The following is a 183,022-nucleotide window of genomic DNA, read 5'->3' as shown; positions in this document are numbered from 1 at the left end:
TTTAATCGCGGCAAAAAATCTTTACGCAACAACCGAACTGCTTTTTTTAGTGGTTTATCTTTTGGTTGTTCCTGCAGTTTTTGTTCCAGTTTCTCTACCGCTTGTTCCAACTTCACGCTCGTGACTTCACTCGATTCGCCCAGCTCTAGTAAATCTCGATCTTGTAGTTCCTGCTCTTCCTGTCGCTCTGCTTCTTCAATACTCGCAAACAATACTTTTACTTTCTCTTGCAAATTAGCCTTGTGCTTCGCCACAGATTTTCCCCATACGAAGGTGTACTTATTCGCATTCGCTTCGATTTTCGTGCCGTCTACAAAATAATGCTCCAACTTAATGTACTTCTCCTCAATAAGGAAACCGAGGATAGACGTGAAGATCTTTTCAAGCACGCCTCTCATTCGCTCGGAGCGAAAACGATTAATGGTACGGAAATCCGGACGCTGTCTGGCTGCAAGCCACATAAAAGGAATGTTCTCTCTCACGGCTTTAGCAATTTGGCGAGAAGAATAGGTACGCTGCGTGTAGGCGTAGATGATAATTTTAGTGAGCATTTTCGGATGGTAACTATTTCGGCCTCCGCCCGGATAAGCTGCTGCAAATATTTGATCGTCTATGCGATTCACCGCATGATTGATGATACGAACGAGATGATTTTGGGGAATGTCTTCTTCCAAATCCATTGGCAGATAAAGTTGATCCATGCTATATTGAATGTACAAAGAAACCGTTCCTTTCGTAAATGGTGGGTGGTACTTCCATTTTACTAAAGAACGGTTTCTTTTTGTTTTACATATTTGAAAACAAGGGGGCGTCCCAAGTCTTTTTAGACTTTTGGGACACCCCCTTCTGTTCTATGCAGTAACACTTTTAGTTGCTATGCGTTTACATTGCTTACTCTCTCGAAATTCGTTTGCTCACGATAACCATAATAGCTGCCAGCACGAAGAAGTACATAGGCATCGTCACTAATGAGTCATTATGCAGATAGCTCATACCGCTCGTAATTAGACTCACGATGAGATAATACCCTAATCCAAAAATAGCTCCTGCTGTCCCCAATACATCGCTGTAGCGCACTAGCGCTAAGCTTAGGCAGTTCGGAATGGCCATACCAATCCCAAGCAGAAGGATGAAGACGCAGGCGACAAATACACCCATGGACAACAGCGACGAGCTTAATCCACTAAGCGTAAAGCCGACCAACGCTCCAGCACCGAGTGCGGTTACAAGACAGCCGATCAGTATGATTCGCTCTGGCTTGTAGGTGGACAATAGTCTTTTCGACAGCATGGCTCCTATTATTGAAGACAACGCTACAAAAATACCAAAGAAGCCATAGATGCCAGGCGTCATCTCAAAGTAATCAATAAAAACGAAAGGCGCTTCTGCATAGTAACTGAACAGAATACCATTCGTTGCACCGATTAGAAAACCAAATGCCCATACTCTGCCGTCTGCAATGAGGCGCTTGACGACAGATAATGTATTCACATTCGAAGTCGTCGTGGCAACTCTCGTCTCAGGCAAAGAAACGAACGTGTACGCGAATATCGCCACACTCATCACGACAAGGGTTAGAAATACGGCCTTGAAGCCTAGCGACTGGTCGACCCAGCCTCCAATCAGCGGCCCTAGAGCCGGTGTAAAGGCAAGAGCTGCTGAGATTTGAGCAAATACAGCATGACGCTTCGAACCGTCGATACTTTCTCGCAAAATCGTTTGCGTCACAACCGAGCCTGTACTTGCACCGAATGCCTGAATGAACCGACTTACCAATAGCCATTCTACGGAACCTGACAGATAGCAACCCAGGCTGCCTATTCCATATACGAAAATGCCCCACAGCATAGCAGGACGTCGGCCAATTGCATCCGATAACCTCCCCCAGCAAAACACACCAAACGCAAATCCAAGAAAATAAATGCTGAGCGTAAGCTGAATCATGTTGTTGCTTGCCTGCAATTGACTAGCAATATCCGGCAAGGAAGGCGTGTATATCGTTTCACTGATTTGTGGAAATCCCACAAGAATAATAAACAAAAGCAATGATGGAGTTGAGATTTTTTGTGCCAAGTTGCATTCCCCCTATAATTTCGGAAATCTCAATTACATCATCGAAATGTCAGGGTATCGGGGGTTTGCATTTAATTAATCTTGCAAATGAGAGTGCCATAATGAGTGATCACCTTACATAAGAATAATAGGGGGAAATTCATAATATAACCCTCATTATAGCAAAACTTCTAAGCTAGAACCACCTATATCGAACCGTCCTAACTCCAAGATATGCTAAGCACTATTTACCTCCGATTCGATTTACCAATATTTACGCAGAACAAATATGATAAAAATCACCCTGTAATGTGAAATACATCACAATCTTTGCATTGATAATAGATTAAAATTGAAATGAGCATCAAACAAATACCCTTTCAGTACGGAACAGCACCAGAGATAACCGTAAAATAACGGAGATATTGAGTACATAGCTCACCCAACATCTGATTTGCTTCGTCTGATTGCTATTCTGGGTATTGAAACTATGTTCATTTATAAAGAGATAGAAAGTGGAGGGTTTCACATGAGAAAGAAAGCTACAGCAACAATGATTCTTCTTCTGTCGATCATGCTTATCATCGCAGGATGCGGCAGTAACGGGAACCAAACGCAGGGTCAAGACAATGCAGCAAAAACGGAGAAACCAGAAACAGAAGCTGTGTCCGGCGCTTCTAAAGCGAGCTATACCCCTATCGATCAATTGAAAGACAAATATGACATCATCATCATCGGTGCTGGCGGAGCGGGAATGACTGCTGCTCTTGAGGCCAAAGCCAAAGGCATGAATCCGGTTATTTTCGAAAAGATGCCGGCAGCCGGCGGAAATACGATGAAATCCTCTTCGGGTATGAATGCATCTCAAACCAAGTTCCAAAAAGAGCAAGGCATTGAAGACAATAACGACCTCTTCTTCGAACAAACATTAAAAGGTGGTCACGGTACGAACGACAAAGAAATGCTTCGTTACTTCGTAGACAATTCCGCAAGCGCAATCGACTGGTTGGATTCCATTGGCATTCGCTTGAACAACCTTACGATTACTGGCGGTATGAAGGAAAAACGTACACATCGACCTGAAGACGGATCTGCTGTTGGACAATATCTCGTCAGCGGCTTGGTCAAGAATGTACAGTCCAAAGGAATTCCGGTTTTCGTAAATGCGAAAGTTACTGATATTACAGAAAAAGACGGAAAAGTGAACGGCGTTAAAGTCCTCTTCGAAGAGAAGGATGAGAAGAACATTGCCGCAAACGCAGTTGTTGTCACAACAGGCGGTTATGGTGCTAACATGGACATGATCTCCTCTGTTCGCCCTGATTTGAAAGGTCTCGTAACAACGAACCAAATCGGCAGCACTGGTGACGGCATTACGATGATTGAGAAGCTCGGCGGCGTGACTGTAGATATGGATCAAATCCAGGTTCACCCTACTGTACAGCAAGAGAAGTCTTATCTTATCGGGGAAGCAGTTCGCGGTGAAGGTGCGATCTTGGTTGATAAAGACGGCAAACGATTTACGAACGAGCTGGATACTCGTGATAACGTAACGGCAGCAATTAATAAACTGTCTGACAAAGCAGCCTATCTTGTATTTGATTCTGGCGTGAAATCCCGTGCCAAAGCCATTCAACAATACGACAAAATGGGATTTGTCATCCAAGGTGAAACGGTTGAAGATTTGGCCAAAGTAATGGGCGTTCCGGGCGACCAGCTCAAAGCTACACTTGATGCATGGAACGGCTCTGTGAAAGACAAAAAAGATGCTGAATTCGGCAGAACAACAGGTATGGACAATGACTTGTCCGCTGGACCATTCTATGCAATCAAAATTGCTCCTGGTATCCACTACACAATGGGTGGCGTAAAAGTCAACACAAACACCGAAGTTGTAACCAAGGATGGTAAGGCTATAACAGGTCTCTACGCGGCAGGTGAAGTCATCGGCGGCCTGCACGGTGAGAACCGTATCGGCGGTAACTCCGTTGCAGATATCATTATCTTCGGTCGTCAAGCAGGTATTAAATCTGCTGAATTCGTAAAAGCACAATAAAGCTAGTATATCTCCCCCTCAAACGCTTGGGCTCTTCGTAGTCCAAGCGTTTTATTTATCTGTACACTCTCTCCTCCCAATAATCACTTCCTCTTTACGCTGGGAAAGTGACAGTTTGCTCGAATAATAAGCAATTAGAACTATTGATTGTAGATCTCTGTTCCTCTACTATCTAGCTATGATTTCCTTTCATTTGTGTGAATAAAAAGGAGTGGGATGAATTGAGAAAAGCAGTAGTCGCTTCTCTAACTTGCGCTGCATTACTAGTCGGCCTAGGCACTGGCGTGTATGCAGGCACCAACCTGAAGAAGATTGAGGCTTACTTGGACAGCACTGCTAAGGTGAAGGTGAATGGAAAGGCAGTTCAGTTCAATGATGACAAAGGATTGGCACTGCAACCGATTAGGTATAATGGCAACGTATATGTACCGGTTAAAGGCATTGGCAGCGCATTGAATGTTGCAGTTGCCATCGACTCGAAAACAAATGAAATCATTGTGGGCGAAAAAGTAATAGGCACTCCTCTAAATGCAGAAATTTTTTCGAACTCTTACTACTCCAAAGACCCCGCACAAACGACCTACAGCGGCAAAAATTATAAGGAAGTTATCTATGATCATTCCGATAGTTCGCAAGCGCCATCCATCATCGTCACTCCTAACAAAAAATATCAGAAGATCGTCATCAAGCTTGCTGCAATAGATCAAGAGTTAACGAATATCGAGATTTCCGATCTTGACAAGAACGCACTGCTAAAGAAAGTAGATTCGATTCTTCCTGAAGATGGTCTCAAAGAAATTGAAGCCAATATTGGCGGTGTTAAAAATGTCGTTATCAGCTTCCAAGTCAAGGACGGCGGTGGATACTTTATTCCACTCATCGACTCCTATTATAAATAATCGTATACATAAAGGATGTGCTGCGGCACATCCTTTTTCTGAACATAATGTTTCTGCTTCATATACAAAATAAATAACCGGCCGCTATTTCTAGCAACCGGTAATACAATGAAATCCCTATTCTCCATGCGATTATAGCTTGAAACGATTCACCATCTCCTGCAGTTCTTCCGCCATTTGCTTCAACTGCCCGATCGAAGCAGAAATGGTCTCTACAGAGGCAAGCTGCTCCTCAGATGCAGCCGCCACCGATTGTACGGTGGAAGACGTATCTGCTGCAATCTTCGCCATTTCGTCAACTGAAGCCGTAATCTCCTCTGTACCTGCTGACATCTGTTCTGTCGCAGCTGATGTCTCCTGTACTTGCCCTGTTACTTGCTGCACAAGCGCCATGATGTGCTCGAACATTTGCCCTGCCTGAGCAACTACCTTCATACCTGACGCAACATCCTGACGTACATATGCCATTGCATTTACCGTTACCTGTGTGCTGTTTTGCATTTCCGCAATAAGCTCAGCAATTTGCTTGGCAGATTCACTAGACTGTTCTGCCAGCTTGCGTACCTCTGAAGCAACGACCGAGAACCCTCTGCCGCTCTCCCCAGCTCTTGCTGCTTCAATCGACGCATTGAGCGCAAGGAGATTCGTCTGCCCTGCAATATTCGTAATGACATCAATAATGTTCTCAATCTGCTGAGAATGATCATGCAGCTGTTCAACAGCAGATTCAGTTGTATGTACGGATTGGTTAATTGACTTCATCTGCTCCATCGCATCGACGATCGTCGCATTGCCCTGCTCAGCTTGTATGGCCGAATGATTGGCCAATTCCGCAACGCTCGATGTATTTTCGACAATCGATTGAATACCTCGTGCAAATTCTTCAAGTGCAATTGCATTTTCCTCCGATGCTGTCTGCTGCAGCTGCGCGCCCGATGCGACCTGTTCCATTGAAGCGGCAATATGCTCTGTCGCTTGCGCCGTTTCATTCGCATTGTCAGAGACTAAGCGTGAATTGTAAAGCAACTGCTCCGAACGCTCTTGCACCGTGCTCATAATCGAGGACAACCCATCAATCATCTTGTTGAAGTCCTTCATCAGCACCCCAACTTCATCCTTCGAATCGTAAGTGCCGCGAACAGTTAGATCCCCTTGTTCCGCTTGCGCCATCAAGCTTTGCATTTGCCGAAGCGGCTTCACAATCAGATTTGCGATCACATATCCAACTAGTACACAAACCAACAGTGAAATCATTCCGATAATTACATTCGTCGTGGTCGAAGATTTCGTTAGCTCCGTTGCTTCTTTCGCCTGCTGTTCCGCCAATTTTTCATTCCAGTTCACAAGCTCGGTCAGCACTTTTTGTACCTTGCTGCGAGATTCGCGTACATTGCGTACGTAATAATCATATGCCTCTTCGTTCTTATTCGCGATTGCCAACTCTATCGCACGAATATTACTATCGCGATATGGCTTTAGCGCCTTCTCATACTCAGCTACGAACGTTTTTTCCTGATCCGTTTGCAAGACTTCCTCATATTTCTTCAATAGTGCATCACTTTCAACACGGAATCGATTAATAGATGATTTAAGCTCACTATTCCGACTATCGTCACTGCTTGCCATTAATTCGAATATGGCGGAGTCAATGGAACGGTTGTTCACCATAATCTGCTTCACCCACATGATCGACATCAAATTATGCTCGTAAATAGTGTCATTCTTGTGATTGATCTCATTCATGGCGCGATACGAAATCAGCGTACTTAATGCCAGCAACAAAATGCCAACACCAACCAGTATAAAAATTTTAATTGAAGTGTTCAGGTCTTTAAATCTAAACTTCATGCTTTCTCTCCCCTCTATGTAACTTTATCATTATCGACAAATTCAGACATATTTTTTATAGTTATCATGACTTTTTATCTATTTTTCTGAAAATTTACTGCAAATACATCATATTCAAGGCACTCTGATGGTCAAATATACACAACAAAAAAACCCATCATTGAACGTACGCTGCCAGCCGCTGCAATACAGCTCTCGCACGTATATTCATGATGGGTCTCGTCTACAAAAAGAGAAGTACATTTGAATTTGTGATAGTAGAGGATCATGTTCCCTTGCTGCATCTTCATTCAGGTGAAGGATGGCCATCTCATTTGAAATGAAATCGGCTTCTATCCATGCATCCCTGCCGCATACTTAAGCTTAATCGACATATTGTGCACACACCGCAAGTACCGTATGGTTCCTGTATTCGCACGCATAATGACCGAATGCGTCTCCACACGCTGACCAGGTAAGTTACGAACCCCATTCAGCAAGTCGCTATTCGTGATGCCCGTCGCTGCAAATATGATATCGCCCGAACCTACAAGCTGTTCCATTCGAAGCAATGCATCAGGGTGCTGAATCCCCATCCGCTTGCAGCGCTCTAGCTGTTCCCGACTCTGCACCATGAGCCGACCCTGCATTTCTCCGCCAAGACAGCGAAGAGCTGCTGCAGCAAGCACGCCTTCCGGTGCTCCGCCAGAGCCGACGTACAGATCAACGCCACTCTCGATAATTGCCGGTACAATCGCACCGGATACATCCCCATGATCAAGAAGCTTAATCCGAACTCCACTGCTGCGTAGGGCTTCAATAAGTTCACGATGGCGATCTCGCTGAAGAATCATGACCGTGAGATCTTCTACAGACTTGCCCAGCCTTGCTGCGGACTTCTCCAGTGTTACCTCAATCGGATCATCTAAATTGACGTGGCCTGCGAGCAGCGGGCCTACGGCTAGCTTCTGCATATACATATCTGGAGCGTGCAGAAGATTGCCCCTCTCTGCAATAGCGATGACTGACATTCCGTTATTCAATCCATTCGCGACAACTTCTGTTCCTTCTAGCGGATCCACTGCGACATCAACATCCGGCCCGAAGCGGCTCCCAACCTTCTCTCCAATATAGAGCATTGGTGCCTCATCCATTTCACCTTCACCGATTACAACCGTCCCATTAATCGGAACGGAATCGAACATTTCCCGAATAGCAGAGGTAGCGGCATAATCCGCGCCATGCTTGTCACCCCGGCCGATCCAGGAGGCTGACGCCAGAGCGCCTGCCTCTGTAACACGTGCGATTTCCAGAGCTAGCTGACGATCCATCTCCACTTCTCTCCCTTTTATCTACGACAAGTTGATTTCACTCACGTAATCAAATCCATGACAATGCCTGCAGTTTCCTCAATTGCTTTATCCGTCACATCGATGACAGGGCAACCTAATCGGTCGAACAATGAACGGGCATATTCCAATTCCTCGACGATGCGATCGAGCGAAGCATATCTAGCTAAGACAGGAAGCCCCATCGTCTTCAGCCGCTCAGAACGGATCTTCAATAGATGCTCAGCGTTCATCGTCAAACCGATTATTTTACTTGGGGAGATGCTGTACAAGTGCTCCGGCGGCTGAATTTCAGGCACTACCGGATAATTGACAACCTTCTTCCCCTTATGAGCCAAGAAGACGCTCAATGGTGTTTTGGAGGTGCGAGAGACCCCTAACAGCACAATATCCGCCTTCAGGATCGCATGCAGATCCTTGCCATCATCACACTTGACAGCGAACTCCACGGCTTCAACGCGCTGAAAATAATCGGCATCCAAACGATGCAGCAATCCTGGCATTCGCTTCGGCTGATCCGCAAACGTATCGACGAAAGCTTGAATCATCGGCCCCATAACATCCACAGCTCGAACATTTAGACGGATTGCATGCTCTTTAATGGCTTCCCGCAATTCAGGCTGAACGAGCGTATACGCGACAAATCCTCCGGATTCGGCAGCCTCCTCCATCAACATGCGGAGCTCTTCCTCATTGCGCACATTCATATAGCGCTTAATCCTGATTTGCGGCGCTTCGAATTGGCGTATTGTCGCCTTCACTACAGCCTCTGCCGTCTCCCCGACGGAATCTGAACACACGGTTATCGTATATGACGCGTTCCCCATACGCTTCGTCCCCCTGCTAATCCTGGTCTACTTTGTCGAGCATCAGCTTGATGATCGTCGTCTTCGTTATTCGTCCTACGACATTCCCTTCCAGATCAGAACGATTCTCTGGGTAAGATACGACCGGAAGGCTGTCTACTTGGTGATGTATCATTTTACGCGCAGCTTCCAATACAGATTCCTCTGGCGTAATCGTTACAATATTCGGTTGTCTGGTCATCACCATGCTGACAGGCATCGAGGACGCATTCGGATTGCCTAATGTAACCTTAAGCAGATCCTTGCGCGAAATGACACCTGCAAGCTTGCCGCCTTCATCGGTTACAATGAGACTGCCGATGTTCTCTAGGAATAAGGTGACAACCGCATCCTGTACTGTCGTCTTCACATCAACCACAACTGGCATGCCCTGAACCTGTCCGACCTTCATGTTGCGCAGGACGTAGGAATCCGACTCCTTCTTCTCCGCCTTCTCCCCGAGAAAATAGCCTACCTTGGGCTTTGCCGCAATATAATCGAGCATGACCAGCAAGGATAAATCCGCACGAATCGTAGGTCGACTGACCGTCAACATCTCCGCGATTTGTTCTCCCGTAATGGGGGCATGCTTCTTGACGATTTTAATAATTTCTAACTGTCTCGTTGTTAGTTCGATAGCGCATCCCTCCGTTTCATGCTATAAAGGTCGCCTTGAATCACGATCCCTGCCCATACGTGAAATACGTAGGATTCTGTTCATCTTCTGACAAGATTATAGCATTCTGGGCGGAAAGTGCGTAACTCCTGATTGCAGAAGTTCATGCACTCCGCCCCGTAAGTCATGCGCAGGGTTATAAGGTCAAGCTAATCATACCGCTGCTTCTTGTGATGATTGATCTACTGGTCGTTCTCCTGCATGTGATTCTGTTTGTCGCCTTAATGCGCCTCCCAGACGGATCTGCGCCTGTGCCGCTGCAATACGGGCGACTGGAAGCCGATACGGAGAGCAGCTAACATAATCCAAGCCGATCTGATGACAGAACATAATGGATTCATAGTCGCCACCATGCTCCCCACAAATGCTGGTCGTGAGCGTCGGGTTTACGGAGCGGCCTTGATTAACCGCCATCTCAATCAGCTTGCCAACACCTTCCGTATCCAGCACTTGAAATGGGTTATGAGGAAGCAGCTTATTTTCCACGTAATGCGTTAGGAACTTCCCCTCCGCGTCATCTCGACTATATCCAAATGTCATTTGCGTCAGATCATTCGTACCGAAGGAGAAGAAATCCGCAGAACGAGCAATTTCGCCTGCTGTTAATGCCGCGCGAGGCACTTCGATCATCGTTCCTACCTTATACATGCAATTACGTCTCTCTTCACCCAATACCTGTTCCGCCACGAGATCGACAATGTTACGCAGGAATTGCAGTTCATTAACGTGACCGACAAGTGGGATCATAATCTGGGGCTGAACTGCAACACCATCACGAAGACAACGCAGCACAGCTTGGAATATTGCTTCTACCTGCATCTCATAAATTTCGGGGAACATAATTCCAAGTCTACAGCCACGCTGTCCGAGCATTGGATTCGTTTCTTCCAGATCCCGAACTCGGCGGATCATCCGTTCAAGCTCCTTGCGCTCATATTCCTGCTCACGTTCTTCTTGGCCCGAGGAGCGAAGTGCATCCAATCGCTCTGTAAGCTCCTCAAGATTCGGGAGGAATTCATGCAGCGGGGGATCGAGCAGGCGAATGGTAACCGGCAATCCGTTCATCTCACGGAACATATCTTCGAAGTCTGCACGCTGCATTGGCAAAAGCCGATTCAATGCCAGCTGACGATCGATATCCTTATCTGCCATAATCATTTGCTGTACGATAGGCACTCTTGCCGGTGACAGGAACATGTGCTCTGTTCTGCACAGGCCGATACCTTCCGCACCGAATTCTCTTGCTTTGCGGGCATCAGCTGGTGAATCCGCATTCGCGAGTACCTTCATCGCACGAATCTCATCCGCCCATTGCAAGATGAGCAGCATCTCGGGTGATACATTGGCATCTTGAAGCTCTATTTTCCCCGGTATTACCTGTCCACTGCCCCCATCAATCGTAATCCAATCTCCCTCTCGAAGGACATTCCCCTCGGCGATCAGCTGACGCTGCTCCTCATCAATCTGCAGCGCTTCACAGCCGCACACACACGGCTTACCCATCCCCCGAGCTACAACGGCAGCATGACTGGTCATACCGCCACGCAGTGTTACGATTCCTTCTGCGGCAACAATACCATGGATATCTTCCGGTGTTGTCTCCATCCGAAGGAGAATAACCGACTTCCCTAGTCGCTTCCACTCATCTGCTGTGTCGGCGTCGAACACCGCTTGCCCACATGCCGCGCCTGGTGAAGCAGGAAGCCCAGTCGCGATTGCACGATAGCCCGCAGCTGTATGAAGCGAACGATGAAGCATATGATTCAGGTGCTGCACATCAATTCTCATTACGGCCTCTTCCTTGCTAATCAGGCCTTCCTTCACTAGATCGGCTGCAACTTGCAGGGCAGCTCTAGCATTGCGTTTGGCATTGCGGGTCTGGAGCAAATACAACTTCCCGTTCTCGATCGTAAACTCAATATCCTGCATATCCCGATATTGAAGCTCTAACTGCTTAGCGCATAAAGCCAGCTCCTCATAGGCATGTGGCATCGTTACTTCGAGCTGCGAGATAGAAACTGGCGTCCTTGTACCACCAACTACATCTTCACCCTGCGCGTTCATGAGGTATTCACCAAATAAGTCGGGTTCTCCTGTTGATGGGTTGCGTGTAAACAACACGCCTGTTCCACTTGTCTCCCCCATATTTCCGAATACCATCGACTGTATATTGACAGCAGTACCCTGATCGTGTGGGATGTGATGCACCTTCCGATATACCTTCGCTCTTGGACTCGACCAAGACAGAAATACAGCCTCAACTGCTTCTTGAAGCTGCTGCATCACATCCTGGGGGAATAGGCGTTCCGAGCGCACTTCAATGAGCTGCTTGAACTTCTGAACAAGAGAACACAGCGATTCTTCCGTAAGCTGTTGATCCTCGGTGCACCCAGCGAGCAGCTTTTCTTGCTGAAGTATGCGTTCGAAATGGACAGCCTCGATATTATAGACAACAGAGCCATACATTTGAATGAAGCGGCGATAACAGTCATAAGCGAATCTGCGATTTTGCGTGAGCTTAGCCAATCCTTCTACTGTCTGATCTGTAAGCCCAAGATTGAGTATCGTATCCATCATTCCAGGCATTGATGTCACAGCGCCTGATCGAACCGATACAAGCAGCGGGCATTCAGCACTGCCGAATCGGCGCTGCTGCACTCTTTCCAGTTCCACCATTGCACGCATTACTTCATCCATTAATCCCTCGGGAAGTCGGCATCCATTGCTGTAATACTGTCTGCACATTTCTGTCGTTATGGTGAAGCCTGGCGGGACTGGGAGTCCCGCCTTCGTCATTTCAGCCAAATTAGCACCTTTGCCGCCCAGCAGCTCAGCATCCTCTTTGCCACCATTTCGGAACGAATTCACGCGCACACTTATCAAGCCGTAGCACTCCCCTCTTGCTCGCGGCACGCTTCTTTGTCACACACCATATATTTCGTCTTCACGCCATTCGTAGGCAGTGTATCAATAATGTCATCACAATATCGGCAAATGATTGTGCCCAAGTCGTTCTCTTTTACATACTGATCAATGAGCTCATCGATTTGGTTCCGCATGATTGTTCTACCTCCTCGGATTGGACGAACATATACTTGACGAAATCCGTTACACGGCATGCGTATGCCCATTCATTGTCATACCATGCCAGCAGCTTCACCTGATACCCTGATGTTTGAATTGATAACCCATCAATAATTGCAGATTTGTTGTTGCCAATATAATCGGAGGAGACAAGCGGCTCCTCGTTGTATTCTACATAATGCCCCATGCCTTCCTTAATCGCATTTGTAAATGCACGGACGATGTCTTCCTTCGTAACTTCACAGTGCAAATGAGCAGTAAGGTCGACTAAGGATACATTTTGCACGGGAACTCGCAAGGACAGACCCTGAACCCGCTCCGCCAGATGGGGCAGAATATCCTTCAAGGCTTTGCCAACTCCTGTTGAAGTTGGAATAATGGAGCTGCCGCAAGCACGGCCTCTTCTCCAGTCCGAATGTGCATTATCCAGATGCTTCTGATCATTCGTATACGCATGAACCGTCGTCATCCAACCGTAGCCCAAGCCAAATTCCTGATCAAGTACATGAAGAAGCGGAGCTAGACAATTTGTTGTGCAGGAAGCAGTAGAAATAAGTGTATGCTCCTGCGGATCATATGCGTGCTCGTTCACGCCCATTACGATAGTACAATCCAGATCCTTACCTGGGGCTGTCACGACAACCCGCTTCGCTCCCGCTTGCAGATGCAGGGATGCTTCTGAACGACTCTTAAACTTCCCTGTTGCATCAACGACAACATCAATTCCGTGCTCTCTCCATGGCAGCAGTTCTGGGTTGCGTTCGCTTACTAACGGAATCCGATGTCCCCGAATGATAAGGCATTGATCTCCCGCCTTAATATCTTCCTCCCAGCGACCGTGAATCGAATCATACTTCAAGAGATGCGCCAATTGATCAGGTGCACAGGTAGAATTAATAAGGCCAAGTGATGCACCGTTTCCATTCATGAACAGACTGCGAATAACTAATCTGCCGATTCTTCCTGTACCACTCACACCGAGTCGTTTCAGCATATATCGTTTGAACCTCCTTTGCTCAACTCATATATTACGTCATAATAAATGGAATTTCAATATATAATACACACTATATTCGATTTTATTTCCGTAATCAACGGTTTAAATGTGTATTATAATGAAAATTGGGTGCATATAATGCGTATTATACACAACATTAAGCATGTCTTAATGACCACAAACAACTGCACATTCCTAGCCATAGGCTAGATCCCACAAAAAAAGATGACCTCTGATCCATTCAGAAGTCATCTTTTGTGTATTCCATAGTAAGAAAGTATATTTTCCGTCTGCTTCTCTAGCCTTTACTCACAACCGCCGTTACCTTCTCTTGTTCAAAATACAAATGATCGTGGTTCTTGCATCCTGGGTTAAATGAGGTTCGACATATCGGGCACTCATAGTTACAACTAAGATACTCATGAATCGTGAGCTCCGTATGGCAATTGCCACATAAAATCGCCTTCGTACCCCATTCCGCTATTGGCCATACCATAGGCTCGTGATCCTCTGCCTCCTCATGACAATAATAGCAGCCATAATACGTACCACAGCATTTGAACTTAATCGCAATTACGTCCACCTCTGAATGATAATGACAGCATCTCGTATTCGCGTCAATTGCACCTTTCACCTGAATCATGCTCAACCCTACCTTTAGGCTTTCTTCCATCAGCATGCGCCTCATGCTAATTCGAACATCATGCACCATGCTAACGCCCTGTCTAGATTCTTTTTGTACAAGCATACCATATCTGTGAATGTTATTCCCTTAACCATAAGCAAATTGAAGAAAGACGGTTTTCTTTCTGAAAAATAGGTGAACACTGTTACCGACACGATATAACTCAAGGAGGTCAACATGAAGAAATTCGTATTCGCATGCCTGCTGACAAGCTGTCTGCTGCTTAGCGCATGTGTAGCTAAGGAAACAATGGCCGGAGTGAAGTCTCCCAGTGTAAACGTAAATATCATTAACACGAAAGGGGATTCCATCGGTACGGCACAGCTAACTCAAGTCGGCAATAAGGTTCAAATGGCGATCGATGTCCAAGGTCTGTCACCAGGTAAGCATGGCATACACTTTCACGCGGTAGGCCGTTGTGATACCCCTGATTTCAAGACCGCTGAGGCCCACTTGAACCCGACTCATAAGGAGCATGGCTTTGAGAATCCGAAGGGCTACCATAGTGGAGATTTGCCGAATCTTGAGGTAGGAGAAGACGGCAAAGCGCAAGCCACCTTCACAACCGAGATGGTCACACTGGAGAAGGATAAGCCGAATTCGCTGTTGAAGTCAGGCGGTACAGCGTTAATCATTCATGCACAGCCTGATGATTATAAGACTGATCCGTCAGGCAACTCAGGTGATCGCATTGCATGTGGGGTCATTCAATAGTAATGGTCATACGAGTAAGGGGCTTCCATCCGTCATCCTTGATGATGTAATGGTAGCCCCTTATTTTTCGCTAGACGCCGTCTCCTATTTGCGCGTAAATAGATTTACCGCCTCATCCAACGATTTAAGCTGGCCAAGAGCCGAGTAATCTAACCATGGCTGCTGTTCAATCGCATGAACATTTCCGTTTTTAACCGCCTTTAGATGTTTCCAGATGGAGCTATCCTCCAACTCTTTGAACAGCTGCTGCGCAGCCTTGTCAGCAGATACCTCAAGCAGAATGTGATCGGGATCGAAATCCGGCAGCAGCTCGCTGGAGATGGATTGCGGCCCTTCCTTTCCTCGGCCTATGCTTTCTAAGCCCTTGGCGGGTTTAATCCCCAAGTCTTGATAAAGCAATGAGCCATAATTGCGATCTAATCCGTATACTCGAAGCTCTTTTTTCATGACGCGCAGTACTAACACCGTCTCGTCACCAAGCACTTGCTTGATAGATTCTTTTGCTATAGCAGCTTTTTGCTTATAATCGGCAATGAACGCTTCGGCCTCCATTTCTTTGCCTAACGCCTTACCGAGTTGCTGCAACTGTTCTTGCCAGGTCGATTGCTTGAAATTAAGCACAATTGTCGGCGCAATCTTCTCAAGTTCATCCTTGCCCTTTATCAGCTCTTCCTGCGCGATGATAAGGTCTGGTTCCACGTTCACGAGCGCTTCAAGGTTGGGATCTTGGGAATTCCCTAAATTTTGCGTATGTGGCAAGAGATCAGCTACATGTGGGAGAAACTCTTTACCTTTTTGCGTGACCGCTCCTATCGGGGTAATTCCTAAAGCAAGCAAATCGCTCGTAAAAGGAATAGATAATACCGCAATCCGTTTGTCTGCTCCTGCAATATCAGCTGGCGGCTTCGTATCGGAAGTGGCCGTTTGAACCTGCAATGATTTCCCCGATTCACTCTGTTTATTTGAGGGCACTTGCCCGCTGCATGCTGCAGTAATCATTACGAGTAATGTGCAGATACAAGTAAGTATCTTCATGCGATGACGTGTAATCATGATGCCAAAACCCCTTTATATGTTGTTTAAATGAAAATGATAATCATTATTATGATCGAACTCTATCCATTAATCCATGCCATATCTTTAGATATCTATTTGTATAATTTTTATTTTGCAGCCATGAGCAGACTTACGGCCTCGCTGAGTTGACTTTCAATTGACCGTGGAGAATACATCATCCATTTGTCCCAATCCAACACATGCACATTACCAAACTTCACGGCAGGGAGACTGCGCCACCCTTCGCTCTGCTGTAACTCTTTTATGGAATCTCTCTCCCACTCTCCAGACTTCGTTACAAGGAACAAATAGTCCGTATCGCAATCAGATAAATTTACTGTGGTCGCAGACATCCAATTAAAGACCGTTCCAGGCAAGTGCTTATCTATTTCTCTTCGAATTTGTTCAGGTGGTGATAAATTCAAAGATCGATAAAACACATGTCCAATGTTGCGCGCGCCATATAGTTTTACTTTATGATCGACAAATGTAAGCAGCCCAACCGTACCTTCCCCGATCATTGCTTTTACTTTTTTTTGGTCGCGCTCGACTCGTTCTTCGTGACGTGCTATCCATTCATAAGCTTCATTTTCTTTACCCACAAGACGGGCAATCTCGCGCATGTGTCCGAACACGTCTAAACGCTTCCAAGGAATCGTTACAATGGGAGCGATATCCCCAAAATACCTGTTCATTTGCTGGGAAATGTGATCCTTGCACAAAATCATATCGGGCTTGTTCATCAATAACGTTTCTCGATATCGTTCCCACATTCGATCATAGACTGGCATAGACATCATTGGCGCTTCTTTATCGATATGTATGGCTAATGGCTTCACGCCCAGTGTTAAAAGATGGTCTGTGTATGGCTGAGAGAGTGACACGATATGTATATGCTGCTGCTTCATATATGCGGTTGGTGCGATTCCGCTGTATGTCTTAAATCGCCTGCTGAAATAAAACTCATCCTTGTATCCGACATCTTGGGCAATGTCGCGTATTTTACCGTTTGGCTGCAGCAATTGCTTCTTTGCCTGATTCATGCGCAGATCGGTCAAATACTCGATTGGACTCTTCTTCATTTTCCGTTTGAATAGTTGAGAGAAATAAGAAGGATTCATACCAGCCTGATCTGCTAGCTTGGCCAAGGTAATATTCGTGGAAAATGCCTGCTGGATATACTCAATCGTGTAATCCAGCAAATTGTCGGTGCTCTCTAATATCGTGGACATCCTGTTGTCAAATATGACGCTTAATAAATCATGTAGATAAGGCTGATAAGGGGAAAAATGAGCCAAACGCGTTATAGAGGGGCTGTCCTTGCATAATAATCGAATCAAGCGTCTAATGCGATGATGCTGCTCGACCCGTATTTCCCCGCTAACAGGCAAAGTCAACTCCTTCTCATATACTCTTCTCTTATCGCTCCATTCCATTGCGCGATAGATGTCGAACTCAATTTTATAGAGGTGCAGTCCATGTTCCGCGGCGCATTCAGCTGCAAGAACGGTTCCGACCGGCAAAAGAAAAACAGTATTCGGCAGCAGCTCGGCGGCATTACATCCGTCGTTCATGTACAATTTTCCCTTACCATTCACCACATACAGTAACATATGAGATATAAGCTCTTGTTTCGCCCATCGACTACCATCGTGAATCTCAACCTGCTCCATTTGTTTGATTTCCAACAAGGTCTTATGTAAAAAGGCGTTGTGTATATCCTCTTTCACTACTTTCCTCCTACTCCTATCATTCGTTAACCACGATTGTTTAATTAATAATGATTCTCAATATCAGGGACTTATTTTCTCATGTTCGTTTTCATTTGTCCATAGATGATGCATGATGACCGTTCAATAAACGTAAAAAGGCTGCCCCTTGTCACATTAGTGACTTGGGCAGCCCTTCGTTATTCAATTTAGAAGTCGAAATTGTCAGGATCTGGGCCAACACGATGATGTTGATTCAATCCGTCAATGCGCTCCATCTCTTCTGGTGTCAATTCAAAATCGAAAATGGAGGCATTCTCAACAATCCGATGTTCTTTAATCGATTTCGGAATGGTAATGACGCCATGCTGCAGATCCCAGCGCAAGATTACTTGCGCAACCGATTTCCCGTGTTTGCTAGCAATTTCTTGCAATTCAGGTTGATCAAGCAGTTGTCCTTGCATTAGCGGAGACCATGCCTCAAACTGAATGCCTTGCTCCATGCAATATTCGCGCAGCTCTTGCTGTGTCAAGCGTGGATGGAATTCGACTTGGTCGATCATTGGTTTGATTTCTGCATCCTTCATTAAATCTTGCAAATGATGAATGTGGAAGTTGCTCACCCCAATTGCTTTCACGCGGCCAGCTTTATAAAGGGTCTCCAACGCTCTCCATGCGTCTTTAATCTTACCTTCTACCGGCCAATGAATCAGATACAAATCCAAATATTTGAGACCGAGCTTCTTCAGGCTTTCATCATAGGCTGCAAGCGTAGCTTCATAACCCAAGTCCGCATTCCACACTTTCGAAGTGATGAACAAGTCTTCTCTCGCGATACCCGCTTCTTTCAATCCGATTTGGATTCCTTGTCCTACACCTTCTTCATTTCCATATATAGCTGCAGTATCAATACTGCGGTATCCATTCTTGATTGCTGCCGCAACGGAATCGACAACTTCGGAACCGTCATTCACCTTGAACACGCCAAGTCCGAACCACGGCATTTTCACTCCATTATGCAATGTCACTCTATCTTGTAAATTCGCTGCCATTTCACGTTCCTCCTAAGTCTTCTTCATGATCGGCCACCCGTTCACATCATGTGATCGGCGAATATCAATATAAACCGATACATGCATTATGGCTTACACGAATTCGAAAAGGAAGTACGCACTTTGAAGTGTTCTAGTAACCTAGAAGTAACCTTGTTACCTACAAGTAACCGAAAATTGGCGCTGCCCTTTCTATTAATTCCCCTGATTTACCTAGCTAAAACATCAACATACCTACATAATTGTACGATTAATGCCATAAATCAAGAATCCCAAATTACATTATTTTGGTATGGTAATAACTATAAAATTACACATTGTGCAAGTAGTGTTATGGAGAGGAGAATTCATATGGATGTCATGGATGTGGAGTCTTTTTTGCAGCATGAGAACAAGATTCTTAAGGAGCTAAGCGTAAAGATTGGTCAAGCAGGATGGATGGTAACTTCTACAGGTGAGGAATCATGGAATGATGCGTTGGAGGTTGCTCAAAATGAATGGAAGCGTTATTTATCAGATACAGAGCGGTTCGCCCTCATTACGAAGCACCTAGAGAATAAGCAGCTTACATCATTACAACAACGTCAGCTTACAGAGCTTCACCACTTTATGATCAATCAACAGTTAGATCCGCAGCTGGCTGAACGCTCTACTCGCATGACGAAGGAACTAGTGGACATTTTCAATTCCTACCGTCCTACCATACAGAACCAGCATGTATCGAATAATGATATTCGCACGATTCTGGAAACGAGTCTTGATCCGGAAGAACGCAAGCAGGCATGGCTCGCTAGCAAGCAAATCGGCAAGCAGGTCTGCGATCGCGCACTGCAGCTTATCCAGCAGCGCAATGAAGAGGCTCGCACACTTGGTTACGACAATTATTATCAGATGCAATATAGCGCGCAGGATCTCGATCTTGACGTCGTATTTGCCTTAATCGATGAGCTGCTTGTCCAGAGTGAAGAACCGTATCGGCTCGTGAAGCAGCAAATTGACGAGGAACTAGCTCAAAAGTTTCGTATTACGGTATCGCAGCTTAGGCCGTGGCATTATTCAGATCCGTTCTTTCAAAGTACGCCTGCCGTCAGTGAATGGAGTATGGCTGAGTATTTACAAAATGAAAGGATGGAAGCCATTACAGCAGAGACGTTTCAAAGCATGGGGCTCAATATCACAGATGTAATCGCACGCAGTGACCTATATCCGCGCGATAAGAAATATCCATATGGGTATTGCACGGATATGGGACGTACGGGCGAACCACGCGTCATGATGAGCATGAATCCGAGCGAATTTTGGATGAGTGTGATGCTGCACGAGTTCGGTCATGCGGCATATGAGAAAAATATTGACGCAGCGCTGCCTTTCCTTCTACGCAAGCCTGCCCATACGCTTACTACCGAAGCGATTGCGATGCTCTTTGGCCGAATGACAAAGGATCAGGATTGGATTACCCGCTTCATCAATCCGGAACCCACCGCCTTTTCATCCCATGCCTCTGCCCTGCTCGATACTCTTCAACGCGATATGCTGGTAAGTATGAGATGGTATATTACATTTGTGAAGTTCGAGCGCGAGTTGTATGAGCGTCCGCATACCAATGTGAATGAACGTTGGTGGCAGCTCGTAGAAGAGATCCAGCACTTGCAAGCGCCAGAGGATACCCGACATCCGGACTGGGCTGCCAAGATGCATTTCACGCTCGCTCCCGTAAGCTATCAAAGCTATATATTAGGTGAACTGACCGCTTCCCAACTGCATCATTATATCATGACGAACATTTCGCGAGACTTGTTCTCTCTAGAAGCTGGAACTTATGTAAAGGAGCAAGTTTTCTTACCTGGCGCGACATGGACATGGAATGATCTATTGAAACGTGCAACGGGCGAGTCACTTCATCCTAAGTATTTTGTCCAACAGTTCGTAAGCTCGCACTGCAAACAATAATACAACAATCGTACTCGTACATATGGGGAATGCAAGAGAGAATAATATCTCGCTGCGCATTCCCCTTGCACGTTCTAATGAGAAGTGATGTTCACTGGGTTCACTGGACTTCCTATTTGAACCGGATCAACTCGGCGGAATAAAAACGACGAATCTTGCAAAAAGGCATGCAAATACGTTTGTGCAAATACCTGTTCGGATTTCAGATTTTCCGTCTCTTCCGGATTTGCAGCATGATGACAGTAGTTCTCGATCATAAACATGATAAAAAAACACTCCACCTGCTGAATATAGCCGCTGGACAGCTTTTTCACATTTTCATATCCTGCAATAAACTGCTTGCGCTGCTTTACACCAAGTCCTAATAGTGCACCCGCCATATCATAAAGATAATAACCATAACCGCACCGACCAAAATCAATCGGACGTGGCTCTTCCCCGGTATATACAACATTCCCTGTATGCAAATCAGCATGAATCAGACCATATGTATCAGCATTTCGTTCCATCCCGGCAACTTGAGCAATAACCTTATCGGCCGCTGCTTGATAGAGATCCCAACCTTGCTTGGCTAAAAATCGAGGGTAATATCGTTCGAGCTTCTTGAACTCCTTCCTAAAACTGTCAATGCCCCAGGCGGGACGTGTGAAATCAGAGGAAGGAACATAATGTGCAGCCTCCTCATGGAGTCGTGCCATCATCGTACCGGTTCGATACGCTTGGCTATCCGTTAATGCCATAGCATGCTCCCCTTCTACCCATCTCATCAACGTGACATAGGGCCTGCAATAACCCATTTCCGTTTCCACTTCAATTACATAGGATCCATCCCTGCTCGCCACCCCAGTCGGCACTGTCAGCTCCTTCGAATGATGCAATATCTGAAGAAAGGCGAGTTCGGAAGCAATCTCATCTCGACTGCACCGATCCGAGTGAATACGCAGTAGATAACATTCTTGAGAAGTCGCTTCAATCTTATACGTAATCGTATCCGACAACTGTATGAATTGGATTTTTTTCCATGCGATGTCATACTTCTGAATAGCATTTAGCGCCACATTTCTCGCCCGTGCCAGCAGCACATGTTTCTCTTCGTTCGTGTCGAATTGAAAGAATGAAATCATTTTTCTCCACTCCAATATTGAGCATATTCGAGCACTTTGCCACATGAAGTTCGTATCGAAGCTTGGATGTTCTTATCGAAGTATTTCTCGGTCGACACATTCATAAGCTGCTCTTACAGCCTTTATTGTAGTAGGTGCACTCCAAGCAACATAGGGAAAAAATCATTTAAAACAAACATTACAAACACGCTGCAAGAAGCTGCAACATGTTGCTAATAAAAAAGACTGCACCAGATCCCTCTGATGCAGTCTTTACATCCAAATCACTATGATTTTGTATATACAATCTTCTTAATGCTGTCCGAGGATAAGCAATATTGCTCTGCAAGCTCATCTACCGTTGAGCCCGCTGCAAAGGAATGACGAATAGCCGTGTTCCGCCTGTTCAACATCTTCCTGCTTCCCGATTGTTCGCCCCATTTCTTATGCTGCGACTTCGGCGCAGGGACATACAGCAGTCCGCCTTGGATATATTTTTGAATCTCTTGAATCAATGTCTTGGGTAATACTCGATCTGCATTTACATATTTCATCTTCGCTCTACTCCTTACAGAAATGTACTGTGAAGAGAGCAAAGTCTAAGCTATCAACTTCATAACTTCATTTGAAGTCATGGCGGTATCTATTTCATTCAGGCTTCAGCTCTATACAAACAACCGCCGTTGTTCATAGTTCAGACTTTGCATAGAGCGCATCTGTAACCTACCGTTATCAGTCATGGCGATTCTCCTTATCAAAGAAAATAAAGTAATAAACAAGCGATAGCCCTTAGCTGATTTTGATTTTCCCCATATATTACTCCTCGCTTCGTAAGAGTCTCTCGTTTATATGATGTACCTCCATATAATTGCGCCCATGATCTGCAGACTACTCTTCAACCCGCTTCAGCACTTGAATGAGCAGAATCATCAGTAGCACCGCATATCCAATAGATAACCCGATCGTACCAACAGTTGATGTCATCGTATAACTGCTATAGTTCAGCAGCATATTCATCGTATGATAGGCAGGCGGAAATACCCATGATAGAAGCACACCTGCTATGCCTGCTTTTGCGATAAGTGCTCCTTGACAGAAGGACAGTGCAAGAATAAGCAGTATCCCGCCAATTGCATAGCTAGCACGCTCCACCCGTTTCGCGAAGTACAGCGATATCGCAATTCCGAGGAGTGCGGAGCTGAGGTGCGTGAACAGCCCGACAATGAGATGCTCGAACCGAATAGGCTCGTCAAATTTATCGAACAGGATTGGGTAAACAATTGCAACCACAACAATGAAACACATGATAAGCGCAACCGAACAAATAAGCCCGATCAAATAGAGTGCTCGGCTCTTCACATGCAAGATTGTCAGTTCTTCCTGAACCGAGTGCTCCGTCTTCAGGAAGCTGTAGCTGAACCATGCTGCCATGATATAAATCAGCATCGTCGTGAATGAGAAGCTGCCCATAATCGGATTCGGTGAATACGTATAGAACAAGCCCAAACTAATCAAGAACGTGAATAACGGCGGTATGTAGCGATACGATCGACTGTAGTTGCGCAGCAAGTACCATATGGTTGCTTTAAGCATATTCGCGTCCCTCCTGTCGAGAAGGCTGCTGCGCATAATTTGAACCAGTATATCCATGGGCGGCACTTGCTTGAACGGATACAATTGAACATTTCCGCATTAGCAGCTCCATCAGCACATGATCCGTATCTTGTCGTCGCGAGTGTAAGATGCAACTGCCTGCGGTCGCATTATGTTCTTCATAACTGAGAATCCCTTCGATTTGACCGATATCATCACTTATAGACAGAGATGTCGGTACCATCACCTCAATCCGCATATCTTCCTCGAGCGGACGAACCTCTGTAATTGCAATAGATCCACGGTGAATGCTTACGCATCGATCCGCCAGCTGCTCGACCAAAGATGCCTCATGACATGACATTACCATTGCAATGCCTTGCTGCTTCATATGTCTGAGCAGACGAATAAGCTCTCGCTGTGAGTCCGTATCCAATCCGGATAGAGGCTCGTCCAGCAGCAATATATCAGGCTTATTCAGTACAGCTTGCATGAGGTTTACCTTTTGCAGCATCCCTTTGGAGAAAGTATTCATTCTTCGTGCAGCTGCATCTTCCATTTTGAACAAGGCAAGCAATTCATCCAGCCGTGCAGATATGGCTTCCTTGCTCATCCCTTGCATACCACCCATGGAAAATAGGTACTCTTCCGGTGTAAGCCGCAGCTTCGGCAGTCGATCAGGAACGAAGCCAATACGCTGCTTGCTGCCTCCTTGACGATGAATCATCCCGCTCGTCGGCTTGGCTAGTCCGGCAATTAAGCGGAGTAGCGTACTTTTCCCCGAACCATTCTTTCCTGTAATCGATACTGCTTCATGCGCCCCGATAGACAATTCTACATGTTGCAGGATGACACGACGATCATAGCTCTTTGTCACCTGCTCCAACTTTACTAACCCTTCCAATCAGATATCCTCCCGAATCTATCATTTCCACTAAAAACAAACATGCACATCCTTTATAATACCAGTATTTTCACAGGTTGTAACAGCAAGTATGGAAGAACATACGTTGTCTATCCACAGCACTGTCATTCGATATCCAGCTCATGACCGAACCGTTGACTAGCCACTCTGTTCTGTTCACTATTTTCCATAAGCATCATGAACATCTTCTTTCTTGCCCGCGTAAGATTACATCGTCAGATGGAATCGATATCCTTCCTGCGATTGAGGTTGTTAGCTTAAAGGTTCGCTACAATTAGATGTTGTAGCTACAAATTGTGATGTACGTTGATCAATAAAATTCTTCACTTTCGCTCGAAGAGTGCCTGGGAGAAAAACAAAGCAAGCAACTTCATTAGGGTTGTGAATGAACAATAGAGAGGACTACAACTTATGATTACAATCATCATGACAACTTTGGGAACGGTAATGCTCCTCGTCATTATTTTTGCTTGTGCATCTATACACTGGATACGTAGAAGCTTTCGGATTACACCTGCAAATCGCAATCGTATCGAATTTCCTTCCCCAGAACCAATGACAAAGCATCAAGCGAAGTACGTTTTACGAACGGTACAGACAAATGCAATTCCGGATTGGGAACGACGATACGAAGCTCTTCTACAGCACATGATTTCGCATGGAGATTTGTTAGAGGCATGGGGATTCCGCACCTCTCTCGTTGTACAAGGACGAACGAACAAAACGCAATGGAGCAATCTTATCATTTATAAGCTTCCTCCGGACATGAGTGCTGCGGATTTTACGGCTCTGGAACGGACGTATGTAAAGGATATCGATCCTTGCATGACTGAACAGCTCCGCTCACACAGCCGAATCGTATCGGCTCATCTTATCCCTAGCTGTGTAATCGGAGCTGAGTCGAACTTGCCGCCAGAATGTGCATTCTATGTTGAATATATCTCGGTACAGCCTGACGCTATACAAAACTATACGCACAGTATGAACGAAATTACCGCACCAGCGATGTCTATGCTCAGCAAGCAGGGAGATATACACTCCTTTACGGTATTTGAAATGGATATCGATACGGATGTTACAACTACTGCTACCCACAAAAGGTGGAACCAAATTCATATTACCGCCGGTTCACCGCTCTCGTTCATTCCATTCAGTTCCCGCTTCAACCGTGCAATTACAACAGTGCATCCGCAGGTCGGAGGATTAGAAGGCGCAATCAAACAATGGGAGAAATGGTGCTTGTATGAGCGGGTTGATGTAATGAAGCTATTATGGCACTGTCGCGACTCCAAGCAAACCGAATAATACACGAACAGAGCCCATGATGCATACATGGGCTCTGTTTTACCTATTTACTATCCACAATTCTCACGGAACGGCTTCCCCGAACCATGGTTAGGCTCGTCATAAGCGGCTGCAGCAGGGTGAAGATTAACACGCACAGTACAGTGGTGAATACCGTAATCTGAAGCGGCATCCCTGTATATAACAGATGAAATAAACTTGTTGTCAGCGTCAATGGAGCAAGCGCGAATACAAGGCTCACCCATGGCCGCTGCAAGACCATAACCGGATTTCGCTTATGCAGTGTACACCCGATGACGATGCAGTGAATAAGAAGCGGGAGCAGGAATAGGTAGCTTGCTCCAGGGATAAGACCTAACACAACGATTAGAAGCAGGAAGTAGAACAGCATTCCGGTTAGGATCATTTCCAAGACGTTGACCCTATGCCTAGTCAGACGTGTGAATACGAGATGAACTAGCAGTGCGATCAGTACAAAAGCAAGATTGACCAAAGCCGGTATGAAAGCCGATTGCAATGGCATCCCCGCCACTGAGCTTCCAATATACATAATCCCTACAAACACCAAGTAAGCGACCACAACAGATGTAATGATGCTTCCTAGTGTAAGCAGGAAGCTGAGCGCCATTCCCTTCAAAGCAATTGCCTTCTTCCTGAAGAGCACCACGATACAGAGAAGCCACCCTATACCAATGAGAATGGACATCGGGATCGTCCAGGAAGCAGGATAATGAAGAAGCATCGTAAACCAGTTAAAATAGACCCGATCGGAATCATTCACTTGCTCTAAATCCATACTTCCGAACCGCATAGCTGCCCCAAGTGCATTCTCGCCATGGTGCTGTAGTGTTGCTAGTGTTACATTGTCGGGCGTATCTTGATCGGAATGGTATTTGTCCCAGCCATCGATATATGCGAAATTAAGACCTGGTATGCCAGCATTCAGTGAGACGGTCAAATCCGTATCATTCGGCATCGTCCGATACAAGTCGCCTAACAGAGAACTGCTGACTGGAGACACCGCGAACGAGGCAAATTCAGAAATAAGCTGCCCATTATTTCGGCTCGTTTGGAACATGATTGACGGACCTCTCGAACCTCTCGCCTCGAAATTCACGACAAGGCCGATCTGTTCACGAACTTTATTGTCAAACCAGAAAGCCTCTGCACCAAGCATCCCTTTCTCTTCACCATCAGTCAGCACGAACCAAATGTCCCGATCCATAGGCGGACTAGCCTGTAGAATGCGTGCCGTCTCCAAGAGTGCCGCAACCCCAACCGCATCGTCATTAGCCCCTGGGCCAAATGGTGTAGAATCGTAATGAGCGGTCAGCATCAATGCTTTACCTGGTTTGGTTCCTTTATGTATTCCAATGATATTGTGCAGCTCAAACGACTCGGAGATGCCTCTATACTGCCCTGTCCATGGATACGTGTTCACATTTGGCTGTAGCCCTAATAACTCCATTTGCTCAACTAAATAGGTCCGAACCCTCTCATTCTCTACCGAACCTGATGGATGCGGCAGCTGTGCGATGGCTCTCACATGCTCCATAGCTCTAACCGCTGAAAATTGTTCTATCGGTGCATTCTCTCCTTTTGGAGCCGGCGGTTGCTCTGACCATAGTGTTGCGAGAACAAGCATTATACAGATGACGGCAATACCAAGCGTACTCCATCTTGTCTTGTACGTCTGTTTCACTCTGACCGTCTTCCCCACATTCGACTACCCCCTAATCATCCTTTTATTTTTACTTTTAGGAATAATTTACCTAGTAAGATAGAGCTATCATATATGACCTCCCCTACAAGTACAAGACTTAAATCTGAGCGCGTACTACTTCAAATCATTAAGAAATTTCTGTTTTTCTGAACTTAGCAATACTTACAAGACAACAAACCTTCTTACATCTCTCAGCAGCTTATGTACCGATTCTTGTCCCACATTCATTTGTAAATCATTTATTAACATACTATGTATTATGTAAACTACTACTACCACAATGTGCAAGATCGCTATATAATACAATCTGTGCTATTGCACATTCTATTTTACAGGCCTTACATAGGAGAGTGACTATCGTTGAATTGGTGGGACATGTTTGTTGGATTTATTTTAGGCGTGGTAGAAGGCCTGACTGAGTTTGCTCCGGTCTCTTCGACCGGGCATATGATTCTAGTGGATGATTTTATGCTTCATTCAAAAGAGATATTTAGCCCTCAAATGGCGAATATGTTCAAGGTCGTGATCCAGCTTGGCTCCATCCTTGCGGTTGTTGTTGTGTTTTGGGATCGTTTTTTCCAGCTGCTTGGGTTGAAGCACGCTCCAATTGATCCGGAGCTAGGTAGAGCGGGACATTCCAGATTGAAGCTCACACAAGTGCTCGTTGGATTAATTCCAGCAGCAGTGCTTGGATTACTGTTCGAAAAGTATATTGATCAATACTTATTTTCCATCCAAACTGTGCTGATCGGCCTTGTGCTCGGAGCAGTGCTCATGATCGCAGCAGACTGGTTCCGCCCTGCGAAGCCAACGGCAAAGACCGTGGATCAAGTAACGTACAAGCAAGCATTTGGCATCGGCTTGTTCCAATGTCTCGGCCTATGGCCAGGATTCTCCCGTTCCGGCTCTACGATCTCAGGCGGGGTACTGCTGGGGATGAGTCACCGTGCGGCTGCTGATTTTACATTCATTATGGCCGTACCTGTCATGGCTGGAGCAAGCGGATTATCCCTACTGAAGCATTGGAAGGATTTCTCCATGGATGCGCTGCCGTTCTTCATCGTCGGCTTCATTAGCGCATTCCTATTCGCTCTCATCTCTATCCGCTTCTTCTTGAAGCTGATTAATCGAGTTAAACTCGTACCATTTGCTATCTATCGCATCGTATTGGCAGCCGTCATTTATTTTATCTTCTTGTAAGAAAACACATGTGACTTATACAAGAACAAGCCTTTGACCCTATTGTCAAAGGCTTGTTCACTGTTATAGCTTCTATTTTCATTATGATGTCTTTATTCCCTATCTGCCGTACATTACCGTGTGACCTTCACTTTGAATCCATCCAACTCGGCTTCTGCATCTTGGAACAAATGCAGCACCTGCTCGCAATACTCTCCCAACTGCTTTTTGCTTGCCTCATAATGGCTCCAATGAATTGTTAACGGACGTGCAGATGATTCCGTCAAGCAATCCCACAGTGCATCCAGATTACGTCCATAATGTTCAGGGAGCTCTAATTCCTTGCTGAGGACATCATGCAGCATCGTAAGCGAGGTTAAGAGTCGCCCATCCAATTCAATAAATTGTCTTGTCATCGCTCTCCATCCTTCCCATTCATCTGCTGGAAGGTATCATAATGATCCTCTGTTTTATAGATCAGCCCGTCATTTGAGAAGAGAAGACGATCCTTCCCGCGGAACCCCTTGGAGTAGTTTATATCTGCTTCATACCAAATGCGCCCCTTCTTCTTCGGCAGCTTGCCTTCTCGATTGCGGAAGATGTCTCCACCAATGCTCTTTCCTGGAGCTACTTCATTTAGATTGCCTTCCTTCGCATTCCAGCCCAGCTTCTCTGCATCCTTTTTCGTGATGAAATTATCAGGCAGAGAATGATTCTTCCGTATATAACTCGCCACTTCCTCGAAATCTGTAAGGGGCTTCGATTGGGCAAGTTCGTTAGTCTCTACTGTTGTCGAAGGGCGATCTGTCGCAACCTTCTTCTCACTATCAATCTGTGTCGTGCCGCACCCTGCCATTACCATCAAGGTAAGGAACAGGACGAACAGCGATTTCATCCATCTCAACGTATAATTCCCTCCATATGTCTATCTACAGCTAATGTGATCAGGCACTATTGTAACATGAATGAGCTATGAGAATAAAATTCTCTTAATTCTTATTATGTAACGATATCGAAGCAGAGATTTGGACACGGGTAATGTATAGATGTTTCTCATGTAAGCGAACGGAAGGCACGTCTATTTGCCAAAATTAAAAAAGAAAGTCCAGCAAATTGCTGGACTTCCCGAGAACATCATCATGTTCGATTATTGAATTTGAATAGTAGGAAGAGAATAAGTGAAATCGTTGTAAGGCGACATATCGAAGCCCTGAACACGAGCGTTCGTTGCGAACATATCACGACGTTGGTACATGTACATCAAAGGAAGATCTTCGTTCAACTCTTTATAGATTGCATGGAAGATTTCTTTACGCTTCTCAACATCGAGAGTCGAACCTGCCTGCTTGTACAAATCATCGATCTTCGGATTGCTGTAGCCAATTTCGTTCTGGAAGCCCTTCGTTGTGAATACACCCTCCGAAGATTGCGGATCTGGTGTCAATCCATATGCCATGAATAGCATGTCGAAGTCGCCCTTCTTTTTCTTGTCGATAACGGCGTTGAACTCCATTTGGTCAGCGACGAACTCAATGCCGAGATCGCCGAAGTTCTTCTGAGCAACCGGAATGATTGCATCGTTAACTACGTTAGGCGTAGATGCTGTGAAGTGGATGACGAACTTCTCGCCATTCTTCTCTCGCTTGCCGTCAGCGCCGACTTTCCAGCCAGCTTCGTCAAGCAATTGCTTCGCCTTCTCCAGATCGAAGTTGTATTTTGTTACATCGTCCGTGTAAGACCAGGATTGCTTCGATTGTGGAACATCGATAACGTCTGCATAACCTTGGTATACAGCATCCACGATTTCTTGACGGTTCAAGCCGTATGTCAACGCTTGACGAACACGCTTGTCCTTGAACTTATCTAGCTTGTGGTTGAATGCGATGTAGCCGTAGCCATTTGTACGGTACAAGGTAGTATCCAAGAAGCCCATTTCCTTCAATTGCTCCACTTGATCTTTGGATACCGCTGGAGCATCCATATCCGTTTCACCTGTTTGCAGCAATTGAACGTTTGTTTCGTCGGTTGTAAATTTATAGATCAGCTTCTCAACCTTAGGCTTGCCCAAGTAGTAGTACTCATTCGCCGTAAGTTGAGCTTCTTGTCCTGCTACGAACTTATCCAGCTTGTATGGACCAGCACCGACTGGTTTCGTGAACAAGTCAGGCATGTAGCCAAGGTTGCCTTGCTTATAGTCCTTACCATAGTAAGCTTTGGACATAATCTCTTGTGTACCGATAGCAGATAGTGCTGTCGCGCTTACTTCTGTTGTTGTGAATTCGATCGTCAATGGATCGATAACTTTAATCCCCTCGATGGAAGATACTTTACCGTCGCGGTAGTCTTGTCCACCCTTGATATGTGCATCCTTCACGATATCAGCCGGACCGTCGTAGGATTTATCATGAAATACTGTAAATGTAAACGCTACATCTTCTGCTGTAAGAGGCGTTCCGTTGCTAAATTTCAAGTCTTTCTTCAGCTTGAACGTATATTTCAAATTGTCAGGAGACACTTGATACTCTTCCGCCAATGCTGGCTTCACTGTACCGTCCTTGTCATATTGTAACATCCCTTTGAACAAGGAACGCATAACGTATACATCATATGCAGACTCCGAGTAAATCGGGTTGAAAATACCCTTCGGAGCTGTAATACCGATAATCATCATATCTTTACGGTTGTTCGCCAATTCTGGAGATTTGGAAGTATCCGTTGCCTTAATTACACCCTCAGAGACGATTTCGCCTTCTCCAGCCGCATCATCTTTCTTCTCTTCTTGGCCAGAACCCTGCTCATTCGATTGTGCATTCTTCTCTGGTTCCTTCGCTTTGTCGCTGCCGCACGCAGACAACGCGATCGATACAGCAAGAAGCGTACTCAAGAACAAACTCCACTTCTTCTTCATACAAAACTCCCCCTATTTCTGGAATAAATCCAATGATGTGATGTTTTTTTATGCACTATTTTAAACATGGAAGCAGCGACAAAAAAACGAGAATTCCGAGTGTTCTCCGAACGATTCTTTGCACCTAAAACCGCTTACCATAAATAGGCACTTCAATATTTCTCACTATACTACTTTATCTACATAGTTTTGTAAAGTAGTTTATTAGATTTTCTTACAGGAGTAGTCGTGGGGAGGATTTTCATACATGTTGATTCCTCTACGGAAGACATATGAATAATTAACCATATGTCTGAAAACAAAATACATTATTACATAAAAAGGGATCTTGATATACAAGATCCATAATAGTAATTTTTTGTTGTGATATTATCTTCTTACTCACGTTCCGAATCCATCTCAATGGATACGGCATGAGCAATACATGGTATGCTCTCACCTTGTTGATATGAGAGTGGCGACAGCAGTGAACCGGTGGCCACAATTAACATTCGTTTCAATTGTCCTCGAATCATCCGCTTCATCAAGTGCCCATAGGTGACAACAGCAGAGCAGCCGCAGCCGCTCCCTCCAGCTTGTACGGCTTGCTTGTTGCGGTCAAATATCATTAAGCCGCAATCATCGAATACGGTACCCTCCATTGACACCCCGGACTGCCTCAATAAGTCTGAAGCGATAGGATGGCCCACGGCAGACAAATCCCCGGTTACGATCATGTCGTAATAGCTAGCCTCTCTCCCTGTGTCTGCGAAATGCGCCCGCAAGGTATCCACTGCGGCTGGGGCCATAGCCGCTCCCATGTTGAACGGATCAGTTATACCTAAGTCAATGACCTTCCCAATTGTAGCGGCGGTTACCCGCGGTCCACTCCCGCGATTGCACAATACCGCAGCGCCGGCCCCGGTTACGGTGAATTGCGCAGTAGGCGGCTTCTGGGAACCGTACTCCGTAGGGTAACGGAACTGCTTCTCCGCTGTGCAGTTATGACTGCATGTTCCTGCAAGAGCATAATGCGCATTCCCGGAATCAATAATCATCGCTGCAAGCGCAAGTGATTCCATGGAAGTTGAGCACGCACCGAATACGCCAATATAGGGAACAGACAGCGTTCGAGCCGCGAAGCTGTTACTCGTAATTTGGTTCATCAAGTCCCCACCGATAAAATACTCGATATGGCTTGTGTTAACGTTCGCTTTCGTGATCGCAAGACTCGTTGCTTGTTCAAGAAGCTTGCGTTCTGCCTTCTCCCAGCTCGTCTCGTAAATATCAAGCTGTTCGTGGATAAGGTCATAATCAGCGGCAAGCGGCCCCTGCCCTTCCTCAGGCCCAACGATGGCTGAAGTGCCTATAATATAAGGAGCTCGCTCGAATTTCCAAGATTGCTTACCTACTAGCATGAAGCCACCTCACTTTATCGCATACCTTCGATTATTGGATGAGTAATGGTCGTACCTTCTCAATAATGTGCTGCAACGTGCGAGAGCACTGTCCATACATTTGTTTTGCTTTCTCATCTTCCGTTGACAGACAGAACATTTCCAGATCAGCTTCGCACTTTTTCATCGTTGCTAACGTATTAGCCCGCTTCTGCGGAATCGTAACTTTAATTTGATCGTTGAAGAGATCAACATACAGCTCCCCGAAGCTATCTACTTGGCCAAAATATACATCCTGAACCGCCTTTACTCCAAGCGAAGTCAGCTGCTCGCTCAGCCACTTTTTATCGCGGCCAATCGTTGCAAGCGGCTGCTCCATAACCTGCCCGTCCATAATAACCACTTGCGGTTCATACTCAGGTGCGACCTTAATCCCTAGATGTTTTGGAGTAAAGGGCATATTTTCACTTTTGAGCAAAACACTTACGTCACCACTTGATTCCATCATCGCGAATTCCACATCAGCTACCTTGAATACATCCTTCATGCGAAGCTTCAGCATCAATTCATCAGAGGTCAGGCGTTCCTTTTTTAAGTTGTCTTCAAGAATTTTACCATTCTTGATGAGAACTGTAGATTTGCCGTCAATCCAATCCCGCATCGTCTTGCTCTTCAATTGCAAGAATTCGATCCCGAATGATACTGAAGCCCACACACCCAGCGACACAATTCCAAGATACCAATTGTCCTCCAAATCCAAGGAAACATACGCAGCAAGGCTTCCGATCGTGATGCCGGTTATGTATTCAAATACGGATAATTGAGTAACTTGTCGCTTCCCTAACATCTTCGTTATCAGGAACAAGACAACGACCGCAACCAAAGTTCGAAGCGTGATTTCCAGCCAAAGTGGCATCATACATCCTCCTTGATAAGAAAAAGTTCCATTCCACTACGTCATTATTTGTAAATGCTCATGATTTTATGAAGTGAGTTAATTTAATTATTAGAGGAATGGCCGCTCCTCTTTCGGGACACATTATCCTCTGTAGTTCGGAGTAGGAAGGGAGGTGTACAGCATGACAGTTGGATCTCAAGTGAAAACATGCTTAGCTTCGTTAAAAGGTGTACAAGCTGACTTGGAGTCTTTCGCATTGGCTACTCAGAACCAAGAAGCAAAGCAATTATATACGAATGCCGCTCAGCAAACGCAGCAGATCGTCGACCAAGTGGAAAACCGAGTGCAGCAATTAGAAACGGAGGAGCCTCAATATAAAGGCTTCTAATCCTAGCAGAACATACAAGCCATGCAGGAAATGCATGGCTTATTTACATAACAGACGTGATGCAACCCGTCAAACGTCCAATCACCTCCACAGTTTCCTTCATACACTTATACGGTAATACATCATAACCAAACGAAAGGGGATTTGAACATGTCTGATGTAAGAGGCTGTGGAAGCTGTGGCTTCGGTGGATTTGGCTTTACCAGCACTGGCGTTATCTTGGTACTTTTCATTTTGCTCGTAATCATAAGCCGTTCTTTCTTGTTCTAAGAGCTGCGCCCAGGCGACCACCCAGGCATGCTTGGGTGGTTTTCCTTTTGCCATCGACGTCGTTATCCGTTCTCCGGAGCAGACCAATACGGATAAGATGAATCATAATATTCTTCAAGCGTTATCCTCTGTGCTGTCAATAGAGCGGACAATTTCTTCCCAACATAACGGATGTGCCATGGCTCATATTGATACCCTGTGATGTGCTCTTTTCCTTTTGGATACCGAACAATATACCCATATTCATGTGCATGATTCTGCAGCCATTTTGCCTCTTTCATGTCCGCGAAGCAAGCTTCCGCTGCACATCTTCCATCGCTGCGCGTGAGATCTACGGCGAGCCCTGTCTTATGTTCGCTATGCCCCGGTTCCGCACAATACAACTCCGCATTTTTCTTGCCATAACGCCGTACATTGCTATGATATATGGCCGTCTGAGCAGCATGCGATCGGTAGGCAGATACACCTGCCAAATAAATACCGTCTTGTCTAGCACCAGCGATTAGCTGCTCCAGAGCTCGAGCTGCTTCCTTGCGCAATTTGCGCTTATCTACCCGCTCGTCAAAAATAAAGGGTGCGTTTGGATAAACCAGATCATCTGGCCGGTAATCAAGAGGGAGTTCGTGAAATTTATTAACGAGAGTCCCGATACTGCCGATTCTAGCCTTATCCATTTTGACATTAAGTTCACTTGGGATCTGATGCATCTTCAGCATCGTATGCTGGAATGACTTCAAATCATCCAGTTGCATCGCGACAACATCGATTGCTTGTCTTGGATGAAGAGCGTTCATCTGTGTGGTCACTGTCACTTCATATCTTGGGTGTTCCATCCCTTGTATCCTGCAGCTGCTGCATAATGGAATCAACAACAGCATGGACATTACTCGTGCAAATCGCAATCCATCACCCCCATCGCCTATCGTTAGTATGGATCGATGAGACATGATTCATGTGAGCCAATTAGCAGTTGTATGCATGAAAAAAGAGCCTGCTTTGTGCTCGTCCATTCGCACTTGGCAGACTCTTCATTCAGTTTATATAATATAGTTAATTGAAATAAAGTGCTATGCTTCCACAGAAGCCGGTACTGCTATTGCCGCTTCTGATTCTTCATCCCCTGCCTCTTCAATGCCCCGCTGTGTCACAATGGAAACCAATAGCTCATTCTTATGGGACAAGAGATGGATATGTTCTGGAATTTGCACGTCTTCCACCAACATCTTACCGCCTATGCCCAAATGGGAAATATCCACTTGAATCACAGAAGGAAGATTTGCGGGCAGACCCTCAATTTCCAAACTTGTTTCTTGCGTCTGCAAAATACCGCCTTTTTTGACCCCAGCAGGTGTACCGATATATTCTATTGGCACATGAATACGTATTGGGTGATTTGCAGATACCTGTTGGAAATCTACATGCGTATAAGCACCATCTTGTCTGACAACGTCTTTGATTAGCGCTTGGACTGGCTTCATGCCTTCCACCTGCAGTTGGAACACTTCTGTCCGGCCAACATGTGCAAGCTTGACGAAGTCTCTTGAATCGACATGCAATGCAGTACTCTCGATATCTGCACCGTATACGACGCCCGGGATCCGGTCTTTCTGACGTAATTCACGAAGGGAAGAGCGAGTAAAGTCCGTTCTTCTCTCTGCTTTCAGTTGATAAGTTTTGCCTTGTGCGTTCATATTGAAACTGCCTCCTTATAGCAATCCTCTCACTTCACCAGAGTGGCGTCCTGCGATGAGTGTTGCAGGACATGTCTATTATTAACCTCGTTAATCTTATTTGAAACAATTTTTCATTGTTTTTTCACAAATTTTCTGAAAATAACGATATAGCCTGATCGCAACTCCCTTTCTGTCATTGCACATAAACAATGCCAGCATTCGCAAGGAACACTGGCACTGTCTCTCGTATGCTTCTATTTCCGCTGAATATGCTGTAACGAATATCGTGCTGTGATATGTCCGACTACTTCTGTGACACTTTAATTTGCATTGTGCTCTGCAAGAAACTTCCATACTTTACGGTCACAACAGCGGTACCCGAATTAATCGCCTTCACCATGCCTGCCTCGTTAATGGACAACACCGAAGGCTGATTGGATGTGAAGCGAAGATCATTCGTCAACTCCACTCGATTCCCACTCTTGCCAACTCCGAACGCCTTCAGTTGCTGTTGTTTCCCCTCTGTCATTTTCGTATCGCCCTTCAACTCAATTGAGACAAGCGGTTCATTCCAGATCCATTTGGATTGGCTAGGCGCACTCTCGTTGTGCAGACGGTCAGCCGCCGTAACCGCATATGTATATTGTTTGCCTAGCTCACCTGTCGTATCAAGGTAAAATTGATATGCGCCGTTTATTTTACGTATAGTCTTCACGATTTGCTTCGGATCATTGACATTAATCGACTCGCCGCCCTCTGCCCGATAGATCACATAGTAAGCAGCCGAGCTGTTCGTAACGTCCTCCCATGACAGGTGAACTCCTTTATCGGTGACATGTGCAGTTGTAAGCTTCGGTGCAGATGGAGTATTGGCTGGGAGCCACGGCATCTCTGGCACAAGGGCTTTATACCGGTAACTGTCCCCGCTTAGTCGATCCTTCAACCCAAGCGGATTATTGAGAATATCGACGGCGCTGAAATGCATGCTCCCCTTCACCGTATCGAAGTTGAGCAGGTATTTCAATTGATTTGGAAGCTCATCGGGATTGAGCCAGGCTGGCGTGTTCGGATCATTCACCTTGTAATCGGCGTGACCGACATAGAGCTGGGTATGTGTTCCTTCTGTTTCCTTCACCCACCAATCCACAAGCTTCTCGAAGGCTGCAGGAGTAAAGCCAAAATACCAGTATATCTGTGGCGTAATGTAATCAATCCATCCCTTTTGAATCCACAAGCGTGTATCTGCATAGAGGTCATCATAATTCTGAACCCCAGCCGTTGTATCCGAGCCTGTCGGATCTGTCGCTTTGTTGCGCCATACGCCGAATGGGCTAATGCCGAATTTCATATAAGGCTTCGCCTGCTTCATTTCTTTGGACAATTCCTCAATGAAGGTATTCACATTATTGCGTCTCCAGTCCGTAATATCGGAGAAACCAGCTCCATACTGCTGGTAGGTCGCGCGATCAGGGAACTCTACCCCATCCACCTTATACGGATAGAAGTAATCGTCGAAATGAACCGCGTCAATGTCATAATTGTTGACGACCTCCATGATGCTGTCCATCACGAATTGCTTCGCTTCCGGCACCCCTGGATTGAAGTAGAGCTTGCCGCCATAAGATACTACCCAATCTGGATGCAATCTTGCAGGATGGTTTGGAACTAACTTATTGATATCTGGCTGCATACTTACACGATACGGATTGAACCATGCGTGGAATTCCATATTGCGCTTGTGTGCTTCATCAATCATGAATTGAAGCGGGTTATAGCCAGGATCCTTGCCCTGTACGCCAGTGAGCCATTCCGACCAAGGTGCATATTTAGACGGATAGAAGGCATCTGCAGTCGGTTTAATTTGCATCACAATAGCATTCATGCCTGCTGTTTCTAATTCATTGAGAAGATTTACAAAGTCTTGCTTCTGCTCTCTTTCCGTAACTACGCCTTCACGCGGCCAATCAATATTGACGACGGAAGCAATCCAAGCTGCTCGCAATTGCCGCTTAGGCAGGATTGTATCCTTGTTCACGACAAGTGTGAAATCAGCAGTCTTGCCTCCGTAAGCAGCAGTTATGGAGCTAATGCCTACTTGAAGAGCCATGACGTTCCCGCTAGCATCTATCGTTGCATTGTGCGGCTGACTGGATTTGAACACAACGCCTGTCGATACTTCTGAGGAAGAGCCATCGGAATAGTATGCTGTCACCTTCCCTTGCAGCGACTCACCGATAGTCATTGCATGCAAGCCGGTCAGCTCAAGTCGTTCCAGCTTCGGCTGAGGCACGGATACCTTCAATTCATAAGCGGAGGAGAATTCGCCATATACCGCCCTCATAACAGTCGTTCCGTTCGCTTGTGCAGTGACCATACCAACTGCATCAATGGAAGCAACCTCCGGATTGCTGCTATTGTAGCTAACTCCTTCTAGCATGGATACAGGCTTCGCAGCACCTTCATATCGCGCAAATGTATGGGTCTTCACTCTCTCACCTATCTCCATAGCTGGTGCTCCATACAAGTTCAACTGCTGAATGACTGGAGCGGCTTGGCTGACGACTACATCAACTACGGATTCTGGTGCTTGCATGTAGCGAGCCGTTAGTCTTGTGCGCCCTTCGGCCACAGCAGTAAGCGAATTGTCTGGATTTACAGCGACAATGGAAGGATCATCACTGATAAGTACGGCTTCCTTCGTCACATCTACTTGTTCTGCTTCACCAGCAGAAGTCGCTAACACCTGAACCCGTTTTGTCTCTCCTACCTGCAAAGGAGGCAAGCCGATCATCGTTAGCTCATATATATTTGTCGATCCATAGAAAGCTCGCAGGCTATCAAAATAAATAGCGCCGCTATTTTTATTCCGATCATTCGTTTCTACCACATAGAGCTGATTCAATTTGATAGGCTGAACAAGATTAGTAGGCAAACTCGCAGTAACGTACCTCCAGCCATTCCAGCTGAGCCCGCTGCTAGTAGTAAGGTCAATCGTGGGCTTCGCTCCGTTGGCATCCTGCAGTTGACCTCGCAGCCAGTGCTTATTTCCATCCCCATACACCCACACTCCGATTGAAGATGGATATCCTTTTATCTCACGCCCTACTCCCCCAGATGCGTTCAAGAAATTCAGATAAGCCGCTGATGTTCCCGTCGTTTCCGTGAAATCATAGGTAAGCTTTACTGCATGTTCATCATGTTGTACCGGTTCCGGTCGTGAGGTTAGAACCGCCTTAACAGAACCAGGGACTACTCTTACTGAGGTTGCAGACAGCTGTTGAAGGTGCTCGAAGTCTTCAATAATCTGGGATGAAGCCGTACTGCCTGATGCGAGCGGTTCTGCCTGCGCTTCAGATGACGATAAGGATGAAGAGGATAAATCAGAGGAACTCATTGCGGAAGCGTTTACAATTGTGCTGAACATAAGCACGACCGACATCATCGACATGAGTAAGATACGAGCCCGGTTCTTTGCAAAATACAATGTTAATTCCCTCCCTTTGGAACTCGAGTAATGAGAACATCATCGTATGTCGGCTCTAGATGAATGAAATTTTATTTCAATCTTTGAAGCAGTTTAAGTTTAAAATATTTCAAACCGAATGTATATAGCGACAAAAGTATACTTTTGTCTAATGAATAGGACTGGGGACGTAATTCTATATCACTGTTCTCTGTGGCTGAAAATGAATAAAAATACCCCAGCAGCTGGCAGCGCGGGCTCATAAGTACCGTTACGACTTACGAACCAGCCTAGCCAACGCTAGGGTATTACTTGAATATCGAGGTATCTGGCTATTGAAAGCAACCACGTTAACAAGATTGTTCATTCGTAGATTGCATCCTTCCATTGTTACTCCACGCGGTACCATCGCTGTCCTGTACGCGGATTGTAATAAACCGTTACCTTTTTCCCTGTTGACGGGTCGATACTAACTTCCGAAGTCTTCTCGAAGCCTTCCGGCACATGTTCATGTTCATTCGCTTGGTGACGGCGATCTCGGAAGGCCGAGACGATAAGAAACACAATAAAAAAGAGCAGCTGCAATGAAAAATAAACAATCAAAAACGTAATCATCTTACTTCTCGCTTCGGCCGAAGCGTTACAGCCGTACCGTATGCAACAATTTCACTCATATTGGTTCCGACTTCACCAGAGTCAAAACGCACCATAATGACAGCATCCGCACCCATTGCTTGTGCGTTCGCTACTAAGCGATCCAGCGCTTGCTTCCGTGCATCCTCTAGCATTTCCGTATATTGAGTGATTTCGCCTCCTACCAATCCTTTGAATGCAGCAGCGATATCCTTCCCCAACCCTCGTGCGCGAACGGTCAGCCCGAATGCTGTACCGAGTACTTCCTTTACTTCATAATTGGCCACTTGCTCTGTCGTTACGATAATCATCGTCAATACTCCTCCTCAACCGCCTTTTCTAGACGGAAACCCATGATGAATCATAATGTATCTATAGTACGGTTGAGACGATCCTTGCGTTCAATCTTCATCATTATTTATTTTAGTTTACATAATTAAGTTTATATGATTAGATAAGTGACCTTATCTCATCAATTTTTCACGGTAATTATTACATCACTTTTCGCTTATAGTAGACGCGTGTCCATAGGAAGATGGCGTTCCCGATTAATAGGATAGTAAATTGCAATCCGCTATTCCCCTTGACAGTAAAATCATACAGCCCCCACAGCAGCAATGCGATCGTATAGAACATGTAGCCGTTCTTCGCTGACTTGTCATTATGATAACGTTCCATTTCATCTTGCTTTCTCATCGTGATGCCTCCTCATAAGTAAACAACTGATCGACTGTGACCTCTAACGTTCGTGACAGCTTGAACGCTAGCGCTAAGGTTGGATCATACTTATCATTCTCAATCGCGTTAATCGTCTGCCGACTCACTTCACACCGCTGAGCCAGCTCTTGCTGTGACATGCCCATTCGCTTGCGCAGCTCTGATATCTTGTTTTTCATAACGAGTTCTATCTCCTCAAATGTAAAAAACATTTTACATCTTTTATTATAATGATCAATAGTCTTATGTCAAATACTTTTGACACTCTATCGTTCGATGACATTCTTATTCTTTACCCACTTCGCAATCAATTGGATAGCCCGCTCCATTTCTACAAAGCTTGCGTAAGCGTACGATAGTCGGAGTTGATGCTTGCTTGAGCGATCATAGATATAACCTGGATTCAGCAGAATTCCACAAGCAAGTGCATGCTTGAACAAGGCTTCGATTGCAATAGACTTATCCATGGTCACCCATATGTAAAAACCGCCTTGGGGAACTCTCCATGCTGCAAAAGATGACCAATGCTGTTTCAACTGATCAAGCAAAAAGTCCCTTCGCAAACGCAGCTGAGCACGAATGTATTGAATGCGCGCCTCGTGAAGGCCCGATCGGAGCCACTCCGCTGCAACTTGTTGCGATAATGAGCTGGAGCCGTAATCCATCTGCATTTTAATATCTGCCAAGCGCTCTATCACCTGCTGCGAACCAACAATCCAGCCCATTCGCAGGCCAGGGCAAACACACTTGGACATCGTTCCCACATAGAGCACTTGTCCATGCTCATCCATAGACTTCAATGATCGTGGCGCCGGGGCATCCAGCCATAACGCTTCGTAGGCACTGTCTTCAATAATCGGCAATCCAATGCGATTGCTGATGTTCATTAATGCTTCTCTTCTGTCCTGCTCCATCACCGTACCCGTTGGATTATGGAAGCTTGGTATCGTATACAGCAGCGAAGCCTTATACCGTAATGCATACTGCTCCAGAGCATTCACTTGTATACCGCCTTGATCCATTGGTACACCAACCATTTTTAGTCCGGCCGATTGGAAGGCATGAATAGAATATAAATAGGAGGGCTTCTCTACGAGCATAGTTGATCCACGACCAACGAGGCCTGCTGCAATGAGCTGCAGTGCTTGAAGTGCCCCCGAGACAATCAGTATCGAATTAGGCGCGGCTTCGATGCCTTGCTCCGACAACTGCTTGCTGAGCTGTTCTCGCAGCGGATAGTGCCCAAGCGGCTGTTCATACCCAAGTGATATTCCATGATCGATTGCACCGCGTATCGTTTTCTCCATCTCTTTTGTTGGCAATAAGTCAGGGGCAAGCTCCCCCGTGCCCATGCGAATCATTTGCGGAGAAAACTCCATGCTATTTATCGTCTGAATAATCGGTAAATTGGGATAATGGGAGCCTTCTTCCACATACGCATTCCAATTCGGCAGAATAGGACACATGCTATCGACACGATGAGCTATGTCCGATATAACCGTCCCCCCTCCGCTATTCCCTTCGATAAACCCCGCATCAGTCAAGCAATCCAAGGCCGCCACCAGCGTGCTGCGATTCACACCCAGTTGTTTCGCAAGCTTACGCTGTGCAGGGAGTCTCGTACCCGCTTCCCATTCCTTAGACAAGATTTTAGTTTTCATATAAACCTCGATTTGTTTATACAGCGCAATCGATGAGGATCGTTCGAGTCTCCAATCGCTGTAGTCAATGCTGCACGTCTTCGGCATATGTTCCTCTCCTGCACCATGTTGATTGATAAGCTTATTATAGAATTTGGTTGGTCTTGAACTCAACCAAATGGTCGGGGACAACTGTAAATGACTGCGTTATGATATTGTCTTAGAACCGGTTCTATGGATGATGACATACGGAGGTAGATATCAATGGTCGAGGCATTCATTCACGGAATATTGCTCGCACTTGGCCTTATATTGCCGTTAGGCGCACAAAATGTGTTTATTTTCAATCAAGGGGCTTTATCTAAGCCGTTCGTAAAGGCCATCCCTGTCGTGATAACAGCGGCATTATGCGATACCCTGCTTATTCTAGCCGCAGTTCAAGGCATCTCGCTATTCATCTGGAAGTGGAAATGGCTTCAATACGGACTGTATCTATTGGGATTCTTCTTTCTGTTATTTATGGGTTGGAGTTTGTGGAAGTCGTCAAGCAAGTTGAATGGCAGTCAGGGAAGTGCTATGAGTATCCCGAAGCAAATGATGTTCGCCATGTCCGTCTCTCTTCTGAATCCACACGCGATTCTCGATACGATTGGCGTTATTGGAACGAACTCTTTGCAATATCCTGATAAACTCAGATGGGTGTTCACGATAGCCTGTATCGCAGTATCGTGGCTGTGGTTCCTCGGATTAGCTGTAGCAGGACATTTCACTAATAAAATCGATGCTGACGGCCGCATCCTCACTTGGTTGAACAAGATATCCGCAATTACTATCTGGTTGATTGCACTATACATGTTGGTTCAGCTGCTCACCGGTGGCCTGACTGTAATTGGATAACTGCGATCCTTTTATGAGGAACGTAATACAAGCAAGACTCCCTGCTCTTCCAGCGAGCAGGGAGTCTTGTTCATTTTTAAACCGTAAAGATTCGAAGTTCTTCTTGCAGATCTTGCATTTTGCGATTCAATAAGGTAGCTGTATCCGATATTTCTTCCACAATAGCAAGCTGCTCTTCGGTCGATGCGGCAACACTCTGTGTATTCAGTGAGGAATCCTTTGCTATGGTAGCAAGGTTGTCCAAAGTAGCAGCAACCTCCTCACTTCCAGCAGACATTTCTTCAGCGGCTGCCGATACCTCTTGAATTTGCTCCGTGACCTGCTGTACGGATGTCCATATTTTGTTGAAATGCTCCCCAGCCTCCTGCACAATCAAGGTACCTTGTTCAGCCTGCTCCGTATTTTCTCCCATCGCTTCGGCCAGTTCCTTCGTATGTGAAATTACCGTATTCAGCATCTCAGCAATTTGTTCAGTAGAGTCCTTCGTTTGCTCTGCAAGCTTGCGCACCTCTTGGGCAACAACGCCGAAGCCTCGCCCATGTTCGCCTGCCCGTGCCGCTTCAATTGATGCATTGAGCGCCAATAGATTGGTTTGCACCGCTACATTGCCAATGATACTGACGATATGCTCTATCTTCTCGGATTGATTCAACAAAGACTGCGTAATCCCTTCAGAACGACTGACGGAATTTCTGATCTGTGCCATTTGCTTCACCGTCAGCTGGACAACCTGATTGCCTTGATCAACCGACTCTGTCGCGTCGATGCTCAGTTCTGATACGGCAGAGGATGATTCAGCGATCCGCTGGATGCCGATTGCAATTTCCTCCATAGCAGCCTTACTTTCTTCAGCCCCTTGCATCTGCGATTCTGAACCCGTTGCAACCTCTTGAATAGAATTGGATATTTCATAGCTAGACTGAGACGTTTGCGTGGCGATTACCGTTAGTTGCTGTGACGATTCCGCGACCTGATCAGCGGTCGTCTTGACATTGGTAACCAAGTGCTTGATTTGAGCAATCATCGTGTTAAAACTATCAGATAGAACGCCGATTTCATCTTTCGAGCGAACCGGAATAGATACCGTTAAATCGCCGGCCGCCACTCTCGTGGACAGAACGGACAACTCTGTAAGCGGCCGAACTAATCGGCGTATTAAGAAGGCAATCACGATAATGAACACGATACCTATCGATGAGCCGATACCAATAATTTCCCACAACATGGCATTCAGATCGCCGTCAATCTTCTTATTATTGAAATCTACGGCAAACACCGCTATCGTCTCATTCCTGTCATTATTGATCGGCTTCAGCACCGTAATCCATTCGCCATCAAGATCTTCATAGATGTCACTAAAGCCAACACCTGTCCGCTCCATCTCATGGATCGCATCGACAAGCTCTGGCTTGATCTCATACTCGCTTCCTGGCGCATTTCCAAATTCAACGAAGGAATCGTTGCCTTGAAGCACCTTCAGATAGAACTTTCCATCACGTTCCGTGAAACCGGGAGCAAGCAAGTACGAATTCGAAATGAAATTGTCGCGTACCATGCTGTTCAAGCTCTCCTGAATCCAAACAATATTCTTATCCTTTGCATATTGTGAGGAATCCATTGACTTGAGCTTGTTAGCAGCTCCTGCAATACCCTCCTTTTCTATCTCGATATTCTTCGTAAGCGTAGTATGAAGGGATAGTAATTCATCATTATAGATTCTTCGCTCCATCATATATGAGGATGATATGAATACAATAGACATGACCATAAGAAGAACGGTCACGACGATGATAGATTTCATCACTAAGCCTTTGTTTTTCATTCAATAGCCCCCTAGTTGACTGACAAACAGGTTATATACAGGAGTTCTTTCGATTCGAATCCTTATTGCCTATAAACCTTGTCCGTATTTACTGACCAATCAGTCTATGTCAATGAGCTATATATCGTCATTTTTCGACAAAAATGAATAGACACGTTTAAAAATGTTGTAGATATTTTTCAGAAATAAGAGCATATATATCCGAGTAAGGAGAAAAAACGCCCCCTTTTAAACGAAGTCATCTACAAAAAAAACATCCTTGCCGAAATAATCGGCAAGGATGTTGATGGTAAGATTCTGCATGCACAGACAACATAACTACGAATCACTAACTACTAACCAGATAACGCCATATCAATTCGATATTGAGTCGCTTTCACACATTTTTTGCAAACTTTAAGAGATGTGCCATCGCTTTTTGTTTGCGTGTACAATACTTTAATCCGTGTGCTCCCACACACTGGGCATGTTCCCCGTCCATGTGATGGAACGTTCCATAATGCTTTACCGCGTTTTGTTTTAGCCATTTCGTTTCCCCTTTTTCGTATCTATTATCGTAAATGTGGTGTGGCTCCGCGCGCTTCGCGAACGTCCTTCACCACCTGTTTCATAGCTTCTATAGCATCTTTTTCAATTTGTTGGGCAGAGATAAGAGTGGTCACCATCTCGTGACATAGCCCCTCTTCATGCGCATCATTCCAGTCGTGTCGTAATCTTCGGAGGATTGCAACAATATCATCGTATAAGTCAGCTAGAACTCGATATTTCTCTGCCAGTTGCTCCAGCCCATCCATCGATTGCTTCATATCATGCAAATAACGAGCAATGTAGTGCTTGAAGGTACGATACATGGACAATGTTTGCTCCGCCCCATCCCAATCCGCCGTACCCGACTGGATTTCCTCTATCATTGCATCATAAGCTTGTTCGCCACATGCAAATTGCTCAGGCGGCAAAATGCTATCATGCTGCTCCCATTTATAAATCGCCTGCACCAGCGATTCCGTAATCAGATCACGTACATCTATGGAAATGCTGCGTTTGGATATCCGCTGTATAAATACAATCGACGAATTTCCCGTTTGCCCGAGTGTCTGATAAGACACCTTGCATCTGATATTCCCGCACGAATCTACTGCAAAAAAACACTGCTGCGCTTCGTCATAGCCATAGATCGTGTAGTACTGATCGTGCCAATAAATGAGTCCGACACCTTCTTGTAGAGAAAGCTTCATTTCTTCGATTGCATACTTACGAGAGACCGGGAAGACCGGATCTGTATTGTAGCCTGCATACGTCTCTGAGTAGAGACCAAGCAAATCCGCAGCAACGAAGTGTTCGGCAGGCCAGTTATAGGCCGTCACAGATATAGCATCCAACTGACGATGAACGGACATGCGGAAGGCCAATGATGACATACACGCAATCGTATGCTTCGGATACGTGGTTAGCCCGCCGGCCAGCAGTACACTATGGAAATGATCGATAAACGTTTTTGTTTCCGGTACGATTTTCATATTTTCAAGGATAATAGACGTCATCTCTTCACCTGCACCTATTCATAGTTGTTGACCGCAATTATCTTGGCGCCGCCGATCCCCAGTGGAGACTGTTGGAACGCGAACGCATGACTTCCTCGTAACCGATTTCAGTGCGCAGTATTTCAATCGCTGCTCGTTCATGTTCCATCGCAAGGTGAGCCTGCTCGATTAGCTGTGGTACATGGTCTGATTGGATGCACAGCTCATGTCCCGTACCATTCTGAACCGTCGCTTTCATGACTTGAAATGCCTCATCTACAAGTTGATAAAGTTGAACAATCTCTGCAGATATGCCAACCTCTTCTTGGATAGAAGCCAAATACTTCAACATGTCACGCTTGATACCAGCATAAGAGCTAATGGTATAAGCGCTACCATGCGGATGATATTGTTGACTAGAAAGTGCGGCAATCATATAATCGTATGCTTTACAGCCTGCAGCAAAGTCCAGATCCGGCAAAGTTCGATGCGGCGTATCCCAATCTGTAACTGCTGTAATTAGCGACTCTCGGTAGATTTCTTGGTTCGGCATGTCCACTGCACCAATAATCGTTTGATAGTACCAGAATGGCGTAGGATTATCGATGATGCCAAAATTCCGATACAGCAGCACTTGTTGTTCCTTCGAGTAACCGTCTAGATAGAAGAACACTTCGTCCTCATCGTCATAACCCGTAATCACGGCAAACTCAGGCTTCCAATAGACGACGCCTATTCCTCGATCGATGCTGTGCTGAATATGACGTATCGACTCCTTCTGGGCCAATTCAAACGTACGTTGACGCGTATGCCAAGCAAATTGATTTGATTCAATCCCAATTCGAAGGAGCGCATTGCCATGTTCTTCTCCCAAGTTGCCGTACGCTGTAACTGAGCTCCTTGATAATTCCTTGTGAATAACAAACTTTGATAATAGACCTGTCATTCCGCCTAGCATATATTTCGAACCTTCGTACAGACCAGCACCCGTGAGAACAGCATGCAGGGCATCCACGTAAGAACGATGTTCAATTTGAAAAGAAAGAGATAGAGTAGTTCCTATACTCATGAGCGGCCGCTCCTCTCTTATCGCGATAATCCAATTATAGTAAAGAAGGTACGACATATAATGTCATACCTTAAAATTCGTTTTGTGTTTTGTCTTTCCTGTTATATTTACGCCTATTCGCTAAGCATCCCCATTATTTGTTCACATCTTGCATTTACCTTCTCTTTCAGCCATTTCGGTTTCACAATCCTTGCCCAATCTCTTGTTGACATCAACTGGTCTATAAATAAGGACACATCGAAAAATTGGATCTCGAATACCACCGAATCTTCTCGTTTCATAAGATTGTAATCTCTCCATGCTTCCGAAGGCTTATCTATAAACTCTATGATTGCCGTAAATGGCTGAACAGGAAGATTCGATGAACCGAAGGTAGAGGGCAGTTCACCATTTAGCCGAGATATTCCCGCTGCTCGTTCCATTCGGATGATTCGATCCAAGCGAAGCATCTTCTGCTCCTCCTCCTGCTCGCACCATCCAATGACGTAATCGACGTATTGCTTGTAGCACAGCTTATAGGGGTGAAACGTATACGTCTCTGCTCCTTCCATGCCGTCATATTGAATGGTAAGCACTTGGTTGTTCTGAATGGCCATGCTTAGTTGATTTGCTATGTCAATGATCTCGGCATTGATCTCATAAGCTGGAATTTGCTGAGACTGCAGCTCATTAACGTCTGACAAGCGACGGAACAATTCTGATATTTGCAGCATAATTGGCAATTTCGCTTGGTATTCATCATAACCGCCATAATTGTAATCCTGATAACGATGAGACAAGAATGCTAGCGTTCGTCTTAATTCTTCCGTAATATACGTGCTAGGCAAAGCAAATGTCGCATCCGTATACCGATAGCCTCTTTTTTTGGCATCATACTGAAGAGGAGCTCCAAGAGAGTTGACCATGTATTCAATATCTCGATTGGCTTGTCTGGTAGACAGCTCGAATTGATGTGCTAATTGAGTGCAATTCGGAAAATGATTCGATCGTACTTCTTGATCAAACCATAAAATTCGATGCATGTTGCTCAAATCCAAGTTCCCCCTTGTAGACATAGACAAAACAACAAAATCACTATGTTATGCATAACTTCGTAATTGTTGGAAGTTGGCCTTATCGTCGTTATTGTTAGCGTTGCAACCATCCATATGACTTCAACGTCAGCAGCCGATTGACGGTTACGTATCCCCGCCATTCCATCTCGCCTGCTGGACTCACTGCTGGCCAGCTTATTGGCCAACCGCCATCCTCCTGCTGCTCCTCCACTAGGGATTGCAGATGCTCTTCGATTTCTTTCTCAGTGACAAATTGTACGCAGTAGCTGTCACGCGTTGGTGCCCAATCCAGCACCTTATGAACATACCCTTCCGCCTTCGTATTGCGTTCAATGACACCAGGCAGCTGCAGCCATTCGTTCACCTTCTGCAATGCCCTCTCTGCTCGTTCCTTATCCGGATGAGCAGTTAAGAAGGAGATATATTGTATATTGCTGTGATAGCCTTCATTATCGGCTGCCTCTAGCTGATTCCACATGAACTGCTCAGCCTGCTGGAACCATTCTTCTCGGGTGAGCTCAGGAACGGTATGCTGCTTCATCAAATACCCGAGAATATGTCCCGTAGGATTTATGGAGGCATGACGATCATCGGCGACTGTCCACCAGGGCGCATGTGGATATTCATTCGCTGACGTCTGAATAAGAGGGAATCCTCCAGTGTCGCCCACTGTAACCGATTTCAAATAGCTGCCGATTCCAACAATTAACCCTTGGTCATATTCGTCAATCTCATGCATAATGGATAGTGCTACTTCTGTCGGTACAGGCTGACTATGCGGACAACGAATATCAGGCTCCAGCGCTTGACCGAAGCCGCCATCCTCATTCTGAAAACCTGTAAGGGCCATGATAACAGCTGCCTTGCTCCCTTGGTCGAAATGATATTCAAAACGTCTGCGATCGAGCAGTCTCGCATTCTCGTAAATAAAGCGCTGCGCGCGATTGAAGCTGTCTACACTCAACATTTATACCAACTCCATTACTATTTAATCTAATTAATTTACTTTCTCATAAACATTATTTCCCCGCTTCGTCACTTGCATGTTTAACGCAGCTTCATGGTTTTAGTAAAATAAGTTAACGCTTCCGAAGTCGTAGAACGAGCAAGACGTTCATAGAGCTGTTCCTTCGCATCCTGTACAGATATCATTGACGTCTCGATACCCAGATTCTCCAGCCAATGGTCAATCGTCTCATAGGAGGTGCTATTCCATCCGTTCACTTCGCCAGCGCTATTTCGCCGTTCTGTCACACCCGAGATGACAATATCCATCGTCCCCTGCAGCTCATTTAACGCATTGTCGAATGCCTTCTTCTGATCAGGGGATTTCATATCTGCCTTCACTCGCAGCAGCCTCGTATCGATACCGGGATGTTCAACAATGATGCCATACAACAGTTTCGCCTCCGGCGACATCTCACCCGCTGCATACCGTTCCTTGACGGAACGAGTATCGCCAAGCACGGAGCGGACAATCGATACCCACTCCAGCGAGATAAACACCCCTTTCTTCTTGATGAACTTGCCGTAGGCAGCAACCCCATTCCCAGGAAATTGAACCCGCCAACGCCACGGATCCGCATCCGTGTCACTATGCCATGCTGATTCTTCTGTCACACCCGCAAGCGAAGGATGATGGGGTGCGAGGTTGGCCAGCGGCAGAATACCCACTTGGCGAATAAGCTCAACTGCTTCTTTATAATTGTGAATCAAATCCGTATTCGCGCTCATCTTCGATTTCATCCCTTCTTCGTCTGATCTAACATCTTCTTCCTTCCTCTGTTCCAATCGCTATGTATCAAAGAGAAACCTAAAGGCCTACCTTGTTCCCTTATACCTCTCACATACCTGATGGGCATGCTTATAAATGGCTTCTCGCAATTCCACAGGCTCCAACACCTCTGCATCCAAGCCAAGGCCATAGAAGAAGCGCTGTGCCCATTCCCATTCTGACTGGGGACACTTAAACTCAACCTCTCCCACATCTTCACCGGTTTCATGCACCAATTCCCCAATATGTTCATCTTGCTCGACAAGCAGCATGCCGCGATAGGTCAGTTTTGCCCGGATTCGGATCGGGTCTTCCTTTTTCACGGCTTCTAGATTCCGCTTTATTTGGCTGCCCTTGCCGTTGTCCCCGTTGCCCTGTACTGTGCGTACATCTTCATCTTCGGCTATCGAGATTTGAGACATACGATCGACACGAAATGATCGGTCTTCACCATGTGTTAACGAATAAGCTTCACAATACCAGAACCCATGTGCCGAATATATCCGCTTCGGCTGGATATACAACCAACGCTGATGCTTCTGTGAACGATAGAATATATGGAGCCACTTGGGCTTCGCCTGTGATAGATGCGCAATCAGCTGCTTCAACTGCGGAGCACGGTAGTTTCTTGTAGGTACGGACAGCTCGACACGCTCTAACATCGGTTCCACCTCAGTCAGCACTTCACTGGATACGATCTGCTTCAGCTTGTCCATGACCGTCCAACGCTCCTGATTGAATGGTGAATCGGGAAGCTGTGTCATGCCTTGCAGCGCGAAGAGCACGGTTAATGCTTCTGTGGTCGTTAATTGAAGCGGCTGGAGCATGTAGCCATCCATTAAACGATAGCCCCCGCTTGAACCCGCTGTCGCATATAACGGCACTCCCATCTCGCCCAATGCTTGCATATCTCGGATAATGGTACGGCGGGAGACTTCGAATTTCTCTGCTAACGATTGAGCCGTTTCGGAACGGTGATGTAGGGCGATAATGATAGCAATTAATCGATCGATTCGTTTCAATGGCTTCTCCTTAGCTGGATAATTTTCACGGTTTGTCCTGATTATATCATGTGAATGGTGACAGCTTGTATGTCACCATTTATGATCGGATAACAAAATTTTTACGACGATTTTCCGGCTGAAATTGTTACATCTCATCGACATCGTCATCAATGGTACATACCAAACTGTTAGAATCTGATATAGTTAATCCGACACATTACGGCGCTTACGCCGCAAGGAAGGACATCGGAAGATGAACGTATACGCGAAGCATACGCTTCTAGAAGAAGCTTCAACATTTATTAGGCAATGCTATCAAGAGCTCGGCAAGCTCCCTGCTGACATAGGGGGGCGCTTATCACAAATACATTCCGAGATTGAACATACTGGCACTTATTCGCATACTGCAGAAGAACTAACTCACGGAGCTAAGATGGCTTGGCGCAATAGCAATCGCTGTATTGGCCGCTTGTTCTGGTCATCCTTGCATGTGGTTGACGCCAGACATATAACCGAGGATAAGCAGATCGCAGACGCGTTAGTCCAACATATTGACTTCGCAACAAATGATGGCCGGATACGTCCTGCAATCACGATTTTTCCACCTGCTCATCCAGACGGAATGCATCCTGTTCGGATATGGAATCATCAGTTGATTCGCTATGCTGGCTATGAGACTAGCCAAGGCATCATGGGAGATCCACACTCGCTCCCATTTACCCGAATATGTGAATCACTTGGATGGCAGGGAGAACGCACACCGTTCGATGTACTGCCTCTTGTCATTCAGACAGGTACGAACCCACCGCAGGTATTTGAGATACCGAAGTCCTCCGTTATAGAGGTGCCGCTCAGCCATCCTGAGTTCGAATGGTTTGCCGAGCTGCAGCTGCGTTGGTATGCCGTGCCGCTTATTGCTGATATGCGCCTTGAAATCGGCGGCATCTCCTATCCTGCCGCGCCATTCAATGGCTGGTACATGGGAACAGAAATCGGCGCACGGAATTTGGCCGATGAAGGACGATACAATTTGCTGCCAGTCATCGCAGAGCAAATGGGGCTGTCTACGGTGTCGAATACATCACTGTGGAAGGACAGGGCTCTTGTTGAGCTTAATGCCGCAGTGCTTCACTCCTTCAAGGAAGCGGGTGTTAGCATCGTAGACCACCATACGGCAGCACAACAATTCGTTAAGTTCCAGGAGCAGGAACAGAGTTGTGACCGTGCTCATACAGGCGACTGGACATGGCTGATTCCACCGATGTCACCCGCCGCAACGCCTATTTTCCACCAAAGCTACGACAATACGATTGTGAATCCGAATTTCTATTATCAATCTGAACCGTATATTAACGAAGCATGATCATCAATTATTCTGTTCTCACAAGGGCCTGCTCGCCAAAATAGCCGAGCAGGCTCCTTTCTTTTTATTCCGTAACACAGAACATTGGGACAATTAAGTGCAGGTGCACGAAGCTTAATGAGTCTCAGAGTCTTACTCTATCGCCATTTGACAACTTCTACGTACAGGTCTATATTAATTTCTGTAATCAATAGTTTCCTATCTCAACTATTGAATCATTCAAGTAACAAGGAGGAGTTAACATGACTGCATCATCACCCGAGTGGATCGTCATTCAAGGGGCTCGGGAACATAACTTGAAGGATGTCACTGTTCGTTTTCCACGAAATCAATTGTCCGTTGTAACCGGCGTATCTGGTTCAGGGAAATCAACCCTGCTGTTTAACATACTTGTCCAAGAGGGTGAGCGCAAATTTGTTAGTGCTTCCGGTCATGCAGCAGACAACGTGCAGCGGCCGGATTATGACGACATCTACGGTCTGTCTCCTATCGTCAGCGTTAGTCAGCATCATCATAACTTCAGCCGACGCTCTACCGTTGGAACATATTGTGAGATTTATACATATCTGCGTTTGCTGTATACGGCAATTGGAGAGCGTGCTTGTCCACATTGTCAAGCTGCGTTCAGTTATGCGGATATACGTACGACCCCTGTTCGTCTGTCTGAGGAAGAACATTCCCATCAGAAGCACTATGCGTGTCCTTCTTGCGGACAACCCGTTGAAAATATAACCATGGCTCACTTTTCCTTCAATTCACAGCTCGGTGCGTGCCCCGCGTGTACCGGTCTGGGCGAACAAATAGAACCCATTCTCGATGCAATTGTACGTCCCGATTTGTCGATTCAAGATGGAGGCATTCAAGTATGGAAAAAGGGATTCCTGTGGCACTTTGCTCCGCTTCTCTTGCGTGCAGCCAAATATTATCGCCTCCCTCTGGAGGAAGAAGATCTTCAGCGGCCGATCGGAGAATTGCCGGACATCGTGCGTCACATGCTGCTGTACGGCACAGACGATCCACGCATTCGCGAGCTTCGCCCTGATGCCCCTGCCCCATCCAATATGAAGCAAGGCAAATATGAAGGTGCCGTGAACAGCCTACTGCGCCGATATTACGAGGGTGACGATGACGAGGAATCGCTGCTGGAATTCGTCCGCTTCCTCCGTACAGTTCCTTGCGAGTCCTGTCATGGTTCGCGGTTGAATGCAACAAGCTCGTACGTCCTGGTGAACGGGACGCCCATCCACCACCTCATGTCTATGTCTCTAACTCAACTGCTGAATTGGCTTGAAGACCTACCTTCTGCTCTGCCTGAGCGATACGTCGAAGCGGCTCAGCCTATCTGCAGGGAATTACGGGAACGCACACGAAGTCTCATGAATACGGGACTGAACTATCTATCACTAGATCGAAGCTTTGCCAGCCTGTCTGGCGGAGAAGCGCAACGTATGCGGCTGGCCTCTTTGCTGAATTCGAACTTGAGCGGCATGATCTGCGTACTTGATGAGCCTACGACAGGATTGCACCCGCAGGATACCGACAAGCTGATGCGTTCGGTGCGTAAGCTGGCCTCTCTCGGCAACACCGTAATTGTCATTGAACATGATATCGATGTTATCCGACAAGCCGATTATGTAGTGGATATCGGTCCAGGCGCAGGAGAGCTAGGAGGAGAGCTTGTCTTCCAAGGCACGGTCAATGAGTTGCTGTATCATCCGGAATCCATGACGGCTCAAAGCCTTCGTGAATCTCTGAATCGGCATCGTTCAACCGCTCGAAGCTGGAACCGCACATTAACCATCCGCGATGCACACGCAAACAACTTAAAGCATATTACGGTGGACATTCCTCTGGGCATCATCACCGCCATTGCTGGCGTGTCGGGCTCCGGAAAGTCCACGCTTGTCATGGACGAGCTGCTTCCCCAGTTGCAATCAATTGGTTTGGCATCGAATGCTTCCAGCCGAATTGGCGGTTTAGAACATATTCAGCATCTCGTCGTTGTCGATCAGAAAGCGATGGGCAAAATGTCCCGTTCTAATGCTGCAACCTATACAAAGGTATTCGATGACATTCGGGAATGGTTCAAGGAATTGGCCTCTAGACAAGGCTTGCGGTTGAAAGCCTCTGATTTCTCCTTCAATGTAGCTGGAGGAAGATGCGAATCCTGCAAAGGCACGGGCAGTCTTAAGGTTCAGATGCACTTTATGGCCGATCGCTTGATTCCTTGTCCGACTTGCCACGGGAAGCGTTATCGTGAGAAAATACTGTCTGTGCAATGGCATGGACATTCCATAGCCGATGTATTGGGCATGAGCATTGGGCAAGCAAGAGAACTGTTCCGCGATATTCCGAAGATCGCAGCCAAGCTGGATTGCTTATGCGATATAGGCTTAGGATATTTACGGATGGGGCAGCCATCCAGCACATTCTCTGGAGGCGAGGCGCAGCGCGTCAAGCTGGCAGCAGAACTGTCCAATGCCCGCAGCGGCCACACGCTGTACATATTGGATGAGCCTTCCGTCGGATTGCATGACCAGGATACGAGCAAATTGCTTGCCGTATTGAATCGGCTCGTCGATCGCGGAGATTCGGTTCTATTAATTGAGCATAATACCCAACTCATCGCAAATTCGGATTGGGTGATCGAGCTTGGCCCAGGAGGAGGGCAAGAGGGAGGTACCGTCATCGCCACCGGCACGCCCGATTCGTTGAAATCCAGCAATGACTCCATTATAGGGGCCTATCTATAAAATATAGCTATAGGAAATGGCGTACCAAGTTCCCGAAAAGGTGCGAGTAGAAAGGACGAGATAAAAATTGACCGAACATAACACATGCGATTTCGAAAAGGAATTTACGATGCTCCAATGCAAGCTGGTCGCAGAGCATAATCGGTTCAATGTGGAAGGAATCACTTCCGCGCAGTACAATATATTGGATCTGCTTGCTACGAATGGAGCAAAAACGACTCGAGAGCTTGCAGATTCGATCCATACGACATTATCCGCGATTTCCAAATTAACAAAGAAACTTATCGATAAAAACATGATTACACAAACACGCGATACTCAAGATCGACGCTATATGTATCATGAAATTACCGAACAAGGTCACGCCTTCCTCCAGAAGGCGGCCTACTCTCGCCATGGCGTCATGAATCGAATTCGTGATGGGCTCAGTGAGGACGAGCTGCAACAGTTGGCAAGCTTATGCGGTAAGATAAATCAATCACTGACGGGAAATATGGAGTAGGAAGTAAACTGTAAACTACGTATAGCAATATCGAGCATGCTAATTATTCATGTAACCGAAACTACACCCGTCCAGCATAAATATCTGCTATGAATTGTAATCCTGCCGGATTCTCTTGAATTAAGTTGGAAGGTAAATCGTTTGTTGCTCCGAATGAAATGGCAAGAAAGACCATAGGAACGAAAAGTTCCAATGGTCTTTACACGACATTGCCATTACTCAAATGATTCATTGGTGCAGCCTTATTACAGCTCCAGCTTCCTCGCTTGTTCCTTGATGTAATCGGCGGTTCGCAGAGCCAGTGACATTACGGTATTCGTCGGGTTAGCTCCGCCGGATGTCACGAACATGCTGGCATCGCAGACGAACAAATTGGGAATATCATGGCATTGCCCATACGAATTGACGACAGAAGTCTGCGAATTCGTGCCCATTCGACAGCCTCCCATGAGATGAGCGGTATCCGGCACGACATACTTAACATCGCCGCCTTCCGCTTCCAGAATAGCGCTCATTTTACCAACGGCATGCTCGATTAGCTTCCGGTCATTCTCTCCATAGCTGAACGTTACCTTGGCCCGCGGCACTCCGTTCTCATCCTTCTCACCGGCAAGCGTTACCCGATTGTCCGGGTTCGGCAGCACCTCTCCTACCATCGTTATTCTTCCGTAGTAATTATAGTCCAGCAGCTCTTCCTTAAGCCGGCTTCCCCAGATCGGGCCTGTCCTCGACTTGCTCAGGCCTTGAGCGAACCCGACAGGTCTGGCGCCATGAGCATGAAGAGTGTAGCCGCGCGCGAATCCCCTGCTTTTGTCCGTCTCGTAGAAGTCTTGCGTCGTTGCCAGTACCGGAGTTCCCTTGTACAACCGTATATCGCGATCGAACTTGGCATATACATCTTCACTACTGTGCGGCATTATCGCTTTGCCAACCCAACCACTGCTATTGGCAAGTCCATCCGGATAGCGGTTATTCGCGGAGTGAAGCAGCAGTCTCGGCGTCTCTACCGCGAAAGCGGACAAGATGACTACTTTTGCCTTCTGCGAATAAGTCACGCCTTCATGCACGAACGCTACGCCCGTTACCTTGCCATCGCTTCCCGTTATCACTTGGGTTACCATGCAATCGGCTAGCACCTCCGCTCCTGCAGCGATAGCCTTCGGAATATGCACAATTAACGTGCTGAATTTCGAATTCGGCATGCATCCTTGGTTGCAGAAGCCCCTGTTGATGCATGGCGGACGGCCGTCGAACGGCGCGGATATGATGGCTAGCGGCGGAACAGACGAACGAATCCCCAAATTCTCGCAGCCCTTCATGAATAAATAAGCATTCGGACTCAGCGGATCCCGTTCTGGATACGGATAAGGCCCATGGTAGCTGCCCCAAGGGAAATGCTTCGGACCGGATACCGCAATCTCTTTCTCAATACGCGAGTAATACGGCTCAAGATCCTCATAACGTATGGGCCAGTCTTCTCCAACGCCATCCAGAGTCTTGGTACGGAAGTCAGATTCATGGAATCGAAGAAACACGGCCGTAAAATGCACCGTTCCTCCGCCTACACCGCGACCGGAGTTGTTATGACCCATCGTCAGCGGGTCTTTTCCGTCTACTATGCGGGTGTCCTGCCAGCCCAAGTTTTTCATGGTGAGCTCGTCGCTTGCAAAGTCCTGCTGCGGATCGCGAAACGGCCCGGCCTCCAGTACAACGACACGGAACCCGGCCTCGCTCAATTCCTTAGCAAGCACGCCGCCGGCGGCACCGGCGCCAACGATTACAACGTCCGCCTCATCAGCAAATTTACGCAGTATCATGCTTCTTCCTTCGCCTCCCATGGATCAAGCTGTCCGATATCGCCGCGAACATAGCCGCGCGGGTATGCAGGGCCGGCATACCCCATCTCAGACCACACGATAGGATGCGAGCAATACGCCTCGACAGTCAGATTAAGCATCTTCACGAACCATTCGCGTTGAAGATTGCTGGGCCATTTCGAATAATCCGCTCGTCCATCGCTAATTTGCCGAAGCACCTCGGTAAGCTGCTGTGCTTCACATTTGCTCGCTTTTTTCCCCGTAACTTGCAACAGGAACTTGTCTAAATGCTGAATCCCTTCAAGAATAAGCATTTTGCGCTCCGGCACGCCCGTTCTGCGTTCCCCTTCTCCCGTCGTCGTATCCTTTAATGTCTGGTCTACGTGGGCGAGCACATATTGAATTACTTCCTCTCTCTCGTCATCGACGAGCGCGGAACATACCTGTAGCAGCAGCTTATATTCCTCACCATCTAACACGGTGCAGGACTGCGACTTACTTATTCTGCTCGTCACGATGGCTTGGGTATGGGTATCCCATGCCTCGCGTTCATCCAGTACATTGAATGAAGGATACCGAGTTCTTCTCACCATCAATCTCACTCCAGTACAGTCATCTTCAACCATTACGCTCGCCAATACAGCGCTATAATCCCAAGCAGGCTCATCGCGGTAATCATGAGCGGCATGATGACAGGAGGCCCAATTAGAAAGTTATGTGATTGATAACCCCCGACCCGCTTTCCTACACCACGAACATGAAAATAAAAACCGACCAGTCCCGCCAAAGCTCCAACCCACATAAGGATTTGGAAAAAAACACGCAGCCATGCCACGTGAAAGCAGACGAGAATCAACCCGAACACAAAAAACAACGGAGCTGCCAGCACGGGCACCCACATCGCTTTATGGTGAAAATTTTGCCGATAATGAGACATCGTCACTTGTATGCCGATTAAACAAAAGGCTAAACTGACGAATAAAATGAGCATCCGCTCGATTGGCCAACCTTCCCATCCCATCGCGTTCCCTCTTTCGTACGAATCATAATTTTTTTCTTTTGCGATAGCCGCTTATAAAAGTGTTCCAACATATCCCATACTTAAAACATAAGTCATCATTTCTATTAGGAGGTTGCTCTTGCTCATTCACAAGATCGACACGTACCCGTTGTTATATCGAATCCCCCGTCCCTACGGAGATGCCAATGGCTTGAAGAAGTTCCGTTCCGCTTACCTGATCAAAATTACGACGAAATCCGGACTTACTGGATGGGGTGAATGTTCGGGATGGCTGCCTGCTCTGGAAGCTGAGTTTGAACACGCCGTCATTCCATTCCTACTTGGCAAGGATGCCCGGGAACGAAATGCCATTATCACTGCATTATCCAAGCAGAAGCATGATAGACCCGCAGCTGCGGTCAGCATGGCGCTGACGGAAATCGTTGCGCACAGCGCGAAATTATCAATTTGCGAGCTTTGGGGTGGCACGGTTAGACGTTCGCTCCCCTTGTACGCATCGCTTCAATCGTATTCAGATGCATCGGATTGGGTAGCCCAATCGCTAAAGGATATGGAGCAGGCGGTTCAAGAGGGGTTTATTAACGTGAAAATAAAAGTGGGCGGGAAATCACTCACTGATGATATTCGCCATGTCCGCGCCGTCCAAGAACAGTACGGGCAGCGTGTACGAATTGCATTGGACGCCAATGGAAGCTATGATGCTGCCACGGCCAGCAGCTGGAACTCCTTGGTCATTCAATACGAAAATTGGCTCTGGTTCGAAGAGCCATTGCCCTTGAACGCATGGGATCAATTCGCGCATTGTCGACTTCGACTGAACATTCCGGTTGCAGGCGGTGAAAATGCCACGACTCCCTCGCTATTCCATCAAGCCATCGTTCAGCAAGCGCTGGATATTGTTCAGCCCGATCCGCTTCATCTTGGCGGTATCGATGCCTATCGCGACGTACTAAAGCTCGCACGCACAGCGACCATTCGCGTATCCCCGCATACCTTCGATGGCGCTTTAGCCCGCTGCTACGCGCTATTCGCTCACGCTTGCTTGCCTGCCTGGAGCAAAATGGACGCCGACGAAGCGGTTGAACCGATAGAGTGGGACGTAATGGACAATCCATTTACGGCCTTGGTTCCGCTTCACATTCATCATGGAACCGTCGATATTCCGAACGGCCCCGGCATCGGGACAGCCATCGATGAAGACATGCTTAGCCATTACCGCTGGGACGGATCGCGTTTCTGGTAAATGAATCTGACCAGCATTTCTTTTGCGCAACGAAAAGAGGCGAAGCTCTGGCTTCGCCCAACAATATTGCAATCGTATTTATAGATCCATTTACGAGAAATATTATCGCTTCAGGCTCCTTGAACCTCGCTGTTTCTTCGGCCATGGGGCCAGCAGCAGCGTTACAGGCACCAGCAGTAAGCCAACGATGAGCACGGTCCAAATGACGTCATTCTGCATATTTTTCTCATGGGCTATGATAGCATCCAGCGACGAACCTACGACATATCCTCTTTCGATCGTTTCCGGCTTGTCCTTCGGCGCATAGGGCGGCAAGCCTCCATACAAGACGGAATCCGTGCCATTTGGAAATGACATTGGCTTCAGCTGTCCTTCTTCTGCCTGCCCGAGTATGGTAACCTCCTCACCATTTGGAACGCCGGCATAGCTCAGTGCCGACTCATTCGGCGCCACTACCAGTACTCGGTTGTTCTCGACCTCTTCGTTCGGATTGCGGAGCGTCACCTCGTGCAGCGGCACAGTAAGATTGGTCAGGCGGAATACGGACGGCTGAAGTGGGATCCCGTTCACCGACAATCCGTTCACATCACCCACTGTAGTCGTCATTGTTGTCACATAACTGCACTTGCGAGAGTTGCATGACCACCTTCGATCCTCTTTCACGAGCAGCGCATAAGATGAAGCCAAATGTTCATCCAGGGCAGGATTTCGAGAGGTAAGCGTACCTGTTATCGCTACGATGCCTGTCATTTCTGGAGTCACCGTTTTAACAGGGACCGCATTCTGTAATTCCTTTTCCCAGGCGTTAGACTCACTGTACATGATAGCAAAGCCGCCGAAAACGAGCAGATCCGTTAGAAGAAAAAAGATAAACCAACCACTCACACGTCGTGACCTTGTCACTTTTCCTGTTGTACCTTGATGACGCAGCTTCGTCACGTTCTATCACCTTCTCTCAATCATTGCTTGCGCATCCTCATACCTGAATGGTCGATACGAGCAATGGTGGCATTGCAAAAAAAACAGAAATACGCCCTATGCCAATGCGTAAGGACGTTATGTTCTGCTTGAATGCGTATCGGAATCATCGCCTTGCGTATTCCTCCGCACTGGAAGCTCGCAGCCATTAGAGTTGCATTGGCCAGCAGGAACAATCGTACGTCTTGAAGCGATGTATCGATATAGTTTCCCGCCAATTCCCAGCTTCATGCTGAGCCATATGAACGGACTAATCGGCATTAATATCGGCACCCTCATACAGAGTGCATGCACCGCCTCGATACCGGAAAGAATGCGTCCGCTGCTTGATTCCCGCGCATGCATGCTGTCCACCAGATTGTCCATGGACACTGGAATCCGTTCCATCACATGCTGATCGCGTATCGAGTAAAATCGCAGCACATGCAGCCAATCCCATCGTTCCAATCGTGAGCGTATTCCCGTACAAAGCGGACACCAACTATCATAATACACCTCAAGCATGCGGCGTTTGCGTATGCTCATCTGTCCTCACCCGCTTCTTCCTTCAACAATTGTATATCCCTCACATCCCGTTACGAGTAGAACACCGTAAATTGCACGACCGCTTCCTCATCGCCTACATTGGCATACATATGCGTTTCGGTAGCGGAAAATTGAATGGAGTCAAATTGGTGCAGCGTATACGTATCTTCTCCAATGGTCAATTGCACCGTACCCGACATCACCGTAGCAATTTCCACTGTCCATGGGTGATTTGGCTCTGGTTCGTAGACGCAATTGGGCTTTAGCCGTGCACGCAGCATCTCCATCTTCTCGCGCAGATCCGTAAAAACAGGCTCCAATATCCATTGGCCGGATTCACTCTCATAGGTAGGGCCATGACCTGATCGAGAGATGCGCACTGACTTATCCGGCATGAGCAGCGTCATCAGAGGAACGGACAAATGCCGCGATATTTTCCACATCATCCCGATTGTTGGGTTCGTATCTCCACGCTCAATGTTGCCAAGGGTAAGCTTGCTAACCCCTGACAGAGCGGACAATTCCTCAAGACTTAGCTGCTTATCTTTCCTCAGCTTCCGCAAATTCGCGCCTACCGATTGCATCAATTGCTTCGTTTCGTGCTCATTCATCGAATGTTTCCCCCAATTCGAACGAAAAGTTTACAATCATTATGCAAATATTTGTTACATTATACTTTACTTTAAAAATAATATAGTATATTATACTTTACTGGATACACAATTGAAAATGATTTTCAAGTAGAGGTAAGGTGAGCATCATGAGAGCCATATTTGTTGGCATTTTAGCATCCATGTTTTTTTCATCCACATTCATTATTAACCGCGCGATGAACCTGTCCGGAACAAGCTGGGCTTGGACCGCATCGCTGCGCTTTCTACTTGCGATTCCCATACTGCTTGCGATTGTCGCATTTCGCAAAAACCTTACGCCTCTCTTCCGTGAAATGCGTAAGCATCCCTTGCAGTGGCTAACATGGGGTTCCCTGTGTGGAGTCGCGTTCTATTCGCTGCTCAGCTTTGCAGCAGTCTATGCACCGTCTTGGCTCACATCGGGAACATGGCAAATTACGATATTAATTGGCGCGTGCTTGTCGCCACTGTTCTTCGAGACACGCCAGACACCGAATGGCCCGGTAAGAGTACGCCAGTCCATTCCGTTCAAGAGTATGCGCATTTCCGTCATTATACTTATCGGTGTAGTACTCATGCAAGTGTCTGAAGCAAGCAATGTTACCTTATCGGAATTACTTCTGGGCTTCATACCTGTTATTATCGGAGCTACTTTCTATCCGCTTGGCAACCGTAAAATGATGGCGCTCTGCGGCAACAAGCTGGATTCCTTCCAGCGCACACTCGGCATGGCACTTGGCAGTATGCCTATAGCTATCCTGCTTGGCATATACGGAACTATGTCTGTAGGTTTGCCATCCGCCTCTCAGTTCGGACAAGCATTCCTGCTTGCCATCAGTTCTGGCGTAATCGCAAGTCTGCTCTTCTTCTTGGCAACAGACATGGCGAAGCATAATACAGCACTGCTTGCTGGAGTTGAGTCCACACAGGCTGGCATTCTGATCTTCACCGTGCTTGGTGAGGTACTGCTTCTGAACGGTACATTCCCGCAAGGCTGGTCGCTCGTTGGGATGTTCGTCATTATCGCCGGGATGATTGCAACGAGCTTGGCGAACCGCAATATTGCACCAGCAAAGCCTAAGCCAGCACCAACACTGTCTAAGAGAACAGCCTAATACACCAGAAACAGCGAAAGAGCGCCGCATACTGCCTATCAAGTATGCGGCGCTCTTTCTATTATATAAGGTGGAGGCAAAACTAACCATGTTAAGTTATTATTTTCACAAAGTATTTGAAACGAAAGTTATTTCTTGTTATGCGTAATAAGCATTCAGCAGTTCACGTGTTTCTTCGACTTCCGGCTTAGCTGCAAGACCCTGGTCTGCCCAGCATTGTCTGCACTCTTCTTCAGTCGTGCATCTGTCATTATCGTCACACATATAGCAAAGTTGAAGGAAGTTACGAGTTACTTGATCCGTTGTGTCAAATGTTTTGAATGTTCTCATCTTTATCACTCCCTGTTCTTTATGGTTACACTATATCATGGAATTGAGTGATAGTATGTGAATTAAATCACAACACTATATAGTCATATATACAAAAGCTGCAGTCCCCTCGAAACCTTACGATTACGATAAGACTGCAGCAATTTATAGGGAGAATTTATAGGGGTTTCTTATTTTCTTATTTCATGCCCTTTGTTTCTAAAAAGTTAATCGCTGCATCGAGTAAGGCTGCCGCCGCGACATAATCTGTCGGATTCATCGTTAGATAACGGATTGCCCCTTCGAAGGACGTTAAGCTTGCCTCTTCATGATTTTTCTCTACCGACTTTAGAGCTGCTAGCTCCGTCTTCAGCTTAGCTAACGGCTTCAGGAACTGAGCATCAATCTCTTCCTTATTTGCCTGCGGTGCGCTTGCTCCCTCTTCCCCGTTCTTCTCTGGATTGTACTTCGCAAGCTCCGCTTCGAACTTCTTCATCAGGGCAACATAAGATTGCTGCCATGCCTTGAATTGTTCTTGTTCTTTATCTTCCGCAGCCAACTTGTTCAGTTCAGCTAACATTTGCTTCATATTCGCTCCAAGTGCTTGCGCTTCATCAGCCGCAAGTTTTGCCGCACTATAGTTCTTCTTCGTATATAAAATCTCTGCAGCAGCTTTATATTGTTCAGGAGTGTGTGCGATACTCAGTGCTACATTTACATCTTTCTTCAAGAAATATTGGAATCGTTCACGGAAATCTCCTTCATCGAACACGTTGCGAACACCCCAATGTGTACTTTCGCTCGAGTTCTTCAGAACAGCTAGAACGGATTTCGCCTCATCATCGAAGGCATAAGCACCAGTGTCCATATATAATGCCTTCAAGTGGATGGCAATAGCTGCTAGTGTGTTCGGATCATTTGGCTTACCAGCACCCTTGTAATGCTTTTTCACCGCATTGATCCAATTATTCACCACGGAATCGAACTGCTTATTTGATTTGCGCAGATTGGCATCGGCCTTTGTATACGCATTTTTCTTCGCGGTGATATTTTTTTGCATAGCAGCCGTTGGAGCACCAAATACGTACACATCAATCGTCTCTCCGAAAATATTCTTTTTCTTTTCTGTTCGGAGATAATAATGATAGCCCGCATAACCATTCTGAGAGTATCCACTCTTGTCTGGATTCTGTATGATCATGCCCGCTGTGGATGAGTTTGCTAGCGTATGATTGCCTTCTGCGGTGCTCGAACCTATCACGTACAGCGGTGTTCGTTGATCAATGTAACCTTGAACATAGTAAAGCTTATCGTTCAATGCCAACTCATATGCAGCTAGCGCCTTTTCGTATGTACTATACATTTGATGATATGGACCGCTAACTTTGTCATACGCGTTACTATATGCATCTTCATTTGGAATCGCCGCAACATGTACCTTGTCCAACTGATTCACGAGCTCCAGCTTCACATTATTCAGCAATGCACCGTAAGACAAAGGTACCGCAACGCCACCTTTCTCGAACAGAACAGCTTCAGGCAGCGGCAGTGCAGCTCCGTCCACCTTCCCCTGCTTGCTGTTAGCTGTGATTACGAAGGTATGCTCTTGATTTTTCAATGTCAATGTCTTCGATGTTTTGTTCCAATCCGCTTGGAACCCGAAGATGTCTGTAAATGGCTTCAAGCCGAGATACAGTCCATCCGTAGATGTCTCTACATAGTGCCTGCCTAGGAACTCGCGCTTCCCGTTCCATTCCAGCAGTGAATAATCATACAGCTTCATTGTTCCTACGGTTGAAGAAGCTGCGGCAGCATAAGCTGGCTGTATACTGCTCCCAATTCCCGTTAGAAGCAATGACACAACCAGCAGCCACGTCCATATTCTCTTTCTCACGTTTACCCCTCCATCATATATCGCCATAATTCGGCATAATCTACCAACTTATTATAACATGGCGAGAATCATAGACGAGTGACTTTTTACCAACATTTTCGTTCCTTGAAGGTAGAAATATAACTCCCCTTATCGCTTCGGCAATAGCTGAACGTATTCATCCGACAGCTTCATGAGAGAGAGAATATAGTCATAGTCCTTGCGGTACGCTTCCTTCATAGGCACGGGCTGCAATGTCTTAAGCGATATCGCTGTGCCATCATCGAATCCTTCACCAGGTACGAACATCACTTCATTGTTGAAGAAGGAGCCTGTTGGCAGATAGTAGCGCATTCCGACTACATTATGGTCTGTATTCAACATATCGTGTCCAAGTGCAAGGAATTGCTTTTCTTGCAGGGATATACCAAGCAGGTTGGCAGCTGTCGGCATAATGTCGATTTGACCGCCCGTTCTTTCGATTATCTTAGACTCAGCTTGCTTCGGTACATGAATGATCAACGGAATATTGAAGCGGCTTACTTCATTCGAATAGGGAACACCGAGTCGATCGGTTATTTCCTTGTCGCTTGCTTCCTTCGGATTCACGCCAAAGTGATCGCCATACACGACAAGCATTGTTTTATCCCATATCCCCTGCTTCTTCAACTCCTCGATAAACTGTCCCAGTGCATAATCGGTATAATTGATTGCCGTCAAATAGTTCCCTAGGTACGAGCCCTCCATATCGGCAGGAAGCGTCAACTTCCGCAGCTTGTCCGGCACAACAAATGGCGCATGACTGGATGTCGTCACGAATTGAGCGTAGAATGGCTGATTTCGCTTCGTCATCTCCCGAATTTGCTCCGCACCGACTCTATACAATTCTTCATCAGAAGCACCAAAATCATTGAAGAAATCGTTCGTGTAGTACGGCTTGTCATAGTAATGGTCAAATGCTAGTCCAGGATAGAGCAAATGCCGGTTCCAGAATGTCACATCATTGACGTGAAACGTTGCCGATTGATATTTCAAGTCATGAAGAAGACGAGGCATACTCGGAAGCTCTCTCTTCCCAAAGCCCGTGGACATCGCTACCGTTCCCGTCGGATATATGGACGTATTGGACAGAAACTCTGCATCCGAAGTATTTCCTTGGCCGATTTGCTGATAAATATTCGGGAAGTAATAGCTCTCCTTCACGAGCTTATTCAGTACTGGTGTAATCTCCTGTCCTTCCAGCTTGGCTTGAATCGGGAAGTTCTGAAAGGCTTCCAGTTGAACCACAATCACGTTGGCACCGCGGGCCAATCCAAAACCCTCCGGCTGTCCAGACGGAGGGTTTTCCTTACGATAAGGATCTGCCGCTTGAAGCTCTTGGATTTTCACTTTCGTCTCATCCAAATTCCCATTCGCGATGATCTCGTTCTCACGTATGATTTTCAGCGCTGTTGCAGCTTGATAGTTGAGATAGCCAATCTTCTCTGACTTCACCGTCTCATTGCTGATCGATTCTGCCTTGTCTATTACGAACCAGGAATAGCTCATGCAGCCGATCAAAATCAGGGCCGCGGCAGTCCTCCATATCCAACCTGCATAACGTTGTGGCGGGGATGAATCCATCCAAGCTTGCTGCTGCGAATACGTCCTGCGGATCAACCAACGAATCGCAACAAATATTCCAGCCACCACGATATCTGCAAAGTACAAAAAGTGTGAGAACTTCACAAGCTGCCCGATACTGCCGCGTATTTGTGGAACCTGTCCCATTTCATAAAATGCAGTAAAGGTTGGTACTGTATTAAAGTGAATATGGTACAGTGTTGCAGCAAACATCAAAATAGAGAAAATAACCTGAAAGATCCAATATAACGTACCTTTGCCGAATCGAGGCAGCACCATCTCGAAGAGACTGACAAGAACAAGTACGGAAACGATATCAGTAAGCAAGCCTGATACGGTAATCGAATCATAGACGAAGTGGCGAAGCAGCGTTAATTTGACCACCAGAAGCAGAGTCAGCAGCGCGCCTTGCGGAAGTTGAACACGCTTGCGTTCCACTCTGGCCAGTGAGATATTGCTCATTATCGTTCAATCCTTTGCAATGATGTTGTGTCGTGGTGACGATGTCTGGTCGTGCATAGAAGCCGATTGAATCTGCGCATCATATGTTTGCTTAACGGTATCCAGCGCCTTCACAAGTCCCTTATATTGCTCAATAGGGTGATGGACTGCACACGCCGCTACAATGCCAGTATGCACACGGCGAGCCTGTCCTCGCAGACTATGAATGAACCAGGCCGCCGAGATGATTGTACCACGGGAATGGGTAAGCTAAATTCGTGACAAACGCCATAATCGAGTCGCTCATGAGAACTAGGTTCGATGTAATACTCGGACTCTCGATCATCGATTAGACTGCCTTCCAATGATGAAGGAACTACTTTCCTTGTCCCAGAGAGCAGAAGAATAGGACACCGGCTGCTATTGCCACTCGTAATTGTTATTCCAAAATTCAATATAAGAATCCCGAATACCTCATATCTATAGGAGATAGGAATAAGGGCAGTATAAATACTATACGAACTCGCCCCGAATAATGCAGCAGTACTAATAGGCAACCTATCTGTAGTAGCAATATTTACATTTTTACATACCGACCTATTATAATACAGATCCTATCGAATGAATATGGTTATTATGGATCACAAGGATATGTTTACTAGTGAGCCTTAGTGCTAGATTCTACTTCTGCACCATAAAAAAACGTCCCAATGAATTGGGACGCCCTCATCCTATTTTCCCTGTTACCAGTTGCTTCAAGACATCGATATAAGAAGGAGCAGAACCTTTCTATCTTTGTGTGCTCTTCTTAAAAATGGCGATCTCATCCTTCACTTTCCGAACAGCTTCATCTACATTCGCTCGCGTGTATCCCTCAGACTTCAGCCGTCTCATGACTTCAATTGTCCTTTCTCCCAATTGCCATTTGGCCTGAATGAATTCGCTGCCCGTATGCTGAAGCAGCAAGGACACTTCCTCATACAGCCGTTGAAGTTCAGTTGTATCTACGATTCCGCTGTCCCCGACTTGTACCGTAGATCGGAAGGTTTCTGACTTGCCATTGTAAGTCATCGTAACGTTAACCGCTGCAGTTCCAGTTTTTACTCCTTTCATCGTCACGCTGTTACTGGATTCACTGATTTTCTCTACTGCATCACCGATGACTTCCCAATGATAGATAGCATCTTCCGTAGGTACAGCATATCCATTGGCATACTGGCTCAGCAGTCTAATCGTTCTTTCCTGTGCTGGAGTAGAAAAGAATTGATAGGTTCCCTGCCAGCCGACCTTCTCTCCCTGATCCAGTACAACTGATTTGTTAAAGACTTGAAGGAAGTAGGATTTCCCATACTCCTGAGTAAAGACAATCGGTTGATCATCAGCCAGATATTGCAATTTACCAAGTCCGTAATTGCGATTCAGCGTCACGAGCAGCTGATGCTGGCTCCCATCCTGTACTCCTGAACTCAGCCAATACTTATCTACGTCTGGATGCTGGGCTTTCGTTCCCGAATCACTATACACGCCCGAGCCGCTTCTGCCTACTTCCGTCTCCCCTGCATAGTAGCGTACTTCTTGATTCCATGCTCCGTTGACGGACTGCAATCCATAATAACGATATAACGTAATCTCTTCCAGAGGTATAATTTCCGTATGAACTTGTACTTTGCCGCCTTCGATTTCATACGTAACCGTCTCCTGCAAGATTTCACGACCACGTCCGTCCTGCTCCTTCGTATTGAAGCCCTGAATCCGATTCACAACCTCAATTTTCACCTTGGTCCCGGCGATTGCTGTCCCATCTTGAAGCTGCTTCCCGTCCACCCACACATTATATTTAACGGTTCTTCCTGTCGTAGAACTGTTCTCGCCGCCATCATAATTATGATTGCCACCCGTGAAATCCTGACCTTTGCCGTTGCCATTATCATTGGCACCAACGATATAAGGGCCAATCCAGTCCGATATATCAGGCCACAACATAGTCGATGGGCGCGTCAAGTCGGGATCGGCATCCTTGTCTACATTCGGACTAAGCCTCCATTCTTTCATCCCGTAGAGCTTATTCGCACCAGCATGATCGAACACAATCCACATATCATTGCCGTCATTGTACTTGTGAGCAATCTTCAAGTTGCTGCCGTTTTTCATGACATATTGCGTTCCACCCTGCAATGGATCGTGAAGTACTGGATTTTGGAAGCCATGGTTGATAGATAGTGGTGTTTCATTCCCCATTATCTGATTATAGGCCCAAGGAGCAACCTCAATCACGACAGACTCCACTTCTACCGGACCTACTTGTGCGCGAATCACGACAGTTCCAGGCTTGATAGCATGCAGCTTACCATCTGAGGTCACTTCAACAATGCTTGAGTCCGAGCTCGCGAAGACTGCATTCACTTTCTTTTGTTGTGCATCGTTTTTGTCGATCACGACTGGTGACCACAACGTACCGACATCCATAGTTGCCAGCTTAGAAGGAAGCATGATCCGATATTCCGGAGCAGTACGGTTCGCTTCATATTTTAATAGCTTTAGATCATCAAGGTAGAACGTGGCGTCCTCCGATTGCCTGTTGCGCATAAGGGCAAAGCGAATGATATTTTCTGTATTGATTCCTGCCTGCTTCAGCTCCTGAATCGACTTCGTAATAATGGTCCATTGACCAGGCGGGAACATGATGTTGCTGGCATAGGTCTTGCCCCAATCATATTCATACATAAATACCTCACGGATCTCTTGTGGCTTGGACGAAGCATTGTACACCGCATAGCTAACAGCGTCATACCCGCTCCAATCTTTCAGATCATAGGCTGGATAGGATTCCTCCGGATGCTCCTTCTCGAACCCGTCATAATCGGAGTCGATATACGCCGCGATCCAGCTATTTGGATAAGCCTTGAAATCGATCTTCAGCGACTTCTCGCCTTGCAGCACGTATGTAGCATCTGTAACCGTTGTCCGCTTGACATGGTCACCGTTATTCGTTCCAGATTTAATATCGCTTTCAAAATCTACGAGCGAACGAGATTCTGTTACTGTCGGCTCACCAGAATTCTCTAGCATAATATCGCGATAAATCGTCTGCTTATCATGGATGTTGATGCCAATAGATTTGCTGGGTAATCCTTGTTTCTCTACGACAAAGGAATTCTCTGTTGCATACAGACCGTTCATCGCGAACTGACCATCTGTATTAGTGGTGACAGCATTCCCTGCCTTATCCGTTAACGTTGCTCCTGCGATACCGTTGCCTTGACGATCAACTACTCTGCCTGCAAAATTCCCTTGCGGAGGAATAAACTTGCCCGTGGCAAACCTGTATAGATCCGTATACATCTGCTTCGCCGCCGGTACCTCAGAATGATAGAGATCATAGATTGCGTACACGTCTTGATAATACGCAAGAAGAGACTGATTCATAAACTGCTTCTTCACACCTGTAATTAAATAGTTGTAAAATGCTTGACGATACCGCGGAGCGTCCACAATACGCTGATCAAGCTCTACTTTGACTCCCGCTTCATTGGCATAAGCCAAGTCCGCTATCTCTTCCACCCGCTCAATTGTGGTGCTGTCGTCGCCATAATGGTTCGGCTGAAGGGCTGAGAAGTCAAAGCCTAGCCAGTTCCCATTCGCCTTCTCCCCTGCACCATACCAAGGAAGCCAGCCTAGACGCATGCCGCGCTGCTGTAAATACTGGGATGCGAAATCCGCACTTTCCTGCTCCCCAGGTACAGTTGTATCGAGATCCTCTTGGAGCCAATAGAAGCCGCTCAGCTTCAAATGCTTATACTGCTGTTGCTCGAAACGAGCGGTTAACGTGTCGATGTACCAGCGGATTAACTCTTTGCGCGTGTTCAAGTTTTCTAGATTTTTCACTGTGCCATCGCCATTGAAATCCCCAAAGTCCTTGCTCTGTGGGTCTGGGAAAGGCAATGTAACATACACGTTTACCTTTTTATTTGGTTCATGCAAATCCTTGCCTACCTGTTCAACTGCGGAATCCAAGCCATCGAGCTGCAACCCCTTCTTGAACAAGCGATCTATTGACCATTTCCAATCCTGCCAAGTTCCCGGCTTGCTTCCTGCCGCCCATGGGTAATAGCGAGTGAGACTGCCCTTGTAGGGGGATGTCTTCGTGAGCAGGAGGAATGTATCGAAGAACGCATCCTCTGCAACTCCATCTTGATTCAAGTATCCTACGTAAGGGAGAAAATGATCCTTCCCGTACTCCCCGCTCTTCGTGCCATTCGTATTCTCTCGGTTATCATATCCGGTGTTCATAATCACAATATTCGAAGCGCCATTGGATTTTTCACTGTTTTTGGGCAAATAATCTGCAGACACTATTGTTGAGAAAAACGATGTCATGATCACAGAAGCAAGCATGAAGGAAGCAGTCAGCAGGCTTATGCTTTTCTTTACTTTCACAAATTCACTCTCCTTTAATCTTTGAAATAAAGCGTTCACATAAAATTGATAGCAAAACGCTTACAATTCTCTTCGTACCCACTCCCTTCATGAATCGACCTCTCATTTTTGGATAATTTAACCTATCATATCATATCAAACTGGATAAACTATTCAACTAATAAATATCCTATTCTCTGAGAAGTCATGCAAAAGAGCTGCCATGCGGCAGCCCCTTTATTTTGAACATCTGTATTAACACTTGTAGTTCTGTTATCTCATCATTCGGCTTCATCATTCGGCTTCATCATTTTTTCTCATTAAACTGAGACGGACTCGTTTCACGGATGTGGATAAGGATATCGAACTGTTCCGACAGGGAAGCATTAAAATACTGCGGCCGATCAGGGATGATTTGAGCGATGCCGTCAAAGAACGGCTGCTCTCCTTGTGCCCATTCCTTGGCCTGTTCCTTAAGATTGCGAACATCCAGCATGAACATCTCATAGGAAACTTCACCTAACTTATAGTTGGAGCTGTTCACGTTCTGCTGAATCGTATCCGTCGCGAGCTTGCCTTCGCTGAATGCAGTGAATTTCCCCTTGGTGGTGGTAGTCCCAATAGCCACATATTTATCTCCAAAGCGCTCTTCCAAAAACTGACCCGCTACTTTCGGGTACATTTCCCTATCAATTACGCCTTTTGCTACGTGGATATTATGTCCCCACACCATCGTTTTACCGCCTAATGCTTGCTTGGCCCATTCTGCATGATCGGCTAAGTATTGATCGTGCAGCGTTACAATCCGTGCATAATCGCTAGGAATCATCATTGCCGTGTAATTCTCGATCACCTTAGCCGTTCCCTTCACCCAGACTAGCTCGGATGCAGCAATCCCATTGTTCATCTGTACCGTCTTATTTTCGAGCAATTTTACGACTTTGGCTGCATTCGCGTTGAATTTCTTCTTCTTCTCAGGTGTCAGTTTCATATATTCCTGCAAGCCTACAGCCGCAGCCGATAACTCCTTATAGCTCTCCTCAACTTCAGATAGGATTTCAGGATGATGCAGTTTCACATAATCAACCACTTTAGTAAAGACATCTTTCTCCAGAGTCTTCAAGTCGAGTCCGATAAATTGGATTTTCTTCTCGTGTGCCTGGTCAGCATTATAGTCCTTCATCCATTCAACCATCGCAACAATCTCATCGGCCGGGTACAGCAGCTTCAAAAATTCTCTTGGATTGCCCTTTCCCGTGTGGATATATTCATTCAGCTTTAAGCCATTGCCCCAATCCTCTTCGATTCCGAAATTCGTAAAGCCCATCTCGGTAACTAAAAACTTGACGAGACGAAACTTCATCGTAAATATTTCAGAGCTTCCGTGTGATGCTTCTCCCAATCCCACATAATCGGCGTTCCCAATCAAGTCTTTGAGCGGCATCATATCATCGAATGGCTGCATAGGATCGATCGTCTTCAGCGCCTTTGCCTGTGATTGAATAGATTCGACGACACTCAACTTGACAGGTTGAGCGGCTACGGTAGGTTCCACCTGTTTATTTTCCTTCATCTCCCCACACCCTCCAGTTAGCATTGATGCTCCAAGCACGATAGACATCCCTACATACCTCATTTTCGGTTTCATTTGCTTCCACCTTATCTCGTCTTGACATTTTGTTGTCTGCTATGTTTTCTATTTTATTTTTCAAATCTCTCATATTTCTAACTTGATTCTTACGGAATCATTAAGTTATTTCTGCATGTACACACGCCTAAAAACATCGATGGATGACCAGAGTATTGCTCAATAGAATAAAAAGAAGATGACCCGGAGTGCACCGTAGCCATCTTCTTTAAGCCGAACCAATTATCGAGGCTGCTTCTGATATGTTCCCTTCACAAATTGGTACATCCAATCATAAAGCTCACGAATCCGCGGATCACTGCTGCGAGAACTGTCGAGCAGGGCATCTACACCTTGGTAATAAGCCATGAATGCTTCGTTCATATAGCCAAAGTCGACCCCTCCATTCAAATAATCAATGTAATAGCCGCGTGATGCATCATTCGTGAATGCATCCTCATCCATCTCCATCTCAATACCTAGACCGTGATGCTTCGCTAAGTACGCCGCATCTTCAATCCGATCTGGGTTAGTTCCACCCCAATAATGGTTCGGCTGCAGCGCTGTCGCGTCGAACCCTATCGCACGTGCTGCATAGTTCCTGTTGCCACCAAAATTCGGAACCCAGAACAGCTTCTGTCCTCTCTTATGCACGATATCTCCAGCATATTTGACCAACTTCTCGTCCGATGAATTGTCTCTTCCCATCGATTCGGCCATCCAATACATTCCAACCAATTCCAAACGGTCGTATCGGCCTTTCATCCATTTTGTTCTTACTTGATCCAAATACCAATCAACAGCCTTTTTCCGATTCGTAAAGGATTGTTCCGCGCCAACATCAGTAGGCACAAAGTTCTCAGAGATCCCGTCCCCATCGACATCTCCAAAATTGGAAATCGTCTCACCAGGATTCGGAATCATAATGACGACTTTCATCTTATGATGCGAATCATTCAGCTTATTCCCTGCTTCTGTCACAGCAGCATTTAACTCGCTCAAATCCCCGCCCGGCTTGAACATTTTGTCCAGATACCATTTCCAGTCATCAAGTACTGCGTTAATCCCAAAATCCCGCTGGTAATCCGCCGTACGAATGCCTAATAAAAGCGTTCCATCATACATCCAGTCCTGCGGCTCTCCGTTGTTGTCAACATAACTGACGTACGGGATGAGCTTCTCCTTTGTCCAATTGCCGCGATCGTTACTATACATACTGTTGTACATGAGCCACAGATCGTGAATGCCTGCCGTATCATTTCCCGGCTTCAAATAAGAAGGTGTGACTGGGCGAAGCGCATATGCATCCGCTGTTTTTCCATCTACACCCCATATCTCCACTTCGTCCATGAACACCCAAATCTCTGTCGTAACGGCAATTTTCACATACCGGGCATAGATTTTCTTCGCTTGACTGGATGGATGGGGAACTCGATCTACCGCTGCGTCCCACACATAATCATAGGCTGCAGTCGGAATATTGGTCCAGAGCGGTACCGGAGAATTCATGTATTTCACAGGGGCCCAATTCATCCCGTCTTCTGAGGCATAATAGGAGACAATTTCTGGTGTATAGATGCCTACTTCATGATTGTAGAGAAAGTGAGACTTAATCTTCCCAATCGATTTGCTTTCGCCCAAATCAAATATGATTTCACGCGTCTTTCCTTTTAACAATGCGGTCCAGTTCGGGTCCATAAAATCATTGGCATCTCCATACTTTCCATCTGTCAGCTTCGTTCCATCGTCTGGGTAATTTTCATCAGGTGGCTGATGGGTGAAGGAATACGAAATCCCGCTTGCCAAATTCCTCATCCCATCGGCGGCCACTGTAGGTTCAATATCTACCGCTAATGCAGCTTGGAAGGTGGACAGCAGCATGATAGTAGCTGCGACGAAGCTCACGACTCTCTTCAACTTAATCATCAATAAAAACCCCTCTCGTCGATTTTTCAATAAAATCGTGTATCGAGTAAGCATGGGTTGATCACCCATTCTTGATGACTTATGTCTATTCCGTGCTTCGCTGCGCTCCCCATTCATCGTTTATCGAGGCTTATCGAGGCTGCTTCTGATACGTTCCCTTTACAAATTGATACATCCAATCATATAGCTCACGAATCCGAGGGTCACTGCTGCGTGAACTGGTGAGCAAGGAATCAACCCCTTGGTAATAGGCCTTGAACGCTTCCGTCATGTACCCATAATCGACCCCACCGTTCAAGTAATCAATATAATTGCCGCGTGAGGCTTCATTCTCGAACATTGCTTCGTCTGTCTCTAACTCAACACCAAGACCATGATGCTTCGCCAAATAAGCTGCGTCCTCAATTCGTTCTGGATTGCTGCCGTCCCAGAAGTGGTTCGGTTGAAGTGCTGCTGCATCGAATCCCAGAGCACGAGCCGCATAATTCTTATTCGCACCGAAGTATGGAATCCAGAACAGCTTCTGTCCGCGCTTATGCACAATCTCTCCAATATGCTTAATCAACTTTTCATCGGATGTCTTCCCGTTTGACACCCCTTCGTCCAGCCAGTACATGCCAGAGATCTCCAAGCTGTCATAGCGGCCTTTCATCCATTTTGTTCTGACTTGTTCCAAATACCAGTCAACAGCCTTCTGCCGATTCGCATAGGACTGCTCTTCCCCTACCTCACTCGGTACGAAGCTCTCAGAAATGCCATCTCCGTCGATATCTCCGAAGTTGGATATCCCCTCACCCGGATTCGGGATCATGATAACAACCTTCATCTTATGGTTTGGATCATTCAGCTTCTCTCCCACTTCTTTAACCGTGTCATTCAATGCGCTCAGATCCCCGCCCGGCTTAAACGTCTTATCCAAATACCATTTCCAGTCTTCAAGATTTGCTGAATAACCAAAATCCCGCTGAAAATCCGGCGTACGAAGGCCTAGCACGAGCGTGCCGTCATACATCCAGTCTGTCGGCTGACCATTACTATCGACGTAGCTGACATACGGCATGAGCTTCTCCTTCGTCCAATTGCCTCGATTGTTATCGTACATTCCATTGTACATAAGCCACAGATCGCGGATTCCTGCTGTATCATTACCCGGCTTCAAATACGATGGTGTTACTGGACGAAGAGCATACGCATCAGACGTCTTGCCTTCAACACCCCAGATCTCTACCTCATCCATGAACACCCATATTTGTGTAGTGACAGCGATCTTCACATAGCGCGCATAGATCTTCTTCGCTTGACTGGAAGGATGAGGAACTCGATCAGTTGCAGCATCCCATACATATTCATAGCCAGCTGTCGGAATATCAGACCATAGCGGGGCTGGAGAATTCATGTACTTCACTGGAGCCCAATTCTGGCCATCCTCGGATGCATAGTAAGACACTATGGTCGGTGTATAAATGCCTACGCTGTTGTTATAGAGAAAGTGTGATTTAATTCGGCCGATCGACTTGCTCTCTCCTAAGTCAAATGTGATTTCTCTTGTTTTCCCTTTCAATAATCCCGTCCAGTTCCCATCCATGAAGTCATTGACATCTCCATATTTGCCATCTGTCAACTTCGTTCCATCATCTGGGTAATTTTCATGAGGGGGCTGAGAATAAGAATAAGATATTCCGCTCGCTACATTCCTCATTCCATCTGGCTCCTTGAGCTCATTATCCTCGGCAAAGGCTGTGTGAAAGGTGGACAGAAGCATGACGGCAGCAACAATGAAGCTGGCCCATTTCTTCATCTTGATCATCAATTCGACTCCTTTCGTTACGTGAAATGATTGAATTGCGAACTCCATCGCGAAGGAAGCGTTTTCAAGATGTTGCAACTATTATACCTGCTGTACAGGTTTATGGTTTTGATTATAGTCCATACTTATCGACTTATTGTCCACTTACAAGATACGAATCAAGAACTAGCACATCACCTTCCGAAGGAGACGGATTGAATCATTAACCAATCCAGCAGGAGGCATGTTTACGACCATCACATATACCACCGTAAGATAGCATTGGAACACAGCATGATGGTTTTGTGGATCGGTTGCAGCGCCTATTATGGACGAATAAAAATAGGGCATGCAGATGCATGCCCTATCGAAACCAATACCTTATCGTTATGAGTATGGATTAGCGTTCTGGATTGTAAGTCACATGAACTGACTTGTATCCAAGCTGCTTAATCTGATCAGGTGTAACATAGAGTGTTCCTTCCTCCAACACACTATTCTCCGCATTCAGCTCCATGGTTCGGCTGCCATTCACAAGCTTAAATCGATGAGCGCCATTCTGCTTTTTCAGCTTCTCTAGCTTGATAAGCTGCCAGCCGCATGCATCCGCGAGCGGTTTAACAGGGATACGAATATACCCTTTTTCTTCAAATACGATCGGCACGCGAATCGATGCCTTATCAACCTTAACCTCGTAATCTCGCTGGATCTTCATCGTTATTTTTTCCTCGGGCAATGCATCCAGATCGAAGTCCGTTGGCAAATCTGCGGTAGCATCCTTGGCATTGTCCATCTTCGGCAAATATGCCTCCGCAGCAGCCCAATCCTTCAACGGCTTGGATATCCGCTTCTTCAAGTCCAACACATATAGAGGACGATCCGGCTTATTCAATGTATATACCACGTATCCCTTCTCAGGATCAACGCCTCTAAGATTGCCGAATACGATTCGTTCCAATTGACTTGTTGCAGGGTCGAAGATCACAATCTCCTCTTGATTCGATTTCTCTCCATCCAACCGGCTGTATATGATGCGATTGTCTGAGAGCCATACAGCCCCTGTCGAATAGCTAGTTCGAAGCCATTCCTTCGTATGCCCTGTTTGATTGTTGCGCAGTATATAGCTATGAACCGTGGTCATGTACCCTTCTGTAGTCGGTTCAAAATATAGCCGCTCATGGATTCCCCATTTGCGGTCTGGCGAGGAACGAAACACTTTACCCTTCACAACTTCCTGATCCTCAGGATCATACGTATACTGCATCCCGCCTTCAATATTATCTGCATAATTGGTCTTGAGCAGAGGATGCTGCTGACCCTTTTCTACTCGCATGCTCCGAATGCTCGGATCCCATTTCTTCCATTGCCCATCAGCCATTTGAACGACGACACGCTCCTCACGCGCCTCCAGATCAATTCGCTCAACATTATAATAGACCGCTCCGCTCTGCTGATCGATGTACACCTTTTCGGCAGAGTATGTACCTGCTGCACCTGCGAGAGACGGCAAACTTAATCCCAAGAGGATCCCCCATGCCCATATCGTTGCTTTCAAGGAATCAACTCCTTTCCTTCATACCTTTTATACGAAATTAGTGATACATCTGAATTGTATGCTCAGAGAAGTCCACATAAGTATCAACGTGATAGAACCAAAAATGTTTCATTTTTCATTTCCCCGAAGGGATAACGATACATATGGGACGCAACAGTAGGGGGGCTCCCCTTCATTCGTTGCATCATAGATAACAGCACATACAAAAAAACGCCCCTCGCAGTTTGCGAAGAACGTCCTGATCTTCTTATTAACCGATCCATGCAGACCATAAATCGGGTTCTTACCTCTTACATTAGGAACATATAAATTGGTGTGAAAAGGATGGAAGTAATAAGACCCGCTAACCCCATTGCCAATCCACTGAATGTCCCCTGCTTCTCTGAGTCCGCCAAGCTCTTCGCAGTCCCGAATCCATGCGCAGCCGTCCCCATTGCGATCCCAAGCGGCACTTCGCCGCGAATACCAGTCATCCGCAGGAAGGTTGTACCGAACAATGCACCAACAACCCCTGTGAATACGGTAAATACAGCAGACAGTTCAGGCATAGCACCCAATGACTTGGAAATTTCAACTGCGATTGGAGAACTGACTGATTTCGGCAGCATGCTCAGCATAACTTCCCTCGCCCCGTCTAAACTCATCATGATCGCCGCAACACTCACAATTCCCACGATAGAGCCGCACGTAATGGACAAGCAGATTGCAGCAAATTGCTTTTTGACAAGCTCACGATATTTATAAATAGGAACACCAAGCGCGATTGTCGCTGGCCCAAGAATAAGTGCCAAAATATCTGCCCCATTTTTGTAATCCTGGAGCGGGATATTGCCAATGACGAGAAAACCGATCAACACCGCCGAGCAAAAGAGGATCGGGTGCATCCATTTGAAACGCACATGCAGTACACGGGATAATGCATACACAACGATCGTTGCAGCTATTCCGAACAATGGCTGTTGTGTCCATGATAAAAGGTTCATGCTGCATCTTCCTTTCTTGTCGGCATCTCATTAGCTTCATCCGGTTTCTTCTCCATCTTCGAAGCAACGAAGCCCGTCATCCAGAGAACGACCAGTGTACTGCCGATAATTCCAGCAGAAATGCTGAACCAATGTGCACTCAAAACAGGCATAAATGCCATAATACCGACTACATAAGGGATGAAGAACAACAACATATGATCAAGCAGGAATTGAGCGGATTGTTCAACCCACTCCAGCTTCACCCACTTCATGCCAAGTGCAATCAGGAACAGCACCAAGCCAAGCACGTTGCCGGGCAGCGGGAGATGAAGCAAATTGTGCAGCCACACACCTGCGATGTTGAAGCCTAATAAAATTGCAAATCCTAGCATAAGGAACCACCTTCTGATGATAAGACTTTGATGAAAATCCGTTCCTATTCTGAAACACCCCTATTGTAACAGAACTATCGAGCGTGTCCCACCCGCGAGTACGGTCGAAAAGCAGAGTTGTAAGCGGTTTTTCACAATAAAAAAGGCCTGGAGCAGCCTCCAAGCCTTTTCATGTATTTTCTGTAACTTTCAAAATTTTATCATTTTCGTATGAAATGAATCACACTATCGCTGCAAACGCCGAATAATACGCGTTACCCGCCATACCGTCCAGTTCATATGACGCTGCTTGCGGAAAGCAATATACTGTGGCTCCCACGTAACATCGAATAATGCTAGCCATATTCTTCTATAGTTATTCATTGGATACAGCTCACGGATTCTCCGGAAGATCGCAACAGCAGTTCGTTCTGTCCATAAATAGGGTGAACGATCCGACTCAACATGGGACAATGGAATTAATCCGCTGACAAGCTGCTTGCAATGATGATGCTGTCCGATCCATACGATGATATCACGCAACTGCTGCAGTACTTCATCCTGTTCGGGTTGACATAAGCCGCGGCAAGACCGAATATCACCGATCATTACCGTCCCAGAGGCCTCATCGACTCTCAGCACAACGTATCCAAGCAAGAGATCTCCATCCGTTTCATTAAATAAGCGAACGAGTTGGAGCGTGGCATCCGATACCGTCAGCAATCGTTGAAGCGTCTCGATATACCCTGGTGTCGCAGACTCCCAGCTGCTGGCCGCGTCTATGACTTGCTGAACATGTTCAGCTTCCAACGGGAAGCTGCTTAGCTCATACCGGTGCACCGGCGATGCCATGCTCGGCTCGGTGAATTCATACCGTGCAATTTCCCCTACTTTGAAGAAGTCATTGCCATAGTCATGAAGCAGTGGCATGCCATCTATGCCTGCTTGATAGAACACAATATCGAGACCGAAGCGATCCGCATGTTCGTACAGAGAATGAAGAGCATCATGTTCTTTCGCTTTCATCCGCTCCAGCTGCGGCATGCCAAGCATAATTACCCGCCGTCCCTTAATAATGAAGGGAAAGCGAATTTTGCCGCTGTTGACTGAGAAGACACGCTTGTCCGCAACATTCTGATACATCCAGCCATTAATGCCTGTCAGAAGCACTTGATCATCGCTACGCCAATCTCTACCTAGCGGCTTCTTCAGATGGCGCTCGAATACAAGTACCCCAATCACGTACATAATAGCCGCTACTAGCAGACCAGTAACTAGCGTTGTTGTAAATTGGCCATAGCTAAGAGTGTAAGTTGCTGCATCCGCAACCTTCTCATGGAATTCTGCCAGCATGTATCCCAGCATCATGTACAGAACCATGAGTAGTGATCCGAATAAGGTTGTGAAGAATATCGTACTCTTCGTTAACGGGAATCGATAACGTGTGAACTGTGAGCGAATGAGGAACAGGAACAGCAGCATCCCGCACAGCCACAATGTATGGCGAATCGTCGTTCCTAGCAGGAACGTCAGCAGCGTACATATCGCTAAGGCTGCCAGGGTCATCACATATGCCCTAATTGTTCGCTCGAAGAGTCCCTTCAATTGCAGCAGGATCAACAGGCTGGCACCAAGTAAGATACCATTCACAATTGGAAATACTTGACCATGAAATAACGGAAGAACGAACATGGATGATTCCCATGATGGCTCAGTGAACGTGTATGTAAATAAAAATACGGAAGTCATAAACAACAAGATTACGACTGACCAAGCAGACAGCGAGTTCCATAACGATCGCTGTACGAACCACAAGATGCTGCCAGATTCAATATATGAACCTAACGTCGGGTGATCCTCGAACTTCTTCACCGCAACTTCACCGAACTCGAATGCTGCGAAGATTAAGCCAAGTGTAAACGGAATGAAATAATACACGGTCCGGTACAGCAGCAGTGCTGTAAATACTGTACTGTCTGCAACTCCTAATGCTTGCAAGCCGATTAAGAACGTAATATCGAATGTTCCGAATCCACCGGGCACCATACTGATAAGGCCGGCTATGGCACTAACTGTAAATACACCGATGACTTCAGCGAAGGAGACGTCTGCCTTCAGCATGAGCAAGATAACGTAAGCAACTGATCCTGCAGCGAGCCATTCGATAAATGACACAACCGTATATCCGAATGTCAGTTTGGCGTTCGCATTCGCTCTTCCCTTCCAACGTGAGAAGAGTAAGTACACGGGGAAGAACAAAGCGACCCCGACTAAGACAACCCATAGCCACCCCTTAGCGGCGAGCAGTTCACTCGCAGGGAACACATGCAGCAGTACTAAGATGCCCAATAGGGACAACCCACTAATCATAGAAGGCGCCATCCATGCAATTGCAATCAGCAGCCTGCTGGCATCGCCTGTAAATTGACGATACAAAACGGTTCGAATCCCTACCCCTGCGATCCCACCAAAGCCGACAATCCCGTTAAAGGTATTCGCGATCCAGGATACTCGAAACGTTTTCCCTATGGTAACAGGAGCTTTAATTGAACGCAGCAGCAGGCGATCATAGAAAAACATGGTCGCAACCGCTAGTCCGCCTAGAACTATGAGCCCCGTAAAATACTCACTCGATATTAATCGTATCGCATGGAGCGATTCCCGAAGTGAAAATCTGGATAATTCCTTCTTTCCTTGAATAAAGACGAAAATGATGACTGCTAATGGAAAGGCTATTTTCAGCGTCTGAACAAGCCGCTTATTATGCAATAACGCTTGCAGCTTCGTCTTGATTGCATTCATTCAACCCCTCCTCTATTCCCTGATACCATATAGTGTGTAGTGAGGGCAGGTTCGTTATTCGTTTGCCTTCTTATTGTAAACGCATCAGTTGCATTGCTGCAAATATCTGCTTCAATTGATGAAGGTCTGCAGACGATTGACGGCTCCTTCCTTCTACAGAATTGCCAGATTGCGCTCTCGATACTTCCCTTCTGTCCGCACGAGAAGCTGGCGCAATTGTTCCGGGTTCATATACACCGATGGATGGATTCACATTCGTCAGCTCGAATTCATTTAGTGCTTTATAGAAACTTGTCACCGCACAATGCTTGCGATCCATAACGCATTTTCTCCCTCGATTATGCTGCAAAATAGCCTCAAAAAAACTGCGTATAATTGATATTATACGTAGTTTTGGATCTGAGTGGCAAATAAATCTGACCGCATCAATTGATTAAGCTAGCTTTTCAACCATTCATAGAAAAGCGACAACCATTACATAACCATAGCATCATAGCTATAGTGTTGTTGTTAAAAGAGAAGGCAGCATATGAAGGGTCTTGGGGATTTTTCCAAGGTTCTTTTTTATTTATATGGGTATTTCGACTTATCTAAAAAGGAATTGTTATCGTCCTGTCGAACTATTACAAGGATCTACAAATTTCTACAAGGGGACGATTATGCATCATGTTTACAATCACAAATTGGAATAGCCAATTAAGCCATAGGCGATTCCGCATGAACTTTGCGCGCCTTGGCCTTTTTGCACTATTCCTTGCGCTAGTCTTTTACTTTATTTTTATGCCGCTTAATAAGGCAGCCGCAAGCGCTGACTCAACGGCTTACACGCAGGATCAATTAGATGCCCTTGAGATGCTGAATGAGGTTCGCCTAAGTGTTGGCCTGCCGCCTGTAAAGCTTAATAAAGAAATAACGCAAGCAGCCATCAATCATGCAAAATATTATAATTTGCACGAACGAGGAAAGAAGGTTACCTTAAGTGCCCATCAAGAAAAAATGGGACTGGAAGGGTTTACGGGGACTGGACCTTTTGAACGAATGAAAGCCGCCGGCTGGAATTATGGAACTTCATACCGAACGGGTGAAGTCATGCATTTTGGACAGAAGAGCAGCACGATGGCCATGCAAAGCTGGCTGGATACCGCCTATCATCGTGACATTATTTTAGGTTCTGCCTATAACGAGATCGGGATCGCGCTTGTTGATGGAACAGCTGTTGTGAATCTAGGCGGTTCATACCAGTCCTCCATGCAAAGTAACCGTATCTTTGTCTATCCTTATCAAGGGATGACCAATGTGCCAGTAGGATTCTACGGGAATGAAGTGCCGAATCCATTGGATCAGTTCAATGTCGAGCATTCAGGCTATATTATTTCCGCGTCAGTCCCTGGCAAGCTGGATTGGCATGAAGAAAGCATCACGGACGAGAAGGGAAATAACGTTCCTTTTTATGAAGAAGTCTCGAACGGGCGTACCCTGTTCCTTTATCCGAAGTCCATATTGCAGGGTTATCATACATATCGCGTCAATCTGACATACCGTACCGATAGCTCATCCGAGACACAGCGCCTATCCTGGTCCTTCAAGACTGGCAAGGGCCATCAATTAGTAAGCATATCGGGAGCTCTGAAAGAGATTCTGATTAATGAAGGCGAAGAGACCTCCATTAAGATGACAGGACGATATGACGATAATGCCATGGAACCGTTGACAGACCAAGTACGTTATGTCAGCAGCAACGCAGCAGGTCTTAAGCTCGTGTCCCCTGCTACCTTCAAGGGAATAAAAGCAGGCAATTATTACGTTACCGCTCATGTGGGGAATTTGACCTCTGAACGAATTCAGGTCAAAGTGCTGCCGCGCTTAAAGACGAAGACTTATCCGCCACTCAATGCAAGTAAGCCTGCAAGTGCGGTAACAGAGGCTGAATTCTGGATGATGTTCCTGCAACAGTATCAAATCCATATTGAGGCTTACGCCCCATCTAAACAGAAGCATGCCGCCGATGCTGCCTACCGGATTGCTGAAATGCGAAACATCCCGCTGCTTGGATTGACTAGCATTCCAGCTAGAGATAAGCCGATTACGAGAGGGAAGGTTGCAGAAATTATAGCTGCGGCTGACGGCGTCCATTACGTCAAATATAATGCCATCTGGTATGTGCTTGGTATGAATTATATGAAAGGGACGACGGATTCAACGCTCACTGGCTTTGAGCCAGACCGTACAATGACTCGCGGAGAGGCTGTTCAATTGCTTACAGAACTGAAGCCGAAGCTGAAGTCATTGCGCGCAAGACCAGCCAGTCGGACACCTGTTGAATTCCTGCCTCCTTTACCTGAACGAGAAGTCTACAAAAAGCCTGAAGTGATCAAAGATTATACGCTTATCGCTACCTATCATCCTGATCGCACCTTAACGGTTGAAGGCAAATTCACCAGTCTTGCTGGCCAACAGACGACGATGATGGTACAGACGGGCGGGAAGAAGCCAAATCAAATTGAAGATGTAACGGTATCCGTTGATCGAGAAGGCAACTTCAAAGTCACATCTGGCCCGTACACAGAAGATTCTTTAAACCTATACTTGAAGACAGCTGGAGCTACGTATTGGATCTCTGTCGAAGCCAATGCGATGAATGTCAACGAATATACCCCCAAGCTATAATGTTAATAGTGGTTTTTGTATGAACCTTTTTAGGGTGAACATATCTCGAATGTAATAAAACGAACTCCTTGTACTTTAGATGAACTATAACCCTTAATGTGGACAGGATAAAGAAAGCACTACGCTGCCAGAAGATGATTCCTATATTCGTTAGGAGTCATCTTCTTTAATGTCCATTGATATCGCTCGGTATTGTAAAAGTGAGTATACTCGTTAATGCGATTCCGAAGTTCGTCAATGCTTGTACAATCTTTGTACTCTAATTCGTCTTTCATATGACCGAAAAATGATTCCATTGGTGCGTTATCATAACAATTTCCTCTTCGAGACATGGATTGTCTAAATCCAGTTTCACTTACACGTTTTTGGTAAGATCTCATTCGTAGAACCGTCTTTTACATAAGAGAGATATCTCCATTGCTGCCCATGGTTGTACTTGGGTCTTAATGAGCAACAGATCGCGCTCATCGGCCTCCTCTTTTTGTTGACGGGTATCTTCGGCTGAAAGCCACCGATAATAACCGCTAACGCTTACCTTAAGCCAGCCTCAAGGCGTTTTTCCAGCTTTATAGATTCTTTAACTGCAGGAAGTTTAAAGGCAGGAGTGAAGGATATATTCGACTCTGATACACGCAATACGTTTGGATTTCCCTCAAGTTTTTTGATTTGTAACTCGCTATACCGCATTCACCCAGCATCATGATTAGTGCTTAACAAAAAAAGCTCCCTTAACAGCAGCAGGCCCAAACATGAGCCTGTTTGCTATTAAGGAAGCTTCTTAAACGGATAATCGTCCACGCTTATTTCACAACTTATTCCTTAGTCACCAGCTTCAGCGGCGCAGGAATGGTTTTTTCCACTGTCTTGCCCTGCAGCACATCATATGCGGCTTGCACCGCAAGCTGTCCGATCAGGTCAGGCTGCTGTGCTACGGTTGCTGTCAGCTTGCCTTCCTGAATCGATTTTAATGCATCGTCATTGCCATCAAATCCGATAACCGGAATATTTTTGCCGGTGCTCTTAATGGCTTCAATCGCACCTAGCGCCATTTCGTCATTGTGTGCGAACACAGCTTGTACATCAGGATTTGCTTGAAGCAGGTTTTCCATCACGTTGAGACCTTTTGTACGGTCAAAGTCCGCCGTTTGCTTCGCAATAACTTTCAAAGTCTGGTCGGCCACTTCGTGGAAGCCTTTGCCGCGTTCACGGGTCGCTGATGCTCCCGCTACACCTTCAAGCTCAATGACTTTCGCATTTTTGCCGACCAGGTTCTCGATAAATTCAGCCGCCATGCGGCCGCCCTTGACATTATCTGAAGCCACCAGTGCTTCAACGTTGCCGTGATCCGCCGAACGGTCGAGCGTAATGACAGGAATACCAAGGCTATTCGCCGATTGCACGGCAGTCGAGATGGCTGCGGAATCGGTAGGGTTAATCAGAAGTACATTAACGCCTTTTTGCATCAGGTCATCAACGTCATTGCTTTGTTTCGCCGAATCGTTTTGCGCGTCGACGACAATTGTTTCTATGCCGTGTTTTTTAGCTTCGGCTACAACGCCATCTTTCAAGGAAACAAAGAACGGGTTATTCAATGTAGAGACGGACAAACCGATTTTCATATCCTTTAAGTCCCCACCCGCTTTTGGCTTCGCCCAGCTTGGAGGCTCCAGAGAACAGCCGGTAGTTAAAATGAGCAATAACGCTGACAGTATTATCGTTAGCTTTTTCATGTGATTCTCTCCTCTCGCTTAAGCAGATTTCTTCCGGTCGATGAGCACCGCAATCAGAATAACGATACCTTTTACCACCATTTGATAGAAGGAAGATACGCCGAGCAGGTTAAGTCCGTTGTTCAGAGTACCGATAATGAGCGCACCAATCAGCGTACCGACAATTCGTCCGCGGCCTCCGGAAAGGCTTGTACCGCCCAAGACAACCGCAGCGATTGCGTCAAGTTCATAAGATGTACCTGCAGTCGGCTGCGCCGAGTTCAAACGCGAAGTCAAGATAGCCCCGGCCAAAGCGGAGAGCATACCTGCTAAGGAATAAATCATGATTTTAACGCGTGACACTTTAATACCGGATACGATAGCCGCTTTCTCGTTACCGCCGATTGCATAGGTTTTGCGTCCAAATGCAGTTTTGTGCAAAATCACCCACAATACTGCGAAGGCAATAATCATCGTGATTGCTGGAACCGGAATGCCGAACTGATAACCGCGTCCGAACAATTGGAATGTCATGCTGTCACCAAGCCCGGTAATCGGATTTCCGTCCGTATAAACAAGCGTCAGTCCTCTAAATATCGTCATGGTTGCAAGTGTAGCGATAAACGGAGCCATTTTACCCTGTGTAACCAGAAGACCGTTAATCATGCCCATCACACCACCGAGCAAACAGCCGGCGAGGATTGACAGAATCGGATCATATCCGGCTACGAGCATATTGGCTACAAACGCACTTGATAATGCCAGGGTTGAGCCGACGGACAAGTCGATCCCGCCCGTAAGAATGACGAAGGTCATGCCAAACGCAATCAGCGCGTTGATGGATACCTGCCGCAGCAAGTTCAAAATGTTAAGCGGTTCCAAAAAACTTGGGTTAAGAATGGATACAATGACAATCAGTATGAATAGACCAAGTAGTGGTCCGAGTTTCTGCGTCATTTGCGATAGTTGAAAGCCTTTGCTTGTTTTTGCATCGTTTATGGATGTCATATTACTGTCCCCCTGTCGCCAGCGTCATTATTTTTTCCTGTGTCGCTTCTGCTTTCGTTAATTCTCCTGTGATTCGCCCTTCGTGAACAACAACGATGCGGTCGCTCATGCCGAGCACTTCAGGCAATTCGGAAGATACCATAATGATGGCAACGCCATGGCCTGTCAGTTCGTTCATTAACTGGTAGATTTCGCGCTTAGCGCCAACGTCTACGCCCCGTGTCGGTTCGTCGAGGATTAACAGCTTCGGACCGATGCCTATCCACTTGGCAATAACCACCTTCTGCTGATTACCGCCGGACAAATTTCCAGCTGCGGTTTCCGCTGAATGTGTTTTGATCTGCAGCCGCTTAATTAAGGCATCCACGAACACCTTCTCACTTTGCGTCGAGATGATTCCTTTCTTTGTAAAACCGCTGATACTTGGAAGAACCATGTTATCCCGAACGGAAAAGTCCAGTACCAAGCCTTCGTCTTTGCGGTCTTCCGTAATGAAACCGATTCCATGATTAACTGCGTCGACCGGCTTTCTGATCTCGACCTTCTTGCCGAACATACGGACCTCGCCTTGATCCAGCCGATCCAATCCGAACAGTGCTCTCATGATTTCGGTGCGTCCAGAACCCATCAGGCCGGAGAAACCAACGATTTCACCTTGATGAACGCTGAAGCTTACATCTTCAAACGATCCTTTGCGAGTTGCATGCTCTACCTCCAGGACAACCTCACCTGGTGAAGGGTTGCGAGCAGGGTAGCGTTCGGTCAGCTCCCTGCCGACCATTTTCTTTACAACTTCATCGAAATTGGTTTCTGGAATTGGCTTGGTGTCTACCGTCCGGCCGTCACGCATAACTGTGATCCGGTCGCAAATTTCGAAGATCTCCTCCATCCGGTGTGAAATGTAAACAATCGATACTCCTTCTTTTTTCAAGGACTGAATGACTTCAAATAGTTTCTGAATTTCTCTTTCCGTCAGCGCAGAGGTTGGTTCGTCCATGATTATGACCTTGGTGTCCGTCAACAGTGCCTTGGCGATTTCAATCATCTGCTGCTGTCCTACCGAGCATTGTCCTGCTTCTATATTCAACGGTATATCAACGGAGAGTCTTTTGAATTGCTCAATTGCAAGCGCCTTCATTTCCTTGGATTTTAGAAGTCCCCAAGTCGAGGACATCTCCTTCCCGATGAACAGGTTGTCCACCACGGTCATGTCAGGCCATATATTTAGCTCCTGATGGATAAAAGCGATACCTTGCCGCTCCGCTTCTTTCGGATTGGCAAAATACGTTTCCTTGCCGTCGATCAGGATGGTTCCTTTATCTCTTGCATGCAGGCCCGTCAGAATGTTCATTAGGGTGGACTTGCCCGCACCGTTTTCGCCCATGAGGGCGTGAACCTCGCCTTCGCGCAGGTCAAAATCAACGCCGGATAGTACCTGGTTGCTGCCGAAGGCTTTGTGGATTCCTTTCATTTGAATCTGCATAATGGCTCCTCCTTACAAGTTTTGCGGAGCATGGCTCCTGTGATTGTTCTTCGCGGCAAAACTACTTCGGAAGCATACGCTTAGTTTTGCGAACGTTGCCTCTCTGGATGTCCTTTATAGCAAAACTGACTTCGAAAGCAGGTACTTAGTTTTGCGGAGCATAGCTCCTTTGATTTTTCTTCAGCAAAACTACTTCGGAAGCATACGCTTAGTTTTGCGAACGTTGCCTCTCTGGATGTTCTTTGCAGCAAAACTTACTTCGTAAGCACTTGCTAACCGAAATAGACACCTGCTTGTAAAATGATATTGGCGAACGGTTTAGCCTCGCCCGTGCGAATCACAGCTTTGGCCTTGCGAGTCAGTTCCTTGAATTCTTCATGAGGACAATCCTCGATTTCACAATCTCCGAATTTATGCTGGATGTAAGCATTTGCTTCATGATTTTGCGCTTTGATTTCTTTCGCAATCACCACTTTTTCGATTTGCATATCGGCTGCAATGGCATTGACCGTTTCCTCAAAGCTTGGTGTACCTAACGTTAGCGCCAAATCAATTTTCTTGACCCCTTCCGGGATGGGAAGACCGACGTCGGCGACGACGATTGTATCTGTATGGCCCAAATCGGCCAAAATTTTCGAAATATGACTGTTCAAGATGCCTTGTTTTTTCATGTTACATCTGCGCCTCCACTTCTTGACGATATGGCATGCCGCCCTGCGCACCAAACTTCGTTACAGACAAGGAAGCTGCACGGTTGGCAAAACGGACGCTATCGTAAATCGCTGTTCCTTCAGCCAGTGCGACCGCAAAAGCGGCGTTAAAGGTATCCCCTGCGCCTGTCGTATCCACCACGGCCACTTTGTAAGATGGTACGAGTACTTCATTAGAGCCGTCGAAATAACGTACTCCGTTGCTGCCTTCGGTAATAAACAGTTTGTTCGGATATTTGCGCAGCGCCTCGGAAACGGTTAGAGATGAAAACAGGATTTTCGCTTCATGCTCATTTGGTGTAATATAAGCGGCATTTTCGATTACTTCATCATCAAGTGGACGTGCTGGCGCTGGGTTGAGCAGCAGCGGAATCCCAAGGTTCTTGCAGATCCGGCTGACATGAGTAACGGTTTCCACCGGAATCTCCTGCTGGATCATCACCATATCCGCTCCTTCAAAAGCTTCCCTCGTATGGTCGATATATTCCGGGGTAACTTCATTATTGGCTGCTTTCACAACAACAATACTGTTATCACCTTCTGCCAAAATGATATGCGCTGTTCCACTTTCCATGTGTGGAACCGGTTCCACATTGTCGACACAAACGTTGTTTTGCTTAAAGTTGTTCAAAATTTGCGCTGCGAATGCATCGTCTCCTACGCGCCCGATCATGGTTACGTCGGCTCCGAGCCGCGCTGCGGCAACGGCCTGGTTCGCTCCTTTGCCTCCAGGAACGGTTTTGAAGCTTTCCCCGAGAACCGTTTCACCGGCCCCCGGGCGTTTGGATGATGTAACGACCAAATCAATCGATGAGCTTCCTACTACAATAATTTTAGCCATGTTGCTCCACCTTCCTCATTGTTTCCCGCTCTGTAAATGTCACGGGCATTTGTATGATTTTCTGATCTACATTTTCATTCTCTAATAATTGTATTAAAAGGTCTGCCGAGGCTCTGCCCATATCATAAGCGGGCTGCCTGATCGTCGTCAGTGCTGGTGTTAAGAGACTGCTGAGCGGAATATCGTCAAAGCCGATGATTTGCACGTCATCCGGCACATTCTTGCCAAGCCTAAGCGCTTCATGAAGCACCGCCGTAGCAACAATGTCGTTGCTGGCTATGATGCCATCCGTGTCCGGATAACGCTCGAACAATTCCTTCGCCCATTTTCCTGCTTCCGTGAACGAAAACGATGTAGTCCGGATTACGTTGTAATCCATCCCATGACTGTTCAACACATCAATTGCGCCCTGATAACGATCCTGTGCCGGCCGAATGGAAGCCGGCCCCTGCATGACCGTAATCCGCTGACTGCCGCGGGCAATCATTTCATGGGCAGCTATTTTTCCGCCTTCATGTCCGTCCGCATATACCGACGGACGATTGTCCACCGTACGGTCGAGAAATACTACCGGAATCTTCAGCTTCCGATAAATATCTGCATCCGGATGATTCGTGGATGCAATCACGCCAACCACATTATTTTGTACGAAGGTCTGGATATATTCTTTTTCTTTTTGTATATTTTCATCGCTATTGCCAAAAATGATTCGAAAATCATTCTCCTGCATCTTATCCTCCACCCCACGCGCCAACTCAGGAAAAAAAGGGTTGGTGATATCAGGGAGTAGGAAACCGATCAGTCTGGATTTTCGCTTGTATAAGGATCTAGCTACTTCATTCGGCGTATAGTGAAGTTCTTTGATTGCGCTTTCAATCTTCCTACGGGTATCATCATGCACATATCCAGTGTCGTTGATTACCCGCGATACGGTTGCTGCGGATACGCCCGCATGTTTCGCTACGTCTCTAATCGTTGCCATCGTTGTTACTCACCTCTAAATATGAAACCGGTTACACATTTAAAATAACACAATCATTTACCTTTGACAAGGTTTATGGCTGTTCCATTATCTAGGTGGGATGGCTGGCAGCATCTTTTTAGTGGTCGTGGCAGGCTGTGGTTCTGATCAAGTAGAATCTGAGGAGTGTTTGTAGTTGAAAATCTACGACACAAACATTAGTCCTTGACCTTGGATTTCCACCCATTTAGTAAAGATGTCTTGAACCAATGTTTGTGTCGTTCTACAATCATCCTGTAATGCGGTAAAACGGAGGGCGGACCGCCTTCCTCCGAAATGAAGGAACTTTTGCTTGTTCGGAATCCTATCTCATGAAATCTTGAAGACTGATTTTTTGGACAATCTCATACCCATTCCCCGGCCCTTTGGGCTTAATCACAACAGTCCCCATATAAGGGATCTCACCGACAGCAACACCGGCAGGAAAAGCGTGACCGATGATTACTTTGTTCGTTCCAGACAGGGGTACTACCTCGAACATTTTCTCTACCTGCGTCACAATGCTCTGTTTCTCTGCAGCTGAAATTGTGCTATCACTAAGCTTAGCGATAGCCGCCAAAGAAGGATCGACAGCCACATTACCTGAACCAAAAGCAAGTTCTGCCGATTCTCGGGTTCGGCAATATGGACTCGCAACAACGGGATATTGAACAGGAATATTGAGTTTGCGCATAGACTCCCCAAGCATTTTAGCCTGCTCTCTTCCGGTATCACTCAGATTGCGTTGCGTCGAGCAATCATGAAAATCCACGGCCGGTCGATCCTGCCCAACCGTAGCTTCGCCATGCCTCATATACAAAATATATCCGCCTTTTTGTAAGGCGTGCACCACAGAGTCTAATTCATTTTCAGGCATATTCAATCGCACAATACTTCCGCTTTGGAAACCCGACATGAACATCAGAATAGCCATATATATTGGCAGGAGTACATGCTTTTTCATTCTCATATTGTTGGACATCCTCTCATGCACGTATGTACTCCTATGATTCGTTACATTCAGCTATTTATGCCTAGATTGATCCAAATGCTTCTTTCTGTGGAGCCACAACTGGTATTCCTCATCTAGTACCGTATACTTCTTATCTCCTGGTTTACACAGTGATAGCTCGGCTAAAAGGTGGGATAACTTATGTTCTACCATTAACCGATCATACACCTCATCTGAGGAGGCCATCTGATCCGAACCTTGTTCATCATCGCCAACTTGCACTGCCTGACTTAATGAGCGTTGTGACAGTGTCACTTTGCCGTCATGAAAAACCAGCCATTTTTGACATACTCGTTCGAGAAAATACCGATCATGGGAAGCGATCAGCATCGTTCCAGAATACGAGGTTAACGTTTCCTCCAGTTGCGTCCTGCTCTGTAAATCCAAATGGTTCGTTGGTTCGTCCAAAACAAGTACGTCTGAACGATTGACGATCAAGTTCGCGATTTTGAGACGCATCCGTTCTCCTAGGCTCAGCTGCTTCATCGGCTTCATCAACATTTCTGCCTCAATCCCCATCTGAGCGAGTACCGTGCGTACTTCGGCAAGACTATCAGAGTCGTACCCATACCATTCCAATGCGCATTGCTCCGCATCCAGATCGTCCAGCTCCTGAGATAAGTAGGCGGGCTTGATGCTTGGACTTAGCCAGATCTCTCCACGATCAGGTTGAAGCTGCCCTATTAACATCCGGATAAGTGTTGATTTGCCGCACCCATTTGGCCCTAGAAGTCCGATTCTATCTCCACGCTGAACGGTAAATGAACTATCCTGGAACAGCAGCTTATTCCCTACAGATTTATGAATCCGATTGGCTTCCAACATTCGTCTCCCCCGTTTGTGGGGATGATCAAATTCAAAATAAATCTGCTGCTCCTTTCGCGGCTTCTGAATTCCTTCACATTCGATTCGACGAAGCCTTTTTATCCTCGATTTCACCTGTCGATCCATTTTCTTGGCCTTAGTACGATAGAACTCCTTGATGCCAGTACGCATCTCTGCCATTTTGCCAACTTTACCTGCTTCTCGGTGCGCCTTGGAAGACCACTGTTCCAAGCGGTGGATTTCCGCTTCTATTTTTGCTTTATACTTTTGCTCCGTCTCATATTGATGCAGCTGATTCTGATATCTTCGAGCTTTTTCATCGCGATACGCGCTGTAGTTCCCCATGTATTCATGAGCAACCCCATCCTCTAGCTCAATAGTGCGCTGAACCGTCCGATCAAGAAAATATCGATCATGCGAGATGACAAGCATCGAACCATCGTATGAATTCAGTTCTCGAATCAACCATTCCACACCATCCAAGTCAAGATGGTTCGTAGGCTCATCTAAAAGTAATAAATGAGGGCGAGTTGACCAGATATGAGCTAGCGCCAACTTTGTGCGCTCCCCTCCGCTCAGATGACGAGCTCTCTCCATTTCCCACGACTGCACCTGTCTTACGCCCATCATGCTTGTTGCAGTCATGAATGAGGAAGCTCCATCCTTCTCCAGCATGCATTCCGACATCTCACTGAACATTTGAACTGAATACGAAGTCGATTGCTTTAAATATCCAATGTCAATCGAATCTCCGAAACAAGTGATCACACCTGTGTCCGGCTTTACTGTTCCATATAGTAACTGGGCGAGTGTCGTTTTGCCTGCACCATTGCACCCGACCAGTCCAATGCGATCCCCCTTGGCAATATCGAGCTGAACATTTCGTAGCACCTGTAAATCTCCAAAGGCTTTCGCTAAATTTCTGCAGCTTAACAACAACGTCATACGTTTACCTCCTTTATCCGCGCAACTAAGCGCAACAAAAAAACTCACCGGCCTCTGCCGATGAGTCACGATTAGATTGTGCGATAAAGAAACCCTAACGTAAACAAATAGCATACCCTCCATAAGCATTCTGTAGCTTACGCATAGGTACAAGTCGCGGCAAAACAAAACAGGAGCAAGCTAATTCAGCCTGCACTGCTTCCTCTGTCCGAACTATTACGATAAGGAGTATCTGTAAATAGGCACACGTGTTTTCTAACCGTTCCACCATTGCGGCAGAGCACTGGATCGTTGTTATCCAATTCCATAACGAGTCCAATTAGTTAGTCCACATGTCCTTAAATAGATACCTCCTCTTACATATTCGTTTATACCTTATCACATTGCTATAAAAAAGTATACAAGTATTGATCATTAATTCATATAAAAAATTTGCGGGTAGCAAATTGTTGGTTAAATCATGAACTCAATATAACAACACCAAACAAAAACAAGAGAGCAGATGCCCTCTTGTTTTTTCAAGTAGTTTACTGAAATCAGTTTGATAAATGCAATTTTTATTAAATCATTAACTAATTTGTTTGTACGTTCTTCATTACTCTCCGCTCTACAATTGCAAGCCGTGTGAACAGCGCAACAGCGCCTGCTGCTAGACCGCTAATCAGTCCGATCCAATAGCCATACGCTTGCAGATCCGTCCAGTTCGCCAGGACATAGCCTAACGGTAGACCAATAATCCAATATGAGGCGAATGCAATCATGAACACGGCATTCACATCTTTATAGCCGCGAAGCGTTCCTTGCACTGGTGCCGCAACTGCATCAGACAGCTGGAAGAATATCGCGTACATCAGGAACGTTGATGTAATCTCACGCACACCCGCTTCCTTCGTGTACATGCCTGCCACTTCATTATGGAACAAGAACAGAAATACCGCACATAGCGAGGATAAGCCCACCGCTGTAAATATACCAAGTCTCGCATAGGTCTTCGCGTCCCTGAATCGCTTGGCGCCTACTTCAAATCCAACGAGAATCGTTAATGACATCGCGATGCTCATCGGAAGCATGTATAATAATGAAGCGAAATTGAGTGCCGATTGATGTGCTGCAATTGTTGCCGTGTCATATTCACTCATGAATATAGTTACCATGGAGAAAATACTTACTTCAAAGAAAATCGATAAGCCGATCGGCATCCCGATGCGAAGAATCTCTTTCCAATGGGTAAGCGATATCCCCTTCCAAGAACGAAACATGCCCATTTCCCGCATGCGATCGTTACGACGCAAAAATGAAAATGCAATGCATGTAATAATGAAATACGTAATTGCCGTTGCTATTCCAGCCCCTGCCCCACCGAACTGAGGAAGTCCCATTTTCCCGAAAATAAACAAGTAATTCAACAGCACATTAATTGGGAAGGACAGCAGGGTAATGATCATCGTAACCCGAGTTAAGCCAAGTCCATCAATGCTGGCGCGCATTACGGTATAAAGAAAGGATGGAATGACTCCGAATCCGATTGCAGTCAAATATTCTCTTGCCACCCGGTGAACATCCGCATCCAGCTTCATAAAGGTTAGAATCGGATCAACCGCAAATATACCGATCCCAATGACAGCGGCTCCGAAGATAACCGCTAAATATGCTGCCTGGGTCACACTTGGAGCAATTAACTGCTTGCGTTCTGCTCCCATATGCTGCGCCACAATTGGCGTCACCGCAAGAAAAATCCCGCTTATCCCTGTATATACAGGCACCCAAATACTCGTAGCGATCGCTACACCTGCCAAGTCAGAAGTTCGGTAGTTGCCTGACATGACCGTATCAAAGAATGTCATCAGCTGCATTGCCACTTGCGTTACGAAAATAGGCAATAAAATATGTAGCATTTGAATCAATTTTTGCTTTAATGAGTAAGTCTGTTTCATGTCTTCTTATCTCCTTGTATGCACAACTTTAACCATTGTAGCATCTCTCCCCATTGGATTGAACAACTATTTGACCATTGACTCCTTTACGCGGGATCACTCGTTCATTACAATAGAAGGAGTATGGAAGGAGGTCTCTGCCCAAGATGACGATTCAGAAGACGAGAGACCGTGCTGTGCTTCAGCACAAGCTGCCGTCCCTGCCCTGGTACGTGCAACAATTCATTGAATATAAAATGCCCGATTTATCTCCATCCTCCTTGTTGGAATATGTGCGGGACTACGAAATATTTCTGGGCTGGCTCGTGTCCGAGCGATTAACCGATGCGCATGATCAGAAGGATGTTACCTTATTAGATTTGGAATCGCTTCGCATGGAGCATATTACTTCGTTTCGCATTTATTTGACGACATACAAAGAAACAACCAATGCCCGCGTGACCGTGTCCCGCAAGCTGTCATCCCTGCGCTCCTTATTCCATTACTTGAGCCAAATTGCGGAGGATGAGAACTTCTACCCGCTATTGAAGCGCAATGTAATGGCCAAGATCGAAATCAAACGCGTGCATAAACCAAAAGACAGCGCCTCTAAGCTGAAGGGTAAGCTGCTTGAAGATAATGAAATTAACGGGTTCATTCATTATGTGCGGGATGGTTATGCCCAAGATGTAGCCAATAACAAACAAGCTGCATATGCGCATGCGCAGAATGCGGTTCGGGACGCTGCCATTGTCAGCCTAATCCTGAATTCCGGGTTGCGGGTTAGCGAAGTTGTGAATCTCAACATGGATGATGTCGATATGAACAACAAACTCGTCTATGTATACCGCAAGGGTCATAATGATGAGACGTTCAAGACTCCGGTTTATTACCGTGACAGCGCAAGACAGGACTTGGCCGAATATTTGGAGGCTAGATCAACTCGGTATGCAGCGCCTAAAAAGGAAAAAGCCTTCTTCCTCGCGATCAAGAATGGCGAGAAGGAAGGAAACCGCATGACAAAGCGTGCTATTCAGCAGATGATTATTAAATATGCAAAGAGATACGGCAAGCCTGCTCTAACTGTACATAAGCTTCGGCACTCATTCGCCACAGATTATTATTTGCAAAATGACATCTACAAAACAAAGGAACAGCTAGGCCACGCTTCGACAGAGACAACGGAGATCTATGCACACCTGACAGATAAGACGATGTCTGAAGCTATTGAGCGGCGGCAGGACGAGGAAGAGTAATCTCTTCTAATTTCCCCATGGAAGAATATCAGGAGGATTGGATGGAAAATCCATTGTGCACAAATGTAATGAAATAGTATCAAATAAGAACCGCTCTTCTATCCTTGAAGAGCGGTTCTTATTTGCCTTCTGCTATCGCTTTCGGCGGAATATACTTCCCGAACCGGAACGAGTCTTCGGCGGTTTCGATTTTTTTACTTTCGGTGGATTATAACTTCCCCCGCTACCCCCTCGTGATATGGAGCCGCGATTGCTATTATCCTTCGGCTGCCTTGAGAAGAACCCGCCCCCCGTATTCTTCGACGTATCTGTCGAGGAGCCTCTGCGGAAGATGGATCCCTTGCGATCCACTGTCATTGGAGGAGCCTTCTTCTTATCCTCCACTGTAGGCTTTTGGTATGATTTCGTCGGCTCGTATGTACGACGCTCATTATACCCCCGGTACTTCCCATACCCGCTTAATGAATCGAACAGTGTATCGAGAAGCTTGTATTGCAGGTACATCTCCAAGAAGCTTCGATCATAATTCTGCCTTACGTATTCCTGTGAAGCCACTTCAATAATCGAATCTTCTGGTTTGTCCTTGTCGCGCTGCACCTGTATGAGCTCATTATCATAGACGAGAAACATTCGCTCATCGCTCTGTTCAGAAGTCTGCTTCGGCTTGCGTTTATCCGCAATCTCCTTGGCCACTTCAGGCACGGTCGTATTCTCAGCGCGATAAATATAGGAAGTGCTCTTACCATCACGACTAACAGACTCCAGCGGATACGTTTCCGCAACATCATACTGTCCACAAGCCGTTAGCAACGGAATCAGTAAGCTGAAAATGACAAGCCATTTGATTGAATCCAATCCGAATTTTCGCATAGGCGCCTCTTAAGAACCGCGCAGAATACGTACGTCGGCGGATATGACGGAATCTCCTTCATACAACTGGAATCGTCCATCCTGCCATTCAATGCGAAGCAGCTTACGATCATCGGCTTGATAATGCCACACGTACTGCTCCCCAGATACGCCAAATGGCGTTTGTCCTGTACACACGACTCTGCCGTTATATTGGTCTTCCATGTAATACCACTTACCATCCAGTTCAATTTCTGTAGGAACTTCCTCTACATCATCCAGACGTCCGTCAATAGAATCGTACAGACTATAATAGGCCTGCTCTCTTTGCTCCACGAATAAATATTTAATGTGTGATCCGTCTCTCAGTGTCAGCCATGCAGAATTGCGTGTACGCCAATCTGTACGGCCAATAACTTCATAACTGACGAGTGAGATTTCACAAATATCCCCGGGGCCAAGCGTAGAGGGCGTTTTCTCTGGTTGAGGTGCTTCCGGCTTCGCCATAATATTTTTAATGCGTTTCCATAAGCTCATTAGTTCTGCCTCCTTCCTGTTGAATCCCTTGTTATATGCAGGCTGCAATAATTAACGCGCCAACCACATGCAGCGAACCAGCCACGAGTGCATACGACATATTGCCTTGCTTCGTCCCCTCTTCCAGGTTCATGTTGAATACAGTACGGAACAACAAGCGGATTAGCAATTCTAGAATAAGCAATATGACAAATGAGAAGAGAGACATCAACAATGCCTCGCCTAAGCTGTAAGCAACACGAATAGAACTAGATAAAATATAGCCTTGCGAGAACAGCTTCATAATAAAGCGAGTCGTTACCGCTACATTGCCTTGTCTCATTTCATGGACATCCTTATAACCTGTAAACAAGGAGTCTACAATCATGAGAATGAATAAGAGCACCGCTCCTATCGCTGTCCACACCGCAATACGCGGCACATTCTCCAGCAGGACTGACCAGTTTTCTAATCCGAAACTCAATTCGAATCCTCCCCCATTGCCCTTTGGACGAAAGCCTGCTTACAGAGCAGTTTGTCCAGAATCGGCAATCTCGTGTAAAAGTGTGTTCTCTTCATTTTATTTCATTAACGAGCCCATATACCTGTACAAGAATAAAGAAAGACGCTTGTAACACAGATAACAAGCGTCTTCTGTATCCGATTATTCGGCAGATTTGTCGTACTTCTTCATCAGAGCTGCCAATTCATCCTCGACACCTTTATCCTTCGTCAAGCTCGCGAACTCATCATCGAGCGACTTGCCTCCCGCTCCACGGATTTCGTTGCTTGCTTCTGCTTGAGCTTCCATTTGAAGCATTTTGTCTTCCATACGCTTCAAGCCTGACATCGCAGTATCGGAGCTGAATCCCGCCATCGCTTTGTTAATTTCCGTTTGCGCCTTCGCAGCGTTGAAACGAGCGACCAACGTTTCGCGTTTGTTCTTCATATCAGTGTACTGCTTGCGCATTTCTTCCAGCTTCGCGCGAAGAGCGTCTGCTGAAGCTTTGTTCTGATCATAGCTCGCTTTGTACTCGTTCATTTTCGCTTCTGCTGCCTTCTTCTCTTCCAGAGCGCGGCGTGCCAATTCAATATTGTCAGCCTGTACTGCAATTGCTGCTTGCTCAGCACGCTTGTTCACAAGTGCTTCTTGCTCTTCATAGGACTGCTTGAAGCGCTTCTCGATGGCGATCTGCTGGGCTACTGCACGTTCTGCTTCTTCCAAATCCTCTTGCATGTCACGTAAGTATTGATCTGTCATCTTAATTGGATCTTCCGCCTTCTCGATCAAGGCATAAATATTAGACATCGTTAAATCACGCAAACGTTTAAATACGGACATTGTATTGTTTCCTCCTTTGTGTGCATAACCATTGAAACAAAATACCCATCAGCTCAATATTATGTTTCATTACACATTCATACGAATCAGTTCCGAAGTTGTTTCAAAAAAACAAAAAAATCATATCTCTATTGTATACGGAAATGTGGAAAATTGTATACTCCTCTCGCTGCTTAAAGAAATCTTCATTCCATTCATACTTTCTTTACATAATGACTCGTAGGTAGCCATAAAAAAAGAAGAAGATCAGGATTGCCCAATCTTCTTCTCCGTATTCTAACCATTATGATTATTTAATCAAGGGTGGACAGCATAAGCAAAAATTGTGACCACGCATGATCAACAACTGCATCAATATGTGCCGAACTTAGATTATCATAATGTATCCCTGCACATACGGTAACCGTAGCCTGAAGCTGACTCGCCGCTTGCTTAGCCATTGGCTCTGTCAGTACATATTCTTTATGCCCAGGAACTCTATTCGTCTGCACAACCCATTCGTGCTCATCCGTACTCGGATCCCTATATGCGGTAGATACCGCCCCAATATGCTCGTCTCCCCCGGCAATGATGAACAGGTAGTCTCGCCCAATTTTGCGATATTGAATGGTTATGTCTGCACCCGGTCGTTGCTCCTGCATGTATTCAGAGCCCCCCTTTAATGAAATACATTTGTCCAGAAGGCCTTACTTAATAATGCCGCGAATCTCATCCAGACTTTGAATGTTCTCCATTTCCATGAAGCTTAGAAGACCAGCAAGCAACTCTTCGCCAGCACGCAAGTTCATGAAGTTGTATGTTCCTACTTGAACCACCTCAGCCCCGGCCATAATAAATTCAATAATATCCGAAGCGGAGGCGATGCCGCCCATGCCCATGACGGGGATAGATACATGCTGGGACACCTGATGCACCATGCGCAGCGCTATTGGCTTAATAGCCGGCCCAGACAAGCCCGCGTACGTATTGGAAAAAACACTGCGCCGCTGATAAATATCAATCTTCATTCCCGAGAACGTATTTACTAAAGAGACACAATCCGCTCCCTCGTCTTCACACATCACGGCCATTTCTACAATATTCTCAGCATTCGGCGATAGTTTCACAGCAAGCGGCAGTGAAGTGACTTGCCGTACTTCGCGAATGACCTCACGAGCAACGTCTGTTTTCACACCAAAGGCAATACCGCCTTCCTTCACATTCGGGCATGAAATGTTCAACTCAATCATATCTACAGCCCGAACACGTGCTTTGCGCCGCTCTTCTGCATCCTTCGTTATCTTCAAGGCACCGAGGACGTATTCTTCTATATTACTGCCGCCAAGATTGGCAATTTTCACGGGCTCAATCGTTTCCCAGAATTCCATTTCCTCTTCCAAAAATGCATCGATACCAGGATTCTCAAGCCCAACACTATTCATCATGCCGCCTGGTGTCTCCCACACCCGAGTTCCGTTATTCCCTAGACGTGGATGTAGGGTGAGTCCTTTGCAGGAGATGCCCCCCAGCTTGTTAATATCATATAATTTGGCATATTCTTGCCCAAAGCCAAACGTTCCCGATGCCATCACGATCGGATTGTTGAACGGAATGCCGGCTACATTACAAGCTAAGTTCCGCATGCCATTCCACCTCCTCCGCCAAAAATACAGGTCCATCCGCACATACTTTGCGGTTGCCGTTTTTATTCTTTACTGAGCATACATAACAAGCCCCGATTCCGCAGGCCATACGTTTTTCAAAAGATACATACACCTTCGTATCCAAGCCTTCTGCTTGCAAGGCAACTGCCTTCATCATTCCCAATGGACCACACACCAGCACATTATCGTATTTACTTAAGTCCACGTCATCTAGGAGGTTGCCGTTTACACGGACAACCAACTCATTCGCGTAAGGTTCGTATGCTTCCGTTAAATAGGACTGCCCTCGAAAGCCAAGATAGATATCCGGTTTATCCAACTGCTTCGCCGTATATAATAAGGGTGCAATGCCAATACCGCCTCCGATAAGTGCAGTTCGCCCCTCCACTCGCGGGAAGCCATTGCCGAATGGCCCCTCTAGCTGGATACGGTCTCCATCACGCAGCTGTGCAATTAAACGCGTACCCTCTCCTGCAATCTTGTACAGGAACTGGATGCTATCCTTCTCCAAATTGCAGATGCTAATTGGACGAGACAGAATAGGTGCCGTATTCCAGGCTCGCAGCATAAAGAATTGACCCATGCTTGCTTGAAATTGACCCTCCACCGTCATGAGGTAAATGCCTTCAGAGATGCGTTCGTTGGAAAGAATCGTATACACAAGTATGCTCCTTTTTTCACGAGTAAGGACAGTCTGCATCCTTCTCACGTTTATTGAGATGTGCAGATTCCTGCTCGTAAGAAAAGCCCACATTCACAACCTTATGGATTGCTGCCTATATGGCCTATGCATAAGCTTTTCTCACCTTTACACTTCTACTATGCATGTTCTGGTTGACATCCCACTGTGACCCATGTCACATTAGCGTATGAATTGTGACAATGGTTTCGCAAATTTTCAGAATATTAGCAAGAAGTTACAAGTGAACATCCTAACAATTATAGTCGATGAGATTATTTCCCTACCGTACTAGGTAAGTGGAAGGGCATATTTCTACCACCCCAAGGACATAACAAGAACATTGAACTGTTTATGGAATGGGGGAATGGCGCTATGCAACATTGTCGAATCTGCTTATCTGTACTATCCCTTTGTTTGCTCTGTATTACTGGCTGCTTCCATCGTTCGCAGGAAGCAACGCCTCCCATACCCAATCTTCCACCAAGCAAGCCAAATCAGTCGGAATCGATCCATTCATCAGCAGACAGTCTGTGGAGACAAGATCGCACTCATCCAGTACCACGTATCTTCAAGGCAGACTCTGTGAACATGCATTCCCCACATGCTAAGGAGAAGCAAGAGAATGCAGCTTCATCGGATCATCTTGAGATGCCTAAATTCACCATATCAGCTGAGCATAAAGAGCGTGATAATCAGAAAAGTCAGAAGAGACTGGAGTCGCAGCAGGCAGAGTCAGAATCTGGCCAGCAGAAACAGCGTTCTTCCTCTTTGAATGAACGCCAGCACAAGTGGCAGAAATCAACCCCGTCGCAATCTGCGGCGCAAGCTTCACAATCATCCCGCTCCAGTATGCATAAGATGAAGAAACAGCATCTCACGATTGCGGAACTGCGGTTGAAGTACCCACATATCTTTAAATTGAATGCGAAGCAGCGTCATGGAGAACGACAAGTTGCGCTCACCTTCGATGACGCACCGGATAACCGCATTACGCCGCTTGTATTGGATATATTGAAGGAGCACAATATCCGAGCCACTTTCTTTCTTGTTGGCTCTCGTGCCAAGGCTTATCCAGGACTCGTCGAGCGGATGGTGCGCGAGGGGCATGTGATCGGTAATCATTCGTACAATCATCCGTTGCTGACAAAGCTGACGCTTCCAGCTTTTGAACACCAGGTGAAGGATACTGAACGCATTATCGAGCAGTCTACCGGATATAAGCCTCGATACTTCCGTCCGCCATATGGAGAAATCAACGAAGAGCAATTGCGCTGGGCAGGAGATAATGGATACATGGTCGTCAATTGGGATGTAGATACAAACGATTGGCGTGGATTAACCGCTTCACGTATTTTGCAAAATGTGATGCGTGGGGTACGCCCAGGTTCCATCGTATTGCAGCATGCCAGCGGAAGCACACAAAATGGATATCTGCATGGAACCGTGAAAGCACTCCCATCGATTATTCAGCAGTTAAGGGAGCGGAAATATGAGTTCGTCACCCTGCCTGATCTGCTCCAAGATCAGAAGGAAAAGAAGGAATAAGTAAACAAGCCCCGCCATAATGGCGAGGCTTGTTGTTCAATTGCTATTGTAAGTATTCATCTACATCTATATATAATAGTAGATATTATTTCAACACGTATACTTTAACGTCTTGCACGCCGAATGTGTTGCCTGTCTTCTTGCTTACCGGTACAAATATGTCAACCTTTTTCCCCTTGATTGCACCGCCTGTATCCGTAGCTACAGCAACCATACCGCCTGTCGGCAAGTGTTTGAAATCATATCCCGTAATATACAATTTCGTACCAAGCGGAATCACTTTTGGATCGACCGCAACTGTACCTAGTTTCAATGCATTACCCAAAGCATCTACTGCGCCCCATTTGCCGTTTTCACTCGGATGAGCGGTATAGGCTGTAGCACGCATGCTTATCGTTTTCTTGTATGTCGCTGTACGTCCAGAGGACAATTGAACTACATTTTTAGGAGCAGCTTGTTGTACTGCTGCTTTCTGATTATTCGAAGCCGTTTTGACTGCCTGTTCGTCATTTTTTGCTACACCCAAAGCATTATTGACTGGCATCCCTTCCAATACCGACTTTTGAACAACAGGGCTTGGAAGTTCGATGGAGAGTCCACCATACAAATTTTTCGGATTAATTGTCGGGTTTGCCGACAATACGGATTCAACACTCATGTTGTAATTCTTAGCAATTGAATAGAACGTTTCTCCTTCTTTTACCGTATAGGGCTCAGCCTGTGCCGGCAAAATTTGAAGAATGGACGCAAGTCCAAGTAATGCTGCTGTAATCGTTAGTGTAATTCTTTTACGCATATGTTTTGTTTTCCTCCTGTGCATTAGCCTGCGGGGTTAGTTGTCGGATTCGGGTCAAGGAGTTCCCCTACGCCATTCCAAGTTGCGGAATAAGCGATTCACCCCAAGGTGTTCTCGTAATATCGAACACCGGTCAATAGTCCCCCGTACGGGTGTGTCGTTTCGGCTCGGATTGCATCATATCACAATTTTGTAACCTGTGCGCAGGAATATGATGGTAAGTCTCTGGAACCCGCGCCCCCCAATGGATTGAAGCTTCAAACTTTTTTTATTTCATAACAAATTTGTAATCAGAGATGACATTTTTGTAATCTTTCTGTTTCTATCATAGCACATATTTCAGATTTGTAAACGAAAACGCTTACATAATACAGCAAAACAACAATAGGCACCCCCTAAGGATGCCTATTCGAATACCTATATATTTACAATACCTCTTTACAATACTCTACTTAGAAAATCCTGCGTTCTAGCATGCTTAGGATGGTTAAATAATTGGTCTGGAGAACCTTCCTCCACAATATTGCCGCCATCCATAAACAAAATACGATCGCCCACTTCACGTGCGAAGTTCATCTCATGAGTTACGATTACCATCGTCATTCCTTCTCCGGCGAGTGATTTCATGACCTCAAGCACTTCGCCGACCATCTCTGGATCAAGCGCTGATGTCGGCTCATCGAACAGCATCACATGCGGCTGCATAGCAAGTGCTCGCGCAATCGCGATACGCTGCTTCTGTCCACCGGACAATTGTCTAGGGAATGCCTTGGCCTTATCCGCCAATCCAACCTTGCCAAGCAGCTCCATTGCTAGTTTATTTGCTTCAGCCTCTGGCACATGTTTCACCTTTATTGGAGCAAGGGTAATATTTTGCAGCACGGTCATATGGGGAAATAGGTTGAACGATTGGAATACCATCCCCATTTTTTCACGTGTTTTGTTAATGTTGTGCGACTTGTCAGTGATGCACTGATCCTCGAAACGGATATCCCCTTGTGTCGGAGTTTCCAGCAAATTAATGCAACGAAGGAGAGTACTCTTTCCGGATCCGCTAGGGCCTATGACTACAACCACTTCACCACGATCAATAGAGACATTTACCCCTTTTAAAATCTCCAATCTATCATACGATTTATGCAAATTTTGAATTTTAATCATGCTCGCTCAACTTCCTTTCCAAACGTGCCACCACTTTCGATAAAGTGAAGGTTAGAATGAGATAGATACACGCTGCTCCAATCAGTGGTCCCATCGCTGAATAAATTTTGGCACGAACGATATTCGTCTCAAACATCAAGTCTGCAATCCCGATGGTGCTGACAATTGAAGTCTCCTTAATAATCGTAATAAATTCGTTGCCTATCGCCGGAATAACATTGCGGAACGCTTGTGGAAGTACGATCAAGCGCATCCCCATTGATTTTGACATTCCGAGAGAACGAGCTGCTTCCAATTGACCGTGGTCGATCGATTGTATGCCGGCACGGAAGATTTCAGCCAAATACGCACCACTATTTAAGGATAGAGCAATCGCTCCAGATGTTAGTGCACTAAATTCTACGCCATACTCTGCAAGTCCATAATGAATAATGAATAATTGTACAAGCAGCGGTGTTCCACGGAACACCTCGATATAGGTGACAGCAAACCATTTAAGCGGCTTTATTTTAGACATCCGCATCAAGACAATGGCCACTCCCAATAGTAATCCGAATAGAACGGATATCGCGGATAGCAGTACGGTTATGCCAGCACCGGATACAAATCCTAATTTATACGTCCATAACATGTCGAACCAATCGAACATGACAAACTTCCCCTTCCCTATCTATCACGACTGTTAATCTGCATTTCTTCTATATAAAGAGAAAAAGCTCCTCACTGGTTGAATTCCCACGAGGAGCGAACATATCACATCGAGATCCGTATAGACCGCATATAGATGCAATCCATCTGATCTTATTGTTCCGCCAGTTGTACCGCTTGTGTAATGAATTCATCCAGCTTGCCCTGCTGCTTCAAGCGTTCAAGCGTCTTATTCACTTCATCACGCAGTTTCACACTGCCTTTGCGTACTCCAATTACATATCCTTCACTTACTGGCTTCAATTCCACCGGCGCGACAGCGACTTCCTTACGATTCGCAGCAAATGCCGCTGCCACAGGCTTCTCCACAACGACAGCCTCTAAACGATTCGACTCCAGTGCAAGAACGAGGTCGTTCACCTTATCCAGCATTTCCTTCTTCGCATCAGGGATTTGCTGAACGACATCCTCGAAGGTTGAGCCAAGCTGTACGCCGATCTTCATGCCCTTCAAATCTTCAGGTGACTTATACTTATCCTTGTCTGCAGCACGTACAATAACCCCTGCTTCCGCCAAGTAATAAGGTGTAGAGAATTCCATTGCATTCTCCCGCTCAGGCGTTGGATCTAGTCCCGCGATTGCGATGTCAATCTTGCCTGTCTTCAGTTCCTCAGGCAATGACGACAGTGATGTATCCTTAATCTCTAATTCAGCGCCCAAATCCTTCGCAATTTCCTTCGCTATCTCAATATCGAAACCGACAATTTGATCCTTCCCGTCGATTGTTTTACGGAATTCAAATGGTGGATAGTCAGCACTCGTGCCTAGTACCAGCTTTTTATTCTCTTGTACAGTTGCTAGACGGTCTTCCTTCGCACCGCAACCAACTAATAATGATAGAATGAGTGTGCATGCTGCAACAATTTTTAATGATTTCATTTGCTCCAACCCCGCTCTGTATATGTGTAATATTCCCCGCTCGCTCTTAGTGAGGTAACATCATTATACACGCAGATGCATAGTTATACAACCATTATTTCTTAGGAATTGGATTTAAAAGTAGAATATTAGCGCATAACTCTTCCATTTTATAATACATTGGTCAATTATGGCAACATCCAAACTATCCTTCTTGCTTCTTGCGGAATAGCGGGAGACTAATTGTGATAACCGTGCGACCTGGCACTGATTCAATGATAAGGTCTCCTTCATGGCGCTCAACGATACTGTAGCAGATGGACAAGCCTAGTCCTGTCCCCTTCTCCTTCGTCGTGACAAAAGAAGTTCCTGCCCTGGCTAAAACCTCGGCTGGGAAGCCTGGCCCTTCATCTTCAATACATAGAAGAACCCTATCCCCTTTCATACGAGTTCGAATCGTCAACACCTGGTTTTCACTCATCGCTTCAAGTCCGTTCCGAATGAGATTGTGAAGAACCTGCTTCATCTCTTTCTCATCCATTTCAATAGAAGGAACTGGTGATATGTCCAGGCGGATATCCTGACAGCGAGCCGACGCTGATGCTTGCACAAGCGGGTATAATTGTGTAATGATTTCATTCAAGCAATGAGGACGAAATTGGACGAATTTATGTCTAGCCAAGGTCAAATACTCCGTAATGATCGTGTTCGCCCGCTCAATTTCCTCCATCATCGTACGGAAATAGACATGCTCATCCGCATGCTCCGGCTTATTGCGAAGCAGCTGCAGAAATCCTTTGATTGTCGTTAGCGGATTTCGAATTTCATGACTAAGCGCGGCAGCCATCTCTCCCACAACCTGCAGCGCGCTCATACGCTTCATTTCTTGCTCCATCTGCGCCTTCTGACGCAGCGCCTCACTCATCCGATTCATATCTGAACCAAGCTGGCAAAATTCATTATTGGATTCGATTCTCACTGTCACGTCATAATCCCCACCAGCAATACGATGAGACGCCTCGACTAATTGATGCAGTGGAGTCACGATCAAACGACGGATCCACCAGTTTATTAGGAAGTAAATCACAATAATAAGTAAACTGATCGTAATTAGGGTTACGACCCATACGTAAAGCAACACGTTGCTAATAACTCCCGCAGGCAGCATAATGATTGCTCTCCAGTTCGTCTCCTCAAGCGGAATTGAGAATATATACATGGAGTTCCCACGATAGTCATCAATGATAAATGACTCCTTAGAGTCATTTACTTTGCGTAATAAAGTCGCTGTATCTTCATTAAGATTGGTGTATATATTGTCATAAATCGTTCGTTCTTCATCTGGGTCGTATAATAAATTGCCTTGTAGGGAAGTAAGTAGAATCTTGCTGCTGGGGTGTACACTTAGCTTGTTTGCTAACTGCTTCAAATCGCCAAACCGTATATCAACTCCGGCCACACCGAGCAGTGTGCCTCCTGAGTCGTATACAGGCGTGCTGACGGATATCATCGGTAGGTTTACATAAGGATCAATGTATGGTGCTGTCAAATAGGTTCCATTCTTCTTCACTGAACCATGATAATAGTCGTATTGCGGGTCATCTCGATACTGAGGCAGTGACTCGTCCACATGTTCTTGTTTATTGAAATTACGGAGCAGACCGGATTCATCATGACCAAACCAGGATGTAAATTTCTCCTTCCATTTCGAACCGGTCTGCATGGTGAACCAGTACCCGAATACGAGATCCTTCGGTTGAAATGCATACCATTCTGTCAATTGATTCACTTCAGCCTTGATTCGCCCAGATGTGTCGAATATGCCCTGAATGACTCTCGCATACGTCTCCACCATTAGCTTGTGGTGACGAATGGCCGCTTCAACATCGTGAGCGGCCATCTTAACTTGATTCAAATAATTGTTCTGCATGCTCGTCTCAATAATCGAACGAACAGCTTCATACGAAAATGAAAAAATAATGGCCAACGCAGCCACTAGTGTCGTCACTACCCGGGCACTTAGTTGGCTATGTATCGTTCTAAACATAACATCCTCCGATTGACAATTGTCAAGACAAGATATCGTAGCCCGTTACAGTCTGGATGATATGTACGCGCGGAGTTCTTCTAAGTCGAACGGCTTCGAGAAGAAGCCAATCGCTCCTGCCGCCTTCGCTTCGTTAACCTTGTCTGCATCGCTATAGGCAGACATCATTATAACTTCGGTATCTGGACGCATTGTACGAACCGTATGCAGTACATCCAGGCCATTCATATCCGGTAGGCTCACATCCATGAGCACAATTTTACTTGGACACGCACGCATTGAATTAAGCGCCTGCTCTCCTGTCTCTGCTTCCCTTACTTCCAGTGGCAGTTCATCAAGTGCTTCCTTCAATAGAATCCGTATAGGCATCTGATCTTCCACGACAAGAATGGAGCAGTGACTCGCCACGTCTTCAGCTTCGTCCATCTGTCCATGCATAAGCGCATTACGATCTACCGTAACCGCTGCTTCTTGTACACATGAACGCTGCTTGATGACAAAGTATAAGTAAATAATAAATGGGACAGACGCGGAAAATATAACGAATAAAAATAGTTCCACTATCCTATCCTCCTTCCGATGAGGACGACAACAATCGAGTTATTACGACAACATCATGGATGATTATGATACATATTATAGTATGTTTTGTCGAAGTAAGATATGCTATTTTCTTAATTTCCTCGAAAAAAAGACCTTTGCATGAATTAATCACGCAAAGGCCGTATAAATTCAAATGATTTTCGAAAAGATCATAAATCCGTAGATTCCTCTATCGTATCTGCTTCAATCGGCATGTTGACCGGCAAGGTCACAATAACCGTCGTCCCTACCTCAGGCTCACTTTCGATGGACATTTCTCCTCCATGAGCCTTCACCAATTCGTACGTAATCGCCAGTCCGAGCCCTGTACCGCCATGACTAGGATTCACTTGATAGAACTTGTCCATTACTTTGGTCAAGTGTTCTTCGCTTATTCCAATTCCTTGGTCAACAATACGAACAACCACTTTCTCCGCATCCCACGACGTATGAATCGTGATCACCGACTCTTCTGGGGAGAACTTGACCGCATTATCAATCAGATTCAGGAATACTTGCTTCAATCGATTCGGATCCGCATTCAGAATTTGCTCGTTGCCTCTGACGCGTTCCTCCAATCGAATTTGCTTCTTCTCTGCTTTCATTCTCACTTGCAGGATCGTGTCTTCGATAATTGTCGCGATGGATACCTGCCGCCAGTGGAACTGCAATTTATTCTCCTGCAGCTTCGAGAAGTCAAGCAATTCCTCAACAAGACCAATTAGGCGATCCGTTTCCTTATGAATAACGTTCAACCCCAGCTTCGTCTCCCCCTCATCTAACGGACCAGACAGCAAGGTCTCGCTCCATCCCTTGATTCCCGTCAATGGAGTCCGCAATTCGTGAGAGATCGATGAGATAAAGTCATTCTTTAATTGGTTGCTTCGCACAATCTCATGAGCCATGAAGTTGAGCGTCTTAGACAACTCCCCAAGCTCGTACTTATATCCATCCTTGGCTCTGACATCGAATCGTCCCCGCGCCATCTGAGCGGATACAGCCGTAATCTCATTAATTGGCTTCACGATCGAATTCGCCAGCCCAAGGCTAATCACTAATACAATAATTAATATCGTAATCGAAATCAGTATGGATACGAGCACAATGCTATTCAACTGACTGTTCACTACTTCTAGTGAGGTGACAAGTCTGACAATGTAGCTGATGTCGCCTCTCTCTAACAATGGAGCAGACACAGCCATTATCGATTCACCGGTTCCAGGCTGCTTGCCGATCCATTGTTCCAGCTTCCCTTGCTGCTGTACAGTAATCACATCGAGTGAGTTGATCGGCTTGTCGATTCGGAACCCACTAGAGGAGATAAGCACCTTCCCAGTCCGATCCAGAATTTGCACCTCGGCGCCCGGCAATTTGAATAATTCGAGCAGCTCCGGCAATATGCCTTGATCATCTTCACTGGAACTAAGACTTATATATTGCTGATAGTATTTCGTCGTTACGGATGCATGGTTAGTTAAATTGCTGGATACTGAATCATAATAATACGTCCGCACCGAGATGAGAAAGACCACTTCCAGCATCAGCATCGTCATAAAGACAACGATGAAGTAATGCATGACTACCGAGCGGCGTATGCCCGGCTTAATCATGGAGTTGTTCCCTTCCATTTATACCCGTGCCCCCATACCGTTTCAAGAAATCTTGGTGATGATGGCTCATCCTCGATTTTTTGGCGCAAACGACGAATGTTCACATCCACAATCTTAGGATCGCCCATATAGTCCTTGCCCCATACATGATCAAGCAGTACGTCTCGGCTTAAGGTCATCTCTTCCTTCTCCATGAAAAACTGCACCAGCGAGAATTCCGTAGGAGTTAAATCGATCGCTTGGTTATTTTTGGTAAACCGCTTCGCAATCAAATCTAGTGAGAATGGGCCAGATTGATATACTACCTTCTGGGTAGTGTGCTGATAAGAGCTGACCCTGCGCAGCAAGGACTGAATGCGCGCAACGAGCTCTGTAGGACTGAATGGCTTGCTCACATGATCATCCGCACCAACAGACAAGGCATATACTTTGTCCTGTTCCTGCACCTTGGCAGTCAGGAAAATGATTCCGAGCCGCTCATTCTGTTCCCTAACTCGTCTACACACCTCAAAGCCATCAATACCCGGAACCATCACGTCCAGTAGGGCGATATCTATCGTCGGATCGCTCATGATCATTTGATAAGCATCATTGCCGTTATCTGCTTCCACCACATCGAATCCATTGCGCTTTAAATTAATGACAATAAAGCTGCGGATTGATTCTTCATCTTCAAGAATGAGTATTTTCGTCATCTCTACTTATCTCCTTACTTCATTTCCTTTAAGAATCACTATCACTTTTGTCTAGTTCTGGTATTTTAGGAACCCCTTGTTTCGCATTCAGTGGCTCCTTGCTGTAAATGCCGATAATCTTGTCACCAAACGAACTGAGGTACGTCCATTTCTCCTTATAAGACTCCCATGCCTCCGGTGTAAAGAATCGGATGATGGCGAACGTTTCGTTCGTATGAAGATCGACAAAGCGGAGCATTTCATCTTTTTTCGATTTTGTATCCACAGTCACACGTCCATACCAAGATTTTGGGAAAGTCAAATGGAAGCGATCCATATGGTCGCGGTATTGCTTCTCCACTAACTTCAAGCCATGCTGTCCATCCCATTGGAAGAAGTTTGTAAAATAAGGGATCTCATGAGGTTGATACAGATCCCAGCCGTGAGGCTGCTCGGGAATACCGATCTCAATAATGCCATCGCCGTTCATGTCAGAGCTCTTAATATCTATCCTTTTGTTGTCAGTTAAGCCCTCTTGCAATAGGGATTCAAGCATGTGATCCTTATTCATTCCAATAATATTTGATATATAGTTGTTGGCCCCTGCATCTGCATCCGCATCAAGCACGAGTCCTTTACGGTCTTTTGATATAAATCCAGACACCATATTCGTGTATGCATTAGTACCAGATGATAACTTCAACTCATGGAATTTAACCATCCTGCCATTTTGGTAATCGAATGAAAAGAGGACAGGTATTTGACCTGAGCGGTTATTCAAAATAAACAATCGATTCTTACCGCTCTGATCCAGATCATCGATCACGAATTGAGAATACGGCTGTTCGAACAGTCTAACCATCTCTGTGTCTGTGAATCGATACACAACAAGACCCTTATTCAGCTTCGGGTCATTGCTGCCGTAACCTACCACAAGCTCAAGACTCTTATCACCTGTCAAGTCAACCAGCTCTACCCTGTCCAACTGAGTACCCTCACCATCGAAGTCGAATACCTTCGTCCATGTGTCACCATCTGATTTAAAGATCATACCATGGATTCGAACTTCCTTGTCTGGCGTCTCATAGAATACAATCGCCTCACCCTTGCCATCATTGTTCAAATCCGCAATGCGAATCGTGCTGCGATCGTCTGCATTGCGCGGCCGGATGATATTTGCTCCTTCAGGCTTTTGGGAGTCAATAATCGATTTTAAATTCGCTTTATCTGTCGACAATCGTGGTTCCTTCAGCATGGATTTGGGGTCTTGAACCCACTGACAGCCGCTTAACATGACACTAGCCAGTAGAAGGAGGAGCGATGCTTTTCGTATTGTTCGCCTGTTTATCATACATGCCATTCCTCCTTTGATGCTTCTATTATTCGTTATTTCGTCGAAACACATTACTTATCATCTATGTAGCCTAGTTACAGGCATACTCTTTCATTATAAAAAAAAAGAGTCACCTAATGGTGACAAACCCGTGACAAAGCGATGATTCATTTGGGAAGGAACGCCCTCCTTGCACTGCACACATGCTTCGCACTATATTTGATCGCTTACCTCGATGCTTAGTATGACAACTTATCGATAATGCCATTATCCGCTTTAATGTCGTTCAACTCGTATACAGATATCGGGAAGTACAGAAATCCATATACATACGCCGCAATTTCGTACAACTGGAAGAAGAGAACGAGCGATTTATCCGTCATATAGAAATCCTGATCCGGTCGAATCGATTTGAATGGCTCTAGCGTCTGGATATCTCGCATTTTAATCTGTGCGGCGACATGCTTAGACAACACGTCTACGTAAGGGGCCCCCGGCTTGAACAAATCAGGTAGATTTATCAGCTTGCCTGTCTCCGTCTCAAAGGTCAAACCACGCTGATAGGTCATCCCATGGGCTGCATGATAGGGATAAGCATATACACTTAAAGTAAGACTAAGATATCCTCTTTCATTTAATTTGATTTCGAACCATCCTTGCACCTCAATATTCTTCGGGTCTTCCTCATAGCCAGAAGTTCGAATTAATTCTCTGACCTGATTTTGTATCGTATGATTCATACGCTCCGCCGCTTGTGGATGCTTCGGATCCACAACGACAGGAACGTACACCTCCAGGTTCGGCTTGCGAATAACATGAGGCTCGATCGGAATCGGCAATGGATACAGCATAAATAAAGCCACCTCCTACGGATGCGTGAGTGTTCGGAGAGAAAAGAACGTTCTTCCCCCACCTTACAACATATGCATCCATAAGAGATGGCGTGACAATTGCCTATTTACTTTTTCCCAATCTTCATTATAATATGAGAGCCTTCTCTGATTGAAGAAGCCGTCTGCCCTTCACATCGACTGCGATAGTGCCGTCATGAAGTCCCCACAATCGTGTAGCGAATTTCTCTGCTAGTTCAACCTGATGAAATACCGCAATAACGATCTTGCGCTGCTTCGTGCACAGGTCTCGGAATGTCGACAATACAGATTCAGCCGATTGCGGGTCTAGTCCGAGAACAGGCTCATCTGCAAGCAGCACGTCTGCTCCGTGTACAAGCGCTCTAGCAATGGCAATCCGCTGCTTCTCCCCACCACTCAGATCACTACACTTCTTATGGGCCTTGTCCAATAGGCCAAGCTGTTCAATGGTATCCATTGCCCCCATGTAGTCGTCTGAGCGTATCATTCCGGTAGCCATTCTCCATAACGGAGTTTGATGGAAGCGTCCGATTAAGACGTTCTTCAATGCCTTGCGATTGTCCGACAGCACTGGGTTCTGTTCCAAGTAGGCGAACTCCCGCTTCACCTTGCGTCTTCCGCTCAACTGCTGCGCGAAGATATCCACACCGTCAACGACAAATTTGCCGCTTGTCCATCTCTCCTGAAGCGCCAAACATTTCAGCAGTGTCGACTTCCCGCTGCCGCTCGCACCTACTACACCAATGAACTCGCCCGGCTGCACCTCGAAGCTAATATTTTTCAATACCTTCTGTTCAGGAGGGTACTGCTTCACTAACTGATCTACTCTAATCACCGTCAAGACTCCTCTCCATTCCGACAATGGCAGTTCGCTGCTTGATTGCTGCGAGAGACTTTTTATGTGTGCGCAGCGATTCACGAACATGTACTCTTAGTGTAAGGAAGGTAGCCCCTAACTTGCAAGCGTTTTATTGCGCCGTCTGAAGATAAAGCCGAGTAGTGAGAATCCAATATACCAAGCCCCGAGCAAGTAGAACATGCTTCCAATTGATACGTATTGAATCCCAATGCCCGCTAAATTCGGCCCAATGATGCTCCCTAAGCTGAAGTGAATGGATGCAATCACGTTAGCGGATGGCAAATATTCCTTAGGCAATATGTCTGCTGCATACGCGAGTCCTAATGAGAAGAAAGAACCAACCAAGCCTCCAACGAGCATGAACATAATGAGAATTCCCCAGATGTTCGTACCCACAAACGGGATGATAAGGAACCCTAATCCCCCTAAGATACCGCATGCCATCAATACTTTTTTGCGGTCGATGCGGTCGCTAAGCATGCCTAACGGCAGCTGCAGAATAAGTCCCCCGATCCCGAAGAATGGAAGCAAATACGATATCCAATGCTGTTCCATGCCGAGACGAAGCGCGTATACAGGGAAGTTGCTATTCATCGAGGCTTCCATGTAACCGTATAGGAATGCTGGCATCAGAGCGAACCAGGCCCATTGGTAGGAACGGCGATAGCGTTTCTCCGGTCTCGATCCGTCCTTCATCATCGCAGCTTCTTCATTTGGCAGCTTCACATATACAATTGCCATAACAATGAGGAACAGGAGAACAATCGCAATGAACGGTGCTGAATCATGGATAGACAACAAATTAATGCCTAATGGCCCGAAACTGAAGCCTACCCCATACGCCATCCCATATAGGGAGATGTTTCTTCCCCGTCGATTCGCTGGACTGACTGACACGGCCCACAGCTGTGTCGCATAATGCAGCGCGCTGTCACCTAGACCAACAACAATTCGCAGAACGAACCATACCCAAATGTTCGGGAAGAACGGAAATAACGCTAGTGCGATCGTAACCGACACCATACCAGCAAGCAGCATTTTCTTATAGCCGAGCCGAATGAGTATCCGCTCTACTAGGAACATCATGGAGAATACCCCTAAGTAGAGGGCGGTAGCATTCAATGCATTCAGATCGGATGGAACCCCCATCCGCTCCAAGAAGATCGTAAGTAAGGGCAGCAATAACCCCTGACTAAGACCTGTAATCATAACAACAATAATCAGAATTATGAATTTCCAAGTTGGGGAATCTGTCGTGTTCCGCCAAGATGCCATTCTTAAACCTCCCCATTTATCTCTATCAAATGAACATTTCACAATTATAGTAGACAATGCTATGCAATACAATTCATAATAAATGTAGACACTCATTGTCATTACCAAGGAGGCTACGCAGGCATGACCTATCATGTTCGTATCGACTGTTCATCGGTATATGAACTTATTGGAAGCTTCATGCTATTTGTACACCGCAAATGGATTCGCAATGTTGACAACGGCATGACGTGGGTACGTCAAGCAGAGCAAATGATGCCCAGTGAATGGGACGAGCATGCTCGTCAGGTGAAGCGTTATTCACTAACGGATTATGACATGCTGTATGCTATAGCGCTAGAATATACAGGCGGCAGTCATATTACAGGGTACATCGAGCATCTGGAACAGACAACTGATCAGCAATGGAAGCATGTTCAGGAGCAGTATGGCCTGCTAGACATTTCACTCACCAGAGATGATTGCCAACGATATTATGTACCCGCATTGAAATGCTGGTATGAGCATTACATCTCGCACACCTTGCCGCAATGGGAGCCTATTTTGCTGCAAGATGCGGATGAGAAGCGGCTCTTAATGAGCAAAATAACTCCAGAAGAAGTTGTCGAAGTTGCAACGAATGGCATCGTCATTCGTGATGAGAAGAATCATATTCGCGAATGCATTCTTGCTCCAATGTGGCACTATCGTCCTATGAACAATACGTGCACGTTTAAGAACAAGCTGCTTGTCCTGTACGCGGTTGACGAGCCCGCTGAAGATGATTGCGTGCCGTCTCACAGCCTGCTTCGCATGACGCAAGCGCTTGCTGACCAAGAACGGCTGCAGCTGCTGCGTTTCGTTAGTCAAGGTTCACGCTCATTCGCTGATATCCAACAGCATCTCTCATTATCCAAAGGAACCGTGAAGCATCATTTGGCCGTTCTTCGATCCGCTGGATACATACGTACCTATTGGGACGGCGATTCGGAATCCATCGCCCTTCGTCGGGAAGGGTTGTCCGACTTGTCCGTATTTCTAGAAGATTATGTGCAAGTACAATTGTAACGACTGACAAAGTATGCGTAATGGAAGGTTATCGCTATCCTCCTCACGCTTGTCATGTCTGAAAGGCGCAAGGAGGAAATCACATTGACTACATCAATGCCAAAACAAACAATACTGTTCGACATGGACGACACGCTTATTTATTGCAACAAATACTTTGACATTGTCATTCATCAATTTTTGGATACGATGACGACTTGGTTCAACTCATCGAACATGAGCGCGCAAGAAATCAAGTCCGTCCAATCTAAGTTCGACATCGCTGGCGTACAGAAAAACGGGTTTCAGAGCGAGCATTTCCCTCGCTCCTTCATTGATACGTACGACCACTTGTGCAACTTGACAGGCAGAGATTCCTCTGATGAGGAGAAGGAACAGCTCTGGAAGCTCGGACTTAGCGTGTATGACATGGAAATTGAGCCTTATCCAGGAATGGTTGAAACACTAGAACTGCTTCGTGATCAAGGTCATGAATTGTACCTGTATACAGGCGGTGAGCCTGTTATCCAGCAGCGCAAGATTGACCAAATGAAGCTGTCCGCCTACTTCGGAGATCGCATCTTTATTCGTCAGCATAAGACAGCTGAGGCATTAGCAGAGATTGTGAAGGAGCAAGGCTTCTCACCTGCCAATACATGGATGATCGGCAACTCCGTACGGACAGATGTACAGCCCGGCCTCTTAGCTGGACTTCATGTCATTTATTTAAAGCGTCCGAATGAGTGGCTCTACAATGTCATTGACATTGAGATCGAGCCCCAAGGAGCGCTGTACACTTTAGAGAAGCTTGCTGACGTACCTCGTGTTATCGAGGAATGGCTGCTCACCTCCAAGCTGAGCTAGATCAAGCAGACCCAAGTTCAATTCGGAACACAACATGAAGAAGCCATGCTGTCTCGTTTCCACCCTATGGGGCGGGCATATGGCTTCTTCATGTATGCTTCTAATGGAGAAACGGATATTCGTGTTCCGCTATTCTTCAACCACTTTCAAATCCCCAGTTGATCGATTGGCTAGAACCAATCTTCCTTTCACCGCTGCATTTCCTCTGGTAAAGCTAAGCTTCTTCGTGCTTCCCTTCTCCAATAGCTCGCGCATCATCACCGGAGATATCGTCTTCCCTGTAGCCAACTGCTTTTTCCACACAACGAACTTGCAGCCTAGCTTATAGTTCGAACAGCCAAACCCCTTGCGCCCTTCAATGATCGTACCTCCACAGCCTTCTCGAGGACATATGCCAAAGGTTTCAGGTGCTGCATGTTGTCCGCTTCCTTCTGAAGAGCCGCTAGAGCCAGAAGCTTGCGTCGCCGAACCCTTCACTTTGGAGCTCTTCGATGTCTTGGCGCTGGTTTGCGACTTGCCTCTCCCCTTGGATGACTTGTCCGATTCGATCAATGCAAGGACTTCGGCTGATACAGGGCTTTGCTTGCCAACACAATCAATGACATGAAGCGTGAACTTGCGCACAGCTTCCATGAATACATCTTCCGATGCCTCTCCTCTGGCAATCTGCGTTAATCGTCTCTCCCATTGCCCCGTCATCTCTGGTGAGGTTAGAAGATGTACCCCTGCCCCGCGAATCAGCTCAACAGCTGTCTTACCTTTGGTTGCGAGTGTAAGACGTTTGCCAGTCATCAAGATATATCCGACTTGCTTCAGCCGTTCAATTGTCGCCGCCCGTGTCGCAGGGGTTCCCAGCCCTGCATCCTTCATTACTTCACGCAGCTCTTCATTGTCCAGCTGCTTCCCTGCGCTTTCCATTGCCTTCAGCAGTGTGCCTTCTGTATAAGACTTTGGCGGCTGTGTTGCCTTGGCAGCCATCTCCGCTTCGCGACAATGCACAGGCTGATTCTTGTCCAGGTTGAACTGCTCCGTATCGTTAAGTTCCTCTACTTGATCCGAGGATGATTGAGAATCCCCATCATCCTCATCTTTCTTTTTCGAGCGCTTAGATGTGCGGGACTTCTCCTTATCATGATCATATAGGAGCTTCCAGCCTCGTATTCGCCATTGCTTCATGCTCGTCTTGAATGATTCCTGCTCGACCTCGGTTAACACCGTGTAAAGTGTATACTCTGCAATTGGATAGAAATGCGCCAGCAAGCGACGAACGATTAAGTCATAGATTTTACCTTCTTCAGGCGATAAGGTGCCCGGGCGCTTCGTCGTTGGCAGAATGGCATGGTGATCCTCAACTTTGTCTGGGTTGCACACGCTGCGGTTATTTTTATGAACCCGACTCGGTTCTGCTTGCGCCGCCAAGTCCGCATAACCCGGCATACTCATTAGCATCTTGAGCGCCTGATGCATGCCCCCAATATTTTGCTCCGTCACATAGTTCGAGTTCGTCCGCGGGTACGTAATCGCCTTGTGCTTCTCGTATAATGCTTGAGCTATATCCAGTGTCTTCTTCGCCGAGAATCCAAAACGCGCGTTAGCATCCCGCTGCAGCAGTGTTAAATCATAAAGCTTGTACGGATACTCCTTGCCTTCTTTGATCTGGTAGTCGGCAATTCGTCCGCTCTTCCCCCTCACTTTGTCAGCAATCTCAGTCGCCTTTAGCTCGTCCGTAATTCGGTCGCCCTGTCTAGTTCCTTTATAAGTCGTATCTCCCTGCTGAAATACAGCGGTAACCTCATAATAGGATTCGGATTGGAACGCTGCAATCTCCTGTTCCCGGTCATAAATAAGCGCAAGGACTGGTGTCTGAACGCGTCCAACCGACAATAGAGCCTTGTGCTTCGTTGTGAAGGCACGAGAAGCATTCATACCAATAATCCAGTCAGCTTGACTTCGGGCTCTTGCTGCAGCTGTAAGCCCTTCATAATGCTCCGCACCCTTCATCTCTCCGAATCCCCGACGAATCGTGTCTGCTGTCAGGTCGGATATCCATAAGCGCTTAACAGGCTGCTTCCATTTATAATGCTGTTGAATTAGAGCGAAAATATATTGCCCCTCGCGCCCAGCATCGCACGCATTCACGATTGTATCGCATTGCTTCGCCAACTCCCCGATCATTTTCAACTGATCCTTCGTGCGGCGTTCCGCCACGATCTTGAAGCTGTTCGGTAGAATCGGCAGATCATAGAAGTTCCATCGTTTATATTTCGCATCATAGGCTTGCGGCTCTGCCAATCCGAGCAAATGGCCGATTGCCCATGTAATGATGTAGTGATCCCCTTCAATATGCGTCCGATGCTTACGGCCCCTTGGCTCGATGACAGAAGCGATGTTGCGTCCCATATCAGGCTTCTCAGCCACGACAAGTGTCTTCATCCTACCACCTCTTTCCATACACAACAGAAGAAGCCGCGCATGTGAGAATAAGCGCAGCTTCTTACTAACGTTACTATGTTTTATTATTCACTACTTTCACATTTAAGGCAATAGTGTAGTTCCCATCAAATATCGATCCACTTCTCTTGCAGCCTCTCGTCCTTCATTGATCGCCCATACGACGAGACTCTGTCCACGGCGCATATCACCTGCAGCAAACACTTTGCTTACGCTCGTCGCGTATTTCCCGTAGTCAGCCTTTACATTCGTCCGACGATCGGTAGCGAGACCAAGTTGTTCAACAATGGTCTGTTCTGGCCCATCGAAGCCAATCGCAATCAGCACGAGATGTGCAGGGATTACGCGTTCCGTACCGGGAATCGGCTGATAAATTTTCCGGCCAGTCTCATCGACAATCCGTTCAATCTGCACCGTATGCAGTTCCTTCACCTGTCCATCTTCATCACCGACGAACTTCGTTGTCATAATGGAGAACTCACGTGGATCACTGCCGTACAAGGCTTTCGCTTCCTCATGCGCATAATCCAATGTATATACGTTCGGGAACTGCGGCCAAGGATTTGTACTTGCATCTCGTTCTAGCGGAGCCTTCGCATGCGTACCAAATTGTGTAACACTGCGACACCCGTGACGGAGCGCAGTTGCAACGCAATCTGTTCCAGTATCTCCGCCTCCGATGACGATCACATCCTTGCCCTCGGCATTAATATACTGACCATCCTCCAGATTGGAGTCAAGATAGCTCTTAATCGTACCATTCAAGTAATCCATCGCATAGTGGATTCCGTGCAAATTGCTTCCTTCTATTTGGAACTCACGCGGCTTCGTTGCGCCTCCGCATAAAACTACCGCATCATGAGAGGCAACTAACTGATCAGCTGGGATGTCCTTGCCGATTTCCGTATTCGTCACAAATTGAATGCCTTCCGCCTCCAATAGCTGAATGCGGCGATCTACAACTTGCTTCTCCAGCTTCATCGTTGGAATCCCATACGTGAGGAGGCCACCAAGACGATCTGAACGCTCGAAGACGGTTACGGAATGGCCGGCTTTATTTAATTGCGCGGCACAAGCTAGGCCAGCAGGACCTGATCCTACAACAGCCACATGCTTACCTGTTCGCTGTGCTGGAGGATCGGGCTTCACCCAGCCCTCTTCAAATCCTCGTTCGATGATAGCTTCTTCTATTGTCTTAATCGTAACTGGCTGTCCGATTAGCCCTACCGTACAAGAGCCTTCACATGGTGCAGGACATACACGCCCTGTAAACTCAGGGAAGTTATTCGTCTTATGCAGGCGCTCAAGTGCCTCCTGCCATAACCCACGATACACGAGCTGATTCCATTCTGGAATCAAATTGTGCACAGGACACCCTGATGTTCCTCCCGGCATTTCAATACCTGTATGACAATATGGGGTTCCGCAGTCCATACAGCGGGCTCCTTGTGTGCGAAGCTCTTCTTCACTTAAATGCTTATGGAACTCTTCCCAATCCTTAAGCCGTTCCAATGGATCGCGATCAGCCGGAATCTGACGGCGATACTCCATAAATCCAGTAGGTGTTGACATGCGATTTCCTCCATCCGTCCATCCGTATATTTGTATGAGTAAGGTTGATTGGTCATTCTTTTGTTGCGGTTTCATGGATTTTCATGCAGACATTCATTGCACTCTTCTACATGTTTTTCAACCTATCCTACTCAATTTACGCCTATATTCCAATGGAGTCATGAACAAATCATTTGCATTTATTCACACAATAGCACATCAACACATTTACGATCTCAATTATTTTTTGCGTACAAAAGATTGGAACAGATGATTGTATTCATTCTTCTCATCAACGATTCCTGGCTCTTCCCACTCAAGCTCCCATACACGCTCATCGTATTCTGGGAAATGCTCGTCACCCTCGAATGTCTGCGCGATTCGCGTAACAAGCAGCTTGTCCGCATACGGCATAAACAAATTATAAATTTGGGCTCCGCCAATAATCATCACTTCTTCATCTTGAGCGAGCTCAAGCACGGAAGTGATGTCCGAGATAACCTCAGCGTCATCTGTACGCCACGCTGGGTTGCGCGTCAAGACAAGATTGCGCCGTTTCGGCAGTGCTCCGTTCAGCGAATCATACGTTTTGCGTCCCATCACAACGGTTTTGCCTTTTGTATTCTCTCGGAAAAACTTCATATCATTCGGTAGATGCCACGGCATTCCATTGTCCTTGCCAATAAGCCGTTGTTCGTCCATCGCCCATATCATCGTAATCGACAATTTCAATTCCTCCTTTGATCGTTCTTAGCAGAGTCACAGAAGTCGAGTGTAATATTCGTGCGCGTTATTGCACAACAACCATCGATTACACAGCGACAGGCGCTTTGATTGCTGGATGATATTCGTAGCCTTCGAACTCAAAGTCCTCAAAGCGGTAATCAAAGATTGATTCTGGATTGCGCTTAATGACCAGCTTCGGAAGCGGCAATGGCTCGCGCTGCAACTGCGTATTCACCTGTTCCAGATGATTCGAGTAAATATGAACGTCTCCACCGCTCCAGACGAACTCGCCTACTTCCAAATCACATTGCTGCGCCACCATATGCGTTAACAGCGCATAGCTTGCAATGTTGAAAGGCAAACCAAGGAACGTATCCACAGAGCGCATGTTCAACAAACAGCTCAGCTTGCCATCTGCCACATAGAATTGGAAGGAATAATGGCATGGAGGCAGCTTCATCTGATCGACCTCACCTACATTCCACGCGGATACGAGCAACCGGCGGGAATCCGGATTCGTCTTAATTTGCTCAATCACATTCGCGATCTGGTCAATCGTACGACCGTCTTTCGTTTCCCAGTTCCGCCATTGCGAGCCGTATACAGGGCCAAGATTACCGTTCTCGTCCGCCCACTCATCCCAAATCGTTACCTTGTTCTCCTTCAAATAGCCGATATTCGTATCGCCGCTAAGGAACCACAACAACTCATGGATGATCGAACGAAGATGCAGACGCTTCGTCGTCACGAGCGGGAATCCTTCATTTAGGTCAAATCGAAGCTGGCGACCAAATACGGAAATCGTACCTGTGCCTGTACGATCTTCTTTTTTCACGCCATGATCCAAAATATCCTGCAATAATGCCAAATATGATTTCATTCTCTATTCACTCTCTTTCCTTACCGTTCTGAAGTGTATCTTACCTAGTGTACCATTCCAGAGTAAAAAAATCATCGGTATCCCATTCCATTATCATTATCGTGCTAATCGGTTACGAATCTGCGATTTGCTAGACGCTCATTGAATCTCTCTCGAAAATGGAAGCTTAATCAAAGAAAAATCCGGCCATCATATGCCCGGATAAGAAAAAAGATAGAATTCACGAAATACCCAACGTTAAAATAACGTTCACCCCTATTGACTCACAATGGGCAAACCGTACAGAATGTCTTATCGTTATTCTTCGAATTTATGACCACATTCCGCACAGAAGCTCGACCCTTTATCACTTGCTACCTGACACACAGGACATACAACCATCACTTTTATATCTACAACTTCCTCTTCTGAAAAATGCCCTACAAAATGATGTCCACAGCCTGAACAAAACTTCGTATCTAATGTAGCAGGTTTACTACAAGATGGACACAACTTCTCATTCTGCACCGTACGAATTCGATTTTCAACATCCTGAACTTCTGCTTTCTTCTGATTGATCTGTTCACTAAACAGCAGCAGTTGATCGCTAATTTCTTCTATTGTTCCATTTTGCATGGCATGATACACACATTCTCCCATACGACTGTAGATACCCGTAATTTCTTTTTCCTTTGAAGAAATTTGAAATTTCAACCGATTTACCTCTATCGTGGACTGTGCCTTTTTTCCTGCTTCCGCTGCACCTTGCTTTAATTTATCAAAAAAACTGCTCACCGTAATCCTCTCCATTCCGTAAATGAGTACTGATCATGATAACTTTGGATATTAGTAATATAGAGAAAAACATCTCTGTTTATTACATGAATCACCTTACATAACCAGTACCATTCACATCTCGGTAAAAAAAAGCCCCCGCAGCGCTGCTGCAAGGGCAAAAGCAAATCAATATATAAACAGAACCGTAACAGAACGTATACAGAACCCTCAGAGAGAGAGGGGATTACTTACCTACTGTGTGGATTGGGTGACCAAGAACAACTTCAGCAGCTTCCATCACGATTTCACCAAGTGTTGGGTGAGCGTGGATTGTCAACGCCAAGTCTTCTACAGTTGCAGCCATTTCAACTGCTAAGCCCATTTCCGCGATCAAGTTCGATGCTTCAGGACCTACGATCTGAGAACCGAGGACGATACCTGTGTCAGCATCGGATACGATTTTCACGAAACCGTCAACGCTGCCGCCGAGGGACAACGCACGACCGTTACCTGCATAAGGGAATTTACCAGCTTTAACTTTGAAGCCTTTTTCCTTCGCTTCGGATTCAGACAAGCCTACGCTTGCGCACTCTGGATCTGTGAAGCATACTGCAGGGATGCACTTGTAATCTACAACGCTAGGCATACCGGAGATTGCTTCTGCAGCCACTTTACCTTCGTAAGAAGCTTTGTGAGCCAATGCAGGGCCAGCAACGATATCGCCGATAGCGAAGATGTGCGGAATGCTTGTACGACCTTGGTGGTCAACTTCGATCAAGCCGCGATCAGTCATTTTCACACCGATCATGTCCAGACCAAGCTCACCGTCTGTGTTCGGACGACGACCAACTGTTACGAGCAAGTAGTCAGCTGTCACTTCTTTGGACTCGCCGCCAACTGTGAATTTCACAGTAACGTCTTTGTCTGTTTGTGTAGCAGATTCTGCTTTCGCACCCGTAAAGATCTCAACATTGGATTTCTTCATGTTTTTCGATACAAGTTGTGTCATGTCTTTGTCGAAGCCAGGAAGAACCATGTCCGCGCCTTCGATAACTGTTACTTTCGTACCGAACTTGGAGTACATTTGACCAAGCTCAGCGCCGATGTAGCCGCCGCCGATAACGATCATGGACTTAGGAACTTCTGGCAATTCCAAAGCTTCTGTCGAAGACAGGATGCGTCCAGTGAATGGGAAAGGCTTCAATTCGATTGGACGGGAACCTGTTGCGATGATGCAGTTTTTGAACTTGTAGCGCGGTGCTTCTTGATCGTTGAAGACACGTGCTTCGTTTTCATTGATGAACATGCATTCGCCTTTGAAGATTTGAACTTTGTTAGCTTTCAACAAAGCGCCTACGCCGCCAGTCAATTTCTTAACTACGCCGCCTTTAAATTCTTGCACTTTTGTGAAGTCCACTTTTACGTTTTCTGCAGTAATACCGATTGCAGAAGCGTGTTGTGTTACTTCATATTGGTGTGCAGCGCTGATAAGCGCTTTGGATGGGATACAACCGCGGTTCAAGCACACACCGCCGAGTTCGGATTTATCTACGATGAGTACGCTTTGGCCGAGTTGGGCAGCGCGAATCGCTGCCACGTAACCGCCAGGGCCTGCCCCGATAACCAAAGTGTCAATGTTCAAAGATGCGTCTCCTACTACCATTTGGTTACACCTCCATAACAAGCAACTCAGGATTAGCAAGCAGTTGCTTGATGTAGTTCATAAAGTTTTGAGCTGTCGCGCCATCGATCAGACGGTGGTCGAAGCTGAGGGACAATGCCATAACTGGCGCTGCCACGATTTCGCCGTTCTTCACAACTGGCTTCTCGGAGATACGGCCTGTACCCAAGATTGCAACTTCTGGGAAGTTGATGATTGGAGTAAAGAACATACCGCCAGCAGAACCAATGTTTGTGATTGTGATTGTGCTGCCTTTCAGTTCGTTCGGAGCAAGTTTGCCTTCACGACCGCGGCTAGCCAAATCTTTAATATCGTTAGCGATCATCCAGATGCTGCGACGATCTGCATCATTGATTACAGGAACCATCAAGCCGTTGTCTGTATCTGTTGCGATACCGATATTGTAGTACTTTTTGTACACGATTTCGTTGTTTGCTTCGTCGATCATTGCGTTCATCGCAGGGAATTGACGGCAAGCTGCAACGAGTGCTTTTACGATGAATGGAAGGTAAGTTACTTTTGTACCTTTCTTCTCCATCATTGGCTTCAAGCGTGTGCGGAATGCAACAAGCTCGCCAACTTCCACTTCGTCCATGATTGTAACGTGTGGAGCTGTGTAAGCCGATTTAACCATTGCATTCGAAATCGCTTTGCGGATACCTTTGAATGGTACACGCTCTTCTTCAGCATCGCGTCCAGTTGCTGCTGCCGCTGGAGCTGCTTTTTTCGCTTCTTCTGCTTTAGGTGCTTCAGTTGCTGCTGGAGCTGTTGCAGGTGCTCCGCCGTTAGCGAATGCTTCTACATCTTCACGAGTGATTTTGCCGTTCTTGCCAGTAGCAGGAACTTCAGCAATGTTCACGCCAAGATCACGAGCATGCTTGCGAACGCTTGGAGTTGCAAGTACATCACGGTTAGGTGCTGCTGCTACGCCTTCAGCTTTAGGAGCTTCAGCTGCTGCTGGTGCAGGAGCTGCTTCCTCTTGAGCTGCTTCTTCTGGCATATCTTGCTCAGGAATTTCACCTTCAGCGTCGATGATCGCTACTACTTCGCCCATGTGGCATACTTGACCATCTTTCGCGAATACTTCCAATACCGTACCATTCACAGGGCAAGGAACTTCAACGATAGCTTTATCGTTTTGTACTTCCATGATGATATCATCATCAGTTACCTTGTCTCCTGCTTTAATGTGCATTTTGATAATTTCGCCTTCGTGAAGGCCCTCCCCTAGTTCAGGGAAGCGATACTCAAATTTAGCCACAGTAAAATCCTCCTTCTCTCTGTTCCGGTTCTATCTTAGAAGTTCAATACTTTGTTGACGCCTGCTACGATACGAGCTGGTGATGGCAACCATTGATCTTCGATTTGTGCGAAAGGATACACTGTATCTGGACCTGCAATGCGAAGAACAGGTGCTTCCAAGTGAAGAATCGCTTTTTCGTTGATTTGTGCAATAACTTCTGCAGCTACGCCGGAAGTCTTTTGCGCTTCTTGTACCACAATTGCGCGGTTCGTCTTCTTGATAGACTCAACGATTGTGTCGATATCAAGCGGCGCCAATGTGCGAAGGTCGATAACTTCTGCTTGCACGCCTTCTTTTTCAAGTTCAGCAGCAGCTTTCATTGCTGTGTGAACCATCAAGCCGTAGGCAAGAATTGTTACGTCTTTACCTTCACGAACAACTTTGGCTTTACCGATTTCAACTGTATATTCGCCTTCTGGCACTTCATCACGGAATGCATGATACAAGTTCAAGTGTTCCATGAAGAATACTGGATCATTGTCACGGATTGCGGAAATCATCAATCCTTTTGCATCGTAAGGGTTGGAAGGAACAATAACCTTGATACCTGGTGTTTGTACCATCAAACCTTCAAGGGAGTCTGTATGCAATTCTGCAGCTTTTACGCCGCCACCGAATGGTGTGCGGAATACGATTGGCGAGTTGTAGCGGCCGCCGGAACGGAAGCGCATGCGTGCTGCTTGAACGCACATTTGGTCAAGTGCTTCATAGATGAAACCTACGAATTGGATTTCAGCAACAGGACGGAAGCCTTGAACGCCCAAACCTACTGCCATACCGCCGATTGCGGACTCTGCAAGCGGAGTATCAAATACACGCTCTTCACCAAATTCTTTTTGCAAACCTTCAGTCGCACGGAATACACCGCCGACATGGCCAACGTCTTCACCAAAGACCACAACATTAGGGTCTCTTTTCAATTCAACGCGCATTGCGTCGCGAATTGCTTCTTTCATATTCATTTGTGCCATTGCTTGTTTCCTCCTTACCGTTATCACAGAACCATATATGGATTCGTTGTCCTCGCATCAACGAGGCCCGTTAACTTTCAGAACGCTGTCCGAATTATTGGAAATCCGCTTTTTGCTCTTCCAAGAATTTCGGAGTTGTTTCGAACATGCTGTCGATCAAGCCTGCAACAGTCATTTTCTCTGTTTTTTCAGCACGTTTGATTTCTTCGTTCACTTTTGCTTTTGCTTCATCTTTTACGCGAGCTGTGTCTTCTTCTGTCCAAAGACCTTTTTTCTCCAAGTATTTGCCGAAGCGCACGAGTGGATCTTTGATTGCCCATTCTGCTTCTTCGTCTTTTGTACGATATTTTGTAGTATCGTCCGCCATGGAGTGTGGACGGTAACGGTAAGTCAACGCTTCGATCAACGTTGCGCCTTCACCTTTGCGTCCGCGTTCTGCAGCGATTTGAACAGCCTTGATAACGGCAAGTACGTCCATGCCGTCTACTTGCATGCCATGGATACCTGCTGCAACGGATTTATGAGCGATCGACTTCGCATTTGTTTGTTTCGCAAATGGAGTTGTGATTGCATAGCCGTTGTTTTGTACGAAGAAGATAACTGGCAAGTTGAATGCGCCTGCGAAGTTCAAGCCTTCGTAGAAGTCGCCTTCGGAAGAACCGCCGTCACCTGTGTATGTGATTGCAACCTGTGCTTGCTTTTTCAACTTGAAGCCCATTGCAATACCCATCGCGTGCAAGATTTGCGCGCCGATGATGATTTGCGGCATCATTACGTTAACGCCTTCTGGAATTTGTCCACCATGTTGATGACCACGGGAGTACAAGAAAGCTTGGTACAAAGGCAATCCGTGCCATACGATTTGCGGCATGTCACGATATGCTGGTACAACAAAGTCTTCTTTTTGCAATGGATATACGCTACCTACCATGGAAGCTTCTTGACCGGACACCGGTGCATAGAAACCAAGGCGGCCTTGACGGCCAAGGTTGATTGCGCGATCATCCCATGTACGTGTAAATACCATACGGTACATGATTTCTTTCAATTGTTCGTCAGTCAGATCCGGAACCATATCCGGGTTAACAATTTCTCCTTCCGGAGACAAGACGGACAACGGTTGAATCTCTTCCGTCTGAACTTCAAATGGGAACTTGCTCATGTTTTTCACCTCAATAAAAGTTTGAAGATTTTGTTTCGCTGTTATAGAATTATTATACACCTGTTTTAGTCGATTGGTCAAAAGAAAACGCGAAAAAAGTGAACATTTTGTTGAATTGTTGTTATAACAGCTGTTGTTAATGACTATAACAGGGTGTTACAAATTTGTGAACTCACTCACATAGTCGATACTTGTTCGCGGAACATTATATAGTAGAAAGTCAAAGATTCTTGTTTCTTTCCTATAGTGAGTCCCTAATCAAGACCATCGAAATTAGTATTCACCAACATTGATAAAATTTTGCATGAGGCGGTGCTATGCATGTCAGATTCTTCAATATTCAAGAGAACCATTGTAAAACATGACATTCCAAGCAAATATCTTGAAGGAGGCAGTCGTCACGTTCGCGTCTATTTGCCGCCAGGATATCAGGAAATACTCAGTTATCCCGTTGTCTATTGTCAGGACGGAGAAGATTTCTTTAATTTTGGTCGTATTGCGACACACGCGAATCAGCTCATTATCGAAGGTGACATGGAGCCATTCATCATCGTTGGAGTTGATGTGAATAAGAAAATCCGTACTTCTGAGTATTCCCCGGATGGAGAACGATTTGAATCCTATACTCGCGCCTTTGCAGAAGAGATTGTACCTGCAATTGAGCGAATGTATCCAGTACGCACCGATTGGACAGAAATCACGCTCGCAGGTGATTCACTCGGTGGCACTGTTTCCCTACACCTAGCGCTAAAATATCCTGACAAATTCCGTCAGGTAATCTCCTTGTCCGGCGCCTATTACCCATACTCGCAGCAGCTTATCGCGCAGGAGCAGGATCTATCATGGCTACATCTCTTTATGATCGTCGGTCTGCAAGAGACTGCGTTCACAACCGATACAGGGACTTATAATTTTGTTGAATTAAATCGGGATACACACAAGCTGTTTACGGATCGAAATGCTCATGTTCTCTATGGCGAGCATGAAGGGCATCATTTGTGGGGATTCTGGCAAAAACACGTCCCAGATGCTCTTCGTCATTTTCTTGACTAGCTGCTTGTCCATTTCCATATGAGCATACAAGCATTGATGAGGAACACCCCTATTAAACATAAAAAAAGTAGTGGCATACAAGGATGTATGTCACTACTTTTCATCAAACCCATAAATATTTTATGACATGAAAGGATGTTCCCCTTTAATCCGCTCTAACAATCGTACACACCCTGCTTGAACTAAACGATATACTTCTTCAAAGTTGCCTGTATAGTACGGATCAGGCACCTCTTCACGGTTCTCTTCAGGAAGCAAAGTCATAAAGCGCAGAACTTCAGAGGTTCTGTTGTCTGACCCTTCCCACGCCAGCACATTTTGTTCGTTGCTCGGATCCATACATACGATGTACGTATAGGTTTGAAAATCTGTCGGATGAAGCTGTCGTGCTCTCATCCCTTCATAAGTGATCCCGTGTTCGTCCAACAGCTTGCGAGTTCCTTCATGCGGAGGATGACCAACATGCCAATCTCCTGTACCTGCTGAATCCACCTGAATCACCTGATCTAAGCCTGCTTGCTCCACTTGCTCACGGAATACAGCTTCAGCCATAGGAGAACGGCATATATTTCCCAGGCATACGAACAACACGTTCACCTTCGTACTTTCAGCCACGTAACATTCCTCCCTTTTCTATATACCTTAGCTTCTTGCCTTACTTAGTGTTTCATTATGTAAGGTGTATATCCTGTTAAGATTCACTTATTGTATCGGCAGTCTTTATTTATTGCAAATGGATATATTTATTTGGTTCCCCATTCATATTTCGATATAATGAGAGGGATTCAACTTGTCATCATACTTATTGCGATATAAAGGAAGGTCATAACGTTGTCAAACGATCAACAGGTTACTTCAACACCCGCTCATATTGCCATTGTAGCGGGTGGAACCATTTCCGAGAAAATAGCAGACCAGATTCGTACGATGGATTACATCATCGGCGCTGATCGAGGAGCTCTCTATCTGGTACAGCACAACATTATTCCCGATCAGGCCTTAGGAGATTTCGACTCCGTAACAGAGGATGAACGGGAGCATATCCGCACTTCGAGCCGGAAATACATGGATTGTGACGCCGTCGATAAAAATTATACCGACACCGAACTTGCTTTCAATCATGCTCTCGCAATGAAACCAACGCAAATTACGCTATTCGGCGTAACCGGCACGAGACTTGATCATACGCTGTCTAATATTCATTTATTGCGCAAAGCCGTCGATGAAGGAATTAAGTGTCAAATCGTTGACGAACACAATATCATTATGCTAACGAATTCGAGTGTTACATTACAGACGAATTCCTTCCCGTATGTATCATTGTTGCCACTGAGCTCAACGGTAACTGGTATTACGTTAACTGGATTTAAGTACCCGCTTCATGATGCAACCCTGCAGATTGGACAATCCCTAGGAATAAGCAACGAATGGGATGACGTTGATACTGCTTCGGTTCGTGTGAGAGAAGGCTACCTCTTAATTATTTGCAGTCGCGATTAATATAAAGTGGACTTCAATCTCTGTCAAAGTGTCATTCGTAAAAGGAATACGCCATTCAATCGTTCTATGATGTAACTACCTGCGAACGTTCGAATGGCGTATTTTTTATTTGTAAATAATCTTTACATCACCGCTTACAACAACAGCATACCTAGCATGGCTGACAGCAGAACGGTAATCCAGGGCGATTGCCTCCATACAATTAGTGATAATATACCAATTAGCACGATACACATGTGAATCGGACTCGTTACCGATGTTGTAAGGACAGGATCGTAAAGTGCTGCAAGCAGCAACCCTACAACAGCGGCATTGATCCCTTGAAAAGCTGCCCGAACACTTCTCCATTGCCGAACATGCGACATATAAGGGAGTACTGCCCCTATTAGCAGGTAAGAAGGGAGGAAAATAAATAAAGTAGCAACGATGGCAAGAACGATTCCAAATCCACCTGAATGAATAGAAGCACCTACAAATGCTGCAAATGTAAACAAAGGCCCTGGTACTGCTTGTGCTGCCCCATACCCTGCGAGCAGTGAAGAATCATCCAGCAACCCTGCCGTCATCAGTTCATGCTTCAGTACAGGAAGGACAACATGTCCGCCACCGAACACCGCTGACCCGGTACGATACATGACTTCCATAAGCTGTGTCACTACACTTGGTATATAATACGCCAGCATTGGCAACCCGATAAGCAGTCCGAAAAATAACAGAGTCATCCATTTTGCAAATGTACGTGAAATGTTTGACTTCCCTTCTTCAATGCACTCATATTGGTTTTGATTGGTCCTGATCGCTGGTTCGATATTTTCCGCCCGATTTCGGAATAGGACGACACCTGCAGCAAGTGAACCACCCATAATAAGGAGCTGTCCGTAGACGCCGATAAGAAGAAGGGATAGGATTGCGGCAACAATTGCAATCGTTCTTCGAAGCGCGTCAGGTGTTAATTGTTTATTCATTCCCCATAACGCCTGAATAATAATCGGAACTGCCGCAAGCTTCAATCCTTGCAGCCACCCAGGATCTTGATTGGGCAGCCAACTAATTCCGAAGGCAAATAAGGCAAGCAGACAAGCAGACGGCAGCGTAAAGCCCAACCACGCCATCGCCCCTCCAAGCCATCCAGCTCTCCTCATACCTATTCCAATTCCAAGTTGGCTGCTGGATGGGCCGGGAAGCATTTGACTAATCGCCTGCAATTCAGCAAACTGCTGATCGTCTAACCATTTCAACTGCTGTACATAGGTTTTATGAAAGTAGCCTATATGCGCAGCTGGCCCTCCAAAAGAAGTCAATCCTAGCCGCAATGCGGTCACAAATGTTTCTCTAACTCCATGCCAATAGGTTCTCATCCGATTCCTGTTACTCCTCTTCTTTTTCGCACGAATATATCTTCATTGTTCCTTCATTTCTTATATGATGAGGTACCATCCGAATTGAAGCAATAGATTTACATAATCTTATTATTGTGCAAACTGCGTTTAAATTTGTGAATCAGAAGCAGCCCCAGCAAATTTACAGTAAAATAAACAACCGCCCTGTTGTTTTCAGGACGGCTCATTAAAACGTCGCTTTGCGATATATATTACAGCAAAGACCCTATTAAGTTGAAATCGCATTAGGGACATGATTTCAAAAAATATCCTTGTTTGGCCGCATCAGCTGCTGAATGATAGGATTCCAAAGCATTCGATGGAGCGCATTTTTCGGGGAATGCATACTTAATGCCATTCATGATTACGCCATGATAATTGTTTCTCTTAAGCAGCCTTGAGCCGCCGAGAGCATAATGATTATACGAAGAATAGCCTAAAGGCAAACCTTGTATGAAGGCCATAACACCCACGTCGTTGATGGTATTATGCCATTCTTCATCTGAAATGGAAGGCAAGGTGAACGTATAGGAAACACCATTTCGTAAAGCCCGTTCGTTGTGTTCATTGATGGTGTTGGCCAGCGCTTGTTGAATGGTATCTACGATTGTCGTACGTCTTACCGCATCAAATAACTGATCATCCTGTAGTATCGGAACATCTGCAGCCGTGCTTTTTAACTCCCGTTGATATCCTGCAAGCCAGCTCCCCGATGATGGACGATACACGGTAATATAGTCATCTAACGTAAATCCGATCACATTTCCACCTTGATCCATAAACCCATAAGGCAACTTCGGCTTCCATACATGCTGCATCTGGGATTCACCATTTCGGCCGATATATTCATCCTCAGCATACATATCAACACCATCATAGCCAATGATTGCAATCACCGGAATAAATCGCTTCAATTCATCCTGCTTTTTCTCCTCATTCCATAAACCAAAGTTAAGAAATAACGTCATAAAGAATGAATCAACCGCATCATTACGACGCAGTTCCAGCCGCTTCTGTGACTCATATCCTTCCTCCGTCTCCTTCCACACAGCAGATATCTGCAGTGTACGGGCTGCATCATCAACGGCTTGATTCATAGCGTCATTATACTTCAGTTCAAGCTGCAGCTTGCTCGCTTCCTCTCTTGCTTGTAGCTTATTCACCCAAAATAAAGGGAAACAGATCAGAACGAAGAGTATTGAAAATTTAACTACTTTCATTTCGTACCATTCCTCCGACAGGAATGTGAATCCGTTCAGTTGGGCCAAATGAGCCAGTCAGCCAATCCATAATCATGGCCGCACGTGTTCGATTCGTATTGCTTACAGACACATAGAAATAATCTCCAATGCTCAGCTTATACGTACGGGATGGAGATTCAACAGTTTGTCCATCTCCTGGAAACAGCTTTTCCATCAGCATCACTTTATTGTTTAGTTGGTAACGGATTAGATAGTCCCCTGTAAATGTATTAACTTGAACAGGATCCCTATAGATCGGATCATACTTTTTCTCATAATGCTCAACAACCACATCATATACATTACCCGTCCGCTCCATTTCCGCCATAAAATCATTCCACATGACAGGAGTAATAACTCCCTTATCCCTTACGGCATCTGAGAATGTAGACGCACTTCGCTGCACATACAACGCAGCTAGATCATCCTGCTGCTGAAATGATTCTAATATTGGGTAAAGAAAGAGCAACAGCACTCCTATCATCGCACCAAGCAGCTTAACCACTGCATTCCCCAATCCGATACCTCCTACCTGAAGATCATTTTACGGATGTCGCCATCTTCATTTCGTTCGATATGAAGTTGATATTGTTTCGTTCGTGATATCGAATTGAACTGAATATCCTCAAGGAGGATTGGAGATTTGACGCTCATGCCTTCAACCTCAAGCTCAACATTCTCCCTCAACTGACTGATAAATAAAATGACATCAGCCCCCGTTAGTGGCTTAGATCGCATGGGCTCCATCGTAGCTCGAACATTCCGATCCTTCACTTGATTTGCATGATCTACTTGTCGAATCGTAAAGGACGTACTTCCAATGAGTTGTAGGGCTCCCGTCAATGCTACCAAAAACAGTATCGATGCTACTGCTAGTTCAGTTATTCGACTCACATTTTGCATACTGATTCCCCTTACAAGCGCTGATGCCAAAATATAAGTTCCCTAGTTCCACTGTGGAGATATAGATATAAGAAAACTCAGGGTGACACCCCGAATCTTACTGCTGTTCAAATACAATCCCTCTTGTTACGTTGCTGGAGTCCACGATTAGCTTTGCTTTAAACTTTCCGCTAGGATTCACGTAGTTATCAGATGATTCATTCAATGCCAAATCTATACTGTCATTTCGATTGTTCCCCGCAATCTCACCGTTCGGCAGCACGTAATATCCATAATGATTTCCATCCGATTTTCCTGCACGATTTTTACCAGTTACAACACGAATCCCGAATTGATCTTGCTTGAAAAATTTACGTATTGCATTAATGACCTGAGAACCGCTAACCGAGGTATTATCATAAACCGTAAATGATGCCTTGCTTAACTCTGTCTGGATCGATGAAAATTCATTTTGAGCCGTTTTTGTCGCTTCCTGCGCACTAACGAACAACAACACAACAATTGTAATTAGTGCAATGGTAAGGAAAATTCCTGCTGCCACCTTCAATGCAGATTGGGCATTATTCATACTTTATACACTCCTTTGTTATAGAGATCGGATTTGTTCAAAGGAAGAACGCATTTGCTCTGCGCTCATCCATACAAGGGGTACCACGAGATACAAAAAAATTAAGGCATACATCGGAGCGAAGCCCAGCCACCTTCCCCAGCCTGCTTTGGCTTCGATACTTGTCTCATAATGCTGTCTAAGCATATCCTGTTCATAGAACCAGTCTTGCTCTGCATCATCGAACGCCTCATTAAGCGGAATATGATTGTGAGCTAGCTCCAGCTTGTCCACAAGCCTGACGAAGTCTGGATATGGCGCATGGATTCGCAGCTGTTGTAGCGCATGATCCGAACCACTCTCCCAATTAAGCAGACACAATTGTAAAGGGCGGCGGAACATAGTCGTGCAGCGACTCATCCACTCCATCATCGATTCAGCCGTCATCCGCTCGAAAGCACGCAGTAGCATGCAAAGAGACTGCATTTGACTGATCTCTGTACGCATATCCAAGTGTCGAATCCGAATACGGATCCGTAGAATCATAACAAATGCATAATATGCACCCCACCCAACGGTGAATGGAAGCAGAACTTCCCACCATGAAACTTTCATCTCACGATGATAAATAGCAAGTGGTACGAGCGACTTCGTCGATTGTTCGATTCGTTGATAGCTCCAGTCTGGGTGTTCCTTCAAGATCGCAGTTTTCAGAGCGAGTTGAAGTCCGTGATTGCCTGTCTCTGGGTTGGAACTTAGTATCCATTGCTTAGTTAACTCCATACTTAGTCCCGCTTCTAGCGATTTGGTATTCAGCTGATTCCATATCCATTGCGTAGATCCCAAGTGCAATGAGACAATTAACACAAAGCAGATTCCACAAGTTACGATCGCGTGTATGAAGCGATGGCCATAGAAATGCCCTAAGGTCATCGATTCGTTTGCTTCATGTAATAAGCGCTGAGCACGCTTAAGTGACCCAATCTGCCTACTGTTCACCCAGACATCCAGTAATCTTCGAATGATTCGCTGCTCCAGCAATCTTCTGATCCACCCAGTGCGCTGTGATTGATCCTCAGCCATCGCGCTTCTCCAATGAAGCTGTTGTAATATGCGATGGCACATCAAGACGGAACAGAAAACGGTTAGTTGCAGACACCAACCAAGCTTCGAATGATAAAACAATTCCATAGATGGAAAATAGGTCGTCGCCCACCTTTCCAGTGGATCTGTGAATAGGACGGGAATAACGGCAATTGCTTTTAATCCCCCAAGCAGATAATCGAGTCGTGCACGCATAACGAGCTCTGTTTGCATTTCACGAACAATCATGGCAAGTCCCTTCAAATAGGAAGAACCATCTGTTCCCTTCGGATCACCATACTCAGCTACCAACTTGGATAAGCCTCCAAGCATCTTATAATAACGATTCGGAGCTGCCTCCTCATAAGCAGCCATAGCGGAATCGGAATCGGGATCGCTAATCAACTTCGCAATACGCTGTAAATGTGGTGCGAGCATCGGGTGCGAGCATTCAATCGTATCTTCTAGTGCAGCATCCACCATCTTGTACCGATGATAGGCATGTCTCATATGCCCAATCGACATGGATGATAAATGAAGAAGCTTCACTTCGGCACGTGTGATCATAACGTCACGATATAGACTTTCCGCCACACTAAGTACAACAATAAGCATGATCCATGACAGCAGATTTTGATCGAAGGAGACGAATATTGAGAGCGCAATGAGAATCGCTATTCCACTCCCTAGCAGTATGGAGGCTGTTCGCTCACGCAATAGCCACTCGTCATAACTGTATAACGGTGCAAGCTGTTGGCGGAGTGACGCCGTCTTCTTTTTTAGCATAGGAACTCTCAAGCTCCAACGATAGACATCCCTCAGCAGTTTTTTATACAATTGTGTGAGGGCCTTAACTCCATTCTGATGTCCATGGACACGTACCTTATTCTCCGCAATCCCAGTCGACATTAACTTTCTAGACAACATCCATAACATGAAAGAGACAGCTATTGCCCCGCTTGCAATCCATAGTAACAAGCTGCTAACTAGCAACCGGATATCCTCCCTCCTGAGCAAGCCAATCGCGGAATCGCTGCTTATCCTCAGCAGTCATTTCGGCTTCCATCGTTTCTCTCTGCTTCACGGATATCGGGTTCACGAGGTAATATCGGCCTTGATGATATTCGATAATATTTCGGTAAGTGAAGGATCGAGTACGCATCATATGTCGGTGCACACGCTGTGAGGATTCGATATAGCGATCCCATGTCATGTTCGCATCACTTTGTGTGTCAATCATTTCTTCGCCTTCGTTATGATTAAGAAGTGGAATACATTCTGTAATGCGCTCAATATATCGTTTGCCCTCGGCATCCCGAGAGAGATGAACATCGAAGTGAATCACTTGGCTTACCTGCTGCTCGGCTATCGACTCATTATGGAACATTCCCGTCTTAAGCAACGAGTTCCGAAGCGACAGCACCAAATCAGGAAATGTCTTGGCATGATGCGTGAAGACGGTGAACAGGCTCGCGACTTGGGCCATCTGTACCATCCAAGCTGCAACCGGATCCGTTGCCACCTCACCTAAAATATGCACAGTTCCGTCTGTCTTCTTCTGTACGTCCAAACCAGCCTGCCCCGCTATGCGCTCTGTCTCTCGGAGCGTAAGGATATTCCTGCTGGGATATAACTTACGAAGATTCAGTTCAAAAGCCTGTTCCTGTACTCGAAGCGGATAGAACGCATAAATCGATTGAATTAATGCCATTAACAGAGTCGTCTTCCCCGATCCTTGCGCACCTGTGATGGCGGTCACTCTTGCTCCTCGCATTAAGAAATGAAGCAATTCAGTAGGAAGCTCAGCGTTCTTGTCTCGTATGAGCTGCTGAAGTGATACAACCTGCGTATCAAACTTACGAACAAAGAATGACCACGATTCTGCAAATGGCGGACGCAGCACAACGACACGCGAACCGTCCTTCATATGGTTGATCCGATAGCCATCCGCTTCCGTTAATGATCCGGGTGTCTGGTATTTATAGATGTTGTGGCATACCCGCCGCAGTTCAGCTTCCGATCCAAATGATAGGAAGGAGAGTTGAATCGACTTCCCCTTATAAAAGATCCACACACTATCACATGCTCGTAGCAGGCCACCAGCAACTAAATCTCCTTGATTCTTTGTCGGTGAAGCTGTGTTTGGACTCTGCCAGTCCCCTCTTGTCATAGCATCATCTGGTATACCACTCACACCACCTGACACACCATCTATCCGCATGTCGCGTATCTCATCAATAACAGAGAATCCCTTATAACGTTGATACAACCGCTGTGCGATTATCCAGATCCGATCCTCCCAACTGAATTGAAGCCTTTCTAACCGATATGCTGCATCGATATCTTCCTCCGTAATTACATCGTGCATTTGATGAACACCCTGTGCCATCGGTATGCGTTTACGCTCACTCCAGCCATATTTATCGATTAACCTATGCAAGGCATCGAAGCTGTACCGCTTTTTAAAGGCATACAGTAATAGATCAAATTTGTCTTGTGAAGTTAAAAGCTCTGGTCGATCTATCGGTAATAACTGTTCGGAATTGCCTTTGCTGAGCTTAATTTGCTCTTTGAGCATATCCACAATCCATTCCTTTATGTACTCTTTATCCGCGACATCCCCACTGCAGCATGTACGGAGAGTTTTGCGAAGAGAAACACGCCGATTCATTTCACGAGAATATTCTTCTTCATTTCGGTACAAATCCAGCGGCAGATCACTCGTCCATGCAAGAAACGTATCCTTCACTGTTTGATCCAGCAAGTCCCATGTCCATTCATCCTTAGTAGGATAAGAGGTGTGTCTGTTAGGGTTACGGAACAAGCGCCAACAAACGAACATCGCTAGGAGCAGAACCGAAACACCCAAAATTGAGGATCCTACATAGCCCCAAATTGACATCCACTATCCACCTGCCTTTCTCCCTTGATGATAGCCGGACTCTTCCAGAATATATTTACTCAGCTTCATATTCTCTAAAATGAATGGGCATCGTTTCCCTCGTTCATGGCGCTGAGATTGGCGCAAATACCAGTCCATCACCATTCTATCGTCTGCAGCATTGCGGTAAGCTGCTGCATAAGGCATTGTGAAAAAGGGCTGGTGGAGCGAATACATACGTTTTACGTTCATAGGATTTACCTTCACATCCGCATCATACTGTCCTATCACGAATGCATCTGCACTTTTTCCTGCTTTCTCCATTGAGATATGAATCTCTGACCGGTTCTGCGGCAACACTGCGATGGTACCTTGCATATTCATTTTGCCAATGAGTTTCAAAGCGGTTATATCCTGCTCATTCATATCCCACAGCACAAGATCATATCGTTTGCTCACTAACCTCTGCACATGAAGCAGAAGATGATCATGCAGCATATCTTGCATCTCCTCTGAGTCATAACCAGGGAGAATATCTAATCGACTCATCACACTTATCATAAAGGAGGAGATCGATTCTTCCTCAACTTGATGGTGTCGAAGCATGCGTGCAAGAGCACTCCAGCCGTTCGGAGTTATTAGCCGCCCGCCTGCTCCTGCCTGGCGCATAACATCAAGAGCAGGAGGAAATAGCTTCTCAACTCCTTCCCCTCTTCCTTTGACATGTATGAGCAGCACTTTCATCCGATAGTGCCAAGCGAGACTAATTGCCGTACACGCAGCAACTGCTGTTCCTCCAGCCATACCTCTTCCGATTGACGAAATCATCCAATGTTTACAGAGCGACATGTTTCATTCGTCCCTTCTTAGGTGTTCTTAAACACTGCTTCCATGCCCGTTCTGTCAGTTTACCGGTGAAATGCTCTGTAAGGATGCGCCAAGCACGCTTCGTAGCACGTGGATAGTTGGATGCTTGCAATTGACCATCCTGAAAATCTGACATGCGTGCAGTCCAATTACGCTCATCTTCTTCAATAGCGATACATTCTCGAGCCCACCGGTGCTCAAATACGGAATAATACCATTCGATCATAAACGCAAACTCATCCTCCGGCATGAGCGAACGAAGGAGCATGGGCACAAATTCAAGCTCCTCATCTCCGTCGTATTGCTGCTGAAATGCTTGCAGCCATTCTCTGTTCTTCTGCAATGAAAATCGTTCCATCGTCTGCACAAGCAAGCGAGTGTCGATCTGCTTCCATTGTTCAGCATTACAAAACAATGCGCGATCCGTGTCAATAATGATATGTTCGTAGCCATCAACACTGCTGCCATGCCGTTCAAGCAACTGAATCATATCGTCCCAAGATATAGCTCCTGACAGCACATCATAACCATTCCAGTGCATAATAGGTTGCTGAGATTGCATGAACAGCCCTGTCTCAGTCCCAATCCGTCTTGTTGTTGTTGCATCAACAATAAGCACCTTCTTCTCTAATCTCGTTAGGAACGTCGCTAGCGCCACTACATGATCGCTCTTATCACAAGCGCCCACGAATATACCGATCGTCATTTTCCTAACTCCTCCTGTATATTCATCTATGTAACTACTCTTTGACAGAAATCCTCTTCGCTACTGCTTCTTTGAGCTCGGTATCGCTTCTGAGAAAATAGAGCTGACCTCTTCCCCTGTCGATAGCTCTCCCGTCGATTCTTTATTCAGATTGTCCCGGTTCAGTATCTTATCTTGGTGATTCTCGGCATCATGAGTAATAGTGCTCCCCTTCTTAGCGATGCCTTGCTCTCCATTCTTCGGATTTGGCTGTTTGCGAGTATCGTTATCTTGTTGGACTACACCCATCTCCCGTTGATTTTCATTAGATGACAGATCCGTGGACTGCACGGAATTAGAACCAGGTTGTCCAACAAATGGTGAATTACGAATAGGTGCCCCAGCTCTGCCGGTTAAAGGTGAGTATCCTGAAACTTCAGCTGAACCCTCTCCATGCGTAGAAACATAGCTTGCATCTGTTCGGTTCCCCTCCATGTTGTTCCAACCATCTGCTAGACTCTTGTTGGCACTCTGTCGTTCCCATTCCTTCTCCATCCGTGATCGAACCAATCGTGTCAATGCTGTATCAGCCTTCTTTACAATACTCGGATCCGCCTCAATCAACTTCAACACTTGTTCATTGGCCGGATAATTTGGCACCGCTTCATTTTGTATTTGAGGTTCAATGTATCGCAGCGCATAGATTTGTCCACCATTAACAAAAGCATCGACACAAGCACTTGAGAACAGCAGCCTTTCTTGTTCGTCCATATGTGCCCAAATGGTCGGATATTGCATGCTCTTAATCTCTTTCTTGCTAAGGATGATATAGTCTTGACCATTCGGAAAGCGGATTCGTACGTCAATCATATCCTTCTCTTGCAGTCGTAAAGGAAGCTGAATAACCGCTATCTCCACCCAGCGCAAATCATCAGACATCTTCCCATCTTCATATAGCATTGTAGATATCACGGGTGTTCGGGGAACCGTGTCAATCTTCAATACTTTCCCGATAATTTGATCAGGATGATTCAACGCCTGTTTCGGGGCTAGGTCTGACGACATCTCAATCTTGGCAATATCATCGGATCGAATGCGCTTGCCTGCAAGAAGTGGCTGATTGAAAACCCAGACGCTTGTTCGTTTTTGCAGTTCAGCATCCGCAAGCTTGCGCAGCTTGGCAATCTCATCTTCATATTGCGCTGCTGCCTTACGCTGTACCGCATCATTCTGGCCAATTGCCCAATAGTGATACCCTCCTACAAGCAGCCCAGCTACCGCTGCTCCTCCTACCGACGCCGCAATCATCTGCTTGGTCTTCCTCGTCCATCTTCTCAACTTCTTCTCTCTCCTCTCTCTGTTCTATTCCGACTCATCCATCGCCGCAAATGATAGATAAGCCCTCCCCGTTGTATCGGACCAACTAATTGTTCCACCCAAAGGGCTGTATCGTCCGAACATGCGAACGGATCTGCTTGAATCGGAATGTAGGAGGTAACCTTTGCTCCTCGTCCTTTCACTGTTCCACCAGGATAAGAACGATTCGAATAAGGAATGCCTAGTACCCAACGATGGAACCCTCTTCGCTCAAATTCCCCAACGATTGTTGTACAATCACTCTTTCTCCAAGGAGCCAGGCTTCCCACGAGCACAGGGACATGAGCCCTCATGAATTCATCCATTCGTTCTCCATGATCATCACAACCAAGGTCTAACACAATATAGTCATAGAATCCGAGCAAGGGTGGCATTGGATTCGCACCATACTTCCATTCCATGCAATCCACTCCAAACAATTTGAACATATCCCCATCAGCTAAATACAGCTCCTCTTCACCTTCATATTCCTGAGCCAATAATGGAACAAGAGATGGATCTTTAACATTAGCATCGATATATAGCGTCTTCCGCCCCTTCTTCGCAAGCATGGCGGCACACATGAGCGCTGATTGTGTAGTTCCAAGTCCTGAAGCAGCACCCAGAAAAGCAATCACCACCCCTGCATTCGAGGCTTGCCATGTCTTGACCTCATCACGGTTAACTCCTTGGCTTTCAGAATGTCCTGAATAGTAACGTCGTAGATGATCAATTAGTTCATCAGCAGTTTGATAGCGTTCTTCAGGCCGCTTTGCGAGTAATCGTGTCAGTACCGAAAAAACGCTCTCTGGCACATCTTCTGCCAGCATGGATGCGGTTAGCGGACGCTCTCCCTTCCATATGCCGCCGGTCAACATATGACTAATGAGTGCACCTACCCCATATAGATCCGTTCTTGCATCGGTCTGTTGTCCCCGATATTGCTCCGGAGCAGCAAAGCCTACTGTACCAAGCTTAACCGTATCTTGATTAGATAAAGGATTCACATTCCTAGCGATTCCAAAATCAATAAGTTTCACCTGGCCATCCTTCGCCAGCATAATATTAGATGGCTTTACATCTCGGAATACAACGGGCGGATTCTGCCGGTGCAAATAGGCAAGCGCTTCACATACCGGAATGACAATATGCATCGTCTCTTCAAAACTTAGAGGCTTCATGCGCAGCCGATCCGCTATCGTGTGCCCTTCAATATACTCCATCACCAGATATGCTCTGCCGCTGGCATCAGGTGGATAGAAATCCACAATAAGCGGAAGATGTGGATGTCGAAGTGATGTTAAAATAGATGCTTCATGAACAAGCTGTCTCACATCTTGAGCCGCTGGTCTTGATTCCTTAATCGCCCACTGCTTGCCGATCAATCGCTCGTCATTGGCTAAATATACAACGCTCATTCCCCCTGTTCCGAGCAACCGAACGATTCGATATCTGTCTTGCAATAAGTGTCCAGCCTGCAAATGGTTCGTTATGGAATGCGCCACAATTCTCCCTCCAGGCGACAAAAAAAGCACCCTGATTGCAAACCTATCGGTTTGGAACAATCAGGGTGCTTCCCTTCGCTCATATTCATTTGTTGTTATTTTATGCCATTCGGAAGTATATGTCTAGTCTTTTTTCTAAAGAATATTAAACTTCCCAATCAGGCAATGCCAGTACACCGCAGCATACGCTACATCTTCATCATGTACAGAGTGATTTCATCGCGATTATGGAACAATTGTTTCGCGCGAATAATGTGAAGATGCTCAAGGAACATTTCCTTCACTTCCCGTATTGTCTGCAGCGGTTTTTTGTGCATCAGCTTTACAGTCACAATGACAGTACCGCCTTGCATAACCGAATCCAATAAGCCAATAACAAGCTGCGCTGTAACTTTAGGGCTCCAGCTCATGTCGCATACGAGCAAATCGAATTCTCCAGGTTCCAGAGCCACGTCCCCTGCATTGCTCTTATAGTAAGTCAAGTTCGGATGATCAATCAAGCTCGGATGCATTGCAGCAGGATCGACTGCTGTAACTTGCACACCTCGCTCCAGAAGAAGACTTGTCCAACCTCCTGGTGCAGCTCCAATGTCAAGGGCATTCCGATAAGCCGTAAAGTCCAAACCGAAAGTCCGTTCCGCCTCAAGTAGTTTGAACTTTGCTCGAGATACCTGCCCCTCTTCCTTGCGGAAGCGTACCGTACCTCCTGGCCAATCTGAACCCGCTTCAGCTGTTGTCATGAGGCCTGCATAACCAACGCCATCATGAATAAATAAGGATACAATTCGCTCGGGATCTTGGATCGCGACAGATGCTCCAGTACGCTCAACAGCAACACGCAGCGCATCTCGAAGTTCCTTGTCGAGTGAATCACCCGATGCGCTGGAACGAACATGGACGCCTAGTCGCATGCCCTCTATAGAACCTTCTAGATCATGAATCAAATGAGTAAGCAAACTGTCAAATGATTGAACTGTGTCAGTCTGCAATGCTTGAATATCGAATGCAATGTCAACCGGTTGCAAATAGCGAATGAACATCGTCGGCTCAGACTCCATCGCTTGGAATACCTCGTTGCGATCAACAGGTAATTCCATTAGTGCAATTTCACCAGAAACCATCATTCGACTCTTCAACTGACCGAACCTTCTTCGCCACTCTTCCTGCGCGTAGGCAATATAGCCATGATTGGACGTGACGATCCAGTGTGATCCATATTCATAATTTGTGTCTAATTGTAGCGGATGTAATAATTCCAAGCAGTGCAACCTCCAAACGCTAAGCAACTTAACTTGCTTCAGCTGTTTCCATTTCATTATGTTAACCAATTCTAATCTATTTACGTCTTTAATTATCTGCCGAAACTACACGATTCGGAACATTTCCTTGCTTAAGACAATCAACACGGGACACCCAATCAGGTGCATCAGATCATTCTGCGTCCGGCCATTAACCAGCATAATCCTTGCATGAAGAACAGCCCTATAAGGACATTCAAATATTCTCTACTGAATGTTTGAGTTACGAGCTACTCCTTACTCACATTAGGATTAAATTTATGAAGAGGTCTCCTCTTCTCTCCTAGGATTCAAACGTTCATAAATGTGAGATACAGAATGAAAGGCATATATCTTGTCAACGCTGCCCATGCCTTCTCGATGATCCCATACAAGCAAACAAGGGACACTTTCAATTCGTAATGCGTTCACCCATACAGGAATAGAGCTGACATTGACCGCTGCGATTTCCAACTTCGGATTCGTTACTTCTACAATGTTCAGCATCCGAGATGCTAACTGGCAAGTCCCACAAAAAGGACTATGTATGAATACTGCATCCCATTTCCTAAAAAACAGCTCTACGGCAGACACGCTCTGTGATTGCACCTGTGCTGCCTTCAGCTGTAATTCCGAAATTTCAATCATACCTTATTTCCTCGTATCCGCATAAGTAAAGACTCTGGCATCGGCCCATTACTTAGTTCAACATGCTCAGGCTTATTCGCATAGAGCATCTCGAACATTCGCTTTCTGCCAATCATACTCGACGTATGCAAATAAATCGCAGTCTGCGGATATAAGCCACGTACAACCATTTCTCGAACTAGTTCCGTTCCCGTTCGCTCATCTTCACCCAAATCATGATCCAAGGACAGGATACCCACTTGTTCATGTTCCAATAGCAAAAGGCACTCTTCCGCATTGCGAGCAAGCACGAAGCCTTCTGGACAGCGACGGTAATCATCCAAGTACACATGTATCATCATTATCACTTCCTTACCTATCCGATGCCCATTGATAACAAGCAGCAGCATAACTACCGTACAATGATTGGCCTACTGCAAAATATCCTGGATAAGCTTCCATTCCCGCATATGCCCTCCAGAAGCATCTCCTGGCGTCTCCAGCACGAACATACTTCGCTCCAATTCCTTCGCTCTGAGGAGCTCCGTAAATCCGTCAATTCCAATATACCCTTGCCCCAAATTTGCATGACGATCTTGCTTGGAACGATAGGGCTCGCGAGAGTCATTCAAATGAACTGCATGCACATGTTTCCAAAAGTCATGACGGTTCCCCGCCATGAGAAGTTCACTCGTTGCAGAGGGGTTCCACAAGCCACTTGCGTACGCATGACAGGTATCGAAGCAAAAACCGATCTTATCGGGATATTGACTGAATTGCCGGATACTCACCAATTCTTCCAACGTAGCACCTAACCCACCGTGATTCCCGGCCTGATTCTCAATCAGCAGCTTAGCTCGACCATTCCATACGGAAAGAACAGTGTTCAGTGTAACAATAATATTTTCGTAGCAACTCAGCTTCTCCGCATCTGTGGCGGGTGTACTTGAGATCCCCTTATACGAACCAAAATGTACGACAATCCCTACCGCTCCACAAGCCTCTGCAATCATAAGATCGTTCAGTAGTGACTGAACCATAAGCTGAAACTTCTCAGGTGAACGGCTTGCATCCACAGCTAAATTTGTTGGATATGGCGTATGAGCAATGGACTGGATGCCATGCTCTAAACAGATTTCGCGCGCAGTCTGAGCATCGGCCTCATATCCGCTTTTGATCGATAAGCCTCGCGGATTTTTGCTAAAAAACTGATAACTTCGAACTCCTGCTTCCTGCTGCAGTTGTACTGCCAATCGCGCTGCGTGCGCATATCCTCCCCGTAAAGGCAAATGACAACCAAATGCGCGCGCAGCATGGCGGGATTCATTCTTGTTCGGAGCCATCCGCTGCAGGATCAATCTGGCAATGTGGACAGAAGTTCGCAGGACGACGTTGAATCATCGTGACTTCAATCGCTGTGCCGCATTTCGGACAAGGTTCTCCTGTCTTGCCATGAATGGTTATGCCCGTTGTTTCCCCTGTTTCGGGCTGGTGCTGTTGTGTCTGCGTATTCACTAAACCATCTTGCTCAATTTCAATATGCAACACATCAAGCATCGCGTAAAACACACGATTCCAATGTTCTGATTCAAGCTTCTCCGTACGTACAGTTGGGAGCAGTCCAGCAGCAAATGCGATATCATCCGCCAACTGACTTCCTATCCCAGCGATAATGTTCGGATTGGTCAATGCGGACTTCAAAGTCGTACGACGCTTAGCGAACCGCTGAGCGAAGCGCTCTGCTGTCAAATAGCGAGATAATGGGTCTGGCCCCATCTCGAGATGCATTTCCTCCACCTGCTTCGCTGTTAACCACATAATCTGGCAGCTTCGTGCACCATGAATGTACATCTGTGCATGATCGGTAGTAATTGCGAATTGTGCATGGGAGACATCAAGTTGTTGTTCTTCGTCTGGTTCTATATGCCCTGATGCTCCTTGAGCAACTGCTTGAAGGGTAGAAACTGCTTCCATACGACTACCGGTTCCTACATGAAGAACAAGCCTACGGCCATCATCAAGATGCAATATTAAATCTGTCCCTTTGCGTTCAATATACAGAATTTGTCTCCCAACCAAGCCATTTGTCAAGCTATGGAGATCCGTATTCAACCAAGATTCACGCTGTACATGAAGGCTGCGAATGCGTTCTCCAGTAATCAACTGATCCAGCTGTTTGCGGTAGCGTTCCATTTCTGGAATTTCCGGCACCTTGCATCTTCCTTCCTAATCACATTCATGATCGCCATGTATTTTATGTTATTAATTAAATCATTCACATTCCAAGATATACATTATAGCATTTCCTTAATGAACCATTCACGTACTTGCTTCATGTTATGAAACACCATGTTTGGCTCCACACCGGCACGAGCACAAAATGAAACATAATTGTCAGGCGTCGTTACTCCTGTATAGGTTAGTGCTGTGCGGCATCCTGCATTCGCTCCGGCAAGAATATCAGTCATCATATTGTCTCCAATAACGATAACGTCCTGTGCAGCACACCCAAGCCTATTCATTGCTTCATCCATAATAATTTCACTTGGTTTCCCAATAATAATAGGTTCCACACCAGAAGCGGATTGGAGAGCGGCACCTATTGTACCTGCACCAGGGGAGAATCCACGATCTGATGGCAGCATAACATCTGGATTAGTCAAGATGGATACAGCTCCCCCACGTAGGGCACAAGCAGCTGCCTCCAATTTGGCATAAGTCAAGCTCCGATCCAAGCCCTGAACGACAACTCCAATCTCAGAATTCCACACATCATCTACTTGATCCGTCCACGATATTCCGGTATCCTCCAGCGCCTGCTGCAAGCCAGGCTCGCCTATCATGAATACCATTTTATCCGAAAATCTCTTCTGAATATACGATGCAGCCGCTTGAGCAGAGGTGAGAACATCTTGAGCACCCGCAGAAATACCAAATTGCTGCAAGTGATTGGCCACTTCTTCCGGCGTGCGCGTTGAATTGTTTGTTACGAACAGATAAGGAACTCTAAGTTGGCCAAGCTCCTCTATTAGCTTGTCCGCTCCTTCAATCGGAGAAGTCCCATGATACATGGTTCCATCTAAATCGATAAGCGCATATATGCTGTTGCGCGATTTTTCTGTCATCATTTCTATGCACGTTCCTTCCTTGCCTAACACATGCCTGCAGCATGCTGTGGAAAATAGCAACCTACCTGCAAGAACAATCGCTCCACCATCTAATGGGAAGTACTCATCAAATCATCGAATAGAGAATCTGAAAATCCCCCAGCACATATTGGATTCAAAATCAAAACCTGTCTGGAGTCCCCCACAGATTGCTGCCCTGATATCCATAGCATCAAAGCCCATACAGTTGAATCAATGCTAGTATACGCAATTCCGAGCCAAAAGGACAGAGCCCCTTATCAAATCCAAGGGCGATTCCTATTCGCTTCCTATTGATTGTAGAGAACTCCCGCCGCTAGTGAGTGTTCCGATACATAGAACAGACGCGATGAAATAGAACAACTCCCGCTATTCCCATGTAGAGGGGCGGGAGCCATGCTTGGCGTGTTGGGATTGAATATCTTGCGCCTACATTCTGTGTGCTTCTGAACGTTTACCGCTGCTTCCGTGCTTGTGAGGCGTGAATCACTTGATCTACCAAGCGTTCTACGACAAGCCCATCTTCAAGTGTTGGAGCCAAGTTATCCCAACGTTCATCCCCGCAGTGGCGCAAAATAAAGTGATGCAGCGCAGCGAAATGACTGTCCTGGAATATGCCCATTGTTGCCTTCTCATCAGGAAGCAGTGCAAGTGATTCTGGTTCTGGTGTCGCCCCATGACGACCGCTGACTAGATGCAGCTGCGGTTTCTTATCGGTTTCCAAATCGCAAGTGATGCTGCCCTTCGTTCCGACAATGTGCACACGGAACGCATCCTCACCTAATGCAATACGGGATACTTCCACGATTCCTTGAATGCCTTGCTCTGATACATAATTCATAAGTGCCCAATCATCTACATGAACAGCCAACCGTTCGTCCGTTCCGTTTCCTGCTCTACGGCTCTTAATAAATGTTTCGGTATTGCCATCCACACTCTTCATTTCACCAAACCAATGACGGAGTAAATCAAGTGCATGAACACCGATATCCGTAATAGCTCCTCCTCCAGATAACGAGTTGTCTACCCGCCAACTGTAAGGCCTGGCATCACTTAAATATCCTGAACGCAAATATGCCAGTCTGCACTGTAGCACATCGCCGATAATCCCTTCTTCCAGCCATGCCTTGATCCGCATAACTGCCGGATGATAACGATAGACAAATGCAAGCTGCTGTGTCAGTGTTGAAGGGACATCCTTCAGCACTTGCGCGGTAGAAGCGGCACTTTCTGTTACTGGCTTCTCGCAATAGATGGCTTGATTATATTGAACCGCCATACGGACTTGCTCAGCATGGAGCGCATTCGGCGTGCAAATGCTAATTGCTTCCGCTCCATCGTATTGCAAAGCTTCTTCCAAGGAGGAAGTAACATGTACAAAGCCAATTTGGCGTGCCTGATCCAACGTCTGTTCAGGTCGACGGGTAACGAGTGTATTCAATACCGGTGTAACGGGAAGCTGCTTGATAATCGGCATCGTACGCAGTGCAATCATATGCGTCTTAGCGATATTGCCGAAGCCTACGATCGTAAATCCAAGTGTATTCATAGCAGATCCACCTTCCTTTTATCCAGCAACGACTAAGATGTTTCGAATAGAAGTGCCTTTGGGAAATGAAATAACTTATTTCTACATTGTAAATAACCATTTCAAGGCTGGCAAGAGCATATATAAGGCTCAACAATGCGTCGCTTCGACGTAGAGTGATGTCAGAGACTGTCGATTGCAGGCAGTGCGTGATACAAACAAGCTGCAAGCCGGACTATTTGTCAGGTTCTGCGCTTTCCCGGGAAACTTTTATGTACAATTGCCTTTCTACTCCCCTACTTTTCCCCTTCCGCTCGTTTCAGACTGCTGGATCTCAAGTCAATCACCAACGACTTGTACCATAACCTTGATGAAAAAGAAAGAAACGGATTGCTCCGTTTCTTGTAGATGAGCCAGTCATTCCTAATGTAGATTCACTTTGCATATTATTCTCAGTTGGAATGTTGCAGCTATTCAAGCTGTACGTTTCTGTTATACATAAGGAGGCTCCCAGCCTTTTTTACTCCAACCGACTTTCGTTCTAACTACTCGAAACTGCTCATCAAGCTCTACCTCAACGCCGAACGGCAGCCCTCTTCGATGCCAGAAGCGAACATCATTCCATATGATTTTGTAGCCATCGCTCCAGCGCTGTGTTCGAACGATCACTCGTTCAGCAAATCCAAGAAATGCCCGTACTCCATCTGTCGTTAGGGCCGGCTCCATAACTCGGTCGTCTATGAACATTTTGTTGTATATGCTGTGTTTCTCAAAAGTTACAGCTGACGATAACCGCAACGGCTTGCAGTGTCGTATCCAACCTGTCTCATAATGCTGTTCATACTCAACAACGTACTGCCAGCTAAGCCAAGTGACCTCTGGAACAAGTTGATAATGAAGGCCGCATGGAAATTGCTCCTGCAATCGATGCAGGAGACGCTGGTGAACCTTCCAACGCCACACGATATACAACAGAGTCACCGCATATCCTCCGATAAATAACCATGCAGCATCTGTTCGCGTCAGCCATAACCAGCTAATAACCCCTATTAGATGAACGACAAATAAGAAAGGATCAAACAAACATAACACATCAGCATGAAGCCATCTGAGCGAAAAAGGCCTTCCAGCTTGAACTCCATATGCATTCAGCCAGTCCAAGCCAATGTGCACCATGATTGCAAGCCAAGTATACAGCAGAACAAGCGGCCATTCGTCCCCCACTTGAAATAACCATGAGATCGGCAGACCAATGACAATTGGCCATACGAACCATGCTGGAATCGCATGAGTAATGCCCCGATGGTGGCGCAAATAGGCAGCATAGCTGCGAACTCGTGTAATTGCATCAAAGTCAGGTGCATGTGAAGCAATGAGTGTGGCGGTCAAAATTGCAGAGAACAATCCCGGCTGCTCCGCAACCTGAGGGTGCAGACAAGCAGCTCCAGCCAATGAAGTCCCAAGCAGCAAATGACTCGCTGTATCCATCCATAACTCCTCCTTAGCATCACGGTTGCTGAACATACAATTGCCTAGGCAATTGCATATCCAACTAACCCAGTTATGGATAGCGTATCGAGCAACCATTAACGGTGCATTGTGTTGATATTAAGATGTTGTAACGATCGTATGTTCATCAGCAAGAACGGTATTAGAAAATAATTCGCACGCCTCCTGCAGCAGTTCCTCCATCCGTTCATCATTGTATCGCGAGCTGAAATGGGTTAACGCAAGCTTCTTAACGCCTGCTGATACTGCTATTTCTGCAGCTTGCCGAGCCGTACTGTGGCCAAACTCATTTGCATTTTCACGTTTATCGTCCATGAAGGTCGCCTCATGCACAAGCAGATCAACGCCTTGAGCCAACTTGATTGCATTCTCACATGGACGAGTGTCGCCGAGTATCGCCACTGACTTACCGGGAATTGGGCTTCCAAGAACAGAAGAAGCTTCTACCAATTCACCAGATGGCAGCACAATATCTTGCCCTCGTTTCAGTTGTCCATATAACGGCCCCGGCGGCAGATTCTTTTCCTTTAACAGATTCAAATCAAGTCTGCCTGGCCTCTCCTTCTGCTGCACTCGATAGCCTAAGGATAGAACACGGTGTTCAAGAGGCAGTGCCGTAACCGCAAATTGTTCATCTTCCCAGATGACTCCAGACTCCACCTCCTGAATATGAAGCTCGTAAGGCAGATACGTCTCACTTAATTCGAACACAGTATGTATAAATCGTTGCAGTCCCACCGGGCCAAAGACGGTGAGTGGAGAAACTCCACCTTGATAGGCACGACTGGACAATAGTCCCGGTAACCCGAAAATGTGATCCCCGTGCAAATGGGTGATAAAAATAAATTCGCACTTGCCTAGCTTTAATGGAGATTGCAGCACTTGATGCTGGGTTCCCTCCCCGCAGTCGAACATCCAGAAGGATCCACGTTCCTCATACAGACGCAGCGCCATACTACTTACATTGCGCCTAGTTGTCGGCATACCTGCTCCTGTTCCTAAGAAGTATATATCCATACTCGTGTAATACCTCCTACTTCTGAAGTAATCAATCCAGCTAAGATTGGTGATATGTATATTTTAAACCTAGTTAACTATTTGTTGTATAAATGATTAACGTGCATAGTTTGCCTCACTATGCAAAGATATAATAAGCTCCGCACGCCTGCCGGCAATACGGAGCTCATTGTGTATCTGTAGATAAGAGGGTGTCCCTAATATAGACAACTTACCATATCCGTTGATAAATCGAAAATGAATTAGAATTATGCCTTATTTATGCTTTATCCACGTTAAAGTATTGCGCTTGCGGATGAGCGAAGACCATCGCGGATACAGATGCCTCTGGCTCCATCATAAATCCTTCTGTTAAGTGGATCCCGATATCCTCAGGCTGCATGAGCTTGAATAATGGTTCTTGATCCTCAAGATTTGGACAAGCTGGATAGCCAAATGAGACTCGAATGCCTTGGTATCTAGCACCAAATCTCTCCTTCATCGTCATCGTTTCTGGATCAGGATAGCCCCATACTTCGCGCATCATATGGTGAATTCGTTCTGCCAGTCCTTCTGCAAGCTCCAACGCTACAGATTGAAGCGCATGAGAACGCAAGTATTCACCCTTCTCCTTCCATTGATCGGCCTTGCCGCGAACATCGTCCCCAGCAGTTACAACCAAGAAGCCTACATAATCCATTACTCCGCTTTCTTTCGTACGGAGGAAGTCTGCAAGACACAAGTAAGGTTCAACTTGCTGACGAGGGAAGGTAAAGGTATGCAGTACTTCCTGAACGTTGTCCGGATTGTATATATGAATAGAATCACCTTCCGATTGAGCCGGGAAGAAACGATACATCGCGTTCGCTTTTAGCACACCTGCTTGTGATTCTTCCACTAAAATCTGATCAACGGTTTCTTTCAAATCAACAGTCTTAGGATCCCGATTCTTCAGAAGTTGTTCCACAGATCCCTTCAATCCTAAATGATGGCCAAGCAGCATCTGGAAGTTCAAATAAGGGATGACTTGAGGAATTGGAATATCTCGAAGAACGTGACGTTCCAAATCCGGCGGAATGTATACCTCTGCTTCTCTTATGTCCGAGCGTACCGCACGTGTAAGCTCTGGCAACTTCGATCGATTTTCCGCTTCACGAGCTAGACGCTCCTTATGAGCGCGGAGCTCTTCCACTAGATTCTGGCGTTCTAAAGAATCCATAATTCTATTGGCAAGATCAAGACCTTCCATGGCATCCTTCGCATATAAAACTAATCCATCGTATTCGGGGCTAATCCGATTCTTGGTAAATTTCCGCGTCAATGCCGCACCGCCAACAAGAATCGGCACATCGATTCCAGCTGTTCGCAAGTCTTGTGCGGTTATGACCATCTGCTGTGCAGACTTCACAAGCAAGCCCGACAGACCGATTGCATCTGGCTTCTCCTTGCGATAGGCTTCGATCAATTGATCTGGCGGAACCTTGATACCAAGGTTGACGATTTCATACCCATTATTCGATAAGATGATTTCAACTAGATTTTTGCCGATATCATGCACATCGCCCTTGACCGTTGCGAGTAGAATTTTCCCTTTAACAGCAGACTCGTTCTTCTCCATATGGGGTTCCAAGAAGCTTACCGAAGCCTTCATGACTTCTGCACTTTGGAGCACTTCCGCAACGATGAGCTCATTGTTGTTGAACAGTCTTCCGACCTCCCCCATTCCTTCCATTAACGGACCATTAATGACCTCAAGCGGCGAGTACTTCTGAAGCGCCTCCGTTAAGTCAGGAACAAGACCTTCCTTCGTGCCTTCTACTACATATGAAGCTAACCGCTCTTCAAGCGGCAGGTTGCTAGTCTTTTCTTTCTTCTCGACTTTACGGTTGCGGAACGCAGCTACGAATGCAGCCAGTGTATCATCGTTTGTGTCGTACAATAGATCTTCCGCAAGCTTGCGTTCATGTTCTGGGATGGATGCATAGCGTTCCAACTTCTCCGTATTGACGATCGCGTAATCCAATCCAGCCTTCGTGCATTCATATAGAAAGACGGAATTCAATACTTCACGCCCAGCCTCAGGCAAACCGAACGAGATATTACTGATTCCTAGAATCGTTTGAACCTTTGGAATGGTCTCCTTAATGAGGCGAATCCCTTCCACTGTTTCTTTTGCAGAACCAATATATTGTTCATCGCCCGTCCCAACTGGAAACACGAGTGGGTCGAAGATAATGTTTTCAGGCTGTATACCATAATCATTTACAAGGATGTCGAAGGATCGCTTCGCCACCTCAAGTTTATCTCCACGCGTAATCGCTTGACCACGTTCATCAATCGTACCTACAACCAAGGTGGCACCATAACGATGAACAAGCGGTACGACGTGGTCGAATTTCTCTAGTCCGTCCTCTAAGTTAACAGAGTTAATAATCGCTTTCCCTTGTGAATACTTCAACGCCAGTTCCAATACCTTGGCATCTGTCGTATCTATGACGAGCGGTGCCTTAACCTTCTTTACAACTTCCTGCAGAAATTCCTTCATATCAAGAGCTTCGTCGCGATCTGGATCCTGAACGCATACATCGATGACATGTGCTCCATTTTTCACCTGTGCACGTGCGACTTCAGCGGCTTCTTCGATTTTACCTTCAGCGATCAATCGCTTGAATTTGCGCGAGCCGAGAACATTTGTACGTTCCCCTACCATATATGGGCGGCTCTCATCTTCCACATATACCGTCTCAATCCCGGATACAGCCGGAGGATGTTCGCCGAATGCAGTACGTGGAGCATATTCGAGCAATGTCTCTCTTAGTACGCGAATATGTTCAGGTGTTGTTCCACAGCATCCCCCTGCAATATTCAGCCAGCCCTGCTCAGCAAAGGTTGCGATTTTGCGGGCAAGCGATTCTGGTGATTCATGATAGTGACCATTCTCATCGGGAAGCCCTGCATTTGGATAGCAACTGATCGCAGAGTTCGCGATGGAAGCAAGGGTACGCAAGTGATCGCGCATGAATTCCGGCCCAGTCGCACAGTTTAATCCGATCGAGATTGGCTTTAAATGCTCTAGAGAGATGTAGAATGATTCAATATTTTGACCAGCAAGCGTTGTCCCCATCGGCTCGATCGTCCCCGATATCATGAGCGGCAGCGTGATTCCCGTAGACTCGAATGCCCGTTGAATCGCGATCGAACCCGCCTTAACATTCAACGTATCCTGTGAAGTCTCCAATAGGAGCGCATGAACGCCTGTTTCAATAAGCGCGACTGCCTGTTCATAATAGCTGTCAATTAACTCATCAAATGTTACCCCGCCGGTAACCGATAAAGTCTTCGTCGTCGGCCCCATAGCACCGGCAACGAAACGCGGCCATTCTGGTGTGCTGTATTTTGCAGCTGCCTCGACAGCAAGCTTCGCCGCGGCAACGTTCAACTCACGTGCTTGATCAGCAATATCATAATCGGCAAGCACGATACTGGTAGCCCCGAACGTATTCGTCTCTAAAATGTCTGCGCCCGCTTCTAAATATTGTTCGTGTATTCTAGAAATGACATCTGGACGTGTCAGGACTAACATCTCATTGCACCCATCCAATTGTTCGCCTCCAAAGTCCTGTGGCGTTAAATCGGCTTGCTGGATCATCGTGCCCATTGCACCGTCTAAAATGAGAATGCGTTCTTGTAGTTGTTCCTGTATCGTTCTCGTTTTCATCGCTCTGCCCACCCTCTGTCTTAAACGTTAAACCCTAGTTTAGCAGATGTGATCCGATTAGAAAAGACTCATGAATGAGTCATCGTAAAATGTTTCTTGCCCAAACATTTCCTCTGTACTATAATTAAATAAATAAATCGCATTGGGAAACGAGGGATTTTGCAAATGGCACAGGTACGTATCCGAAACACGAACGAAATCATAAGTGGCGAAGAAAACGTTCGTTCTTTCCTATCAGCGCAAGGAGTGCTGTATGAACACTGGGATCCGAACAAACTTGCCCCATCTTTGCGTGATAAGTACGTACTATCCGATGAAGAGAAGCAAGCCATTTTAGACACGTATGAAGGAGAAATCCGTGATTTGGCTGAAAGACGGGGCTATCGTACGTGGGATTTGATTTCTTTATCAGACGCTACTCCCAATATCGAAGAGCTGCTAAAGAAATTTGAACAGGTTCACACGCACACAGAAGACGAAGTAAGAGCTATTACGGCCGGAAATGGTATTTTCATAATTAAGGGAAGCGACGACATTGGTTATATGGATGTTGAATTGGAGGCTGGGGATGTAATTTCCGTCCCTGAAGAAAAGCCGCACTACTTCACTCTGATGGATAATCGTCAAATTGTTGCAGTTCGACTCTTCATTGAAACAGAAGGATGGATCGCGCATCCGTATTCGGATCCTACTTTCCAACAGGCGTAATTCCTGAATCATCGGAATCATAATCGATAAAAAACGTCCCATTACTGATATTAAGAGGGGCAGCCCCACAAGATCCCGATTTGGATCCTCTGAGGCTGCCCCTTCTTCGCATAAATTCTTGTTATGTATTTAGATTCTTATTTTACAGTAAATTGCTTCTTCGGCATCGAGTGCATGTCACGTGCAGTCACATGAGAAATGACCGTGTAGGTACCAGCCTTATCAAACGTTTTCTCAATCTGATACGTGCCATCTTTCGTGAGCTTCCCCTCAATCTTCTCGTGGTCAGCCCCATCCAGCCACAACTCGAACTCTACTTTATCTGCATCATCTACCGCTTTCTCTTCTTGTGTGACCTGTGCAGAGATGGTGACAGCTTCATTGATTTTGACTTCTTCCGGCACTTGCAAGTTTACCTTAATCATTGCTGGCATCTCATTTTTGCTGTCCTGTTTATCACTGGAGCCATGACCTGCATGTCCTTCATGACCACCACCTGCTGACGAGCTATTTCCACAACCGGCTAATAGCATTGCTCCTATTGCCATTGTTAGTACGATTAATTTACTCTTATTGTTGAACATAATCGTCGTTCACTCCTCAACTGTATCCTAGATTTATCGTATCACATTATAGACAGCATTCTCCAATTCCTCATGACTCCATTGGGCTATAATGAGCATCATTGTGTGACGATCCTATGACATTTGTCACATTTACCCTTGTAGTTTCATGTGGAGGGTAATCAAATCAAGGCACTCACACTAATCTTGCCAACACCTTGCGAAGATTACCGTATATCAAAAAGGCCTGTGTTCCCACAGGCCTCTTTGTCATACACGCGGAGTAAGTAATTACATTCCCGCCGATTTATGATTCCTTCGAATTTATCTCATCAATAATTTGCTCAATTTCACGCAAGCTTGCAATCGTATATTCAGGGTGAATATTGCCAGACAATTCAACGCCTTTGCGGTTCAGCCACGCATGATGCATGCCAACATTCTGCGCGCCTAGAATATCCGTCGTTAATTTGTCGCCAATCATGATCCCTTCATGCGGTTCGATGCCGAGCAATGACATCGTGTGCTTGAACAGCTCTGGATCAGGCTTCCCTTGTGGATGATGTCCAGAGATAACGATATGATCGAAATAGGATAGAAGCTCACGCTCTCCATTCAGCTTCTCCTGCTGCAAATCAGGCGATCCGTTCGTTAACAACAATAGAGGATATTGCGCAATCAATTGTCGCAGCACCTCATAAGTCTCATCGTACACATACGAACGAGAACGACGTTCACTCATAAATCGCTCCGCCAGCTCGGCACCTAATGCATCATTAGGTTGACCAGCGGCTTGAAGACCTTGTGTCCATGCAGATTGTCGATACATCGGCGCAAGCTGTTCCAACAATCGAAATTCAGGATGTTCTCCCTCCGCGAATCTCCCCCACAGCGCTTCAAAGGGATTAATCCCAATATTCTGTGTGAAAGGATAAGTCTCATAAGAGGCAAACAATTCACGAGCAGCTTGACGAACGAATGCTTCCAATTGTTCTGCATTGACCCCAGTCTTATCTTGCGCGTATTTACAAGTTGCAGCAAAAGCTTCCTCAACACAACGCTCATCCCATAACAAAGTATCATCCAGGTCGAACAGTACAGCACGAATAGCCAAGTTTCATCTCTCCCATCACAGCGACAATGATAACGAATCCTCTATATCGGATTTCTCTATTTTTTCGAGTCTTTCTTCGATGTATCTTCGAATTCAATCTTATGTTGATTTGCAAAGGAACGAAGACGTTCCCCCATTGCATTCGTATCATAACGATTCAGCACTCGCGAGAAAATCCAATTCGCACCTTTCCCCGTGTGTTCAATAACAACATAACCAGGTTGGATCGCAATTTTCTTCATATCCTTTGCAGAGAGAGTACGGAGACGATTCCAGCGAATCGTAGATACCTCACCTGCTCCAACACGAAGAAATGGTCTTCTCAGGAATAATATAATCCCCAATCCGACGTAACACACGATTGTGATCCAATATAGAGTTGGATATTGATTGTCCGTAATGATACCGCCCAACAATCCATACATAATGGCGAAGGCGATCAAAGCGATTGGCATAATGAAGTTGCGTCCTTTAAACTCTTCGTGCGCAGGCTTGCCAGCAGCGAACGTCGGCTTGCCTTGCTTCATTCGCTGTTTGTTTAACTTTTCACTATTTTGACGGACTTTACGTTCCCAACTGCGAGACATGAATTCGCAACCCCCTGTATAGTAAACGAATAATGTGAATCCATCGTTATCGATGAAGGTTCATTTAATGAACGATCCCGTTCGATCCAGAGTTATCTGTTCCTTCTTCATCTTCTACATAGCGAATAGTGTCTAATTGATTGCGTACCTGCTTGCGGAATAGAACCAAATATTCCTCGCGCAGTTTCGCGCGTTCTTCCATTTCCTCATCGCTCAGCCCAACTGTCTTATGTTTGCGGGCCAATTCATTAATTCGTGCAATAAGCTTGTCGATATTCATCAGGTACCTCCATGTGTGTAAGCATATGTTCTACTTTGACATGGAGGTAACAGCTTGTCAAGCAAGCAGCAAGAAAGCTTTTATATCGCAAAAAAGAGGCCTCTTCGGGCCTCCAACCTTCTGCTCTTATGTATCGGAATGCAAAGCTTCTCAACCGTAAATTCGACAATGACCCCGACTCATCGGATCGGAACGAGCAATACTTCTCCTGCCGGTAAGATATCACCTTTCAATTGATTCATCTCAACGATTTCATATATAAACTGACGCGTATCCGTATGTTCTGGCTTATAAGAGGATGCAATCCCCCAGAGTGTATCTCCAGGCTGAACAAGTACGCGCTCCACAGCAGCTCCATTTACAATTTCCGTTTGGCTATCATCCATGCCAAGCGCTTGAACAATGCTTCCACAAGTAATGAACAACAATACAATCAGGCTCATGATGAATCGAACACGTAAAGGAAACAAACGCTTCTTCTGAATAGGTTGTGAAGCTGTTGTCGACACCTTATAGATTGAACGATATGTTGTATACATCATAAATGACTCATCTCCCAAACACTTGTTCTGTTATCTTGTATAATTTAATCTAACACGAACACACGTTTGAGTCAATGTTTTTTTAGAACGTTCGTTCCCCTTTTTATATTATCGAAAAATAAGCATTTAGCCTCATTTAACTTTCTCTTGTTTCTCTCTCGTAATTTACGAACTTCTCACAATCTTTTTCTGCAGAATCTTTAGAACTTATGTTTGTACGAACGGAGGTTCTGTGGTATAATTTTGTCAAAAGAGTATTCATTGGAGTTGATACCCTTGTCTAAAATATCAAGTCGTCAACAAGCTATCCTTGATTTTATACGTGATGAAGTTCGAGCTAAAGGTTATCCGCCTTCTGTTCGTGAAATAGGCGAAGCCGTTGGTCTAGCATCCAGTTCCACTGTTCACGGTCATCTTGATCGACTCGAGAAGAAGGGATTCATTCGCCGTGACCCTACGAAGCCTCGTGCTATTGAACTGCTTAGCCATGATCAATCTGAACGTTCAACAGACTTCTCTCGCTCCTTCGCACGCGTGCCGGTCGTTGGGAAAGTAACTGCAGGCGAGCCAATTACCGCAACAGAGAATATTGAAGATTACTTCCCTCTTCCTATGCATATGGTGGGAGATGACGAGAATGTATTCATGTTGTCGGTCATGGGTAACAGCATGATTGAGGCTGGTATACATAATGGCGACTTTGTCATCGTGCGTCAGCAGCAGACAGCGAACAACGGTGATATCGTTGTAGCCATGACTGAAGAAGATGAAGCAACGGTTAAGACATTCTATCGTGAGAAGGATCATATCCGCTTGCAGCCTGAAAATCCAACCTATGAACCGATTCGCTTACAGCATGTAACGATTCTGGGCAAAGTTATTGGTTTGTTCCGTGATTTTCATTAAGACATTACATTGATGCCTCGTTCTCTTCTTTTTAAGAAGGGAGCGAGGCATTTTTGCTTTCTCATTATTTCAACTCATTTGCTGAACAGTACCTGAACAATCTCATCTAGAAAAGAAGCAGTACCTTTCATTTGCAGGAGTGGCCTTATGAACAAGACCGGGTATAACGAAAACCCAATACGGAACACTTCTGTTTGCATCCATATTTGGCCTATTAAGTTGGAAGTTAAAATTAACGCTCTTTTCTATTCATAAAATTCGACTTTCTCTCCTTATCTTCACCGTAACAACCTCACCACTGTCCACTCTTATGAACCCTATTCGTTCGAGAGATTTATACCACATCGAATATATACACACATCAACTTTAGCAATAAATATTTATTGTATAACAATAATTTTTTATTGACTAAAAGCATGTATTTGAATAGGATAATACCTAATGATACACCTCGTATAACTGTTCAAAATTCATTTTCACGAACACAAGGTAGGAGATAACTATGAATAACTTTTTCAAACTAAAATCATTCCTCAATTTTGGCTGGCACCAGGCAATGTCCTGCTTGTTCCCCGCTTATATTTTCGCGATGTTGGCACTCACGAAGGTCATTGACATTCCATTCATGCATCGTTATGATTTCCTATTGCTTGTTTGTATCTTGGCGCAGGTTCTAATGATCCGGTTTGGGATAGAAACAATGGATGAATGTAAAGTAATCTGTATGTTCCATTTCATCGGTCTTGCACTTGAAATATTTAAAATCCACATGGGATCATGGGGCTATCCGGAAGACGGTTGGTCTAAAATACTGGGTGTTCCTCTATATAGCGGATTTATGTACGCAAGTGTGGCAAGTTACTTATGTCAAGCGTGGCGACGACTGCAGGTCAAGGTAAATCGATACCCTTCTGCTTGGTTAACGATTCCGCTAGGTGCGGCGATTTACTTCAACTTCATGACTCATCACTTCATTTACGATTTGCGTTGGGTTTTGATGATTTTGCTATTCGTCATCTTCTTTAGAACCTACGTGGAATATACCGTATTAGGCGTGACACGAAGAATGCCGATTGTTCTGTCGTTCGTCTTAATCGGATTTTTTATATGGGTGGCTGAAAACATCGGGACTTTCTTGGGCGCATGGTATTATCCACATCAGACGAACGGCTGGAATCTCGTAAAGTGGGGAAAATTCAGCTCATGGTTTTTGCTTGTGATCGTTTCCTTCATGATCGTCGCCCATCTGAAGCATGTAAAAGGAGGACACTTCAAGAGAAATAGTCATACTCGCTTCAATGAGTCGACATTTCAGAAGTAAAACACAACCTTTTAAATACAAAAGCAAAAAACCTAGAGCCCTAACAGCTCTAGGTTTTGTTACAGTATTCCTTGAATTGCTACTAAAAACTCATATAAGAAATACCCCGCGAACCCAAATAAAATCAGTCCTGCGATAATAGACATCCGCTTAATCATAGTTCGGCTCATTACTCTTCTCGTGGCAGCCACAATGGCAAGCAACCCAACATCATGGAGGAGGATACCAGCTAATATTCCTGCACCTACGATTAGAAATTTTGCCGGTTGTGTCGTATCATACGAATCAGATAGCACCGCACCAAAAACGGAAATCCAAAATACAAGATTACCTGGCGATATAGCGACGAGCAGTCCATTTCGGTAGGAACTGAAAAATGATGCATTTGGTTTATCGCCGGCCAATGTAATGCCTTGATCCGAGTTTTTGATGGAATCATAGCCTAAATAAATTAAAAAGCATGCTCCGATAAGCCACATAGGGATTTGAATAACAGGGATGGCAAGCACGGAAGCCAAGCCCATATATAAGGCAACGATTAATAAAAAGTCAATGGTCATCCCACCTAATCCAACAGCCCAGCCATGCATAAATCCCTTTTTCATCCCTTGCTTCGTCATTTCAACGGTCATGGCACCTACAGGCATTGCAACGGCAAGCCCCGCTAGTAAATACGTGAAGAAAAGATTCAATTTCCAACACTACTTTCTATATGTAATAGTTGCTAGCCAATATACACTATACTATATAAATACATAATATTATATATTTATGCATGACAAACTTGAAAATTTTAGGCAAGTTGACACATACTAAAAATGAACCCCTATTGATATGTATGTAAGAGGACGTAAATACTTCATCATATTTAACTACTCAAAAGCTCCATTTGAGTGCATTTCTTCATCCGATAAATTCTGAGGTGAATTCGTTACAATCGTTCCTGGGTGATCAGATAATGCACGTACATTAAATTCCTCACCTCGTTTATCCAACTCAACTGCAAATAATGTCATGTATTGATTTCGTTCCCATCGGTGAAACTTGCGTTCTATTTAAGTACACTATTTCATTCGAGTGATATAACTGAGCAAACAGCCAATATCCCTAACATGTAGGAAATTGGCTGTTTATCTTCTAAGGGTTGAATGTATAAAGTTAATACTCTATTGGGTACAACAAACAATCAGCTTAGAAATAGTTCATACTCATTGCATCACGTATTTCTAACATCGTTTCTTTTGCTACAAGGCGTGCTTTTTCTGTACCCGACATAAGAATTTCATCGACCTTTTTGGGATCGTTTTGATACATTCTTCTCCGTTCTCTCATTGGTTCAAGTAAATGGTTGATACTTTGCGATATCTTTCGTTTGCATTCCATACATCCAATCTGCCCCTTTTTACAACTTTCATAAATCTCATCGGAGCCTTCTTTACGAAATGCTTGATGATAAGCGTAGACTGGGCAAATTTCAGGATGTCCGATATCCGTTTTATGGATCCGCGCAGGATCAGTTGTCGCTTTCTTCAGCTTCTCACTAACCTCTTCTTGAGTGGAGTCCAAATTAATCGTGTTTCCTAGACTTTTGCTCATTTTATTATTTCCATCTAATCCGACCAGTCGTGGAACATCACCAACGAGTGGTTTTGGTTCCACTAACACAGGTTTATAGAGTTGATTAAACCGCCGGACAATTTTCCTTGTTTGTTCGATATGAGGAATTTGGTCTTCTCCTACTGGAACCAAAATCGCCTTACAAAAGGTAATATCAGCCGCCTGACTTACGGGGTAGCCTAGGAACCCGTAATACACATCATGGAATCCCCGTTCTGTGGCTTCCGCCTTTATAGTAGGATTGTGACGTAACGAATTGACCGTAACAAACATGGAAAAATAAGTGGTTAATTCAGCAATCTCTGGGATCAAACTCTGAATAAATATTGTTGCGCTATCAGGGTTAATACCTGCTGATAAATAGTCCAATGCCACATTGCGCAAGTTTTGTTTAATTGATTCAGGTTTTTCAAAATGAGTAGTCAGAGCTTGAACATCTGCAAGTATTAAAAAAGTTTCGTATTGGTTTTGCAACTCCACACGATTTTTTAAACTGCCAACGTAATGGCCAAGGTGCAGTTTTCCTGTAATCCGATCGCCTGTCAAAATTCGTTCTTTCACTTATGTTCCTCCTCATAATGTTATTTCTGAAATGCAATCTTGTGAGCCACCAACCATCATCCATGGCCATCACCCCTTTCAAGTAATATAAAAAACCTCGCCCAATAAAGGACAAGGTTTTCGTGGTACCACCTTTTTAATCGCTGTTAGCGATTCAGAAGCCCATTCGGCATCAGGTGAGGATCGGTTCACAGCATCCACCGACTCTCTGAACCTCATTATCTGATACGTACTTGCTCTTCATCAACATCGTTGATCCGTTCATATATAATTGAAAATATTATAATGGATAACAATCAGTAAATCAAATTAAATTGCATCTTTCACAGCTCGTTACGAATCATTTGATTGAATCGATCCAAATACTGTTGTATTTACGAAGGACACCGCTATGGATGGATTTTGGGGATAATGGAAAATTACATCTAGGAAAAAGAAATAAGAGCCTGGGGATGCCCATACGGCTCTTATTTGCTTACCGGTGTGCCGGCACAACACCAGTATTTCAAACAGATTTGCAGTGTACAGATACAGAGCTATGAAATCAATCTACTTAGATGTTAAAAAATAAACGAACGGGAAATGATAACCAACAAAATGAACAAGACCAAGATTACACCAATCGAAGTGAAACCTCCAAATCCACATGAGAAACCTCCAACAACTTCACCCATATGCGTTAACCTCCTCTCGTTTGGCACATTTACATCGTATAAATGTTACCTTCATTCTGACCCGGCTATTTCCTATACTGAAATAATTAGGCGGTGTTGCCCCTTCAAAGGGTAGAATTCCACGACTCCGTCCATTGAATTGGCTCTTATTCGAACTGGCCTTTATGCCCCCTCGACAACAGGATATTCAAGTTATCAATGCTGAAGATGCGTCATTAGTAAATTTGATCTCGTGAAATGCCTATGGGGGAATTGTGTGAGCTCAGATCCTTTTATCAAATTAACAAAAGCTGCCACAGAGTACAATGACCAACAAAATAAACAGAACCAATATTATGGCTGTAGAAGTAAAGCGATGATGATGACCAATTTCACTCATTTGAGATGCCCTCCTCTCGCTAGATACAATACATATAGTATTAAGGTAGTTATGTGCGTGTCTCGGCTATACCCTATTCATTGTAAAAAATACTTAGATCCACAGACTTCCGTTCCCGCAGTGCTTTATTTAAGCCTGTTTCATATTCCGTATAAACCATGCTCATTGTTTTCGGATAGACACCGTATTCACATTCCCATTCCAAGCTATCATCAGATAGCCTGCAGCTTCTATGCACCGACACATAGGTAAAACGGCCTAACAAGTGCGCTTAAACAGCTCATTTTCTACTTCAACATCTGCTACCTCCTTGCCTCATTTTATGGACTGTAGAAAGTGCCGAATACTTCTTGACCCATTCTCAAAAGGTCGATTAATCCACGCTATTTTTGGCTATATCTTCGTCTATATCCCCGGCATGCGTCCATGCTTCTAGAAAGAGGAGCTTGTGGGTCTCCTGCCATATGAGCGGCTCTTTTCATAGAAATAGAAAAAGCACTCACTAAAGTGCTTTTTCTCATATCTTTATTCACTATCAAAACCGACGAAGCAACCGTAACATTCATCCAAGCTTGTTCATAATAAACAGGCTGCGCATCCATACTAAGAAAAAGGCAAGGAGCTGGCGCCAAAATGAGTATATTCCCGGAAGTTTCCAAAGGAAATCAATTGCAGGAAGGAACCGAAACTCAAAAGGTTGCGGATGTGATTATCAACCAACTGAAATTATGGGGCGTTAAGCGGATTTACGGGGTGATCGGGGATGCCATTTTTGGATTGATGGAAGGTCTCTCACGACAGAATGATTTGGAATGGATTGGGGTAAAACATGAGTCTGTCGCTGCCATGATGGCGTCTGCCGAAGCCAAATTAACCGGTCGAATCGGAGTATGCGCCGCGCAAATGGGACCTGGTTTGACTAATTTAATGACTGGCCTAGGAGATGCATACTTAGATCGCGTTCCCGTCTTGGCCATATCAGGTCAAGCGCCTACCCCCAAGATCGGAACAACGTATAAGCAGTATATTGATCAGCAGGGACTAGTTCAGGCGATTACCGGGTTCAGCCGAATTGTCGTTCATCCTAATGCAGTCGTTGACACCTTAGCACAGGCCATGTTTACGGCAAAGGAACAGGCAATTCCTGTTCATCTTTCCATCCCTTCCGATCTATGGACACTTCCCTGCGGGACACAACCGCGCGAACCTATTCGAATAATAAATCAAATAGCTGGACAGAGCCAACTCCAACAAGCGGCGAACCTTATGCTTAAGGCGAAACGCCCCTTGATCCTTGCTGGCAATCGAGCAAATCATACCTGTGATGCGATCCGGAAACTGGCTGATCGCTGGGGATGCGGAATTGTTATGAGTTATGGAGCAAAGGGGATAATTGCGGGTTCTCACCCTTACCTGCTCGGCGGTTTGGGCGAAGGTGGGAATCCTTTTGCAAGCGACTTATGCAAACAAGCGGATGTCGTCCTTGCCATCGGTACCTCTTGGTGGCCGGAATATCATGTCCCTAAAAATGCGCAAGTGATCCATATCGAAGAACGGATATCAGCTATCGGCGAGGTCATTCCGTCACAAGTCGGGATCGTCGGTAATATCGCAGAGATAATCCAAGCACTTACAGAAGGCATGTCAGACTACCGTTCAAATCCAGATTGGTTGCAGCTCGTGAACCACTGTAAACAAGTCTGGAATGAACAAAATAAACTAGAACGCGCCATCTCATCGTCACCACTTCATCCCGCATTGATCGTCAGTGTCGTTGAACAACACATTGACAAGGACGCCATTATTGCGCTGGATGAAGGAGATGTTACCTTATGGTTTCTAAGAAACTTCAGGGGAACCGCCCATCATTTGGTGTTGTCGGAGCGTTGGAGAACGATGGGGTTTGGATTGCGGCCGCAATGGCAGCAAAATGTTCATTTCCGAACAGGCAAGTCATTTGTGTTACAGGGGACGGCGGATTAGGAATGGTACAGGCGGATTTGATTACAGCCGCACGTTACGGACTTCCCATAACAGTCATCGTTTTCAATAATGGAACCCTGCAAATGGAACAAGATAAAATGATGATGAAACATCTTCGCCCATTTGGGACGGAAATCTCGAACCCGAATTTCGTCAAAATTGCAAAAGCGTCTGGATGGGTAGCCAAACGAGCGAAAACGAATGATGAGCTTCGCATCGCCTTAGATGAAGCGAAATCAACCTCCAAACCTTACCTCATCGATGTCCCGACGGCAAAAATAACGCATCCGGATTTTTCAATTCCAAAAATAAAGGAGCATGCTTCTATGACATCGGAAACCGAAAAACATCCTACCTCCGTAACCATGCCCAAACCTCCTTATCCACTTCAGCACCAAGATGAGCAGCCCGGTATTGAGTCTCTGATGAACCCGCGTCCCATTTATGACGATCCGAACTACAAACCGAGCGGCAAACTTAAAAATAAAGTGGCCATCATTACCGGAGGAGACAGCGGCCAAGGACGAGCCATAGCGGTAGCCTTCGCCAAAGAAGGCGCAGATGTCGTCATTGTGTATCTTAACGAACATACGGATGCTGAAGAAACCAAACAGGTTGTCGAGCAAAAAGGGAGCAAATGTCTGTGTATTGCCGGGGATCTTGGCCAAGAAGATTTTTGCAAACAAATCGTGGAACAAACTGTCACACAATTCGGGAAGCTGGATATTCTTGTGAATAACGCGGCCGAGCAGCATGTTCAGACCAGTTTAGAAAGTATTACTTCCGAACAGATGGAAAGAACGTTTCGAACCAATTTTTTCTCGGTATTTTATTTAACGAAGGCCGCCCTTCCCCACATGAAAAAGGGAAGCAGCGTTATCAATGCCGCCTCGCTCACTGCCTATGAGGGGAATGAACAGCTCATCGATTATTCAGCCACCAAGGGCGCCATCGTTGCTTTTACGCGGTCGCTCTCGAAATCGTTGCACAGCCGAGGCATTCGAGTAAACGGCGTTGTCCCAGGAAGCATATGGACGCCTCTTATTCCCGCATCCTTTCCTGCCGCTCAAGTCGCGAAGTGGGGAGAAAAAATCCAATGGGACGTGCAGGGCAACCTTGCGAGGTCGCACCCGCGTATGTATTTCTGGCATCGGAAGACGCATCGTATATTTCGGGTCAATTCATTCATGCTACAGGTGGTGTTATTGTGAACAGCTGAGGAGATCCAGCTTCGTGTAGATTCGAAAATCGGAACCTTTCCGCTCTTTTATCGTCCTCGCAAGCCATATGGAATCCCAACGGAATAAAAGCGTACCGAATCAGGTATTTGATTCGAATAACGACCGAAGCCGATGTCGGCGGTTAGGGCGAATGCGCCGATTGTCTTCTGACATTGCATAGAGGGTTCATTAACAAGGGACTATCATTACTACAAGCAACGGACAAACAACTAAATTTAGGACAGCAAAGTACACTAAAAGAGCCGCGGGATTCCCTACGGCTCATACTCGTGTTATATCAGTTATACAACTCTCTTAAACTTCAGAGTGTAATCTTTACCGTAATCATTAAACCCATGTGAGGATACTCTGATGTATGCCTTATGCCCATTATAAAGCGAATGCCAAATATTTTTCTCAATTGTGTTGTCATTGTAGTCGGATACTTTAATAATTCTCCCGTTTGAATCTGTTTCGATAAGCTGAAGATCGTAAATAACTCCTGGCTGAGGCTTCATGCTAATATGGAAACCCATTGCACTCTGATCACCATTTGTATAATCGATCACATAGTAATCATAGTCATTGATATTATCAATTGGTAAAGTGAATTGGTCTTCATATGAGTACCCCCATCTATAAAGCATCACAGCTTCTTGTAGGGTATCGCCGAAACCCGTGTATGCAAAAACAGAAGGTGAAGTCACTACCATTACTACTGCCATCAAAAACGCAACAAACATTTTTTTTGCTTTCATTGTCTCACTTCCCTCTCATTGATATAATAGGGGTTTTTGTCCCTATATCAACATATTAACTCAATAGGGTATATTTGTAAATAAAAGAAGAGAATTGTATATTAAACTAATTGTCTACTTTTCATTAATCATCCTTAACCCTTTCATCCCTAATGGTGACTTTTACGTTAGCTGTCTCAACCACTTCATGTACTGGCGAAATGATCCTCTACTTCAATACTTTTATCTACTGGATCAGTAGTTTGATCTTTGAACTCTCCATGAAAAAAGCACCGGTTAGGTGCTTTTCATTAGTGTTGAAAGATCATTCCCGATTCGAACATATAATCTTCCTCAATTTGGTACATAAAGACCTCTAATATTCATTCCATTTGTCGGTGTTGATCTTTCCCCATTTATCACAGATGACTCACTTCTATTTCCAAAGTCAATGATTGCTGCCAAATGCACTAGTAGAGTATCAATATTTAGCATATTAAGTAAATTAATTATTGAAAATTGTTCCATTTTCTTGCCGCTATAAGAAAATATGTACATATACAAAGCCGCTGAATAATCAGCGACTTTTCTTCAAACTATTTTGTGTTTTTTAAAACAATAATTTGTTGTAGTTCCCTTTTTTTCTTTCCTTCAATGGTTTCTTCTTTGCAATTTAGTTGTGAAGAATAACTACCATCAAGGAAGATAGCTTTGGCACCTGATCCGTATTTATCTTTGATAGCATCTCTGAAATCACTTGCTGTTATCTGATCATTAGTAACAATAAGATAAATTTTACTACCACCCATGAATAACATTGCAGTTCTTTCTTTTTTCTGCGTCATTCCAGCAATACCCTCGTCATTGGCTATTTTCTTCCAATTTCTATCATCATTAAGACTCATTGAAACTCCACCTTGAGCCCAATAATTGTTTCTATTACTAACTTTGATATCTCCCATACCATGTACATCTTGCAAAGAGAGTGTATCCGTTTTGCCATCCCAAACTATAGTTCCTCCTCCTTTTTTCTTTCCTGTGCTGATACCGTTATATCCACCACTGTTGGATTCCCATTGTCCTTTTCCTGTAACAGTTTTATCGTTCATCACTGCAATGTGGAGAGTTTGATCTTTCTTCCCAAAAGTAAAATATCCGCCATTTATTCCATAATAGCCAGATTCTGCGAGAGTGCTTTTTTCATTAAGCAATTTAAACTGAATGTTGCTAGGATCAGTACTGATCACGTGCAACACTGTTCCGTTTTCTGCCTCCTGCTTCTTGTAAGTATAAGAATTTGCAGCTTGTACATTTGGAGCAAATAAAGCCAAAACAGTGCAAATCATCAACAAGAGCAAGCAGCTTTTCTTTACTGAATTTCCAATTACCATAAAATCCCCTCCCCCTTCTTCTTTATCCACCAATTTCGAAGTAGAGTCATTGATGTAAATCGATAATGGATTAAATATAAGATAAACTTTATAGCTGTTTTCAACTAGGGGTCTATAATGACCAAATATAGTGGTAATTTGATTTCTTTTTTAATTTGTTATTAAACACTCTCACTAACCGTCGCATTAAACTTCTATCCACGTCCAACCCTCCTTATTAAAAGATAATTCGTTTGGCATTAGGATCTGGAGCGCAATAGTCTTCAGGCTCCCTCCCCGCTAACCGATCACAGCGAAGCGCGTCCAAGGCATCTTGTATGTATGCTTCAGACACAGTGTGGAGCGATGATAGTCGGTATCCAGACGCAATGAGCTGCTCCACTCTTTCCTTTGTCGTTATCTCTCCATTAACTGACACGTATGAACCAGGCTCCAAATCTTTGAGGTTTACTGTCCCCATTGTTGTTCATCCTTTCTATACATAATAAAAAGCCACTACTTAGAGTGACTGTGTAATATAGTGCAAACTTATTGGATATAATACCGTGCTTTGATATAACAATCGTGTATTTAGGTGCAAATAAAAAGCCGCCTATTGCCGACCTGGTTCTGAGCTATCCTCAATTTTCGCAAGATACATTTTCTCAAACAAACTATTCTCGTTATTCCGCGAATCATAATCTGCTTTTGCTTCGTCATATGTTTCAAATTCTTCGACAGAAACTTCGTAATCGTTATATATCCTTACAACGACCCATTTCACTTGATTCACCATCCATTCTTGTGCATCCAAATGAACGAGCTAATGACTTAACTGCTTCTACTTCATCTGGTGTTACTCGTTTAGACAATTCAGCAACTCTAGCCATATCGTTTTTAAAACTCATGAATACTATACGTTTTACTGGTTACGGCTGCTTTCATTCTTCGTTTAGCCTCCATCCCTTATTATTTCGAACTTTCTCCATCTATGAACAAATAAAAAAGCACCCGTTAAGGTGCTTCAATCTTACTACTATTCAATAAGACTATTCAGTCTCTCTGTGGACGTCACAGATATGAAAGGTAATTCTAAATTGCTAGCGTCAACGCCTGGTGTTAACACTCTTTCGCTAATAAGATCGTATATCACTTCATTTACCAGCATGGCGTCCTGTGCGCTTACAGAGATATGACTAGTAACCCGCATATACTGATTACCAGTAGTTACTTCCCCTGCTAATCCTCTTTCATTCAATAGGTTTTCGATGTACTTGTGTATTGCACCGGTTGAAGTCTGAGGATTCTTTAAAAAAAATTAAACACCGCTTGCTGTACTTCTCTTTTCGTTAAGTGCATTTTGTTCTGACCTCCCTATATCGTCATACTTCGACACAAGGAAGGTATTTCCTCCTATGAAAAAAGCCACTGATTGTTCAGTGGCTAATTAGGGCTTTCTTTGCTTAAAGGTAGTATATGCGATATGGGGCATCCCTTCCAAAGTCTCTAACTGTATGACCCTTAATTTCTAAGTAAATAACCTCTCCTGGCTGGAGTTCTACATCGTAAATAATGTCCTTGTTGCCAGCACCTTGATCTTTTGCCGTAAGGATATCGCCATTAGGAAAATACCCTCTGATATCATAGTTAATAAAACTTACTTGCGGCTCAACAACAAAGTTCAGCACAATCGTTCTTCCAGTATTATTTGTGTACTTGTAAAAGTCGCTGTCCTGATAATCCAAGAACGAACCAGCTTGAGATAATCCGTTTAACTCCACCGCAGTTTCCTTAGTGTCAGCATAGCCTTTTGACGCGAAAGCGCTAGTTGATAAAACAAACATTAATGCGAATACCAGAAGCGTTGATACAAACTTTTTCATAGTATCCCACCTTCATATGTAGTAGAGTTATTTTCCAACTCCCTCCTATATAATACCATTATTTAACTTAAGGTGTATCACTTTTTCTATTAATCTTAATAAAAGTACCGCTCCGTAAGGAGCGGCTATGGAGGTTAACAAAAACATAAAATAAAAGAGCATCCATAGAAGGACACTCTTATCTGTTCATTAAAACATACGTAATTCCCCAATAGCCGTGTAGAACTCAAGACCGTTGTTTTTAGTAATATTTATTCGATAGTAACGGTACTTATTTTTGTTCTTTGTCAAAAAGCTTCTCGCTTCACCGAATTCCCATGATTTTTGGTCTACTTGTGTATCCAATTCAGTCCAGTTGACTTTATCGTCACTACCCTCAAATGTCCAGGTATTAGGTGCTGATCCAGTTCCATCTATACTTTTAGTTCTTGCAGCAATTTCATATTTTTGCACTAAAGTGGGTTCTCCGAAATCTACCCCAAGCCATCCAGCAGTTGTATAATCCTTAGTAGCCCAACTTGTATAAATATCACCATCAAATGCCTGACATGGTACGAAGTTTTGACTATACTTACTCGATGCAAATGCCAATATTGACTTCTCAGGATCTTTGCAATCTAATGGTTTAACTAAATTCGTATCAGATGGCGGCGTCGTTTCCTCGCCTCCATTGCCGTCGTTTCCTCCTTGACTACCAGTTATCGGCAATCCAGAATTAATAATAATTGGTGTATTCCCGTTAGTGGCACTTATCCAACCACTTGCAATTACTTTACTGCTCGAATCTTTTACTTGTAATGTACCATAATATGGTATTTATTTACAAGAAAAGTAGTTTTGCCCTAGACTAGCTTGGTAGAATACCGTTTTTTTAGGTGCGACATTAGTAGAAGCTCCAAGTGTAATATTAGATTTTATTCCGTTGTGAGAGTCACCTTTTATAGAGATCGGAGCTCCTTCTTCGTTATACAACTGTAAAGTAATATCAGCAGCATTGCCACCAATGTTAGTTATGTTCAATGACAATTGAACCTTATGCGATGCATCACAAAACGAGTTTGCAGGAATAGAAAAAGCCACTTCGTTTTTTCCCTCTTGCGCAGATACTGAACCTGCAATAAGAGAGAACATCATTACTGCACACAATAAAAACTTTATAGTTTTCAAAAATGCCACTCCTTTTTTCTTGTTGACTAAACTTATATCGGCACTGAGCTGAAAAATATTTATATCTGCAAAGTCAACAAATTACCGCTCCCGAAGGAGCGACTATGGAGGAAGGTTATAAATAACAAGTTAATTAGACGCTGCGCAGTTTTCACCGTTTGTGTACGGTATATCGCTACATTGCGTCCGTACCCGGAGTTATTACCCTCGCGTCATCGTGGTTCTCTTTGCGTCTATGTTACTATCTTACATCGGTAAATCCATGACAACACGACTTTATACGGTAATAAATCCGTCCTTTTTTGGCTGAAATGAAAAAACCGCCCCATAGGAGCGGCATTGAGTTTATTTAGTTGTATACTCGTTCACTTCAAACGTTAGGATCTTATCAAAGATAACGTAGTCTTTACGTGCGTTGAATGGCCCTTTGTTATTGTTGTGCTTGTTGATTGCATAAGAAGCAGTCCCCGATCCAGCCTGCTTATTTTCGTACCATGTGATAAAGGCATTTACTTCTTCCATGCTAAGGTCGAATTCTTTCTCCAAACCTGTTGTCATGGTAACTACTAATAATGCTCTGTTTCCTTTGGTCGGCTCTGGATTTGTTGGTTTTTCTGGATCAGGTACTTCATTTAATTCGTAGCCAAACGTAATTTCGCCAATGCCCAAAGGTACGACGGTAGTAGATAGTAATAACTTTGATAATCAATTAGCTAAGTATGTGTTTGATGGTGATTTAACCACTCGATGGGGCCCCACATCCGACTTCTTTTCTGGAAGTTTAGAAATCACGTTTCCTCAAACACTACATTTGAGTTTTGTACAAATCGTAGGAGCAGCGGGCCCAACAGATGATGTGAAATATCAGATATTTGTCTATAAAAATGAAACATGGGAAGCAATAAGCAAGAAAGAAGTAAGACGGGTAGATTTAAGTAACGAACCATCTGAACCTATCAGCGTAACCCCAGGCAATTATGAGAAAATAAAAATTACTGTTGACGGTTATAGTTCTTGCTTTTCCTGAAAATTGGTGGGTCAAAAACAAAGGTGTATACCTGGAAGTCCTTGACGTATTCACGCATGTACCTATCTTCTATCGTATCAGGGATCCTCACAAACTTCTTTCTAACCGAACATGATTGCGACAGTAAATTACCTTATCACAACTGTACTGGTTAATCTTCACAAGTTAGTGCCATATAACTTCCTCGTCCCTCCTGTGTTGTCAAGCACCACAAGGTTCAGAGATAATCTCGTTTATCTTTCCAAACTTTTCAATATCTACATTCAGGTTACCCTTATTCATTCTGTTCATTCCGCTCGTGTAACTATATTCAATTGATTGTGTACTTATTTTTTTCCTTACAGTTCTTTATGATATAGCCATCCCCTAGAAGGTCGTTGCCCCCATACAGTTATTTTAGTTTGCCTATCTGCGCTTCTAACTTTTCTTGAACTCCGAGCACTAGCATATGAATTCAGCACATTTCTGTCGTATCCTTTGAAACTTCGCGCATAATTTTTAGGGAATCGCACATGTTCTACACTCTCCCCTTGGGCTTTGCCCCTATAGTATAAGTTGTTCACTCTATGCCCTCCCTAATAAGCCCCAATTGAAATAAATGCAAGCATTAATTTAGAAAATACCAAAGAACTTATCTTTTGTTATGTTACCGCACTTACTGGGGGATCAAGATTGAACGTGTAAACTTTCAAAACTCACAAGCTGTCTTGCTTCATTTATCATTCCTGAATGATTTTTTCTCAACTGGGGTCGATCCAGATGCAATGTCATCTATCGTGCAGAAATGAGGCTTCTACTTGTATGTCAAAATCGCCTTTGTTTGCTTTATTACGAATCTAAAAAGACATTCACCACATCCCCCTGCCCCCAAAATAAAAAACCCCAGAAGCCTTACGGCTCTAGGGTTTAAATGAATTAGTATAATGTCATGTATTGATCGCGTTCCCATTGGTGAACTTGCGTTCTGTACATATCCCATTCAATTTCTTTCAATTCCAAGAAGTGCTGCAATGCATGATCACCCAGTGCATCGCAAATCGTCTCGTCGCGCAGAAGCTCTTCCAATGCTTCCTTCAAGCTGGATGGCAAGCTTGGGATGCCTTCAGCCAGACGTTCTTCTTCTGTCATAACGTAAATGTTACGATCCGTAGGAGCTGGAAGGTCTGACTTCTTCTTGATGCCTTCCAATCCTGCTTTTAAAATTACCGCTAGAGCCAAGTACGGGTTCGCCGCTGGATCCGGGTTGCGAACTTCAACACGCGTGCTCAAACCACGGGACGCTGGGATACGAACCATTGGACTGCGGTTGCTTGCAGACCATGCCACATAACATGGTGCTTCATAGCCAGGAACTAAGCGCTTATAGGAGTTGACCGTTGGATTCGTGATTGCCGCAAATCCGCGAGCATGCTTCAATACCCCCGCCATAAATTGACGTGCTGCCGGACTCAAGCCAAGCTTATCGCTTTCATCGTAGAACGCATTCTCCTTACCGTTGAACAAGGAGATGTTACAGTGCATACCTGAACCGTTCACACCGAACAGCGGCTTCGCCATGAATGTAGCGTGCAAGCCATGCTGACGAGCAATCGTCTTCACGACGAGCTTGAAGGTTTGAATTTGGTCTGCTGCCTTAATTGCATCTGCATATTTGAAATCGATCTCATGCTGGCCAGGGGCCACCTCATGGTGAGAAGCTTCAATTTCGAAGCCCATCTCTTCCAGCTTCAATACGATTTCGCGGCGGCAGTTCTCACCAAGATCCGTCGGTGCCAAGTCGAAGTAACCGCCTTGGTCGTTCAGTTCCATCGTCGGATTGCCCTTGTCGTCCGTCTTGAACAAGAAGAATTCCGGTTCCGGACCTACGTTCATGGACGTGAAGCCAAGTGCTTCTGCTTCCTTCAAGGCTTTCTTCAAAATTCCACGCGGGCATCCTGCAAACGGCGTTCCATCCGTTGTGTATACGTCGCAAATCAATCTAGCGACACGATCTTCCGTTACCCATGGGAAGACAACCCAAGTATCCAAATCTGGGACAAGATACATATCGGATTCTTCAATGCGCACATAACCTTCAATTGAAGAACCGTCAAACATCATTTTGTTATCCAGTGCCTTAGGCAATTGGCTTACCGGAATTTCGACATTCTTAATCGTACCGAGCAAATCCGTAAATTGCAGACGGATAAATCGTACATTTTGTTCCTTCGCAATGCGTTCAATGTCTTCTCTGGTATAACCCACAGGGTAACATCTCCTTCTCCATAAGCGTGATTAGATTCATATCTATTTTGTAAAGAAACGAGACAGTTCGCCTTGGATCAGCGATACTTGCCCCGGTCTATTACCGGCTATAAGCTGCTGCTTCAACATGCGGTGCAATTGGAGATCGGACAATTCCTTGCGTTTGCTCTCCGAAGCTTCACTAAGCACAGTTGCCTCTTCCGATTCCTTCGTTACCGGATTCAGTACCTGCTTAATGCCTGCTATGTTGACTCCCTTTTCAATAAGTGTCTTGATTTCAAGCAATCGCTCTACGTCGTTGAAGGAAAAGAGACGCTGGTTTCCAGAAGTACGAGCAGGCATAATTAATTCATGCTGTTCGTAGTAACGAATTTGACGAGCCGTCAAATCCGTCAGCTTCATCACGATGCCGATTGGAAACAACGCCATATTTCTGCGAATCTCATCTCCCACTGCTTATCAACCTTCCTAGTTTGTCATAAAAGAAAGTTTACGTGCTGTGTGCGCTAACTGACATCCCAGTTTAACAAACGCCTGTTACGCGCGGTCGCTCATCAGTGAATTTACTCCGATCAGAGTACGTGTTATGCCTTTCTTGTTCTCATTTTATCCCCTGGAAGCAAACGTGTCAATGGATGTCAGGAAATCTAACAAAAATAATATTTAAAGCTCTAGCAAGCCTCGATCAACCATGGTTTGCAGTGCTGTCAGCGCTCCAAGTTTCGCATGCGCATACGTAAGCCCACCCTGCATGTAAGCTGTATATGGCTCACGAATCGGCGCATCGGCAGACAACTCCAAGCTCCCTCCTTGAATGAAGGTACCTGCCGCCATAATGACTGGATGCTCATAACCAGGCATATCCCATGGTTCAGGCACGACGTGCGCATCAACGGCCGAGGCTTTCTGAATCCCCTGCACAAACGCGATTAAATGATCGGCTGAATGGAATCGCAAGGCTTGAATCAAATCGGTACGAGGCGCCTTCCAATGCGGTGAGGTCTCAAACCCAAGCTCCTCGAACAAGGCTGCTGCAAACACACTGCCTCGCACTGCTTGTCCAACGATGCTCGGCGCTAAGAAGAGACCTTGATACATCGAACGTGTCATCCCTAACATAGCTCCAACTTCTCCACCAATTCCCGGTGCAGTTAAGCGAGAGGCCGCTGCTTCCACATACATGCGCTTACCTACAATGTAACCGCCTGTTTCCGCAATACCGCCTCCTGGGTTCTTAATAAGCGAGCCGGCCATTACATCAACACCTAGCTCCGTCGGCTCCTGCAGTTCTGTAAATTCCCCGTAGCAATTATCCACGAACACAACAACATCCGGCTTAATCGCTTTTACTTGCCGTACCATCTCACCGATCTGTTCAACCGTGAAGGATGCTCTCCATCCATAACCGCGTGAACGTTGAATGCCTATGACTTTCGTACGCTCGGTTATGCTTTCACGCACTTGCTCCCAATCTACATCTCCAGCCTCAGTCAGCGGCACCTCATTATAGGATACTCCCCAATCACGCAGAGAGCCTGTCCCATCATCCTCTTTGCCAATCACCTTATGCAGCGTGTCGTACGGTGTACCCGTAATGTATAACAATTCATCGCCAGGGCGAAGTACGGCGAACAGAGCCGTCCCAATCGTATGTGTGCCTGATACAAAATGAGGTCGCACCAATCCCGCTTCCGCACCGAACACTTGAGCATATACCTCATCAAGCACCTCGCGTCCACGGTCATTGTAGCCATACCCCGTCGAGCCCGCAAAGTGAAAATCACTCACATGATGCTTCTGAAACGCCTGTATAACCTTCCATTGATTCCGCTCTGCGATTCGCTCGATTCCCCGTACCTGCCCAGCAATCTTCTCTTCGATTTGCTGCTCCAATTGCTCCAGTCTTGCTGTAAATTGCATCTTATCCATTCCCCTTGATCCATTCCCATGAAGGAAAGCTTATTTATTGATGTAATCTTTCAACTTATATCCATGCTGCTCAGCAGCTAGCCGATCCAACCGAACCTTAAGCAGCAGATCATTCTCGTCAATCTCCTGCTCCAGAACCTCTCCCAGTCGATAGATCAAGGCAATTAAATCCCCACGATCCGCGGATATTCGGTAGGTAACCGTTTGGCCGGACAATTGATCTTGCACTGCCTGCCGAATACGCTCCAGATCCCCTTCATCATAAGCGCTTATAATAAAGTGATCTTTATCATGCGGCAGCATCTGTCGTTGTTCTGGAGTGCACAGATCCTTCTTATTATAGAGAACAATTTGCGGCTTGGCTCCCGCTCCTAATTGCTGCAAAATATCCTCTACGACCCGCATATGATCCTCTCGCATCTGCGAAGAAGCGTCCATTACATGCAAAATGAGATCAGCCTCATTCACTTCCTCTAATGTCGCACGAAAAGCCGCTACGAGATCATGAGGCAGATTTTGAATAAAGCCAACCGTATCTGTTAATACCACTACCTTCCCGCTAGGAAGCTCCCACTGGCGAGAAGTCGGATCAAGCGTCGCAAACAATTGGTTCTCCACATACACATCCGCCTGAGTCAGTTGCCGCAGCAGCGTTGACTTCCCCGCATTCGTATAGCCGACAAGCGCAACCTGGTACGCTCCTGTCTTCTTGCGGCGCTCTCGATGCAGATTGCGGTTGCGAACGACTTCATGCAGGTGACGCTTCAAGTCAGTTATACGTCCTCGA

At 45.7% G+C, this 183,022-nt stretch carries 160 protein-coding genes, 4 pseudogenes and 1 riboswitch; of the genes and pseudogenes, 28 read left to right on the top strand and 136 right to left on the bottom strand.

Features of this window, described 5'->3' with window-relative positions:
* A partial coding sequence (locus ABN764_RS03330; RefSeq protein WP_446670884.1) for a transposase occupies window positions 1–719 on the bottom strand: 719 nt, incomplete at its 3' end.
* Between the two features lie 172 nt (window positions 720–891).
* Complete coding sequence (locus ABN764_RS03325; protein ID WP_446670883.1) at window positions 892–2,073, bottom strand: multidrug effflux MFS transporter; 1,182 nt, start codon at window positions 2,071–2,073, stop codon at window positions 892–894.
* 508 nt (window positions 2,074–2,581) lie between these two features.
* Here ABN764_RS03325 and ABN764_RS03320 point away from each other — a divergent pair.
* On the top strand, window positions 2,582–4,108 hold the full coding sequence (locus tag ABN764_RS03320) for a flavocytochrome c (RefSeq protein ID WP_446670882.1): 1,527 nt from the start codon (window positions 2,582–2,584) through the stop codon (window positions 4,106–4,108).
* 221 nt (window positions 4,109–4,329) lie between these two features.
* Window positions 4,330–5,007 (top strand): stalk domain-containing protein, encoded by a 678-nt coding sequence (locus ABN764_RS03315; protein ID WP_446670881.1) that lies wholly within the window; start codon window positions 4,330–4,332, stop codon window positions 5,005–5,007.
* A gap of 132 nt (window positions 5,008–5,139) precedes the next feature.
* Here ABN764_RS03315 and ABN764_RS03310 read toward each other — a convergent pair whose 3' ends face one another.
* From ABN764_RS03310 to ABN764_RS03275, 8 genes are all read right to left on the bottom strand, one after another.
* Window positions 5,140–6,855 carry a methyl-accepting chemotaxis protein gene (locus ABN764_RS03310; RefSeq protein WP_446670880.1) on the bottom strand — a complete coding sequence of 572 codons (1,716 nt, stop codon included), beginning with the start codon at window positions 6,853–6,855 and terminating at the stop codon, window positions 5,140–5,142.
* 332 nt (window positions 6,856–7,187) lie between these two features.
* Window positions 7,188–8,165, bottom strand: coding sequence for a class II fructose-bisphosphatase (glpX, locus tag ABN764_RS03305; protein WP_021253773.1), 978 nt, complete (start codon window positions 8,163–8,165; stop codon window positions 7,188–7,190).
* 41 nt (window positions 8,166–8,206) lie between these two features.
* Window positions 8,207–9,010, bottom strand: coding sequence for a pyruvate, water dikinase regulatory protein (locus ABN764_RS03300; protein ID WP_021253774.1), 804 nt, complete (start codon window positions 9,008–9,010; stop codon window positions 8,207–8,209).
* A gap of 16 nt (window positions 9,011–9,026) precedes the next feature.
* Complete coding sequence (locus ABN764_RS03295; protein ID WP_227774997.1) at window positions 9,027–9,635, bottom strand: helix-turn-helix transcriptional regulator; 609 nt, start codon at window positions 9,633–9,635, stop codon at window positions 9,027–9,029.
* A 222-nt stretch (window positions 9,636–9,857) separates the two neighbouring features.
* Window positions 9,858–12,587 (bottom strand): pyruvate, phosphate dikinase, encoded by a 2,730-nt coding sequence (ppdK, locus tag ABN764_RS03290; RefSeq protein ID WP_446670879.1) that lies wholly within the window; start codon window positions 12,585–12,587, stop codon window positions 9,858–9,860.
* Window positions 12,584–12,763 (bottom strand): GapA-binding peptide SR1P, encoded by a 180-nt coding sequence (locus ABN764_RS03285; protein WP_021253777.1) that lies wholly within the window; start codon window positions 12,761–12,763, stop codon window positions 12,584–12,586. The genes ppdK and ABN764_RS03285 overlap by 4 nt, the downstream gene beginning before the upstream one ends.
* Entirely contained in the window at window positions 12,724–13,782 is a 1,059-nt protein-coding gene (gene gap / locus ABN764_RS03280; protein ID WP_021253778.1) for a type I glyceraldehyde-3-phosphate dehydrogenase, read from the bottom strand. The genes ABN764_RS03285 and gap overlap by 40 nt, the downstream gene beginning before the upstream one ends.
* A 301-nt stretch (window positions 13,783–14,083) precedes the next feature.
* A complete protein-coding gene (locus tag ABN764_RS03275) occupies window positions 14,084–14,428 on the bottom strand; it encodes a CHY zinc finger protein (RefSeq protein ID WP_446670904.1) in 345 nt (114 codons plus the stop codon).
* Window positions 14,429–14,647: 219 nt separating this feature from the next.
* Between ABN764_RS03275 and ABN764_RS03270 the strand changes: the two genes are divergently transcribed.
* The gene (locus ABN764_RS03270) at window positions 14,648–15,184 is read left to right on the top strand and encodes a superoxide dismutase family protein (RefSeq protein ID WP_268623519.1); all 537 of its coding nucleotides are present in this window, start codon (window positions 14,648–14,650) and stop codon (window positions 15,182–15,184) included.
* Window positions 15,185–15,268: 84 nt separating this feature from the next.
* On the opposite strand, the gene ABN764_RS03265 is transcribed toward ABN764_RS03270, so the two are convergent.
* From ABN764_RS03265 to pgoN, 3 genes are all read right to left on the bottom strand, one after another.
* Complete coding sequence (locus tag ABN764_RS03265) at window positions 15,269–16,237, bottom strand: ABC transporter substrate-binding protein (RefSeq protein WP_268623518.1); 969 nt, start codon at window positions 16,235–16,237, stop codon at window positions 15,269–15,271.
* 110 nt (window positions 16,238–16,347) lie between these two features.
* Window positions 16,348–17,970 carry a helix-turn-helix domain-containing protein gene (locus ABN764_RS03260; RefSeq protein WP_446670878.1) on the bottom strand — a complete coding sequence of 541 codons (1,623 nt, stop codon included), beginning with the start codon at window positions 17,968–17,970 and terminating at the stop codon, window positions 16,348–16,350.
* Between the two features lie 188 nt (window positions 17,971–18,158).
* A complete protein-coding gene (pgoN, locus tag ABN764_RS03255; RefSeq protein WP_446670877.1) occupies window positions 18,159–19,001 on the bottom strand; it encodes a glyoxal/methylglyoxal reductase in 843 nt (280 codons plus the stop codon).
* Window positions 19,002–19,352: 351 nt separating this feature from the next.
* Here pgoN and ABN764_RS03250 point away from each other — a divergent pair, with 351 nt between their 5' ends.
* A complete protein-coding gene (locus ABN764_RS03250) occupies window positions 19,353–20,951 on the top strand; it encodes a M3 family metallopeptidase (RefSeq protein WP_446670876.1) in 1,599 nt (532 codons plus the stop codon).
* Between the two features lie 74 nt (window positions 20,952–21,025).
* Here ABN764_RS03250 and ABN764_RS03245 read toward each other — a convergent pair whose 3' ends face one another.
* The 4 genes from ABN764_RS03245 to ABN764_RS03230 all read right to left on the bottom strand — a co-directional run bounded on the left by ABN764_RS03245 (window position 21,026) and on the right by ABN764_RS03230 (window position 24,551).
* Window positions 21,026–22,075: a phosphotransferase enzyme family protein gene (locus ABN764_RS03245; protein WP_446670875.1), complete on the bottom strand. Its 1,050-nt coding sequence runs from the start codon at window positions 22,073–22,075 to the stop codon at window positions 21,026–21,028.
* Window positions 22,076–22,341: 266 nt separating this feature from the next.
* Window positions 22,342–22,608, bottom strand: a complete 267-nt coding sequence (locus tag ABN764_RS03240; RefSeq protein WP_268623513.1) for a CD3324 family protein — start codon at window positions 22,606–22,608, stop codon at window positions 22,342–22,344.
* 334 nt (window positions 22,609–22,942) lie between these two features.
* Window positions 22,943–23,647 carry a hypothetical protein gene (locus ABN764_RS03235; protein ID WP_446670874.1) on the bottom strand — a complete coding sequence of 235 codons (705 nt, stop codon included), beginning with the start codon at window positions 23,645–23,647 and terminating at the stop codon, window positions 22,943–22,945.
* Complete coding sequence (locus tag ABN764_RS03230; protein WP_446670873.1) at window positions 23,640–24,551, bottom strand: ABC transporter ATP-binding protein; 912 nt, start codon at window positions 24,549–24,551, stop codon at window positions 23,640–23,642. The genes ABN764_RS03235 and ABN764_RS03230 overlap by 8 nt, the downstream gene beginning before the upstream one ends.
* Window positions 24,552–24,983: 432 nt before the next feature.
* Here ABN764_RS03230 and ABN764_RS03225 point away from each other — a divergent pair, with 432 nt between their 5' ends.
* Window positions 24,984–25,877, top strand: coding sequence for a hypothetical protein (locus ABN764_RS03225; protein ID WP_446670872.1), 894 nt, complete (start codon window positions 24,984–24,986; stop codon window positions 25,875–25,877).
* Between the two features lie 43 nt (window positions 25,878–25,920).
* Here the strand turns inward: ABN764_RS03225 and ABN764_RS03220 are convergent, their stop codons facing one another.
* Entirely contained in the window at window positions 25,921–27,597 is a 1,677-nt protein-coding gene (locus tag ABN764_RS03220; protein ID WP_446670871.1) for a M28 family peptidase, read from the bottom strand.
* 378 nt (window positions 27,598–27,975) lie between these two features.
* Here ABN764_RS03220 and ABN764_RS03215 point away from each other — a divergent pair, with 378 nt between their 5' ends.
* The gene (locus ABN764_RS03215) at window positions 27,976–28,800 is read left to right on the top strand and encodes an undecaprenyl-diphosphate phosphatase (protein WP_446670903.1); all 825 of its coding nucleotides are present in this window, start codon (window positions 27,976–27,978) and stop codon (window positions 28,798–28,800) included.
* Window positions 28,801–28,913: 113 nt separating this feature from the next.
* Here the strand turns inward: ABN764_RS03215 and ABN764_RS03210 are convergent, their stop codons facing one another.
* The 5 genes from ABN764_RS03210 to ABN764_RS03190 form a co-directional block, all read right to left on the bottom strand.
* Window positions 28,914–29,195, bottom strand: a complete 282-nt coding sequence (locus ABN764_RS03210) for a barstar family protein (RefSeq protein WP_446670870.1) — start codon at window positions 29,193–29,195, stop codon at window positions 28,914–28,916.
* Entirely contained in the window at window positions 29,192–29,683 is a 492-nt protein-coding gene (locus ABN764_RS03205; RefSeq protein ID WP_446670869.1) for a ribonuclease domain-containing protein, read from the bottom strand. Before ABN764_RS03205 ends, ABN764_RS03210 begins: the two co-directional genes overlap by 4 nt.
* Before the next feature lie 243 nt (window positions 29,684–29,926).
* Window positions 29,927–31,687 carry an ABC transporter substrate-binding protein gene (locus ABN764_RS03200; protein ID WP_446670868.1) on the bottom strand — a complete coding sequence of 587 codons (1,761 nt, stop codon included), beginning with the start codon at window positions 31,685–31,687 and terminating at the stop codon, window positions 29,927–29,929.
* Window positions 31,688–32,064: 377 nt separating this feature from the next.
* On the bottom strand, window positions 32,065–33,084 hold the full coding sequence (gene spoVAD, locus ABN764_RS03195) for a stage V sporulation protein AD (protein ID WP_072730831.1): 1,020 nt from the start codon (window positions 33,082–33,084) through the stop codon (window positions 32,065–32,067).
* A 31-nt stretch (window positions 33,085–33,115) separates the two neighbouring features.
* Complete coding sequence (locus tag ABN764_RS03190; RefSeq protein WP_021253803.1) at window positions 33,116–33,979, bottom strand: DUF421 domain-containing protein; 864 nt, start codon at window positions 33,977–33,979, stop codon at window positions 33,116–33,118.
* A gap of 163 nt (window positions 33,980–34,142) precedes the next feature.
* On the opposite strand from ABN764_RS03190, the gene ABN764_RS03185 reads away from it, so the two are divergent.
* On the top strand, window positions 34,143–34,349 hold the full coding sequence (locus tag ABN764_RS03185; protein ID WP_065292053.1) for a DUF1657 domain-containing protein: 207 nt from the start codon (window positions 34,143–34,145) through the stop codon (window positions 34,347–34,349).
* 150 nt (window positions 34,350–34,499) lie between these two features.
* On the top strand, window positions 34,500–34,619 hold the full coding sequence (locus tag ABN764_RS03180; RefSeq protein WP_194483580.1) for a sporulation protein YjcZ: 120 nt from the start codon (window positions 34,500–34,502) through the stop codon (window positions 34,617–34,619).
* A gap of 62 nt (window positions 34,620–34,681) precedes the next feature.
* On the opposite strand, the gene ABN764_RS03175 is transcribed toward ABN764_RS03180, so the two are convergent.
* The 8 genes from ABN764_RS03175 to ABN764_RS03140 all read right to left on the bottom strand — a co-directional run bounded on the left by ABN764_RS03175 (window position 34,682) and on the right by ABN764_RS03140 (window position 42,853).
* Window positions 34,682–35,452: a M15 family metallopeptidase gene (locus tag ABN764_RS03175; RefSeq protein WP_446670867.1), complete on the bottom strand. Its 771-nt coding sequence runs from the start codon at window positions 35,450–35,452 to the stop codon at window positions 34,682–34,684.
* A gap of 234 nt (window positions 35,453–35,686) precedes the next feature.
* Window positions 35,687–36,310 carry a 50S ribosomal protein L25 gene (locus tag ABN764_RS03170; protein WP_446670866.1) on the bottom strand — a complete coding sequence of 208 codons (624 nt, stop codon included), beginning with the start codon at window positions 36,308–36,310 and terminating at the stop codon, window positions 35,687–35,689.
* A 286-nt stretch (window positions 36,311–36,596) separates the two neighbouring features.
* Complete coding sequence (locus ABN764_RS03165) at window positions 36,597–39,776, bottom strand: glycoside hydrolase family 10-like protein (protein ID WP_446670865.1); 3,180 nt, start codon at window positions 39,774–39,776, stop codon at window positions 36,597–36,599.
* Window positions 39,777–40,145: 369 nt separating this feature from the next.
* A complete protein-coding gene (locus ABN764_RS03160) occupies window positions 40,146–40,370 on the bottom strand; it encodes a hypothetical protein (RefSeq protein WP_142542734.1) in 225 nt (74 codons plus the stop codon).
* A complete protein-coding gene (locus ABN764_RS03155; protein WP_028533013.1) occupies window positions 40,367–40,699 on the bottom strand; it encodes a YbjQ family protein in 333 nt (110 codons plus the stop codon). The genes ABN764_RS03160 and ABN764_RS03155 overlap by 4 nt, the downstream gene beginning before the upstream one ends.
* A gap of 181 nt (window positions 40,700–40,880) precedes the next feature.
* Window positions 40,881–41,084, bottom strand: coding sequence for a hypothetical protein (locus ABN764_RS03150; protein WP_072730826.1), 204 nt, complete (start codon window positions 41,082–41,084; stop codon window positions 40,881–40,883).
* Window positions 41,081–41,284: a helix-turn-helix transcriptional regulator gene (locus tag ABN764_RS03145; protein WP_021253811.1), complete on the bottom strand. Its 204-nt coding sequence runs from the start codon at window positions 41,282–41,284 to the stop codon at window positions 41,081–41,083. Before ABN764_RS03145 ends, ABN764_RS03150 begins: the two co-directional genes overlap by 4 nt.
* An 87-nt stretch (window positions 41,285–41,371) precedes the next feature.
* Entirely contained in the window at window positions 41,372–42,853 is a 1,482-nt protein-coding gene (locus tag ABN764_RS03140) for an aminotransferase-like domain-containing protein (protein ID WP_446670864.1), read from the bottom strand.
* Window positions 42,854–43,009: 156 nt separating this feature from the next.
* Here ABN764_RS03140 and ABN764_RS03135 point away from each other — a divergent pair, with 156 nt between their 5' ends.
* Complete coding sequence (locus ABN764_RS03135; protein WP_174808647.1) at window positions 43,010–43,642, top strand: LysE/ArgO family amino acid transporter; 633 nt, start codon at window positions 43,010–43,012, stop codon at window positions 43,640–43,642.
* 76 nt (window positions 43,643–43,718) lie between these two features.
* On the opposite strand, the gene ABN764_RS03130 is transcribed toward ABN764_RS03135, so the two are convergent.
* The 8 genes from ABN764_RS03130 to ABN764_RS03100 form a co-directional block, all read right to left on the bottom strand.
* On the bottom strand, window positions 43,719–45,464 hold the full coding sequence (locus ABN764_RS03130; RefSeq protein WP_174808648.1) for a methyl-accepting chemotaxis protein: 1,746 nt from the start codon (window positions 45,462–45,464) through the stop codon (window positions 43,719–43,721).
* A gap of 335 nt (window positions 45,465–45,799) precedes the next feature.
* Window positions 45,800–45,991, bottom strand: coding sequence for a hypothetical protein (locus tag ABN764_RS29535; RefSeq protein WP_021253815.1), 192 nt, complete (start codon window positions 45,989–45,991; stop codon window positions 45,800–45,802).
* Between the two features lie 24 nt (window positions 45,992–46,015).
* Window positions 46,016–47,005 carry a hypothetical protein gene (locus ABN764_RS03125; RefSeq protein WP_174808649.1) on the bottom strand — a complete coding sequence of 330 codons (990 nt, stop codon included), beginning with the start codon at window positions 47,003–47,005 and terminating at the stop codon, window positions 46,016–46,018.
* Between the two features lie 37 nt (window positions 47,006–47,042).
* Window positions 47,043–48,053: a hypothetical protein gene (locus ABN764_RS03120; protein ID WP_446670863.1), complete on the bottom strand. Its 1,011-nt coding sequence runs from the start codon at window positions 48,051–48,053 to the stop codon at window positions 47,043–47,045.
* Between the two features lie 113 nt (window positions 48,054–48,166).
* A complete protein-coding gene (locus ABN764_RS03115; protein ID WP_446670902.1) occupies window positions 48,167–49,075 on the bottom strand; it encodes a helix-turn-helix transcriptional regulator in 909 nt (302 codons plus the stop codon).
* 106 nt (window positions 49,076–49,181) lie between these two features.
* On the bottom strand, window positions 49,182–50,075 hold the full coding sequence (locus ABN764_RS03110) for a hypothetical protein (RefSeq protein WP_446670862.1): 894 nt from the start codon (window positions 50,073–50,075) through the stop codon (window positions 49,182–49,184).
* A gap of 80 nt (window positions 50,076–50,155) precedes the next feature.
* Window positions 50,156–50,842, bottom strand: coding sequence for an AlkZ-related protein (locus tag ABN764_RS03105; RefSeq protein ID WP_446670861.1), 687 nt, complete (start codon window positions 50,840–50,842; stop codon window positions 50,156–50,158).
* An 87-nt stretch (window positions 50,843–50,929) separates the two neighbouring features.
* A complete protein-coding gene (locus ABN764_RS03100; RefSeq protein ID WP_446670860.1) occupies window positions 50,930–51,904 on the bottom strand; it encodes a helix-turn-helix transcriptional regulator in 975 nt (324 codons plus the stop codon).
* Window positions 51,905–52,139: 235 nt separating this feature from the next.
* Here ABN764_RS03100 and ABN764_RS03095 point away from each other — a divergent pair, with 235 nt between their 5' ends.
* From ABN764_RS03095 to ABN764_RS03085, 3 genes are all read left to right on the top strand, one after another.
* On the top strand, window positions 52,140–53,249 hold the full coding sequence (locus ABN764_RS03095; RefSeq protein ID WP_446670859.1) for a nitric oxide synthase oxygenase: 1,110 nt from the start codon (window positions 52,140–52,142) through the stop codon (window positions 53,247–53,249).
* 242 nt (window positions 53,250–53,491) lie between these two features.
* On the top strand, window positions 53,492–56,002 hold the full coding sequence (gene uvrA, locus ABN764_RS03090; protein WP_446670858.1) for an excinuclease ABC subunit UvrA: 2,511 nt from the start codon (window positions 53,492–53,494) through the stop codon (window positions 56,000–56,002).
* Window positions 56,003–56,069: 67 nt separating this feature from the next.
* Window positions 56,070–56,504, top strand: a complete 435-nt coding sequence (locus ABN764_RS03085; protein WP_446670857.1) for a MarR family winged helix-turn-helix transcriptional regulator — start codon at window positions 56,070–56,072, stop codon at window positions 56,502–56,504.
* Window positions 56,505–56,749: 245 nt separating this feature from the next.
* Here ABN764_RS03085 and ABN764_RS03080 read toward each other — a convergent pair whose 3' ends face one another.
* From ABN764_RS03080 to ABN764_RS03070, 3 genes are read right to left on the bottom strand one after another with little or no spacing between them, the layout of a single operon-like run.
* Window positions 56,750–58,321: a GMC family oxidoreductase gene (locus tag ABN764_RS03080; protein WP_174808657.1), complete on the bottom strand. Its 1,572-nt coding sequence runs from the start codon at window positions 58,319–58,321 to the stop codon at window positions 56,750–56,752.
* Window positions 58,318–58,914: a gluconate 2-dehydrogenase subunit 3 family protein gene (locus ABN764_RS03075; protein ID WP_072728465.1), complete on the bottom strand. Its 597-nt coding sequence runs from the start codon at window positions 58,912–58,914 to the stop codon at window positions 58,318–58,320. Before ABN764_RS03075 ends, ABN764_RS03080 begins: the two co-directional genes overlap by 4 nt.
* Window positions 58,915–58,946: 32 nt before the next feature.
* Window positions 58,947–59,342: a hypothetical protein gene (locus ABN764_RS03070; protein ID WP_044355921.1), complete on the bottom strand. Its 396-nt coding sequence runs from the start codon at window positions 59,340–59,342 to the stop codon at window positions 58,947–58,949.
* A gap of 118 nt (window positions 59,343–59,460) precedes the next feature.
* Between ABN764_RS03070 and ABN764_RS03065 the strand changes: the two genes are divergently transcribed.
* Window positions 59,461–60,585 carry a mandelate racemase/muconate lactonizing enzyme family protein gene (locus tag ABN764_RS03065; protein ID WP_446670856.1) on the top strand — a complete coding sequence of 375 codons (1,125 nt, stop codon included), beginning with the start codon at window positions 59,461–59,463 and terminating at the stop codon, window positions 60,583–60,585.
* 102 nt (window positions 60,586–60,687) lie between these two features.
* Here ABN764_RS03065 and ABN764_RS03060 read toward each other — a convergent pair whose 3' ends face one another.
* The 3 genes from ABN764_RS03060 to ABN764_RS03050 all read right to left on the bottom strand — a co-directional run bounded on the left by ABN764_RS03060 (window position 60,688) and on the right by ABN764_RS03050 (window position 62,699).
* Entirely contained in the window at window positions 60,688–61,524 is an 837-nt protein-coding gene (locus ABN764_RS03060; protein ID WP_446670855.1) for a hypothetical protein, read from the bottom strand.
* A 117-nt stretch (window positions 61,525–61,641) separates the two neighbouring features.
* Window positions 61,642–62,088: a thiol-disulfide oxidoreductase DCC family protein gene (locus ABN764_RS03055; RefSeq protein WP_072728462.1), complete on the bottom strand. Its 447-nt coding sequence runs from the start codon at window positions 62,086–62,088 to the stop codon at window positions 61,642–61,644.
* Window positions 62,089–62,138: 50 nt separating this feature from the next.
* Window positions 62,139–62,699, bottom strand: a complete 561-nt coding sequence (locus ABN764_RS03050) for a helix-turn-helix domain-containing protein (RefSeq protein ID WP_021253831.1) — start codon at window positions 62,697–62,699, stop codon at window positions 62,139–62,141.
* Window positions 62,700–62,848: 149 nt separating this feature from the next.
* Here ABN764_RS03050 and ABN764_RS03045 point away from each other — a divergent pair, with 149 nt between their 5' ends.
* The gene (locus ABN764_RS03045; RefSeq protein WP_446670854.1) at window positions 62,849–63,835 is read left to right on the top strand and encodes a DMT family transporter; all 987 of its coding nucleotides are present in this window, start codon (window positions 62,849–62,851) and stop codon (window positions 63,833–63,835) included.
* A gap of 138 nt (window positions 63,836–63,973) precedes the next feature.
* On the opposite strand, the gene ABN764_RS03040 is transcribed toward ABN764_RS03045, so the two are convergent.
* The 12 genes from ABN764_RS03040 to ABN764_RS02985 form a co-directional block, all read right to left on the bottom strand.
* Entirely contained in the window at window positions 63,974–64,165 is a 192-nt protein-coding gene (locus tag ABN764_RS03040) for a hypothetical protein (RefSeq protein ID WP_021261459.1), read from the bottom strand.
* 178 nt (window positions 64,166–64,343) lie between these two features.
* Complete coding sequence (locus tag ABN764_RS03035; RefSeq protein ID WP_446670853.1) at window positions 64,344–66,038, bottom strand: stalk domain-containing protein; 1,695 nt, start codon at window positions 66,036–66,038, stop codon at window positions 64,344–64,346.
* Between the two features lie 129 nt (window positions 66,039–66,167).
* Window positions 66,168–68,102, bottom strand: a complete 1,935-nt coding sequence (locus ABN764_RS03030) for an LTA synthase family protein (RefSeq protein ID WP_446670852.1) — start codon at window positions 68,100–68,102, stop codon at window positions 66,168–66,170.
* A 768-nt stretch (window positions 68,103–68,870) separates the two neighbouring features.
* Entirely contained in the window at window positions 68,871–72,518 is a 3,648-nt protein-coding gene (locus ABN764_RS03025; protein ID WP_446670851.1) for a DUF4855 domain-containing protein, read from the bottom strand.
* A 286-nt stretch (window positions 72,519–72,804) separates the two neighbouring features.
* Window positions 72,805–74,118, bottom strand: a complete 1,314-nt coding sequence (locus ABN764_RS03020) for an erythromycin esterase family protein (RefSeq protein ID WP_446670901.1) — start codon at window positions 74,116–74,118, stop codon at window positions 72,805–72,807.
* 249 nt (window positions 74,119–74,367) lie between these two features.
* Complete coding sequence (locus tag ABN764_RS03015; protein ID WP_446670850.1) at window positions 74,368–76,050, bottom strand: DUF4855 domain-containing protein; 1,683 nt, start codon at window positions 76,048–76,050, stop codon at window positions 74,368–74,370.
* Window positions 76,051–76,180: 130 nt separating this feature from the next.
* Window positions 76,181–77,935, bottom strand: a complete 1,755-nt coding sequence (locus tag ABN764_RS03010; RefSeq protein WP_446670849.1) for a DUF4855 domain-containing protein — start codon at window positions 77,933–77,935, stop codon at window positions 76,181–76,183.
* Window positions 77,936–78,236: 301 nt separating this feature from the next.
* Complete coding sequence (locus ABN764_RS03005; RefSeq protein WP_174811340.1) at window positions 78,237–79,391, bottom strand: hypothetical protein; 1,155 nt, start codon at window positions 79,389–79,391, stop codon at window positions 78,237–78,239.
* Between the two features lie 290 nt (window positions 79,392–79,681).
* The gene (locus tag ABN764_RS03000; protein ID WP_021253842.1) at window positions 79,682–80,374 is read right to left on the bottom strand and encodes an LrgB family protein; all 693 of its coding nucleotides are present in this window, start codon (window positions 80,372–80,374) and stop codon (window positions 79,682–79,684) included.
* Window positions 80,371–80,748: a CidA/LrgA family protein gene (locus ABN764_RS02995; RefSeq protein ID WP_021253843.1), complete on the bottom strand. Its 378-nt coding sequence runs from the start codon at window positions 80,746–80,748 to the stop codon at window positions 80,371–80,373. Before ABN764_RS02995 ends, ABN764_RS03000 begins: the two co-directional genes overlap by 4 nt.
* A gap of 225 nt (window positions 80,749–80,973) precedes the next feature.
* Complete coding sequence (locus tag ABN764_RS02990) at window positions 80,974–83,529, bottom strand: flippase-like domain-containing protein (protein WP_446670848.1); 2,556 nt, start codon at window positions 83,527–83,529, stop codon at window positions 80,974–80,976.
* Window positions 83,530–83,599: 70 nt separating this feature from the next.
* A complete protein-coding gene (locus tag ABN764_RS02985) occupies window positions 83,600–83,848 on the bottom strand; it encodes a hypothetical protein (protein WP_446670847.1) in 249 nt (82 codons plus the stop codon).
* A gap of 347 nt (window positions 83,849–84,195) precedes the next feature.
* Between ABN764_RS02985 and ABN764_RS02980 the strand changes: the two genes are divergently transcribed.
* Window positions 84,196–86,196 (top strand): CAP domain-containing protein, encoded by a 2,001-nt coding sequence (locus ABN764_RS02980; RefSeq protein WP_446670846.1) that lies wholly within the window; start codon window positions 84,196–84,198, stop codon window positions 86,194–86,196.
* 119 nt (window positions 86,197–86,315) lie between these two features.
* Here the strand turns inward: ABN764_RS02980 and ABN764_RS02975 are convergent.
* The 10 genes and pseudogenes from ABN764_RS02975 to ABN764_RS02930 form a co-directional block, all read right to left on the bottom strand.
* Window positions 86,316–86,570, bottom strand: a pseudogene (locus tag ABN764_RS02975) (IS3 family transposase); the annotation flags it as partial.
* Between the two features lie 438 nt (window positions 86,571–87,008).
* Window positions 87,009–87,926 (bottom strand): ribose ABC transporter substrate-binding protein RbsB, encoded by a 918-nt coding sequence (rbsB, locus tag ABN764_RS02970; RefSeq protein ID WP_028533030.1) that lies wholly within the window; start codon window positions 87,924–87,926, stop codon window positions 87,009–87,011.
* Window positions 87,927–87,944: 18 nt separating this feature from the next.
* Window positions 87,945–88,913 carry a ribose ABC transporter permease RbsC gene (gene rbsC / locus ABN764_RS02965; protein ID WP_072728447.1) on the bottom strand — a complete coding sequence of 323 codons (969 nt, stop codon included), beginning with the start codon at window positions 88,911–88,913 and terminating at the stop codon, window positions 87,945–87,947.
* 1 nt (window position 88,914) lies between these two features.
* On the bottom strand, window positions 88,915–90,396 hold the full coding sequence (locus tag ABN764_RS02960) for a sugar ABC transporter ATP-binding protein (protein WP_072728446.1): 1,482 nt from the start codon (window positions 90,394–90,396) through the stop codon (window positions 88,915–88,917).
* 272 nt (window positions 90,397–90,668) lie between these two features.
* On the bottom strand, window positions 90,669–91,067 hold the full coding sequence (gene rbsD, locus ABN764_RS02955) for a D-ribose pyranase (RefSeq protein ID WP_142542792.1): 399 nt from the start codon (window positions 91,065–91,067) through the stop codon (window positions 90,669–90,671).
* A 1-nt stretch (window position 91,068) separates the two neighbouring features.
* Window positions 91,069–91,947, bottom strand: coding sequence for a ribokinase (gene rbsK, locus ABN764_RS02950; RefSeq protein WP_268623469.1), 879 nt, complete (start codon window positions 91,945–91,947; stop codon window positions 91,069–91,071).
* Window positions 91,940–92,929, bottom strand: coding sequence for a LacI family DNA-binding transcriptional regulator (locus ABN764_RS02945; protein ID WP_446670845.1), 990 nt, complete (start codon window positions 92,927–92,929; stop codon window positions 91,940–91,942). Before ABN764_RS02945 ends, rbsK begins: the two co-directional genes overlap by 8 nt.
* Window positions 92,930–93,272: 343 nt before the next feature.
* A complete protein-coding gene (locus ABN764_RS02940; RefSeq protein WP_174809217.1) occupies window positions 93,273–93,917 on the bottom strand; it encodes a histidine phosphatase family protein in 645 nt (214 codons plus the stop codon).
* Window positions 93,918–93,971: 54 nt separating this feature from the next.
* Window positions 93,972–95,729: a ribosomal protection-like ABC-F family protein gene (abc-f, locus tag ABN764_RS02935; RefSeq protein ID WP_446670844.1), complete on the bottom strand. Its 1,758-nt coding sequence runs from the start codon at window positions 95,727–95,729 to the stop codon at window positions 93,972–93,974.
* Between the two features lie 572 nt (window positions 95,730–96,301).
* Window positions 96,302–97,663: an MATE family efflux transporter gene (locus ABN764_RS02930; protein WP_446670843.1), complete on the bottom strand. Its 1,362-nt coding sequence runs from the start codon at window positions 97,661–97,663 to the stop codon at window positions 96,302–96,304.
* A gap of 146 nt (window positions 97,664–97,809) precedes the next feature.
* On the opposite strand from ABN764_RS02930, the gene xerS reads away from it, so the two are divergent.
* Complete coding sequence (gene xerS, locus ABN764_RS02925; protein WP_021253856.1) at window positions 97,810–98,898, top strand: tyrosine recombinase XerS; 1,089 nt, start codon at window positions 97,810–97,812, stop codon at window positions 98,896–98,898.
* Window positions 98,899–99,030: 132 nt separating this feature from the next.
* Here xerS and ABN764_RS02920 read toward each other — a convergent pair whose 3' ends face one another.
* From ABN764_RS02920 to ABN764_RS02890, 7 genes are all read right to left on the bottom strand, one after another.
* The gene (locus tag ABN764_RS02920) at window positions 99,031–99,768 is read right to left on the bottom strand and encodes a DUF4247 domain-containing protein (protein ID WP_021253857.1); all 738 of its coding nucleotides are present in this window, start codon (window positions 99,766–99,768) and stop codon (window positions 99,031–99,033) included.
* A 9-nt stretch (window positions 99,769–99,777) separates the two neighbouring features.
* On the bottom strand, window positions 99,778–100,284 hold the full coding sequence (locus ABN764_RS02915) for a DUF4178 domain-containing protein (RefSeq protein ID WP_072728439.1): 507 nt from the start codon (window positions 100,282–100,284) through the stop codon (window positions 99,778–99,780).
* Window positions 100,285–100,315: 31 nt separating this feature from the next.
* Window positions 100,316–100,747 (bottom strand): DUF350 domain-containing protein, encoded by a 432-nt coding sequence (locus tag ABN764_RS02910; RefSeq protein WP_021253859.1) that lies wholly within the window; start codon window positions 100,745–100,747, stop codon window positions 100,316–100,318.
* A 180-nt stretch (window positions 100,748–100,927) separates the two neighbouring features.
* Complete coding sequence (locus ABN764_RS02905) at window positions 100,928–101,605, bottom strand: PspA/IM30 family protein (RefSeq protein WP_021253860.1); 678 nt, start codon at window positions 101,603–101,605, stop codon at window positions 100,928–100,930.
* Between the two features lie 293 nt (window positions 101,606–101,898).
* Complete coding sequence (lpdD, locus tag ABN764_RS02900; RefSeq protein ID WP_090510532.1) at window positions 101,899–102,246, bottom strand: prenylated flavin chaperone LpdD; 348 nt, start codon at window positions 102,244–102,246, stop codon at window positions 101,899–101,901.
* A gap of 45 nt (window positions 102,247–102,291) precedes the next feature.
* The gene (locus tag ABN764_RS02895; protein WP_021253862.1) at window positions 102,292–103,227 is read right to left on the bottom strand and encodes a dihydroorotate dehydrogenase; all 936 of its coding nucleotides are present in this window, start codon (window positions 103,225–103,227) and stop codon (window positions 102,292–102,294) included.
* Complete coding sequence (locus tag ABN764_RS02890; RefSeq protein WP_174809420.1) at window positions 103,208–103,909, bottom strand: dihydroorotate dehydrogenase electron transfer subunit; 702 nt, start codon at window positions 103,907–103,909, stop codon at window positions 103,208–103,210. The genes ABN764_RS02895 and ABN764_RS02890 overlap by 20 nt, the downstream gene beginning before the upstream one ends.
* Before the next feature lie 393 nt (window positions 103,910–104,302).
* Between ABN764_RS02890 and ABN764_RS02885 the strand changes: the two genes are divergently transcribed.
* A complete protein-coding gene (locus tag ABN764_RS02885; RefSeq protein WP_446670842.1) occupies window positions 104,303–105,475 on the top strand; it encodes a polysaccharide deacetylase family protein in 1,173 nt (390 codons plus the stop codon).
* A gap of 85 nt (window positions 105,476–105,560) precedes the next feature.
* Here the strand turns inward: ABN764_RS02885 and ABN764_RS02880 are convergent, their stop codons facing one another.
* From ABN764_RS02880 to ABN764_RS02825, 12 genes are all read right to left on the bottom strand, one after another.
* Complete coding sequence (locus tag ABN764_RS02880; protein WP_021253865.1) at window positions 105,561–106,271, bottom strand: 3D domain-containing protein; 711 nt, start codon at window positions 106,269–106,271, stop codon at window positions 105,561–105,563.
* A gap of 9 nt (window positions 106,272–106,280) precedes the next feature.
* Window positions 106,281–106,449: riboswitch (cyclic di-AMP (ydaO/yuaA leader) on the bottom strand.
* A 260-nt stretch (window positions 106,450–106,709) separates the two neighbouring features.
* Complete coding sequence (locus tag ABN764_RS02875; protein ID WP_446670841.1) at window positions 106,710–107,432, bottom strand: amino acid ABC transporter ATP-binding protein; 723 nt, start codon at window positions 107,430–107,432, stop codon at window positions 106,710–106,712.
* Window positions 107,425–108,081 (bottom strand): amino acid ABC transporter permease, encoded by a 657-nt coding sequence (locus ABN764_RS02870; protein ID WP_021261422.1) that lies wholly within the window; start codon window positions 108,079–108,081, stop codon window positions 107,425–107,427. The genes ABN764_RS02875 and ABN764_RS02870 overlap by 8 nt, the downstream gene beginning before the upstream one ends.
* 152 nt (window positions 108,082–108,233) lie before the next feature.
* The gene (locus ABN764_RS02865) at window positions 108,234–109,019 is read right to left on the bottom strand and encodes a transporter substrate-binding domain-containing protein (RefSeq protein ID WP_021253868.1); all 786 of its coding nucleotides are present in this window, start codon (window positions 109,017–109,019) and stop codon (window positions 108,234–108,236) included.
* A gap of 184 nt (window positions 109,020–109,203) precedes the next feature.
* Window positions 109,204–111,045: an ATP-binding protein gene (locus ABN764_RS02860; RefSeq protein ID WP_446670840.1), complete on the bottom strand. Its 1,842-nt coding sequence runs from the start codon at window positions 111,043–111,045 to the stop codon at window positions 109,204–109,206.
* A gap of 45 nt (window positions 111,046–111,090) precedes the next feature.
* Window positions 111,091–111,606 (bottom strand): response regulator, encoded by a 516-nt coding sequence (locus ABN764_RS02855; protein ID WP_268623456.1) that lies wholly within the window; start codon window positions 111,604–111,606, stop codon window positions 111,091–111,093.
* A 191-nt stretch (window positions 111,607–111,797) separates the two neighbouring features.
* Complete coding sequence (locus ABN764_RS02850) at window positions 111,798–113,255, bottom strand: sensor histidine kinase (RefSeq protein ID WP_268623455.1); 1,458 nt, start codon at window positions 113,253–113,255, stop codon at window positions 111,798–111,800.
* The gene (locus tag ABN764_RS02845; RefSeq protein ID WP_021253872.1) at window positions 113,234–113,932 is read right to left on the bottom strand and encodes a response regulator transcription factor; all 699 of its coding nucleotides are present in this window, start codon (window positions 113,930–113,932) and stop codon (window positions 113,234–113,236) included. The genes ABN764_RS02850 and ABN764_RS02845 overlap by 22 nt, the downstream gene beginning before the upstream one ends.
* Window positions 113,933–113,960: 28 nt before the next feature.
* Window positions 113,961–115,262, bottom strand: coding sequence for a hypothetical protein (locus tag ABN764_RS02840; RefSeq protein ID WP_446670839.1), 1,302 nt, complete (start codon window positions 115,260–115,262; stop codon window positions 113,961–113,963).
* 221 nt (window positions 115,263–115,483) lie between these two features.
* Window positions 115,484–116,095, bottom strand: a complete 612-nt coding sequence (locus tag ABN764_RS02835; RefSeq protein ID WP_446670838.1) for a PdaC/RsiV family protein — start codon at window positions 116,093–116,095, stop codon at window positions 115,484–115,486.
* A gap of 127 nt (window positions 116,096–116,222) precedes the next feature.
* On the bottom strand, window positions 116,223–116,951 hold the full coding sequence (locus ABN764_RS02830) for a phosphonate ABC transporter ATP-binding protein (protein WP_021253875.1): 729 nt from the start codon (window positions 116,949–116,951) through the stop codon (window positions 116,223–116,225).
* 117 nt (window positions 116,952–117,068) lie between these two features.
* Entirely contained in the window at window positions 117,069–118,250 is a 1,182-nt protein-coding gene (locus ABN764_RS02825; protein ID WP_021253876.1) for an MFS transporter, read from the bottom strand.
* 123 nt (window positions 118,251–118,373) lie between these two features.
* Between ABN764_RS02825 and ABN764_RS02820 the strand changes: the two genes are divergently transcribed.
* Window positions 118,374–119,297: an ArsR/SmtB family transcription factor gene (locus ABN764_RS02820; RefSeq protein ID WP_142542827.1), complete on the top strand. Its 924-nt coding sequence runs from the start codon at window positions 118,374–118,376 to the stop codon at window positions 119,295–119,297.
* Between the two features lie 84 nt (window positions 119,298–119,381).
* Complete coding sequence (locus ABN764_RS02815) at window positions 119,382–120,140, top strand: HAD family hydrolase (protein ID WP_260612136.1); 759 nt, start codon at window positions 119,382–119,384, stop codon at window positions 120,138–120,140.
* A gap of 129 nt (window positions 120,141–120,269) precedes the next feature.
* Here ABN764_RS02815 and ABN764_RS02810 read toward each other — a convergent pair whose 3' ends face one another.
* From ABN764_RS02810 to pdhA, 9 genes are all read right to left on the bottom strand, one after another.
* A complete protein-coding gene (locus tag ABN764_RS02810) occupies window positions 120,270–122,573 on the bottom strand; it encodes a type IA DNA topoisomerase (protein ID WP_446670837.1) in 2,304 nt (767 codons plus the stop codon).
* A 102-nt stretch (window positions 122,574–122,675) separates the two neighbouring features.
* A complete protein-coding gene (locus tag ABN764_RS02805; RefSeq protein ID WP_446670836.1) occupies window positions 122,676–124,163 on the bottom strand; it encodes a glutamate synthase subunit beta in 1,488 nt (495 codons plus the stop codon).
* A 219-nt stretch (window positions 124,164–124,382) separates the two neighbouring features.
* On the bottom strand, window positions 124,383–124,868 hold the full coding sequence (locus ABN764_RS02800; protein WP_446670835.1) for a dihydrofolate reductase: 486 nt from the start codon (window positions 124,866–124,868) through the stop codon (window positions 124,383–124,385).
* Between the two features lie 85 nt (window positions 124,869–124,953).
* On the bottom strand, window positions 124,954–125,748 hold the full coding sequence (gene thyA, locus ABN764_RS02795; protein ID WP_268623445.1) for a thymidylate synthase: 795 nt from the start codon (window positions 125,746–125,748) through the stop codon (window positions 124,954–124,956).
* Window positions 125,749–126,045: 297 nt separating this feature from the next.
* A complete protein-coding gene (locus ABN764_RS02790; protein WP_065291673.1) occupies window positions 126,046–126,522 on the bottom strand; it encodes a zinc ribbon domain-containing protein in 477 nt (158 codons plus the stop codon).
* A 226-nt stretch (window positions 126,523–126,748) separates the two neighbouring features.
* Window positions 126,749–128,167 carry a dihydrolipoyl dehydrogenase gene (lpdA, locus tag ABN764_RS02785; protein ID WP_021261328.1) on the bottom strand — a complete coding sequence of 473 codons (1,419 nt, stop codon included), beginning with the start codon at window positions 128,165–128,167 and terminating at the stop codon, window positions 126,749–126,751.
* Between the two features lie 4 nt (window positions 128,168–128,171).
* Entirely contained in the window at window positions 128,172–129,446 is a 1,275-nt protein-coding gene (locus ABN764_RS02780) for a dihydrolipoamide acetyltransferase family protein (RefSeq protein WP_021253885.1), read from the bottom strand.
* Between the two features lie 35 nt (window positions 129,447–129,481).
* Window positions 129,482–130,459 (bottom strand): alpha-ketoacid dehydrogenase subunit beta, encoded by a 978-nt coding sequence (locus tag ABN764_RS02775; RefSeq protein ID WP_021253886.1) that lies wholly within the window; start codon window positions 130,457–130,459, stop codon window positions 129,482–129,484.
* Between the two features lie 94 nt (window positions 130,460–130,553).
* On the bottom strand, window positions 130,554–131,621 hold the full coding sequence (pdhA, locus tag ABN764_RS02770; RefSeq protein ID WP_021253887.1) for a pyruvate dehydrogenase (acetyl-transferring) E1 component subunit alpha: 1,068 nt from the start codon (window positions 131,619–131,621) through the stop codon (window positions 130,554–130,556).
* Window positions 131,622–131,942: 321 nt separating this feature from the next.
* Between pdhA and ABN764_RS02765 the strand changes: the two genes are divergently transcribed.
* A complete protein-coding gene (locus tag ABN764_RS02765; protein WP_065291674.1) occupies window positions 131,943–132,674 on the top strand; it encodes an alpha/beta hydrolase in 732 nt (243 codons plus the stop codon).
* A gap of 120 nt (window positions 132,675–132,794) precedes the next feature.
* Here ABN764_RS02765 and ABN764_RS02760 read toward each other — a convergent pair whose 3' ends face one another.
* Window positions 132,795–133,289, bottom strand: a complete 495-nt coding sequence (locus ABN764_RS02760) for a low molecular weight protein-tyrosine-phosphatase (RefSeq protein WP_268623443.1) — start codon at window positions 133,287–133,289, stop codon at window positions 132,795–132,797.
* A 216-nt stretch (window positions 133,290–133,505) separates the two neighbouring features.
* Here ABN764_RS02760 and ABN764_RS02755 point away from each other — a divergent pair, with 216 nt between their 5' ends.
* Window positions 133,506–134,174 carry a thiamine diphosphokinase gene (locus ABN764_RS02755; protein ID WP_446670834.1) on the top strand — a complete coding sequence of 223 codons (669 nt, stop codon included), beginning with the start codon at window positions 133,506–133,508 and terminating at the stop codon, window positions 134,172–134,174.
* A gap of 134 nt (window positions 134,175–134,308) precedes the next feature.
* Here the strand turns inward: ABN764_RS02755 and chrA are convergent, their stop codons facing one another.
* The 21 genes from chrA to metH form a co-directional block, all read right to left on the bottom strand.
* Window positions 134,309–135,532: a chromate efflux transporter gene (gene chrA, locus ABN764_RS02750; protein ID WP_446670833.1), complete on the bottom strand. Its 1,224-nt coding sequence runs from the start codon at window positions 135,530–135,532 to the stop codon at window positions 134,309–134,311.
* Window positions 135,533–135,798: 266 nt separating this feature from the next.
* Window positions 135,799–136,773, bottom strand: coding sequence for a hypothetical protein (locus tag ABN764_RS02745; RefSeq protein ID WP_446670832.1), 975 nt, complete (start codon window positions 136,771–136,773; stop codon window positions 135,799–135,801).
* Window positions 136,760–137,311: a hypothetical protein gene (locus tag ABN764_RS02740; RefSeq protein WP_446670831.1), complete on the bottom strand. Its 552-nt coding sequence runs from the start codon at window positions 137,309–137,311 to the stop codon at window positions 136,760–136,762. The genes ABN764_RS02745 and ABN764_RS02740 overlap by 14 nt, the downstream gene beginning before the upstream one ends.
* Window positions 137,312–137,322: 11 nt before the next feature.
* Entirely contained in the window at window positions 137,323–137,697 is a 375-nt protein-coding gene (locus ABN764_RS02735) for a hypothetical protein (RefSeq protein WP_446670830.1), read from the bottom strand.
* Between the two features lie 97 nt (window positions 137,698–137,794).
* On the bottom strand, window positions 137,795–138,265 hold the full coding sequence (locus tag ABN764_RS02730) for a hypothetical protein (protein WP_021253895.1): 471 nt from the start codon (window positions 138,263–138,265) through the stop codon (window positions 137,795–137,797).
* Window positions 138,266–138,283: 18 nt separating this feature from the next.
* A complete protein-coding gene (locus ABN764_RS02725) occupies window positions 138,284–140,320 on the bottom strand; it encodes a GTPase SAR1 (RefSeq protein ID WP_446670829.1) in 2,037 nt (678 codons plus the stop codon).
* Window positions 140,310–142,229 carry a pilus assembly protein CpaF gene (locus tag ABN764_RS02720; protein WP_446670828.1) on the bottom strand — a complete coding sequence of 640 codons (1,920 nt, stop codon included), beginning with the start codon at window positions 142,227–142,229 and terminating at the stop codon, window positions 140,310–140,312. Before ABN764_RS02720 ends, ABN764_RS02725 begins: the two co-directional genes overlap by 11 nt.
* Window positions 142,230–142,232: 3 nt before the next feature.
* On the bottom strand, window positions 142,233–143,057 hold the full coding sequence (locus tag ABN764_RS02715; protein ID WP_446670827.1) for a hypothetical protein: 825 nt from the start codon (window positions 143,055–143,057) through the stop codon (window positions 142,233–142,235).
* Window positions 143,044–143,781 (bottom strand): hypothetical protein, encoded by a 738-nt coding sequence (locus ABN764_RS02710; protein ID WP_174810115.1) that lies wholly within the window; start codon window positions 143,779–143,781, stop codon window positions 143,044–143,046. Before ABN764_RS02710 ends, ABN764_RS02715 begins: the two co-directional genes overlap by 14 nt.
* Window positions 143,782–143,841: 60 nt before the next feature.
* Entirely contained in the window at window positions 143,842–145,098 is a 1,257-nt protein-coding gene (locus tag ABN764_RS02705) for an SAF domain-containing protein (protein ID WP_446670826.1), read from the bottom strand.
* Window positions 145,095–146,621 carry a serine/threonine protein kinase gene (locus tag ABN764_RS02700; RefSeq protein ID WP_268623432.1) on the bottom strand — a complete coding sequence of 509 codons (1,527 nt, stop codon included), beginning with the start codon at window positions 146,619–146,621 and terminating at the stop codon, window positions 145,095–145,097. Before ABN764_RS02700 ends, ABN764_RS02705 begins: the two co-directional genes overlap by 4 nt.
* Window positions 146,622–146,809: 188 nt before the next feature.
* Window positions 146,810–147,880 carry an SAM-dependent methyltransferase gene (locus ABN764_RS02695; protein WP_268623431.1) on the bottom strand — a complete coding sequence of 357 codons (1,071 nt, stop codon included), beginning with the start codon at window positions 147,878–147,880 and terminating at the stop codon, window positions 146,810–146,812.
* 297 nt (window positions 147,881–148,177) lie between these two features.
* A complete protein-coding gene (locus tag ABN764_RS02690) occupies window positions 148,178–148,546 on the bottom strand; it encodes a thioredoxin family protein (RefSeq protein WP_446670825.1) in 369 nt (122 codons plus the stop codon).
* The gene (locus tag ABN764_RS02685; RefSeq protein ID WP_021253904.1) at window positions 148,543–148,884 is read right to left on the bottom strand and encodes a cyclic-phosphate processing receiver domain-containing protein; all 342 of its coding nucleotides are present in this window, start codon (window positions 148,882–148,884) and stop codon (window positions 148,543–148,545) included. The genes ABN764_RS02690 and ABN764_RS02685 overlap by 4 nt, the downstream gene beginning before the upstream one ends.
* Before the next feature lie 72 nt (window positions 148,885–148,956).
* Window positions 148,957–149,868, bottom strand: a complete 912-nt coding sequence (locus tag ABN764_RS02680; RefSeq protein WP_446670824.1) for a deoxyribonuclease IV — start codon at window positions 149,866–149,868, stop codon at window positions 148,957–148,959.
* Window positions 149,849–150,736, bottom strand: coding sequence for a DNA-formamidopyrimidine glycosylase family protein (locus ABN764_RS02675; protein ID WP_072728389.1), 888 nt, complete (start codon window positions 150,734–150,736; stop codon window positions 149,849–149,851). The genes ABN764_RS02680 and ABN764_RS02675 overlap by 20 nt, the downstream gene beginning before the upstream one ends.
* 83 nt (window positions 150,737–150,819) lie before the next feature.
* On the bottom strand, window positions 150,820–151,650 hold the full coding sequence (locus tag ABN764_RS02670; RefSeq protein ID WP_446670900.1) for an HAD-IIA family hydrolase: 831 nt from the start codon (window positions 151,648–151,650) through the stop codon (window positions 150,820–150,822).
* A 475-nt stretch (window positions 151,651–152,125) separates the two neighbouring features.
* On the bottom strand, window positions 152,126–153,220 hold the full coding sequence (locus ABN764_RS02665; protein WP_446670823.1) for a Gfo/Idh/MocA family protein: 1,095 nt from the start codon (window positions 153,218–153,220) through the stop codon (window positions 152,126–152,128).
* A 471-nt stretch (window positions 153,221–153,691) separates the two neighbouring features.
* Complete coding sequence (locus ABN764_RS02660; RefSeq protein WP_174810256.1) at window positions 153,692–154,687, bottom strand: metal-dependent hydrolase; 996 nt, start codon at window positions 154,685–154,687, stop codon at window positions 153,692–153,694.
* A gap of 120 nt (window positions 154,688–154,807) precedes the next feature.
* On the bottom strand, window positions 154,808–155,725 hold the full coding sequence (rnz, locus tag ABN764_RS02655) for a ribonuclease Z (protein ID WP_446670822.1): 918 nt from the start codon (window positions 155,723–155,725) through the stop codon (window positions 154,808–154,810).
* A 259-nt stretch (window positions 155,726–155,984) separates the two neighbouring features.
* Entirely contained in the window at window positions 155,985–159,422 is a 3,438-nt protein-coding gene (metH, locus tag ABN764_RS02650) for a methionine synthase (RefSeq protein WP_446670821.1), read from the bottom strand.
* Between the two features lie 165 nt (window positions 159,423–159,587).
* Between metH and mtnD the strand changes: the two genes are divergently transcribed.
* Window positions 159,588–160,130 carry an acireductone dioxygenase gene (gene mtnD / locus ABN764_RS02645; protein WP_446670820.1) on the top strand — a complete coding sequence of 181 codons (543 nt, stop codon included), beginning with the start codon at window positions 159,588–159,590 and terminating at the stop codon, window positions 160,128–160,130.
* Window positions 160,131–160,267: 137 nt separating this feature from the next.
* Here the strand turns inward: mtnD and ABN764_RS02640 are convergent, their stop codons facing one another.
* From ABN764_RS02640 to ABN764_RS02620, 5 genes are all read right to left on the bottom strand, one after another.
* Window positions 160,268–160,714: a FixH family protein gene (locus ABN764_RS02640; RefSeq protein WP_174807500.1), complete on the bottom strand. Its 447-nt coding sequence runs from the start codon at window positions 160,712–160,714 to the stop codon at window positions 160,268–160,270.
* Window positions 160,715–161,000: 286 nt separating this feature from the next.
* Window positions 161,001–161,807, bottom strand: a complete 807-nt coding sequence (locus tag ABN764_RS02635; RefSeq protein ID WP_446670819.1) for an HAD family hydrolase — start codon at window positions 161,805–161,807, stop codon at window positions 161,001–161,003.
* Between the two features lie 56 nt (window positions 161,808–161,863).
* A complete protein-coding gene (locus ABN764_RS02630; RefSeq protein ID WP_446670818.1) occupies window positions 161,864–162,394 on the bottom strand; it encodes a methyltransferase in 531 nt (176 codons plus the stop codon).
* Between the two features lie 64 nt (window positions 162,395–162,458).
* Window positions 162,459–162,674: a DUF896 domain-containing protein gene (locus ABN764_RS02625; protein WP_021253916.1), complete on the bottom strand. Its 216-nt coding sequence runs from the start codon at window positions 162,672–162,674 to the stop codon at window positions 162,459–162,461.
* Between the two features lie 179 nt (window positions 162,675–162,853).
* Window positions 162,854–163,216 (bottom strand): LysM peptidoglycan-binding domain-containing protein, encoded by a 363-nt coding sequence (locus tag ABN764_RS02620; protein WP_021253917.1) that lies wholly within the window; start codon window positions 163,214–163,216, stop codon window positions 162,854–162,856.
* A gap of 276 nt (window positions 163,217–163,492) precedes the next feature.
* On the opposite strand from ABN764_RS02620, the gene lexA reads away from it, so the two are divergent.
* Both lexA and ABN764_RS02610 read left to right on the top strand, forming a co-directional pair.
* A complete protein-coding gene (lexA, locus tag ABN764_RS02615) occupies window positions 163,493–164,122 on the top strand; it encodes a transcriptional repressor LexA (RefSeq protein WP_021253918.1) in 630 nt (209 codons plus the stop codon).
* Between the two features lie 503 nt (window positions 164,123–164,625).
* Entirely contained in the window at window positions 164,626–165,444 is an 819-nt protein-coding gene (locus tag ABN764_RS02610; protein ID WP_021253919.1) for a DUF817 domain-containing protein, read from the top strand.
* A gap of 59 nt (window positions 165,445–165,503) precedes the next feature.
* On the opposite strand, the gene ABN764_RS02605 is transcribed toward ABN764_RS02610, so the two are convergent.
* The 3 genes from ABN764_RS02605 to ABN764_RS02595 form a co-directional block, all read right to left on the bottom strand.
* A complete protein-coding gene (locus ABN764_RS02605; protein WP_174807503.1) occupies window positions 165,504–166,136 on the bottom strand; it encodes a LysE family translocator in 633 nt (210 codons plus the stop codon).
* Window positions 166,137–166,635: 499 nt separating this feature from the next.
* Window positions 166,636–167,622 carry a tryptophan--tRNA ligase gene (trpS, locus tag ABN764_RS02600; protein ID WP_446670817.1) on the bottom strand — a complete coding sequence of 329 codons (987 nt, stop codon included), beginning with the start codon at window positions 167,620–167,622 and terminating at the stop codon, window positions 166,636–166,638.
* Window positions 167,623–168,182: 560 nt separating this feature from the next.
* On the bottom strand, window positions 168,183–168,296 hold the full coding sequence (locus ABN764_RS02595; protein WP_028533055.1) for a hypothetical protein: 114 nt from the start codon (window positions 168,294–168,296) through the stop codon (window positions 168,183–168,185).
* Between the two features lie 1,012 nt (window positions 168,297–169,308).
* Between ABN764_RS02595 and ABN764_RS02590 the strand changes: the two genes are divergently transcribed.
* The 3 genes and pseudogenes from ABN764_RS02590 to ABN764_RS02580 all read left to right on the top strand — a co-directional run bounded on the left by ABN764_RS02590 (window position 169,309) and on the right by ABN764_RS02580 (window position 171,877).
* Window positions 169,309–170,658 (top strand): thiamine pyrophosphate-binding protein, encoded by a 1,350-nt coding sequence (locus tag ABN764_RS02590; protein ID WP_446670816.1) that lies wholly within the window; start codon window positions 169,309–169,311, stop codon window positions 170,656–170,658.
* Window positions 170,595–170,864, top strand: a pseudogene (locus ABN764_RS02585) (thiamine pyrophosphate-dependent enzyme); the annotation flags it as partial. The gene ABN764_RS02590 and the pseudogene ABN764_RS02585, both read left to right, overlap by 64 nt.
* A 159-nt stretch (window positions 170,865–171,023) precedes the next feature.
* Window positions 171,024–171,877 (top strand): annotated as a pseudogene (locus ABN764_RS02580) (SDR family oxidoreductase).
* Between the two features lie 303 nt (window positions 171,878–172,180).
* On the opposite strand, the gene ABN764_RS02575 reads toward ABN764_RS02580, so the two are convergent.
* The 7 genes and pseudogenes from ABN764_RS02575 to ABN764_RS02545 form a co-directional block, all read right to left on the bottom strand.
* Window positions 172,181–172,636 carry a hypothetical protein gene (locus ABN764_RS02575; RefSeq protein WP_174807506.1) on the bottom strand — a complete coding sequence of 152 codons (456 nt, stop codon included), beginning with the start codon at window positions 172,634–172,636 and terminating at the stop codon, window positions 172,181–172,183.
* Window positions 172,637–173,211: 575 nt separating this feature from the next.
* Window positions 173,212–174,006, bottom strand: a complete 795-nt coding sequence (locus ABN764_RS02570; protein ID WP_446670815.1) for a phosphodiester glycosidase family protein — start codon at window positions 174,004–174,006, stop codon at window positions 173,212–173,214.
* A 217-nt stretch (window positions 174,007–174,223) separates the two neighbouring features.
* Complete coding sequence (locus tag ABN764_RS02565) at window positions 174,224–174,466, bottom strand: hypothetical protein (RefSeq protein WP_446670814.1); 243 nt, start codon at window positions 174,464–174,466, stop codon at window positions 174,224–174,226.
* Window positions 174,467–175,448: 982 nt separating this feature from the next.
* The gene (locus ABN764_RS02560; protein ID WP_072728376.1) at window positions 175,449–175,868 is read right to left on the bottom strand and encodes a hypothetical protein; all 420 of its coding nucleotides are present in this window, start codon (window positions 175,866–175,868) and stop codon (window positions 175,449–175,451) included.
* A 189-nt stretch (window positions 175,869–176,057) separates the two neighbouring features.
* Window positions 176,058–176,459 carry a discoidin domain-containing protein gene (locus ABN764_RS02555; protein ID WP_446670813.1) on the bottom strand — a complete coding sequence of 134 codons (402 nt, stop codon included), beginning with the start codon at window positions 176,457–176,459 and terminating at the stop codon, window positions 176,058–176,060.
* Between the two features lie 225 nt (window positions 176,460–176,684).
* Window positions 176,685–177,035 carry a hypothetical protein gene (locus tag ABN764_RS02550; RefSeq protein ID WP_446670812.1) on the bottom strand — a complete coding sequence of 117 codons (351 nt, stop codon included), beginning with the start codon at window positions 177,033–177,035 and terminating at the stop codon, window positions 176,685–176,687.
* 345 nt (window positions 177,036–177,380) lie between these two features.
* Window positions 177,381–177,638, bottom strand: a pseudogene (locus ABN764_RS02545) (ran-binding protein 10); the annotation flags it as partial.
* 58 nt (window positions 177,639–177,696) lie between these two features.
* Here ABN764_RS02545 and ABN764_RS02540 point away from each other — a divergent pair.
* Window positions 177,697–178,062 carry a hypothetical protein gene (locus ABN764_RS02540; protein WP_446670811.1) on the top strand — a complete coding sequence of 122 codons (366 nt, stop codon included), beginning with the start codon at window positions 177,697–177,699 and terminating at the stop codon, window positions 178,060–178,062.
* Window positions 178,063–178,977: 915 nt separating this feature from the next.
* On the opposite strand, the gene glnA is transcribed toward ABN764_RS02540, so the two are convergent.
* The 4 genes from glnA to hflX all read right to left on the bottom strand — a co-directional run.
* Window positions 178,978–180,306 carry a type I glutamate--ammonia ligase gene (gene glnA, locus ABN764_RS02535; RefSeq protein ID WP_021253928.1) on the bottom strand — a complete coding sequence of 443 codons (1,329 nt, stop codon included), beginning with the start codon at window positions 180,304–180,306 and terminating at the stop codon, window positions 178,978–178,980.
* Between the two features lie 42 nt (window positions 180,307–180,348).
* Entirely contained in the window at window positions 180,349–180,759 is a 411-nt protein-coding gene (locus ABN764_RS02530) for a MerR family transcriptional regulator (RefSeq protein ID WP_065293010.1), read from the bottom strand.
* 210 nt (window positions 180,760–180,969) lie between these two features.
* Window positions 180,970–182,235 (bottom strand): methionine gamma-lyase family protein, encoded by a 1,266-nt coding sequence (locus ABN764_RS02525; protein ID WP_446670810.1) that lies wholly within the window; start codon window positions 182,233–182,235, stop codon window positions 180,970–180,972.
* A 30-nt stretch (window positions 182,236–182,265) separates the two neighbouring features.
* Window positions 182,266–183,022, bottom strand: a 757-nt coding sequence (gene hflX, locus ABN764_RS02520) for a GTPase HflX (RefSeq protein WP_446670809.1), incomplete at its 5' end; no start/stop codon positions are given.

This window comes from Paenibacillus wuxiensis (assembly GCF_040195695.1).
GTDB classification, from domain to species: Bacteria; Bacillota; Bacilli; order Paenibacillales; family Paenibacillaceae; genus Paenibacillus_B; species Paenibacillus_B suaedae.
Note: the sequence above shows the minus strand (reverse complement) of the source record. Positions and strands in the feature narration are given on the sequence as shown.

Excerpts from the sequence above, each read along its gene's own strand:
- ABN764_RS03320 (WP_446670882.1), top strand. The coding sequence starts at position 2,582 with ATGAGAAAGAAAGCTACAGCAACAATGATTCTTCTTCTGTCGATCATG.
- ABN764_RS03310 (WP_446670880.1), bottom strand. The coding sequence starts at position 6,855 with ATGAAGTTTAGATTTAAAGACCTGAACACTTCAATTAAAATTTTTATA.
- glpX (WP_021253773.1), bottom strand. The coding sequence starts at position 8,165 with ATGGATCGTCAGCTAGCTCTGGAAATCGCACGTGTTACAGAGGCAGGC.
- ABN764_RS03300 (WP_021253774.1), bottom strand. The coding sequence starts at position 9,010 with ATGGGGAACGCGTCATATACGATAACCGTGTGTTCAGATTCCGTCGGG.
- ABN764_RS03285 (WP_021253777.1), bottom strand. The coding sequence starts at position 12,763 with ATGCGGAACCAAATCGATGAGCTCATTGATCAGTATGTAAAAGAGAAC.
- gap (WP_021253778.1), bottom strand. The coding sequence starts at position 13,782 with ATGCTGAAACGACTCGGTGTGAGTGGTACAGGAAGAATCGGCAGATTA.
- ABN764_RS03275 (WP_446670904.1), bottom strand. The coding sequence starts at position 14,428 with ATGATTCAGGTGAAAGGTGCAATTGACGCGAATACGAGATGCTGTCAT.
- ABN764_RS03270 (WP_268623519.1), top strand. The coding sequence starts at position 14,648 with ATGAAGAAATTCGTATTCGCATGCCTGCTGACAAGCTGTCTGCTGCTT.
- ABN764_RS03265 (WP_268623518.1), bottom strand. The coding sequence starts at position 16,237 with ATGATTACACGTCATCGCATGAAGATACTTACTTGTATCTGCACATTA.
- pgoN (WP_446670877.1), bottom strand. The coding sequence starts at position 19,001 with ATGGCAGCGAATTTACAAGATAGAGTGACATTGCATAATGGAGTGAAA.
- ABN764_RS03250 (WP_446670876.1), top strand. The coding sequence starts at position 19,353 with ATGGATGTCATGGATGTGGAGTCTTTTTTGCAGCATGAGAACAAGATT.
- ABN764_RS03245 (WP_446670875.1), bottom strand. The coding sequence starts at position 22,075 with ATGATTTCATTCTTTCAATTCGACACGAACGAAGAGAAACATGTGCTG.
- ABN764_RS03240 (WP_268623513.1), bottom strand. The coding sequence starts at position 22,608 with ATGAAATATGTAAATGCAGATCGAGTATTACCCAAGACATTGATTCAA.
- ABN764_RS03235 (WP_446670874.1), bottom strand. The coding sequence starts at position 23,647 with ATGCTTAAAGCAACCATATGGTACTTGCTGCGCAACTACAGTCGATCG.
- ABN764_RS03225 (WP_446670872.1), top strand. The coding sequence starts at position 24,984 with ATGATTACAATCATCATGACAACTTTGGGAACGGTAATGCTCCTCGTC.
- ABN764_RS03215 (WP_446670903.1), top strand. The coding sequence starts at position 27,976 with ATGTTTGTTGGATTTATTTTAGGCGTGGTAGAAGGCCTGACTGAGTTT.
- ABN764_RS03210 (WP_446670870.1), bottom strand. The coding sequence starts at position 29,195 with ATGACAAGACAATTTATTGAATTGGATGGGCGACTCTTAACCTCGCTT.
- ABN764_RS03200 (WP_446670868.1), bottom strand. The coding sequence starts at position 31,687 with ATGAAGAAGAAGTGGAGTTTGTTCTTGAGTACGCTTCTTGCTGTATCG.
- spoVAD (WP_072730831.1), bottom strand. The coding sequence starts at position 33,084 with ATGCTAGTAGGTAAGCAATCTTGGAAATTCGAGCGAGCTCCTTATATT.
- ABN764_RS03190 (WP_021253803.1), bottom strand. The coding sequence starts at position 33,979 with ATGCCACTTTGGCTGGAAATCACGCTTCGAACTTTGGTTGCGGTCGTT.
- ABN764_RS03185 (WP_065292053.1), top strand. The coding sequence starts at position 34,143 with ATGACAGTTGGATCTCAAGTGAAAACATGCTTAGCTTCGTTAAAAGGT.
- ABN764_RS03180 (WP_194483580.1), top strand. The coding sequence starts at position 34,500 with ATGTCTGATGTAAGAGGCTGTGGAAGCTGTGGCTTCGGTGGATTTGGC.
- ABN764_RS03175 (WP_446670867.1), bottom strand. The coding sequence starts at position 35,452 with ATGGAACACCCAAGATATGAAGTGACAGTGACCACACAGATGAACGCT.
- ABN764_RS03170 (WP_446670866.1), bottom strand. The coding sequence starts at position 36,310 with ATGAACGCACAAGGCAAAACTTATCAACTGAAAGCAGAGAGAAGAACG.
- ABN764_RS03160 (WP_142542734.1), bottom strand. The coding sequence starts at position 40,370 with ATGATTACGTTTTTGATTGTTTATTTTTCATTGCAGCTGCTCTTTTTT.
- ABN764_RS03155 (WP_028533013.1), bottom strand. The coding sequence starts at position 40,699 with ATGATTATCGTAACGACAGAGCAAGTGGCCAATTATGAAGTAAAGGAA.
- ABN764_RS03150 (WP_072730826.1), bottom strand. The coding sequence starts at position 41,084 with ATGAGAAAGCAAGATGAAATGGAACGTTATCATAATGACAAGTCAGCG.
- ABN764_RS03145 (WP_021253811.1), bottom strand. The coding sequence starts at position 41,284 with ATGAAAAACAAGATATCAGAGCTGCGCAAGCGAATGGGCATGTCACAG.
- ABN764_RS03140 (WP_446670864.1), bottom strand. The coding sequence starts at position 42,853 with ATGCCGAAGACGTGCAGCATTGACTACAGCGATTGGAGACTCGAACGA.
- ABN764_RS03135 (WP_174808647.1), top strand. The coding sequence starts at position 43,010 with ATGGTCGAGGCATTCATTCACGGAATATTGCTCGCACTTGGCCTTATA.
- ABN764_RS03130 (WP_174808648.1), bottom strand. The coding sequence starts at position 45,464 with ATGAAAAACAAAGGCTTAGTGATGAAATCTATCATCGTCGTGACCGTT.
- ABN764_RS29535 (WP_021253815.1), bottom strand. The coding sequence starts at position 45,991 with ATGGCTAAAACAAAACGCGGTAAAGCATTATGGAACGTTCCATCACAT.
- ABN764_RS03125 (WP_174808649.1), bottom strand. The coding sequence starts at position 47,005 with ATGACGTCTATTATCCTTGAAAATATGAAAATCGTACCGGAAACAAAA.
- ABN764_RS03120 (WP_446670863.1), bottom strand. The coding sequence starts at position 48,053 with ATGAGTATAGGAACTACTCTATCTCTTTCTTTTCAAATTGAACATCGT.
- ABN764_RS03115 (WP_446670902.1), bottom strand. The coding sequence starts at position 49,075 with ATGCATCGAATTTTATGGTTTGATCAAGAAGTACGATCGAATCATTTT.
- ABN764_RS03110 (WP_446670862.1), bottom strand. The coding sequence starts at position 50,075 with ATGTTGAGTGTAGACAGCTTCAATCGCGCGCAGCGCTTTATTTACGAG.
- ABN764_RS03105 (WP_446670861.1), bottom strand. The coding sequence starts at position 50,842 with ATGAGCGCGAATACGGATTTGATTCACAATTATAAAGAAGCAGTTGAG.
- ABN764_RS03095 (WP_446670859.1), top strand. The coding sequence starts at position 52,140 with ATGAACGTATACGCGAAGCATACGCTTCTAGAAGAAGCTTCAACATTT.
- uvrA (WP_446670858.1), top strand. The coding sequence starts at position 53,492 with ATGACTGCATCATCACCCGAGTGGATCGTCATTCAAGGGGCTCGGGAA.
- ABN764_RS03080 (WP_174808657.1), bottom strand. The coding sequence starts at position 58,321 with ATGATACTGCGTAAATTTGCTGATGAGGCGGACGTTGTAATCGTTGGC.
- ABN764_RS03075 (WP_072728465.1), bottom strand. The coding sequence starts at position 58,914 with ATGGTGAGAAGAACTCGGTATCCTTCATTCAATGTACTGGATGAACGC.
- ABN764_RS03070 (WP_044355921.1), bottom strand. The coding sequence starts at position 59,342 with ATGGGATGGGAAGGTTGGCCAATCGAGCGGATGCTCATTTTATTCGTC.
- ABN764_RS03055 (WP_072728462.1), bottom strand. The coding sequence starts at position 62,088 with ATGAGCATACGCAAACGCCGCATGCTTGAGGTGTATTATGATAGTTGG.
- ABN764_RS03050 (WP_021253831.1), bottom strand. The coding sequence starts at position 62,699 with ATGAATGAGCACGAAACGAAGCAATTGATGCAATCGGTAGGCGCGAAT.
- ABN764_RS03045 (WP_446670854.1), top strand. The coding sequence starts at position 62,849 with ATGAGAGCCATATTTGTTGGCATTTTAGCATCCATGTTTTTTTCATCC.
- ABN764_RS03040 (WP_021261459.1), bottom strand. The coding sequence starts at position 64,165 with ATGAGAACATTCAAAACATTTGACACAACGGATCAAGTAACTCGTAAC.
- ABN764_RS03030 (WP_446670852.1), bottom strand. The coding sequence starts at position 68,102 with ATGAGCAATATCTCACTGGCCAGAGTGGAACGCAAGCGTGTTCAACTT.
- ABN764_RS03020 (WP_446670901.1), bottom strand. The coding sequence starts at position 74,118 with ATGTCTATCGTGCTTGGAGCATCAATGCTAACTGGAGGGTGTGGGGAG.
- ABN764_RS03015 (WP_446670850.1), bottom strand. The coding sequence starts at position 76,050 with ATGATTAAGTTGAAGAGAGTCGTGAGCTTCGTCGCAGCTACTATCATG.
- ABN764_RS03000 (WP_021253842.1), bottom strand. The coding sequence starts at position 80,374 with ATGAACCTTTTATCATGGACACAACAGCCATTGTTCGGAATAGCTGCA.
- ABN764_RS02995 (WP_021253843.1), bottom strand. The coding sequence starts at position 80,748 with ATGCTAGGATTTGCAATTTTATTAGGCTTCAACATCGCAGGTGTGTGG.
- ABN764_RS02990 (WP_446670848.1), bottom strand. The coding sequence starts at position 83,529 with ATGAATGCAATCAAGACGAAGCTGCAAGCGTTATTGCATAATAAGCGG.
- ABN764_RS02985 (WP_446670847.1), bottom strand. The coding sequence starts at position 83,848 with ATGGATCGCAAGCATTGTGCGGTGACAAGTTTCTATAAAGCACTAAAT.
- ABN764_RS02980 (WP_446670846.1), top strand. The coding sequence starts at position 84,196 with ATGTTTACAATCACAAATTGGAATAGCCAATTAAGCCATAGGCGATTC.
- rbsB (WP_028533030.1), bottom strand. The coding sequence starts at position 87,926 with ATGAAAAAGCTAACGATAATACTGTCAGCGTTATTGCTCATTTTAACT.
- rbsC (WP_072728447.1), bottom strand. The coding sequence starts at position 88,913 with ATGACATCCATAAACGATGCAAAAACAAGCAAAGGCTTTCAACTATCG.
- ABN764_RS02960 (WP_072728446.1), bottom strand. The coding sequence starts at position 90,396 with ATGCAGATTCAAATGAAAGGAATCCACAAAGCCTTCGGCAGCAACCAG.
- rbsD (WP_142542792.1), bottom strand. The coding sequence starts at position 91,067 with ATGAAAAAACAAGGCATCTTGAACAGTCATATTTCGAAAATTTTGGCC.
- rbsK (WP_268623469.1), bottom strand. The coding sequence starts at position 91,947 with ATGGCTAAAATTATTGTAGTAGGAAGCTCATCGATTGATTTGGTCGTT.
- ABN764_RS02945 (WP_446670845.1), bottom strand. The coding sequence starts at position 92,929 with ATGGCAACGATTAGAGACGTAGCGAAACATGCGGGCGTATCCGCAGCA.
- ABN764_RS02940 (WP_174809217.1), bottom strand. The coding sequence starts at position 93,917 with ATGAGAATGAAAAAGCATGTACTCCTGCCAATATATATGGCTATTCTG.
- abc-f (WP_446670844.1), bottom strand. The coding sequence starts at position 95,729 with ATGACGTTGTTGTTAAGCTGCAGAAATTTAGCGAAAGCCTTTGGAGAT.
- ABN764_RS02930 (WP_446670843.1), bottom strand. The coding sequence starts at position 97,663 with ATGAAACAGACTTACTCATTAAAGCAAAAATTGATTCAAATGCTACAT.
- xerS (WP_021253856.1), top strand. The coding sequence starts at position 97,810 with ATGACGATTCAGAAGACGAGAGACCGTGCTGTGCTTCAGCACAAGCTG.
- ABN764_RS02920 (WP_021253857.1), bottom strand. The coding sequence starts at position 99,768 with ATGCGAAAATTCGGATTGGATTCAATCAAATGGCTTGTCATTTTCAGC.
- ABN764_RS02915 (WP_072728439.1), bottom strand. The coding sequence starts at position 100,284 with ATGAGCTTATGGAAACGCATTAAAAATATTATGGCGAAGCCGGAAGCA.
- ABN764_RS02905 (WP_021253860.1), bottom strand. The coding sequence starts at position 101,605 with ATGTCCGTATTTAAACGTTTGCGTGATTTAACGATGTCTAATATTTAT.
- lpdD (WP_090510532.1), bottom strand. The coding sequence starts at position 102,246 with ATGCAGGAGCAACGACCGGGTGCAGACATAACCATTCAATATCGCAAA.
- ABN764_RS02895 (WP_021253862.1), bottom strand. The coding sequence starts at position 103,227 with ATGCGGAACTTAGCTTGTAATGTAGCCGGCATTCCGTTCAACAATCCG.
- ABN764_RS02885 (WP_446670842.1), top strand. The coding sequence starts at position 104,303 with ATGCAACATTGTCGAATCTGCTTATCTGTACTATCCCTTTGTTTGCTC.
- ABN764_RS02880 (WP_021253865.1), bottom strand. The coding sequence starts at position 106,271 with ATGCGTAAAAGAATTACACTAACGATTACAGCAGCATTACTTGGACTT.
- ABN764_RS02875 (WP_446670841.1), bottom strand. The coding sequence starts at position 107,432 with ATGATTAAAATTCAAAATTTGCATAAATCGTATGATAGATTGGAGATT.
- ABN764_RS02870 (WP_021261422.1), bottom strand. The coding sequence starts at position 108,081 with ATGTTCGATTGGTTCGACATGTTATGGACGTATAAATTAGGATTTGTA.
- ABN764_RS02865 (WP_021253868.1), bottom strand. The coding sequence starts at position 109,019 with ATGAAATCATTAAAAATTGTTGCAGCATGCACACTCATTCTATCATTA.
- ABN764_RS02860 (WP_446670840.1), bottom strand. The coding sequence starts at position 111,045 with ATGTTTAGAACGATACATAGCCAACTAAGTGCCCGGGTAGTGACGACA.
- ABN764_RS02850 (WP_268623455.1), bottom strand. The coding sequence starts at position 113,255 with ATGGAAGGGAACAACTCCATGATTAAGCCGGGCATACGCCGCTCGGTA.
- ABN764_RS02845 (WP_021253872.1), bottom strand. The coding sequence starts at position 113,932 with ATGACGAAAATACTCATTCTTGAAGATGAAGAATCAATCCGCAGCTTT.
- ABN764_RS02840 (WP_446670839.1), bottom strand. The coding sequence starts at position 115,262 with ATGATAAACAGGCGAACAATACGAAAAGCATCGCTCCTCCTTCTACTG.
- ABN764_RS02835 (WP_446670838.1), bottom strand. The coding sequence starts at position 116,095 with ATGCTGTATCCATTGCCGATTCCGATCGAGCCTCATGTTATTCGCAAG.
- ABN764_RS02825 (WP_021253876.1), bottom strand. The coding sequence starts at position 118,250 with ATGGCATCTTGGCGGAACACGACAGATTCCCCAACTTGGAAATTCATA.
- ABN764_RS02820 (WP_142542827.1), top strand. The coding sequence starts at position 118,374 with ATGACCTATCATGTTCGTATCGACTGTTCATCGGTATATGAACTTATT.
- ABN764_RS02810 (WP_446670837.1), bottom strand. The coding sequence starts at position 122,573 with ATGAAGACACTTGTCGTGGCTGAGAAGCCTGATATGGGACGCAACATC.
- ABN764_RS02805 (WP_446670836.1), bottom strand. The coding sequence starts at position 124,163 with ATGTCAACACCTACTGGATTTATGGAGTATCGCCGTCAGATTCCGGCT.
- thyA (WP_268623445.1), bottom strand. The coding sequence starts at position 125,748 with ATGAAATCATATTTGGCATTATTGCAGGATATTTTGGATCATGGCGTG.
- lpdA (WP_021261328.1), bottom strand. The coding sequence starts at position 128,167 with ATGGTAGTAGGAGACGCATCTTTGAACATTGACACTTTGGTTATCGGG.
- ABN764_RS02775 (WP_021253886.1), bottom strand. The coding sequence starts at position 130,459 with ATGGCACAAATGAATATGAAAGAAGCAATTCGCGACGCAATGCGCGTT.
- pdhA (WP_021253887.1), bottom strand. The coding sequence starts at position 131,621 with ATGAGCAAGTTCCCATTTGAAGTTCAGACGGAAGAGATTCAACCGTTG.
- ABN764_RS02765 (WP_065291674.1), top strand. The coding sequence starts at position 131,943 with ATGTCAGATTCTTCAATATTCAAGAGAACCATTGTAAAACATGACATT.
- chrA (WP_446670833.1), bottom strand. The coding sequence starts at position 135,532 with ATGAGAACCTATTGGCATGGAGTTAGAGAAACATTTGTGACCGCATTG.
- ABN764_RS02745 (WP_446670832.1), bottom strand. The coding sequence starts at position 136,773 with ATGAAAGTAGTTAAATTTTCAATACTCTTCGTTCTGATCTGTTTCCCT.
- ABN764_RS02735 (WP_446670830.1), bottom strand. The coding sequence starts at position 137,697 with ATGCAAAATGTGAGTCGAATAACTGAACTAGCAGTAGCATCGATACTG.
- ABN764_RS02730 (WP_021253895.1), bottom strand. The coding sequence starts at position 138,265 with ATGAATAATGCCCAATCTGCATTGAAGGTGGCAGCAGGAATTTTCCTT.
- ABN764_RS02720 (WP_446670828.1), bottom strand. The coding sequence starts at position 142,229 with ATGTCAATTTGGGGCTATGTAGGATCCTCAATTTTGGGTGTTTCGGTT.
- ABN764_RS02715 (WP_446670827.1), bottom strand. The coding sequence starts at position 143,057 with ATGTCGCTCTGTAAACATTGGATGATTTCGTCAATCGGAAGAGGTATG.
- ABN764_RS02710 (WP_174810115.1), bottom strand. The coding sequence starts at position 143,781 with ATGACGATCGGTATATTCGTGGGCGCTTGTGATAAGAGCGATCATGTA.
- ABN764_RS02690 (WP_446670825.1), bottom strand. The coding sequence starts at position 148,546 with ATGATTGAAATTTCGGAATTACAGCTGAAGGCAGCACAGGTGCAATCA.
- ABN764_RS02685 (WP_021253904.1), bottom strand. The coding sequence starts at position 148,884 with ATGATACATGTGTACTTGGATGATTACCGTCGCTGTCCAGAAGGCTTC.
- ABN764_RS02680 (WP_446670824.1), bottom strand. The coding sequence starts at position 149,868 with ATGGCTCCGAACAAGAATGAATCCCGCCATGCTGCGCGCGCATTTGGT.
- ABN764_RS02670 (WP_446670900.1), bottom strand. The coding sequence starts at position 151,650 with ATGACAGAAAAATCGCGCAACAGCATATATGCGCTTATCGATTTAGAT.
- ABN764_RS02665 (WP_446670823.1), bottom strand. The coding sequence starts at position 153,220 with ATGAATACACTTGGATTTACGATCGTAGGCTTCGGCAATATCGCTAAG.
- ABN764_RS02660 (WP_174810256.1), bottom strand. The coding sequence starts at position 154,687 with ATGGATACAGCGAGTCATTTGCTGCTTGGGACTTCATTGGCTGGAGCT.
- rnz (WP_446670822.1), bottom strand. The coding sequence starts at position 155,725 with ATGGATATATACTTCTTAGGAACAGGAGCAGGTATGCCGACAACTAGG.
- metH (WP_446670821.1), bottom strand. The coding sequence starts at position 159,422 with ATGAAAACGAGAACGATACAGGAACAACTACAAGAACGCATTCTCATT.
- mtnD (WP_446670820.1), top strand. The coding sequence starts at position 159,588 with ATGGCACAGGTACGTATCCGAAACACGAACGAAATCATAAGTGGCGAA.
- ABN764_RS02640 (WP_174807500.1), bottom strand. The coding sequence starts at position 160,714 with ATGTTCAACAATAAGAGTAAATTAATCGTACTAACAATGGCAATAGGA.
- ABN764_RS02630 (WP_446670818.1), bottom strand. The coding sequence starts at position 162,394 with ATGTCTCGCAGTTGGGAACGTAAAGTCCGTCAAAATAGTGAAAAGTTA.
- ABN764_RS02625 (WP_021253916.1), bottom strand. The coding sequence starts at position 162,674 with ATGAATATCGACAAGCTTATTGCACGAATTAATGAATTGGCCCGCAAA.
- ABN764_RS02620 (WP_021253917.1), bottom strand. The coding sequence starts at position 163,216 with ATGATGTATACAACATATCGTTCAATCTATAAGGTGTCGACAACAGCT.
- ABN764_RS02610 (WP_021253919.1), top strand. The coding sequence starts at position 164,626 with ATGAATAACTTTTTCAAACTAAAATCATTCCTCAATTTTGGCTGGCAC.
- ABN764_RS02595 (WP_028533055.1), bottom strand. The coding sequence starts at position 168,296 with ATGGGTGAAGTTGTTGGAGGTTTCTCATGTGGATTTGGAGGTTTCACT.
- ABN764_RS02590 (WP_446670816.1), top strand. The coding sequence starts at position 169,309 with ATGAGTATATTCCCGGAAGTTTCCAAAGGAAATCAATTGCAGGAAGGA.
- ABN764_RS02575 (WP_174807506.1), bottom strand. The coding sequence starts at position 172,636 with ATGAAAGCAAAAAAAATGTTTGTTGCGTTTTTGATGGCAGTAGTAATG.
- ABN764_RS02570 (WP_446670815.1), bottom strand. The coding sequence starts at position 174,006 with ATGGTAATTGGAAATTCAGTAAAGAAAAGCTGCTTGCTCTTGTTGATG.
- ABN764_RS02565 (WP_446670814.1), bottom strand. The coding sequence starts at position 174,466 with ATGGGGACAGTAAACCTCAAAGATTTGGAGCCTGGTTCATACGTGTCA.
- ABN764_RS02560 (WP_072728376.1), bottom strand. The coding sequence starts at position 175,868 with ATGAAAAAGTTTGTATCAACGCTTCTGGTATTCGCATTAATGTTTGTT.
- ABN764_RS02540 (WP_446670811.1), top strand. The coding sequence starts at position 177,697 with ATGCCCAAAGGTACGACGGTAGTAGATAGTAATAACTTTGATAATCAA.
- ABN764_RS02525 (WP_446670810.1), bottom strand. The coding sequence starts at position 182,235 with ATGGATAAGATGCAATTTACAGCAAGACTGGAGCAATTGGAGCAGCAA.